The sequence below is a fragment of the Devosia sp. P3_B2 genome, from assembly GCF_056402875.1.
This window is the reverse complement of the sequence record NZ_JBFUGO010000004.1, coordinates 1-225,864: the sequence shown is the minus strand read 5'-3', so window position 1 is coordinate 225,864 and position 225,864 is coordinate 1. Positions and strand designations below refer to the sequence as shown.

Annotated in this window: 212 protein-coding genes, 1 other RNA gene, 1 pseudogene and 1 riboswitch (1 of these 215 only partly in view); of the genes and pseudogenes, 100 read left to right on the top strand and 114 right to left on the bottom strand. The window is 65.2% G+C overall.

The features are described from left to right. The 8 genes from AC1DV8_RS08350 to AC1DV8_RS08315 form a co-directional block, all read left to right on the top strand. Positions 1-1,861 carry the 3' portion of an acyl-CoA dehydrogenase gene (locus AC1DV8_RS08350; protein ID WP_477149898.1) on the top strand. The gene continues 626 nt to the left of window position 1, outside the view, so 1,861 of the gene's 2,487 nt are visible here — the last part of the coding sequence; its start codon lies beyond the left edge, outside the window; the stop codon is at positions 1,859-1,861. 21 nt (positions 1,862-1,882) lie between these two features. Continuing rightward, complete coding sequence (locus AC1DV8_RS08345; protein ID WP_477157120.1) at positions 1,883-3,847, top strand: 3-hydroxyacyl-CoA dehydrogenase NAD-binding domain-containing protein; 1,965 nt, start codon at positions 1,883-1,885, stop codon at positions 3,845-3,847. Between the two features lies 1 nt (position 3,848). After that, positions 3,849-5,132, top strand: a complete 1,284-nt coding sequence (locus AC1DV8_RS08340) for an acetyl-CoA C-acetyltransferase (protein ID WP_477157119.1) — start codon at positions 3,849-3,851, stop codon at positions 5,130-5,132. Between the two features lie 206 nt (positions 5,133-5,338). Then, positions 5,339-6,952 carry a peptide ABC transporter substrate-binding protein gene (locus tag AC1DV8_RS08335; protein WP_477157118.1) on the top strand — a complete coding sequence of 538 codons (1,614 nt, stop codon included), beginning with the start codon at positions 5,339-5,341 and terminating at the stop codon, positions 6,950-6,952. A gap of 103 nt (positions 6,953-7,055) precedes the next feature. Continuing rightward, positions 7,056-7,979, top strand: a complete 924-nt coding sequence (locus AC1DV8_RS08330) for an ABC transporter permease subunit (RefSeq protein ID WP_477149894.1) — start codon at positions 7,056-7,058, stop codon at positions 7,977-7,979. Beyond that, complete coding sequence (locus tag AC1DV8_RS08325) at positions 7,979-8,896, top strand: ABC transporter permease (protein WP_477157117.1); 918 nt, start codon at positions 7,979-7,981, stop codon at positions 8,894-8,896. Before AC1DV8_RS08330 ends, AC1DV8_RS08325 begins: the two co-directional genes overlap by 1 nt. A gap of 2 nt (positions 8,897-8,898) precedes the next feature. Further along, a complete protein-coding gene (locus AC1DV8_RS08320) occupies positions 8,899-9,882 on the top strand; it encodes an ABC transporter ATP-binding protein (protein WP_477157116.1) in 984 nt (327 codons plus the stop codon). Next, on the top strand, positions 9,882-10,889 hold the full coding sequence (locus AC1DV8_RS08315) for an ABC transporter ATP-binding protein (protein WP_477149891.1): 1,008 nt from the start codon (positions 9,882-9,884) through the stop codon (positions 10,887-10,889). The genes AC1DV8_RS08320 and AC1DV8_RS08315 overlap by 1 nt, the downstream gene beginning before the upstream one ends. Here the strand turns inward: AC1DV8_RS08315 and AC1DV8_RS08310 are convergent. Next, positions 10,873-11,367 (bottom strand): response regulator, encoded by a 495-nt coding sequence (locus tag AC1DV8_RS08310; RefSeq protein ID WP_477157115.1) that lies wholly within the window; start codon positions 11,365-11,367, stop codon positions 10,873-10,875. The genes AC1DV8_RS08315 and AC1DV8_RS08310 overlap by 17 nt on opposite strands. A 156-nt stretch (positions 11,368-11,523) precedes the next feature. Here AC1DV8_RS08310 and ykgO point away from each other — a divergent pair, with 156 nt between their 5' ends. Continuing rightward, a complete protein-coding gene (ykgO, locus tag AC1DV8_RS08305; RefSeq protein WP_055046235.1) occupies positions 11,524-11,649 on the top strand; it encodes a type B 50S ribosomal protein L36 in 126 nt (41 codons plus the stop codon). A 142-nt stretch (positions 11,650-11,791) separates the two neighbouring features. On the opposite strand, the gene AC1DV8_RS08300 is transcribed toward ykgO, so the two are convergent. From AC1DV8_RS08300 to AC1DV8_RS08290, 3 genes are all read right to left on the bottom strand, one after another. Then, positions 11,792-13,180 (bottom strand): M20/M25/M40 family metallo-hydrolase, encoded by a 1,389-nt coding sequence (locus AC1DV8_RS08300; protein WP_477157114.1) that lies wholly within the window; start codon positions 13,178-13,180, stop codon positions 11,792-11,794. Positions 13,181-13,260: 80 nt separating this feature from the next. Further along, positions 13,261-14,697 (bottom strand): pyruvate kinase, encoded by a 1,437-nt coding sequence (pyk, locus tag AC1DV8_RS08295; protein ID WP_477157113.1) that lies wholly within the window; start codon positions 14,695-14,697, stop codon positions 13,261-13,263. Then, a complete protein-coding gene (locus AC1DV8_RS08290) occupies positions 14,694-15,323 on the bottom strand; it encodes a DUF1036 domain-containing protein (RefSeq protein ID WP_477149887.1) in 630 nt (209 codons plus the stop codon). Before AC1DV8_RS08290 ends, pyk begins: the two co-directional genes overlap by 4 nt. Before the next feature lie 204 nt (positions 15,324-15,527). Between AC1DV8_RS08290 and AC1DV8_RS08285 the strand changes: the two genes are divergently transcribed. Beyond that, positions 15,528-15,800 carry a DUF2312 domain-containing protein gene (locus AC1DV8_RS08285; RefSeq protein WP_299639417.1) on the top strand — a complete coding sequence of 91 codons (273 nt, stop codon included), beginning with the start codon at positions 15,528-15,530 and terminating at the stop codon, positions 15,798-15,800. Positions 15,801-15,827: 27 nt separating this feature from the next. Further along, the gene (locus AC1DV8_RS08280; protein ID WP_477149886.1) at positions 15,828-16,778 is read left to right on the top strand and encodes a family 43 glycosylhydrolase; all 951 of its coding nucleotides are present in this window, start codon (positions 15,828-15,830) and stop codon (positions 16,776-16,778) included. Between the two features lie 3 nt (positions 16,779-16,781). Here the strand turns inward: AC1DV8_RS08280 and AC1DV8_RS08275 are convergent, their stop codons facing one another. The 5 genes from AC1DV8_RS08275 to AC1DV8_RS08255 all read right to left on the bottom strand — a co-directional run bounded on the left by AC1DV8_RS08275 (position 16,782) and on the right by AC1DV8_RS08255 (position 25,793). After that, positions 16,782-18,272 (bottom strand): helicase HerA domain-containing protein, encoded by a 1,491-nt coding sequence (locus tag AC1DV8_RS08275; RefSeq protein ID WP_477157112.1) that lies wholly within the window; start codon positions 18,270-18,272, stop codon positions 16,782-16,784. Positions 18,273-18,518: 246 nt separating this feature from the next. Next, the gene (gene dxs / locus AC1DV8_RS08270; RefSeq protein ID WP_477157111.1) at positions 18,519-20,441 is read right to left on the bottom strand and encodes a 1-deoxy-D-xylulose-5-phosphate synthase; all 1,923 of its coding nucleotides are present in this window, start codon (positions 20,439-20,441) and stop codon (positions 18,519-18,521) included. Between the two features lie 91 nt (positions 20,442-20,532). Then, on the bottom strand, positions 20,533-22,179 hold the full coding sequence (locus AC1DV8_RS08265) for a peptidoglycan L,D-endopeptidase MepK (protein WP_477157110.1): 1,647 nt from the start codon (positions 22,177-22,179) through the stop codon (positions 20,533-20,535). A gap of 272 nt (positions 22,180-22,451) precedes the next feature. Beyond that, positions 22,452-24,137: a L,D-transpeptidase family protein gene (locus tag AC1DV8_RS08260; RefSeq protein WP_477157109.1), complete on the bottom strand. Its 1,686-nt coding sequence runs from the start codon at positions 24,135-24,137 to the stop codon at positions 22,452-22,454. Between the two features lie 171 nt (positions 24,138-24,308). After that, the gene (locus tag AC1DV8_RS08255) at positions 24,309-25,793 is read right to left on the bottom strand and encodes a sigma 54-interacting transcriptional regulator (RefSeq protein ID WP_477157108.1); all 1,485 of its coding nucleotides are present in this window, start codon (positions 25,791-25,793) and stop codon (positions 24,309-24,311) included. Positions 25,794-26,042: 249 nt separating this feature from the next. On the opposite strand from AC1DV8_RS08255, the gene AC1DV8_RS08250 reads away from it, so the two are divergent. From AC1DV8_RS08250 to AC1DV8_RS08200, 11 genes are all read left to right on the top strand, one after another. Next, positions 26,043-27,806: a M3 family oligoendopeptidase gene (locus AC1DV8_RS08250; protein WP_477157171.1), complete on the top strand. Its 1,764-nt coding sequence runs from the start codon at positions 26,043-26,045 to the stop codon at positions 27,804-27,806. Between the two features lie 152 nt (positions 27,807-27,958). Beyond that, positions 27,959-28,582, top strand: coding sequence for an outer membrane protein (locus tag AC1DV8_RS08245; protein WP_477149880.1), 624 nt, complete (start codon positions 27,959-27,961; stop codon positions 28,580-28,582). Positions 28,583-28,808: 226 nt separating this feature from the next. Then, the gene (locus AC1DV8_RS08240) at positions 28,809-29,054 is read left to right on the top strand and encodes an aa3-type cytochrome c oxidase subunit IV (RefSeq protein WP_477157107.1); all 246 of its coding nucleotides are present in this window, start codon (positions 28,809-28,811) and stop codon (positions 29,052-29,054) included. A gap of 58 nt (positions 29,055-29,112) precedes the next feature. After that, positions 29,113-30,525: a Re/Si-specific NAD(P)(+) transhydrogenase subunit alpha gene (locus AC1DV8_RS08235; protein ID WP_477157106.1), complete on the top strand. Its 1,413-nt coding sequence runs from the start codon at positions 29,113-29,115 to the stop codon at positions 30,523-30,525. Then, positions 30,526-30,915, top strand: coding sequence for an NAD(P) transhydrogenase subunit alpha part 2 (locus tag AC1DV8_RS08230; RefSeq protein WP_477157105.1), 390 nt, complete (start codon positions 30,526-30,528; stop codon positions 30,913-30,915). Continuing rightward, complete coding sequence (locus tag AC1DV8_RS08225) at positions 30,915-31,466, top strand: hypothetical protein (RefSeq protein WP_477157104.1); 552 nt, start codon at positions 30,915-30,917, stop codon at positions 31,464-31,466. Before AC1DV8_RS08230 ends, AC1DV8_RS08225 begins: the two co-directional genes overlap by 1 nt. Next, the gene (locus tag AC1DV8_RS08220) at positions 31,466-32,869 is read left to right on the top strand and encodes an NAD(P)(+) transhydrogenase (Re/Si-specific) subunit beta (RefSeq protein WP_477157170.1); all 1,404 of its coding nucleotides are present in this window, start codon (positions 31,466-31,468) and stop codon (positions 32,867-32,869) included. Before AC1DV8_RS08225 ends, AC1DV8_RS08220 begins: the two co-directional genes overlap by 1 nt. 170 nt (positions 32,870-33,039) lie before the next feature. Next, on the top strand, positions 33,040-34,608 hold the full coding sequence (locus AC1DV8_RS08215; RefSeq protein ID WP_477157103.1) for a hypothetical protein: 1,569 nt from the start codon (positions 33,040-33,042) through the stop codon (positions 34,606-34,608). A gap of 83 nt (positions 34,609-34,691) precedes the next feature. Further along, positions 34,692-35,096 carry a hypothetical protein gene (locus tag AC1DV8_RS08210; RefSeq protein ID WP_477149874.1) on the top strand — a complete coding sequence of 135 codons (405 nt, stop codon included), beginning with the start codon at positions 34,692-34,694 and terminating at the stop codon, positions 35,094-35,096. Positions 35,097-35,245: 149 nt separating this feature from the next. Continuing rightward, positions 35,246-35,914, top strand: a complete 669-nt coding sequence (locus AC1DV8_RS08205; protein ID WP_477157102.1) for a DsbA family oxidoreductase — start codon at positions 35,246-35,248, stop codon at positions 35,912-35,914. A gap of 52 nt (positions 35,915-35,966) precedes the next feature. Beyond that, on the top strand, positions 35,967-36,782 hold the full coding sequence (locus AC1DV8_RS08200) for an alpha/beta hydrolase (RefSeq protein WP_477157101.1): 816 nt from the start codon (positions 35,967-35,969) through the stop codon (positions 36,780-36,782). 179 nt (positions 36,783-36,961) lie between these two features. Here the strand turns inward: AC1DV8_RS08200 and AC1DV8_RS08195 are convergent, their stop codons facing one another. The 6 genes from AC1DV8_RS08195 to AC1DV8_RS08170 all read right to left on the bottom strand — a co-directional run bounded on the left by AC1DV8_RS08195 (position 36,962) and on the right by AC1DV8_RS08170 (position 40,689). Further along, on the bottom strand, positions 36,962-37,426 hold the full coding sequence (locus AC1DV8_RS08195; protein ID WP_477149871.1) for a DUF992 domain-containing protein: 465 nt from the start codon (positions 37,424-37,426) through the stop codon (positions 36,962-36,964). A gap of 192 nt (positions 37,427-37,618) precedes the next feature. After that, on the bottom strand, positions 37,619-37,861 hold the full coding sequence (gene rpsU / locus AC1DV8_RS08190; protein WP_055046207.1) for a 30S ribosomal protein S21: 243 nt from the start codon (positions 37,859-37,861) through the stop codon (positions 37,619-37,621). Between the two features lie 142 nt (positions 37,862-38,003). Continuing rightward, positions 38,004-39,092: a 5-(carboxyamino)imidazole ribonucleotide synthase gene (locus AC1DV8_RS08185; protein WP_477157100.1), complete on the bottom strand. Its 1,089-nt coding sequence runs from the start codon at positions 39,090-39,092 to the stop codon at positions 38,004-38,006. Then, positions 39,085-39,549 carry a 5-(carboxyamino)imidazole ribonucleotide mutase gene (gene purE, locus AC1DV8_RS08180; RefSeq protein ID WP_477157169.1) on the bottom strand — a complete coding sequence of 155 codons (465 nt, stop codon included), beginning with the start codon at positions 39,547-39,549 and terminating at the stop codon, positions 39,085-39,087. The genes AC1DV8_RS08185 and purE overlap by 8 nt, the downstream gene beginning before the upstream one ends. A gap of 99 nt (positions 39,550-39,648) precedes the next feature. Beyond that, on the bottom strand, positions 39,649-40,365 hold the full coding sequence (locus AC1DV8_RS08175) for a TetR/AcrR family transcriptional regulator (protein WP_477157099.1): 717 nt from the start codon (positions 40,363-40,365) through the stop codon (positions 39,649-39,651). A gap of 108 nt (positions 40,366-40,473) precedes the next feature. After that, on the bottom strand, positions 40,474-40,689 hold the full coding sequence (locus AC1DV8_RS08170; protein WP_477149868.1) for a YdcH family protein: 216 nt from the start codon (positions 40,687-40,689) through the stop codon (positions 40,474-40,476). A gap of 179 nt (positions 40,690-40,868) precedes the next feature. On the opposite strand from AC1DV8_RS08170, the gene AC1DV8_RS08165 reads away from it, so the two are divergent. Continuing rightward, positions 40,869-41,039: a YdcH family protein gene (locus AC1DV8_RS08165; RefSeq protein ID WP_069909386.1), complete on the top strand. Its 171-nt coding sequence runs from the start codon at positions 40,869-40,871 to the stop codon at positions 41,037-41,039. Between the two features lie 107 nt (positions 41,040-41,146). Here the strand turns inward: AC1DV8_RS08165 and AC1DV8_RS08160 are convergent, their stop codons facing one another. The 5 genes from AC1DV8_RS08160 to AC1DV8_RS08140 all read right to left on the bottom strand — a co-directional run bounded on the left by AC1DV8_RS08160 (position 41,147) and on the right by AC1DV8_RS08140 (position 46,123). Then, positions 41,147-41,533: a VOC family protein gene (locus AC1DV8_RS08160; protein ID WP_477157098.1), complete on the bottom strand. Its 387-nt coding sequence runs from the start codon at positions 41,531-41,533 to the stop codon at positions 41,147-41,149. Positions 41,534-41,551: 18 nt separating this feature from the next. After that, positions 41,552-42,325: a sulfite exporter TauE/SafE family protein gene (locus AC1DV8_RS08155; protein ID WP_477149865.1), complete on the bottom strand. Its 774-nt coding sequence runs from the start codon at positions 42,323-42,325 to the stop codon at positions 41,552-41,554. 32 nt (positions 42,326-42,357) lie between these two features. Further along, positions 42,358-44,244 (bottom strand): monovalent cation:proton antiporter-2 (CPA2) family protein, encoded by a 1,887-nt coding sequence (locus AC1DV8_RS08150; protein WP_477157097.1) that lies wholly within the window; start codon positions 44,242-44,244, stop codon positions 42,358-42,360. 21 nt (positions 44,245-44,265) lie between these two features. Next, on the bottom strand, positions 44,266-44,988 hold the full coding sequence (locus tag AC1DV8_RS08145; RefSeq protein ID WP_477149863.1) for a DUF1013 domain-containing protein: 723 nt from the start codon (positions 44,986-44,988) through the stop codon (positions 44,266-44,268). A 97-nt stretch (positions 44,989-45,085) separates the two neighbouring features. Continuing rightward, positions 45,086-46,123: an NAD(P)H-quinone oxidoreductase gene (locus tag AC1DV8_RS08140; RefSeq protein WP_477157096.1), complete on the bottom strand. Its 1,038-nt coding sequence runs from the start codon at positions 46,121-46,123 to the stop codon at positions 45,086-45,088. 137 nt (positions 46,124-46,260) lie between these two features. On the opposite strand from AC1DV8_RS08140, the gene AC1DV8_RS08135 reads away from it, so the two are divergent. Further along, complete coding sequence (locus AC1DV8_RS08135) at positions 46,261-46,446, top strand: DUF1192 domain-containing protein (protein ID WP_477149861.1); 186 nt, start codon at positions 46,261-46,263, stop codon at positions 46,444-46,446. Positions 46,447-46,453: 7 nt separating this feature from the next. Here the strand turns inward: AC1DV8_RS08135 and AC1DV8_RS08130 are convergent, their stop codons facing one another. After that, entirely contained in the window at positions 46,454-46,963 is a 510-nt protein-coding gene (locus AC1DV8_RS08130; protein ID WP_477157095.1) for a VOC family protein, read from the bottom strand. Positions 46,964-47,346: 383 nt separating this feature from the next. Here AC1DV8_RS08130 and rcdA point away from each other — a divergent pair, with 383 nt between their 5' ends. Next, on the top strand, positions 47,347-47,871 hold the full coding sequence (gene rcdA / locus AC1DV8_RS08125) for a protease adaptor protein RcdA (protein ID WP_477149859.1): 525 nt from the start codon (positions 47,347-47,349) through the stop codon (positions 47,869-47,871). Positions 47,872-47,874: 3 nt separating this feature from the next. On the opposite strand, the gene AC1DV8_RS08120 is transcribed toward rcdA, so the two are convergent. Beyond that, a complete protein-coding gene (locus AC1DV8_RS08120; RefSeq protein ID WP_477157094.1) occupies positions 47,875-48,573 on the bottom strand; it encodes a hypothetical protein in 699 nt (232 codons plus the stop codon). Between the two features lie 89 nt (positions 48,574-48,662). Next, positions 48,663-48,884: a 50S ribosomal protein L31 gene (gene rpmE / locus AC1DV8_RS08115; protein ID WP_055046196.1), complete on the bottom strand. Its 222-nt coding sequence runs from the start codon at positions 48,882-48,884 to the stop codon at positions 48,663-48,665. 181 nt (positions 48,885-49,065) lie between these two features. On the opposite strand from rpmE, the gene AC1DV8_RS08110 reads away from it, so the two are divergent. Beyond that, entirely contained in the window at positions 49,066-50,898 is a 1,833-nt protein-coding gene (locus AC1DV8_RS08110) for an ABC transporter transmembrane domain-containing protein (protein ID WP_477157093.1), read from the top strand. Positions 50,899-50,922: 24 nt separating this feature from the next. On the opposite strand, the gene AC1DV8_RS08105 is transcribed toward AC1DV8_RS08110, so the two are convergent. The 11 genes from AC1DV8_RS08105 to tkt all read right to left on the bottom strand — a co-directional run bounded on the left by AC1DV8_RS08105 (position 50,923) and on the right by tkt (position 62,181). Then, positions 50,923-51,951, bottom strand: coding sequence for a peptidoglycan -binding protein (locus tag AC1DV8_RS08105; protein ID WP_477157092.1), 1,029 nt, complete (start codon positions 51,949-51,951; stop codon positions 50,923-50,925). Next, positions 51,951-52,946 carry a flagellar motor protein MotA gene (locus tag AC1DV8_RS08100; protein WP_477149856.1) on the bottom strand — a complete coding sequence of 332 codons (996 nt, stop codon included), beginning with the start codon at positions 52,944-52,946 and terminating at the stop codon, positions 51,951-51,953. The genes AC1DV8_RS08105 and AC1DV8_RS08100 overlap by 1 nt, the downstream gene beginning before the upstream one ends. A gap of 146 nt (positions 52,947-53,092) precedes the next feature. Continuing rightward, entirely contained in the window at positions 53,093-53,884 is a 792-nt protein-coding gene (locus tag AC1DV8_RS08095; protein WP_477149855.1) for an inositol monophosphatase family protein, read from the bottom strand. Positions 53,885-53,948: 64 nt separating this feature from the next. Beyond that, positions 53,949-55,070: a tetratricopeptide repeat protein gene (locus AC1DV8_RS08090; protein WP_477157091.1), complete on the bottom strand. Its 1,122-nt coding sequence runs from the start codon at positions 55,068-55,070 to the stop codon at positions 53,949-53,951. After that, on the bottom strand, positions 55,067-55,621 hold the full coding sequence (locus tag AC1DV8_RS08085; protein WP_477157090.1) for a thiamine phosphate synthase: 555 nt from the start codon (positions 55,619-55,621) through the stop codon (positions 55,067-55,069). The genes AC1DV8_RS08090 and AC1DV8_RS08085 overlap by 4 nt, the downstream gene beginning before the upstream one ends. Positions 55,622-55,786: 165 nt before the next feature. Then, positions 55,787-56,812: a class I fructose-bisphosphate aldolase gene (locus tag AC1DV8_RS08080; protein ID WP_477149852.1), complete on the bottom strand. Its 1,026-nt coding sequence runs from the start codon at positions 56,810-56,812 to the stop codon at positions 55,787-55,789. Positions 56,813-56,934: 122 nt separating this feature from the next. Next, positions 56,935-58,134, bottom strand: a complete 1,200-nt coding sequence (locus AC1DV8_RS08075) for a phosphoglycerate kinase (protein ID WP_477149851.1) — start codon at positions 58,132-58,134, stop codon at positions 56,935-56,937. A gap of 70 nt (positions 58,135-58,204) precedes the next feature. Next, positions 58,205-58,492 (bottom strand): hypothetical protein, encoded by a 288-nt coding sequence (locus AC1DV8_RS08070; protein WP_477149850.1) that lies wholly within the window; start codon positions 58,490-58,492, stop codon positions 58,205-58,207. Between the two features lie 100 nt (positions 58,493-58,592). Next, entirely contained in the window at positions 58,593-59,138 is a 546-nt protein-coding gene (locus tag AC1DV8_RS08065; protein WP_477157089.1) for a putative glycolipid-binding domain-containing protein, read from the bottom strand. A 5-nt stretch (positions 59,139-59,143) separates the two neighbouring features. Beyond that, positions 59,144-60,151, bottom strand: a complete 1,008-nt coding sequence (gene gap, locus AC1DV8_RS08060; RefSeq protein WP_477157088.1) for a type I glyceraldehyde-3-phosphate dehydrogenase — start codon at positions 60,149-60,151, stop codon at positions 59,144-59,146. A 50-nt stretch (positions 60,152-60,201) separates the two neighbouring features. Next, positions 60,202-62,181: a transketolase gene (gene tkt, locus AC1DV8_RS08055; protein ID WP_477157087.1), complete on the bottom strand. Its 1,980-nt coding sequence runs from the start codon at positions 62,179-62,181 to the stop codon at positions 60,202-60,204. 196 nt (positions 62,182-62,377) lie between these two features. Here tkt and AC1DV8_RS08050 point away from each other — a divergent pair, with 196 nt between their 5' ends. Then, entirely contained in the window at positions 62,378-62,668 is a 291-nt protein-coding gene (locus AC1DV8_RS08050; RefSeq protein WP_477149846.1) for a DUF4164 family protein, read from the top strand. A gap of 1 nt (position 62,669) precedes the next feature. Further along, a complete protein-coding gene (locus AC1DV8_RS08045; protein ID WP_477149845.1) occupies positions 62,670-63,041 on the top strand; it encodes a cell division protein ZapA in 372 nt (123 codons plus the stop codon). Here AC1DV8_RS08045 and AC1DV8_RS08040 read toward each other — a convergent pair. Continuing rightward, on the bottom strand, positions 63,038-63,967 hold the full coding sequence (locus AC1DV8_RS08040) for a lytic transglycosylase domain-containing protein (RefSeq protein ID WP_477157086.1): 930 nt from the start codon (positions 63,965-63,967) through the stop codon (positions 63,038-63,040). The genes AC1DV8_RS08045 and AC1DV8_RS08040 overlap by 4 nt on opposite strands. 45 nt (positions 63,968-64,012) lie before the next feature. After that, positions 64,013-65,710 carry a cation:proton antiporter gene (locus AC1DV8_RS08035; RefSeq protein ID WP_477157085.1) on the bottom strand — a complete coding sequence of 566 codons (1,698 nt, stop codon included), beginning with the start codon at positions 65,708-65,710 and terminating at the stop codon, positions 64,013-64,015. Positions 65,711-65,803: 93 nt separating this feature from the next. Between AC1DV8_RS08035 and ssrS the strand changes: the two genes are divergently transcribed. From ssrS to AC1DV8_RS08020, 3 genes are all read left to right on the top strand, one after another. After that, a non-coding RNA gene (gene ssrS / locus AC1DV8_RS08030) (6S RNA) lies at positions 65,804-65,960 on the top strand. A gap of 19 nt (positions 65,961-65,979) precedes the next feature. Further along, positions 65,980-66,576, top strand: a complete 597-nt coding sequence (locus AC1DV8_RS08025; protein ID WP_477157084.1) for a 5-formyltetrahydrofolate cyclo-ligase — start codon at positions 65,980-65,982, stop codon at positions 66,574-66,576. Then, entirely contained in the window at positions 66,573-67,388 is an 816-nt protein-coding gene (locus AC1DV8_RS08020; protein ID WP_477157083.1) for a TIGR00282 family metallophosphoesterase, read from the top strand. Before AC1DV8_RS08025 ends, AC1DV8_RS08020 begins: the two co-directional genes overlap by 4 nt. On the opposite strand, the gene AC1DV8_RS08015 is transcribed toward AC1DV8_RS08020, so the two are convergent. Then, positions 67,385-68,185 carry a hypothetical protein gene (locus AC1DV8_RS08015; protein WP_477157082.1) on the bottom strand — a complete coding sequence of 267 codons (801 nt, stop codon included), beginning with the start codon at positions 68,183-68,185 and terminating at the stop codon, positions 67,385-67,387. The two genes, AC1DV8_RS08020 and AC1DV8_RS08015, sit on opposite strands and share 4 nt — an antisense overlap. A 254-nt stretch (positions 68,186-68,439) precedes the next feature. Between AC1DV8_RS08015 and AC1DV8_RS08010 the strand changes: the two genes are divergently transcribed. Continuing rightward, positions 68,440-69,189, top strand: coding sequence for a YebC/PmpR family DNA-binding transcriptional regulator (locus AC1DV8_RS08010; RefSeq protein WP_477157081.1), 750 nt, complete (start codon positions 68,440-68,442; stop codon positions 69,187-69,189). A gap of 287 nt (positions 69,190-69,476) precedes the next feature. Next, complete coding sequence (locus AC1DV8_RS08005; RefSeq protein WP_477149838.1) at positions 69,477-69,851, top strand: VOC family protein; 375 nt, start codon at positions 69,477-69,479, stop codon at positions 69,849-69,851. On the opposite strand, the gene AC1DV8_RS08000 is transcribed toward AC1DV8_RS08005, so the two are convergent. Both AC1DV8_RS08000 and AC1DV8_RS07995 read right to left on the bottom strand, forming a co-directional pair. Next, positions 69,848-70,621 carry a GGDEF domain-containing protein gene (locus AC1DV8_RS08000; RefSeq protein WP_477149837.1) on the bottom strand — a complete coding sequence of 258 codons (774 nt, stop codon included), beginning with the start codon at positions 70,619-70,621 and terminating at the stop codon, positions 69,848-69,850. The genes AC1DV8_RS08005 and AC1DV8_RS08000 overlap by 4 nt on opposite strands. A 112-nt stretch (positions 70,622-70,733) precedes the next feature. Then, on the bottom strand, positions 70,734-71,510 hold the full coding sequence (locus AC1DV8_RS07995) for a GGDEF domain-containing protein (RefSeq protein ID WP_477157080.1): 777 nt from the start codon (positions 71,508-71,510) through the stop codon (positions 70,734-70,736). Between the two features lie 153 nt (positions 71,511-71,663). Between AC1DV8_RS07995 and ruvC the strand changes: the two genes are divergently transcribed. From ruvC to AC1DV8_RS07960, 7 genes are read left to right on the top strand one after another with little or no spacing between them, the layout of a single operon-like run. After that, a complete protein-coding gene (ruvC, locus tag AC1DV8_RS07990) occupies positions 71,664-72,167 on the top strand; it encodes a crossover junction endodeoxyribonuclease RuvC (RefSeq protein ID WP_477157079.1) in 504 nt (167 codons plus the stop codon). Beyond that, entirely contained in the window at positions 72,164-72,781 is a 618-nt protein-coding gene (gene ruvA / locus AC1DV8_RS07985; RefSeq protein WP_477157078.1) for a Holliday junction branch migration protein RuvA, read from the top strand. Before ruvC ends, ruvA begins: the two co-directional genes overlap by 4 nt. 53 nt (positions 72,782-72,834) lie before the next feature. After that, positions 72,835-73,131 carry an AbrB/MazE/SpoVT family DNA-binding domain-containing protein gene (locus tag AC1DV8_RS07980; protein ID WP_477149833.1) on the top strand — a complete coding sequence of 99 codons (297 nt, stop codon included), beginning with the start codon at positions 72,835-72,837 and terminating at the stop codon, positions 73,129-73,131. After that, positions 73,128-73,523, top strand: a complete 396-nt coding sequence (locus AC1DV8_RS07975) for a PIN domain-containing protein (RefSeq protein WP_477149832.1) — start codon at positions 73,128-73,130, stop codon at positions 73,521-73,523. Before AC1DV8_RS07980 ends, AC1DV8_RS07975 begins: the two co-directional genes overlap by 4 nt. Then, a complete protein-coding gene (ruvB, locus tag AC1DV8_RS07970) occupies positions 73,520-74,563 on the top strand; it encodes a Holliday junction branch migration DNA helicase RuvB (RefSeq protein WP_477149831.1) in 1,044 nt (347 codons plus the stop codon). Before AC1DV8_RS07975 ends, ruvB begins: the two co-directional genes overlap by 4 nt. After that, positions 74,563-75,081, top strand: a complete 519-nt coding sequence (locus tag AC1DV8_RS07965) for an NUDIX hydrolase (protein WP_477149830.1) — start codon at positions 74,563-74,565, stop codon at positions 75,079-75,081. Before ruvB ends, AC1DV8_RS07965 begins: the two co-directional genes overlap by 1 nt. Continuing rightward, positions 75,078-75,473 (top strand): YbgC/FadM family acyl-CoA thioesterase, encoded by a 396-nt coding sequence (locus AC1DV8_RS07960; RefSeq protein ID WP_477157077.1) that lies wholly within the window; start codon positions 75,078-75,080, stop codon positions 75,471-75,473. The genes AC1DV8_RS07965 and AC1DV8_RS07960 overlap by 4 nt, the downstream gene beginning before the upstream one ends. Positions 75,474-75,526: 53 nt before the next feature. Here AC1DV8_RS07960 and AC1DV8_RS07955 read toward each other — a convergent pair whose 3' ends face one another. Beyond that, the gene (locus AC1DV8_RS07955) at positions 75,527-75,967 is read right to left on the bottom strand and encodes a CHRD domain-containing protein (protein WP_477149828.1); all 441 of its coding nucleotides are present in this window, start codon (positions 75,965-75,967) and stop codon (positions 75,527-75,529) included. A gap of 304 nt (positions 75,968-76,271) precedes the next feature. Between AC1DV8_RS07955 and tolQ the strand changes: the two genes are divergently transcribed. From tolQ to AC1DV8_RS07900, 11 genes are all read left to right on the top strand, one after another. Beyond that, a complete protein-coding gene (gene tolQ, locus AC1DV8_RS07950) occupies positions 76,272-76,976 on the top strand; it encodes a protein TolQ (RefSeq protein ID WP_477157168.1) in 705 nt (234 codons plus the stop codon). Further along, on the top strand, positions 76,976-77,437 hold the full coding sequence (tolR, locus tag AC1DV8_RS07945; protein ID WP_477149827.1) for a protein TolR: 462 nt from the start codon (positions 76,976-76,978) through the stop codon (positions 77,435-77,437). The genes tolQ and tolR overlap by 1 nt, the downstream gene beginning before the upstream one ends. 4 nt (positions 77,438-77,441) lie before the next feature. After that, a complete protein-coding gene (locus tag AC1DV8_RS07940; RefSeq protein WP_477157076.1) occupies positions 77,442-78,524 on the top strand; it encodes a hypothetical protein in 1,083 nt (360 codons plus the stop codon). Positions 78,525-78,559: 35 nt separating this feature from the next. Further along, positions 78,560-79,867, top strand: coding sequence for a Tol-Pal system beta propeller repeat protein TolB (tolB, locus tag AC1DV8_RS07935; RefSeq protein ID WP_477157075.1), 1,308 nt, complete (start codon positions 78,560-78,562; stop codon positions 79,865-79,867). 183 nt (positions 79,868-80,050) lie between these two features. Continuing rightward, on the top strand, positions 80,051-80,542 hold the full coding sequence (gene pal, locus AC1DV8_RS07930) for a peptidoglycan-associated lipoprotein Pal (protein ID WP_477149824.1): 492 nt from the start codon (positions 80,051-80,053) through the stop codon (positions 80,540-80,542). Positions 80,543-80,741: 199 nt separating this feature from the next. Beyond that, positions 80,742-81,782, top strand: a complete 1,041-nt coding sequence (ybgF, locus tag AC1DV8_RS07925; RefSeq protein ID WP_477157074.1) for a tol-pal system protein YbgF — start codon at positions 80,742-80,744, stop codon at positions 81,780-81,782. Further along, the gene (gene tilS / locus AC1DV8_RS07920; RefSeq protein WP_477149822.1) at positions 81,767-82,792 is read left to right on the top strand and encodes a tRNA lysidine(34) synthetase TilS; all 1,026 of its coding nucleotides are present in this window, start codon (positions 81,767-81,769) and stop codon (positions 82,790-82,792) included. Before ybgF ends, tilS begins: the two co-directional genes overlap by 16 nt. Before the next feature lie 144 nt (positions 82,793-82,936). Next, positions 82,937-84,868 carry an ATP-dependent zinc metalloprotease FtsH gene (gene ftsH / locus AC1DV8_RS07915; protein WP_477149821.1) on the top strand — a complete coding sequence of 644 codons (1,932 nt, stop codon included), beginning with the start codon at positions 82,937-82,939 and terminating at the stop codon, positions 84,866-84,868. 182 nt (positions 84,869-85,050) lie between these two features. Further along, the gene (glmM, locus tag AC1DV8_RS07910) at positions 85,051-86,394 is read left to right on the top strand and encodes a phosphoglucosamine mutase (protein WP_477157073.1); all 1,344 of its coding nucleotides are present in this window, start codon (positions 85,051-85,053) and stop codon (positions 86,392-86,394) included. Between the two features lie 283 nt (positions 86,395-86,677). After that, entirely contained in the window at positions 86,678-87,424 is a 747-nt protein-coding gene (locus AC1DV8_RS07905) for an outer membrane protein (protein ID WP_477149819.1), read from the top strand. Between the two features lie 101 nt (positions 87,425-87,525). After that, positions 87,526-87,840 (top strand): hypothetical protein, encoded by a 315-nt coding sequence (locus AC1DV8_RS07900; protein ID WP_477157072.1) that lies wholly within the window; start codon positions 87,526-87,528, stop codon positions 87,838-87,840. On the opposite strand, the gene AC1DV8_RS07895 is transcribed toward AC1DV8_RS07900, so the two are convergent. Beyond that, positions 87,824-88,270, bottom strand: a complete 447-nt coding sequence (locus AC1DV8_RS07895; RefSeq protein ID WP_477157071.1) for a YadA C-terminal domain-containing protein — start codon at positions 88,268-88,270, stop codon at positions 87,824-87,826. The genes AC1DV8_RS07900 and AC1DV8_RS07895 overlap by 17 nt on opposite strands. A gap of 145 nt (positions 88,271-88,415) precedes the next feature. On the opposite strand from AC1DV8_RS07895, the gene AC1DV8_RS07890 reads away from it, so the two are divergent. Both AC1DV8_RS07890 and AC1DV8_RS07885 read left to right on the top strand, forming a co-directional pair. Continuing rightward, positions 88,416-89,105, top strand: a complete 690-nt coding sequence (locus AC1DV8_RS07890) for a pentapeptide repeat-containing protein (RefSeq protein WP_477157070.1) — start codon at positions 88,416-88,418, stop codon at positions 89,103-89,105. Between the two features lie 175 nt (positions 89,106-89,280). Then, complete coding sequence (locus tag AC1DV8_RS07885) at positions 89,281-89,646, top strand: hypothetical protein (RefSeq protein ID WP_477149815.1); 366 nt, start codon at positions 89,281-89,283, stop codon at positions 89,644-89,646. Between the two features lie 50 nt (positions 89,647-89,696). Here AC1DV8_RS07885 and AC1DV8_RS07880 read toward each other — a convergent pair whose 3' ends face one another. The 5 genes from AC1DV8_RS07880 to AC1DV8_RS07860 form a co-directional block, all read right to left on the bottom strand. Next, positions 89,697-90,833, bottom strand: a complete 1,137-nt coding sequence (locus AC1DV8_RS07880; protein ID WP_477157069.1) for a winged helix-turn-helix domain-containing protein — start codon at positions 90,831-90,833, stop codon at positions 89,697-89,699. 51 nt (positions 90,834-90,884) lie between these two features. Further along, positions 90,885-92,945: an ATP-dependent helicase gene (locus tag AC1DV8_RS07875; RefSeq protein ID WP_477157068.1), complete on the bottom strand. Its 2,061-nt coding sequence runs from the start codon at positions 92,943-92,945 to the stop codon at positions 90,885-90,887. Between the two features lie 38 nt (positions 92,946-92,983). After that, complete coding sequence (locus AC1DV8_RS07870) at positions 92,984-94,162, bottom strand: MFS transporter (RefSeq protein ID WP_477157067.1); 1,179 nt, start codon at positions 94,160-94,162, stop codon at positions 92,984-92,986. Between the two features lie 126 nt (positions 94,163-94,288). Further along, positions 94,289-94,513, bottom strand: coding sequence for a hypothetical protein (locus AC1DV8_RS07865; RefSeq protein ID WP_477149811.1), 225 nt, complete (start codon positions 94,511-94,513; stop codon positions 94,289-94,291). A gap of 30 nt (positions 94,514-94,543) precedes the next feature. Beyond that, positions 94,544-94,915 carry an iron chaperone gene (locus AC1DV8_RS07860; RefSeq protein ID WP_477157066.1) on the bottom strand — a complete coding sequence of 124 codons (372 nt, stop codon included), beginning with the start codon at positions 94,913-94,915 and terminating at the stop codon, positions 94,544-94,546. Positions 94,916-95,084: 169 nt separating this feature from the next. Between AC1DV8_RS07860 and AC1DV8_RS07855 the strand changes: the two genes are divergently transcribed. Further along, a complete protein-coding gene (locus AC1DV8_RS07855; protein ID WP_477149809.1) occupies positions 95,085-95,354 on the top strand; it encodes a protein usg in 270 nt (89 codons plus the stop codon). Between the two features lie 23 nt (positions 95,355-95,377). Here the strand turns inward: AC1DV8_RS07855 and AC1DV8_RS07850 are convergent, their stop codons facing one another. The 6 genes from AC1DV8_RS07850 to AC1DV8_RS07825 all read right to left on the bottom strand — a co-directional run bounded on the left by AC1DV8_RS07850 (position 95,378) and on the right by AC1DV8_RS07825 (position 100,894). Then, positions 95,378-95,734 (bottom strand): hypothetical protein, encoded by a 357-nt coding sequence (locus AC1DV8_RS07850; RefSeq protein WP_477157065.1) that lies wholly within the window; start codon positions 95,732-95,734, stop codon positions 95,378-95,380. An 86-nt stretch (positions 95,735-95,820) separates the two neighbouring features. Continuing rightward, positions 95,821-96,957, bottom strand: a complete 1,137-nt coding sequence (locus AC1DV8_RS07845) for a hypothetical protein (protein WP_477157064.1) — start codon at positions 96,955-96,957, stop codon at positions 95,821-95,823. A gap of 37 nt (positions 96,958-96,994) precedes the next feature. After that, positions 96,995-97,687: a TfuA-like protein gene (locus AC1DV8_RS07840; protein WP_477157063.1), complete on the bottom strand. Its 693-nt coding sequence runs from the start codon at positions 97,685-97,687 to the stop codon at positions 96,995-96,997. Further along, on the bottom strand, positions 97,684-98,820 hold the full coding sequence (locus AC1DV8_RS07835; RefSeq protein ID WP_477157062.1) for a YcaO-like family protein: 1,137 nt from the start codon (positions 98,818-98,820) through the stop codon (positions 97,684-97,686). The genes AC1DV8_RS07840 and AC1DV8_RS07835 overlap by 4 nt, the downstream gene beginning before the upstream one ends. A 72-nt stretch (positions 98,821-98,892) precedes the next feature. Further along, a complete protein-coding gene (locus tag AC1DV8_RS07830) occupies positions 98,893-99,111 on the bottom strand; it encodes a hypothetical protein (protein ID WP_477149804.1) in 219 nt (72 codons plus the stop codon). Positions 99,112-99,130: 19 nt separating this feature from the next. Then, complete coding sequence (locus AC1DV8_RS07825) at positions 99,131-100,894, bottom strand: BTAD domain-containing putative transcriptional regulator (protein ID WP_477149803.1); 1,764 nt, start codon at positions 100,892-100,894, stop codon at positions 99,131-99,133. A 402-nt stretch (positions 100,895-101,296) separates the two neighbouring features. Here AC1DV8_RS07825 and AC1DV8_RS07820 point away from each other — a divergent pair, with 402 nt between their 5' ends. Continuing rightward, complete coding sequence (locus AC1DV8_RS07820) at positions 101,297-101,764, top strand: Ros/MucR family transcriptional regulator (protein WP_477149802.1); 468 nt, start codon at positions 101,297-101,299, stop codon at positions 101,762-101,764. A gap of 297 nt (positions 101,765-102,061) precedes the next feature. On the opposite strand, the gene AC1DV8_RS07815 is transcribed toward AC1DV8_RS07820, so the two are convergent. The 3 genes from AC1DV8_RS07815 to AC1DV8_RS07805 all read right to left on the bottom strand — a co-directional run bounded on the left by AC1DV8_RS07815 (position 102,062) and on the right by AC1DV8_RS07805 (position 103,823). Next, complete coding sequence (locus tag AC1DV8_RS07815; protein ID WP_477157061.1) at positions 102,062-102,493, bottom strand: DUF1284 domain-containing protein; 432 nt, start codon at positions 102,491-102,493, stop codon at positions 102,062-102,064. Further along, a complete protein-coding gene (locus AC1DV8_RS07810) occupies positions 102,490-103,074 on the bottom strand; it encodes a biotin transporter BioY (protein WP_477149800.1) in 585 nt (194 codons plus the stop codon). The genes AC1DV8_RS07815 and AC1DV8_RS07810 overlap by 4 nt, the downstream gene beginning before the upstream one ends. Before the next feature lie 83 nt (positions 103,075-103,157). Further along, entirely contained in the window at positions 103,158-103,823 is a 666-nt protein-coding gene (locus AC1DV8_RS07805; protein ID WP_477149799.1) for a GntR family transcriptional regulator, read from the bottom strand. A gap of 140 nt (positions 103,824-103,963) precedes the next feature. On the opposite strand from AC1DV8_RS07805, the gene dld reads away from it, so the two are divergent. From dld to serA, 3 genes are all read left to right on the top strand, one after another. Then, positions 103,964-105,673, top strand: coding sequence for a D-lactate dehydrogenase (gene dld / locus AC1DV8_RS07800; protein WP_477157060.1), 1,710 nt, complete (start codon positions 103,964-103,966; stop codon positions 105,671-105,673). Positions 105,674-105,810: 137 nt separating this feature from the next. Beyond that, the gene (locus tag AC1DV8_RS07795) at positions 105,811-106,995 is read left to right on the top strand and encodes a phosphoserine transaminase (RefSeq protein ID WP_477157059.1); all 1,185 of its coding nucleotides are present in this window, start codon (positions 105,811-105,813) and stop codon (positions 106,993-106,995) included. A 101-nt stretch (positions 106,996-107,096) separates the two neighbouring features. After that, a complete protein-coding gene (serA, locus tag AC1DV8_RS07790; protein WP_477157058.1) occupies positions 107,097-108,683 on the top strand; it encodes a phosphoglycerate dehydrogenase in 1,587 nt (528 codons plus the stop codon). 36 nt (positions 108,684-108,719) lie between these two features. On the opposite strand, the gene AC1DV8_RS07785 is transcribed toward serA, so the two are convergent. Both AC1DV8_RS07785 and AC1DV8_RS07780 read right to left on the bottom strand, forming a co-directional pair. Next, positions 108,720-109,883, bottom strand: coding sequence for an epoxide hydrolase family protein (locus tag AC1DV8_RS07785; RefSeq protein ID WP_477157057.1), 1,164 nt, complete (start codon positions 109,881-109,883; stop codon positions 108,720-108,722). 269 nt (positions 109,884-110,152) lie between these two features. Beyond that, positions 110,153-110,650 (bottom strand): cupin domain-containing protein, encoded by a 498-nt coding sequence (locus AC1DV8_RS07780; protein ID WP_477157056.1) that lies wholly within the window; start codon positions 110,648-110,650, stop codon positions 110,153-110,155. A gap of 107 nt (positions 110,651-110,757) precedes the next feature. Between AC1DV8_RS07780 and AC1DV8_RS07775 the strand changes: the two genes are divergently transcribed. Beyond that, complete coding sequence (locus AC1DV8_RS07775) at positions 110,758-111,663, top strand: LysR family transcriptional regulator (protein ID WP_477157055.1); 906 nt, start codon at positions 110,758-110,760, stop codon at positions 111,661-111,663. Between the two features lie 57 nt (positions 111,664-111,720). On the opposite strand, the gene AC1DV8_RS07770 is transcribed toward AC1DV8_RS07775, so the two are convergent. Next, the gene (locus tag AC1DV8_RS07770; protein ID WP_477157054.1) at positions 111,721-112,101 is read right to left on the bottom strand and encodes a hypothetical protein; all 381 of its coding nucleotides are present in this window, start codon (positions 112,099-112,101) and stop codon (positions 111,721-111,723) included. A 154-nt stretch (positions 112,102-112,255) separates the two neighbouring features. Between AC1DV8_RS07770 and AC1DV8_RS07765 the strand changes: the two genes are divergently transcribed. Further along, positions 112,256-113,029, top strand: a complete 774-nt coding sequence (locus tag AC1DV8_RS07765) for a helix-turn-helix domain-containing protein (RefSeq protein WP_477157167.1) — start codon at positions 112,256-112,258, stop codon at positions 113,027-113,029. Here AC1DV8_RS07765 and AC1DV8_RS07760 read toward each other — a convergent pair. The 3 genes from AC1DV8_RS07760 to AC1DV8_RS07750 all read right to left on the bottom strand — a co-directional run bounded on the left by AC1DV8_RS07760 (position 113,026) and on the right by AC1DV8_RS07750 (position 116,976). Next, positions 113,026-113,982 (bottom strand): DMT family transporter, encoded by a 957-nt coding sequence (locus AC1DV8_RS07760; RefSeq protein ID WP_477149790.1) that lies wholly within the window; start codon positions 113,980-113,982, stop codon positions 113,026-113,028. The two genes, AC1DV8_RS07765 and AC1DV8_RS07760, sit on opposite strands and share 4 nt — an antisense overlap. Before the next feature lie 94 nt (positions 113,983-114,076). Continuing rightward, positions 114,077-115,462, bottom strand: a complete 1,386-nt coding sequence (locus tag AC1DV8_RS07755; RefSeq protein ID WP_477157053.1) for an FAD-binding oxidoreductase — start codon at positions 115,460-115,462, stop codon at positions 114,077-114,079. A 143-nt stretch (positions 115,463-115,605) separates the two neighbouring features. Further along, complete coding sequence (locus AC1DV8_RS07750; RefSeq protein WP_477157052.1) at positions 115,606-116,976, bottom strand: FAD-binding oxidoreductase; 1,371 nt, start codon at positions 116,974-116,976, stop codon at positions 115,606-115,608. A 253-nt stretch (positions 116,977-117,229) separates the two neighbouring features. On the opposite strand from AC1DV8_RS07750, the gene AC1DV8_RS07745 reads away from it, so the two are divergent. Further along, complete coding sequence (locus AC1DV8_RS07745) at positions 117,230-118,519, top strand: adenylosuccinate synthase (protein ID WP_477149787.1); 1,290 nt, start codon at positions 117,230-117,232, stop codon at positions 118,517-118,519. Between the two features lie 49 nt (positions 118,520-118,568). Next, entirely contained in the window at positions 118,569-120,716 is a 2,148-nt protein-coding gene (locus tag AC1DV8_RS07740) for a hypothetical protein (RefSeq protein WP_477157051.1), read from the top strand. Positions 120,717-120,777: 61 nt separating this feature from the next. On the opposite strand, the gene AC1DV8_RS07735 is transcribed toward AC1DV8_RS07740, so the two are convergent. The 3 genes from AC1DV8_RS07735 to thiB are packed head-to-tail and all read right to left on the bottom strand — an operon-like array spanning position 120,778 to position 123,983. Continuing rightward, positions 120,778-121,410 carry an ATP-binding cassette domain-containing protein gene (locus AC1DV8_RS07735; protein WP_477149785.1) on the bottom strand — a complete coding sequence of 211 codons (633 nt, stop codon included), beginning with the start codon at positions 121,408-121,410 and terminating at the stop codon, positions 120,778-120,780. Further along, entirely contained in the window at positions 121,397-123,016 is a 1,620-nt protein-coding gene (locus AC1DV8_RS07730; protein ID WP_477149784.1) for an ABC transporter permease family protein, read from the bottom strand. Before AC1DV8_RS07730 ends, AC1DV8_RS07735 begins: the two co-directional genes overlap by 14 nt. Beyond that, complete coding sequence (gene thiB / locus AC1DV8_RS07725) at positions 122,991-123,983, bottom strand: thiamine ABC transporter substrate binding subunit (RefSeq protein ID WP_477157050.1); 993 nt, start codon at positions 123,981-123,983, stop codon at positions 122,991-122,993. The genes AC1DV8_RS07730 and thiB overlap by 26 nt, the downstream gene beginning before the upstream one ends. A 64-nt stretch (positions 123,984-124,047) precedes the next feature. Beyond that, positions 124,048-124,145, bottom strand: a riboswitch (TPP riboswitch). 74 nt (positions 124,146-124,219) lie between these two features. Between thiB and AC1DV8_RS07720 the strand changes: the two genes are divergently transcribed. Both AC1DV8_RS07720 and blaOXA read left to right on the top strand, forming a co-directional pair. Continuing rightward, complete coding sequence (locus tag AC1DV8_RS07720; RefSeq protein ID WP_477157049.1) at positions 124,220-124,870, top strand: thiamine diphosphokinase; 651 nt, start codon at positions 124,220-124,222, stop codon at positions 124,868-124,870. 104 nt (positions 124,871-124,974) lie between these two features. After that, positions 124,975-125,739 (top strand): annotated as a pseudogene (blaOXA, locus tag AC1DV8_RS07715) (class D beta-lactamase); the annotation flags it as partial. 150 nt (positions 125,740-125,889) lie between these two features. Here the strand turns inward: blaOXA and rpoH are convergent. Both rpoH and AC1DV8_RS07705 read right to left on the bottom strand, forming a co-directional pair. Continuing rightward, positions 125,890-126,777, bottom strand: coding sequence for an RNA polymerase sigma factor RpoH (gene rpoH / locus AC1DV8_RS07710; RefSeq protein WP_477149781.1), 888 nt, complete (start codon positions 126,775-126,777; stop codon positions 125,890-125,892). Between the two features lie 163 nt (positions 126,778-126,940). Continuing rightward, on the bottom strand, positions 126,941-127,960 hold the full coding sequence (locus AC1DV8_RS07705) for an RluA family pseudouridine synthase (protein WP_477149780.1): 1,020 nt from the start codon (positions 127,958-127,960) through the stop codon (positions 126,941-126,943). Here AC1DV8_RS07705 and AC1DV8_RS07700 point away from each other — a divergent pair. Next, complete coding sequence (locus AC1DV8_RS07700) at positions 127,959-128,309, top strand: hypothetical protein (RefSeq protein ID WP_477149779.1); 351 nt, start codon at positions 127,959-127,961, stop codon at positions 128,307-128,309. The genes AC1DV8_RS07705 and AC1DV8_RS07700 overlap by 2 nt on opposite strands. A gap of 6 nt (positions 128,310-128,315) precedes the next feature. Here AC1DV8_RS07700 and AC1DV8_RS07695 read toward each other — a convergent pair whose 3' ends face one another. Together AC1DV8_RS07695 and AC1DV8_RS07690 are read right to left on the bottom strand one after the other, a co-directional pair. Further along, positions 128,316-129,497: a hypothetical protein gene (locus AC1DV8_RS07695; RefSeq protein WP_477157048.1), complete on the bottom strand. Its 1,182-nt coding sequence runs from the start codon at positions 129,495-129,497 to the stop codon at positions 128,316-128,318. Between the two features lie 226 nt (positions 129,498-129,723). Further along, complete coding sequence (locus AC1DV8_RS07690; protein WP_477149777.1) at positions 129,724-130,314, bottom strand: DUF1134 domain-containing protein; 591 nt, start codon at positions 130,312-130,314, stop codon at positions 129,724-129,726. 127 nt (positions 130,315-130,441) lie between these two features. Between AC1DV8_RS07690 and AC1DV8_RS07685 the strand changes: the two genes are divergently transcribed. Further along, positions 130,442-131,008, top strand: a complete 567-nt coding sequence (locus AC1DV8_RS07685; protein WP_477149776.1) for a YHS domain-containing (seleno)protein — start codon at positions 130,442-130,444, stop codon at positions 131,006-131,008. Here AC1DV8_RS07685 and glf read toward each other — a convergent pair. Further along, positions 131,005-132,141: a UDP-galactopyranose mutase gene (gene glf / locus AC1DV8_RS07680; RefSeq protein WP_477149775.1), complete on the bottom strand. Its 1,137-nt coding sequence runs from the start codon at positions 132,139-132,141 to the stop codon at positions 131,005-131,007. The two genes, AC1DV8_RS07685 and glf, sit on opposite strands and share 4 nt — an antisense overlap. A gap of 119 nt (positions 132,142-132,260) precedes the next feature. Here glf and AC1DV8_RS07675 point away from each other — a divergent pair, with 119 nt between their 5' ends. From AC1DV8_RS07675 to AC1DV8_RS07665, 3 genes are all read left to right on the top strand, one after another. After that, a complete protein-coding gene (locus AC1DV8_RS07675) occupies positions 132,261-132,488 on the top strand; it encodes a hypothetical protein (protein WP_477157047.1) in 228 nt (75 codons plus the stop codon). Positions 132,489-132,548: 60 nt separating this feature from the next. Beyond that, on the top strand, positions 132,549-133,223 hold the full coding sequence (locus tag AC1DV8_RS07670; RefSeq protein WP_477149774.1) for a histidine phosphotransferase family protein: 675 nt from the start codon (positions 132,549-132,551) through the stop codon (positions 133,221-133,223). A gap of 374 nt (positions 133,224-133,597) precedes the next feature. Further along, positions 133,598-133,978 (top strand): response regulator, encoded by a 381-nt coding sequence (locus AC1DV8_RS07665; protein ID WP_477149773.1) that lies wholly within the window; start codon positions 133,598-133,600, stop codon positions 133,976-133,978. Positions 133,979-134,079: 101 nt separating this feature from the next. Here the strand turns inward: AC1DV8_RS07665 and AC1DV8_RS07660 are convergent, their stop codons facing one another. Beyond that, entirely contained in the window at positions 134,080-134,304 is a 225-nt protein-coding gene (locus tag AC1DV8_RS07660; RefSeq protein ID WP_477157046.1) for a winged helix-turn-helix domain-containing protein, read from the bottom strand. A 66-nt stretch (positions 134,305-134,370) separates the two neighbouring features. Here AC1DV8_RS07660 and AC1DV8_RS07655 point away from each other — a divergent pair, with 66 nt between their 5' ends. Beyond that, positions 134,371-136,029: an FAD-dependent oxidoreductase gene (locus tag AC1DV8_RS07655; protein ID WP_477157045.1), complete on the top strand. Its 1,659-nt coding sequence runs from the start codon at positions 134,371-134,373 to the stop codon at positions 136,027-136,029. Here AC1DV8_RS07655 and AC1DV8_RS07650 read toward each other — a convergent pair. Continuing rightward, positions 136,014-136,670 carry a TetR/AcrR family transcriptional regulator gene (locus AC1DV8_RS07650; protein WP_477157044.1) on the bottom strand — a complete coding sequence of 219 codons (657 nt, stop codon included), beginning with the start codon at positions 136,668-136,670 and terminating at the stop codon, positions 136,014-136,016. The two genes, AC1DV8_RS07655 and AC1DV8_RS07650, sit on opposite strands and share 16 nt — an antisense overlap. A 119-nt stretch (positions 136,671-136,789) precedes the next feature. Here AC1DV8_RS07650 and AC1DV8_RS07645 point away from each other — a divergent pair, with 119 nt between their 5' ends. Together AC1DV8_RS07645 and AC1DV8_RS07640 are read left to right on the top strand one after the other, a co-directional pair. After that, positions 136,790-137,962, top strand: coding sequence for an HlyD family secretion protein (locus AC1DV8_RS07645; protein ID WP_477157043.1), 1,173 nt, complete (start codon positions 136,790-136,792; stop codon positions 137,960-137,962). 24 nt (positions 137,963-137,986) lie between these two features. Then, positions 137,987-139,573, top strand: a complete 1,587-nt coding sequence (locus AC1DV8_RS07640; RefSeq protein WP_477157042.1) for a DHA2 family efflux MFS transporter permease subunit — start codon at positions 137,987-137,989, stop codon at positions 139,571-139,573. A gap of 74 nt (positions 139,574-139,647) precedes the next feature. On the opposite strand, the gene ctrA is transcribed toward AC1DV8_RS07640, so the two are convergent. Continuing rightward, positions 139,648-140,358 (bottom strand): response regulator transcription factor CtrA, encoded by a 711-nt coding sequence (ctrA, locus tag AC1DV8_RS07635; protein ID WP_477149767.1) that lies wholly within the window; start codon positions 140,356-140,358, stop codon positions 139,648-139,650. Between the two features lie 395 nt (positions 140,359-140,753). Between ctrA and fliI the strand changes: the two genes are divergently transcribed. Next, positions 140,754-142,094: a flagellar protein export ATPase FliI gene (gene fliI / locus AC1DV8_RS07630; RefSeq protein ID WP_477149766.1), complete on the top strand. Its 1,341-nt coding sequence runs from the start codon at positions 140,754-140,756 to the stop codon at positions 142,092-142,094. A 28-nt stretch (positions 142,095-142,122) separates the two neighbouring features. Then, complete coding sequence (fliJ, locus tag AC1DV8_RS07625) at positions 142,123-142,536, top strand: flagellar export protein FliJ (RefSeq protein WP_477149765.1); 414 nt, start codon at positions 142,123-142,125, stop codon at positions 142,534-142,536. A gap of 73 nt (positions 142,537-142,609) precedes the next feature. Here fliJ and AC1DV8_RS07620 read toward each other — a convergent pair whose 3' ends face one another. The 3 genes from AC1DV8_RS07620 to AC1DV8_RS07610 form a co-directional block, all read right to left on the bottom strand. Beyond that, entirely contained in the window at positions 142,610-143,545 is a 936-nt protein-coding gene (locus AC1DV8_RS07620; RefSeq protein ID WP_477157041.1) for a PRC-barrel domain-containing protein, read from the bottom strand. Between the two features lie 286 nt (positions 143,546-143,831). Continuing rightward, positions 143,832-144,266, bottom strand: a complete 435-nt coding sequence (locus tag AC1DV8_RS07615; RefSeq protein WP_477157040.1) for a GNAT family N-acetyltransferase — start codon at positions 144,264-144,266, stop codon at positions 143,832-143,834. Positions 144,267-144,304: 38 nt separating this feature from the next. Continuing rightward, positions 144,305-145,441, bottom strand: coding sequence for a zinc-binding metallopeptidase family protein (locus tag AC1DV8_RS07610; RefSeq protein ID WP_477157039.1), 1,137 nt, complete (start codon positions 145,439-145,441; stop codon positions 144,305-144,307). Between the two features lie 123 nt (positions 145,442-145,564). On the opposite strand from AC1DV8_RS07610, the gene AC1DV8_RS07605 reads away from it, so the two are divergent. Next, complete coding sequence (locus AC1DV8_RS07605) at positions 145,565-146,605, top strand: hypothetical protein (RefSeq protein WP_477157038.1); 1,041 nt, start codon at positions 145,565-145,567, stop codon at positions 146,603-146,605. Positions 146,606-146,617: 12 nt separating this feature from the next. On the opposite strand, the gene flhA is transcribed toward AC1DV8_RS07605, so the two are convergent. From flhA to fliF, 6 genes are read right to left on the bottom strand one after another with little or no spacing between them, the layout of a single operon-like run. Further along, positions 146,618-148,747 carry a flagellar biosynthesis protein FlhA gene (gene flhA / locus AC1DV8_RS07600; RefSeq protein ID WP_477149760.1) on the bottom strand — a complete coding sequence of 710 codons (2,130 nt, stop codon included), beginning with the start codon at positions 148,745-148,747 and terminating at the stop codon, positions 146,618-146,620. Positions 148,748-148,792: 45 nt separating this feature from the next. Further along, positions 148,793-150,163: a sigma-54-dependent transcriptional regulator FlbD gene (gene flbD / locus AC1DV8_RS07595; protein ID WP_477157037.1), complete on the bottom strand. Its 1,371-nt coding sequence runs from the start codon at positions 150,161-150,163 to the stop codon at positions 148,793-148,795. Positions 150,164-150,165: 2 nt separating this feature from the next. Then, complete coding sequence (gene fliN / locus AC1DV8_RS07590) at positions 150,166-150,453, bottom strand: flagellar motor switch protein FliN (protein ID WP_477150061.1); 288 nt, start codon at positions 150,451-150,453, stop codon at positions 150,166-150,168. A gap of 32 nt (positions 150,454-150,485) precedes the next feature. Then, positions 150,486-151,124: a FliH/SctL family protein gene (locus AC1DV8_RS07585; protein WP_477149758.1), complete on the bottom strand. Its 639-nt coding sequence runs from the start codon at positions 151,122-151,124 to the stop codon at positions 150,486-150,488. Beyond that, positions 151,124-152,158, bottom strand: coding sequence for a flagellar motor switch protein FliG (fliG, locus tag AC1DV8_RS07580; RefSeq protein ID WP_477150060.1), 1,035 nt, complete (start codon positions 152,156-152,158; stop codon positions 151,124-151,126). Before fliG ends, AC1DV8_RS07585 begins: the two co-directional genes overlap by 1 nt. 53 nt (positions 152,159-152,211) lie before the next feature. Then, positions 152,212-153,891 (bottom strand): flagellar basal-body MS-ring/collar protein FliF, encoded by a 1,680-nt coding sequence (gene fliF, locus AC1DV8_RS07575; RefSeq protein ID WP_477157036.1) that lies wholly within the window; start codon positions 153,889-153,891, stop codon positions 152,212-152,214. Positions 153,892-154,045: 154 nt separating this feature from the next. On the opposite strand from fliF, the gene AC1DV8_RS07570 reads away from it, so the two are divergent. Together AC1DV8_RS07570 and AC1DV8_RS07565 are read left to right on the top strand one after the other, a co-directional pair. After that, positions 154,046-154,672 (top strand): glutathione S-transferase family protein, encoded by a 627-nt coding sequence (locus AC1DV8_RS07570; RefSeq protein ID WP_477157035.1) that lies wholly within the window; start codon positions 154,046-154,048, stop codon positions 154,670-154,672. A gap of 25 nt (positions 154,673-154,697) precedes the next feature. Further along, on the top strand, positions 154,698-155,324 hold the full coding sequence (locus tag AC1DV8_RS07565) for a glutathione S-transferase family protein (protein ID WP_477149755.1): 627 nt from the start codon (positions 154,698-154,700) through the stop codon (positions 155,322-155,324). An 80-nt stretch (positions 155,325-155,404) separates the two neighbouring features. On the opposite strand, the gene sciP is transcribed toward AC1DV8_RS07565, so the two are convergent. After that, positions 155,405-155,683, bottom strand: a complete 279-nt coding sequence (gene sciP / locus AC1DV8_RS07560; RefSeq protein WP_055046067.1) for a CtrA inhibitor SciP — start codon at positions 155,681-155,683, stop codon at positions 155,405-155,407. A 226-nt stretch (positions 155,684-155,909) separates the two neighbouring features. Between sciP and AC1DV8_RS07555 the strand changes: the two genes are divergently transcribed. Further along, the gene (locus tag AC1DV8_RS07555; protein ID WP_477157034.1) at positions 155,910-156,461 is read left to right on the top strand and encodes a pyridoxamine 5'-phosphate oxidase family protein; all 552 of its coding nucleotides are present in this window, start codon (positions 155,910-155,912) and stop codon (positions 156,459-156,461) included. Positions 156,462-156,523: 62 nt separating this feature from the next. On the opposite strand, the gene AC1DV8_RS07550 is transcribed toward AC1DV8_RS07555, so the two are convergent. Both AC1DV8_RS07550 and AC1DV8_RS07545 read right to left on the bottom strand, forming a co-directional pair. Beyond that, complete coding sequence (locus AC1DV8_RS07550; RefSeq protein ID WP_477157033.1) at positions 156,524-157,213, bottom strand: flagellar hook assembly protein FlgD; 690 nt, start codon at positions 157,211-157,213, stop codon at positions 156,524-156,526. A gap of 9 nt (positions 157,214-157,222) precedes the next feature. Further along, the gene (locus tag AC1DV8_RS07545; protein WP_477157032.1) at positions 157,223-159,001 is read right to left on the bottom strand and encodes a flagellar hook-length control protein FliK; all 1,779 of its coding nucleotides are present in this window, start codon (positions 158,999-159,001) and stop codon (positions 157,223-157,225) included. Between the two features lie 225 nt (positions 159,002-159,226). Here AC1DV8_RS07545 and mnmA point away from each other — a divergent pair, with 225 nt between their 5' ends. Then, positions 159,227-160,378, top strand: coding sequence for a tRNA 2-thiouridine(34) synthase MnmA (gene mnmA / locus AC1DV8_RS07540; protein WP_477157031.1), 1,152 nt, complete (start codon positions 159,227-159,229; stop codon positions 160,376-160,378). Here the strand turns inward: mnmA and AC1DV8_RS07535 are convergent, their stop codons facing one another. Together AC1DV8_RS07535 and AC1DV8_RS07530 are read right to left on the bottom strand one after the other, a co-directional pair. Further along, a complete protein-coding gene (locus AC1DV8_RS07535; protein ID WP_477157030.1) occupies positions 160,379-160,621 on the bottom strand; it encodes a hypothetical protein in 243 nt (80 codons plus the stop codon). A gap of 63 nt (positions 160,622-160,684) precedes the next feature. After that, positions 160,685-160,876, bottom strand: coding sequence for a hypothetical protein (locus AC1DV8_RS07530; RefSeq protein WP_477157029.1), 192 nt, complete (start codon positions 160,874-160,876; stop codon positions 160,685-160,687). A 728-nt stretch (positions 160,877-161,604) separates the two neighbouring features. On the opposite strand from AC1DV8_RS07530, the gene AC1DV8_RS07525 reads away from it, so the two are divergent. Next, positions 161,605-162,147 (top strand): RNA polymerase sigma factor, encoded by a 543-nt coding sequence (locus AC1DV8_RS07525; protein ID WP_477152094.1) that lies wholly within the window; start codon positions 161,605-161,607, stop codon positions 162,145-162,147. Next, entirely contained in the window at positions 162,144-164,342 is a 2,199-nt protein-coding gene (locus AC1DV8_RS07520) for a vWA domain-containing protein (protein WP_477157028.1), read from the top strand. The genes AC1DV8_RS07525 and AC1DV8_RS07520 overlap by 4 nt, the downstream gene beginning before the upstream one ends. 22 nt (positions 164,343-164,364) lie before the next feature. Here AC1DV8_RS07520 and AC1DV8_RS07515 read toward each other — a convergent pair whose 3' ends face one another. The 5 genes from AC1DV8_RS07515 to efp all read right to left on the bottom strand — a co-directional run bounded on the left by AC1DV8_RS07515 (position 164,365) and on the right by efp (position 168,372). Next, positions 164,365-164,997, bottom strand: a complete 633-nt coding sequence (locus AC1DV8_RS07515; protein WP_477157027.1) for a hypothetical protein — start codon at positions 164,995-164,997, stop codon at positions 164,365-164,367. A gap of 2 nt (positions 164,998-164,999) precedes the next feature. Further along, a complete protein-coding gene (locus tag AC1DV8_RS07510; RefSeq protein ID WP_477157026.1) occupies positions 165,000-166,172 on the bottom strand; it encodes a hypothetical protein in 1,173 nt (390 codons plus the stop codon). Between the two features lie 6 nt (positions 166,173-166,178). Beyond that, positions 166,179-166,547, bottom strand: a complete 369-nt coding sequence (locus AC1DV8_RS07505; RefSeq protein WP_477157025.1) for a hypothetical protein — start codon at positions 166,545-166,547, stop codon at positions 166,179-166,181. Positions 166,548-166,675: 128 nt separating this feature from the next. Continuing rightward, on the bottom strand, positions 166,676-167,626 hold the full coding sequence (locus tag AC1DV8_RS07500; protein ID WP_477157024.1) for a ring-cleaving dioxygenase: 951 nt from the start codon (positions 167,624-167,626) through the stop codon (positions 166,676-166,678). Between the two features lie 176 nt (positions 167,627-167,802). Further along, a complete protein-coding gene (gene efp / locus AC1DV8_RS07495) occupies positions 167,803-168,372 on the bottom strand; it encodes an elongation factor P (RefSeq protein WP_477152054.1) in 570 nt (189 codons plus the stop codon). A 157-nt stretch (positions 168,373-168,529) separates the two neighbouring features. On the opposite strand from efp, the gene epmA reads away from it, so the two are divergent. From epmA to AC1DV8_RS07480, 3 genes are read left to right on the top strand one after another with little or no spacing between them, the layout of a single operon-like run. Continuing rightward, positions 168,530-169,582: an EF-P lysine aminoacylase EpmA gene (gene epmA / locus AC1DV8_RS07490; RefSeq protein ID WP_477157166.1), complete on the top strand. Its 1,053-nt coding sequence runs from the start codon at positions 168,530-168,532 to the stop codon at positions 169,580-169,582. Then, positions 169,579-170,646: a lysine-2,3-aminomutase-like protein gene (locus AC1DV8_RS07485; protein WP_477157023.1), complete on the top strand. Its 1,068-nt coding sequence runs from the start codon at positions 169,579-169,581 to the stop codon at positions 170,644-170,646. The genes epmA and AC1DV8_RS07485 overlap by 4 nt, the downstream gene beginning before the upstream one ends. After that, positions 170,643-171,479 (top strand): carbohydrate-binding family 9-like protein, encoded by an 837-nt coding sequence (locus AC1DV8_RS07480; protein ID WP_477157022.1) that lies wholly within the window; start codon positions 170,643-170,645, stop codon positions 171,477-171,479. Before AC1DV8_RS07485 ends, AC1DV8_RS07480 begins: the two co-directional genes overlap by 4 nt. A 3-nt stretch (positions 171,480-171,482) precedes the next feature. On the opposite strand, the gene nudC is transcribed toward AC1DV8_RS07480, so the two are convergent. From nudC to AC1DV8_RS07465, 3 genes are all read right to left on the bottom strand, one after another. Then, the gene (gene nudC / locus AC1DV8_RS07475) at positions 171,483-172,442 is read right to left on the bottom strand and encodes an NAD(+) diphosphatase (RefSeq protein ID WP_477157021.1); all 960 of its coding nucleotides are present in this window, start codon (positions 172,440-172,442) and stop codon (positions 171,483-171,485) included. Positions 172,443-172,579: 137 nt separating this feature from the next. Further along, positions 172,580-173,320, bottom strand: coding sequence for a sugar isomerase domain-containing protein (locus AC1DV8_RS07470; RefSeq protein ID WP_477157020.1), 741 nt, complete (start codon positions 173,318-173,320; stop codon positions 172,580-172,582). 1 nt (position 173,321) lies between these two features. Then, complete coding sequence (locus AC1DV8_RS07465) at positions 173,322-174,056, bottom strand: GntR family transcriptional regulator (RefSeq protein ID WP_477157019.1); 735 nt, start codon at positions 174,054-174,056, stop codon at positions 173,322-173,324. A 205-nt stretch (positions 174,057-174,261) separates the two neighbouring features. Between AC1DV8_RS07465 and AC1DV8_RS07460 the strand changes: the two genes are divergently transcribed. Beyond that, positions 174,262-174,894, top strand: coding sequence for a GNAT family N-acetyltransferase (locus AC1DV8_RS07460; protein ID WP_477157018.1), 633 nt, complete (start codon positions 174,262-174,264; stop codon positions 174,892-174,894). 30 nt (positions 174,895-174,924) lie between these two features. Here the strand turns inward: AC1DV8_RS07460 and AC1DV8_RS07455 are convergent, their stop codons facing one another. The 5 genes from AC1DV8_RS07455 to AC1DV8_RS07435 form a co-directional block, all read right to left on the bottom strand. Beyond that, positions 174,925-175,701, bottom strand: coding sequence for an SDR family NAD(P)-dependent oxidoreductase (locus tag AC1DV8_RS07455; RefSeq protein ID WP_477152061.1), 777 nt, complete (start codon positions 175,699-175,701; stop codon positions 174,925-174,927). Then, positions 175,698-176,693, bottom strand: a complete 996-nt coding sequence (locus AC1DV8_RS07450) for an ABC transporter permease (protein ID WP_477152062.1) — start codon at positions 176,691-176,693, stop codon at positions 175,698-175,700. The genes AC1DV8_RS07455 and AC1DV8_RS07450 overlap by 4 nt, the downstream gene beginning before the upstream one ends. Positions 176,694-176,764: 71 nt before the next feature. Continuing rightward, positions 176,765-177,805, bottom strand: a complete 1,041-nt coding sequence (locus tag AC1DV8_RS07445; protein WP_477157017.1) for a sugar ABC transporter substrate-binding protein — start codon at positions 177,803-177,805, stop codon at positions 176,765-176,767. Positions 177,806-177,844: 39 nt separating this feature from the next. Continuing rightward, a complete protein-coding gene (locus AC1DV8_RS07440) occupies positions 177,845-178,615 on the bottom strand; it encodes an ATP-binding cassette domain-containing protein (protein ID WP_477157016.1) in 771 nt (256 codons plus the stop codon). Next, positions 178,612-179,760, bottom strand: coding sequence for an ROK family transcriptional regulator (locus AC1DV8_RS07435; RefSeq protein WP_477157015.1), 1,149 nt, complete (start codon positions 179,758-179,760; stop codon positions 178,612-178,614). Before AC1DV8_RS07435 ends, AC1DV8_RS07440 begins: the two co-directional genes overlap by 4 nt. 144 nt (positions 179,761-179,904) lie before the next feature. Between AC1DV8_RS07435 and AC1DV8_RS07430 the strand changes: the two genes are divergently transcribed. From AC1DV8_RS07430 to AC1DV8_RS07370, 13 genes are all read left to right on the top strand, one after another. Further along, positions 179,905-180,501 (top strand): ANTAR domain-containing response regulator, encoded by a 597-nt coding sequence (locus AC1DV8_RS07430; protein ID WP_477152066.1) that lies wholly within the window; start codon positions 179,905-179,907, stop codon positions 180,499-180,501. A gap of 2 nt (positions 180,502-180,503) precedes the next feature. Continuing rightward, positions 180,504-181,715, top strand: coding sequence for a CmpA/NrtA family ABC transporter substrate-binding protein (locus AC1DV8_RS07425; RefSeq protein ID WP_477157014.1), 1,212 nt, complete (start codon positions 180,504-180,506; stop codon positions 181,713-181,715). A gap of 361 nt (positions 181,716-182,076) precedes the next feature. Further along, positions 182,077-183,381, top strand: a complete 1,305-nt coding sequence (locus tag AC1DV8_RS07420) for a CmpA/NrtA family ABC transporter substrate-binding protein (RefSeq protein WP_477157013.1) — start codon at positions 182,077-182,079, stop codon at positions 183,379-183,381. Between the two features lie 73 nt (positions 183,382-183,454). Further along, entirely contained in the window at positions 183,455-184,339 is an 885-nt protein-coding gene (ntrB, locus tag AC1DV8_RS07415) for a nitrate ABC transporter permease (RefSeq protein ID WP_477157012.1), read from the top strand. A gap of 10 nt (positions 184,340-184,349) precedes the next feature. Further along, complete coding sequence (locus tag AC1DV8_RS07410; RefSeq protein ID WP_477157011.1) at positions 184,350-185,144, top strand: ABC transporter ATP-binding protein; 795 nt, start codon at positions 184,350-184,352, stop codon at positions 185,142-185,144. Positions 185,145-185,504: 360 nt separating this feature from the next. Then, positions 185,505-186,782: an MFS transporter gene (locus tag AC1DV8_RS07405; RefSeq protein ID WP_477157010.1), complete on the top strand. Its 1,278-nt coding sequence runs from the start codon at positions 185,505-185,507 to the stop codon at positions 186,780-186,782. Between the two features lie 23 nt (positions 186,783-186,805). Further along, on the top strand, positions 186,806-189,256 hold the full coding sequence (gene nirB, locus AC1DV8_RS07400) for a nitrite reductase large subunit NirB (RefSeq protein ID WP_477157009.1): 2,451 nt from the start codon (positions 186,806-186,808) through the stop codon (positions 189,254-189,256). A gap of 5 nt (positions 189,257-189,261) precedes the next feature. Next, complete coding sequence (gene nirD, locus AC1DV8_RS07395; protein WP_477152073.1) at positions 189,262-189,594, top strand: nitrite reductase small subunit NirD; 333 nt, start codon at positions 189,262-189,264, stop codon at positions 189,592-189,594. A gap of 12 nt (positions 189,595-189,606) precedes the next feature. Further along, entirely contained in the window at positions 189,607-192,246 is a 2,640-nt protein-coding gene (locus AC1DV8_RS07390) for a nitrate reductase (protein WP_477157008.1), read from the top strand. Between the two features lie 111 nt (positions 192,247-192,357). Then, a complete protein-coding gene (locus AC1DV8_RS07385; protein ID WP_477157007.1) occupies positions 192,358-197,841 on the top strand; it encodes an MG2 domain-containing protein in 5,484 nt (1,827 codons plus the stop codon). Beyond that, on the top strand, positions 197,838-199,964 hold the full coding sequence (gene pbpC / locus AC1DV8_RS07380) for a penicillin-binding protein 1C (protein WP_477157006.1): 2,127 nt from the start codon (positions 197,838-197,840) through the stop codon (positions 199,962-199,964). The genes AC1DV8_RS07385 and pbpC overlap by 4 nt, the downstream gene beginning before the upstream one ends. A gap of 1,357 nt (positions 199,965-201,321) precedes the next feature. Continuing rightward, positions 201,322-201,453: a hypothetical protein gene (locus AC1DV8_RS07375; protein WP_477157005.1), complete on the top strand. Its 132-nt coding sequence runs from the start codon at positions 201,322-201,324 to the stop codon at positions 201,451-201,453. Between the two features lie 677 nt (positions 201,454-202,130). After that, a complete protein-coding gene (locus tag AC1DV8_RS07370; protein WP_477152096.1) occupies positions 202,131-202,877 on the top strand; it encodes a Crp/Fnr family transcriptional regulator in 747 nt (248 codons plus the stop codon). A gap of 65 nt (positions 202,878-202,942) precedes the next feature. Here the strand turns inward: AC1DV8_RS07370 and AC1DV8_RS07365 are convergent, their stop codons facing one another. The 13 genes from AC1DV8_RS07365 to AC1DV8_RS07305 all read right to left on the bottom strand — a co-directional run bounded on the left by AC1DV8_RS07365 (position 202,943) and on the right by AC1DV8_RS07305 (position 220,707). Further along, the gene (locus tag AC1DV8_RS07365) at positions 202,943-204,802 is read right to left on the bottom strand and encodes a glucose/sorbosone family PQQ-dependent dehydrogenase (protein ID WP_477157004.1); all 1,860 of its coding nucleotides are present in this window, start codon (positions 204,800-204,802) and stop codon (positions 202,943-202,945) included. Positions 204,803-204,918: 116 nt separating this feature from the next. Continuing rightward, positions 204,919-205,755, bottom strand: coding sequence for an NAD-dependent epimerase/dehydratase family protein (locus AC1DV8_RS07360; protein ID WP_477157003.1), 837 nt, complete (start codon positions 205,753-205,755; stop codon positions 204,919-204,921). 12 nt (positions 205,756-205,767) lie between these two features. Continuing rightward, positions 205,768-206,730, bottom strand: a complete 963-nt coding sequence (locus AC1DV8_RS07355) for a mannonate dehydratase (protein ID WP_477152080.1) — start codon at positions 206,728-206,730, stop codon at positions 205,768-205,770. A gap of 157 nt (positions 206,731-206,887) precedes the next feature. After that, entirely contained in the window at positions 206,888-207,733 is an 846-nt protein-coding gene (locus AC1DV8_RS07350; RefSeq protein WP_477157002.1) for an ABC transporter ATP-binding protein, read from the bottom strand. A 3-nt stretch (positions 207,734-207,736) separates the two neighbouring features. Beyond that, on the bottom strand, positions 207,737-208,756 hold the full coding sequence (locus AC1DV8_RS07345) for an ABC transporter ATP-binding protein (RefSeq protein ID WP_477157001.1): 1,020 nt from the start codon (positions 208,754-208,756) through the stop codon (positions 207,737-207,739). A gap of 5 nt (positions 208,757-208,761) precedes the next feature. Continuing rightward, positions 208,762-209,676: an ABC transporter permease gene (locus tag AC1DV8_RS07340; RefSeq protein WP_477152083.1), complete on the bottom strand. Its 915-nt coding sequence runs from the start codon at positions 209,674-209,676 to the stop codon at positions 208,762-208,764. A gap of 11 nt (positions 209,677-209,687) precedes the next feature. Further along, complete coding sequence (locus tag AC1DV8_RS07335; protein WP_477152084.1) at positions 209,688-210,686, bottom strand: ABC transporter permease; 999 nt, start codon at positions 210,684-210,686, stop codon at positions 209,688-209,690. A gap of 71 nt (positions 210,687-210,757) precedes the next feature. After that, positions 210,758-212,554, bottom strand: coding sequence for an ABC transporter substrate-binding protein (locus AC1DV8_RS07330; protein ID WP_477152085.1), 1,797 nt, complete (start codon positions 212,552-212,554; stop codon positions 210,758-210,760). Positions 212,555-213,310: 756 nt separating this feature from the next. After that, on the bottom strand, positions 213,311-214,141 hold the full coding sequence (locus tag AC1DV8_RS07325) for a carbohydrate ABC transporter permease (RefSeq protein WP_477152097.1): 831 nt from the start codon (positions 214,139-214,141) through the stop codon (positions 213,311-213,313). A gap of 62 nt (positions 214,142-214,203) precedes the next feature. Next, complete coding sequence (locus AC1DV8_RS07320) at positions 214,204-215,130, bottom strand: carbohydrate ABC transporter permease (protein ID WP_477157000.1); 927 nt, start codon at positions 215,128-215,130, stop codon at positions 214,204-214,206. Between the two features lie 69 nt (positions 215,131-215,199). Beyond that, positions 215,200-216,477, bottom strand: coding sequence for an ABC transporter substrate-binding protein (locus AC1DV8_RS07315; protein WP_477152087.1), 1,278 nt, complete (start codon positions 216,475-216,477; stop codon positions 215,200-215,202). Positions 216,478-216,666: 189 nt separating this feature from the next. Further along, positions 216,667-217,752 carry an ABC transporter ATP-binding protein gene (locus AC1DV8_RS07310; protein WP_477156999.1) on the bottom strand — a complete coding sequence of 362 codons (1,086 nt, stop codon included), beginning with the start codon at positions 217,750-217,752 and terminating at the stop codon, positions 216,667-216,669. A gap of 210 nt (positions 217,753-217,962) precedes the next feature. Beyond that, positions 217,963-220,707, bottom strand: coding sequence for a glycoside hydrolase family 2 protein (locus AC1DV8_RS07305; RefSeq protein WP_477156998.1), 2,745 nt, complete (start codon positions 220,705-220,707; stop codon positions 217,963-217,965). A 156-nt stretch (positions 220,708-220,863) separates the two neighbouring features. Here AC1DV8_RS07305 and AC1DV8_RS07300 point away from each other — a divergent pair, with 156 nt between their 5' ends. Next, positions 220,864-221,892 (top strand): LacI family DNA-binding transcriptional regulator, encoded by a 1,029-nt coding sequence (locus AC1DV8_RS07300; protein WP_477156997.1) that lies wholly within the window; start codon positions 220,864-220,866, stop codon positions 221,890-221,892. On the opposite strand, the gene AC1DV8_RS07295 is transcribed toward AC1DV8_RS07300, so the two are convergent. Both AC1DV8_RS07295 and AC1DV8_RS07290 read right to left on the bottom strand, forming a co-directional pair. Continuing rightward, positions 221,855-222,874: a hypothetical protein gene (locus AC1DV8_RS07295; RefSeq protein WP_477156996.1), complete on the bottom strand. Its 1,020-nt coding sequence runs from the start codon at positions 222,872-222,874 to the stop codon at positions 221,855-221,857. The two genes, AC1DV8_RS07300 and AC1DV8_RS07295, sit on opposite strands and share 38 nt — an antisense overlap. Continuing rightward, positions 222,858-223,871 (bottom strand): arabinan endo-1,5-alpha-L-arabinosidase, encoded by a 1,014-nt coding sequence (locus AC1DV8_RS07290; protein WP_477156995.1) that lies wholly within the window; start codon positions 223,869-223,871, stop codon positions 222,858-222,860. Before AC1DV8_RS07290 ends, AC1DV8_RS07295 begins: the two co-directional genes overlap by 17 nt. Positions 223,872-224,069: 198 nt before the next feature. Here AC1DV8_RS07290 and AC1DV8_RS07285 point away from each other — a divergent pair, with 198 nt between their 5' ends. Continuing rightward, the gene (locus AC1DV8_RS07285) at positions 224,070-225,284 is read left to right on the top strand and encodes a lytic murein transglycosylase (RefSeq protein WP_477156994.1); all 1,215 of its coding nucleotides are present in this window, start codon (positions 224,070-224,072) and stop codon (positions 225,282-225,284) included. The last annotated feature ends 580 nt before the right edge of the window (positions 225,285-225,864 follow it).

Genomic DNA, 225,864 nt, shown 5'->3' with positions numbered 1-225,864 from the left:
CGTCATGGTGCCCAACTCACTCGGACCGGGCGAACTGCTCGAGAAATACGGCACCGAGGAGCAGAAGAAGAAGTATCTCAGCCGCCTCGCCAAGGGCCAGGAGGTGCCGTGCTTCGCGCTCACCGGTCCCCACGCGGGCTCTGATGCGGCGGGCATGCGCGATGTCGGCGTCGTTTGCTACGACATGTACGAGGGCAAGAAGACGCTGGGCGTGAAGCTCAGCTGGGACAAGCGCTACATCACGCTGGCGCCCGTCGCCACCCTGCTCGGCCTCGCGTTCCACCTGCATGACCCCGAACACCTCATCGGCGAGGTCGACAATATCGGCATCACGCTGGCGCTGGTCCCGGCCAAGCATAAGGGCGTCAAGATCGGCCGCCGCCACTATCCGGCACGCTCTGCCTTCATGAACGGGCCGACGCAGGGCCGTAACGTCTTCATCCCGATGGATTTCCTGATCGGTGGCACCGAGTATGCCGGGCAGGGCTGGCGCATGCTGATGGAGTGCCTCGCCACCGGCCGCGCCATCTCGCTGCCGGCCATCGGCACCGTCTCCATCAAGCACGCGCTGCGGGTCACCTCGGCCTATGCCCGCATCCGCCGCCAGTTCGGCATCCCGGTCGGGCTGATGGAGGGCGTCGCCGAGCCGCTGAGCCGCATGGTGCGCTTCGCCTACACCTACGAGGCCTCGCGCGGCCTCACCGCCTCGATGGTCGACGAGGGTCAGCGCCCCTCGGTGCTGTCGGCGCTGCTCAAGTACCGCACCACCGAGGCGATGCGCCTCGCCTTCAACGACGCCATGGATATCCATGGCGGGCGTGCCGTGCAGGACGGGCCGACCAACTACCTGTTTTCAGGCTACATGACGACGCCGGTGGCGATCACCGTCGAAGGCGCCAACATCCTGACGCGCACGCTGATCACCTTCGCGCAGGGCGCACTCCGGGCTCATCCCTACCTTTACGCCGAGATTTCGGCCGCCCAGAACAAGGACCGGAAGGCCGGCATCGCTGCCTTCGACACGGCGTTCGCGGGCCATGTCAGCTTCATGCTGCGCAACATGGCGGGCAGCTTCCTCCACGCCGTAACCTTCGGCGCCTTTGCCTCGACCCCCGTCGATCACGAGATGGCGCACTGGTACAGGCAGCTCAGCCGCTACAGCCAGAGCTTCGCGCTCTGCGGCGACTGGACCGTGGCCTTCCTCGGCGGCGACCTGAAGCGCAAGCAGCGCCTCTCGGGCCGCATGGCGGACATCCTCTCCGACCTGTACCTCCTCTCCTCGGTGCTCCGCCGCTACGAGGATGATGGGCGGCTCGCGGAAGACCGACCGGTGGTCGAGGCGGTGGCGCGCGACCTCGTGTTCTCGATGGAACAGAGCTTTGCAGCTGTGTTCGCCAACTTCCCCAACTTCGCACTGCGGAACCTGATGCGGGTGCTGGTGTTTCCTCTTGGTCGCCATGCCAAGCCGGCCTCGGACCGCGAGACTTACCGGCTGGCCCGTTCGGTGATGCAGCCCGGCGCCTTCCGCGACCGGCTTACCAAGGGAACCTATGTCTCGATGGACCCCAAGGATCCGACCGGCGTCCTCGAAGACGCGCTGATCAAGGTGACAGCGGCGGCCGAGATCGAGACCAAGTTCGTCCGCGCCATCAAGAAGAGCGTCATCGAGCGCCGGCTCGACCGCGACGCGATCAGCGATGCGGTGGAGGCCGGGGTGCTCACCGAGGCGGAAGCGGCGACGCTGCGGCTCGCCGACCAGGCCACCGACCGGGTGATCAAGGTGGACGATTTCGACTTCGATGAGCTGGGCTCGAAGCAGCTCCGGCGTGAGCCCGCCGCCATCGACGCCGCCGCCGAGTAGTTCCAGAACGAGGAGCCGGAAATGGCCCAGATGCCCCCAAGCCGCGCCTGGAGTTTCGACCTCGATTTCGAGGGCATCGGCTGGCTGACGATCAACACGCCGGACTCGCCGGTGAACACGCTGAGCCGCGAGACGCTGTCCGAACTGGTGGGCATCGTTTCGACCCTCGAAGAGCTTGCGAGCGGTGGCGAGCTGAAGGGCGTGGTCCTGCTGTCGGCCAAGGACTCCGGCTTCATCGCCGGAGCCGATGTCACCGAGTTCGACGACATGTCCGATCCCGGCGTGCTCAAGGCGGCGCTGGACCGCACGCACGCGCTGTTTGATCGGATCGAAGCGCTGAAGGTGCCCGTCGTCGCCGGCATCCATGGCTTCTGCCTCGGCGGCGGGCTGGAGCTGGCACTCGCCTGCCAGTACCGGGTCGCCGTCAACGACGACAAGACCCGCATCGGTTTCCCCGAGGTCAATCTCGGCATCTTCCCAGGCTTCGGCGGCTCGGGCCGCTCTATCCGGCAGGCCGGGCCGGTCGATGCCATGCAGATCATGCTCACCGGCAGGATGCTGCGCGCTAGCCAGGCCCGCCGCATGGGGCTGGTCGACAAGCTGGTCCGCCACCGCGACACGCTGCGCTGGGAGGCCCGCAAAGCCGTGCTGCAGAACCGTAAGAGCGTTGAGGCGCCGTTCGCCAAGCGCGCCGCTGCCCTCGGCCCGGTGCGCGGCTACATCGCCAACAAGATGCGCGAAGAGGCGAAGAAGAAAGCCAGCCCCGAGCACTTCCCGGCGCCGTACTCGCTCATCGACCTGTTCGAGGAACACGGCAATGACTGGCGCGCCATGAAACAGGGCGAGGCGGAGCGCTTCATTCCGCTGATGGCTTCGCCGACCTCGAAGAACCTCCGCCGGGTGTTCTTCCTCTCCGAAGGCCTCAAGAAGCAGGGCGTGCGCGGCAAGGAGAAGCCGGTATTCCGGCGGGTCCACGTGGTCGGCGCCGGCGTCATGGGTGGCGACATTGCCGCCTGGTGCGCGCTGCGCGGCATGGGCGTGACCCTGCAGGATCTCGACATGGAGCGCATCAAGCCGGCGCTCGATCGGGCCAAGAAGCTGTTCCAGAAAAGGCTGCGCTCGAAGACCGAGATAGACAATGCCGTCGCCCGGCTTGAGGCCGACGTCTCCGGCAAGGGTCTGGCCCGCGCCGACGTGGTGATTGAAGCGGTGGTCGAGAACCTCGAGATCAAGCGCAAGATTTTCGCCGATGCCGAGCTCAGGACGAAGCCGGGCGCGATCCTTGCCACCAACACCTCGTCGATCGAACTCGAGCGCATCGCCGAGAACCTCACCGCCCCCGGCCGCCTGATCGGGCTGCACTTCTTCAATCCAGTGGCGCAGTTGCCGCTGGTCGAGGTGATCCGTTCACGCTTCAATTCGGATGCCGACATCGCCCGTGGCGCCGCCTTCGCGCTCGCCATCGGCAAGTCGCCGGTCGTGGTGAAGTCTGCGCCGGGCTTCCTCGTCAATCGTGTGCTCATGCCCTACATGCTCGCCGCCGTACAGCGCGTCGAGGCGGGGGAGAACAAGGAGCAGATCGACGCTGCTGCTGTCGCCTTTGGCATGCCGATGGGGCCGATCGAACTGATGGATACGGTTGGGCTGGATGTCGGCAAGTCGGTCGCCGAGGAGCTTGGAAGTCCGGTGCCCCCGGCCAGCGATTTCGCCCGGCTGGTCGCCGAGAACAAGCTCGGCCGCAAGACGGGGCAGGGGTTCTACACCTGGACCAACGGCAAGGCGGTGAAGGGCGAGGTGCCGCCGCATCCGGATCTCGCCGGCCTCGGGCGCGAGCTGGTGCAGCCGCTGGTCGATGCCACCGAAATCGCCGTGGCCGAAGGCGTCGTCGCCTCGGCCGATCTTGCCGATATCGGCGTCATCTACGGGACCGGTTTCGCGCCGTTCCTCGGAGGGCCGATGCAGGCCCGCAAGGACGGGAGAGCCTGAGATGGCCGAACTGCGTAAAGTCGCCATCGTGGGCTCGGCCCGCATCCCCTTCGCGCGCGCCTATACAGGCTACGCGGAGGAGGGGAACCTCTCGATGCTCGGCGCCGCGCTCGGCGGCCTCGTCGACAAGTACAACCTCAAGGGCGAGGTGATCGGCGAGGTGATGGCCGGCGCCGTGCTCAGCCACAGCCGCGATTTCAACCTCGCCCGCGAAGCCAGCCTCGATGCCGGCCTCTCACCCCGCACCCCCGGCACCAACGTGCAGATCGCCTGTGGCACCTCGCTGCAGGCAGCCCTTAGCCTCGGCGCCAAGATCGCCACCGGCGAGATCGACAGCGCCATCGCCGCCGGCTCCGACACCGTTTCGGACAGTCCGGTGGTGTTCGGTGACAAGTTCCAGCATCGCATGATCGAACTCAGCCGCGCCCGCACCACGGGCGAGAAGTTCAAGGTGTTCAAGGGCTTCAATCTCGGCGAACTGACACCGATCGCCCCCTCGACGCAGGAGCCTCGCACCGGCCTCTCCATGGGTCAGCACTGCGAGCTGATGGCGCGGCAGTGGGGGATTTCGCGTGAGGACCAGGATGCACTGGCGCTGAAGAGCCACCAGAACGCCGCCCGCGCCTATGACGAAGGCTTCCACGACGATCTGATCGTCCCCTTCGCCGGCGTCCTCAAGGACAACAACGTCCGCGCCGATACCAGCCTCGAGAAGATGGCGACGATGAAACCGGCTTTCGACAAGCAGTCGGGCAAGGGCACGCTGACGGCCGCCAACTCCACCCCGCTCACCGACGGCGCCGCGTCGGTGCTACTGGCCAGCGAGGAGTGGGCCAAGGCCCGCGGCCTTCCCATCCTCGCCTACCTCACCCTGGGCCAGGTCGCCGCCAACGATTTCGCGCATGGCGAGGGCCTGCTGATGGCCCCGACCATCGCCGCCTCGGAGATGCTCCGCCGCTCCAACCTGACTTTCGCCGATATCGACCTGTTCGAGATCCACGAGGCCTTCGCCGCCCAGGTGCTGGCGACCCTCAAGGCCTGGCGAGACCCGGACTACAACCGGAACGTCCTCGGCCGCGAGACCCCGCTCGGCGAGATCGACCCCGACAAGATCAACACCAAGGGCTCCAGCCTCGCCTACGGCCACCCCTTCGCCGCCACCGGCGCCCGTATCCTCGGCCTCACCGCCAAGCTGCTGAATACGACGGAAAAGCAGCGCGCCCTGATCTCGGTCTGCACCGCCGGCGGCATGGGTGTAACGGCGCTGGTGGAGCGGGCGGCGTAAGCGGCAGCAAAGGCCCCGTGACGCAGGCGTTTCCCACAGCCTTCTCACACTTGACGCTTACGTCAATGTCCCGCTTGTCAGCGAAAACCCGATGCCCTAGGGTCCGTACCCAATCGGGCGGTTTCGACCAGTCCGGCCAAAATGAGGCATGGCATGCTAATCGCCAAGCCCGTCAGGAAACGTCTGTTCAAGGAGATGGGACAAGAATGAAAATAATTGGGGTCCTGAAAGCGGTCGCGGCCGCCGGCGCGTTAGCGCTGTTCATGGGGAGCGCGGCGCAGGCCGTGACGCTCAACCTGGGTAATGGCAGCGAGCCCGGCTCGCTCGACCCGCACAAGGCATCCGGCGATTGGGAAAACCGGATCATCGGCGAGCTGTACGAAGGCCTGATGGCCGAAGATACGCATGCCGACGCGATTGCCGGCCAGGCTGAGTCCTGGACGATCTCCGATGACGGCCTCGTTTATACCTTCAAGATCCGCGCCGACGCCAACTGGACCGACGGCGTGCCGGTCACCGCGCAGAACTGGGTCGACGCCTTCCAGCGTCTGTTCGACCCCAAGACTGCCGCCGAATACGCTTACCTGCAGTTCCCGATCAAGAATTCGTCCAAGCTTGCCGGCGGTGAGATCACCGATTTCAGCCAGCTCGGCGTCAAGGCCATCGACGACAAGACGCTCGAGATCACTCTCGAAGCCTCGACCCCGTTCTTCCTCCAGGCGCTGACCCACTACACCGCCTATCCGATCCGCAAGGACATCATCGAGAAGTTCGGCGACCAGTGGACGCAGCCCGACAACATCGTCGGCAATGGCCCCTACAAGCTCGTCGAGTGGGTGCCCGGCTCGTACCTTCGCGGCGTGAAGTCCGACACCTATTACGGCAAGGACAGCCTGAAGATCGATGAGGTCCGCTGGGACAACACCGAGGACCTGACCGCGGCGCTCAACCGCTATCGCGCGGGCGAGCTCGATATCCTCACCGACTTCCCGGCCGACCAGTACAAGTTCCTGCAGGACAACTATCCCGGCCAGGCACACGTCGCGCCGTTCCTCGGCATCTACTACTACGTGCTGAACCAGTCGAAGCCGCCGCTGGACAACGTCAACATTCGCAAGGCGCTCTCGCTCGCCGTGCTGCGTGACGTGATCGGGCCGGATGTGCTCGGCACCGGCGAACTGCCGGCCTATGGCTGGGTCCCGAATGGTACTGCCAACTACGAAGGCGTGCCGTACTCGCCCGATTGGGCAGAGTGGCCCTATGACCAACGCGTCGAAGAAGCCAAGAAGCTGATGGCGGAAGCCGGCTACACTCCGGAAAACCCGCTGAAGCTGCAGCTGCGCTACAACACCAACGAGAACCACCAGCGCATCGCCGTGGCCATCTCCGACATGTGGAAGCAGATCGGCGTGCAGATCGAGCTGTTCAATGCCGAGACCGCCGTGCACTACGACGCACTGCGCGCCGGTGACTTCAATGTCGGCCGCGCCGGCTGGCTGCTCGACTATTCCGATGCCAGCAACACGCTCGACCTGCTCAAGACCGGCACCACGCAGGATGGCGTGATGAACTGGGGCAACAACTACGGCCGCTACTCCAATCCGAAGTTCGACGACCTGCTGACCCAGGCCTCGAAGGAACTGGATCTGGTGAAGCGCTCGGACCTGCTGCATCAGGCTGAAGCCCTGGCGATGGACGAGTTCGCGGCAATCCCGATCTACTGGTACGTGTCCAAGAACGTCGTCTCGCCCAAGATCACGGGCTTCGAAGACAATGCCAAGGACATCAACCGTGTCCGCTGGATGACTAAGTCGGAGTAACCGGCTCAACGGGGACCGCGGGCAAAACCCGCGGTCCCAGATTGTATTTTTGCCGCCGGCTTACGGCGCTCCCCGCGGGCTGGCGGGAAAGGTCACACACAACATGTTCGGATATGCGCTCAGGCGCGTGCTGACGGCTATCCCGATCGTCCTGATCACGATCACCGTCTGCTTTTTCATCCTCAGGCTGGCGCCCGGCGGGCCGTTCGACGGCGAGCGCGCGCTGCCGCCCGACGTGATGAAGAACCTCAGGGCCCACTACAATCTCGATCAGCCGCTGATCACGCAGTACCTCATCTACCTGGGTGGGGTGTTCCGCGGCGATTTCGGTCCATCCATGGTGATGGAGGATTTCTCGGTATCACGGCTTATCGGCATCGGGCTGCCCTTTACCCTGATGCTCGGCTTTTCCGCCTTCGTCGTCGGCACCATCGGCGGCATGGTCGCCGGTGCGGTTGCGGCGGTGAACCAGAACAAGTGGCCGGATTACCTGCTGGTCGCCATCGTCCTGGTCGGCATCATCATCCCCAATTTCCTGATGGCCAACCTCGTGCAGCTGTTCTTCGGGGTGTACCTCCGCTGGCTGCCGGTGGGCGGCTATCAACCGGGCTCGCTCATCCACCTCGTGCTGCCGATCTTCATTCTGGCGCTGCCGCATGGCGGACGCGTCGCCCGGCTGGTGCGTGGCTCGATGATCGAGGTGCTCGGCACCAACTACGTCCGCACCGCCCGCTCGAAGGGGCTCGGCACCCGCCTGATCCTCGCGCGTCATGCGCTGAAGCCTGCACTGCTGCCGGTGGTCTCCTATCTCGGGCCAGGGCTCTCCTACCTCCTCACCGGCTCGCTGGTGGTGGAGCAGGTGTTCGCGCTGCCCGGTATCGGCAAGTACTTCATCACCGCCGCGCTCAACCGCGACTACGGGCTCGTGCTGGGCACTACCATTCTCTACGTTTTCATCATCCTGGCGCTGAACCTCATCGTCGACGTTCTCTACGCCTGGCTTGATCCCAAGGTGAGGTACCGCTGATGGCCGGGATTACTGGCAAGGACGCGGCCCTCACCGCTTACGCCGATGCGCTCGCCGCCGAGGCCCCTAAGGGCCGGTCGCTGACGCAGGACGCGTTGCGCCGGCTGTTCAACAACAAGGCGGCGCTGGTCTCGATCTTCGTGCTCACGGCCATCGTGCTGTTCGCGCTGGTCGGGCCTTATTTCCTGCCCTGGGCTTACGACAAGATCGATTGGGCCGGCATCCGCAAGCCGCCCGACTGGGCCAAGGGCCACTATTTCGGCACCGACCAGAACGGCCGCGACATGCTGGCACGTACGCTCCAGGGCACGCAGATGTCGCTGCTGGTGGCGGGCGTCGCTACCGTCGTGTCGGTGGTGATCGGCATCCTCTACGGCGCCATCGCGGGCTATTTCGGCGGCAAGATCGACGCCGTCATGATGCGCTTCGTCGATATCATGTACGCGCTGCCCTACATCCTGTTCGTCATCATCCTGGTGGTGATCTTCGGGCGCTCGCCCGTGCTGCTATTCGTCGGCATCGGCTGCCTCGAATGGCTCACCATGGCCCGCATCGTCCGTGGGCAGACGCTGTCGATCAAGCAGCGCGAGTTCATCGAAGCGGCGAAGGCGGGTGGGGCAGGGCCCTTCACCATCATCTTCCGCCACATCGTTCCGAACCTCACCGGCCCGGTGGTGATCTACGCCACGCTCACCATCCCCGAGATCATCATCACCGAGAGTTTCCTCTCCTATCTCGGGTTGGGCGTGCAGGAACCGCAGACTTCGCTCGGTACGCTGATCTCGTTCGGCGCGCCGGTTGCCGAAGCCCTGCCGTGGATGCTCTTCACCCCGGCCGCCATCCTCGTCACCATGCTGCTCTGCCTGTCCTATCTGGGCGACGGCCTGCGTGACGCTCTCGACCCCAAGGACCGATAGACATGGCCGATGTGCTTGTCGTCGACGATCTCGACGTAACGTTCGCCCTCCACGATTCCGAAGTGAAGGCAGTTTCCGATCTCGATTTCACCCTCTCCGAGGGCGAAACGCTCGCCATCGTGGGCGAAAGCGGGTCGGGCAAAAGCCAGGCCTTCCTCTCCATCATGGGCCTGCTCGCCAAGAACGGCAAAGCCTCCGGCCGCGCCATGCTGGGTGACGTCAACCTGATAGGCATGCCGGTGGACCGCTTGGACAGGCATCGCGGCAAAGACATCGCGATGATCTTCCAGGATCCGATGACCTCGCTGAACCCGACTTTGCGGGTCAAGACGCAGCTCGCCGAAGTGCTGGTGCGCCACCAGGGCTACGACAATGAGAAGGCCTATCGCGCCGTCATCGAGATGCTGGAGCGGGTCGGCATTCCTGAACCGGTCAAGCGCGCCAACGCCTACCCGCACGAACTGTCGGGCGGCATGCGGCAACGCGTGATGATCGCCATGGCACTGCTCTGCAAGCCCAAGGTGCTGATCGCGGACGAGCCGACCACCGCGCTCGACGTGACCGTGCAGGCGCAGATGCTCGACCTGTTCAAGAACCTCACCAACGATTTCGGCACCGCGCTGGTGCTGATCACCCACGATCTGGGTGTCGTCGCCGGCGTCGCCGATCGGATGATGGTGATGTATGGCGGGCGCTGCGTCGAAAAGGGGCCGACCGACACGCTGTTCTACGATCCGCGCCACCCCTACACGCTGGGCCTCTTGCACTCGACGCCGCACGTCGCCAAGCGGGCCAAGCGGCTCGACCCAATCCAGGGCTTGCCGCCCAGCCTAGAGCACCTGCCGCGCGGCTGCGCGTTCCATCCGCGTTGCGCCTTCCGCTTCGAGCGCTGCTTCGAGGAACGGCCGCCGTTGCTGCCAGTCGAGGACGTGCGCGAAAAGGCATGCTGGTATCAGGGCGAACTCAAATACGAGGAGGTCGCGTGATGCTCGATCGCACCGAAGACCTCCTGAAGGTCGAGAATCTCTCGAAGAGCTTCTCCATCTCGGCCGGACTGTTCGCCAAGCCCTTCCAGCTGCGCGCCCTGCAGGACATCAACTTCACCGTCAAGCGCGGCGAAACCCTCGGCATCGTGGGCGAGAGCGGCTGCGGTAAGTCGACCTTGGGCCGCTGCATCCTGCAACTGCTGACCCCCGACGAGGGCCGCGTCCTTTGGCTCGGGCAGGACATCAGCAAGCTGCCGGCTGAAGAGATGCGGAAGAAACGCCGCGATCTGCAGATCATCTTCCAGGATCCGCTGGCCTCGCTCAATCCGCGCATGACCGTGGGTGAGATCATCGCCGATCCGCTGCGCACCCTGATGCCCGAGATCGACGCTAAGGGCAGGCGCGAGCGCGTGTTGCGGACCATGGAGGCCGTCGGCCTCCTGCCTGAAATGATCAACCGCTATCCGCACGAGTTTTCGGGCGGGCAGGCGCAGCGCATCGGCATTGCCCGGGCGCTGATCAGCGAGCCCAAGCTGATCGTCTGCGACGAGCCGGTGTCGGCGCTCGACGTGTCGATCCAGGCGCAGATCCTGAACCTCCTCAGCGATCTCAAGGACGAGTTCGGGCTAACGCTGATCTTCATCTCGCACAACCTGAGCGTGGTGCGGCACGTCTCCGACCGGATACTCGTGCTCTATCTCGGCCGGGTGGTCGAGCTCGCCGATGGCGACGACCTCTATGACGATCCCAAGCACCCCTACACGCGTGCGCTGCTGACGGCAGTGCCGATTCCCGATCCGAAACGGGCGCGACAACGGACCATCGAAGGGCTGGTGGGCGAGATCCCCTCGCCGATCAATCAGCCATCGGGGTGCACGTTCCGGACGCGGTGCCGCTATGCGATCGAGGGTTGCGCCAAGGTAAGGCCGCCGCTGGAGACGCTGCCAGGCGGCCGGCTCGTCGCCTGCATCCGCTGGCCGGAGCTCGACCTCAAGCCGGGCGCTTAGTCCGGCGCTCGTCGCCCTTGAAGCCGGCACGCTTCCGCCTGCGGTCAGGACCGGCAAAGGTCCTGGCCTCGATGAACTCGCGCGGTGCCGCAAGGACGGAGGCCAGCCGGGCCTCGATCTGCTGGGCGGCGAAGGGCTTGCGCAGGAACTCGGTGACGCCGGCGTCGCGCGCCATCGCGATCTCGGTCGCATCCGGGTTGGATGACATCATGAGGACCGGCGTGTCGCGGTTGAGGCCGGCGGACGCGGCACGCAGCGCTTTCACCAGCGCAATGCCGTTCATCGGCTGCAATATGTCGTTCAGCATGATGGCGCCGAAGCGGTGGGTTTGCAGCGCCATGGCCGCGCCGTCGGAGCTCTGCACTTCGTCGACGCGCCGCACCTTGAGATGACGCAGCATCTGGCCGATCAACGCTCCCATATGCGGGGAGGGATCGACAACGAGCACGTCGAGCTTGGAAAAGCTGGGTTTCTGCATTCGGGCAGTGTCGCACCCGGCCGTTGCCGGCCGGTTAATCGCGCAGGCCCGGAAAACCGGCGCAAGGGCGTTGACAGAGGGGGCTTTTGCCCTTAATCACAGCCCCAATTCGAAGGGCGCGCGGCGCCTGTTTTTATTTTGGTTCCGAGGTTCGGCATGAAAGTCACCAATTCGCTCAAGGCTCTGATGGGTCGCCATCGTGCCAACAAGCTCGTTCGCCGCCGCGGCCGCGTGTACATCATCAACAAGGTGGACAAGCGCTACAAGGCCCGCCAGGGCTGAGCTGCTGCTCACGACTGCGTATCTAGAAAGGCCCGCGAAAGCGGGCCTTTTGCTGTTGGTGACCATTCCATAGGCCTTCCCCTCCACCGGCCGGTGGTTAGCCGACATCGAAGAAGGCCCCCGGGCCTTGCCGATCAGGCCCTTAGCCAGCAAACCCCGCGATAATGCGCAGCCACGAGCGGATGCCCTTGTGGAAGCTCGAGAGGTTGTACTTCTCGTTGGGCGAGTGGATGCGGTCGTCGTCGCGCGCGAAGCCGATCAACAGCGTGTCGAGCCCGAGCGTCTTCTTGAACTCGCCCGCGACCGGGATCGAACCACCCGAGCCGATCAACGCCGCCTCGCTGCCCCATTCGTCCTTCAGCGCTGCCGCCGCCTTGCCGACGAACGGCCCATCGGTCGGCACCGAGACCGCCGGCGCCCCGCCGTGCTCATGAAAGCTCACCGTCGCGTCCGGCGGCAGGCGATCCTGCACGTGCTTCCTGAACGCCGCGCGGATCTTCTTGGGGTCCATGCCCGAGACGAGCCGGAACGAGATCTTGGCGCTGGCCTTGGCCGGGATCACCGTCTTGAAGCCGTCCCCGGTATAACCGCCGGTGATGCCGTTGATTTCGCAAGTCGGGCGCGAACGGGTCTGCTCCAGCACCGAGCGGCCCTTCTCGCCGGCCGGCGTCGTCAACCCCGCGCCCTGCATGAACGCCGCCTCGTCATAGGGCAGGCGCTTCCACTGTGCCGCGATCTCGGCCGGCAGTTCCGCGACATCGTCGTAGAAGCCTTCAACCGCGACGCTACCATCGGGGTTGCGCAGCGAAGCAATGATCTCGGCCAGCACCTGGATCGGGTTGCGCGCCGCGTTGCCGTACATGCCCGAATGCAGGTCATGGCTGGCGCAGGTGATCTCCACCTCTTCGCCCACCAACCCGCGCAGGCTGGTGACAATGGCCGGCGTCTCAGCGTTCCACAGGTCGGTGTCGCAGACCAGCGCGATATCGGCCGCGCCGAGCTCGGCCTTATTGGCTTCGAGGAAGCCCGGCAGGCTCTTGCCACCCGACTCTTCCTCGCCCTCGAAGAACAGCGTCACTTTCACCGGCAGTGCGCCATTCACAGCCTTCCAGGCGCGGCAAGCCTCGACGAAGGTTAGGAGCTGCCCCTTGTCGTCCGAAGTGCCGCGGCCGACGATTCGTGTCTCGCCGTCATCGCCCTTCACCAGCGTCGCGACGAACGGGTCGGTGTGCCACAGGTTCAGCGGATCGACCGGCTGTACGTCATAGTGGGCGTAAAACAGCACATGCGGGCCGCTGGCCGATTGGTCATGTGCCACCACCATCGGGTGTCCCGGCGTCGGCCGCACCGAAGCGTCGAAGCCGAGCGCCTTGAGGTCCGCCGCCAGCCAGTCCGCCGCCTTGCGCACCTCGCCGGCGTAGGCCGGATCGGTAGAGATCGACTTGATCGCCACCAGCGTCTTCAGCCGCTCGACGCTGTCATCGAGATGGGCATCGGCATGGGCGAGGGCGGCGTCGAGGGCGTTGGACATCGGGGCAATCCATCAATGAAAACGAAAATCCCTCCCTTTGTGGGGGAGGGATCGAGAAGTGACAGCCTAAGCGGACCGGATCAAGAGGATCCGGCGCCGTCCTGGCGGACGAAGGCGATGCGCAGCATGTTGGTCGCGCCGGGCGTGCCCAGCGGAATGCCGGCGGTGATCGCGATGCGGTCGCCGGGGCGGGCGAGGCCCTCGTTGTAGGCGATGACGCAGGCGCGATCGACCATGTCCTCGAGGTTCACCGCATCGGGCGATTCCACGCAGTGGATGCCCCACACGACCGAAAGCCGGCGGACGGTCCTGAGGTTCGGCGACAGCGCGAGGATCGGCTTTGATGGCCGCTCGCGCGCCGCTCGGATCGCGGTCGAGCCGGACGAGGTGTAGGTGACGATGGCCGCCAGATCGAGCGTCTCGGCCACCTGGCGGGTCGCCGCAGAGATCGCGTCGGCTGCCGTTGCCTCAGGCTCGGCGGCCTGGGCGCGGATGATGCCGCGGTAGTTGCTGTCTCCTTCGACGGCGACGGCGACCTTGTTCATCATGGCCACGGCTTCGACCGGATACATACCCGAGGCGCTTTCGGCCGACAGCATCACCGCATCGGCACCCTCGAACACGGCGATCGACACGTCCGAGACTTCGGCGCGGGTCGGCACAGGCGAAGTGATCATCGATTCCAGCATCTGGGTCGCAACCACCACGGGCTTACCATAGCGGCGGGCGATGCGGATCATGCGCTTCTGGAGGCCCGGGACCTGCTCGAGCGGCAGTTCCACGCCGAGATCGCCGCGCGCCACCATGAAGGCGTCGCACAGCTTGATGATCTCTTCGAGCCGCTCGACGGCCTGCGGCTTTTCGATCTTGGCCATGACGCCGGCGCGGCCCTGGACGATCTTCCGGATATCGATGATATCCTCGGGCCGCTGCACGAAGCTGACCGCGATCCAGTCGGCCTCCGCCTCGAGCCCCTTCAACAGGTCGGCGTGGTCCTTCTCGGTCAGCGCGCCCATCGGCAGCAGCGTGTCGGGCAGGCTCACGCCCTTCTTGTCGCTCAGCTTGCCGCCGTAGATCACTTCGGTCTCGACCTGCCCGCCGCCGACCTTGGTGGCCCTCAGCTGCAGCTTGCCGTCATCGAGCAGCAGGCGATCGCCCACCGAGACGGACTCGAGGATTTCCGGATGCGGCAGGAACACGCGCTCGACCGTGCCGGGCGTCTCGGAGCTATCGAGCGTAAACCTGGCGCCGGCAACCAGCTGCACGGCACCGTCGGCGAAGCGGCCGACGCGGAGCTTCGGGCCCTGCAGGTCGACGAGGATGCCGATCGGATGGTGCAGCCGGGCCTCGACATTGCGGATGAAGCCGACGGTCTGCTTCAGCAGCTCGTGGCTGGCGTGGCTCATGTTGATGCGGAACACGTCCGCACCGGCGCGCGCCAGCTTCTCGATCGTGGCTTCATCGTTGGACGCAGGGCCCAGGGTGGCGACGATCTTCACGCGTCTCATGCGTCTCATTCGAGGGGTGCACCTTCATCAGTAGGAGTATCGTCGGCGGGAGGAGCCGCGCCGTCGGTGGGGAGGTCGCCTTCCAGCGGTACAGTCTCTTCGGTGGCGTCCGTATCGTTGCTGATCACCTCGCCGTCGGTGAGCTGCAACGTCCAGTCGCTGCGGTTATTGGTGTCGACCTCGAAGAAGCCGGTGCGTTCGTAGCCGCGCGCCAGGCAATCCTCAACCCCGAAGATGGTGAAGGTCTCGTCGCGGGTGCACATGAAGACGCTGCCGTCCCAGGCCCCGCCGCTGATATCGTCGGCGGCATAGAGGTAGTAGTAGCGCCGCGCCTCGAGGTCGCCGCGGTAGACGGTGACGCAATTGTCGGGCTCAGCCACCCACCAGCCTTCGGACTGCCAGCCCTTCTCGGCGCGATAGCCGAAGGCGATGGAGACCTTGTTGGCGGTTTCGTTGCAGACGCGGAAGCTGCCTTCACCGGCTTCGGTGGCGGCGTTCGGGTCGGCCGGAGCCTGCGATTGGGCTTGGGCGGCGGCAGGGCTCAGCGGCGCGTCAGCGCGCGGCAGGAAAACCCAGATGGTGATAGCGATGAACGCGGCGGCGAGCACACCAGCGATGGCCAGGATGTAGCGCAATGGACCGTCCGGATTCGATGCCTGAAATCGTTTGCAGCGCGCGAGGTGTTGTGCGCAGCGCTCCGCCCGCTGTCAACCGGTAAACGAGGCTTTTGGCGGAATTACGAAACTGCTTGGGCACGCGGTGTGGATTGATGTCGAATGAGCTTGAACCAGCGTCGCCGAACGGGTTGAACGGGGGCCGAAAAGCAGAGGAATTCGACTATGGCCACCGTCTCCCCCGATAGCGTCGCACAGGACCAGATCAAAGCCTTCATCGAGCGCATCGAGCGACTCGAGGAAGAAAAGGCCGCAATCGCCGGCGACATCAAGGAAGTTTACGCGGAGGCCAAGGGCAATGGCTTCGACACCAAGGTGCTGCGCAAGATCATCTCGATCCGCAAGCAGGACCACGCCGAGCGCATGGAGCAGGAAGCGCTGCTGGAACTCTATCTGACCGCACTCGGCATGGCCGCTGCGCCCAGCGACGACGAGTAACAAGACCAACCGGGGCGGGAGGCACCAATGAGCGCGCCGATCTATCGCGATCCGATCGCCGATGGTGCCGCCGACCCGACGGTCGTCCGCAAGGCGGGCACCGGTGAATGGTGGATGTTCTACACCAATCGCCAGCCCGCCTCGGACGGGCCCAAATTCACCTGGATTCACGGTTCGCCCATCGGCGTCGCGGTCTCGACCGACGATGGTGCCAGTTGGGTTTACCGCGGAACCGTCGCCGGGCTCGATGCGCCCGCGGACCTGGGGCAGCGCAATACGCACTGGGCGCCCGAGGTGATCTTTGCGGAGGGGCAATATCATATGTTCCTCAGCTACCTTACGGGCGTGCCGCATGATTGGCCGGGCTTCGACCGGACGATCGTCCATTTCACCAGCCCCGATCTCGAGAATTGGACACGGGTCGGCCCGCTGACCCTATCAAGCAGCAGGGTTATCGATGCCTGCGTGTTCCACTGTCCCGACGGGCTGTGGCGGCTCTGGTACAAGGACGAGGCCAAGGGCTCCGGCACCTGGGCCGCCACCAGCCCCGACCTGTTCGACTGGACCGTCGAGGGTCAGGTGCTGCCCGGCAACCCGGACGGCCCGCCGCACGAAGGGCCGAACGTCTTCGAACTCGGCGGCTGGTATTGGCTCATCGTCGATGAATGGCACGGGCAGGCGGTCTATCGCTCGACTGATACCCGCAACTGGGAGCGGCAGGGCCTGATCGGCGGCGAGCCCGGCGTGGACCCGGTGGACCGGCGCTATGTCCGACACGCCGATGTCGAGGTCGTCGGCGACCATGCGGCGCTCTACTACTTCACCCATCCCGAATGGGACGAGCGCAGCCAGGCGGAAGGGCCGCCAGACGTCGCTGCGCGGCGCACCGCAATCCACCACGCTCGCCTCACGGTTTCGGATGGCAAGCTGGTGTGCGAGCGGAATATTCCCGCCGACCTGCCGCTGCTGCGCGGCTAAGCCTTATTCCGCCGCCGAGCGCTCGTCATGATCTGGCGCATTAGGGCTGCCCGGCCCGGTTTCGGTGCCCAGATCGGGGAAGGCGACGATGCGCTGGTTGCGCAGGTCCATGCGCACCACCAGCAGCCCTCGTTCCTCGAAATAGGCGAGGATGCGGCGAGCCCGTCCGGTCGAATGGGTGCCATAGGCACGGGCCAGCGCCGCGTCGGAAGGGCAGGGGGCGCCTTCGAGAGCGGCCCGGGCCAGCACCAGGAACACGCCCTGGACGTCGTCGGCCAGTTGCGTCGAGAGCGACAGCGCGTGCTGCCAGGTCTCGGAGCCGGCGGTATCGGCATCGACGCCCGCCCGGACCACCGCGAGCTTGCGGCGGAAGGCCGGCAGAGCCAGCACGTCGCCCGGTACGCGGCGGATGCGGCAACGGACCAGGAAGTCCTGATAGAGCACCGCCACAGAGCGGAACGAGGCGTCGCGATCCTCGAGCAGCTCGCGGATCACGCCGTCGAGTGCCGCCTCGCGCTCGGACGCGTCGACAGGGGTCTCGTCGACAGGCGCGCGCGGCGTCTTCGTGCGCACCAGTTGCTCCAGCAACTCGTTCGTCGAGGGCGGCGGTGGCGGAGCCGGGCGGCGGACGCGCGGTGCCGGTTCCGGCGCGCGGGTGAAGATCAGCTCTTTGGCGTCGACCGGCGCATCGGGCAGCGGCATCAGCTTGGGGCTGGTGGAACGCGCCGAGGTCTCGACCTCGCCGATCACCATCGGCAGCGGCCGGCGCGACAGGGCGGGGCCGAGCGCAATGAAATGGCCACGCGCCAGGTCGCGGAACATCTCGGCCTGCCGGCGCTCCATGCCGAGCAGGTCGGCGGCACGGGCCATGTCGATATCGAGGAAGGTACGGCCCATCAGAAAGTTCGAGGCCTCGGCTGCAACGTTCTTCGCGAGCTTGGCCAGCCGCTGCGTGGCGATCACCCCGGCCAGCCCGCGCTTCCGGCCGCGGCACATCAGGTTGGTCATTGCGCCCAGCGAGAGTTTTCGCGCTTCGTCCGAGACTTCGCCGGCAATGGCCGGGGCGAACAGCTGGGCTTCGTCCACCACCACCAGCATCGGATACCAGTAGTCGCGATCGGCATCGAACAGCCCGCCGAGGAAGGCCGCGGCGCAGCGCATCTGCTGCTCGACATCGAGCCCCTCGAGGCTCAGCACCACCGAGACGCGGTGCTGGCGGACGCGGGCGGCGATACCGGTGAGCTCAGCCTCGCTGCGCGAGGCGTCGACGACGAGGTGGCCGTACTTGTCAGCCAGGGTGACGAAATCGCCCTCGGGGTCGACGATGCATTGCTGCACCCAGGGTGCACTTTGTTCGAGCAGCCGCCGCAGCAGGTGGGATTTGCCGGAGCCGGAATTGCCCTGGACGAGCAGACGCGTCGCGAGCAGTTCCTCGAGATCGAGCCTTGCCTCGGCGCCACCCTGCGCCACACCCATGTCAATGCCGACCTGCATGGGGTGTGGTTAGCTGATTCTTGGGTGGAAGGTCGCACTGAACACGGCTTAACCCCCGAGCGTCACATCCAACACCGGCCGTCATCCCGGCGAAAGCCGGGACCCACTGCTCGAACGGCAGGTCCGGACGCGGGACGTGCCGGTCCATCGTCGATAGGTCGGAGACGGCCAGCGTCGTGATGGGCTGGTGCACTGGGTCCCGGCTTTCGCCGGGATGACGGCCGGTGGGGTAGGAGGCCCCTAAGCCTAAGCCTTAGTCGTCCGCGGCGCCGCGGCCGTGTCGATTCCCAGCGTCGTCAGCGCAGTCGCGACAATCCCGGCTCGGTCCAGACCCGCCACGGCATACATGTCGTTCACGCCCGCCTGCTCGGTGAACACGTCAGGGATCATCAGCGGCCGGAACTTCAGCTTGCCGTCCAGCATGCCGTTACGCGCAAGGAAGGTCGCGACGTGGCTGCCGAAGCCGCCGATGCCGCCTTCCTCGATGGTAATCAGCACCTCGTGCTCCTTGGCCAGCCGGGCGAGCAGCGTCTCGTCCAGCGGCTTGAGGAACCGCATATCTGCGATGGTCGGGTTGAGGCCATAGGCCATCAGCTTCTCGCCGGCGGCGATCACCTCACCGAGACGCGTGCCGAAATTGACCAGCGCCACCGACTTGCCTTCGCGCAGGATGCGGCCCTTGCCGATCTCCAGCACGCTTCCGCGCTGCGGCAGTTCCACGCCGAGCCCATCGCCACGCGGATAGCGGAAAGCGATCGGGCCCTCGTCATAGGCCGCGGCGGTCGCCACCATGTGGCGGAGTTCGGCCTCGTCGCCGGCCGCCATCACCACCATGCCGGGGATGGCACCGAGATAGGCGGCGTCATAGTTGCCGGCGTGGGTCGGGCCGTCGGCGCCGACATAGCCGGCCCGGTCGATGGCGAAGCGCACCGGCAGGCCCTGCACCGCAACATCGTGCACCACCTGGTCATAGGCGCGCTGCAGGAACGTCGAGTAGATGGCAACGAACGGCTTCATGCCCTCGGTCGCCATGCCGGCGGCGAAGGTCACGGCGTGCTGCTCGGCGATGCCGACGTCGAAGACGCGCGTTGGGAACAGCTCGGCGAACTTGTCGAGCCCGGTGCCGTTGGGCATCGCGGCGGTCACCGCGACGACGCGGTCGTCGGCCCTGGCTTCCTCGATCAGGCTCTGCGCAAACACCGAGGTGTAGCTCGGTGCGTTCGACTGCGGCTTGGTCTGGGCGCCGGTGATGACGTTGAACTTGTTGACGCCGTGGTACTTGTCGGCGGAGCTCTCCGCCGGGCCATAGCCCTTGCCCTTCTTGGTCACCACGTGAACGAGGATCGGGCCGGACTCGGCATCGCGCACGTTCTGCAGCACGTCGAGCAGGTCGTTCAGGTTATGTCCGTCAATCGGGCCGACATAGAAGAAGCCCAACTCCTCAAACAGCGTGCCACCGGTGAAGAACGAGCGGGCGAACTCCTCGGTCTTCTTCGCCGTCTCGTGGATCAGCTTGGGCATCTTTTCGGTGATCGACTTCGCCGTGTCGCGGAAGCCGCGATAGAACGGGCCGGAAACGAGCTTCGCCAGATACGAGCGCATCGCACCGGTGGGCGGCGCGATCGACATGTCGTTGTCGTTAAGGATGACGATCAGCCGCGCGTCCATGGCGCCGGCATTGTTCATCGCCTCATAGGCCATGCCTGCGGACATCGCGCCATCGCCGATCACCGCGATGACGTTGCGCTTTTCGCCCTTCAGCCCCGAGGCTACTGCCATGCCGAGGCCGGCCGAGATCGAGGTCGAAGAGTGCCCGGCGCCGAACGGGTCGTATTCGCTCTCGGCGCGGCGGGTGAAGCCCGACAGCCCATCCTTCTGGCGCAGCGTGCGGATGCGGTCGCGGCGGCCGGTCAGCACCTTGTGCGGATAGGCCTGGTGGCCGACGTCCCAGATCAGGCGGTCGTTGGGAGTATCGAAGGTGGCGTGCAGCGCAACGGTGAGCTCGACCACACCGAGGCCGGCGCCAAGATGCCCGCCGGTCACGGATACCGCGTCGATCACCTCGGCGCGCAGCTCATCGGCAACCTGGCGAAGTTCGTCGCGCGACAGCGATTTCAGGTCGGCGGGGGTCGATACCTGATCAAGCAGCGGTGTTTGGGGCTTGTCCAAAAATCCCGATCCTTCGCCGGTGCGCGCCGGTCTCTCAAGAGAGACTTAGAGGCTCGGGTTCGGCATTGCAACGCCCGGAAGGCGCGGCTTTTTAGCGTTCCGCGACGAGCTGCAGACCGTCCGTCACGAAGCGGTCGTAAGCGGGAATTGCGGCGTTGTCGGGAAGGAAGGCGACACGGCCGGTCAGCGGGCCGAGTTCAGTGCCTTTTTCGAGGTAACCCTCGGCCTCGGTCATCTCGGCCCAGAACGCCGTGGTCATCAGCACCGGCTGCACCAGCGTGTCGTTGACGTGGTCGATTTCCGGGGCGACCAGCTCCATGTCGCGCAGCGCAATGCTCTGGTTGGGCTGGCGGCTCAAGGCAAGGTCGGCGAGGGCGGCCTGCATCGGCTGCGAGGCTTCGCTGCCGGTCAGCGCGTTGAAGGTCATGTCGAACATGCCCTTCAGCCCCGGCAAGCCATCGCCGCCGCCCAGCGATGCGGTCTGGATGCCGTCGGGGTTGAGCAGCTGTTCCTTGGTGGGCAGGCTGGCGACCACGGCGTTCTCACGCTCGATGATCATCTGCAGCGCCTTTTCGGCGGCCGGGTTGGTGCTGGTCGGCACATAGGCCGTGACCATGTCCTCGTCCTTGGGGCTCATCAGCTGACGCGGCTTGGGCAGCGGCTGGTCGATGGCGGCGAGGGCTGCGACCGCGGTCTGGCCGGTCTCGCCGCCAAGCGGCGAACGCGTGGCGAGCTGGATACGGGCGGATTTGGTCAGCGGTACCGGAGCGCCGACGGCCTCGAAGGCCGATATGTCGATGGCGGGCGGCAGGGCTGCTTCGGCCAGCTGGCTGCCGGTCTTGGAGCGGAACACCGGGACCGGGGCAGTGACTTCGAACGTCGGGACCACTCGCTGCGCCGGCTCTTCGGCCGAGGCGAGCATCACAGTGGCGCCGCCGAGCGTGCGCGGACGGATGGCAGGGATCGGCGCGGCTTCACCGGCATTTTCGGCGAGCATGGTGGCCGGAGCGCTCTCGAAGATCGAGTCGCCATCACAAGGCACGGTATGGCACTTGGTCCACTGCGCCTGCGCGTAGGCGCGGCCGTCATTGGACAGCGGCTTGCCGTCGGTGGGCAGATGCAGGGTCTTGCCGTCGGGGAAGACCTTCTTCAGCTGCGCCCGGGTCATGCGCGGCCAGGCGCGCACATTGCCGGTGTCCATGTGGACGAACGGGCTGCCGGAGGTGGGATAGAACCCGACGCCGCCGACCTGGTGCTTCATCGCGGTGGCGCGCAGCTTCGACAGGTTCACGCCCGGAATGAAGACGTCCATCGCCTTGCCGCGCATGTGCTGCGAATTCTCGGCGACGCCGGACGACTTGGCGCGCAGCATCTTGTTGGTCTTGGGCGAGCGGTAGGACGAAACGATGTTGTAGGGCTGGGTGGCGCCGACTTCCTGATACACTTCCCAGAGCAGGTCGAAGAGGGCGGGATCCATCTTCGTCGGTTCCTTGGTTCGCCAGTCGGCGAGGAACACATTCATCTGCCGCAGCACCGCCTGGTCGTACTGGCCGTTGCGCTTGAAGGTGAAGCGGGCGGTCTCGCCGGTATGGGTGTGGTGCAGGTAGAGCGTGCGGTCGCCGGCGCTGCTACCGCTGCCAAAAGCAGCGTTCACCGGCACGATGCTCGGCGGCAGCAGGACGGTCAACGCCATCGTCGCGGCGAAGAACAGCCGCGGCAAAGCTCGCCAAGATCCCAACAGTTTCCCCAACACGCCCCGAACGACCCGTTGCAACCCAGTAGACGAGAAAGCCTAGCGCCAGTTCGATGAGAATACATTAACGCTAACGGCGGGTAAGCAAAGCAAGGCGCCCACCGTGCCGCTTTCTAGGCAGAAAATCCGGCTGAACCAAGGCCGAATTCCTAAGCAGTCGTAAACGCTTGGCCAACTGGCCTCATGCGACACCATGCGAAAGGGCCGGCGCCTCGCGGCAGCCGGCCCTTACTTCTAGTCTCGAACTGCCCTCAACGCTATTCCGCGAGCAGGTCTTTCAACCGCTGGTTCAGCCCATACACATCGCCGTAGGAGCGGATGGTGCCGTCGGCATCGACGCGCAGCGTGAAGTACGAGATGTGAACCGGAATATGGGTCTCGAGGTTCACCCAGCGCTCGGTATCGCCGAACATCGCCTCGAGCTTTGCGGCATTGAGTTCCGGCTCGAGCGCCAACAGCGCATCGGCGAAGTCCATCGGGTTCTCGACGCGCACGCAGCCATGGCTGTAGGCGCGGAACGATCGCGAGAACAGCGATTTGGACGGCGTGTCGTGCAGGTAGACGTCGTGCTCGTTGGGGAACAGGAACTTCACCCGGCCAAGCGCATTACCGCCGCCCGGCCGCTGCCGGATGTGGAAATTGTTGATGTTGGTCTGCGTCCAGTCGACGGCGGCCGCATTGATCACCTTGCCGCCCGACAGCATCTCCATGTTCTGGCTGGCGAGATAGCCCGGGTTGGCGAGGAGATGCGGCTTGATCTCGTTGGTGGCGATCGAGGCCGGCACGTTCCAGTACGGGTTGACGACGATGTGCTCGATCTCGTCGTTGAACACCGGCGTCTGGTTCTGCGGACGACCAACGACGACGCGCGTCGTGTAGTGGACGTCGTCCTTGTTCATGATCCAGAGGCGAAACTCGGGGATGTTCACCGTCACCTGGAAGTCGCCGTAGTCGTTCGGCTCCCAGCGCCAGCGCTCCATGTTGGCGACGATGTCTTCCTTGGTGGTGGCCGAACCGCCATTCAGCGCCGCGATGGTCGCGGGCCCGATGACGCCGTCACCGTTGAGCCCGAGGCTCTCCTGGTAGGCCTTCACCGCGTCGACCAGCGGCTCGTCGTAGTTGAGGTCGACAGCGGCGGTGGCGCCGGCGGTCTCCGGAATATCGGGCTCCGGCACGTCGAGGCGCTGGCGCAGCAGCGTGACGCGTTCGTCCTGCATGCCCGGCTTCAGGACCTTGCCCTCGGGAATGGTGATCGCGGCGTCCATCACGGCGCCGTCGTAGAACTTCGCCAGCGCGGCCTTGAGGCCAAGGAATTCCGGCTGGGTGGGCGACAGGGCGAGCAGGACCTTGTCCGGCTCCGGGCTGTCGGCCAGCTTCACCAGCATCTCGGCTTCGTTGATGCGCTTGGGGGTGATGGTCCAGGTGTCGTTCACCGCGGTCGGCGCGATGCGGCCGCCAAAGGCGTCCTGAGCATAGCGGATCGCCGCGGTGGAGAAGGCGGTCTCAAGCGCGGCGAGCTTCGCCGGATCGGTGCCAGCTGCTGCGACGTCGAGGTCGGCCGTCAGGTAGTCCGAGGGGCGGAAGCCTTCGAGTTCGGAAGCCTTGAAGACGTCGATGATCTTTTCGGCATTGGGCGAAAACGCGATCGAGCCGTCGGCGGCCTTGGTCAGCCAGAGCGGCTCGAAATGGCGAGCGCCATAAAAGAAGTAGAGCTTCTGGGTCTGCTGGTACGAGCGGGTGCCCTTTTCGGCAGCCGCGTAAGCCTGGGAGAGCCCAGCCTTGATGATCCGCGCCAACTCGGTCTTGGGCGGCGCGATGACGATGCGGGTGGTTTCGATGCCGGCGACCGTCACGGTTTCCTGGGCCCAGGCTTGCGTGAAGATCGCAAATGGCGATGCGAGCGCCACCGTGCCCGCCAACAACAAGGCCTTCAGCATAGTCATTAAGTACTCCGTGCCCGGCTGGTGGGCTGGCAAGGGGCGGTGCGAGGGGGAGGATTCGGCACTTTTGCCCCAGATATGCATTTTGCTTAGCCCACAAATCTTAACGCTGACAATTCCTCGCGATTTTGTGAGTTCGGTCTGTGGACTTGGTGCAACTAACGCCCCGATCTCCTAGGCGGCGTCGCTCTCCAGGCCCTCGTCCAAACCGTACTCACGCAGCTTGCGGTAAAGTGTCGACCTGCCGATGCCCAACGCCCGCGCCACCCGCGACATGCGGTAGCCGTAGTGGCGCAGCGCGAACACGATCAGTTCGCGCTCGACATCGGAAAGGGCGGCGACCTCGCCACTCTGCGCAACGAAGCGGTCGGCGACCGCATTCGTGCTCATAACCTCGCGTATTGGAGCGATAGCCTCGTCGATGTGAACCGGGGCTGAAGGGCTCGGAACGCTGGAAGTGAGCTTCAGCGCCTCCGCGCGACCGGCGCCGAGCGCCGCAATCTGCGGGAAGTCGGCGCTCTCGAGATAGGCGCCATCGCTCAGCACCACGGCGCGATAAACTGCATTCTCCAGCTGCCGGATGTTGCCCGGCCAGTTGTAGCCGCGCAGCAGCTCCACCGCAGGCTCCGAAATCCCGACGATGCGCTTGCCCGCCTCTGCAGCAAGCCGGGCGATAAAGTGCTCGACCAGCACGGGCAGGTCTTCCATGCGGTCGCGCAACGGCGGCACGTAGAGCGGGAAGACGTTGAGCCGGTAGTAGAGATCCTCGCGGAACGCGCCGGCTTTGGTGAGGTTCAGCAGCCGGCGATTGGTCGCCGAGATCAGCCGCACATTGACCCGCACCGGCTTGTCGGCGCCCAGCGGTTCAATCTCGCCCTCCTGGATGACGCGCAGGAGCTTCACCTGCGTTTCCATCGGCAATTCGCCGACCTCATCAAGGAAGATGGTGCCGCCGTTGGCTTCCATGAACTTGCCGGCATGGTCGGTGGTGGCGCCGGTGAACGCGCCCTTCCGATGCCCGAAGAGGATCGACTCGACGAGATTGGCGGGGATGGCGCCGCAGTTGACCGTGACGAACGGTTTTCCTGCCCGGTCGCCCGAGCCCTGGATCACCCGTGCCACCAGCTCCTTGCCGACGCCGGTCTCGCCTTCGATCAGTACAGGGATGGTCGATTTGGCCGCCTTGGCACAAAGCGACAGCACCCGGTCCATGCTCGGCGCGCGGGTGACGATGTCGGCAATGCCCATCGTGCCGCTGAGCCGGCTGCGATCGGTGCGCACCAAGGTCTCGAGTTCGCCGAGCTTCAGCGCGTTGCGTAGCGACATGATCAGCCGCTCCGGCGCTACTGGTTTGACGAAGAAATCGGCAGCGCCCTGGCGCATCGCGGTGACGACGGTATCAAGTGACGAGTGTCCGGTCTGGACGATCACCGGAGTCGAGAGCCCGTCGCGGCGCATTGCTTCCATCACCGCCATGCCATCGAGATCGGGCATCACCAGATCGAGAACCATGGCGCCGATGCCGGGGTCGGCGTGGAGCAGTTCCAGCGCCTGCCTGCCGCTGGTGGCTGTCACGGCAGAGAAACCGGCCCGGTTGGCGACCTCCGAAGTCAGCCGCAATTGCACCAGGTCGTCATCAACTATCAGAACGCGCGTCATGGTCCTCCAGGACTTTTCGTTGCACGAAACGCCGCCCGCGGCGAATCGCGCTGTGCCGTTTTGGAGCAGCATGGGAGGGGTGGGTTAAGAGGCGATTAAGCCTGCCGGATCCGCCTTCCGCTTCCCATCGGCTGGCCCGGTGGCTAAGGTCGCGGCCGCTTTGAAGACCGAGGTGATGAATTGTCGAAGATCGAACTGACGCGTGCCCCCGAAGCCCAGGCCCAGCGGGGCCATAACCAGCTCGGCGACATGCCGGTGTGGAACCTCGACGATCTCTACACGGGCAACGACTCGCCCAAGTTGAAGGCTGATCTGGCGGCAGCCAAGGCCGATGCCAAGAGCTTCGAGGCCGACTACAAGGGCAAGCTTGAGGCGCTGGCCAAATCCGGCAAGCTGATCGACGCGATCAAGCGCTACGAAGCGCTGAGCGATCTCAGCGGCAAGCTCGGTTCCTACGCATTTCTTCAGTACGTGCGGAACACCCAGGAGCCCGACAAGGTGAAGTTCCTCGGCGACCTCAGCCAGGCACTGACCGACCTTTCGACCGGCCTCATCTTCTTCGGCCTCGAACTCAACCGCATCGACGAGGGCGTACTGGAAACCGCGCTTGCAGGTAGCGCCGAGCTCGGCCGCTACCGGCCGTGGTTCACCGAACTGAGGAAGGCCAAGCCGTATCAGCTCGAAGACAAGATCGAAGAGCTGTTCCACGAAAAGTCCGTGACCGGGGCAGGTGCCTGGAACCGGCTGTTCGACGAGACGATGGCCGCCCTCAAGTTCAACGTCGACGGCGAGGAACTGAACCTCGAATCGACGCTCAACTACCTCTCGGACAAGGATGAGACCAAGCGCGAGGCGGCGTTCGGGGGCATTTCGAAGACCCTGCACGGCAACGAGAAGCTGTTCACCCACATCACCAACGTCCTCGCCAAGGACAAGGAAATCGCCGACCGCTGGCACGGCTTCAAGGACATCGCCGACAGCCGCCACCTCGAGAACTCGGTGGAGCGCGAAGTGGTGGATGCGCTGCAGACCGCCGTACGCGCCGCCTATCCGCGGCTCAGCCACCGCTATTACGCGATGAAGGCCAAGTGGTTCGGCAAGGACCAGCTCAACGCCTGGGACCGCAACGCGCCGCTGCCGACCAGCGATGATCGCGTCTACGACTGGCAAAGCGCCAAGGACACGGTGATGCAGGCCTACGGCGCCTTCTCACCCAAGCTGGCCGAGATTGCCGCTCCGTTCTTCGAAAAGGGCTGGATCGACGCGCCGACCAAGGACGGCAAGTCGCCCGGCGCCTTCGCGCACCCGACCGTCCCCTCGGCGCACCCTTATTTGATGCTCAACTATCTCGGTAAATCGCGCGACGTGATGACCCTCGCGCACGAGCTGGGCCACGGCGTCCACCAGGTCCTCGCCGGCCCGCAGGGCGCGCTGATGGCGCCGACGCCGCTCACCCTCGCGGAAACCGCCTCGGTGTTCGGCGAGATGCTGACCTTCCGCTCGATGCTCGCCAACACCACCGACCCGACGCAGCGCTTCGCGATGCTCTCGAGCAAGGTGGAAGACATGCTCAACACCGTGGTCCGGCAGATCGCGTTCTACACCTTCGAGCGCGAGGTCCACACCAAGCGCAAGGAGGGCGAGCTGACCACGGCCGATCTCAACAAGATCTGGCTCGACATCGGTGCCGAGAGCCTCGGGCCCGCCATCAAGCTCAACGAGGGCTACGACATCTTCTGGGCCTACATCCCGCACTTCATCCACTCGCCGTTCTACGTCTACGCCTACGCCTTCGGCGATTGCCTCGTGAACTCGCTCTACGCGCAGTACGAAAAGTCGAGCGAAGGTTTTGCAGAGCGTTACTTCGAATTGCTCAAGGCCGGCGGCAGTAAACACCACTCCGAACTCCTTGCCCCCTTCGGCCTCGACGCCCGCGACCCCGGCTTCTGGTCACTTGGTTTGGGGATGATTGAGAGACTGATCAACGAGTTAGAGGCAACGCAGCCAAGTTGATGATGACGATATCATGGAGGGGTGCCCAGTAAGACTCCGCGGCTATCTTGCAACACTATGTGACTACTGTTGAGGCTCCGACGACGTCTTGTTGACTTGTGTCCATTTGAAGGCATTCTGATGGCTACCAAATTGGGCGTCGGGAGCTTGGAATGATTCGTGCGTTGATCGTTGGCCTGCTGGCCGCGACTGCTGTGTCTTCGACAATGGCTGCCGATTTGATCGTCGATGAACCGGTTGCCGAGGCCGCTCTCGCCGCCCACGACTGGGATGGCGTCTACGTGGGCGTGTTTGCCGGCTATGGTGCCGGCACCGCGAATTCGTTTGGTGTCGATACTGACATCTCTGGTTGGCTGGCTGGCGGCGCTGTAGGCGCGAACTTTACTGTCTCCGAGGCGATCGTTGCCGGTATAGTTGGTGACCTTGCGTGGAGCAGCATCTCTGGCGTGACCGGCGGTGCCGACGTCGACCTCGATTGGGTCGGGTCTGTGCGCGGACGCCTGGGCATCAATGGCGGAGCGTTCCTGCCGTATTTGACGGGCGGTCTCGCGGTTGCAGGCGTATCGCTGGATGCGCCTCCCGACAGCGCCTCTCAAGTCTATGTCGGCTGGACTGCTGGTGCCGGTGTCGAGTTTGCAGCTACCGACGATCTGTCGATCGATTTGCTGTACCGCTACTCAGACTATGGCTCTCACGATATCACGCTGAACGCGGCCACCTCGCCGGTCACCTTGAACACCCACCAAGTCAGCGTTGGCCTCAACTGGGCACTCTGACCTCTCGATAGTGGTTTGAAAGAGGGTCGCCCTTTTTGGGCGGCCCTTTTTGTTTCTGGGAGGCCCTTGAGGCCGGGAGCCGCATCGATGTTGGGTGGGTCAGCCAGCGGCGCGCTTGTAAGCTGTGCATCGGCAAAGTATGAGAAACCACGGCTCGTCCCACGCCGGCCTGGTCATGTGCCGGTTCTCGTTGGGACGCGCGAAGCCTGATTTCATCGAGGACCTGATGGCCAAGAAACCTGCCGCTGCTGCCACCCAAGAACTGCCGCCCGCGATGGACTATGCCCAGCACGAGGCGACCTATACCGGCTTCATCACCTTCGTGAAGTGGTCGATCGTGGCGTTGGTGTTCATTGCCCTCGCCCTCTACGCCTTCATCGAGGCGCATCAGCCGATCATCGGCGCGCTGCTCCTGCTGGTCATTCCAGTCGGCGCCATCGGCGTGACAGTGATGGGATCCCGCCGCAGCTGACGGCGGGATTTTTGTATGTGGCGACCCGCGCGGTCCGGCTGACGCTCTGGAGACGTTCATGAAGATTGCAGTGTTGCGGGAACGCGCCGAAGGCGAGACGCGCGTCGCGGCTACGCCCGAAACGGTCGCCAAGCTGATCGGGCTGGGCGCCAGCGTTGCCATCGAGGCCGGGGCGGGCGAACTCGCGCGCTTCCCCGATGCCGACTATGCGGCGGCCGGCGCCACCGTCGGCGCAGCGGCCGCGACGGTAAAGGGCGCCGACATCGTGTTGACGGTGCGCCGACCGGGTGCGGCCGTCCTGGCCGGCGCTGCCGCCGGTGCACTGGTAATCGGCGCGATGGACCCCTACGGCAACGAAGGCGAGATCGCCGCGCTGGCCAAGGCCGGCGTCACCGCCATCGCCATGGAGTTCATGCCGCGCATCACCCGTGCCCAGGTGATGGACATCCTCTCCAGCCAGGCCAATCTCGCCGGCTACCAGGCCGTGGTCGATGCCGCGGGCGCGTTCGACCGCGCAATGCCGATGATGATGACGGCGGCGGGTACGATCCGTCCGGCCAAGGTGTTCGTCATGGGCGCCGGCGTCGCGGGGCTGCAGGCCATCGCCACCGCCAAGCGCCTCGGCGCCGTGGTCACCGCCACGGACGTGCGCGCCGCCGCTGCCGAGCAGGTGGCGTCGCTGGGTGGCAAGTTCATCATGACCGACGCGCTGAAAGATGCGTCGGGTGCGGGCGGCTATGCGCGCGAGTTGACCAAGGATGAGCAGGCGGCGCAGGCCGAGCTGGTCGCCGGTCACATCGCCAAGCAGGACATCGTCATCACCACTGCGCTGATCCCCGGCCGCCCCGCACCCAAACTGGTGACCAAGGCGATGGTCGAGTCGATGGCCCCGGGTTCGGTGCTGGTCGATCTCGCGGCGGAGCGCGGCGGCAATATCGAGCTGACCCAGCCGGGCAAGACCATCACCACCGCCAATGGCGTCACCATCATCGGCTTTACCAACGTCGCCGGCCGCCTTGCCACTTCGGCCAGCCAGCTGTTCTCGCGCAACCTAGTCTCCTTCCTCGAAACGCTCATCGACAAGAAAGAGAAGAAGCTGGCGGTGAACTGGGACGACGAGCTGGTGAAGGCCACGGTGCTCACCCGCGACGGCGCCATCGTCCACCCCAACATCAAGTTCGACGCTGCGCCCGCCGCCAGGCCTGCCGCAGCGAAGGTCGCCGAGCCGAAGAAAACCGGCGCCACCGGCAAGGCCGCTGCGCCGAAGAAGGCAGCAGCGCCGAAGGCCGAGGTTGCCCCTGCCGCGCCGGTGAAGACTGCCGCGGTTGCCAAGGCCGTGGGCGGCAAGGCGAAGAAGGCGGCGCCCGTCGTCGCCCCCGTCACCAAGGCTGCGGCGCCCAAGAAGGCCGCGGCAAAGCCGGCCGTTGCGAAACCTGCCGCCAAGCCCGCGACCGTCAAGGGGAAGAAGTAAATGGAACAGACCGCAGCACACACCGCGGACGCCATCACCGCCGCGGTCAGCGTTGCCACGGGCGGGGCGATCGATCCGTTCGTCTTCCGCCTGTCGATCTTCGTGCTCGCCATTGCTGTGGGCTACTACGTGGTGTGGAGCGTCACCCCGGCGCTGCACACGCCGCTGATGTCGGTGACCAACGCCATCTCCTCGGTGATCGTGGTGGGCGCGCTGCTCGCCGTCGGCGTGCCGCTGGCGGCAGACAGCAACTGGGTGTCGAAGCTGTTCGGCTTCCTCGCTTTGGTGCTGGCCAGCGTCAACATCTTCGGCGGCTTCCTTGTCACCCAGCGCATGCTGGCGATGTACAAGAAGAAGGAAGCCCCGGCCGGCAAGGCGGGGAACCGCTGATGGCCCTGCTCAATCGTTTTGTCGTCGCGCTTGGCCTCATCCTGGCGCTGACGCTTCCGGGCTTTACCCAGGAACTGGACGACGCCCAAAAAGCGGCGCTCGCAGCGCGCATCGAGAGCTTCGATGCCGCAATGAAGGCCAGCGACATGTCCGGTGTCCTTGGCGTGGTTCCACCCAAGATGCTCGAGAAGATCGCCGCGGCGAACAGCGTCACAGTCGAACAACTGATCGCCGCCACGCAGGATCAGATCAACGAAGCGCTGAAGAACATGACGATCGTCTCGTTCGGCATGGACCTCGAGGCCGCCGAGTTCGTCGCTCTCGCCGACGGCACGCCTTACGCCCTGATCCCGACCGAGACGTTGATGGATCTGGGCGAGGCCGGCGGCAAGTACCGCGCCAAGTCGTCCACCCTCGGGCTGCTCGATGGCGAGACCTGGTACCTGGTTCGCGTCGAAGACCCGCAGCAGGTCGCCCTGCTCAAGGAAGTCTATCCCGGTTTTGCCGACGTGGTGTTCCCCACGGGCAGCATGGAGCCTGTTACAGAATGATCGACGCCAGTCTCGCCGCCGTTCTCTACCTCGTCTCCGGCGTCCTCTTCATCCTGGCGCTGCGCGGGCTCTCCAGCCCGGCCTCGTCACGGCAGGGCAACACCTTCGGCATGGTCGGCATGGGCATCGCCATTGTCACCACGCTGCTGGTGGCCGGTGTTTCCGATTGGCTGAGCTGGGTGCTGATCATCGGCGGCCTCGCGGTCGGCGGCGGCATCGGCGCCGTGCTGGCGCGCAAGGTCAAGATGACCGACATGCCGCAGCTGGTCGCCGCGTTCCACTCGCTGGTCGGCCTCGCGGCGGTGTTCGTCGCCGCCGCGGCGCTCTACGCGCCGGAGGCCTTCGGCATCGGTGCTGTGGGCCACATCCACGCGCAGGCTATCGTCGAGATGAGCCTCGGCGTGGCCATCGGCGCCTTCACCTTCACCGGCTCGGTCATCGCCTTCGCCAAGCTCAATGGCAACATGAGCGGCAAGCCGATCATCCTGCCGTTCCGCCACATCATCCACATCGCCCTCGGCCTCTTACTGCTGGTGCTGATCTGGGCCTTCGCGGTCACCGTCGATCCGATCTGGTTCTGGGCCATCACCGTCGTGGCGCTGGTGCTGGGCGGGCTGATGATCATCCCGATCGGCGGCGCCGACATGCCGGTGGTCGTCTCGATGCTCAACTCCTACTCGGGCTGGGCCGCTGCCGGCATCGGCTTCACGCTGGGCAACACCGCGCTGATCATCACCGGCGCACTGGTCGGCTCTTCGGGTGCCATCCTCTCGTACATCATGTGCAAGGCGATGAACCGCAGCTTCATCTCGGTGATCCTCGGCGGTTTCGGTGGCGATGCGGCTGCCGGCGGTTCAGGCGAGGAAGAGACGCGGCCGGTCAAGCAGGGCTCGTCCGACGACGCCGCCTTCATGATGAAGAATGCCGGCAAGGTCATCATTGTCCCCGGCTACGGCATGGCCGTCGCCCAGGCGCAGCACGCGCTGCGTGAAATGGCGGACCTCTTGAAGGCCGAGGGCGTCGAAGTGAAGTATGCTATCCATCCGGTGGCGGGTCGCATGCCCGGGCACATGAACGTGCTGCTGGCCGAAGCCAACGTGCCCTACGACGAAGTGTTCGAGCTCGAGGACATCAACTCCGAGTTCGCGCAGACCGACGTCGCTTTCGTCATTGGCGCCAACGACGTCACGAACCCCGCAGCCAAGACCGACAAGACCTCGCCGATCTACGGCATGCCGGTGCTCAACGTCGAAGACGCCGGCACGGTGCTGTTCATCAAGCGCGGCATGGCAGCGGGCTACGCTGGCGTCCAGAACGAGCTGTTCTTCCGCGACAACACCATGATGTTGTTCGGCGACGCCAAGAAGGTCACCGAAGATATCGTCAAGGCGCTCGGCCACTAACCGAGCATTTGATCAACGCCGGATACTAGTCTAGGGTCGCCGCGAGGCGGCCCTTTTACTTATCTCTTATTGTCATCTCCTCCGGGGCCAAATGGGGGACGGGAATGGCTGAGGGAAATCGGCGCAGAACGTGGAAGACGCGCCGGCAAGCGGTATTGGTTATCCACGGCATGGGCGAGCAGGTTCCGCTCGAGACCATGCGGAGCTTTGTCGAAACCGTCTATCAGCGCGACGACCAGCTCGGTGCCAAGCCCGTCGAGGATCCCGATCTGGGCGAGGTCAACCAGGTCTGGACGGTGCCCGACACCGCGACCGGCTCGTCGGAGTTACGCAAGATCTCGACCCAGCCGCGCACCAACGACCGGCTGCGTACGGATTTCTACGAGTTCTACTGGGCCGACATCATGCAGGGGACGCCGATCGAGGCGGTCTACGCATGGGTGCGCGGCCTGATCCTGCGCTCACCATGGGCGGTGCCGCGTAGCGTCCGCGTCTGGATCGCTTTCCTCGCGCTGTGGGCAATCACCATCGCCGTCATACTCAACACGCTGGCGACACTCGATCCTACCAGCGCCATGGCGAATGGCATGCTGGCTGGCATCACCGCCTGGCTGGCAAGCAATCGCGCCTGGGTAGGTCTTGTCGTTGTCGCCCTCGGTGTGATCGCTCTCGTCGTGCGGTTTGCAGGCGCACAGAAGCTGGCCCGGGTGAGGGTGGGTTTGCCGCTCGCGCTCATCGGCGCCGGCCTCGTGTTGCTCTTTGTGCCGGCTGAAACGCTGACCAGCGTCAAGGTTTGGTCAGGCATCTTCGCGATCGTTGCTGCAGCGCTGCTGGGTGGCATCATCGCGCCCTATGTCGGCGACGTCGTGCGCTATGTCCGGGCGACGCCGGCGACTGTCGACAAGCGGCAGCAGGTCCGCAAGCGCGGCCTCGATCTGTTGCGCGCGCTGCACGAGAAGGTCGATCGCAGCGGCGGCGAGGTACGGCCCTACTATGAGCGCATCATCGTCGTTGCCCACAGCCTTGGTACCATCATCGCCTACGATCTCATCCAGCTTTACTGGCAGGCGGAAGGGCCGAGCCACCTGCGGCCGGCGGTGGCCGGTGTGAAGGAGCCGCTGGAGAAGATCGACGAGGCGGTCAAGGCCTGGTGGGGTACTGCCGAGGAGCAACGCAAACCCTTCGACCTTGCCGAGTTCCAGAAACAGCAAAGCCTGACGTTCGAGGCGATGGTGCTGGGCGGCATCAATTTCCGCATCTCGGATTTCATCACCATGGGGGCGGCACTCGGCCATGCCGAGTTCCTGCTCAAGGACGACAAGGCGGCCCTTGAGCGCGAGTTCGGGGAGCGCGGGCTCTCCTCGGTACCGCCTCGGCCGGACCGGCCAAGCCCGAAGGCCAGCTATATGCTTGGTGGGAGTGGACCGTTTGCCCATTTCGCCGCGGCGTTTTCGGCCGTGCGCTGGACCAATCTTTACGACATCCACTGGTTTCCGCTGTTCGGCGACATCGTGTCGGGGCCGCTGCAGCCGGTGTTCGGCCCAGGGATCGAAGAGTACGACGTCAAGATCAAGCGCCCCGGCTGGCCGCCTATCCTCAACCGCTTTGTCACGCACACGCTCTACTGGACCTGGCACAAGAGCTACGCCGGCAAGTCTGAAGATGAGCTGCCGCTTCACATCCGCCAGCTGCGCAAGGCGATGCACCTCAAAGGTGATATCGAGACGCGGACGAACTGATCTCCCGACGAATCCCTGTTGACCTCAACTTCGCTTGAGGTCGTATCCCTTGGCTCCTTCACTGGAAAAGGGGCTCGGCAGCCATGGATCTCGTCTTCAATTTCCTCCTCATCGTCCACCTCGCGGCCTTCGGCCTGGGGATCGCCACTACAATCGCGGCGCCTCTGGTTGGCAGCCGAATGGCGCTGGCCACGCCGGATAGCCGGCCGCTATTGGGCGGCATCGGCAAGCAACTGATGATCAACGCGCGCATTGCGTTCGGCCTGCTGCTCATCACCGGCATCTCGATGGTCTTTGTCCGCTACGGTGGGTTCGAGGGGCAGAGCGTCTGGTTCTTCATCAAGATGGGGCTGGTGGCCGTCGTGCTCGTTGCGATGATCATCGGCGCCGTCACCAAGCCGGGCACCATCAGCCCGCGCGTCATGGGCTGGATCACGCGCCTCGCCATGGCCGGCATCGTGATCAGCGCGGTAATGGCGTTCAACTAGCCTTCATCTACGTTCAGAAAGCCGAGCCGGCATATGTCGGCTCTGCTGTCCTATCTCGCTTGGGATAGGTAGGCGAGCGGATGCTAGTTACCTCGGTGTGCGTTCTTGCGCCGCCGAGGTTCCGCAGCCATGTGTGGCCGGTTCAGCCAATGAGGATCGCCGTGGCCCGCACCGTCAAGATCGACCTGTTCACCGATACTGTCTGCCCGTGGTGCCTCGTCGGCTCAGCGCGGCTCGACCAGGCGATCGCGGGGCTGCCGGAGGATGTGGTGGTCGAGGTCGAGAATCATCCGTTCTATCTCGACCCGAACACGCCCGACGAAGGCGTCGTCGTCGCCGACATGCTGCGCGAGAAATATGGCCGCGATCCCAAGGAGATGTGGGCGCGGGTCGAGGGCGAAGCCCGCAAGTCCGGCATCGACCTCGATCTCAGCCAGCAGCCGCGCTCGTTCCCGACGCGCAAGGGCCACACGCTGGTGCGGCTCGCCAAGGCCAAGGGCACGCAGCATGCGCTGGCCAATGCCATTGCCTGGGCCTATTTCATGGATCACCAGCTGATCAACGATGACGAGGTGCTGGCAGGCATCGCCGAGCAGCACGGCTTCACCCATGCCGAGGCGCTGGACGCGGTGCGCGACCCGCGCGAGTTGGCGATCACCCACGAGCTGGCGGTCACCGCGGCGCAGCAGGGCATCCAGGGCGTGCCGTTCTTCGTGTTCGACAACAAGTTCGCGGTCTCCGGCTGCCAGCCTGACGAGGTGTTCGCCCGCGCCTTCGAATACGCACTCGACCCCGAGAAGCTCGCGGCGCAGGGCTGACATTGCCCTGTCGCCATCCGCATGGCATGCCCTTCGCAATGGAGGGCACGGCATGAAGTGGCTGAGGCGGATCGCGGTCGGCGTGGGCATCGTTGCGGTGCTCGCCTACCTTATCGTGCTGGGCGTGATGTACTTCTTCCAACGCGACTTCCAGTACGAGCGCGGTGGGCGGATGTTCGCGCTGAGCGAGACGAAGCTGCCGCAGGCGGAGCTCGTCAGCATCCCGAGTGCCGACGGCTCGGCCGTCGCCGGCTGGTATCAGCCGCCCACCGGGGGCAAGCCACTGATGCTGTACTTCCGCGGCAATGCCGAGAGCTTTTCGCGCGAGCACGAGCGCTACGAAGCGTTCGTTGCGGATGGCTATGGCTTCCTCGCCTTCGACTATCGCGGCTTCCCCGGCTCGGCGGGTGAGGTGACCGAGGAGCATATCCTGGCCGATGCTCTTGCCGCCTTCGATTGGGCGGCGGCCAAGGGCTTTCCAATCGTCCTCTGGGGGCGCTCCCTTGGCTCGGGGCCGGCGACGTACGTGGCAAGCCAACGGGACGCCGATGCGCTGCTGCTCGAGACACCGTTCGACTCGGCGGTGTCGGTCGCGGCGGACCGCTACTGGTTCCTGCCAGTCGGGCTGCTGATGTTTGATCAGTTCCCGGTCGACCAGTGGATCAAGGACGTGACTGAGCCGGTCTATGTGGCGCATGGCACGGCCGATCGCACCATCGGGGTCAGCCACGGCGAGCGCGTGTACACGCTGGCGCCGCACAAGGATGAGTTGTGGATCGAGCCCGGCGCCGGCCACAGCGACCTATGGGATCGTGGCATCTGGGGCAGGGCGAGAGGGTTCTTCGAGCGGGTTGAGGCGGCGCGCTAGAGCTCATCTGCCGGCGCTAGCCGACCTTTACCCGGGGAGGGGACCAGAACACTGGCACTTGTGAAGGCGTCTCCCTCGCCCTTGCGGGAGGGGACAGGGGTGGGGGGCACAACCACCAGCCCAAAAGAAAACGCCGGCCCAAGGGACCGGCGTTTCAAACTCCAGCGGGGTGCGTCGGCTCAGTACAGGGTCAGGCCCGAGAAGGCGACCGAGTAGTTGAGGCCGGTCTGGCCCTGGATCGACCAGGGCTGCAGGGCGAAGCCCTTGCGCGAGCCGCCGATCAGCCAGTTGCCGCCGAGGCCGACGCCGATGGTGGCTTCAGCCGAGCCGCCGACATAGGTGCCTGCCAGCGAACCCTTGCCGTATTTGGTGTTGGAGGCGGAGAACACCAGCCAGACGATCTCGGTGCGACCGGTGACGCCGATGTCGATGCCGAGCTTCTTGATGTTGCCGTGGTACTTTTCGGTCTTGTAGCCGTCGCGCTTGAAGCGGCAGGTCATGTCCTTGGACGAGCCGATGATGAAGCCGATACCGGCTTCGACGGAGCAGGAGAGCACGCCCACCTTCACCTGAGTGGCGGCCTGGGCGGCGCCGGCAGACATCAGCATGACAGCGGCGAGGGCCGCGGCGATGAACTTCTTCATGATTGGAGTCCTCAATGTTTGACGCGTTTTTAGTCGACCCTAAGTGGATCGGGAGTCTATCCGTTGCCGCCAACGGCACAAGGCCTCATCCGGTTGCGCAGAGACTGCACAAGTGTGGGCGAATTCTGGCGGTACGTAACAAAAACGCCGCCCTTGTGAGGCGGCGTTCCTGAACCAAATCTGAACGCGCTCTTACGGGCGCGCGGGGCGGGCAGCAGCCGCCGGAGCGGGCAGGCCGCCTTCGCGCTGGGCGCGCTTGCGAGCGAGCTTACGGGCGCGGCGCACGGCCTCGGCCTTCTGGCGCGCCTTCTTCTCGGACGGCTTCTCGTAGTAGTTGCGAAGCTTCATCTCGCGGAAGACGCCTTCGCGCTGGAGCTTCTTCTTCAGTGCGCGCAGCGCCTGGTCAACATTGTTATCGCGAACAACTACTTGCAAGCGCAACCGCCCTTCGTAATACGTCAGAACTGTTTGATGTGAACGCCCCAAAGGAGCGCCGACCGGCTGAACCGGTCATTCGTGGGCGGCTATATAGGCCAATCGAAACGGCTTGTCCACACCGGCAGCCACGCGAAATCGCTCATTTCGCGCGCTTTTTCAATGCAACCCGGTTGATGTGGCCCATTTTCCGTCCGCGGCGCGACTCAGCCTTGCCGTAGGCGTGCGGCTTGATGGCCGGCCCGAGCCGCTCGGGAATCGCTGCGATCTCGTCGCCGATCAGGTTTTCCATCACCACATCGGCCATGCGGGCGGGGTCGCCCAGCGGCCAGTTGAGGACCGCACGGATGTGCTGCTCGAACTGGTCGGTAATGGCCACCGCCTCGGTCCAGTGGCCGGAATTGTGCACCCGCGGGGCGATCTCGTTGACCAGCAGCTTGCCGCCCGGCAGCACGAAGAACTCGACGCCGAGCACGCCAACGTAGTCGAGGGCCGCCGCGATGGTCTTGGCGATTTCGCCGGCCTTCTTCGCGGTCTTGCCGGTGATGTCGGCCGGCACCGTACTGGTCTTGAGGATGTGGTCGCGGTGGACGTTCTCGGCGGGGTCGAAGGCGGCGACCTCGCTCAGCGCGTTGCGCGCCACGACCACCGAGATTTCCTTTTCGAACTCGATGAAGGCCTCGAGCACCAGCGGCTTGGGCGACAGCAGTTCCCAGGCGAGAGCCGCGTCCTCCATGTTGCGGACGATGCGCTGGCCCTTGCCGTCGTAACCGAGGCGGGTGGTCTTCAGCACCGCCGGGGTGCCGATCTCTTCAAGCTCGGCCTCGAGCCGGTCGAGGTCGGTGATGGCGGCAAACGGCGCTACCGGGATGCGGTTGATGGTCAGGAAGGCCTTTTCTGCCAGCCGGTCCTGCGACACCGCCAGCGCGTTGGCACCGGGGCGCAGCGGCTTCAGGTTGGCGAGGAAGGCGGCGGTCTTCGCCGGCACGTTCTCGAACTCGTAGGTGACGACGTCGACGCTGGCGGCAAAAGCGGCGAGGGCGTCCTCGTCGTCATAGGCGGCGACGGTCTTCAGCGGCGTCACGTCGAAGGCCGGGCTCTCGGGATCGGGGCAGAAGATGTGGGTCTTCATGCCCAGGCGGGCGGCGGCGAGGGCCAGCATGCGGCCGAGTTGGCCGCCGCCAAGGATACCGATGGTGCTGCCCTGCGGCAGCGGACGGGCGTCAGACATCGTCGGATGGAAACTCGGGGATGGAAGCGGTCTGGTCGGCGCGGAAATCATCGAGCGCCGAGGCGATCTCGGGGTCGGACAAGGCAAGGATGGCGGCGGCCAGCAGTGCAGCGTTGATGGCGCCCGCGCGCCCGATGGCGAGTGTGCCGACCGGAATGCCCGGCGGCATCTGGACGATCGACAGCAGGCTGTCCTCGCCACCCAGCGCTGCGGTCTGGGCGGGTACACCTAGCACAGGCAGGGGGGTCAGCGCGGCGACCATGCCGGGCAAGTGGGCAGCGCCGCCGGCCGAGGCGATGATCACCTGGAAGCCTTCGGCCTTGGCGCCCTTGGCGAATTCGTACATCCGGTCGGGCGTGCGGTGCGCCGAGATGATGCGCGCCTCGTAGTCGATCTTCAGCGCGTCTAGCGTCTCGGCGGCATGGCGCAGGTTGGGCCAGTCGGACTGGCTGCCCATGATGATGGCGACGGGTGGCGAGGTCGGCACTTTGGTCCCCCGGAAGGCGCGGCACTCAAGTTGTCACCCATAGGTGGCAGCGCCGCCGAGCGCAAGCGGTCAGGCAGCGGTCGTCGGCCGATCAAGCGCGCAGGCCAGCACGTCGAGCGAGTTGCGATCGGCGAGTTCGATACTGCCCTCGGGCAGGCCGAGGATGCGATCGATGACGGTGCCCAGGTACTCCATCTTGGCCAGCAGGCGCTGCGCCAGGCGCTCGAAATGCAGCCGGTCGCGGGTTTGATACAGCTCGACGATCAGTTGGCGGTTGGAGGTCATCAAATGCATGATGGTCTCGGCTGCGCCTTCCGGATCGGGCGTATCGAAGGTCTGCTCGGCGACGCCTTCGACGATGATGCGGGTGAGAATCGGCTGCACCACTTCGGTCACGGCGCGCTGCGTGCGCTCGAACAGCTGCAGGTTCTCGGCCCGGAACATCGGCTCGAACGTGGCGCGCAACTCGGCGGCAGTCTCCGTCTTGTGGCGACGCATGGTGCCAAGGAACCCGGTGAGCTTGGAGAAGGCATCAAGCGTGGGGTCGGAAAGTTCCTGCTCGGTCAGCGCCGCGGTCTGGCGCGCATAGCGGCAGGCGAGGGCCTCGACCAGGTCCTCTTTCGATTCGAAGTGGTGGTAGAACGCCCCCTTCGACACGCCGACGGCAACGATGATCTGGCTGACCGACGTCGCGTCGTAGCCGTTGCCGGCAAACAGGCGCTGGGCGGCATCAAGGATTTCGTCGCGCCGGGCCGGTGCGGATTTCACGATTCGAGGAAACGGCATTCCGCCCTCCCAAGGGACAGTCGCGCGCTAGGACCGACCGCTGGTCGGTCCAGCTTCCTAGCACGGCCATTTGCGATTGTGGAGCGCGACGTCAGGACGCAGAGCGGCTCAGGCGATGATGTCGGGGAGCAGGATGTTCTCGAGCTGCACGATGCGATCCTTCAGCGTCAGCTTCCGCTTTTTCATGCGCTGGATCAGCATCTGGTCGGAATAACCGGAGGCGGAGAGGGTGTGGATCGCGGCGTCGAGATCGGCATGTTCCTGGCGTTTTGCAGCCAGTTCCAGACCGAGCGCAGCTTCTTGTTCCTTGGTAAGCGGCAGCATCGCAGCGGTTAACGGAGTCCCTCAGCGAGGCGGAATGGCCTGCATCAAAGGGTTAGCCGATCGGTCGGGGATTTGCACCTGATTTTGCACCGCCGGATGGGTGTTGCACGGTTGCACGTCGACAGCGCGTGAAATTTTTGTGACGATCAGAGGTCGAAGAAAGCTGGAGAGGAGTTGTCATGACGACTGAAGGCCACGTCGAATCGCTCGAGCGGCGTCACCGGGAACTAGACCGGAAGATCGAGGATGAAATGAGCCACCCCAGCCACGATGACCTGTACGTCGCGGCACTGAAGCGGAAGAAACTGGAGATCAAGGACGAGCTGACACGGATGCTCAGCGAAGCCTGAGGAAACGAATAGAATCCCATGCAGTTGTGAGGGCCACGGCAAGCGCCGCGGCCTTTTTTCATGCCCGGCGGTTGGCGCGAGTAGACCCTGGTCGGGGCAGCCGCCAGCTACCTGAAATCGTTGATTTCGAACCAGTAGCCGTTGGGGTCCTGGAGGAATACGGCGCGCATGCCGTCGGGGCGGGTGTTGACCGCGCCCGGGGTGCCCTGCATGTCTGAGAACGGGGCGCCCAGCGCGCGCAGATGCGCCAGAACGGCCTCGAAGTTAGGGGCGGAAAGCGCGAAGTGCGTGCGCTTTTCCACGTGCGTTCTGCTGACGTCGCCCGCCTGGATGTGGAAACGCTGGCAGTTGCCGAACTCGAACCAGCGGATGTGAGTGCCGCCCATCGGATCGGGCACTTCGCGGACCTGCAGCACCTCGGTGAGGAACTTCGCCGTCTCGTCGAGATCACGAACCAGCAGCGCGATATGATCGAGGCGATAGTCGATGCTCATCTGGTTGCTCTTGCCCCCTCAGGCAGCCGTGGCGCCGACGAAGAACACGCCCACGGCCCCATCATAGATCAGTTTCAGCGACAGCAGGAACACCAGCCAGTAGGTCAGTTGGTAAAAACGCTTCACCGAGATGCGGCGCACCAGCCAGACGCCGATCATCACGCCGACCACGGCCAGCGGGGCAAGGATGGCGGCGCGCTCGAGATTGGCGACGTTGAGCTGGCCGAGGAAGAAATAGGGGACCAGCTTGGCCGTGTTGACGATGGCGAAGAAGAAGGCGGTGGTGCCCGAATAGATCACCGGCGTCAGGCGCTGCGGCAGCACATAGATCTGGAAGGGCGGGCCGCCGGTGTGGCTGATGAAGCTGGTGAAGCCGGCAAAGCCGCCCCAGAACGCACCCCAGGGTTTCGACGGCGGCAGGCCTTCGAGTTTCTTCCTGATCGGCAGCAGCGCATCGAGGATGAACAGCAGGGTGATGATGCCGATGAACAGCAGCACCATGGCGTCGCTGACGAAGCTCCACAGCGCCCAGCCGACCAGCGTGCCGACCATGGCGCCAGGCAGCATGATCCTGAGGATGCGCCAGTCGGCATCCTTGCGGTAGGTCCAGATGGCAATGGCGTCCATCACCAGCAGCAGCGGCAGCAGCATGCCGGCGGCATCGCGCGCCGGCATCACCAGCGACATCATCGGCACGGCGACCATGCCGAGGCTTCCCAGCAGACCCGATTTGCTCAAGGCAACAATGAAGACCGCGAGGACCGCGACGGTCCAGAAGTAGAGTTCGGGCATGGGGAAAGGGGAACCGGAGGGAAAACGCGGCGCTAGTCGGACGCTCGCGGCGCCGGCTTGTCAATATCGCCTTCAGCAGCATCGCTGGGGGCGGCCGACTGTTCCCGATCCGCCTTCATCACCGCATCTAGCATTTCCGTGGAGCGGCGCACGAAGCCGATATAGGCGGCCTGGTCGTGGCGCACGGCGTAACTCTCGTGCAGCATGCGGGTGTCGTGCTTTTCGAAGGCATTGGCGACGCGGCTGGCTTCGTCTTCTTCCTGGCCTAGCGCGACCAGCGCTTGCTCACCGAGCTTGATCGCGGCCCGGAAGGTCTCGCGCTCGATGACGTGGACGCCGAGCGCCATCAGGTCGTGGGCGTGGGAGCGGTCGACGGCGCGCGCCGCAATGATGACGTCGGGGAAGTTGCGGCGGATCAGTTCGGCGATCCCGAGGATGCGATCGCCGCCGGCGACCGCAATGACAATCATCTTGGCCTGGTCGGCACCCGCGGCGCGCAGGATCTCGATACGGCCGCCGTCGCCGTAGAACACCTTCACACCGAAGCGCTTCACCAGCTCGATCTGCGCCGGATCGTCATCGATCAGCGTCATCTCGAAGCCCTGGGCGCGCAGCAGCCGGGTGACGATCTGACCGAAGCGGCCATAGCCGAGGACGATGACCTTGTCGTGTGGGTCGTCGACAGTGGGGCCTGGCGGCAGGTCGTCTTCGTCGGCCGGGGCATTGAGGCGCGGCGCCCACAGCCGGTCGTAAAGGAAGATCAGGAACGGCGTCACCGCCATCGACAGCGCCACGACTACGGTCAGCAGTTCGACTTCCGGCCCCGACAGGTTACCGGCAGTGCGGGCGAACTGTAGGACGACGAAAGCAAACTCGCCGGCCTGGCTGAGGAGGATGGCGAGCAGCAGGCGCTCAGCCATGTGCATCTTGAAAAAGGTGGCGAGGACGAACAACACCAGCATCTTCAGCCCGATCAGCGCGACGACCAGCGCCAGCACCACCAGGGGGTCTTCGATCACCACGTTGAAGGCGATCGACATGCCTACCGTGATGAAGAACAGCCCGAGCAACAGCCCCTTGAACGGCTGCAAATTGCTCTCAAGCTCGTGGCGGTATTCGCTGTCGGCCAGCAGCACGCCGCCGAGGAAGGCGCCAAGCGCCGGCGACAGCCCCAGGCTCTCGGTGACCAGGGCGGCGCCGATCACCAGTGCCAGCGCAAAAGCGGTGAAAGCCTCCGGCACCCGGGTGCGGGCGAGCCAGCTCATCAGCGGCCGGATCACGAAGCGCGACCCGAACAGCGCGGCGACAAAGGCGCCGACCACGACCAGCGCCAGCCACCAGTCGATCGGGTTGTCGACCGCCTGCAGCACATCCTCGCCGATCGCCTCGATCGGCGAGCCACCCATCGAGGTGAGCAGCGGGATGAGGGCCAGGACGGGGATCACCGCCACATCCTGCACGAGCAGAATGGCAAGCGAGGCGCGGCCCGTATCGGTCTTGGTGATGTTACGCTGGTCGACCGACTGCATGGCGATGGCGGTGGAACTCATCGCGAGGGCCAGGCCAACCACTACCGCGTCGGCCCAGGCGAAGCCGATCAGCCGCGCCAGCACTGCAATAACAGCGCTGGTCGCCGCCATCTGAGTGAGCCCCAGGCCGAACACCTTGTGGCGCATGCGCCAGAGTTCGCTGCCATCGACCTCTAGGCCGATGAGGAACAGCATCATGACGATGCCGAACTCGGCGACCTGGTGGATCAGGTCGGTATCGGAAACCAGCGACAGCCCGTAGGGGCCGATCAGGATGCCGGCAGCGAGGTAGCCCAGGATGGTGCCGAGGCCCGCCCACTTGAACAGCGGGACCAGCAACACTGTCGCGGCCAGGAGGACGAAAATGGCGAGCAGCAGGTTGGTTTCCATATCCGCTGCTCGCGTCCAGTCTTACTCGTCGGTATCGCCCTTCAGCGACTTCAGCTTGGCGAATACCGAATCGGCGTCGATCTCTTCTTCGCGCTCCGGGCGGCGCTCGACGCCGTCCTCGTCTTCGGTGCGATCCATGCCGGCGCGGCCGTGTGCCCCTGCCAGCGCCTCTTCGGCGGTGAGCAGCATGGTGCCTTCCTCGGCGACCTCACCGCTGGCGGCGCCCTTGGAGGCGCGGCTCACTTCGAGATCGAGATCGATCTGGCTGGCGAGCCCGAGGGTCACCGGGTCCATCGGGGTGATGTTGGCGTTGTTCCAGTGGGCGCCGTCACGCACTGCGTCGATGGTCGACTTGGTGGTGCCGACCAGCCGCATGATCTGCGCATCCTTCATTTCGGGATGGTTGCGCAGCAGCCACTTGATGGCGTTCGGGCGCTCGTTGCGGCGCGAGATCGGGGTGTAGCGCGGGCCCTTGCGCTTGGGCGCGGCGACGCGGACCTTGGGGTCCGAGATCTTCATGCGATAGTTCGGGTCGGCTTCTGCCTTCTCGATCTCCTCGCGGGTCAGTTGGCCGTTCTGCAGCGGGTTCACACCCATGATGCCACTGGCCACATCACCATCGGCGACGCCCTGCACTTCAAGCGGATGCAAGCCGCAGAAGGCGGCGATCTGCTCGAACGAGAGCGCGGTGTTGTCGACCAGCCAGACGGCGGTTGCCTTGGGCATCAGAAGGGGCGTGGCCATGATAAATCTCTCCTTGAGGCGCGGCCGGGTTCTTCCGGTCGCCCCGCCTCGTGGTTCGTAATGAGGGGGAATAATTGCTGCCTATATACGCGCGGACTCAGGCCGATTCAATCGGATTGTCGCCATCTGCCGAACTGTTCATCTGAGTTTCGCCCCACGGGGTGACGAGGATCAGCTTGCCGTAGTTGCTGGCTTTCTCGAGTTCGACGTGGCCGCGAGAGGCCTCGGTGAGGGGCGCGGCGCGGATGCGCGGGCGGACGACGCGGCCGTCGGCCAGCGCCGGCCACACGGTCTTCATCAGGCTGCGGGCGATTGTCGCCTTCACCTCGCGGGTCTGTGGCCTCAGGGTCGAGCCAGAGAGGGTCAGCTGCTTCATCAGAATGTGACTGGCGTTGATCTCGGATTTCGGCCCCGCCAGCGTCGAGACGATGACGATGTGGCCGAAGCGCGCGGAGGCGCGGATGTTCTTTTCCAGCGCGTCGCCGCCGACAATGTCGACGATGCGGTCAGCACCCTTGCCGCCGGTGATCGACAGCGTGCGGGCGACGAAGTCCTCGGTGGCGCGATCGATGGTGTCGGTCGCGCCGAGGCTGCGGGCGTAGGCGGCCTTCTCGGAACCGGAGACGATAGCGATGGGGCGGGCGCCGTGGAGTTTCGTGATCTGGATGGCGGCGCCGCCGATGCCGCCGGCCGCGCCGTGGATCAGCACGTCCATGCCGGGACCCACACCGGCACGCATCACCAGGGTTTGCTCGATGGTGAAGAAGGTTTCGGGCAGGGCGGCGCCGGCGGCCATCGACCAGCCGGTGGGCAGTGGCAGCACTTGGCCGGCAGGCACCGCGACATACTCGGCATAGCCACCGCCATGGGTCAGCGCCACCACGGGATCGCCGAGCGACCAGCCGCGCACGCCCTTGCCGAGCGCGGCGATCTCGCCGCCGACCTCGAGGCCGGGCAGGGGGGAGGCGTCTGGCGGCGGGTTGTAGGTGCCGCGGCGCTGGCCGAGATCGGGGGCGTTGAGACCGGCGGCGGCGACTCGGATCAGCACCTCGCCAGGACCGGGCTGCGGCACGGGCAGTCGCACCGGCTGCAGCACCTCGGGGCCGCCGAATTCGGTAATGGAAATGGCGGTCATTTCGGCTGGGATCGGCATGTCCTTAGCTAGGACGAGCCGAGGCCGGCTGGCAATCGCTGATCAGCAAGCCGGGAGCCAGGGTTGCGTGGCGTCTCAGGAGGGCTAAAATTCGGGAAAAGCCAAGCCGGGAGAACATCATGTTCGGTGACGACGAGGTCAAGAAGCCCAGAGGGCACGAAGTCGGCATGCCCATCGACACCATGTCGGTGGAGGAGCTCGAGGAACGCATCGGCATGCTGAAAGCGGAAATCGCGCGCCTCGAGCAGGCCATCGCCGCACGCCAGAAAACCCGGACGGAAGCGGATTCGCTGTTCAAGTTCTGAGCCGTCGTTATTGCCCCGATCGCCGGTCCATCTCGGCTTCGAACGAATCCTGCGCCTGGCGCATCATCGCAAGTTCGGTGGGGTCGCCGAAGCGCCGGGCCATCTCCTCGGGTGTGACATCCTCCAGGTGGGTCTGCAGCCACCAGATGTTGCCGAGCGGGTCGCGCACCCGCGCGCCGCGGTCGCCGATGATCTTCGACGTCGCCAACGCGGTTACTGAAACCGCGCCCGCCGCCAGCGCCTTCGCATAGGTAGCATCGACATCGGCGACGTACAGGCAGAGGAAGCTGGGCGTGTCGACCCAGTGCGGCTTGGCGTCAAAGGCCATGATGACAGAGTCGCCGATGCGCGCCTCGGCGTGGCCAATCGTGCCATCGGCGTTCGGCACCTTTAGGTAGATGTCGGCATCGAAGGCCGCCGCGATGAACGCGAGCAGCTTTTCGACCCCTTTGGTCACGAGGTACGGGGTCACGGCGTGCTTGCCGGCGGGAATGTGGCTGATCTGGGCTTGCGTCATGGGGCCTCCTAAAGGACGGGATGGTCAGCTCCTTCCCTTTGCCCGACTGCTCCTGACAGCCCATGTCAGCAATCGTCGGCGGCTGGCCCGTGGCAGCGTCGCCGGCATGGTCACGATTTGCCAAGGTTAAGAAAGCGAGTCTCGTTAACCTCGAATTAACACTTCCGAGTTAACTTAAAGGCTGTCCAGTTCTCTGGATTTGCAGAGTGGTTTCTCCCTCTGTTTGACGCCTCCCTGTTAACTTTCGAGAGCCGTTTCGACGGCTCTTTTCTTTTGTGCTGCAGCCATCAAACCGTTAAGCCAACGGCAACCGGGGTGGGCGCACAACAGAGTTAACCGGCTGAATGCGCCGGCCGCAGATTTCTCCGTTACCGGGCAACAGCGTGGACGACAGCAGGCAAAAGCAGAAGCCGGTGGCCATCGGCCCGCGGATCGTCGCGTCCGGCGGGTTCGACATGCTCTATCGCGAGGGCATGGTGCTGATCGAAGAGGTCGCGTCCTATCTCGATGGCGACGGCCGGGCGGAAAGCCGCGGCCTGCCGCGCGAGGCCTCGTTCGTCTATGCCACCGAGAGCATGCGGCTCACCACGCGACTGATGCAACTCGCCTCGTGGCTGCTGCTGCAACGCGCCGTCAACGAGGGCGAACTTACTGCCGAGAATGCCCGTACCGAGAAGGAAAAGGTGCGCTTCTCAGCCACCCCCTCCGATCGCGGCGGCCCCGGCTATGCCGATCTGCCCGAGCGGCTTCGCACCTTCATCACCAAAGGCGACCGCCTGTTCGACCGCGTGCAGCAGTTCGACAAGCTCGAGCGCGGTGGCGTGCCGGAATACGCAACGACCGGCGAGGGCGGCATCGCCGACCAGTTGGCGCGGCTCAAGGCGGCGTTCGGGCGATTGAAGGAATAGCCGCTAGCGCCGCCTTGGGTGCGGTCTTCGCAATTCGGCCTTGCCGACAAAGCGGTCGAAGACGCAGTTCCGCACCGTGCTGTCCATCCAGCCCAGCGTTGCGCATCGCGCCAGGGCCCCGGCAAGCATCTCGTCGGCTGCGCGAGTGTCGTCTGATGCACGGAGATCGGCGAACGTGGCATAGGACATGCCGACGCCCCGGAACCGATAAAGCGCCTCGCTGGCGCAGGCCACCGCCTGCTGCAGGTCGTTCACCGAGAGAATGGCTAGGTATTCCCTGGGATAGAGCGGGACGCAAGGTGCTGCGGCCATAGAGCTGGACCACAGTCGCTCGGTTTCAATGGGATCGAGTCCCATGTCACGGAGCGTTGTCGCGAAAGCGGTAAAGGCCAGCTCCACATCGTCTGACCGACGGTTGATAATAACGATATCGGGGCCAAGCGGTTCGTCGGCAAACCCCTCCGTGGCCAGCAGCGTGAGGTGGGCTTCAATCTCCGCCGCGCGGGCCCAGTCCGCGACCGGTATGACGTGTGGAGACCCGACATAGATTTGCCCATCGGGAATACGCTCGACGTTGTGATGGGCGAAGGCGAAGAATCTCGAATCGACCACTGTCGAGTCATCGGCGAAGCCCGCGCCGGGCGAGCCGACGGTGGCGGCAACCAGAGCAGCGGCCAGCAATTTGTGGAAGCGACTGTTCATCGCTCGACGTCCCCCACCCCCGACGAGCTTGCCGAAAACAAAAGCCCGGCGCAATGGCCGGGCTTTTGCATTCGTCGGTACCGTCAGGCTTAGAAGCCGAGGCCCTTGAACTTGTCCTTGAAGCGAGTGACGCGGCCGCCGCGGTCCATCAGGTTGCCCTGCACGCCGGTCCAGGCCGGGTGCGTGGTCGGATCGATGTCGAGCTGCAGCGTGTCGCCTTCCTTGCCGTAGGTCGAACGGGTCTGGTAGGTCGTGCCGTTGGTCATCGCCACGGTGATCATGTGGTAGTCGGGGTGGATGTCGTTCTTCATGGCGCTGCCTCAAATCAAACGGGCGCCGCGGCGCCCGGACGAAACTATCAATTCGGATTGGCCGGGTTCATAGAGAAAATCCCGGTCCAGCGCAAGGGGAAGCCGCGCGATGTCGCAGGGCGGCAATTCGGTTGCGGCGCGCTCGCCACCTGCCTATATCGATGGCACTTTGAAAAGTACGATGCGCAGCACCGCTCCGGCCGGCTCGACTGGCAAGTTGGGCGATAAGGGCGAAGCCCTCAAGGCCGGACGAAGGGACCTCAGGCCCATCCGCCGGCTGATGCCTTTTGTCTTTAAGTATCCATGGCGCTTGGCGCTGACCATCGGTTTCCTGCTGGTCTCGGCCACATCCTCGCTGGTGATCCCGTCGCTGGCGGGCAGCATTATCGATAAGGGGTTCGTTGAACGGAACCTCTCGATGGTGGGCCAATACGGCATCCTCGCTATCGTCGTGGCGCTGGTGATGGCGTTGGCGAGCGCCGGGCGGTTCTACTACATTTCGATGCTCGGTGAGCGCGTGCTCACGGACTTGCGGCGCAAGGTGTTCGATCACCTGCTGACGCTCGACGCGACGTTCTTCGACCTGCACCGGGTGGGCGAGCTCACCTCGCGCCTCAACGGCGACGTGGCGACGATCCGCGGTGCGATCGGCTCGAGCCTGTCGATCATGCTGCGCGGCGCGGTGACGCTGGTCGGCGCGGTGACGCTGATGTTTCTCACCAGCCCCTATCTGGCGCTGACCATCGTGGTCGTCGGGCCGGCGATCCTCATTCCCGTGCTGCTCTATGCGCGCCGGCTGCGGCGGATGTCGCGGCGCACCCAGGATGCGCTGGCCGACATGTCGGCGATGGCCACCGAGGTGCTGGGCGCCAGCAAGACGATCAAAAGCTTCGTGCAGGAGCCCGAGCAATCACGGCTCTACGGCTCGCATGCCGAGGAATCGTTCGAGGCCGAGGTCAGCCGGCTGGGCGCGCGTGCGGCGCTGCTGGGTGGGCTGTTGTTCCTCTCGACGACTGCGCTTGTGGTGCTGGTGTGGTGGGGCGCCAACGCGGTATTCACCGGCGTCGTCACCGTCGGCGAGCTGGCGCAGTTCATGATCTATGCACTGATGGCCAGCAGCGCGCTGACCAATCTCTCTGAGATCATGGGCCTGCTGCAGACGGTTGCCGGCGCCACCGAACGGCTGGTCGAGATCCTCGACACCGAGCCCGCGATCAAGCCGCCGGCCCATCCGCTGGCGCTGCCGGTCCCGCCGCTTGGCACGGTGGCGTTCGAGGACGTGCGCTTCGCCTACGAGACGCGCGACAGCGCGAAGGTGATCGAGGACATGAGTTTCTCGGTGGCCCACGGCGAGACGGTGGCGCTGGTCGGTGCCTCGGGTGCCGGCAAATCGACGATCTTCGCGCTGGTGCAGCGCTTCTACGACGTCACCGGAGGGCGCATCCTCGTCGATGGCGTCGACGTGCGCGAGGTCGAACCGGCACAGCTGCGTCGCCGCTTCGCCTATGTCGAGCAGGAGCCGACGATCTTTGCCGGCACCATCGCCGACAACATCCGCTTCGGCCGGCCGGAGGCGACGTTCGCCGAGATCGAAGCCGCGTCGAAGGCGGCGCTGGTGCACGACTATGTCAGCGAACTCAGCAATGGCTACGACTCGATCGTCGGCGAGCGCGGGGTGATGCTGTCGGGCGGCCAGAAGCAGCGGCTGGCGATCGCGCGTGCCCTGCTCAAGGATGCGCCGATCCTGTTGCTCGACGAAGCTACGTCGGCACTCGACGCGGAAAGCGAGCGCCTCGTGCAGCTGGCGCTGGAGCGGCTGATGGAGGGGCGGACGACCCTGGTGATCGCGCACCGGCTCGCCACCATCCGCGACGCCGACCGCATCCTGGTGCTCGAAAAGGGCCGGCTGATCGACCAGGGCACGCATACGCAGCTGGTGCGCAAGGGCGGCAAGTACGCTGAGCTGGCGAAGCTGCAGTTTCGCGCTGAGCTGCAGCCGGAAGTGGCGGAGTAGGGCTGCCCCGACCCCTCGCCAGGCTCAACCGTCAGTAAGCTTGAACTCGATCCGCCGGTTCTTGGCGAAGGCTTCCTCGGTGTCGCCGGTATCGATTGGGCGGCTATCACCGAAACCCGCAGCGACGAGGTGCTGGGCTGGAATGCCCTGCTCGACGAAATACTTAGTCACGGCAATGGCGCGGGCGGCCGAGAGTTCCCAGTTCGACGGGAATTCCGGGGTGTTGATCGGGCGCTTGTCGGTGTGGCCGTCGATGCGCAGCACCCAGTTCACGTCGGCCGGAATCTGGCTGATGAGTTCCTTGATCACGGCGGCGAGCTTGGCCATTTCAGTTCGGCCGGCATCCGAGATAGTCGCCTCGCCGGCGCCGAACAGCACCTCGGACTGGAACACGAAGCGGTCGCCGACGATGCGCACGTCGGCGCGGCCCTCGAGCACCTCGCGCAGCTTGCCGAAGAAATCCGAGCGGTAGCGGCTGAGATCCTGCACGCGCTGGGCGAGCGCGAGGTTCAGGCGGCGGCCGAGATCGGCGATCTGGGTGCGGTTCTCGGTGTCGGTGGCTTCGGACGCCTGCAACGCCTCTTCGAGAGCGGCGAGCTGGGTGCGGAGCGCCGCGAGCTGCTGGTTGAGTAGGGCTACCTGTGCCGTCGCCTCGCGCGACATGTCCTCCTGGGCTGTAAGATCGGACTCGAGCTTGGCGATCTGCGCGTCCTTGCCGTCGCCGCCGGCACCGATGCCCGCCAGTTGCGCGGCCAGCTGGTCACGTTCGCCGGTTGCCGAGGAGAGCGTCGCGGTCAGCGTGGCGATGGTGGATTCGAGGTCGCTGGAATTGACCTTCTCGAGCTGCAGCAGCTCGGTCAGCTCGGCGATCTGGGCGTTGAGCCGGCTCATCGCCGTGTCCTTGCCGCTGATTTCCTGGCCGAGGAAGAACTGGCTCAGCATGAACAGCGAGAGCAGGAAGATGATGACGAGCAACAGGCTCGAGAGGGCGTCGACGAAGCCCGGCCAGTAGTTGGTAACCTGCGAGCGGCGAGAGCGCGTGGAGCTTGCCATCAGTTCGGCCGCCGGTCGGATTCACCCTCGCGCAGCATGGCTTCCATCAGTTCGCGGAGCTTCTTGTTGGTTTCGCCCTGCTGGATGATGTGGCCGCGCAGGTCCTCCTGCTCGGCCTTGATGTGCTTGACCAGCCCGTCGATGCCACGCGCCAGCTCCGCCATGGCGCGGATGGCGTTCTGCGACGAGCCGGAGTTCTGCAGGGTGGAGCCGAACTGCGCCAGCATTGCCGACATCTCGTCGCCGGAAACGCCGAGCCCGGTGGCCTGCATCTGGGTGACGGGGTGGTCGAGTTCGGTCATCGAGGTCATCCAATCCTCGAGGTCGGTGTAGAAGGCGTTCTGCGCCTGGCTTGCCTGCAGGTCGAGGAAGCCGAGGATCAGCGAGCCCGAAAGCCCGAGCAGCGAGGCGGAGAACGCCGTGCCCATGCCTCCGAGCGGCGCCGCGAGACCGTCCTTGAGATTGGAGAATAGCGTCGCCGTATCGCCCGCCGTGGCGTCCAGTGCCTGGATGGTCGAGGCGACGTGGGTCACGGTTTCGAGCAAGCCATAGAAGGTGCCGAGCAGGCCAAGGAAGACCAGCAGGCCCGTCAGATAGCGCGAGGTGTCCTTGGCTTCATCGAGGCGGTTGCCGACGGAATCGAGGATCGAGCGCATCGAGGACGGCGTGATCACCGCTTCGCCAAGCCGGTCGCGCAAGAGGTTCGCCACGGGGGCAAGAAGCCGAGGCTGGGTCGCCGGCATGCGGCCCTCCTGCAGCGCGTTCACCCAGTTGATCTCGGGGAACAGCCGGATCACCTGGCGGAAGCTCAAGATGATGCCGATGAAAAGCGTCAGCAGGATCAGCGAGTTGATGAACGGGTTGGCCCAGAAGAAGATCAGCAGCTGGTTGGCGAGGATCGCGGCGACCAGCGCCACCAGCACCAGGAAGATGACGATCTTGACCAGGTAAACCGCGGGACTCGCCAAGCGGTACGGGTCGTAGCTCTGCGACATCTCGCTGCCCCCAGTCGGTAAAATCGTCCCGACAATAGTGCGCTTCGGCGAAGCCACGCAACGGTCGGCCACCGGCAATGCCGGTTAACCCCATGAAATCCCGGCAATGCGACTGGAGGGTGACGGGGCCGTGGCCCCGACGCGGCTTAGTTGACGGCTTTGACGATCTTCAGCAGCTGGCCCTGGATCACTTCGTTGCCGGCGATCACCTGGCCATTCCACACCGAACCGGTGGTCCCGGCATAGTCCGACATCGTACCGCCCGCCTCGCGCACCATCAGTTGGCCCGGTGCCACGTCCCAGGGGGCGAGGCCGGCTTCCCAGTAGCCGTCGAAGCGGCCGGCGGCGAGCCAGGCCAGATCGGTCGAGGCCGAGCCGGTTCGGCGGATGCCGGAGACGGCCGGAACGACCTGCGCCAGTTGCTTCAACTGCAGCAAGTCGAGCGCGCGGCCGCGCGAATTGATGCCGGTGACGACGACGGCGTCGGCGAGGTGCTTGCGGCTGGCGACGCGCAGGCGCTTGCGGTCGTTCAGCCAGGCGCCGCCGCCCTTTTCGGCCGTGAACAGCTCTTCCATCGCCGGGTTGTAGATCACCGAGGCGACGATCTCGTTGTTGCGCTCGAGCGCAATCGCGCAGGCGAACATCGGGATGCCGTGGAGGAAATTTGTGGTGCCATCGAGCGGATCGACGATCCAGCGGTGCTGGCCGTCGGTGCCCTTCACCTCAGTGCCTTCCTCGCCGAGGAAGGAATAGGTCGGGCGGGCCTTCTGCAGCTCGTTGAAGACGATCTCTTCGGCGCGCTTGTCGGCGTTGGAGACGAAATCCGCCGGGCCCTTCACCGAGACCTGCAGGTTCTCGACTTCGCCGAAATCCTTGGCGAGCGAGCGGCCGGCTTTGGTAGCGGCCTGGACCATGACGTTGAGAAGCGCCGAGCGCATTGGGAATACTCCGCGCGAGAAACCGAGGACGTGGGAAGGGCCGCTATGTGCCCGAGAACGCTGTTCAGTTCAAGGGCGTCTCGGGCGGCGTTGCGGTCGCAGGCGCTGGCGCGATGGTGTTGGCGGCCACCTTGGTCGGCGGCACCGACGGCCAGAAGCGGGCGCGCTCCTCGGCACGCGACAGTTCTTCGGGCCGGATCGAGACCAGCAGCTTGTCGAGCATGGGGTCCTTCAACCCCTGCCGGCGGGCGAGGGCACGGTACATGGCGGCATCCTCGAGATTGAGCGTCACGCCCTCGCCAGCGGCGAGCAGCTTGGCATAGCGGTTCTGCGCCACCGGGTTGCCGCCATCGGCCGCGCGAGCGTACCAGCTGGCAGCGGCGGCCCGATCCGCCGGCACGCCTTTGCCCAGATAGAGGATGGTGGCGTATTCGACCTGCGCCGCGGCGAGGCCATCCTCGGCAGCGAGGCGGAGCTGTTCGGCGGCGCCTTTGGGGTCGGGGGCGATGCCGGCGCCCTCGGCCAGCATGCCGGCGTAGTCATAGCGGGCTTCGGTGATGCCGGAATTTGCCGCTTCGCCGATCAGTTGCGCCGCCTTGGTAAGGCTGGGCTCGGCGTAGACGCCTTCGACATGCAGCAGCCCGAGATTGTACTTGGCCGCCATGTTGCCGGCGTCGGCGGCGGTCTTGAACAGATCGGCGGCGTGCTTGCGATCTTTTTCGACGCCACGGCCATTCTGATAGAGCATCGCCAGCTCGAACGTCGCCAGTGCATCGCCGTTCTTGCTGGCCATGCCGTACCAACTGGCGGCGGAGGTGAGGTTTTCGGGGACGCCGAGGCCCTTGGCGTAGATCTCGGCGATCAGCGTCTGGGCGTGCGGATCGCCCTTTTCCGCGCGGGGCAGGGCGAGGTCGAGGGCGGTGAGGAAGAAGCCACGCTGGTAGGCGCCATAGGCCGGGTCGACCTTCTCACCGAAGACGGAGTCACTGATGGTCAATGCGTCCGGAGCCGGCTGGTTCAGGAACTCCTCGGGCACTGGCCCGATCGGCAGTTCCTCCATGCCGAGATTGTCGGGGAACTGCATGTCCTTGGGGCGCAGGTCCTCGAAATCGGTGCGACCGGCCTGGGCCAGTGCAGGCAGCGACAGGCCGGCGAGGAGCAGGGCAAACCCGAGCCGGCGCATCATTTCGCCGGCTCCGTTACCGTGAGCGGCAAGCCGATGAACTCACAGTCACCGGCATTGTAGTTCGCCGGGCCGGCTTCGGGATCTGACAACACGCTCGGGATTTCCATGGTCTCGGCCCACCACTGCGCCATTTCGCGCTCGGCCGGCGATATGGGCCCGGAAAGCGGCCCAAATAGGATGTAGTCGACGCCGGCCTCGCCTTTCAGCATCGCATCGTCGCGCGAGTGGATATCGCCGGCGCCCACGATCATCTTGGGCTTCAGTGCGGCGATGGCCTCCTGCACCGCCTTGACGCCGCCCGGGACGTGCAGTCCGTCGGCGCCCAACAGGCGGACGAGGCCGGGGTCACCCTCGACCAGCACCGCAGCACCTTTGGCCTGCGCAAGCGGCACGATGCGCTTGGCGAGGTCCTTGTACGCATTCTCGGCCAGGTTACCGCGCGGCAGCAGCAGCGCCGCGACCTCGTCGCGCTCGAGCGTCGTGGTGAGCGCTGCGACGAGCTGGTCGGGTGGGGTATCGGTGGGTGCGATGAGGAAGATTTCGGCTGACATGGCGGTGTTATAGCGGCCCCATCGCCGATGTGGAGCCGGATTCTGGCCGCAGCTGGGCAAGCGGTTACCGACGCGAAAAGAAAAGGGGCGCGTGAGCGCCCCGGTCCCCGGAAAAGAAAAGGGCGCGTCACGACGCGCCCCTAGTCGTCGGGAAGCTCTCAGAAGTCAGGCCGCGAGGTCGAGTTCCGGCTTGTACTGGCCGAGCGAGGCCAGCGCATTCATCCTGGCGCGATGAGTGAAGGCGCTCTGCGCGGCGGCGACGTTTTCGTCTTCGCCGTTCCAGGTCAGCAGTGCCGAGGTCTGCAGGGCGCGGCCGTAGGAGAAGGTCAGAGCCCAGGGCAGGCCGCCGATCTTGTTCATGGCCGAGAGGTGTGCGGTGGCTTCCTCGTCGGACTGGCCGCCCGAGAGGAAGGCGATGCCGGGCACCGCTGCGGGCACGAAGCGGCGGAGCGTCTCGACGGTGCGCTGGGCCACTTCCTCGGTGCTGACACGATCGCGCGAACGCAGACCCGGGGTGACCATGTTAGGCTTCAGCAGCATGCCGCTGAGGTCGACCCCGGCGAGGCGCAGTTCCTTGAATACCGCCTCGAGCGTCTCGCCCGTGACTTCCTCGCAGCGCTGGATCGAGTGATCTCCCGGCTCGCCATCGGCCAGAACTTCCGGCTCGACCACCGGCACGATGCCGGCTTCCTGACAGTACATGGCGTAGCGGGCCAGCGCATGGGCGTTGGCACGGATACCGTTGCGGGAGGGGGCATAGGAGGTGATGGCGATGACGCCGCGCCACTTGGCAAAGCCGGCGCCGAGCTTGGCGTAGTGGGAGAGCCGCTGGCGCAGGCCATCGAGGCCTTCGGTGATCTTCTCATCCTTGCTGCCCGGCATGGCCAGCGCGCCGCGATCGACCTTGATGCCGGGGATCACGTCGGTTTCCTCGAACAGCTGGCGGAACGGTGTGCCGTCCTTGGCCTTCTGCTCCAGCGTCTCCTCGGTGAGGATGACGCCCGAAATGTAGTCGGTCATCGCGCCGGTGGAGCGGAACAGCATCTCGCGATAGTCGCGGCGGGTTTCCAGCGTCACCGGCAGGCCGATCAGCGCGAAGCGCTTGGCGATGGTGCCTTCGGATTCGTCGGCGGCGAGGATGCCCTTGCCGCTGGCGACGAGTTTTTTGGCGATTGCATTGAGCGAGGCCATGGGCGGGAGGGTCTCCGTTTCAACGCCCAAATAATGCCCCGCCCCAGGGCCGCCAGTCGATTGGACGTTCAGGTATCAGACGAAGGGTTGAGCGCGGCGTGACCAGCCGCGCCCCGGGATCGTCAGCCCTTGAGCGCCTCGACCCCCGGCAGCGGCTTGCCTTCCATCCATTCGAGGAAGGCGCCGCCGGCGGTGGAGACGTAGGTGAACTGGTCCTTCACGCCGGCATGGGCGAGGGCGGAGACGGTATCGCCGCCGCCTGCCACCGACACCACCTTGCCGGCCTTGGTGCGGTCGGCGACGTAACGCGCGACCTCAACCGTGCCGTGGTCGAAGGGCTGCATCTCGAAGGCGCCCAGCGGGCCGTTCCAAACGACGGTCTTGGCCTCGTCGATGGCGCCCTTGATGCGCTCGATCGAGCCGGGGCCGACATCAAGGATCATGCCCTCGGGATCCATCGAATCGACGCCGTAGTAGCGGTGCGGGGCGTTGGCTTCGAAGTGCCAGGCGACCGTGGCGTCGATCGGCAGGATGATGGCGCAGTGCGCGGCTTCCGCCTTGTCGCGGATGTCGTTGGCGGTCTCGGCCAGGTCCTTCTCGGCCAGCGACTTGCCGACACCGAGCCCGCCGGCATGTAGGAACGTGTTGGCCATGGCGCCGCCGATGACCAGGGCATCGACCTTGTTGAGGAGGTTGCCGAGCAGGTCGAGCTTGGTCGACACCTTGGCACCGCCAACGATGGCGATCACCGGACGTTCGGGGTTGCCGAGGCCCGCCTCGAGCGCTTTGAGTTCGGCCTCCATGGCGCGGCCGGCGGCCGACGGCAGCAGATGGGCGATGGCCTCGGTCGAGGCGTGGGCGCGGTGGGCCGCGGAGAACGCGTCGTTGACGAATATGTCGCCGAGTTCAGCCATGCGTGCGGCGAGTTCGGGGTCGTTTTCTTCCTCGCCGGGGTGGAAGCGCGTGTTCTCGAGCACGAGGATCGAGCCCGGAGGGGCTTCGTCGATCGCCTGCTTGGCCTTGCTGACATCGGTCCAGTCGGTGGCGATGAAGCCGACCGGGTGGCCTGTTTCGTCGGCCACCGATGGCACGACCATCTCGAGCGAGAACTCGGGATCGACCTTGCCCTTGGGGCGGCCGAAATGGCTGAGGATGATCGCCTTGCCGTCCACCTTGATGATCGAGCGGATCGTCGGCACCAGCCGCTCGATGCGGGTGGCGTCCGTTACCTTGCCATCGGCGACCGGCACGTTGAGATCGGCGCGGACCAGCACGCGCTTACCCGAAAGGTCGAAATCGTCGAGGGTCTTGAAAGCCGGCATGGGACGTATCCGCTGCTAAGGAGAGGTGCCGCTGCTATAGCAAGGATTGCAGCAAGGGCAACAGCGGAGGTCAGAGACCGACGAGGCCTGCCAGGGTGCCCGAGAGGGCAAACAGCAGCGCGCCGATGCCGATATGGCACGCCGCGAAGTAGAGGTTGGTGTTGAAGGTGAAGCGGGCGAAGCCCTCGCTCGGCCAGGCCCGCGGGCCGATGCGCCGGCGCAGCGCGCGGTCGGCCAGCACCACGTAAAGCCCGAAGGCGACAAGGGGTATCAGGAACCAGGTCGCATCGTGCCGGGCGCCGAGCGCGACGCTGCCGACGATGTTGGTGACGACCAGAAGTCGTTCGATATCACGCACCGGCTGATCGCTCCGGTTCAGGGATCAACTGATGCGAACGATAGCACGACGACGTAACGCTTTGGCGACCAAAACGTTAACGGTGGATGACAGTTCCTGCTCACAGGCGGCTGAACAGGGTCGGATAGTCCACAACGAAGCCGTTTTCATCCACCGTCAGCACCTGCTCGAAGCTGCCGTCGCTGGACTGGTAGCGGTAATGGGTGGCATCCAGCCGGGTGTAGATTTGCTCGTCGCGAAACGGCTCCAGGCTGTCGAGCGGTACCCAGGCCATGGCGAATTGCTGCGGCACGCCGTCCGCGAACCTGGCGCGGCGGATCGGCAGGGTGTTGGTGAAGGGCGTGCCGGAAATGTCGATGTCGACGCAGCCTTCGAGTGCGGGCGCGCGCTGGCCATTCACCTTCCAGTCGCCGAGACCATCCGACAGCAGCCGCAGGACGCGGCCATCCTGCAGGCGGAGGGTGAGGGAGCGGAAGGTCCAGTCGGTGGCAAGCTGGATGTCGTACTGGGCGCCGTAGGCAAAGCCCTCGAACTCGCCGATCAGCACACTGCGTATGTTGATGCCGTCGTCGGTTTCCCAGACGCGGCAATGCTCGAGCCCGACCTCATCGACTGGTTTCCAGCGGAGGTCGAGCTCGAGAGGCATCGTCGTCAGAGGGTCTTGGCGAACACGGCGGTCATGTCGGCCATGCGGTTCGAGAAGCCCCACTCGTTGTCGTACCAGCCCATGATGTTCACGAAATTGTCGCCGATCACCTTGGTCTGGTCGAGCAGGATGGTGGCGGAATGCGGATCGTGGTTCATGTCGCTGGAGACGTTCGGGTAGTGCGTCACGGTCATGATGCCGTTGAGCGCGCCGTTCGATGCGGCGATCAGCGCGTCGTTGACTTCCTGCACAGTGGTGTTGCGCTTGGCGACGAACTTCAGGTCGACCAGCGAGACATTCGGGGTCGGGACGCGCACCGAGATGCCGTCGAGCTTGCCCTTCAGTTCCGGCAGCACGAGGCCGATGGCCTTGGCGGCGCCGGTCGAGGTCGGGATCTGGCTCAGCGCCGCGGCGCGGCCGCGGTAGAGGTCCTTGTGCATGGTGTCGAGCGTCGGCTGGTCACCGGTATAGGAGTGGATAGTGGTCATCATCCCCTTCTCGATGCCGAGCAGGTCATTCATCACCTTGGCCATCGGCGCGAGGCAGTTGGTCGTGCACGAGCCGTTCGAGATAACGGTGTGCTCCTTGCCCAGCAGCTGGTGATTGATGCCGTAGACCACGGTTAGGTCGGCGCCTTCGCCCGGAGCCGAGATGATCACCTTCTTGGCGCCGGCCGCGAGGTGCGCCGAGGCCTTTTCCTTCGAGGTGAAGAAGCCGGTGCACTCGAGCACGATCTCGACGCCGAGCTCCTTGTGCGGCAGCTGGGCCGGATCCTTGACGGCGGTGACCTTGAATGTCTGGTTGCCGGCGGTGATCACATCGCCTTCGACCTTCACTTCATGAGGGAAGCGGCCGTGCACGCTGTCGAAGCGCAGCAGGTGGGCGTTGGTTTCGACCGGGCCCAGATCGTTGACGGCGACGACCTGGATGTCGTTGCGACCGCTTTCGACGATGGCGCGCAGGATGTTGCGACCGATGCGGCCAAAGCCATTGATTGCGACGCGTACAGCCATGATGGCTCCTTGAGGACTTCTAAGGGAGGAGAAAAGGAGAGCGCGGTGTCTTACAACTGCGCCATGACAGCTTCAACTATGGCTTTGGATGTAATGCCAAAGTGCTCATAGAGGGCCTCGGCCGGCGCGCTGGCGCCGAACGAGTGCATGCCGATGAAGCGGCCTTTGTCGCCAAGCAGCTTCAGCCAGCTCATCTCGATGCCGGCTTCGATCGCCACTTTGGCCTTGGGCTTGCCGATCACGCTGTCGCGGTATTCCTGCGACTGGGCATAGAACAGTTCCTGGCTCGGGACGGAGACGACCTTGGCCGAGATGCCCTGCGCCTTCAGCAGCTCGAGGCTCGCGACAGCGATAGCGACTTCCGAGCCGGTGGCGAAGATCACCGCATCGGCGTTCTTGTCGCCGGCGATGACGTAGGCGCCCTTGGCGGACGGGTTGCCCTCGACCGTTTCGGTGCGCAGCGCCGGCAGGTTCTGGCGGCTGAGTGCGAGGATCGAGGGCTTCTCGGCCTCGATGGCGAGCTGCCAGCATTCGAGCGTTTCGACCGCATCGGCCGGGCGGAAGACCAGGAGACCCGGGATAGCGCGGAGCGTCGACAGGTGTTCCACCGGCTGGTGGGTCGGGCCGTCTTCGCCGAGGCCGATCGAGTCATGGGTCATCACGTAGATGACCTTCTGCTCCATGATGGCCGAGAGGCGGATCGCCGGGCGGGCATAGTCGGTGAACACCAGGAACGTGCCGCCATAGGGGATCAGGCCCTTGTGGAGCGCGATGCCGTTCATCGCCGCAGCCATCTCGTGCTCGCGGATGCCGTAGCGCATGTAGCGGCCGGTGTGGTCGGCGGCAGTGAAGGGCAGGGTCTCGGGCGTGTTGGTGAGGTTCGAGCCGGTGAGATCGGCGGAGCCGCCGATGGTCTCGGGCAGCACCTTGTTGATCACCTCGAGCGCCATCTGGCTCGACTTGCGGGTCGCGACCTTGGGCTTGTCGGCAACGAGCTTGGCCTTGAACGTCTCGATGGTCTCGTTCCAGTTCGCCGGCAGTTTGCCGGCGATGCGGCGCTCGAACTCGGCGCGCAGTTCGGGCTTGGCGGCAGCAAGGCGACCTTCCCAGTCGCCACGGGCGTTCTCGGAACGGGTACCGGCCGCGCGCCAAGCGTTGAGCGTGTGGCTCGGGATTTCGAAGGCGGGATAGTCGATGCCGAGCTTCTGTTTGGCGCCGGCGAGTTCTGCCGCGCCGAGCGGCGAGCCGTGCACCCCGTGCGAGTCCGCCTTGGTGGGCGCGCCGAAGCCGATGATGGTCTTGGCGGCAATCAGGGTCGGCTTGTCCGTCGACTTCTTCGCGTCGAGCAGCGCCTTCTCGACCTGGGCCTGGTCGAGGCCGTCGATCTCGATGGTGTTCCAGCCGCTGGCCTTGAAGCGGGCGATCTGGTCGGTCGAGTCGGCGTTGGAGACGCGGCCGTCGATGGTGATGTTGTTGTTGTCCCAGATCACCACAAGCTTGTTGAGCTTCAGGTGCCCGGCGAGCGAGATGGCTTCCTGCGAGATGCCTTCCATCAGGCAGCCGTCGCCGGCGATGACCCAGGTGTGGTGATCGACGAGGTCGGAACCGAACTCGGCGGCGAGCTTGGCTTCAGCGACGGCGAAGCCGACCGAATTGGCGATACCCTGGCCGAGCGGGCCGGTGGTGGTCTCGATGCCGGGGGCGAAATGGTACTCCGGGTGACCGGCAGTCTTCGACCCAAGCTGGCGGAACTGCTTGATCTGGTCGATCGTCATTTCCTCGTAGCCGAGGAGATAGAGCGATGCGTAAAGCAGCATCGAGCCGTGACCGGCCGAGAGAATGAAACGGTCGCGATCCGGCCACCAGGGGTTCTTCGGATCGAACTTCATCACCTTGGTGAACAGCACCGTCGCGATGTCGGCGACGCCCATCGGCAGGCCGGGGTGACCGGAGTTGGCTTTCTCCACCGCATCCATGGCGAGGGAACGGATGGCATTGGCCATCTCATTGGCTTGGGCGGAGTTGGTCATTACGGGGTGCTCTCGGCTAAGGGGACGAAAGCCCGGAAAACCGGGCGCCTCGAACCCTCCTGCCGAGGCGGGTTGACGCTTAGCAGGTTCCTTTGACCTGTCAATGTCGCCTCCCGGAGGGGGGCGTTGCCACGCCGCGCTAGCTTTGCGCTATAGTGCCAAGTGGAATCGCCCTTTTCCGCGATGGGGGGTCGGGATGGCCGAGCATAACTCCGATGAAGGATACGAAGCCGCCGCCAGCCGGCTCGACAAGGCGTTCGCGCGGCTCGAAGCGAGCGTGCGCAGCCTCAACGGCCGGATGCGGGCGCATAGCCGGATAGAGTCCGACACCCAGAAGCTGGTGAGCGAACGGCAGCGGCTGGCGCAGGAGCTCGACAAGGTCAGCGCCAAGGCCAAGCGGCTCGACGACAGCTCCGCCGAAGTGGCGCGGCGTCTCGTCGTCGCCATGGAGTCGGTCCGCGAAGTGCTGGCGAAAGAGGACAGCTGACATGCCCGAGGTCAATGTCGACATCAACGGCCGCAAATACCGCATGGCCTGCGAGGAGGGCCAGGAGCAGCACCTGCTCGGCCTCGCCGACCGCTTCAACCAGCATATCGACCAGTTCAAGGGCACCTTCGGCGAGATCGGCGATAACCGCCTGACCGTGATGGCAGGCATCGCGGTGCTCGACGAACTGGCCGAAGCCGAACGCCGCATCGCCGACCTCAAGCAGGACGTCGCCAACCTCACCCAGGTGGGCGAGGCGCTGACACATGAAGCTGAGGGGCTGGAGCAGCGTTTCGCCAAGCGGCTCAATGAAGCAGCCCGGAAGATCGAGGCTATCTCCACCGCCATCGACGAGACCGGCGCCGGCGCCTAGTTCTTCCTGACGATGCAGGAGCCACCGGCTGCCTGCAGCCTGGCGCAGAGTGCATCGGCGTCGGCCCGGTTTTCGCGCCCGATCATGGCATAGTGCCTGAGCCGCGGCCCGAAGTTCGGGTTGCGCGCCATCAGCAACATCAGCTTCTCACTGCCCAGCACCTTGGGGTAGGCCGCTTGCACCCGCTCGAAGCGGCGGATGACCACCCCCTGCGAGAAGTTCTGCGCCAACAGCACACCCCACGGCTTCCATTCGCTCGGCTGCCGGTCGAGGCGAGGCACCCGCTCTGCCTCCGCCATCTTCACGCAGGCATCGACGAACGGCTCATCCTTGCCGATGGCGTAGTCGACCTCCGGCGGAGTTTCTGCCAGCCACGCGTCGGGATCGCGGCCGGTGACGATCTCCACGTAGAACCGGGTCTCGGCTGGCAGATAGTTGCCACCTTTCACATAGCCAGAGGCCCGTCCTTCGCCGCCGTTATAGGCGACGGCGGCCAGTCCAAGGTTGCCAAACTTGTCAGCGAGGAAGCGCAGATACTCTGCCGATTTCGCCAGCGCCTCGGTTGGATCGAACGCATTCCGCAGGCCGCGGATCCGGGCGGTCGAGGGGATGAACTGTGCAATCCCCTGCGCGCCGGCGGTGCTCAGAGCAAACGGATCGAACCGGCTCTCCTGCCAGATCAGCCGCGCGAAGTATCCGACCGGCAGCTCCTCGCGCCACGCAAACAGCTGGATCGCCCCGCAGGTGTCGCGAAAGAACTGCTCCTGCCGGATGCAGACGGCGGTCCACGCCGGAGCGGCAGGATCAGCGGCGTAGCAGGATCGGAGCTTGGCCGGTTCGGCGTCGCTCTCGACAGCCCAAGCGGTGCAGCTAAACGCCGCGATAACAATCGCTAGTCCGAGGCCGATCAGTCGTCCGCCGCGCATGCTGCAAAGCTAGGGTGCGCTCGGGGCTGGGGCAAGTCCGGCGCCTTAGTCGCTGAACCGTCCCGGTTCCCAGTTTGCCAGCACTGCCTGCTGCAGGTCGATCTCTTCCATGATTTCGCGCAGCACTTCGTCGTCGAGCTTGCGCTCGTCACGGGCGGCAACGAGGGCGGCGCGGCGGGCTTCGAGCACCGTGCGGCCCAGCTCGAGCACCATGGCGTCATGCTCGGAATGGGATTGGCGTTGCGCTGCGTCCTCGACGCTGGCGCGCTTCAGCATCTGCTCGGCGGCGGCCCGCGCGGCTGGATCGGTCTGGCCGTCGCGGAAGGCGGTGATGGCGGCCTTGCTGGCGGCGTCAGCGATATCTCGCGCGATCACGTGCTGTGCGGCGCGATACTTGTCCTCCTCTGGATCGGAGATACCGAGCACGCCGATCAGCCAGGGAAGCGTCAGGCCCTGCACCAGCAGCGTGCCGATGGTGACCGCGAAGGCGACGAACTGGATGACGTCGCGGCCGGGGAAGGCCTCGCCCGCCAGCGTCGTCAGCGGAATACCGGCGGCGGCCGCGAGGGTGACCACGCCGCGCATGCCGGTCCAGGCGATGACCAGGTTCTCACGCCAGCTGAATGGCTCGGGTACGTCGTACCCGCCCTGCCGCAGCACTTCCCGGCGGCGCTCGAAACGGCCGCCTCGCCTGCCCAACCGCCGCGGCGGCTCCTCGCCGGCCTCCATGCGGGCGATCGATTCCCGCACCCTGCGTGTCTGCCAGCGCGATACGAAGCCAGTGCCGAACACCCAGGCAATACGCACGAGGATCACCGCAACGAGCACGATCAGCGAGAGCCCGAGCAGTTCGGGCAGGCTGAAGCCGGTTGCCGTCGCCTCCTCGATGACGAACTTCATCTGCAAGCCGATATAGGCGAAGACGAAGGCCTCGAGCAGCGCGTCGGCGGTGCGCCAGAACTGGCGTTCCTGGATGCGCGCGGCATAGCCCGCCTCGGTCGAGTTGTGCCCGAGGGAGAAGCCGGCGGCAACCACCGCGAGTACACCGGACGCCCCGACTTCCTCGGCCACGAGATAGGCGGTGAACGGCACGAGCACGGAGAGCACGGTGACCAGTGAAGCGTTGGTCATATGTAGCCGAGTGCGATGCACGATCGCGCCGATCACCATCCCGATGACGATGCCGACGATCACGGCATAGCCAAAATAGAGGAAGCCGTTTTCGATGAAGAGGTGGCGGCCGGTCACCGTGGCGGTGGCGAAGGCGAAGAGGGTAAGCGCTGCCGCATCATTGATCAGGCTCTCGCCCTTCAGCACGGTCATCATCCGGCTGGGGAGCCCGAGCTTGCGGCCCACCGCGACAGCGGTCACCGCGTCGGGCGGCGACACCACCGCTGCAAGCACCGTCGCCACCGCCAGCGTCATGCCCGGGATGATCGAGGCGGAGACCGCGCCGACGACGGAGGTGGTGACCAGCACCAGCACCACGCCGAGGTTCACGATCGACCCCAGCCGCTTGATGAAGCTGACGAACGAGAATTCCGTCGCGGCCGAATAGAGCAGCGGCGGCAGCACGACGGTGAGGATGATCTCGGGCTCGAGTTCCAGCCGCGGCAGTCCGGGAACGAATGAGGCGGCGAGGCCGACCAGCGCCAGCAGCAGCGGCGCCTGGATGCTGCGGCGTTCGGCGATAATGGTGACCGCTATGGCTGCGATCATCACCAAGAGGATCTGTGAAACCATGCGTCGCCCCTGTGCCCTTGCCCGCCTGATATAGGCGGGGACGTGGAAAAGGAAAGAAGCGCTTGGCGTTGGCGCGCTGTGCGCCCTATATTGAATGGGCTGCCCGGTGCGTGTTGGATCTTATTTCCCTGGGGCCGTACTGATCCTTAAGGGAGCTGTCACCGTTCGGACCCGTGGGTTCGGACACACGGCGCCCACCTACGTAAGTAGGTTCCCAGGATCTGTATCCCACGGCCAGGGCGGCACCTAATTCTTCGCCAGAAAGCCCCATGAGCGACGCAAAGATCGAAGAGGCGAAAGCGGCGCTCCGAGCCGTAGCGCACAAGAAGCGAGCGGCCTTCCATCCGTCTCTGCGCAACGAGGCGGCCCATGCGGCCATGCTGCATTTCTTCGATGCCGTGCCCATTGAGAAGGGCGAAGTGGTCGCAGGCTACTGGCCGATCCGTGACGAGATGGACGTGAAATCGGTGGTGGCCCGGCTGATGGATGCCGGTCAGCCAGTGTGCCTGCCGGTGGTGCTGGGCGACGAGCAGCCGCTCGAGCTTCGGCTCTGGGAAGACGGCGCGCCGCTTTACGAAGCCGGTTTCGGAACGCTTGCCCCGGCGGAGGAAGCGCCGCGCGCCGCGCCCGACGTCATCCTCATGCCGCTCCTCGGCTTCGACAAGCACGGCACCCGCCTTGGCTACGGCGGTGGCTATTACGACCGGACACTGGCCGCGCTGCCGAAGCGGCCAAGGCTCATTGGCTTCGCCTTTGCGCTGCAGGAGGTGGACCTGATCCCGCGCGAGGCGCACGATGTGCCGCTCGACGCTATCGTGACTGAACAGGGCGTCCGCAACTTCGAGAAAAAGGCGCCGGTTACGTGAGAGTCTTGTTCCTGGGCGACGTGGTCGGCAAGTCCGGCCGGGACGCCGTTTCCGACCGCCTTGCCGGGCTGGTCGACAAGCACAAGTTCGATTTTGTGGTGATCAACGGCGAGAACGCCAGCCATGGGCGCGGGCTGACCGAAGGGCACTTCGCCGAGATTAAGGCTGCCGGCGCCGACGTCGTGACGCTGGGCGACCACGCCTTCGACCAGCGCGACACACTGACATACATCGCCCGCGAGCCGACGCTGCTGCGGCCGCTCAACCTCGCTCCGGGCACGCCCGGACGCGGTGCCAATCTCTATGAAAGCCGCGCCGGGCACCGGGTGCTGGTGATCAACGCGCAGGGCCGGGTGTTCATGGATCCGGTCGACGATCCGTTCCGCGCCGTCGAGGCCGCGGTCGCCGCCTGTCCGCTCGGCGAGCAGGCCGATGCGATCATCCTCGATTTCCACACCGAGGCGACCTCGGAAATCCAGGCGATGGGGCACTTCCTCGACGGCAAGGTCAGCCTTGTCGTCGGCACCCACACCCACATCCCCACCGCCGACCACCGCATCCTCAAGGGCGGCACGGCGCTAATGGCCGATGCCGGCATGTGCGGCGACTACGACTCAGTGATCGGCGTCGAGGTCGACGAACCGCTCAACCGCTTCCTCACCGGCATCGCCACTGGTCGGTTTACCCCGGCGGATGGTGAGGCGACGTTGTCCGGAATAGCAATCGAGACCGATCCGAGGACCGGTCTCGTCGCCAAGCTGTTTCCCGTGCGGGTCGGTGGGTCGCTGGCCCAGGCAGAGCCGGCGTTCTAGGGAGCAGCGGTCAGATACAGTTTGCACGTCCAGTTTTGCGGCTTCGGGAACAGATTGTAGGCGGCGTAGTAGTCACCAACCGGGATTTCGTTTTCGAGGGTGATGGTCAATTCGGTCCCGTTGGGCAGCGTAAGATGTATCTGGGTGCCGACCGGCCAAGAATCTGGTCCGAGGTTCTGGATGTCGACGCCCCACAGTGATGCGTCGTCGTTCGTGGGACGAAGCTGACACGTCGTCTCGGCGTCGAGAATGACGGGTGGCGCCGGGTCACCTTCGCCGGTCGGCAGATCCGGCATTGGGCCGGGCGGCTGCGCGTCGCCTCCATCGGGTGGTTGATCGCTTCCGTCAGGATCTGGCGTCCCTTCGTTTCCCTTGTCTTCGACTGGCGTGACTTTCATCGAGCATGCAGCGCCCTCGGGCAGTTCGCCGAGCTTCACCGGAACGCCGATCGACTGCCCGGGCTGCCAGTCCGTATCGAGCTTGAACAGCTTCTGGATGTTGCCTGGCTGCAGGTAGAGCGTCACTACCGTTCCCGCCGGGATCACCTTGCCGGTGCCGTTGACTGCAAGGATCGCCGGACCGTCGTGACCCTGCTTGATCAGGCACCGGACGCCCTCGGTGGGCTTGGGCAGGCGCGGCTCTTGTCTAGTTTCGGTAGCGCCGGAACCGCTGCTGTCGTCACGTTCGACGACCGGCCGCTCCGGTCGCGTATCGCGGGTTTGTGCAAATGCCGGCGCCGTGCCCGCCGCGAGGAGCGCTGCCATGGCTACGAGCGAAAATCTCTTAAATGCGTCCATCTCTAGTTCTCTCTGCTTGCGGTCCCAATACCGCGCTGATGAGCGCTAGATGCCAGTGAACGACTGAATGTGCGGTGATATCCGCATTTATCGCGGGTTCATATTCAAGTTGTCGCTGAAATGGCGGAAACTGTCACGCATTGCCTTGGATCGGGCGAGATGCTCGGCCGGCTGTCACACGGCCTTTATTTTCGCCGCCGCCGCCCCTATAACCGCCCACCACCATTGCCACACATGCCAACAGGGGTGACCGCATGGCCGGCCATTCGCACGCCAAGAACATCATGCACCGCAAGGGCAAGTCCGACGCGGCTCGCTCGAAGGTGTTTTCGAAACTCGCTCGTGAAATCACCGTGGCTGCCAAGCTCGGCGTGCCGGACCCGGCGTTCAATTCGCGCCTGCGCCTCGCGGTCAGCAACGCTCGCGCGCTATCCATGCCGCGCGACAACATCGAGCGCGCTATCAAGAAGGCGAGCGGCGCCGACACCGAGAACTACGAAGAGATCCGCTACGAAGGCTACGGCCCCGGCGGCGTCGCCGTCATCGTCGAGGCGCTGACCGACAATCGCAACCGCACCGCCTCGAACGTGCGCTCGACCTTCTCCAAGAATGGTGGCGCACTGGGGGAAACCAACTCGGTCGGCTTCATGTTCGATCGCGTCGGCGAAATCTTCTACCCAGCCACCGCCGGCTCGGAAGACAAGGTGATGGAAGCTGCCATCGAGGCCGGCGCCGACGACGTCGAAAGCGACGAAGAGGGCCATTGGATCTACACCTCGTTCGAGGCGCTGAACGAGGTCGCGGCGGCGCTCGAGAAGGTGTTGGGCGAGGCAGAATCGGCCAAGTTCATCTTCAAGCCGCAGAACGAAGTGCCGGTGGACGCGGAAAAGGGTGCGACGCTGCTCAAGCTGATCGGCATCCTCGAAGAGGACGACGATGTGCAGAACGTCTATGCCAACTTCGACATCAGCGACGAAGACATGGCCAAGATCGACGCCGCCTAAGATCGACGCGTGAGCGTTTGACAAATCCGGGCCTGGGCAATAGTTCAGGCTCGTTACGCCGAAAAAACGTAGGCCGGTTAAGGTGAGTCCGGCCCTCCCGCGAGGGAGATTGTCCCGCCCAAAAGGCGAAGGACCCACGGCAAGCCGACGAGCGCCCGATCCCCGGGTGCCCGCTGCTTGTTGGGATATGGGTCGATGAGATTTCACCGCCAGCTTCATGCCCTGAGCCGCGTGCGCCTCGAGACCGGTCGTTCGACCGTTTCCTTCGCAACCATCAGGACATCATCATGCAGTTCAATCACGCCAATTTCGCCGTCGCTGACGTAGGCGCGGCGGCCGAGTTCTTCGCCCGGCATTTCGATTTCACCGTCGTCGGCGAAGCGCACGACAACTTCGCCGTCATGGAGGGTGAGGGCGGGTTCGTCCTCAACTTCATGGCATCAGGCAAGACCGAAGCCACCTACCACAAGAACTTCCATGTCGGCTTTTTCGTCGGCAGCGTCGCCGAGGTGCGGCTGAAGCATGCCGAACTCGTCGATGCCGGCTACGGTCCGGGCGACGTGCAACAGTTCAATCGTGGCGGCAGCCGGACGACGACGTTCTACTGCCAGGCCCCCGGCGGCTTCCTCGTTGAAGTCGCAACGACGGCTGCGGACGACTAGGCCGCTGCAGCGGGCAGCGTCTCGTAATGCGAGATGGACGCGACTGCGGTGCAGTTGCGTCCGTTCTGCTTTGCCGCATAGAGCTGTTGGTCGGCTAATCGGAACAACTCGGTGAAGGGCAGGGAGCGGTCGTAGACCGCGCCGCCCACGCTCACCGTCAACTGGTAGGGCTTCCCGTCGGGGGCGAACCTGGCTTCGCAGACCGCGAGGCGAAGCCGCTCGGCAACGGCCTCGGCGATCAGCAGCGTGGTGCCGGGCAGGTAGACGGCAAACTCCTCGCCACCGATGCGTCCGACGAGATCGGCAGCGCGCAGCACACTGCGCACCGATTTGGCGATCAGCCGCAGCGCGGCGTCGCCGTGGTCGTGGCCGTAGGTATCGTTGATCGCCTTGAAGTTGTCGGCATCGATAACGAGCAGGGTGCCGCGCATGCCGTCGTCGGCGAAGCGGCCATCGGCCAGCGCTTCCTCCACTTCACGGGTGAAGGCACCACGGTTCAGCAGCTCGGTTAGATTGTCGGTCGCCGCATGGTGGCGCAGCAATTCGTGGGCGATGGCGAGCTCACGCAATTTGCTCAGCAGGAAGAACAGCATGGGGATGGCGAGGCCCATCGGCACGAACACGTCGAGGGCGATCGACCAGCGGAGCGACTCGGGGCTGAGATTGTGGAAATTGAAGGAATCGACGAACAGCGCGACTGCAATGCAACCGATCGTGCCCAGCGCTGTCCAGAGGAAGACGCGGCCCCAGCCGCTGGGCGAAAAATCCAAAGCTCGCGTTCCTTCAGCACTTCTGCGCAGAAGCCGTGGAAGCTAGGCCGGGCGAGTTGAGATCGCCTCAAGCCGCTGGATCGGATTTTATCTATCGCCGGAATTTAGTGCTTCAGCGCACCGCAGCGTTCAGCGCGACGAGGTCTGGATCGACCTGTTTGCCGCCCAACTCGACACGATTGCGCCCGGTGTGCTTGGCCTCGTAGAGGCGGCGGTCGGCGATGCGGAACAAGTCTGAGAAGCCGGCGTCGCCTGAGCTTACGGCGCCGCCGATGCTGACCGAAAGGCGCTGCGCGACGCCTTCGGACGTGACGAACAGCGCATTGACGGAATCGCGGATGCGCTCGGCGGTGCGCTCGGCAGCGTCCACTCCGGCGTCCCTGACGAAGACGCCGAATTCCTCGCCACCGATGCGCCCGACCAGATCGCCCTCGCGCACGCTGTCGCGGATGGCGCGAGCGATCAGCTGCAGCACCTCATCGCCGCGCTCATGGCCGAAGCGGTCGTTGATGGTCTTGAAGTGGTCGGCATCGATGACCAGCAGCGCTGCGCTACCGTTCATCCCGCTGAGGCTCGCGCCGACGCGCGAGGTGAAAGCGCGGCGGTTGAGGCAGTCGGTCAGCCAGTCGGTGGAGGCAAGGGTCTCCAGCCTGCGGTTGGCCTCTCTCAGCTGCGCCGACCGGATCTGGAGGAACAGCAGGATCGGGCCACCCAAAGCGGTCGGCATCCCGAGGGCGAGGACGGTGCCGACATCATTCATGCCCTGGTTCAGGGACATCATGACGAGGTTGGAGATCACCCAGGACCCTACCGTCGAAGCGATGAGGATCAGGGTCGTGCGCCGCCAGACGATGCCCCATGCCGACTGCGGCAATACCAACCTGTTCATCCCGCGACCCCCGAGCGAATGCGCATGGCTTAAGGGGCAATGCTTGAATGCGAATTAATGCGGCCGGCAGGAATGCCGGCAATTCCCTCAGGGTGTTTCCGTTTCGTTCACAAAGCGCTTGGTAGGATTCATCACCTGCCCTAAAGCTTCAGAATGGCGGAAACAGTGCGAATCATCGGGATAGATCCGGGGCTGCGGCGCTGCGGCTGGGGGGTGATCGAGAGCTCGGGCAACCGGCTGGGCTTCGTTGCCTGCGGCACAATCACGCCGCCCACCGAGGGCTCGCTGGCCGACCGGCTGGTCGAACTGCATCGCGGCATCACGTCCGTGCTCGATGAATACGCACCGGAAGAGGCCGCGGTCGAAGAAACGTTCGTGTCCGCCGGCGCGCGCTCGGCGCTGCAACTCGGGCAGGCACGCGGCGTGGTGCTGATGACGCCGGCTTTGCGCGGGTTGCCGGTCGGCGAGTACGCCGCCAACCTGATCAAGAAGTCGGTCGTCGGCACCGGCCATGCCGAGAAAACCCAGGTGCAGATGATGATCAAGATCCTGTTGCCCACCGCGATCTTCAAGGGCGCCGACGCGGCCGATGCGCTGGCCATCGCCATCTGCCACGCGCATCACCGCGCCATCCGCAAGCTGAGTGTTCCTGCATGATCGGCAAGCTCAAGGGCCTCGTCGACGGGTTCGGCGACGACCACGTGCATCTCGACGTCAACGGCGTCGTCTACGAGACCTTCTGCTCGGCCAAGACGCTGGCGGCGCTACCGCAGGTTGGCCACGCTGCGGTGATCCATACCGAGATGATCGTCCGCGAGGATATGATCCGGCTCTACGGCTTCTTCACCGAAGCCGAGAAAGCCTGGTTCGGCACGCTGATGACGGTGCAGGGGGTCGGCAGCCGGGTGGCCCTCGCCATCCTATCGGTACTCACCCCATCCGAGCTCGCCAGCGCCATCGCGCTGCAGGACAAGGCGATGATCGGCCGCGCCAACGGCGTAGGTCCCAAGCTCGCCGTCCGCATCGTCACCGAACTCAAGGGCAAGGCCCCGGCGGTCGGTGCTATCGATGCCGGTGTGCTGGGCCTGCAGGCGGCACTTGGAGAGGGGGCTGCGGCCAGCAACGTCACCGATGCGGTCTCTGCCCTCACCAATCTCGGCTACTCGAGCGCGCAGGCCTCCGCTGCCGTGGCGCGGGTGGTCGGCCGCGACGGCGATGGGATAGCGACCGACAAGCTGATCCGGCTGGGACTCAGGGAATTGAGCAGTTAGCCTTGCAGTGCATAACATTCCTTACTACACTAAGAAAGTAAGGAGCACTCGCAATGTCTGGGAAATCACTGCCTGCAAGGACAAGGTACACCGGCAAGGTGACCAGCAAGGGTCAAACCACCGTCCCAAAGGAAGTGCGAGACTTTCTGGGCTTGGAAGAGGGGACGCAGATGGAGTGGATTCTGGACGATGGCAAAGTCACGGTGAAGCCGCGGAAGCTGCGGGCAGTCGACTTGGCTGGTATTCTAGGCCCGCCGCCCAGCGGCGACGTACACGTGACCGTTGAAGAGATGAACGAGGCCATTGGCGACGCAGTAGTGGAACGGTTCGAGCGTTCGACCCGGAGATGATCGGCGTCGACACCAATGTTCTGGTGCGCTTGTTCGTGCCGGTTGAGCCACAACGTGAGGCCGCGGTCGCGTTCTTCGGTCAGCGGTCAGCCGCCGATCCGGCCTTCGTCACCACGGTGGTCCTCACCGAGTTCGCCTGGGTTCTGCGCCGCCGATACAAGTACGAGCATGATCAGGTCGGCCAAGCCATTCGCTGGATGCTGGACTCCGACGACTTCGTGATGGAGGACCGTGACCTCATTGAGTGGGCGCTCGCCAACTACACGCGATCGCGCATCGACTTCTCCGACTTGCTGGTGGCACGATCGAGCGAACTGGCCGGTGCGCCCCGCATCGCGACGTTCGACCGTGATGCTGCCAAATACGTCCCTGGCATGGAACTCCTCAAGTGACCGACCTGACCTCTGCCCATACCGGCCGGGACGACCCGCTGGACGTCTCCCTCCGTCCGTCCGGCTTTTCCGAGTTCATCGGGCAGGCCGAGGCGCGGGCTAATCTCGAGGTGTTCATCCAGGCGGCGAAGCACCGCGGCGCGGCGCTGGATCATGTGCTGTTCGTCGGTCCGCCGGGCCTCGGCAAGACCACGCTGGCGCAGATCGTGGCGCGGGAACTCGGCGTCGGGTTCCGCGCGACCTCGGGCCCGGTGATCGCCAAGGCCGGCGATCTCGCGGCGCTGCTCACCAATCTCGAAGAGCGCGACGTGCTGTTCATCGACGAGATCCACCGGCTCAACCCGGCGATCGAGGAAATCCTCTATCCGGCGATGGAGGACTACCAGCTCGACCTGATCATCGGCGAAGGGCCCGCGGCGCGTTCGGTGCGGATCGATCTGGCGAAGTTCACTCTCGTCGGCGCCACCACCCGCGCCGGACTGCTGACAACGCCGCTGCGCGACCGCTTCGGCATCCCGATCCGGCTCAATTTCTACACCCCCGAAGAGCTGGTGAAGATCGTCGAGCGCGGCGCGCGGCTGCTCGGCATCGGCATGGCGCCGGATGGGGCGATGGAAGTTGCCCGCCGTTCCCGCGGTACGCCCCGCATCGCCGGCCGGCTGCTGCGCCGCGTCACCGATTTCGCGCTGGTCGACGGCGCCAAGGAGATCACCCGCTCGGTGGCCGACAAGGCGCTGCTGCGGCTCGATGTCGATGCGCGCGGCCTCGATCAGCTCGACCGGCGCTACCTCAAGGTGATCGCCGATTTCTACGGCGGCGGGCCGGTGGGTATCGAAACCATCGCGGCGGCCCTCAGCGAGCCGCGCGATGCGCTGGAGGAGATCGTCGAGCCCTACCTGATCCAGCAGGGTTTCATCCAGCGCACGCCGCGCGGCCGCATGCTGACGGCGCTCGCCTTCCAGCATATGGGCATCGGCGTGCCGCAGGGCTTCGTCGGGATGCAGGGCAGCCTGTTCGAGGAACCGGAGGGAGAGAACTGATGGTAGAGCACCGCCCTGTCTTGCGCCATGACAGCATGGTCTGCTTCGATGACGGCGCCGCCCGCTTCCAGATGCGGGCTGCCGGCATCGCCATCCGGAATGGGCGCGTGCTGATCCAGAACATCAAGGGCGGTTACGGCACGTTCCTGCCTGGTGGCCGGATCGAGCAGGCAGAGGCGAGTGTAGAAACCCTGGTGCGCGAGATGCAGGAGGAATTCGGCCATCCCGTCGAGGTCGGCCAGCTCGCCTTCGTGATCGAGTCTTTCTATCCCGAGAAATCGCAGGTCTTCCACGAGGTCGGGCTCTACTACCGGATCGAAGTGTCCGACGATTTCCCCTATCACGACACCGATATCTGCCATCGCTGTTACGAGGGCCCGGTCGAGATGGAATATCGCTGGGTGCCGACGACGGCGGAAGCGCTCGCGACAAGCGTGTTCTATCCCGAGCCGCTCCGCGGGCGGCTTGGTGACATACCCTCGACCACGATCCACCTCCTCGATCGGTCGGCGGCATGAGCGGCGCCAACCACATCGCAGTCCGTGTCTACTACGAAGACACCGATTTCTCCGGCAACGTCTACCACGCGGTGTACCTGCACTTCTTCGAGCGGGCGCGGACCGAGTTCCTGCGCGAGCGCGGCGTGCATCACTCGGAGCTGGTGAAGGATGGCATCGCCTTTGCGGTGCGCACGATGACCATCGACTTCAAGGCGGCGGCGCATATCGACGACCTGCTGGAGGTGACCACCGAGGTCGCGTCGCACAGCCCGGCGCGGCTCCATCTCGTCCAGTCGATCAGCCGCGACGGTGTCGAGATCACCCGCGCCGATGTACAGGTGGTGGCGATCAAGACCAGCGGCGGCGTGGCGCGGATGCCTCGCCATCTGGTCGAAGCGCTCAAGGCATAGAAAAGGGCCGCCGGTTTGCCGGCGACCCAAGGTTTTGCCTGCGATTGGCGTCCTTACATCGCGGCGGGCTTAACCTGTCCGCGGATCTCGCCGTCAGGGAACTTGGCCGTATGGAGGTTGAAGTACCACTGGCCACCCTGCAACTGGGTGATCTGGTCATCGGTCAGCGTGGCGTTGCCGTTGATCGGGCTCGCGAGCGGATCGGCAAGCGGTACAACCGGATCGGCATTGGCGCCCTCGGCAGCCGGGCCGTGGAAATGGGCGCCGGTCGCGTCGCCGCTCAAGCCTTCATAGGTGACAGTCCAGGTGAAGACCTTGCTGTCGGTGTCGAGCGTCGCTTCCACCTTGCCGGTGGCGGTAGAATCCGTTGGCGGCACCTCCGAGGCGGCCGTCAGGTCGGCGGTGAACTTCACCACTTCTGCAAAGGCCGGCATTGCCGAAAAAGCCAATACGGCGGTGGCGGCCAGCAAGGTGCGAGTCAGATTGAGATGCATTGGGATCTCCCTCGTCGTTGACGTGTTGTGGACAACCGCAGGCCTCCATCTGGCGGCAGGCCACGTCCACAACGCGATAGCTTGCGATCAGTTGCGCTGCGCTGATCGGTCGCGCTCACGCGAACGCGAGGAATCGCTTTGTTAACACTTGCTTGACCATAAGTAAGGCAGTGCACCACCAGTGCTGCCAAAGGTCCGGGATTCCGGGCTTTTCTCTTAAATTTGACAAATTTGGACCGCATCGACCCGACGATCAGGTTTCGGTCGTCGGGGCCGGACTGAGAAGGACCCTTACATGGAAGCCATGGACGCCGTCGGCACGGTCGCTCCGCATGCCGACCTTTCGATCTGGGCGCTGTTCTGGCAGGCCGACCTTGTCGTCAAGACGGTGATGATCGGGCTGCTCGCGGCCTCGGTCTGGTGCTGGGCGATCATCGTCGACAAGTCGATGCTCTATGGCCGCGCCAAGCGCGAGATGAATCGCTTCGAGCGCGTGTTCTGGTCGGGCCAGTCGCTCGAGGAACTGTACCAGCAGATGAGCGAGAAGCCGGCGATGGGGCTGGGCGCCATCTTCGTCGCCGCGATGAAGGAGTGGAAGCGCAGCCATGAGCAGAACGCCTCGTCCTTCGTCGGCGTGCAGGGGCGCCTCGACAAGGTGCTCGACGTCGCCATCAGCCGCGAGAGCGAGAATCTCGAGAAGCGCCTCGGCTTCCTCGCCACCGTCGGTTCGGCGTCGCCCTTCATTGGCCTCTTTGGCACGGTATGGGGGATCATGAACGCATTTACGGCCATCTCGGCCGCATCGAGCACCAATCTGTCCGTAGTCGCCGGGCCGATCGCCGAGGCGCTGTTTGCGACGGCGCTGGGCCTGCTCGCCGCTATCCCGGCGGTTATCGCCTACAACAAGCTATCGGGCGACGCCAACAAGTTGATTGGCCGGCTCGAGGGCTTCGCCGACGAATTCTCGACCATCCTCTCGAGGCAGCTCGAAGCGCGGGGTGCCCGCTGATGGCAATGGCAGTATCGGGCGGTGGCGGCGGTGGCCGCCGGCGTGGTCGGCGCCGCGGCGGCGGTTCCAAGCCGATGAGCGACATCAACGTCACGCCGATGGTCGACGTGATGCTGGTGCTGCTGATCGTGTTCATGGTGGCGGCGCCGCTGATGACGGTCGGCGTCCCCATCGACCTGCCGAAGACGCAGGCGACGCAGCTCAATACCGAACAGAAGCCGATCACCATCTCGGTCACCAACGAGGGCGCCATCTTCCTCGCTGACCAGCCGGTGAGCCTCGACGATCTCGTCACCCAGGTGGCTGCCGTGGCCGTCAATGGCACCGAGGATCGCATCTACGTGCGTGGCGACCTCGCGGCCAATTACGGCTCGGTGATGCAGGTGATGGGCGCGCTGTCGGGCGCCGGCTACGCCAAGATCGGTCTGATCACGGAACAGGCCCAGCAACAGGACCAGTGAGCTGATGCGCACCGGGTTCACGGTTTCCACCATTGCACATGCCGGACTGATCGCCATCGCGATCATCGGCATCGGCATGGGGCGACCGATGGACGCGGTTCCGGTCGAGTCGATCGCCGTCGACCTCGTGCCGATCTCGGAATTCGCCAACATCCGCATGGGCTCGATGGACAGCACGGTCGTCGAGACCGAGGCGCCGTCGGTGGTCGACGACGTGAAGCCCGCCGAACTGGCGCAGCCGACCGGCAATACCCAGGAAGACCAGCCGACCCCCGAGGACAATCCCGACCCGACGCCCGCGCCGACCGAGCAGACCGCTCCGGCGCCCGAGGCATCGACCGAGCCGGTGGTCGAGCCCGAGCCGGAAGTTGCGCCGACACCCGCCGAGCGTCCCGCGGTCGAGCCGCAGCCCGAGCCAGTGGTCGAGCCGGTTGCCGAACCCACACCTGAGCCCACTCCGGTGGCGACGCCGGACGTGACGCCCGATCCGACCGATGCGGCACCCAAGCCGACGGTGCACACGGCCTCGCTCGACCAGAAGCGCGCCGAGTTCAAGAAGCAGCAGGAAGCGCAGAAGCAGCAGAAGGCCGATGAAAAGGCCAAGGCGGAAGCGGACAAGAAGAAAGCCGAGAAAGAGAAAAAGAAGAAAGCGGCTGAGGAGAAGGAGCGCGTCGAGCAGGCGAAGGCCGACGACGCAAAGAAGGTCGCCGACGAAGTCGCCAACCTGATCAACAACGAAGAGTCGCGCGGCGCTACTACCGGGGCCGGCGGCGAAGCGACGCTCGGTCGCGAGGATGGTCGCGCCGCTACGCTCAGCAATTCGGAGATCGGTGCGCTGGTGGCGCAGATCCAGGCCTGTATCACGCTGCCGGCCGGCGCCGAGGATGTCGACGCCCGGGCCGAGTTCACTTTCTCGATCGGGGCCGACGGTATGGTGGCGGGCCAGCCGCAGATGATGAGTTCGCCGGCCAATACCATCGAGGATGCCTATGCACGGGCAGTGCAGCGCGCCCTGATGCGCTGCGGTCCGTTCACAATGGCCATGGGCCAGGATGTTAGAGCACAGTTTGCGGCGCGGTCGTTCTAGCGAGCCCGATGCCAGACAAGACATGGAGACGTAAGATGACCCTGATCACCCGGCGCAACGCGCTGAAACTCGGCCTCGCCGGCGGCGCTTTCGCGCTCGCTACCCCGTCCCAGGCTCTGGTCGAGATCGTCGTGACCGGCGGCAATTTCACGCCGCTGCCGATCGCCATTCCGGATTTCGCCTCGTCCGACCCGGCCTTCGGCGCCGAGATCGCCGAGATCGTGCGCAATAACCTGAAGCGCTCCGGGCTGTTCGTGCCGCTCGACCCAGCGTCGCTCCCGATCCGCGTCGGCGACGTGACCAACGAGCCGGATTTCGCCGCCTGGCGTGGCGCAAGCGTCGATGCGCTGGTCATGGGCTCGGTGGAGCGCGGGGCTGAGGTCTCGTCGCAGGTCCGCGTCTGGGATACGCAGGCGGCGGCGCAGGTGGTCGGCAAGTCCTACAAGACCGACGCGCAGAACTATCGCCGCATCGCGCACATCGTCTCGGACGCCATTTACGCCTCGCTGTCGGGCGGCACCGGCTATTTTGATACCCGCATCGTCTATGTGGCCGAGAGCGGCCCCAAGGCGAACCGCGTAAAGCGCCTCGCGATCATGGATCAGGACGGCGCCAATGTGCAGTACCTGACCTCCGGCAAGTCGCTGACCTTCGGGCCGAAGCTCTCGCCGAAGGGCGACAGCCTGGTGTTCACCTCCTATGAGGACGGCAACCCGCAGGTCTACTATTCCGGCCTCGGCGGCGCTTCCAAGAAGCTGATCGAGGGCGCGCCGATGTCGTTTGCCCCGCAGTTCTCGCCCGATGGCAGCACTGTGGTATTCTCGGTGTCGAACGGCGGCACCACCAATATCTACGCGGCCGGTGTCGGCAGCGGCAACCCGACGCAACTGACCAGCGGCGCGGCGATCGACACGTCGCCGAGCTATTCGCCGGACGGCTCGCGCATCTGCTTCGAGAGCGACCGCGGCGGCAGCCCGCAGATCTACATCATGGGTGCCGGCGGCGGCGGGGCGCAGCGCATCTCCTACGGCGAAGGCAGCTATTCGACGCCGGTCTGGTCGCCCACCGGCGATCTCATCGCCTATACCCGCCAGTCGGGTGGGCAGTTCCATATCGGCATCATGAAGCCCGATGGTTCGGGCGAGCGCATCCTGTCGTCGTCCGGGCAGGTGCAGGAGGGTCCGACCTGGGCTCCGAACGGTCGCGTCATCGGCTTCTTCCGCGATCCGGGCGGCGATGCCGGTCCGGGGCTGTGGTCGATCGACATCTGGGGACGGAACGAACTCAACCTCGCGACGGAGTCGTTCGCGTCGGACCCGAGCTGGTCCCCGCTGCGCGCTTAGTCGCTAACCAATTGCGGGGAGAGCACAGATCCGTGTCTTCCCCGCAACATCACGGAAAAGCCCGGATTCCGGCCACATTCGCGCCAGAATGACCAACAATTAACCAAGCGCGACAACACCACCTTAAGATTACCGGCGGTAAAACTTCGCCAATCAAATCCTTCCGTTCAGGAGATCAACCGGATGCGTTCCGTAACGCCCCTAATCGCCGTGCTGCGCGCTGCCGCGCTGGTGGTCCTCGTGGTCGCTGTGGCGGCCTGTTCGCGCAATGGCGCTGGCGGCACCGGCGTCGGTAACCTCGGGCCCGGTGGCGGTGCCCCCGGCAGCCAGCAGGAATTCCTGGTGAGCGTCGGCGACCGCGTGTTCTTCGAGACCGACTCCTCGAACCTGACGCCGACCGCCCTGGCGACCCTCGACAAGCAGGCGCAGTGGCTCAACCAGTACCGCAACTACCGCATCATGATCGAAGGCCACGCCGATGAGCGCGGCACCCGCGAGTACAACATCGCGCTGGGCGCCCGCCGTGCCTCGATCGTGGTCAACTACCTGACCTCGAAGGGCGTCGACGCTCGCCGCATCACTTCGAAGTCGTTCGGCAAGGAACGTCCTGTGGCCATCTGCAACGATATCTCGTGCTGGTCACAAAACCGCCGTGCTGTGACGGTCGTACAATAAGCTCGAGCGAACTTCGGGGCGGAGGTCGCGGCCACGCGATGTCTCGCGCGTAATCCCCGAAGCTTGTTCGTACTGGAGGCATAAGCGCCGGGCGCCAGCGTATTTGGGCCCGGCGCTTTCTTTTTGTCGAAATCCTGCGCTAATCCAAGCACGTGCAGCGCCCGCTGCGAGCGACCTCCTTGGACCCGACGGAGCTTTGATGGTGAAACTCCCCCGAATTCGCGGATCGGCTTACCGACCCGCGATCTATGCCACCCTGTTTGCCGCAGCGCTGGCGGTTCCGGCCTTCGCCGCGACCAGCCCGTTGCAGGTCGGCCAGACGAGCCTCGTGCCGCCGCGGGCGATCGCGGAAACGCGCATCCATGTGGCACAGAACCAGCAGTCGAGCGCCGAGTTGCTGGTGCGCATCCAGGACCTCGAGGAGCAGATCCGCTCGCTCACCGGCCGCGTCGAAGGGCTGGAGTTCCAGCTGACCCAGATGCAGACCCAGCTCCAGAAGCAGGCTGAGGACAACGAGTTCCGCTTCCAGCAGCTGGAAGGCGGTGCTGGGGGAAAACCGCAGGCGGCAGCGCCAACTGACGGCGCGACGCCGTCCAATACGCTGCCGCAGACCCCGGCCCAGCAAGCTCCCGCAACCGCCGCAACACCGGAAGCGCCGGCCACGGCCGCGCCGATGGACGATCTGCCGCTCGCCGATCTTAACGGCGAGCCGATGGACAGCGTCGGCGATTCCGCCGATCCGCTGCTCAAGGGCGGCGTCGACCAGCTCGGGACCATGACAGGGGAGGATCCCCTTGGCGGGCGTCCGCTCGATCTGTCCCTCGGTGGCGGCGGCGAAATCTCCAATGGCGATGCAACGGCGCAGTACGACGCCGGCTACGACGCCATGACCCGCGGCGACTATGCCTTTGCGGCCGACCAGTTCCAGCAGTTCGTCGCGCTCTATCCCGACGATCCGAAGGCGCCCGATGCCATCAACTGGCTGGGCGAAGCACTGATCCAGCAGGGCCAGTTCACCGATGCGGCGCAGGTGCTGGCCGATGGCTACACCAAGCACAAGGACTCGAACCGCGCTCCGGACATGATGCTGAAGCTCGGGGTGGCGCTGGTTGGTGCAGACCAGGTGGATGTGGGCTGCCGCACCTTCTACACGCTGAAGCAGCGCTATACGCAGCTCACGCCCGCCTTCACGCAGCGGCTGGCAGAGGAAGCCCAGAAGGCCAAATGCCCGGTGAGCTGATCGACAGCGAGGCGGTCTTCGCCCCGCTGGCCGAATTCCGGCGGATCGGGCTCGCCGTCTCAGGCGGGCCCGACAGCCTGGCGCTCATGCTGCTGGCGGCAGAGTTCGCCAAGCGGCACGCGGCGCATCAGCGTTTTGTCGTCTACTCGGTCGATCATGGCCTCAGGCCCGAGGCGGCAGGGGAGGTGGCCTATGTCACCGAGGCCGCCGGGAAGCTCGGGTTTACCGCCCGCGGCTTGCGGTGGGAGGGGCCGAAGCCGGCGACCGGCATCCAGCAGGCCGCCCGCGCCGCCCGCTACGGCTTGATCGCCGAGGCGATGGCGACCGACGAGGTCGAGATCCTCCTCACTGCGCATCACCTCGTCGACCAGGCCGAGACTGTGCTCATGCGGTTGGCCCATGGCAGCGGCGTCGAGGGTTTGCGCGGCATGGACTACCTGGCCGAGATCGCCGGCCTCGTCGTCGTGCGGCCGCTGCTCGGCGTCGATCCGGCGGATCTCGCAGCCCTGGTCGCGGCTTCCGACCTCACACCCGTTGCCGATCCCAGCAATTCAGACACCGATTACGAGCGGGTCCGCTGGCGCCAGATGCTGCCGCAATTGGCGGCTCTTGGGCTCGATGCGCGCCGGCTATCGCGCTTCGCCAACCGCATGCGCGATGCCGACCAGGCGCTGGCAGCTATTGCGGCCACCCTCGCGACCGCCGTCGACCCCCGGACCGGGAGCAGCGGCGTCACGCGCGCAGTCCTGCTCCAATCCCCGCGCGCCGTCGCGATCCGGGTCATGGCGAACCTGCTCAATGCCGTCAGCGGCAGGCAGAAGCCGCATGATCTCGCACCCATCGAAGCGCTGACCGATCGCTTGCGGATGGAGCCAGCCCTGAAGCGGACAAGTTTGCATGGTTGTCTCATCGAGAGCGACGGGGTGACGATCGTCGTCGCGCGGGAGCCGGGCCGGCAGGCGGCACGTCAATCTCGCGTGAGGTCCGAGCCACCCGTGACACGGAATTAACCGGAAAAGCGCAAGCTCTCTCGACTTTTCGGCCAAACCGCCGCACGAGTTTCGGCCCGCCGCTACCTTGTAAGGCCCAGGAGCGAGGCCTACATTCGCTCCAACTCTCCGGCCTCTCCCGTGCCGGACTTCAGGACAGGATTGATGAACGTCAATTTCCGGAACTTCGCCATCTGGCTGGTGATTCTGTTCATGCTGATGGGCCTGTTCCAGGTCTTCCAGTCGTCGACCAAGTCGATCTCGATGACAGACAAAAGCTATAGCCAGTTTGTTTCCGACGTGGACGCGGGCAGCGTGAAGTCGGTGACCATTACCAACGACATCGTCTCGGGGGTGTTGAACAACGACACCAAGTTCGAGACCGTGCTCCCGCAGGGTGCCGATATCATTTCGCGCCTCGAGGATCGCGGTGTGCAGATCACGGCCCAGCAGCCGGAGTCGAGCCCGTTCTGGGGCATGCTGCTGACCTCGTGGCTGCCGTTCCTCGTCATCATCGGCGTGTGGTTCTTCTTCATCCGGCAGATGCAGGGTGGGGGCCGTGGCGGCGCCATGGGCTTCGGTAAGAGCCGCGCAAAGCTCCTGACCGAGACGCAGGGCAAGATCACCTTCGAGGACGTCGCCGGTGTCGACGAGGCCAAGCAGGACCTCGAAGAGATCGTGGAGTTCCTCCGCGATCCGGGCAAGTTCCAGCGCCTGGGCGGCAAGATCCCGCGCGGCGTGCTGCTGGTCGGCCCGCCGGGTACCGGTAAGACGCTCATCGCGCGCGCCGTCGCCGGCGAGGCGAACGTGCCGTTCTTCACCATCTCGGGTTCGGACTTCGTGGAAATGTTCGTTGGCGTGGGGGCTTCGCGTGTCCGCGACATGTTCGAGCAGGCCAAGAAGAACGCGCCGTGCATCATCTTCATCGACGAAATCGACGCCGTCGGCCGTCACCGTGGCGCAGGCCTCGGCGGTGGTAACGACGAGCGCGAGCAGACCCTGAACCAGCTGCTGGTGGAGATGGACGGCTTCGAGGCGAACGAGGGCATCATCCTCATCGCCGCGACCAACCGCCCCGACGTGCTCGATCCGGCGCTGCTGCGTCCGGGCCGCTTCGACCGCCAGGTCGTGGTTCCGAACCCGGATGTGCAGGGTCGCGAGAAGATCCTCAAGGTGCACGTCCGCAAGGTGCCGCTGGCTCCCGATGTGGACCTCAAGGTGCTGGCTCGCGGGACGCCCGGTTTCTCCGGCGCGGACCTGATGAACCTCGTCAACGAGGGTGCTCTGCTCGCGGCTCGCCGCAACAAGCGCTTCGTCACGATGAGCGAATTCGAGGATGCCAAGGACAAGCTGATGATGGGCGCCGAGCGCCGCACCCTCAGCCTGACCGAGGAAGACAAGAAGCTCACCGCCTATCACGAAGCCGGGCACGCGCTGCTCGCCATCAAGATGGACGCGTCCGATCCGATCCATAAGGCTACCATCATTCCGCGCGGTCGTGCGCTGGGCATGGTGATGCGCCTGCCGGAGCGCGATCAGGTGTCGCTGACCCGCCGCAAGGCCTACGCCGACCTCGCGGTCGCCATGGGCGGCCGCGTCGCCGAAGAGGAGATCTTCGGCTACGAGAAGGTGACCTCGGGCGCCTCGGCGGACATCAAGATGGCAACCGGCCTCGCTCGCGCCATGGCCACCGAATGGGGCATGTCCGACAAGCTTGGCCCGCTGCTCTACGGCGACAACCAGGACGAAGTGTTCCTCGGCCGCTCGATGATGCAGCGCCAGGTGCATATGTCGGACGAGACCCAGCAGGTGGTCGATGCCGAGGTGAAGCGCTTCGTCGAGGAAGGCTACCAGACGGCGCAGAAGGTGATCCGCGAGTACATCGACGATCTCCACACCATCGCCAAGGCGCTGCTCGAGTTCGAGACGCTGACCGGCGACGAGATTCGCGGCCTGATGGAGGGCAAGACCCCGCTCCGTCCGTCCGACACCGATACTCCGGTCAAGGGCACCAGCGTGCCGACCGCCGGCAAGACGGGCAAGAAGCGCCCCGACGCCGACCCGGGCACCGCTGCCGAGCCGCAGCCGGGCAATTAAAGCCCGTCGCTCGCAAGATCAGGGCCGCCCTCCGGGGCGGCCCTTTTGCTTTGTGGTGCACAGACCGGTATGAGCCCCACATCCGCCCGGATTTCCGGGTTAACGAAACGGCACCAATCTATTTCGTATGCTTGGGGCTTGGCGCTAAAATTGCGCCATCCCAATCGAGGGGGGCTTACCCAATGGCGCGCAGGTATTTCGGCACGGACGGTATTCGCGGGCTGGCGAACGGCGACAAGCTGACGCCGGAGCTGGCGATGAAGGTCGGCATGGCGGCGGGCCTCAAGTTCGTCAACGGCGACCACCGCAACCGCGTCGTCATCGGCAAGGATACCCGCCGCTCCGGCTATATGATCGAGAGCGCGCTCACCGCCGGCTTCACCGCCGTGGGGATGGATGTCTACCTGCTCGGCCCGATGCCGACGCCGGCCGTTGCAATGCTCACGCGGTCGCTGCGTGCCGACCTGGGCGTGATGATCTCGGCGTCGCACAATCCGTTCGACGACAACGGCATCAAGCTGTTCCGCCACGACGGCTACAAGCTCTCCGACGCGCTCGAGGACGACATCGAGCAGCTGATGGATTCCAACATGCTGGGTGCGCTGTCGCAGGGCCGCGACATCGGCCGGGCGCATCGCGACGAGGCGGCGCAGACCCGCTACATCGAATATGCCAAGCGCACCATGCCCAAGGGCGTGGACCTCAGCGGCCTGCGCGTGGTGCTCGATTGCGCTAATGGCGCGGCTTACAAGGTGGCGCCCACGGCGCTGTGGGAACTGGGTGCCGAGGTGTTCGTCATCGGCAACGAGCCGGATGGCTTCAACATCAACGACAAGGTCGGCTCGACAGCGCCGGAAGCGTTGATCGCCAAGGTCAAGGAACTGCGCGCCGATATCGGCATCGCGCTCGATGGCGACGCCGATCGGGTGATCATCGTCGACGAAAAGGGCGAGATCGTCGATGGCGACCAGTTCATGGCAGTGATCGCCCAGTCCTGGCATGCGCGCGGCGAACTGCGCGGCGGCGGGCTAGTTGCGACGATCATGAGCAATCTCGGGCTCGAGCGTTATCTCGGTGGCATCGGGCTCAACCTCGAGCGCACCCAAGTGGGCGACCGCTACGTGCTCGAAGCGATGCGCGCCAAGGGCTTCAATGTCGGTGGCGAGCAGTCGGGCCACATCATCCTCACCGATTTCACCACTACCGGGGATGGGCTCATTGCCGCCCTGCAGCTACTGGCCGTGGCCAAACAGGCGAACCGACCGGTGTCCGAGATCTGCAAGCGCTTCGACAGGGTGCCGCAACTGCTGCAGTCGGTCCGCTACAAGGAGGGCAAGCCCCTCGAGCACAAGCTGGTGCTGCAGGCGATCAAGGAAAGCCAGGCCCGCCTCGGCACCACCGGGCGCCTCGTCATCCGGCCCTCCGGCACCGAGCCGGTGATCCGGGTCATGGCCGAGAGCGACGATGAGGGGCTGGTTGCCGCCATCGTCAGCGAGATCGCCGCGACCATCAAGAAGGTGGCTTAGGCCCGTCAAACTCTCCTGGCCGGTGCATTCACTGCCCCTAACGGGGCAGCTGATGGCGTTCATCGAACTCATCGTCGCCCATTCCTGACGGGAAGGCACAAGGGCGGAGCAGGGGGTGGGATAGGAAGCCGCCAAGTAACGACGCAGTCCCAGTAAGATTTCGTTTACGTATCTCCTTCACCCACAATTAGGGTTACCCGTTAGGGTTAAGCCGCTTTTAAGAAAATCCGGGCAGGATGCGTCCACTCGACTGGTGTCGTCGTGGCAACAAGGACCCTGCATAATGCGTAGATATTTTGCTTCAGCGGCTGCGGTAGGAACCGCCCTGCTGCTCGCCGGCCCCGTGGTGGCGGCCGATATGCCCGAATATCCGATCGAAGTCCCCGAAGTCGATTACGACATCGGCGGCTCGTTCTACCTGCGCGGCTCGGCTGCGCTGAACTGGCACTGGGCCCCTGAGGTGGTGCACCCGTCGAACGGCGAGATCAACGAGATCGTCGAGTATGGCTACGGCTACAGCTGGGGCGCCGGCTTCGGCTATGAAACCGGCACCGGCCTCCGTTTCGACGGCACAATCGACTCGGTTGAGACCAAAGGCCTGAAGATCACCAAAGTTGCGCCCGATCCGGATCCGGGTGACTACACCCTGATGCTGCGCTCCACCGTCGCGCTTGCCAACGTCTATTATGACTTTGGCCTCGGCGGCGACTTCACCTATTCCTCGGGTGCCGGCGGTGCCTTCGGCTACGTTGGTGCGGGCGCTGGTGTCGCCTGGAACCATGCCGAGATCAATTCTCCGCTTGGCGCGACGACTCCGGTCCCGACCGGCGGCAACGTCAGTGCTGCAGCGGCCGTCATGGTCGGCGTCGGCTACGACATGGGCAGCTGGGTGGCGGATGTGGGCTATCGCGGCCTCTACATCAACCAGATCAACAACGCGCCGACCGATCCCACGACGACCAGCTACTACGAGATCAACAACAACTGGATCCACGAGCTGCGCGGCACCGTCCGCTACCGCTTCAACTAAGCAGCCGGACGACACCAGTCCGACCCGGAACGGCGCCCAGAAGGGCGCCGTTTTGGTTTGTTGTCAGCGAACTGTCAGGTTCGCTCGCGTAGTTTTTCGCTATGCAAATCAATGGTATCGGCAAACTCTACGCGAATGGCGAAACGCTCGCCGACGTAGAATTCACCCTCGTGATGACCCCGGGCTTCCCGGCCGGACGAGGCGAGTTGCGCTGCGAGACGCCAGCGCTTCACGAGGCCTACGGGGCCGACGTGGCGGCGCTGTTCTTCGCCGACTGGGGCGACCCCATCGAGATCATGATTGTGGGCGCGCCGGACGGTCCGGTGGCGGATTTCGTCACGGTAGGCGAATCGCCGCTACTGGGACGAATGAGCCCTGAAGGGAGTCGGTACTCCCACCTCACCAGGAGAAATTGACGCCGGCCCGGCCGCCGACAGTGCCGCGGCCAAGGCCGACGCCCACCGCGCCGTTGAATGTCAGCCCGCCGCCGGGAGCAAAAGCGCCGCCGACGCCGACAGCCGATTCCCCATTGAAAGTTCCGAAATTGACGGCCGCCCCGAAGGTCTTGCCGTCGTCGATGGTCGCCGCAGGCAGCGCCAGGCTGACCGCCACGCCCTCATTGGCGTCCTTGGCCTGCTTGGCAACCTCGGTCTCGCCGAAGGCGGTGCCATCTGGCGTCTGCCACCGGGTCTCGCCCGTGTTCGCGTTGACACACGTGGGGGTGCCGGGGATGTAGAACCACCCCGAGCCGTACAGTGGGCAGGCTACGACGTCGCCCGGAGCAGCGGACGCAGGTGATGCAGACAAAAGCGCGGCCAGGGCCGCGGTGGCGAACAGTATGCGCATGGTAATACCCCCAAAAAATTGCACCGACAGTCTCGCTGGGGCCGAGTCGCTCACATAGATCAATTGCCGGGTGCACAGCTATTTTCGCGCCATTGCGGATCGCGCGTGCATCGACCGACTCGATCCCCGGGGCTAAATATCCCAGATGAATCCTCCGTCTATCACCATCGAAGATCGCACTCTCACGCGCGCCGACGTCATCGCACTCGGCGATGATCCCATCCGTCTACTCGGCTGCAATCTCGAGGAAACCAAGCTCGCCGACCTCGATCTCACCGGCTGGATATTCGAGCGCTGCTCGCTCGTGCGCACCGATCTCGGCAATGCGACGCTGGAGCTGACGCGCTGGCTCAACTGTCGTGGCGCCTTCGCAGTCTTCCGTGGGGCCAACCTCGAAGACGCAGCGTTCCGTTCGTCCGACTTCAACAATGCCAGCTACCGTGGTGCGGTGCTGTCCTCGACCTCGTTCGAGGATTGCAAGCTGACCGGTTGCGACATGGCGGAGGCCAAGGCACTCGGAGTGCGCTTTACCAACACCCTGCTGGTTTCGGCGAAGCTCCCCGGCTTCAACTTCCGCAAGGATAAGCTGGTGGGTGTGGACCTCAGCTCGGCCGACCTCGTCAAATGCGATTTCCGAGAAACCGTGTTCGAGAATTCGAGCCTCCGCGAGGCCAATATCGAGCAGGCGCGGTTTCAGGATGCGGACCTGCGCGGCGCCGATCTCGGTGGCCTGCCGATCCTCGCCCAGGCCGGACGCTTCAAGGGTGCGGTGGTCTCGGCGGCACAGGCCGAGCTGATCCTCAGCCAGACGGGTATCAAGGTGCGGGCGCGCTGAACCGACAGCGTGAGCCGTCGCATGTACCTAAGCAGTTATGGCTGCAGGAGGACTAGGGTTTCCTTAGGGTTGTCGCCTTATCGTCGCGGCGTTTGGGGCGCTGTTCACGCCGAGAGACGAGCGTCTGTGCCGAGAACGGTTCCCACTGCCGATCAGTACACCCGGAGCTCTTTTCATGATCAAGATACTTGCCGTCATTCTGGCCGCCGCGACTTTGCCGGCGCTGCCGCTTTCTGCAGTAGCAGCCACCCAGTTCGCCGACTCGTCCGCCAGTTCGCTGTGTGGAGAGGCGGGCGCCGAAGGCTACAAGCGGCCTGGCGGCTTCTGCGAGCAGCTCGACGATCTGAAGTCGCTGGTCGATGATGTGGATGACGATGCTTGCGCCACGGTGGGCGATGCCGGCTTCCGCTACGACGAAATCCAGGGCCGGCTGCTCGTCGCAATGCCGATCGACCCCTGCTGCAATTTCGCGGAGATCGTCCCTGCCGACCATCTGCCGCCGGAAGGGATTCTCGTTGCCACTAGCGGCTGCCCGATCTGATCGAGCGAACCGTTGATCCAATGGGCCCGGTGTAGTTCGGGCCCATTGTCCTATTCCCCGAGCTGAAACCGCTCGAACCGCCCCAGCTCCTCCTCGAGCATCGCCTTATGCTCGGCGGCGCTGCCCTTGCCCACCCAATGCCACGCCTGGATCAGCACCTTGCCGGCCGCCCGATCAGTCTTCAGGTCCATGGCTGCGACGATCTCGTCGCCGGCCAGCACCGGCAGGGTGAAGTAGCCGAATTTGCGCTTGGCCTTGGGCACATAAGCCTCGAACACGTGGTCGTAGCCGAAGAACAGGCTGGTGCGGCGGCGCTGGATGGCCATCGGGTCGAACGGCGAGAGAATGTGCACCAGCGGTGGGCCTGAAGGCTCCGGCGTCGCCACTGCCTCGGGCGTCGCGTAGTGCAACGTCGGATCGTCCCCGATGGTCACCGGCAGCAGCGCCTTCTTCCGCAGCCGGGTTTCGATCTGCTTGGCCAGTTCCGGCGAAAAACGCAGTTTCGGATGCATGACCGAGGGGCCGCTGATCAGCCCCTGTGCGGTCAGCGCCCGATCGAGCAGATAGCTATCGATCTGCTTCGGTGTCGCGGGCTTCGGCAACTTGCCGAAGTGCCGGCTCATCAGCTCGTAGGTCTTCACCATGCCGTTGCGTTCGGAGATGGTCAGCTCGCCGCTATAGAAGCCGTATTGCAGCACGCGCTTACTTGGCTTGCGGCTGCCCCACGGGTGATCCTTCTCCACCAGCTCGTCGTTATCGATATCGCGGATGGAGATCGCACCGTCCTTCTTGATCTGGCGCAGCAGCTTCTTCAGGTCGTTCGGATCGGCATCGGCATACCAGCGCATGGGCTCGCTGCGGTGCTGGCGCATCTCGCTGAGGTAGAACGCCAGGTCGCGCACCGGCACATAGGCCAGCGCGTGGGTCCAGTACTCGAACACCGACTTGTCGACCGATTGCGCATGCGCCAGGTCGCTGCGCCGATAGTTCGGGATGCGGGTGAAGAGGATGTGGTGGTGGGCGCGCTCGATGACATTGATGGTGTCGATCTGCACATAGCCCAGGTGCTCGACCGCCTTGCGCGTCGCCTCCGGCCCATCACCGAACGGCTCGCGCTCATCGAGCCGCTGGGCGTGCAGCCAGATGCGGCGGGCGTGGGGCAGGGTGATGTTGAGTGGCTTCTTCATACTGACAAACCTAACGCACCATCCTGCCAAGGCGTGTCAGGCTTTCGCGCATCATTTCTTCCACATCGCCAGCAGCCCGGCACCGACGTCGACCCGGGGCGCAGCCGGGGCGATGCCACTGATCGCCGCCGCCTTCACCGCCGGCCAGAACATGTCGTCGAACAGCGGCAGCATAGCCTTGGTGATGAAGCGGCTGCGCTGCGCGTAGACGTGCTTGTCACCATAAGGGGTCTGCTGGTGCACGTAGAAGCGCTGCGGGATCATCAGATGCAGCTCGTCCTTGGCGCGGGTCATCGCGACGTAAAGCAGCCGCCGCTCCTCTTCCAGCTCGTGCGTCGAGCCGGTCCCGAGGTCAGACGGAATGGCGCCATCGACGACGTTCAGCACATGCACGTTTTTCCACTCCTGCCCCTTGGCCGAGTGGATGGTCGACAGGATCAGGTAGTCCTCATCGAGTAGCGGCACGCCGGCCTGGTCCGAGGTCGCATCGGGCGGATCGAGCGTCAGCTCGGTGATGAAGCGCTCGCGGCTGGGGTAGCCGGCGGCGATCTGCTCGAGCTGGTAGAGGTCTTCCTTCCGAACCTCTGCATCCTCGTACACCGCCTCCATCAGCGGCTCGTACCACATGCGAGCCCGCAGCAGTTCGGCCGGCCAGCCGCCACCGCCCTTGCCCAGATGCTCCACCACTTCGAGCAGCGCTGGCCAGCTCTCCGAGCCACGCGGCGGGGGAGGGGCGTTCAGCAACTCGACCAGCGGGTCGGCGCTATCCGCCATCAGGTCCAACACCTTGCCCGCCGCACCCGGCCCGATCCCCGGTAGCAGCTGCAGCACGCGAAAACCGGCGACGCGGTCGCGCGGGTTATCAACGAAGCGCAGCAGCGCCAGCATGTCCTTGACGTGCGCGCTGTCGAGAAACTTCAGTCCGCCATACTTCACGAACGGAATGTTGCGGCGCGTGAGTTCGATCTCGAGTTCGGCTGAATGCGACGAGGTGCGGAACAGCACCGCCTGCTGTTTCAGCACCGTGCCACCCTCGCGACAGGCCAGCACGCTCTCGACCACATAGCGGGCCTGGCTGGGCTCGTCCTTCACCGTCACCAGCCGAGGCTTCTCGGTCGCCGCCCTCGAGGTCCAGAGGTTCTTGGTGAAGCGCTCGGCGCTCTCCGAGATCACCGCATTGGCAGCCTCGAGGATCGGCTGGGTCGAGCGGTAGTTCCGGTCCAGCGTCACGATCCGCGCCGGCGGGGTGAACGCGGCCGGGAAATCGAGGATGTTGCGCACCGTCGCGGCGCGAAACGAGTAGATCGACTGCGCGTCGTCGCCGACCACCGTCAGCCCATCGCCCGCCGGCTTCAACGCGAGCAGGATCGAGGCCTGCAGCCGGTTGGTGTCCTGGTACTCATCGACCAGCACATGGTCGAAGCGACCAGCAATGTCCTCGGCAATGACCGGTTCCCGCATCATCGCGGCCCAATAGAGCAGCAGGTCGTCGTAGTCGAGCACCTGCTGTTGTTGCTTCTGCTCGACATAGGCGCCGAACAGCTCGCGCAACTGCGGCCCCCACATGGCGACCCACGGAAACGCCTGCTTCAGCACCACGTCGAGGTCGTCCTGCGCGTTCACCACGCGCGAATAGATGGCGAGGCAGGTGCCCTTGGTGGGGAAGCGCTTCTTCGCCTCCGAGAACCCCATCTCGTGGCGGATGATGTTGATCAGGTCGCCCGAGTCTTCCCGGTCGTGGATCGAAAAGCCCGGGGTCAGTCCGATCTGCTCGGCATGCTCGCGCAGCAACCGCGCGCCGATGCCGTGGAAAGTGCCGGCCCAGCTCAGCGCATCGGTGATCACGCCGGACTTGGCGCCCATCACCTGCGCCACCAGCCGTTCCACCCGGCGCTGCATCTCGCTCGAAGCGCGGCGCGAAAACGTCATCAGCAGGATGCGGCGCGGATCGGCGCCCTTGACGATCAGATGCGCCACCCGGTGCGCCAGCGTGTTGGTCTTGCCCGACCCAGCCCCGGCGATCACCAGCAGCGGCCCGCCCAGATGCTCCGCCGCCTGTCGCTGCTCAGGGTTTAGCTTGTCGAGGTAGTGAGGGGCAAGGGCAGTCTGCACGCGAATCGATCCGGAAGAGAGTTCCGGATCAGGAAGCACTATTCGCGGTTTGTTCGCAATTCATGCTCTCGCTCACCCTCGGGTACCCGGCGCCAGATCAGCAGCGCCAGGGCCACCAATGGTGCCCCAATCAGCGGCAGTGCCATGGCGCCAAGGCTGTCCACGACGATGCCACCGACGGCGGCGGCCACGGCCATGCCAATCATGAACGCCGACATGTTGAGCGAGATGGCGACCGGCACCGCTCCGGGGGCGATCTGGGCCATATGGCTCGCCACCGCGATCGAATAGGTGCGGACCACGAAGCCCTGCGCGCCGACCGTCAGCATCAGCGCTGGCAGCGCCAGGCCCGCCGGCAGATGCGGCAGCGCCACGAAGATCGCCATCACGGCGATCACGGCCAGCCCGGCAATCGTCGCCGTTCGCCGGCTGCCGAAGCGGTCGGACATCCGTCCTGCGGTGGCGCTGCAGGCAATCGCTCCGATCCCACCGCTGAGCAGCACCAGCGGCAGGGCGTCGTAGCCGACACCAGCCGCCGTCAGCAGCGCGCTGACATAGACGATCAGCGGCGACGACCCGATCATGAACACCAGCGTCGATAGCAGCGCCGTGCCGATAGCGGGGTTGCGGAGCACCCTCAATCGATCGCCGATGCTCATCGTGTCGCCGAGCATGCCGCGCGGCAGCTTCACGTAGAGCGCCAGTGCCGCCAGTCCCGCCATGATTGCCAGGGCGACGTATACGGACCGCCAGCCCAGATGTGCCGCCAGCAGCGCGCCCAGTGGCACGCCGGCCAGCGCTGCGATGGCCTGCCCCATGCTAATCACCTGCATGTAGCGTCCGCGCTGGCCCGTTGGAGCCAGCATCGCTGCAGTCGCCATCGCCGTCCCCGTGTAGGTCCCGGCCACCACCGCAAGGACGGTGCGGACCACGACCAGACCCTCGAAGAACGTCACCAGCACCATCAGCAGCGCGCAGACGGCGAGCCCGAACTCCGACCAGGCAAGGATGCGCCGCCGGCCAACCCCACCGAGCAGCAGCGCGAGGAGCGGCGGGCCAAACGCGTAAGCCAGCGAGTAGAACAGCACCAAGAGGCCCGCCTGCCCGAGGCTGACCCCCAGGTCGGCGCCGATCAGTGGCAGGATGCCGGAAATCAACCCGCCTTCGATGGCGCCGACAAAGGCTGCCAGCGCCAGCCAGAATAACCGCGTATCCATAAAACCCCCCGCCACTTCATGTACCGAGTCGGGTGGCAAATGGGGAGCAGGAGTTGCCGCTTTCCGCTTCGGCGCTGCCCCCCAAATAGTAGGGGGCAGTCATCCCTTGGGTTCCGCGGTCGGGCTTCAGCCCGAGCTGTCCTCCGACCTGCCCAGCTCCCGCTGCCTCAGCAGGAACGCCACGCCGGTGGTGTAGCGGTCGTGCAGCCTCGCGAACCGGCCGAGCGTGTCCTTGGGAACGCCGATCTCGATCAGCTCCTCATGCATGTCCTTGAGCCGCTTCTCCATCTCGTCCATCTCGAGGATCAGCCGCTCGATCTGGTCTTGGGTCAGTCGAACCATCGTTGCCATTAGCTGCCTCCTTCAAGGCTTGCTGCACAACTACTTACCGGCCTTCCGCGCTGCGTTCTCGTCGAGACGCGCCTGCACCAACCGGGTCACCAGTGCATCCGGGATCGGCTTGTCCGGGGTGAAGCGCACCGTGCCCTTCGAGGTATCGAGCCCCTCCAGCTCGGTGGCCAGCGCTTCCATCACCGCCGGGCTCTGCACGTAGAGGGCGCAGTGGTTATTGGCGGCTCCGAACGACACCAGCGCACCGTTCTGGCGAAACGCTGGGATGCCGTAGCCGACATACTCCTCAGCTTCCGGGGCGGCGGCGATGATCACCCGGCGCAGGTGCTCCAGCGCCTGCCGCTGCGGCGCGGGCAGCACATCGAGGAAGCCGCGGGTGGTCTCGGGCATCGGTTTGGCCATGACGATCTCCACTCCGACCATAACCTCGCACGACCGCTGCCGCGTTGTCAGCACTCCCCGGTGGTTGCTGCTATGCAATTGAAATCGTTAAACTATTCATGTTACACTCTTGTCATGCGGGCGAAGTCGCCTGATGCTCATCCGGTCGCCCGCCCATCGGAGGTGCCTGATGTCGCCGCTGACTACCCCCCATGCCGATACGGAAGGTTTCGGCCTCACCACTGCGCAGATCATCTACCGCGTGCCGGACCACCTGGACCTGCTGCAGGATTTCGTCTGGCAGCAATACGACGTGTTCCCGCAGTTCCCGAACCTCAAGAAGTTCCTCGCCTTCTGGGAGGAAAAGATCGAGGGCCCGCTGCATTCGATCACTGTGGCGCATGCACGGTTGATCCACCCAGTGGAGTTGAGGGCCCTGAGGGGCGCCCGGCTCCACTAGGATCGGTATTCGGTCCCGCCGGATCAGGATCCGCTATCGTCTCGAGGGTCACAATCGCTGTCTAGCGCCTGCACCCCGTCCGGGATGACGTCGTCTTCGAAGCAGTGGTGGTCGTCGCCGCCGCCCGGCGTGCTCGCCAGTGAGTTGGTCTCGGGGCCGATATTGCTCGGCAGGCAGTTCGCTGCGTGCACATCCGGCGCCGAGATCAGCACGCCGGCGCAATCGATGAAGTGCTGCATGGGATCGACGCTTTGCGGCGTCACAGTTTGAGAACTCGCCGCCCCCGCAAGAATGAGCAGGCTGCCGGCGGTGACGCCGGCGACGATGCCGATCATACGAAGGTATTTAGCGAGGCCAGTTCCAGTCGAGAACGCAGTCATGCGAAATCTCCCTTAAGCCCTCCCGCGCATCGGGAAGTAAAGCACTGGTCCCGTAAGGCGCATAGCCAAAAAACAGCTAAAGCTGTTCACTTTTCCCAGAGCGTGTCGCCGGTCGTCATTTCGCGATAAAGCAATATGGCGGATAGGCAATGCTGGGTAGAGTCGATACGGGTTCGCAAAACATAAGCGCCGTTGAGAAAGGCGCCCACAAAGTTCTTGAGCTTGGGGTCCTCGTAGTAGTGACCGGGGCCGAATTCGAGGCGGGTGGCGTCGGGTAACTGCAGAGCGAGCGCCAATGGCAGTTCGCTCTCCACCTTGCCCCGCAGTTCCGCCGCCAATGCTGCGTCCCCCGCCTGATCGAGCGCGAACGAGGCTGCTGCAAGCCCTTCGAGCGCTGCGCAATTGTTCATCCGATTGTCGTTGGCCGGCATCAGCTTGCGCACGTAGTTGGCGCCGAAGCTTACGATGAAGTCGCGATAGCGGTTGTCGCCCGTAGTGCGGAGGCGTTGAGCCGCCGCCATCAGCCCCCAATGGGCGAACATCGTGTCGGGCGTCTCGAGGTACTTCAACATGGCGCCAGCCTCGAGCCGATCGAGCATCGCGGTCACCTCGGTCGCATCGGGGGCGAGCTCGGCATAGTGCGCCAGCGCCAGCCAGGTCTCGCCAGTCGAATAGGAATCCGCCTTGCTGTCCTCAGGACGCTGCGCGATGCGACCGTCCGCCAGTTGCTGGGCGGCGAGACCCTTCAGCCAGAGCACGCGAAGGTCCGGCCGGAAGTCACGGCCGATGGCACGGCTATGGAACAGCTCGGCGAGCAGCGCCAGGGCGGTGCCGCCGGCCCGGCCACCCTCAAGTGTCAGGTCCTCCGAGATCAGCGTGCCGTCGTCGCGCTTGACCGAGCGAGCCTCATAGTAGCCGATGGCACGGGCCGCCGGCTCCTCAAAGCCGGCCTTGCCGCTGAGGAAATAGAACTGGTTGAGCACGAACCCGGCGCCAGCCTGCCGCACGACGTTATCGGCGGTAAGGAAGCGGGAGCGGAGAAAATCGAACTCGTAGAGGAAACGCCCATCCGCCGCCTCGACAGCGACGAGATAGCGGGCGGCGGCTTCGGCGCGTTGTTCGACGGCGGCCCGGCTCAGATCCGTTTCCGCACGCGCAGTGGCGGTGCAGATGGCGAGCGCTGCAAGAAGAACGAGAACGGCACGGCGGATGGTCGCATGCATGAGCAGCCTCCGGTTCCGAAAGCAGCATAGCGCCCGGTCAGGCCCCGGCGGCAAGCCCCTTCAGGTAGTAGCGCCACGGTTCGGACTCGACGAAGGCCCAGTCCGGTATCGGCCGACGGCCGGCCAGCAGCGCCTTGAGCCGCTCGACCAGCAGTAGTGCGTCGGCGGTTTTGGCGCGAACCCGCTTGGCTCGGTAGCGGTCGGCGAACTCAGCAGGCAATCCGGCACCGGCGATGATTGCCTCGACTGTGCGGTCGGCGAAATAAATCGATTGCGCCGACAGGCGCAGCGCTATGGCTTCCACTCCGGTTACGCCCATCGCCGCGACCGTTGCTTCGACATCGACCAGCGGCTCGCTCAGCGGCATGAAGTCGAGCTCGGCCGGCGCATGGGCGAGGCAGACATCGGCATCCTCGATGCGGGCGCCGCTCACGTAGCTCTCGGCGATCGGCCCGACCGCCTCCATGCCATACGGGGCGCATTCACCTGCTCGCAGCGCTCCGATCGACGCCGCGCCGAGCACCCGAATACCCTGCTTCAGTGCGAACAGGATTTCCTTGTGCCAGACCGAGGGCACGAAGCCGAACACCCCATCGACCAGGCCGATGGCATCGGCGCCATCGAGCACGGCACGGTGCAGGTCGCCCTGCCGCGCCGGCGGGCGGACATCGAGCCCGGTGCTGTCATAGCTCTGCCCCGCGAGCGACGGGCCGGCGAACAGGACTTTCACAGGAACCCCAGCATGGCAGCAGTGGCGCGCGAGCCTGGACGCCAGTTGCGGTTGGTGAGCCGATCCTCGAGGCCCGGCACGTAGAGCTTCACCACGCTGATGCCGATGCTCTCGCCGCCCAGCGGAATGGCGACGATGCGCTTCAGCCCGGCGCTGGCGAGGCCGGCCTGCAGCGCAGCAATCAATTCGTCCTCGCCGGTGCCAGCCGGCAGGCCGATCGGGGCGGGCCGGGTGGCCGGAGCTTCCTCGGTCAGCACGGCTATGCTGCGCGCCAGTTCGAGCTCGTATTCGCCCTCGGCGATGTCATCGCGCGCCCCGGCAATGTTGGTGATCCGGGTCTGCGCTGCCTCGACGATGGCGCGACGGGCGGCGATCGCCGCTACCGGGTGGCAGCTGGCGCCGGTCGCGGCGTCGAAGTGCTTGTCGGCGCCGTCGTGGGGGGAGAGCACGGCATAGATCACCGGCACGCCGATATTGCTGGTCTGGTCGAACAGCCGCAGCCGGTAGCCGGCGCGGGCGATCTGCTTGGTCAGCGCATCGACCCCGGCATCGCCGAACGCCGCAGGCGATACGGCCGTCGCCTTGGCCGCCGTATCCGACTTGTAGCCCCAGAGGCACACCGCGTCGCGCTCCACCACTTCGCAGAGCGCGTGCAGCAGCGCACCCGACAGCCTTGTGCCGGCAGCGATGCCGTTGGTCGATTGCGACAGGCGGGGCAGGTCGCGCGGCGGCGTGCCGAGCACCACGGCGTCATAGGGAACCAGCACCAGTGCCCCGGTATCGAGCGCGAAGCCCTCCACCCAGGTGATCGGTTGCTTCTCGTCGACCGCCGCGTCGCGCGGCAGCAGGTGCGAGACGTCGAGCAGCTCGTGCCCGGCAGCGCGTGCCTCGGCGTTGCTCATCGTGCGCCGGGTTGTCTCCGGCGCTTCGGCAATTGCGTATTCCGCGGCTTCCATCACCGCCGAGATCTGCGCCGAGATGTCGTCGATGCCCTTGCCCTGGTGGCTGGCGATGGTCGCCGAGTTGGGACGGATGGCGGCGTAGCAGGGGATGCCGATCCGATCGAGGCCGGTCTGGCGGGCGAGGCGGGTGATGCCGAGCTTGTCGAAATGGAAAGACAAATCCCGCAGCAAGGCCGCGGGATTTCTAGCGCCGTCCGATGCCCTGACGGCAGCCGGGCGGAGTTTGGCTCCGAAGTTCAAGACTTATTTGGAGTGGTAGTGCCAGACGGCGCTGCCGTCCTCGCGCTGGCCCGCGGCCACGGCGATATCGATGCCATCGACGATGGTATTGCCCGCAGCGAGCGCCGAGCGAACGTTCGAGGGGACGACCGTCGACTGGTCGACCGAGGTAACGGTCATCAGCTGAGTATCCACCACCAGCAGCTGCGACGCGTCTTTCTGTCCGATAATCACGTAACGCATATGTACTCTCCTTACAGGCCTATTTGAATCCGGCCTTACGCAACGCTTCAATATACAGATCAACGTCAGCAGGATCGCGCTGCGGCATACGTGATACCCAACGAGCGGTAGTGAAATCCGGCTGCAATTTAAGCGCTTGCAACCGATAGCGCCGGGCCAGGTCCATGCGGCCGGCCATGGCCGCCGCAGCTGCCATCAGGCGCAGCGCCGGCTCCGGGTTCCGCATCTGGTTCAGGTGGCCAAGGGCCTCCTCCCAGCGGCCGCGGAAGAAGTTGATGCCGCCCAGCGTCCATAGGTATTCGTCCGGAGGCACCGGGTTGAGCCGCACCGCAGCTTCGATCTTTTCCTGCGCAGCGGTGAAGTCGGAGTTGTGGACAAGTGTGTCGGCAAAGTCGGCCAGCACGTCGGCATGATTGGGCGCCAGTTGGGCGGCCCTGGTCATGTGCTCGAGGCTCTGGTCGAGATCGCGGTCGAACAGCGCCACGCGGCCGAGTTCGCGATAGGCAGTGCCGTCGTTGGGGTCGATCGACACGGCGCGTTCGGCATGGAGCTTGGCCTTGTCGAGCAAGGTCTTGTCCGAGCCCGAGCGTAGCACCCACTCGACCACGTAGGAGCGGGCGAGCGCGCTCTCGATCGAGGCCTGCTCCGGCTCGATATCGCGGGCAATGCGCAGCGACTTGCGCCCCCGCCGAATCTTGGGCAGGTCGAACGACCTGAGGTTGTGCCGTCCCGCGAGATAGTGGGAGTAGGCGTTGGCGTCGCGCTGGGTGCGCTCGCGCTGCAGTTCGGCAGTCTCGATGCTGTCGGCGAGCGCTCGGGCCACCCCGTTGGTGAAGTCCCAGTAGTGCTCCGGAGCCTTCAGCGCGGTGAAGGCGAACTTGTCGGCCCAGACGATCTCGCGTCCGGCGGCACGTACCAGGCGGATCGCCAGCGACAGCCCGTCACTGGCAAAATGCGGGGCGATGCGGCTTTCCACCGCATAATCGATCTGGTGCGCGCGCACTTCGTCAAGCGCGGTGAATGGGTCGAGTTGCCAGGCGGTGTGCGGGGCGATCACCGACACCGATTTCAGCCGCGACAGGCCGATGGTCACATCCTCAACCAAAGCCGGGGCCAGGTGCTTGGGAATGCTCGCCTGCTTGAAGTCCTGCAGCGGCGGCAGCAGCACGACGCGCGGCACGAAGCTCAGTCGTGCCGTATCGTCGGCCGGCAGCGGGCGCCGCTCGATGCTGCGCGGCTGGGCCGGCACGGGGCCGTCACCGTCCTCATCGTGATCGAACAGCTCGGCGGTTTCCGCCGCGGGTTCCAGCCCGAGGCCGTGACGCAACCGGTTGCGGAACGCGGCGAACGCCGCACGGGCACCGCTCTCGTTGTTTTCGGCCCGGAACAGCTCGATGGTGCCGCGGCAAACCACTTCGGAATAGGGCAGCCGTTCGGCCAGCCGGAACAGGGCCGAATGCGCGCCACGGCCACCGATGCGAAGCGCCGCTTCGGTCGCCTGGCTGGCGAACTGGTTTTCGATGCGGGTACGCTCGAGCGCCAGCCACTGGTCGAACTCGCTGCCCAGTCCGCTGACGCCGGCCAGCAGCTCGCCGCGATAAAGCGCGATCAGCCGCTCCAGCTCCGGTCCGTCCTCGGCGGCGCGGGCGCGACCGATTTCGCGCAGATCGAGCACCACATCGCGGTTGAGCTCGATTTCGGTGGCATCGGCGTCGAAGAGCTCAAACCCGTAGCGACCTTCGAGTTCGCGCGTATGCAACAGGGTCTGGCGGAGATTGGTCATCGCCTGTTCGGCGGTACTGCTCTCCCAAGCTCGCTCAGCTAAAGCCGAGCGTCGCGCGCGGCTGGAAAAGTCCAGATAAAGCAGAGCTGCCAAGGCAAAGGCCTTCTGACGCAGCTTTACAGCCGAGCCGTCCGCAAGACGGAGGACCGGTGTTCCCAAAAGCTGCAGGGTGACCGTTTCCCGCATAGAAGTGATCGGCATTGCTCAGTTGTTCCGTCGAATGTGGTGGAAGTTTACTTGACGAAGTAAAGGCCAAAGCGTAGCCACGTAACGGCTAGATAACGCATTGAAGTAAGCTACCCATGCGTAAGGCGCTAGCACAATAACTGCGAGAAGCGCGGCGGGTGGGCCGCAGTTCCCGCATATAGGACCCGAAACCTAGGCAACAATAACGAGGGACGAATGGAATCAGGAACATCGAACTTGGCTGCGGCAGATGCGAGGAGTTCCCAACTGGTCGAACTGAGCGCCGATATCGTCAGCGCTTATGTGAGTCACAATGCTCTCAGCGCCAGCGATATTCCCAAGCTGATCGCCAGCGTGCATGCAACGCTGTCGGGACTCGGTGGTGTCGTGGAAGCTGAGGCAGCAGTCGAACTTCGGCCGGCGGTATCGATCAAGAAATCGATCACGCCGGAATACTTGATCTGCCTCGAAGACGGAAAGAAGTTCAAGTCGTTGAAGCGTCATCTCAGGACCGAATACGACATGTCGCCCGAGGAATACCGGGCGAAATGGGGTCTTCCGGTGGACTATCCTATGGTGGCGCCAACCTACTCGGAAGCGCGGTCGCGCCTGGCCAAGACGATTGGCCTCGGCCGCAAGCCCAAAACGCCGGCCACTCGTGGCCGTGCGAAGGTCGTTTCCTGACGTCATCGACGAGCGAACACCCAAACCGACGCGCCTGGCGCCGGTTTATTATCCTAGCAGATCGCGTGCCGCGGCGGGTGGGCCGCGGCATCGCGGGCGCCACCGGGATGGCGCCTCAAAAAACTGCCCCCTCCATTTGGTGGGGGAGGGAGCAGTAGGACATAGGACCCGAATTTCCTATGCTTAACCATACTAGGCCCCCGGCCGTGATGTGGCCGTTATGCCTGTTCTCAGCAGCAAGTCAGTGAAACTCGAGTAGTCGCGCGCGCGATCGATCACCGGCGGGTGGGCGGGGCGCTAGCTGGCGGCGTTAGGCAGCGCTGTTCCGGCGTAGCCGCCGGACGAGATGGTGGTGCAGAGCCCGTGCCACTCGCAACCGGCGCAGGCCTGACGGGTTCGGCCCGCCGAAAAGGCGTCGCGCATCTGGAGCAGCAGGGCGGGGTTCAGTTCCAGGCGATGGCCGAGATCGAGCGGTGTGGCCAGCAGGTCGCCGACATCGCGGAGCGCCAACCGGTCGCGTTCCGTGACGCTGTCGCGATGGCAGTGCGGATCGGCATCGGCCAGTAGCGGGGCGCAGATGTCGTCCGGCCCCGCGACGATCGTGATGTCTTCGCCATCGCCGATCCGAGCGGCGATGGCGTCGTAATTGGCGGTGAACGCTGCGCTGTAGCCTTTGCCTGCGTAGGTAAGCAGGCAAAGCAGGTGATGCGGGCGCAGCCGGACCGTCATTGGGCGGCGCGAACCTTGCCGCGGGCGAGAAGCGCAAGCACTGCGGCGCCGAGCACTGACTTCAGTACGCCACCGATAATGAACGGGGCCACGCCGCTGGTGAAGGCCGCCTCGACGCCGATGATGGTGGCGAGCCAGGCCGCGCCGAGCACGAGGCAAAGCAGGTTGCCCAGCAGCATGCTGACAAAGGCCAGCACCGGCCGGTGGCCGTTCCAGCCGCGTTCGGCGAGCCAGCCGACCAGTGCGCCAACGACCGGGAAGGCGAAGAGATAGCCGCCGGTGGGGCCGACGAAGTGCAGCGCGCCCGACGCTCCGCCCGCGAGAACCGGCAGTCCGAGGGCGCCTTCGGCGAGCCAGGCGATGATGGTGATCGCTCCGAGTCGCCAGCCGTACAGCGCGCCGACCATGGCCACGGCGAAAGTCTGCATCGTGACGGGCACCGGCACCATCGGCACCTCGATATAGGAGGAGAGCGCCAGGAACAGCGTGCCGAGAACAACTGCACCCGCCTGCCAGGCGAGTGGGCGGCTTCGCAGATCGAGTGGGCTGAAGGCGGGAGTGAGGGCGGCGGCGTTCGACACGAATGAGCTCCTTGCGCGAGTTATAGATAATTTTTCATATCTATCGCTAAAGAAGTCCACAGAAGCGGGAGCTTTGCAAGAGGCTATCGCCCGGTGGCGGCTTTTGCGGGCCGCTGGCCCGGCTTCCGTGGCTCCTGGCCGCTCCACCGGATGTGCCTGGCGAGCACCGAGGCCGCGGTGTCGATATCGCCCGCCCGCAACGCCGCGAGGATCGCCATGTGGTCCCGATCGGTCGGCGCTTCCCACTCTGCCCGCCAGCCCGAGAACAGGAAGCGGGCACTGGCGCTGTGCAGATCATCGATACTCTTGAGCAGGCGCGGCATACCGCAAGGCGCGATGATCAGCCGATGAAAGGCGCGATTCGCCTCCTCCCAGGCCTGTACGTCGCTTGCCCTGTCGCCAGCCTTGGTGACGCTCTCGGCCTCGTCGAGGATGGCCTTGGTCAAGTGCGGACTGGCATAGCGCAGCGCCAGCACTTCGAGCGCGGCGCGCATTTCGGCCACCTCGCGCACTTCGTCGAGGCTGAAGCCGGCAACCCGCACCCCGCGGCGCGGCTCGCTCACCGCCAGCCCTTGCGCCTCGAGCAGCCGGAACGCCTCGCGCACCGGCACATGGCTGGCGCCAAACTCCTCGGCAATGTGGTCCTGTCGCAAGCGCGTGCCGGACGGGATGTCCCCGGCGATGATCCGCTCGGCGAGAATTTTGCTGATCCGCACCGAAACGGTGTCGTCTTTGGCTGTGCTGGTCATTTTATAGATAATTCATCGCCTGCGTCGGCCAATTAGTCAATCGTGCCCGACGGTTACGAACCGCGACGAAAGCTGGCGTCGACGCTGGCGCAGTTCCGGCCTATGCAAGTGCCCGGCCGACGAATAGCGACAGACCTGCAATGATCACCTCTCCGACCCAGATTTCCGGCGACGCCCTGCTGGCGCAGTTGCGCGGCTTTGTCGGCGACAGCTACGTGCTGACCGACGCGCGACGCACCCGCCGCTTTCGCAAGGGCTATCGGTACGGCGAAGGCAAGGTGCTGGCAGTAGTGCGGCCCGGCACGCTGCTCGAGCAGTGGCGGGTGTTCAAGGCCACCATCGAGGCTGGCCGCATCGTCATCATGCAGGCGGCCAATACCGGCCTCAACGGCGGCTCGACGCCGTTCGGCGACGACTACGACCGCGAGGTCGTGCTGATCAACACCATGCGAATCGGCCGCATCGACCTGCTCAAGGGCGGCGAGCAGGTGCTCGCCCTCGCCGGCGCGACGCTGCATCGGCTGGAAAAGCTGATCCGGCCGCTCGGGCGCGAGCCGCATTCGGTAATCGGCTCCACCACCATCGGCGCCTCAGTAGTCGGCGGGGTCAGCAACAATTCCGGCGGCGCGCTGCTGCGGCGCGGCCCCGCCTTTACCCAGCTGGCGCTCTATGCCCGGGTCGGCGAAGACGGCAGCGTGTCGCTGATCAATCATCTCGGCATCGAACTCGGCAACGATCCCGAGGAGATCCTGTCGCGGCTGGATAGCGGCAAGTACTCCGAAGCCGACGTCTGGCACGACACTGGCAAGCTCGCCTCCGACCCCGATTATTCGACGTTGGTGCGGGATATCGCGGCGCCGGGTCCCGCCCGCTTCAACAACGATCCACGGCTGCTCTACGAGGCCGCCGGCAGCGCCGGCAAGCTCTGCATCTTCGCGGTCCGGCTCGACACCTTTCCGAGTTCCGGTCCGTCGAAGGTGTTCTACGTCGGCTCCAACGACTTCATGGAGCTGACCAATATCCGCCGGCACATCCTCAGCCAGTTCAAGGCGCTGCCTGTGGCGGGCGAATACCTGCACCAGGACGCCTACGCGCTGGCTGAGAAATACGGCAAGGACCTCTACCTGCTGATCAAATATGCCGGTACCGAGCGCATTCCGACCGCCTTCGCGCTGAAGAGCCGGTTCGACGCGATCACCGGCCGGCTGGGCCTGGGCACCAACCTGTCGGACCGGCTGCTGCAGGTGATCACCGGCTTGCTGCCCAACCATCTGCCGGTGCGGATGAACGCCTTCCGCGACCGCTACCAGCACCACCTGCTGCTGCGCATGGACGGCGAGGGGATCGAGGAGGCGCGCGCCTATCTCACGTCGATCTTCCCCACGGCGGATGGCGACTTCTTCGAGTGCGACGATGAGGAGGCGGCCGCAGCCTTCCGCAACCGCTACGCGGTCGGCGGCGGCTCGGTCCGCTTCCGCGCCGTCAATCCCGATACGGTCGAAAACATCGTTGCGCTCGACCTGGCCCTGCCGCGCAACACCATCGATTGGCGCGAGACGCTGCCCGAGGGCATCGAGGACAGCATCGTGCGCCGCATCCCCTGCGGCCACTTCTTCTGCCAGGTGTTCCACTACGACTACGCAGTGAAAAAGGGCACCGACTGGCTGGCGCTCGAGCACAAGATTATCGCCCACCTCAACGGCCGCGGCATCGAGTTCCCCTCCGAGCACAATGTCGGCCACCTCTACACCGCCAAGCCCGTGCTGGCCGATTTCTACCGCTCGCTCGACCCGACGAACTCGATGAACCCGGGTATCGGGCAGACCTCGAAGCTCAAGGATTGGGCGTAGCGCGAGGTCAGGCCGTCTGCATTGCTCGGTATCACCACCAGACTTTTGGACGCTTGACGCGCTCCCGTCATGAGGAGTATCTGCCCGTTCCAGGACACCTCACCCTAACGTGAGGCTTTCGACCTGGGAGGGTCGCCATGGCTGATTTGCCCCTGACTGCGCCGGCAGTGAAACCGGCTAACCCCAATTTTTCGTCGGGCCCCTGTGCCAAACGTCCTGGCTGGACGGTGAACGTGCTTGCCGACGCGCTCGTCGGCCGCTCGCACCGGGCCAAGCCCGCCAAGGCGCGCATCGAGAAGGCTATCGCCTTGACCCGCGAGCTGCTCGAAGTGCCCGCCGACTACCTGATCGGCATCGTCCCCGCTTCCGATACCGGCGCCGTCGAAATGGCGCTGTGGTCGATGCTCGGCGCTCGCGGTGTCGACATGCTGGCCTGGGAGTCGTTCGGCGAAGGCTGGGTCACCGACGTCCAGAAGCAGCTGAAGCTCGATAATGTCCGCGTGCTGAAGGCGCCGTATGGCGAGCTGCCGGACCTCAAGACCGTCAACTTCGACAACGACGTCGTCTTCACCTGGAACGGCACCACCTCGGGCGTCCGCGTCCCGAACGCCGACTGGATCCCGGCCGACCGCAAGGGCCTCACCATCTGCGACGCAACCTCGGCCGCCTTCGCGCAGAATCTCGACTTCGCAAAGCTCGATGTAGTCACCTTCTCGTGGCAGAAGGCGCTCGGCGGTGAAGCCGCGCACGGCATCCTGATCCTTTCGCCCCGCGCCGTTGAGCGGCTCGAGACCTTCAAGCCGGATCGCCCGCTGCCCAAGATCTTCCGCATGACCAAGGGCGGCAAGCTCATGGCCGATATCTTCGAGGGCGCCACCATCAACACGGTGTCGATGCTCTGCATCGAGGACGCGGTGGACGCGATGGAGTGGGGCAAGACGGTTGGCGGCCTCAAGGGCATGCAGGCGCGCGCCAACGCCAACTTCAAGGTGTTGAACGACTGGGTGGCGAAGACCCCGTGGGTCGATTTCCTCGCCAGGAACGAAGCCGAGCGCTCGAACACTTCGGTCTGCCTCGTCATCTCCGATCCGGAGATCACGGCGCTTTCCGAGGATGCGCAGGCGGCCTTCGCCAAGGCGATCGTTTCGCGGCTCGACAAGGCCGGCGTCGCCTACGACATCGGCGGCTATCGCGATGCCCCGACCGGTCTGCGCATCTGGGCCGGCTCGACCGTCGATGCCGATAGCCTCGCGGCACTGACGCCGTGGCTCGATTTCGCCTTCGCGACGGAGAAGGCCGCACTTTCCAAGGCAGCAGCCTAGAAGTTCACGAGCTTCACCGCTCCTTTCCCTGGAACAGGGGCGGTCCTTTCCATCGATTTCCATTCATCCGCGTGGCATTCCCGCGGCAAGAGGAGGGCGACATGCCCAAGGTTCTCGTTTCGGACAAGCTGTCGAAGACGGCCGTCCAGATCTTCAAGGACAACAATATCGACGTCGATTACCTGCCCGATCTCGGCAAGGACAAGGACAAGCTGTTCGAGGTGATCGGCCAGTATGACGGCCTCGCGATCCGCTCGGCGACCAAGGTCACCGAGAAAATCCTCAGCGCCGCCAAGAACTTGAAGGTGATCGGCCGCGCCGGCATCGGCGTCGACAACGTCGATATCCCCGCCGCCACCAAGGCCGGCATCATCGTGATGAACACCCCGTTCGGCAACTCGATCACCACTGCCGAGCACGCCATCGCCATGATGTTCGCACTCGCCCGCCAGCTCCCCGAAGCCGACGCCTCGACCAAGGCTTCGAAGTGGGAGAAGAACCGCTTCATGGGCGTCGAAGTCACCAGCAAGACCCTCGGCCTCATCGGCGCCGGCAATATCGGCTCGATCGTTGCCGACCGTGCGCAGGGCCTCAAGATGAAGGTCGTGGCGTTCGATCCGTTCCTGACGCCCGAGCGCGCCCAGGCGATCGGCGTCGAAAAGGTGGAGCTCGACGAGCTGCTGAAGCGCGCCGATTTCATCACGCTGCACACGCCGCTGATCGATGCCACCCGCAACATCATCGACGCCGCGGCGATTGAGAAGATGAAGCCCGGCGTCCGCATCGTCAACTGCGCCCGCGGCGGTCTCGTCGACGAGGCGGCGCTCTACGATGCGCTGAAGTCGGGCAAGGTCGCCGGCGCCGCATTCGACGTGTTCGTCGAGGAGCCGGCGCAGAACAACCCGCTGTTCGAGCTGGACAATTTCATCGCCACCCCGCACCTCGGCGCCTCGACCACCGAAGCGCAGGAGAACGTGGCGTTGCAGGTGGCCGAGCAGATCTCGGCCTACCTCAACACCGGCGAGATCGCCAACGCGCTGAACTTCCCCTCGATCACCGCCGAGGAAGCGCCGCGCCTCACTCCGTGGATCAAGCTCGCCGAAGCGCTGGGCTCGTTCGCCGGCCAGCTGACCGAGACCTCGATCAAGGGCATCCGCATCGAGTACGAGGGCAATGTCGCCGCGCTCAACACCAAGCCGATGACCGCAGCCGCGATCAACGGTGTGCTGAAGCCGCAGGTGGCCGAGGTGAACATGGTTTCGGCCCCGCAGATCGCCAAGGATCGCGGCATCAATGTCGAGATCATCACCCGCGACCAGCAGGGCGCTTATGAGGGCTACATCCGACTCACGGTGATCACCGAGCGGCAGGAACGGGGCTTGGCCGGCACCATCTTCGCCAACGGCAAGCCGCGCATCATCCAGGTCAAGGGCATCAACATGGACGCCGAGCTGACCCCGGCGATGCTCTACGTCACCAACGAGGATAAGCCGGGCCATATCGGCCGCCTCGGCACGCTGCTCGGCAACCTCGGCATCAACATCGCCAACTTCAACCTCGGCCGCGCCGAGGTGGGTGGCGATGCCATCGCGCTCCTGTCGATCGATGGTTCGGTGACCGCCGAGCAGCTCAGCGAAATTGCCGGTTTGCCCGGCGTCAAGCAGGCCAAGGCTCTGGCCTTCCAGTAAGAACGAAAGGCCGGGCCCAGTGCCCGCCTTCTTGTTTCAGCCCCGCAGCGGGCGGAAGAATTTCTGCAGGTCGCCGGCCAGCAGGGCCGGCTCTTCCATTGCCGGGAAGTGCCCGCCTTCGGCGAACTCGCCCCAGTGGCCGATCTGGTGCTGCGGGTCGAACAGCGGGCGGACCAGGTCGCTGGCGTTGAACACGGCGACACCGCGCGGCGTGGCGCTGGGCGGCGCCCAGCCCATGGCCTTGAACGCCTCCCACAACGCATTCGCCGAGGCGGAACCGCCACCGCCGAACCAGTAGAGGCTCACATTGGTCAGGAACTGGTCGATATCGACCGCGTCCTCGATCGTCGTCTTGTTCGGGTTGGTCCACGCCTCGAACTTCTCGGCGATCCAGGCCAGTTGGCCGATGGGCGAGTCGTTGAGGGCGTAGCCGAGCGTCTTGGGGCGGGTCGACTGGATGGCGATGTAGCCGTTGCGATCGGCGACTTTCGCAAGCAGAGCGCCGGCCCGCTGCTTCTGCTCGTCGGAAAGCGCCGGGTTCTGGCTCAAGTCGCCGCCCATGAACGAGGCGACGGCTATGACGCTGTCGAGATCGGTGCCGAGGTGGAGGCCGATGGCGCGGCCATTGGTCAGCACATCAAGCTGTGCCGCCACGTCCGAGCCCATATCGGTGCCATGGATGGCGAAGCGATCGTAGCCGAACTGGTTGAGCAGTTCGGCGATGGCTGCTGCCGTCTTGCCGGCGGTCCAGCCGGGCTGGCGCGGGGCAGGGGATAGGCCGAAGCCGGGAGCGGTCGGGATCACCAGGTGGAAGGCGTCCTTGCCGTCCGTCGGATTGGTCAGCGGCTCGACCAGCTTCAGGTACTCGATGCCCGAACTCGGCCAGCCGTGGCACAGCACCAGCGGGGTCGCATTGGCGTGCTTCGAGCGGATGTGGAAGGCGTGGATCTGCTCGCCCTCGAACTCGAGCATCACCTGGTCGTACTGATTGAGCTCCGCCTCTTTGGCGCGCCAGTCGAAGGCCTCCCAGCGTTCGGCGAGCTGGCGGAGATAGCCGCCGGGAATGCCGCGTTCCCAGGTGTCGGGGGCGACTTCTACCGGCCAGCGGGCGCTGCGCAGGCGGTTCTTGAGGTCAGCGATGTCGGCGTCGGCGATGGCGATCTTATGGGGCTTGGCGGTGGACGTCTTGGCGGTAGACATGGCGGTCTCTCCTCGGGCGGCTGAATTGGCGATAGCCGTGAACGCCGGCACGAGTGCTGCGGCTACGGCGGACTGGATGAGGGATCGACGGGTCAGGGGCATTTTCGGTCGTCCTCGCTGTTTCGGTGCCGGTCTCTGCCGGCCCCAGAACATTGCGCCAGCGCTGCTGACAGAGCCTGTCAGCAGCGCCGGGACCGGCCAATCTTCGACCCAAAATGCAATGTCCCCGCGGTCTCCCACGGGGACGTTTGCAGCGCCTCGCCTGTTGGTCAGTCGCGGCTCAGCGGCGGCCCGAGCAAGGTCATGCCGTGGCGGGTGAACACGGCCGCGATAGCCGCCCGGTCGGGATTTGCGGCACGCGCCACGGGGCCCAGTTCCTCGTAGAACTTGTGGCCGCCGCCAGGCACGTAGACCACCAGCACCTCCGCCGGCTCGTCGGTGAGGTTGAGGAAGGCGTGCGGCACGCCGGCGGGCAGATAGACGAAACCGCCTTCGTCGACGATCTCGGTCTGATCGCCGCAGCGCACCTTGAAACGCCCCTTCAGCACCTGCAGCGTTTCCTCCTGCAGATGATGGACGTGCAGCGGCGGGCCGCCATGGGGCGCCACCTCGACGACGAAGTAGTCGAACTTTCCGGCGGTGTCTTCGCCGGTCACCTTGAAGATGAGATCGCGCCCGGGCCCCGACTGCAGCCGCAGCCCCGCCTCCGGTGTCAGGAACTTCGGCTTGAGCATCACGTCATTCGATTGTTCGCGTACCACCTGCATTCAGACCTCCCTGGCGTTGAAGTTATTGCCATCGCCACATTCGCGCCGCGGTCCGCTCACGTGCTACAGCAAAGACTGATAGGCCGTTTTTCATTTCTGGGGTTGCCATGGAATGGGATGATCTCCGGCACTTTCTCGCCGTGGCGCGCACCGGCAGCCTCACCGATGCGGCCCGGGCCCTCAAGAGCAGTGCGGCGACGGTCGGCCGACATGTCGAGGCGCTCGAGGAGAAGCTCGGCGCACAGCTGTTCGAGCGCCGGTCCACTGGCTACCTCTTGACCGAAACCGGCACCGCTGTCCTCGCCAAGGCGGAAGAGGCCGAAGAGGCGGTGCTGTCACTGGAACGCGAGACCATGGGCGCTGACCAGCGGCTCGCGGGTCGGGTGCGGGTCGCCACCACCGAAGATCTCGCGACGATGGTGATCGTGCCGGCCCTGCCCAGCTTTTGCAGCTACCATCCCCTGATCTCGCTCGAGGTACTGGCGCGCCTTGACCTCTCGAGCCTGACGCGCCGCGATGCCGACCTGGCGCTGCGGACGGTACGGCCGGACAAGGGGGAACTGCTGATGCGCCGGGTGGGGGCGGCCGATCTCGCGGTCTACGCTTCGCCTGGCTATGTCGTTTCGAGGCACCTGGAAGAGGGTGCGGTGGATTTCCGCAAGGTCGAGATCATCTCGTGGATCGAGGAGATGGCCAACCTTCGGGGTGGGGCCTGGCTGGCCGAGCATGCGGCCGGCGCGCACATTGCGCTGCGCGTCAACACGACGCGACTGTTGTTCGATGCCTGCCGAGCCGGCCTGGGCCTCGCCATTCTGCCGTGCTTCGGCGCCGACGGCGATCAGGGCCTCGTTTGCGTGGTGCCGCCCGAACAGGTGATCTCGATCGATGCCTGGCTGGTGATGCACCGCGACCTGGCGCGGACCGCCCGGGTGCGGGCGGTCGCCGATTTCATCGTCTCGCTCGGGCCAAGATTGTCGCGCCGGCCGTCTCCGGGAGACCGGGATTGGCACTAGCGGCGAGAACCGCCCTCGCGGTGCACCCGCGAGGACGGTTTTGCTGGCCCGCAATCCTTAGGCGAGGGCGCGAGCCCGGCCAAGGCCGATCCACTGGAGGGCGGCTAGCGCCGCAACCGCGACAGCCTGGGCGATGACGAAAGCCACGCCGAGGAGGGTCAGGGGGAACGTGCCGGCGAGCAGCATGATGACGCTGCCGACGACCCACGCGGCGTTGACAATGACGATCAGCATCGCGGCACTGCGCGGCGTCTGCTGCTGCATGCCGACCCAGCCGACGAACGCGGCAAAGGCGATGAGGAACAGGCCGAGCGGCAGCGTCGCGGTTGCCGGCAGGCCGGTCAGGTCGGCGAGAAGGCTGCCGCCGACGGCAAGCAGTGCGCCGGTGGCAACGGTCGCAACGGCATCAGCAACGAGGGCAAAGCGGATGAAGTTCATTTCGGTTTCTCCGTCGGGGTTCGTGAGTGACGGCGACATATTTCTACCTCCCGCTTCCTCATCTCAACTAACGCAGAGGTAATTGAACCGACGACGCGACCGGGTAGGGTCCTGGACATGACCACACGCACAAGCCACGGCCTCCGACCGTTCCATCGGTGACTACATCCGCGACTGGCGGCAGCATCGGCGCTTCAGCCAGCTGGCGCTCTCGCTCGAGATCGAGCTCAGCCAGAAACACCTCAGCTTCATCGAAAGCGGCCGCTCGAGCCCGAGCCGCGAGGTGGTGTTGCGCATCGCGTCCGGCCTCGGCGTGCCGCTGCGGATACGCAACCTGATGCTGCTGGCAGCGGGCTACGCGCCGGTCTACCCGGAGCGGCGGCTCGATCACCCAGATCTGGCGCCGGCGCGCGCTGCGGTGGATCTGGTGCTCAAGGCCTACGAGCCATACCTCGCGATCGCCGTCGACCGGGGCTGGAACCTGGTGTCGGCCAATGCCGCCGCGGCGCCGTTCCTGGCTCAGGTCACCAATCCCGAGCTGCTGCAGGAGCCAATCAACGTGCTTCGCCTCAGCCTCCACCCGGAGGGGCTGGGAAAGCTGATCGTCAACCACGACGAATGGGCCCGCGACATCCTGCGCCGGGTCGCCGCCCAGCTCGAAGCCAGCGGCGATCCCGTCATCGCCGACCTGCTCGAAGAGCTGCGCGAGATCACCGGCATCCCCGCCGGCCACGAAGGTCGCGACGAGCATGGCGGCGTATTCGTGCCGATGAAGATGCGCTTCGGCGACGCCGTCGCCAGCTTCATCTCCACCACCACGGTGTTCGGCACGCCCACCGAGATCACCCTCAGCGAACTGGTGATCGAGGCGTTCCTCCCGGCGGATGCCGAGACGGCGGCGCTGTTGGCCTCGCTGGCGAACGGCTAGGCGGCCGGTTGACCCCGGCGCGCGGAGAACTCGGCCAGCACGATGCCAGCGGCCACCAGTACCGCCGCGACGAGATGGAACGGCTGCAATGCTTCACCCAGCACGATCACCGAGCCCACGGTGCCGAACAGCGGGATCAGGTTGACGAACAGGCTGGCGCGGTTGGAGCCGATGAGTTCGACGCCGCGGACGTAGAGCAATTGCGAGATCACCGAGGGGAAGATCACCGTGTAGGCGGCGATCAGCCAGCCCTGCATGTCGATGGCGGCGAGGTTGGCGGGGAGAGCCGCGGTGCCGTTGCCGAGGGTGGCCTGGTAGACGAGCGAGGCGATGATGGCGCCGGTGCAGGTGGCGGCGAGGAAACTCAGCCAGTGGGTCTGCGGGCGCCAGCGCAGCGCGATCGAATAGATGGCGTAGGCGAAGCAGGCGAGGATCACCAGTAGGTCGCCGAAGTTCACTTCCAGCTTCAGGATGCGGGCGAGGTCGCCGTGGGTGGCGATGATCGCGACGCCGAGGATGGTGATCAGCACGCCGAGCAATTGCAGGCTGCGCACCCGGGTGCGGAACAGCGCGAAGTTGAGGATGATGACGAAGATGTTGACCGCCACCTGCTCGAGCGAGGTGTTGACGCCCGAGGTGTAGTAGGCGGCCACGTAGACCAGCACGTTGAAAGTGGCGAAGCCGACAGCGCCATAGAACAGATAGAGCCACCACTTGGCGCGGATCACCGGCCAGTCGCGCTTGAGCGGGCCGATGGCAAAGGGCAGCACCAGCAGCAGCGCGCCAGTCCAGCGCAGGATCATCAGCGAGTGCGCATCGATGTGGCCGACGGCAAGCTTGCCGGCCACGACATTACCACCCCAGAACAGCGTGGTGAGGACGAGGATCAGGTAGGGGCGATCCATCAGGGCGTGGAACGCCCGGGCGCCGGTCGTGGCAGAAGAGTTGGTCATATGGGCCGTCTGGTTCGGGCATCGGCCGCCACCTGGTGGGCGGCGGCCGAAGAAGGCGCGAACTTAGTCAGCCTTGGTGCGTCGCGCCAGCCCGTCAGGCGGCCGGCGGGATGTTCTGATTGAGCCGGAACAGGTTCTCAGGGTCATACTTGGCCTTGATCTTCCGCAGCCGGTCCCAGGTCGAGCCGGGATAGGCCGCGCGCAGGCCTTCGCCGCCCTCGATGCCGAGGAAGTTGACGTAGGCGACGGAGTTGTCCTGCTGCACGGTGCCGATGGCGTCGGTTGCCCAGCGGTCGAAGTGGGCCGTGACGTCGGCGCCGCCCTCATACATGGCGAGGAAGGCCACCATGATCTTGCTCCGCCGGTGCGCGAAGGCCGTCGCCTCGGTGGCGACCCGCGAATATGCGCCGCCGAGGACGCGGATCTGGCCCATCTTCATCGGGCTCGGACAGGCCTCGAGCGCCGCCAGCATCTTTGCGCCGGTCTCGACGCTGACATGATCGACGAAGCGCGAGCGACACGACACCGCCGGGCGCATCTCGGGCGGCGGATCCATGGCGTACATGCTGGAGTAGGGCGCCGGCCGCACCAGGTCGGCGATCGGCGCAGCGATGGCGCGGAACGGCGCCAGGGCGAGCGCCGCGGCTTCGGGCGTGCCCGAGAAGGCCATCATGCCGATTAGCGCCAGCTTGCCATGGTATTCGGCCGGCACGAACGGCACCGGTGGGACGGGCATCACCATGGCGATGGTGGAAAGCGCATCCGGTGCAGCATCGGCCAGCGCCGCGAACTTCGCGACGTTCTCGGCCGACGCCGGCAGCACAAGCGGACCGCCGACGAAGGACGGGAGCGGGTTGAGCTTGAACTTCAGCCGCGTCACCACGCCGAAATTGCCGCCGCCGCCACGCAGCGCCCAGAACAGGTCGGGGTGGTTGGTCTCGTCGGCGATCAGGATGTCGCCGGACGCCGTCACCACTTCGGCCGCCAGCAGGGAGTCGATGGTGAGGCCGTGCTTGCGCACCATGTAGCCGATGCCGCCGCCGAGCGTCAGGCCACCGATGCCGACGGTGCCGGAATCGCCGAAGCCGACGATCAGGCCGTGCTGCTCGACGGCACGGGTTACTTCGCCCGAAGTGAGACCGGTGCCCGCCCAGACGGTGCTCGTCTCGGCGTCGACCTCGATGCCGTTGAGGTCGCGCAGGTCGATGACCAGCCCGCCATCGGTGCCGCTATGGCCACCGACGCTGTGGCCGCCGCTGCGAACCGCCAGCTCGAGATCGGTGGCGCGGGCGAAGTTGATCACTGCCGCCACGTCCGCAACGTTGGCGACACGGATCACCGCCGCCGGGCGCCGGTCGAAGTTACCGAGGGCGACGGTGCGCACCTCGTCATAGGCGGCTTCGCGGGCTGTGATCACCCGGCCGCGCAGGCTCGAAGCCAGCATGTCGATCTGGTCTTCGAGCGGAAAGCGTTTGTCCATTCCCTGAAATCTCGCTGAGGTTTGCGTTGGAGCGCAGGCCTCTAGGGGCGGCGGATTGAACGGCAAATGAATGCGCCGCTCAGCGCCGGATCAGGAATGTTCGGCGCGCCCGGATGCGCTGGGACACCCGGGCGCGAGCGGCCTCAGGCCGGCGGGATATTCTGGTTGAGCCGGAACAGGTTCTCCGGGTCAAAAGCCCGCTTCACCTGTCTCAGCCGGTCCCAGGTGTCGCCGGGATAGGCGGCGCGGGTGCGTGCCGGGCCCTCGTCGGCGACGAAGTTGACGTAGGCGCCGTCATCGCCCTGGTTGAGCGCTTTAGAGAAGTCGGCCACCCAGGCTTCCTTGGTGGGCTTGTCCGCCTCGCCGTCGTAGAAGGCGGCGACGTTGAGCATGATCGGGCTTTTGCGGTGCGCATAAGCAGTGGCCGCGGGGGCCACTCGTCCGACAGCGCCGCCGAGCACGCGGATCTGGCAGACGCGGAGGCTCGCGTCGGACTCCTCGAGATAGCCGATGATCGTCTCCGCTTCCGGGGTTCCGATGTGGTCGACAAGCAGGTTCAGCGCCGTCGCGGTCGGGTGGTAGTCTGGATCCTCGGGCGGATACATGCTGGCGTATGGCCCCGGCTTGACGAAATCGGCCAGTGGCGCGGCGAGGGCGCGGAACGGGGCGAGGGCTTTCTCGGCCGCCTCGGGCTCACCGGCAAAGGCGAGCATGGCAAGGATCACCATCTTGCCGTGCTGCTCGGCGGGGAGGAACGGCATCGGCGGAGCCGGCATGACATTGGCGATGCTCGAGAGCTCCTCGGGCGCCGCCTTCGCTGCGGCGACGAAGCCGGCAATGGTTTTGGCGGTCGCCGGGAGCACCAGCATGCCGCCGGTGAAGGCGGGCAGGGGGTGCAACTGGAACTTCAGCCGAGTGACCACGCCGAAATTGCCGCCGCCACCACGCAGGGCCCAGAACAGCTCCGGGTGGTTGGCTTCATCGGCGAGCAGGAGCTTCCCGTCGGCGGTGACGAGCTCAACGGCGAGCAGCGAGTCGATTGAAAGGCCGTACTTGCGGGCCAGGTAGCCGACGCCACCGCCCAGGGTGATGCCACTGATCCCGACCGTACCGGCATCGCCGAAGCCGACGATAAGGTTGTGCGGGGCGAGGGCCTCGGTCAGTGCGATGGCGGTGACACCGGCGCCGACCCAGACCGTGCGCGTGGCGGGGTCGATGTCGATTTCGGTGAGATCACGAACATCGATGACGAGGCCGCCTTGCGTCGTCGAGTGGCCGGCGCCGCTGTGGCCGCCGCTGCGCACGGCAAGCTCGAGCCCGCTGTCTCTGGCGTAGGCGATAGCCGCGGAGATGTCGGCGGCATCAGCTACGCGGACGATGGCGCCGGGGCGTTTGTCACAGCCGCCATACATGACGGCGCGGGTCTTGTCGTAGTCGGAATCAGTTGCGGTGATGACCCGGCCGGTGGATCCGGCGGGCAGGCGTAGGGTATTCGCGGCAGTCGAGAGGGGCATAATCCTGACCTCAGGTTCTCGTGTTGGCGCGCTGGGTTGCGGTAACATGGGTGTGACCATCCGTGATTGCTAGGGGGTGCGACGGAACGGGATTTGTCATCTGAGAAGGACTGCTCTAAAGGACGTCCGCAACTACCTCGGACTTCCCCATTGGGAGTCGCCCGGTCAGCTTGCAGCGAAATCGAAACTGATCTTTGCGGTCCGCCGGCACCAGGCCCGGCCGGGCTGCCGCTTCCTGAGGGGCAATAAGCGCATGGCAAATGTGATCGTCGTCGGCAGCCAGTGGGGTGACGAAGGCAAAGGCAAGATCGTCGACTGGCTCAGTGAGCGTGCCGACGTGGTGGTGCGCTATCAGGGCGGTCACAATGCCGGTCATACGCTGGTGATCGACGGGACGAGCTACAAGCTGGCGCTGCTGCCCTCGGGCGTGGTGCGCGGCAAGCTGAGCGTGATCGGTAACGGCGTGGTGGTCGATCCGCATCATTTCGTCATGGAAGTCGAAAAGATCGGCGCCCAGGGCATCGACGTCACCCCCGAGGTCCTGAAGATCGCCGACAATGCGCCGCTGATCCTCAGCCTTCATCGCGAGCTCGACGCGGTGCGCGAGAGCGGCAATTCCGGGCTGAAGATCGGCACCACCCGTCGCGGCATTGGCCCGGCCTATGAAGACAAGGTCGGTCGCCGTGCGATCCGTGTCTGCGACCTCAGCGAACCCGATACGCTGATGCCCAAGATCGAGCGGCTGCTCGGGCACCACAATGCGCTGCGCCGCGGCATGGGCATGGCCGAGCTCTCGGCTCAGGCGCTCTACGACGAGCTGATGGAAGTCGCCGACAAGATCCTGCCTTACGTCGACCAGGTCTGGCGGTTGCTCGACGAAAAGCGGCGCTCGGGCGCTCGCATCCTGTTCGAGGGGGCACAGGGTGCGCTGCTCGACAACGATCACGGTACCTATCCGTTCGTCACCTCCTCGAACACCGTGGCGGGGCAGGCGGCGGCCGGCTCGGGTCTCGGCCCGACGGCGATCGGCTATGTGCTGGGGATTACCAAGGCCTACACCACCCGCGTCGGCGAGGGCCCGTTCCCGTGCGAACTCGATGATGAAATCGGCCGGCACCTGTCGACTGTTGGTCGCGAAGTCGGCGTAAACACCGGCCGGCCGCGCCGTTGCGGGTGGTTTGACGCTGTGCTGGTGCGTCAGACCGTGAGAACGTCGGGGATAAACGGCATCGCGTTGACGAAACTGGATGTTCTAGACGGCCTCAAAGAGCTCAAAGTGTGCGTGGCCTATGAGCTCGACGGTCAAAGAATTGACTACTTGCCTGCCTCAATGGGAGCACAAGCTGCTGTTAAGCCGATTTACGAAACCCTAGAGGGGTGGTCGGAAACTACGGCAGGGGCGAGAAGCTGGTCGGAACTCCCGGCACAGGCGGTTAAGTACGTCAGGTACATAGAGGAGCTGATCGGGGCGCCGGTCGCCATGCTCTCCACCAGTCCTGAGAGGCTGGATACCATTCTGGTGCAGGACCCGTTCCAAGACTGAGTTTTTTTCGTTAGAACATGCCTCCAAAATTACGGATGTCGTTTAGCGAATGGCGGACTACAAAGAGCTGTTACGTAGGGCGGTAGAAGCTCTGCCGGAGAACAATGGGGCCGCGCGTCGCGCGGTATACGAGAAGGCACGCGCTGCCCTCGTCGGGCAGTTGCGCGCCATTAATCCGCCATTGGCCGCCCGCGACATCACCGCTCACCGCCTGCAGCTCGAAGATTGCATCCGCCAGGTCGAGCAGGAAGCCAGCGAGGCAGTGATCGCCGGGCTCGGCTCGAGCAAGGAAGACAATCCGCCCCCGCCGCCGGTGTATTTCGAGGCGCCGGCCAAGAAGGCGCCCGCAGCGCTGGCCAAGCCGGTCGCCAAGGCGGCGCCGCAAAGCGCCAAGGAGCCACCGCGGCCGCTGCCACCGGGCGGCTCGATCGAAGAGATCATCGCCGCCGCCAATGCCGAGCAGACCGAGTCGTCGGATCGCTCGCGCTCGATCGTCCGGCCCGATGCCAAGCCTATGGGCAAGCCGGTGCCCAAGCTGGTGCCGCCGCAGCGGCCGCAGCCGCAGCTGGCTGCCCCGGTGCAGCCGGACGAGGATGAGGACGAAGTCGAGCAGCCGCAGCGCCAGGCGCCGGTCCGCTCCGTGGTCCCCGCCAAGTCGCCCGCCGGGCGTTCGCCATTGCCGTCGATCGTCGCTCGTGCCGAGGCAGCCAAAAGCCGCACCGGCAACACTGCCTTCGGCGCCCCGATTGGTGGCGCGGCACGTGGACCGGTATTCGAGCCGCGCCGCGAGCTGCCGTCGCCGCGCCTTGAGCCGGCAGGCCGGAGTGGCCAGGCCGCGGCGCGCCAGGTGGCGGAGCCGATGGCGTTGTTCAACGAGCCGCCGATTGCCGCTGCCATGTCGGCAGTGCGCGAAGTCGAGGTGGAAGCTCCGCCGGCCGATCCGCAGGGCGCGATCGATCGCGCCATTGCGACGCTCGACCGCGAGGCACGCGGCGATGGTGATCTCGACGGAGGGATGACCAACGGCAACGGTTACGGTGAGTTCGAGGACGAAGCCGACGAGCAGCCGGCGCACAAGAACGGCTTTGCGCCATCGATCCTGCGGGCCGACGCACCGGCCGTGTCGCGGTCGCAGCGCGAGGGTAAGGCAGCCAAGGCCAGCGTGTTTGCCCGTGACGCACGCGAGCCGCGCGGCAAGCAGCGCCGTGAGGCCGAGCCCAGCTTCCCGCGGGCCCGGGCCGAGGACGAGCGCCGTGGCCTCGGCGCCGTCACGATCTTCCTTATCGTTTTCGCCGTGCTGTTGATCGGCGCCGGTGGCGCCGGCTTCTGGGCCTGGCGTGAAGGCTTCATCGACCTCGATGCGATGTTTGGGCGCGGTGCGCCGACGACGCAGCAGGCCGTGGTTACGCCTTCGACCTCCACTGACGCCGCAACGGATACGCCGGCCACTGGCGTCGGCAATACCGCGACGCCGGCCGAAAGCGTTGCGCCGACCGCAGAACTCGGCACCGAGGATCGTCTCGGTTCCGAGCCCGCTCCGGTGGCCGAGACCCAGGCACTGCCGCTGGTCGAGCCCTCGTCCGAGCGGCTGGGCGCCGATACCGCGACCGCCGCGGCTACCGATCAGGCCGGAGCTTCGGTCGATCCGGCCAGCCTCGCCGGCAGCCAGTCCCTGCTGCTCGAGGCCTCGGATGGCGGCACCACAGGCGCCGTGCCGTTCTCGGGCACGGTCGAGTGGAGCAAGGGGACCGACGAGATGGGCCTGCCGACACTGATCGGCAAGGCGAACATCCCGGCGCGGAACCTCGCCGTTGACGTGCTGATCCGCAAGAACTCCGATGCCAGCCTGCCGGCCAGCCACTTGATGGAAGTGAACTTCCGGGTGACCGACAGCTTCATCGGCGGTTCGATCGCCGGCCTGCCCGGCGTGCTGCTGAAGAACGAAGAACTGGTGCAGGGCACACCGCTGGTTGGCGCCTCGGCTCGGGTCGTCGGCAACTCGTTCCTGTTCGCGCTCAGCGCCTCGCCAGCCGACGTCACGGCCAACAGCAACCTGCTGACCTCGCGCAAGTGGATGGATCTCGCGCTCATCTACGCGACCGGCAAGCGGGCGATCATCACGCTCGAAAAGGACGCCGCGGCCGAGACGATGTTCGCCGAAGTCGTCGGCGCCTGGAACAAGACCGCGACGAACTGATCGGGGTTCGCCCAGAGTTCAAGACGCCCGGCCTGGTCCGGGCGTTTTCTTTTTGGCACTGCTAGCTCTGCGCCAACTTTCCATCCGCCAGGTGATAGCGTTTGGCCGCCAGGGCCTCGACATCGTCGACGTGATGGCTGACCAGCAGGGTGATCCAGCCGTGGCGCTCGGTCAGGGATTTGACCAGCGTGCGGATAGTGCCGCGGGTCTCGTCGTCGAGCGCCGAGAACGGCTCGTCCAGCAACAGCACCGGCCGGTTGCGCAGCAGGGTGCGGGCCAGTGCCACGCGCTGCTTCTCACCGCCGGAGAGGGTGTCGGCGCGCTGCTTCAGCACGCCGGGCAGCCCGACTTCTGCCAGCGCCGCGGCCACCTGGACTTGCCGGTCGGCTGAGTTGCGTGGCAGTCCGAGCTCCAGGTTCTGGTACGCGCTGAGGTGCTCGAATAGCGTTTCCGACTGGAACAGGATGGAGATCGGCCGTTCCTCAGGGGGAAGCGGCAGCAGGTCGCGGCCGTCGAGCTTGAGCGTCCCGCCGGTGGGGGCGAGGAAACCGGCGATCAGGTCGAGCAGCGTCGATTTGCCTGCGCCGGACTGGCCGCTTACGGCAGTGATCTCTCCGGGCTTTGCCGAAAAGCTCAGGTCGAAATGCCTGGTCGCCCCCGGATGCGTGAAGGTCAGGTGTTCAGCTTCGAGCATCGGTGAGCTTTCCAAACAGCTTCGGCAGCAGCACGAAGGCGGCGATGGTGATCACCAGCATCAGCGCCGCGATAGTGGCGGCGTCGTTGCTGCGATAGGCGCCAAGCGCCCGGTACATGAGCAGCGGCAGGGTGGCGAAATCCTCGGTGCCGAACAGTGCGATGACCCCGAGATCACCGAGCGAGAAACAGAACGCCAGCGCCAGTACCACGCCCGCCTCGCGTCCGATCAGCGGCCACTCAACCGCAACGAACTGCTGCCAGCCGGTGAGCCCGAGCGAGCGGATCAGCCGGCCACGGCGCTCGGCGATGGCATCGAGCGGGGGAGCCAGCGTCGCGAGCGCGAAGGGCAGGGACAGCAGCGCATTGGCGAGCAGCACCACCACTGGGGCCGCCGCCTCCGGCATCATCCCGGCGTTGCGCACGAGGAGGAACGCGCCGAGCGACAGCACCACGGCGGGTACGGCGAGATAAGCGTAGGCCGGCGCGCCGATGCCGACGCGGACTAGCGGGATACCCGAGGCGGCGCGGCCCATGCCGATGCCAAGCGCCAAAAGCAGGGTCAGCAGCGCCGAGCCAGAGCCGAGCGCGAGGCTGGTGCCCAGCGCCTTCCAGAAGCTCGCGCGGCTGGTGACATCGACGATGCCCGAGCCGATGCCGTCGATGAGGATGGCGACGAGCGGCAGCGCGAAGCCGACGATGCTGACGACGAGCACCGCCCATTGGGCGGCGCGGGCCGTTGACCGGTCGCGCCAACTCGGTGGGGTGGAGCCGCCAGTGCTGGCCGAGATCGGAGCGAAGGCGGAGGCTGCGATGATGATGGCCGAACAAATGCCGATCTGCACCAGCGCCAACGTCACCGCGCCGCGCAGGTCGAAATCGAGCCGCACCGCGGCGTAGATCGCGACCTCGAGCGTCTGGTTGGCCGGGCCGCCGCCGAGCAGCAAGACGATCGGGAAGCTGGTGAAAGCGAGGAGAAAGATGATTGCTGCGAGCCCGGGCAGGGTGGGGCGCAGCATCGGCCAATCGATCACCGAGAAGCGCTGCCAGGCGCCGAGGCCGAGGCTCTGGCCGGTCTTCAGCCGCTTTTCGGGAATGGCGTCGAGCCGGGCCAGGAGGATGCGGGCGGCGAAGGCGCCATCGAGGATGACGTGGGCGGCGAGGATGCCGCCGAGGCCGAACAGCGGCACCTCCAGCGGGTGCCCGGTCAGCGCCAGTGCGGTCTGGTTGACCCAGCCGGCACGGCCCCACACCGATAGCAGCCCGAAGGCGACGATCAGCCCGGGGGTGACGATGGCCGAGGCGAACAACCCGACGATCAGGTCGCGGCCGGGGAAACGCAGGCGGTTCAGCGCCCAGGCCAAAGCGGTGCCGACCAGCAGCGACAGGATGGTGGTGAGCCCGGCCTGGATGCTGGTCATCGACACGAGATGCCAGACATCGACGCTGGACTGATGAGCCGCCGGTTCACCGGCAGCCGTGGCCAGGATGGCCAGCAGCACCAGCGCCACCAGCCCGGCAATGGCCAGCGCGATGCCCGCCCCGGCGATGAGCCGGAGCGGGCGATGGGGCAGGACCAGGTTACTGGAGCGCGGCGAGAGCAGCATCGACCCAGGCCCGGCCGTTGGCGGCAAGCGCGGCCTCGTCGACCGGCAGCACCTTTTCCGGCGGCTTGCCGAAATCGGCGGGCAGGTCGGCGCCGATGTCGATCACCGGATACATCCAGTTGGTGGTCGGGATCACCTTCTGAGCCTCGGGAGTCACGAGATAGGCGAGGAAGGCCTTGCCGAGTTCCGCCTGGTCGGCGCTCTTGGTCAGCCCGGCCACTTCCACCTGCGGCACGAAGCCTTCCGTGAACGGTGCGTAGCCGTACTTGTCGTCCTTTTCGGCGATGGCGTGGTAGGCGGGCGAGGTGGTGTAGCTCAGCACCATGTCCGCCTGGCCGTCGAGGAACAGGCCGTAGGCTTCGGACCAGCCACGCGTCATGGTGAGGACGTGCGGCTTCAGGCCCTTCCAGATCTCGGGCGCGCGGTCGCCATAGGCTGCCTGTACCCAGAGCACGTTGCCCAACCCTGGCGTCGAAGAACGCGGATCCTCGATCACGATCTTGAAGCTCGCGGGCAGCGCAATGAGCTCTTCGAACGAGGTCGGCGGGTTGGGCGTCTTCTGCTTGTTGTAGACATAGGCGAAGTAGCCGTAGTCGAACGGCACGAATTCGGCGTCGCTCCACGGCAGCGTGACACCCTCGAGGGTCAGCCCGTGTGGCGCGAACAGCCCGGTGGCACGGGCTTCGCCGGAGGTGGCGGTGTCGAGGCCGACGACGACGTCCGCCTTGGTGGCGGCACCCTCGAGCTGCACCTTGCGCAGCGTCGAGATGGCGTCTTCGGCGGTGGTGAATTCGACGGTGCAGCCGCAGGTCTTCTCGAAACCGGCCTTCAAGGCCGGGCCGGGCCCCCACTCGGCGGCGAAGCTGTCATAGGTGTAGACGTTGAGGACCGGCTTGTCCTCGGCGAGGACAGGCAGGGCGGTGGCGCAGATGACTGCCGCCAACGCGAAGCGTGCGAACGAGCGCATATCGTTCCCTTCGGTTGCGGCCATGTGAATGAAGGGGGACGTGCATGGGTCGGACGCCTGCGCGCCCTTGCCATCTCGAACTTCCTCCGCCAGCATGACCTGGTTCAGGTTCAATGGGTAACTCTCAGCTCCGGAAGATCCGGAACACCCCAGCGAGACAGCTGACAGATAGACAGAGTTTTCCCTCCGTGCAAGCACGTGCCCCCCAGACTTCCGTTGCGGTCTTTGACGACCTTATGGTCATCGTTGGCGGCGGGACGGTCGATTTCGACCTCCTGCGCGAGCTCTATGCCTCAGGCGGCCACCTGGTGGGGGCGGACGGCGGAGCAGACCAGATCGTCGAAGCCGGGCTGAAACCCGAGCTGATCATCGGCGATTTCGACTCGCTCAAGAACCCGCACTCGTGGCTCGGCAAGACCCGGCTGATGCAGATCGCCGAGCAGGAAACCACCGATTTCGAGAAGGCGCTCTATTCGACCCGCGCCCCGGTGACGGTGGCGCTGGGGATGACCGGGCGACGCTTCGACCACACGCTGGCGGCGCTCGACGCGGTCACCAAGTATGCGGCCAAGCGCAAGATCGTCCTGGTGGATGAAGAAGACGTGGCGCTGCCGCTGACCAAGTCTTTCTCATTCACGGTCGATCCGGGTGAGCGCGTGTCGATCCATCCGCTGGCGCCGGTGACGTTCTGGAGCTCCGAGGGGCTGAAGTATCCGCTCGATGCGGTGAAGCTCGCGCCGGGAGTGCGGACAGGCACTTCGAACGAGGCGCTGACCGGGCCGTTCAAGATCGTGCCGGAGGAGGGGGTGCATGCGCCGTACCTGCTGATCCTGCCGCGGAAATACCTGGCGCAACTGATCGCAAAGCTGCTGCTTGAGAAGCGGTAAAAAGCTGCTTCGACCTCCACAAAGTCTGCGGACCAACCCTGCCCGGCGAAATTCCGCCACCATCGCGATGCCATGTCCCGGCCTTTAAGACGTTGGGGCAATTCGTGAAAGTTCTGATTGCAGCAGTATTGCTGAGCCTTGCCGCCGTGTCGGCGAGCCGGGCTGAAGTCGTGTGCACGTTGATCGTCGACGCGGAAAGCGGGGCCGTTCGACTCCAGGAGGGTGGCGGTTGCGGCACCCCGACCTCGCCGGCCTCGACGTTCAAGATGACCCTGGCAGTAATGGGGTTCGATGCCGGGATCCTGACCGGCGCCGAGGAGCCGGCCTGGCCCTACCTCGCCGAGTACAAGGCGGATCGGGCGGACTGGCGAGTGACGACCACGCCGGCGAGTTGGCTGCGCGATTCGGTGCTGTGGTACTCGCGGGTGCTGGTCGAAAAGCTCGGCGCCGAGCGTTTCCAGAAATATGTCACCGATTTCGACTACGGCAACGCCGACATCTCCGGCGATCCGGGCAAGGACAACGGCCTCACCCGCTCGTGGATCAACTCCTCGCTGCTGATCAGCCCGGGGGAGCAGGTGCGGTTCGTGCGGCGCTTGCTGGCGGGCGACCTGCCGGCGTCGGCGGCGGCGCAGGCGGCGGTGGTCGCGATCATGCCCAAGTTCGAGGCCGGCAAGTGGACCGTCTCGGGCAAGACCGGCACCTACTACGAGCGCAATGCCGATGGCACGTTCAGCTCGCGGCGGCAGACCGGATGGTTCGTCGGCTGGGCGCAGCGGGACGACCAGCGGCTGGCGTTCGCCTACCTGATCCGCGACACCAGGAAGACAGCCGGTTCGGCCGGGATGCGGGCGCGCGACGCACTGCTGGCGCGGTTCGCCAAATGGGGCGAGGGGCAGTTCGCCTGGGCGCAGCCGCCCCGCCGCGAGGCGGCGCCGGCAAACGGCGCCGAGCTCAACGGCTGAAAAACGAAGGGCCCCGGTGATGCCGGGGCCCTTCTCATTCTATCGGCCGATGGTTCAGAGGGCAGCTTCGCGCGACTTGGCGTGGGCGGCCTTCTGCACGGCTTCCTGCACCTTCTCGAAGGCGCGGACTTCGATCTGCCGGATACGCTCGCGGCTGACATTGTATTCCTGCGCCAGCTCTTCGAGCGTCGCTGGCTCGTCGCGGAGGCGGCGGGCCTGGAAGATGGCCTTCTCGCGCTCGTTGAGATCGCTCATCGCGTTGGTGAGCAGCCCCATGCGCTCGGAGAATTCCTCGGTCTCGCCGAGGGTGGTCTCCTGGTCCGGCGTATCGTCGACCAGCCAGTCCTGCCACTCCGAGGCGCCTTCGTCGGCGCGCATCGGCGCGTTGAGCGAAGCATCGCCCGAAAGGCGCTGGTTCATCGACACCACGTCGTTCTCGGTGACGTGGAGGGTCGTTGCGATCTGCTTGATCTGGTCGGGGTGCAGGTTGCCGTCATCGAGGGCGGCGATCTGCCCCTTGATCTTGCGCAGGTTGAAGAACAGTCGCTTCTGCGCGGCGGTGGTGCCGATCTTCACCAGCGACCACGAACGCAGCACGTATTCCTGAATGGCGGCCCGGATCCACCACATCGCGTAGGTCGCGAGGCGGAAGCCCTTCTCGGGCTCGAAACGCTTCACCGCATGCATCAGGCCGACATTCCCCTCCGAGATCACCTCGGAGATGGGCAGGCCATAGCCGCGATAGCCCATGGCGATCTTCGCCACGAGACGCAAATGCGATGTGATGAGCTTCTGGGCGGAGCCGGGATCCTGATGCTCCTTGTAGCGCTTGGCGAGCATGTATTCCTCGTCAGGCTCAAGCATCGGAAACTTACGAATTTCCTGGAGATAGCGGCTGAGTCCACCCTCAGCCGAAAGAATTGGCAGATTTGTCTGGGCCATGATGCACCCTCGTCTTTCCCCCGTATCACGGGCAGATAAGCAGCCGTGTCCAGTCCGGCACACGGCTGACTGTCTGGCATATATAGGTCGAAAATGAGCCTTGATAAGGCCCACCAACCCTTGATGAGAACGTTGGTACGCCCCGAAGGTTGCGTGAACCTTGCTAGCGGGCGAAGGCCCGATCGAAAGGTTCGATGGCGGCCTCGAGCGCCTCAAGATCAGGCGGTAACGGGGCCTCGAATTGCATTTCCTCGCCCGTCACCGGGTGCTCGAAGCCGAGTTCAGCGGCGTGCAACGCCTGCCGCCCCAACGCGGCAACAGCCGCTTTGGCTGCATCGGGCAGGCGGTTGACCTTGGTGGCAAAGCCGGAGCCGTAGACAAGGTCGGCGACCAGCGGGTGGCCGATATGGGCCATGTGGACGCGGATCTGGTGGGTGCGCCCGGTCTCGAGTTCGCAGCGGATGCGGGTGATATCCCAGCCCTCGTCGCCGAAGCGGGCCTCGACCGCATAATGGGTGATGGCCTCGCGGCCGTCCTTGCGCACCGCCTGCTTCAGCCGGTTGTTCGGATCGCGGCCGAGTGGCGCCTCCACCGTCCCCGAGGCTTGCTGGGTGCGGCCCCAGGCAAAGGCCAGGTAGGCGCGGTGCAGCGGGCCGGTGCGCCCATGGTCGGCGAATTGCGCCGCGAGGTGGTTATGCGCCTGCTGGGTCTTGGCCGCGACCATCACGCCCGAGGTATCCTTGTCGAGGCGGTGGACGATGCCCGGCCGCTTGACGCCGCCGATACCCTGCAGGCTGTCGCCGCAATGGTAGAGCAGGGCGTTGACCAGGGTTCCGCTGTAGTTGCCGGGCGCCGGATGCACCACCAGGCCGACCGGCTTGTTGATGACGATGAGCTGGTCGTCCTCGTAGAGAATATCGAGCGGGATGTTCTCGGGGGTCGGGTCGGCCTCGATCGGCTCAGGCGCCAGGAGCGTGACTTCCTCGCCATCGCGCAGCTTGTATTTGGGCTCCGTAACGGTTCGCCCATTGATCACGACGCTGCCGGCCAGTATCAGGTCCTTGATCCGGTTGCGCGAGAAGACCGGCACGGCACGGGCGAGTGCGGCATCAAGCCGGCTGCCGGCGTCGGCGGCATCGACCAGCAACTGCCACTCCTGTTCCTCGCCGGAAATATCCTGCATGAGCGATCCTCAAGACAAACCCGAAACCACCCCGGAACTGACTCCGGAAGCGCGAGCGGTGCTGAACCGGGCGCGCAAGTCCTTCATGGTGTCGATCGGGCTATTGGTGGTCGGCCTTATCGCCATCGGCGGCGCGCTTGTCTACCGCGCATCGCAGAGCGACAGCAAAGCCGGCGGCGACTATGTCATCGCGGCGCTGAAAATCCCCACGGGCGGCGACGTCATCTCGGCCGTCGCGGCGGATGGCCGCGTCACCGTCACCTACAAGCTCGGCGCGATGACCAGCGTGCGCATCTTCGACGGCAAATCCGGCGAAATGATCCGCGAGATTCCCGTCGTCAGCGAGTAGCCGCCCCTAGTTGTCGTTCCGCAGTTCCTGCAGCGCCTTGAGGCGGTCGGAGACGGCCTGGCCCTCTGGGGCGTTGCCCTTCCGGGCATTGGGGCCGCGAACCGGGGCAGCTTCCGCCTCGGCGTCGACGAATTTCTGCATCCGCGCCGCGAGGCTCTCTTCCTCGTCCACTGGTCCGTTGCCCTCAAGGGCGTAGACGAGGCGGCTGACGTCCGAGGCGATGTCGTTGAGGCGCTCGCGCAGGTGCGACTGCTCGATGCGGTCGGTGTCCCAGTCGGCCATCACGGTGTCTTCGACGCTCGCCACCTTGGCGCGGAGCTTTTCCATTTCCTCTTCGAGGCCGAGCTTTTCGGCCAGCAGCATGTCGCGCTTTTCCTCGCCGTCGCCGACCAGCTTGGTGGTCTCGGCCAGCAGGGTCGAGACGCGGCTCTCGGCGTCGGCGATGCGCGCTTCGGCGGTCGCTAGCTCGGTCTGGGCGTCGGTGGCGGCATCGTCGCGCTTGGCGAGCTTCTCGCGAAGTTCCGTGGCCACGGCCTGCGCTTCACTGGCGCTCCTGCCGGAACTTTCCAGATTTTCGATGAGGGTGCGGTTCTGGGTTTCGAGGAACTCGGAGCGCTTCTTTTCGATCTCGAGGAACTGCAGCAACTCGTCGACGTCGGCATTGTAGTCGCCGCTGAGGGCTTTGCCTTCGAGGGCGAAGGGGCGCGGGGCGCTGCCGCGCAGGCTCTGGCGGGCGGCGTCGAGCTGGCTGGATTTCTCGCCCAACTCCCTGTCGCGCATACGCAGCTTCTGCGCGATATCGGCGCCTTCCTTCTCCAGTTCGAGGATGCGGCGGCGGGCTTCGGCCTCGCGTTCCTCGAGTTCGCGGACCACCTGCAGGTGGCTGTCGCGCTCGCCCTTGATGCCGCCGAGTTCGTTCTTCTTGCGATTGATGTCGCGTAACTGGTCGGAGAGGCGGCGGCGCAGGGCCTCGACGTTCATCTCCAAGCGTCTGGTGGACAAGGCGAATTCGGCGCGGAGCTGGTCCTTGTCAGCGCGGAACTCGGCCATGGTCATGGGCGTCGCGGCTTCGATGCGCTTCTTGGTTAGGCGCACCGCACGGCGCCACACGGCGGGCAGGATGATCAACGCCAACAGCCCGGCCACGAGCAGGCCGAGCACAAAATACATAACGTTTTCAATGACCATAACTCAACTCCGCCACCGGCACGCGCGGTCCCGGGTCTTCGCGCACCACCAGGATCGCAGCAATGGCCGCCCCCGGCCATGCTTGTCAGGTCGTAACCTTACCGGAAGTCGGGGACGCGGTCACGATGAGCCTAGCACGGAAACGACACCGATCCGACACGCTCGCGCCGCCGCGATGAACGGCGGCTGAACGTATCCTGAAGGGTTTTTGCGTGGTTTTCGGCCCTCAGAAGGGGTTCCAGGTCGGTTCCTGGGTGAACTTCAGGTAGCCGACATTGATGCCGAGGCGGGCGCCGACACCGGAGCGGATCGGCACCATCACCACGTCGCCGTACTTGATCACGGTCATGCCGAGGCCGCCGACCACATAGGCGGAGCCGTCGACGCCGGGATAGCGGCCATAGACGTCGGAGACCGTGTTGAGGTTATAGACCAGCATCATCACCTTGGAGCCGTCGCCGCCGAAATCGAGGCCGACCGTCGGGCCCTGCCAGAAGACCGGGTGCTCGCCCTGGTTGCGGGTATACATGGTGCCCTCGCCGTAGCGGGCGCCGGCGAAGATGGCGCCGCCGGCTTCCTCGCCAAGGATGTAGGCGTTGGGCAGGCCGAACTGGCTGACGGCGCGCTCGACCAGCGAGGCAAGACCCTGGGCCACGGAGCCGAAGAACTGACCGCCGGTAGCAACCAGCTCGTCACCTGAATAGGTATCGGAGACCGAGCCTTCCTGCGCCTGGCTGAAGGTCGGCGCGAGCACCAGCGTCGCCGCGGTCAGCGCGACGAAGGCGGCGAGGATAAGGTAGACCATGCGGTTGAGCATGAAGGGAACTCCGGGGGCTTAATTCGAGCGGCAGTCCATTTACGCGGTACTTACCATGACGACGCTAAGGTTCAGCGCATCCGGTCTGCCTGAGGAGACCTCAAGCTAGGCCTTCATGGCGGCAATGATGCGGCAAAAGCGTAAACAAAACTTAACCATAACCGGGCTTCTTGCAGTCATCTGGCTGGCGGCTGGGCTCTGTTTCAGCCTGCCCGCGAGCGCCGCGGCGCTGGTCACCGCGATCGTCACCGACCCGCTGACCGGAGTGGCGCTCGAAGGGTATGATCCGGTGAGCTATTTCACCGAGCCCGATCCGGTGCCGGGGCTGCCGGATTTCGAGTACCAGTGGGGCGGGGTGCCCTGGTATTTCGCCACGGCGGCGAACCGCGACGTATTCATGCGCAACCCTGAAATCTACGCCCCGCAGTTCGGCGGCCACTGCGCTACCAGCCTCAGCCGCGGCTATCTCTCGGACGGCAAGCCACGGCTCTACGCCATCGTCGGGATGAAGCTCTACCTGTTCTACTCGGTCGCCAACCGCGAGGCGTTCTTCCAGAGCGAGGAGACCTCGCTGCGCAGCGCCGAGAGCGGCTGGGTGCAGCTCAAAGGCACGCTGACGGGCGAAGAGGGCAGCGTCGCCGAGGCGGTGGGCAAAGCCGCCGATGTCGAGGCGGCCGAGCAGGCCGCGCCTTAGCTTGTTGCCATGGCTCGGGCTGGCCAATGGCGGGCGGCAAGGGTCTTCCAGTCGCGCAGGGCCAGCGAGATGGCCTGATGCATGTCGAGATAGGTGTATGAGCCGAGCCGGCCGCCAAACCAGACATTGGGCAGGGCTGCGGCCCTGACGCGATAGTTCTGAAGCCGCGCGCGGTCGGCGGCCGTGTCGATGGGGTAGAACGGTTCGTCGTCACGGCCGGCCGAGTGTGCGTACTCCCGGACAATCACCGTTCGATCCTCGGGATAGGCCCGTTCGGGATGCATGTGGCGATACTCGGCGACGCGGGTATAGGGGATTTCGGCGTCGGCATAGTTGATCACCGCGGTGCCCTGATGATCGCCAGTCGGCAACACCTCCTGCTCGAAGCGCAGGGTGCGCCAACCCAGGATGCCACCGGCGTAGTCGAAATAGCGATCGATGGCACCGGTATAGACGACCGGCAGATCGGGCCGGGCCAGCTGGCGTAACTCCAGCCAGTCCGCGTCCAGCACGATGTCGATGAGCGGGTGGGCCAGCATGCGGGCAAAGACCGCGGCGTAGCCATTGAGGGGCAGGCCCTGGAACCGATCGTTGAAATAGCGCGAGTCGAAGGTGTAGCGGACCGGCAGACGCGCGATGATGCTGGGGGGCAGCTCCCGTGGATCGGTCTGCCATTGCTTGGCCGTGTAGCCGCGGATGAAGGCCTCGTAGAGCGGGCGGCCGATCAATGAGATGGCCTTCTCCTCGAGGTTGGTGGGCTGCCGATCGCCGAGTTCGACGGTTTGTTCGGCAATCAACTGCCGTGCGGCATCGGGCGTGAGATGGCGGCCGAAGAACTGGCAAATGGTCGCCAGATTGATCGGCAGGGGGAAGACCTGGCCGCGATGCATGCTCCAGCCGCGATACTGGAAGCTGTTGAAGCCGGTGAAGCGGTTCAGGTAGGTCCAGACCGCCTCGTTGGGGGTGTGAAAGAAGTGTGGCCCATAGCGGTGTACCTCGATGCCGGTCGCCGGGTCGGGTTCGGAATAGGCGTTGCCGCCCACATGCGAGCGCCGGTCGAGCACCAGGACGCGCAGCCCTGATGCCGCCGCCTGCTCGGCGATCGTCGCTCCATAGAAGCCGGCGCCGACCACGACTAGATCGGCACTGTTCAAGCTATCCATAGTAATCCCAAGTTGCGGCGCTTCGCGTGAACTTGCATAGCGTAACTCAGTGGAGTTGCAGCGAGAAATCATGTCGTTGGGTCGCCGGTTTGTCGTCATCGTCCGCGCCGGAGAAAAGAGCCTGCACACGGCTGCTCGATCAGGCGCGGACTCTGCCCAAATGGCGTGACGACCACCGGCTGCGGACGCTGGTGCGTGGCTTTATCCGTGACCGGAAACCGGCCGGCCTGGAGCAGGTATTCTCGCTCTACGAGGGGCCACTGCGGTTCGACGCAGGTCGCGCCATTGCGGCGGCGGAGTCGATCGGGACCCCCTAGGGCTGCTGCGTCCTTGCGGTTACGCTACGCCAAATTGATTCGACGGCAAGGACCTTACGAATGGCGGAATTCATCGAGCTCAAGGCGACCGATCTCGCGGCGATGCTGTGTTCTCGGGTCTGCCATGACCTGATCAACCCGGTGGGCGCGATCGGGAACGGGCTTGAGGTGCTGGCCGACCCGACCCAGGCGGCGATGGCCGATGGGGCGCAGGAGTTGATTGCCAGCGCCGCCAAGCAGGCCCGGGCGAAGCTGGAGTTCGCACGGCTGGCCTATGGCGCCTCGTCGACGGCGGGCACGGATTTCGACACCCGCGAGTGCGAGCGGGTGGCGCGGATCTATTTCGAAATCGAGAAGGCCGATCTCGACTGGCAGGTGCCGCTGATCCTGTTGCCCAAGCACAAGGCCAAGCTGTTCATGAACATGCTGCTGATCGCCGCCATGGCGGTGCCGCGCGGCGGCGTGGTGACGGCCAAGATCGAGGGCAGCGCGGGCGCCGAGGTGTTCACCCTGCTCTCGAAATCGGACCCGGAGAAGCGGCAGAAGACGCTGATGCCGTCGGGCGCCGAAGGGCTGCTGTTCGGCTCGCCCGAGGGTGGCGTCGATGCGCGCGGCATTCAGCCATTCTACACCGGCATCCTGGCGCGGATGACCGATATGGAGCTCAAGATCGGCATCGAGAACGACGTGTTCGAGTTTTCGGCGACCCCGAAGGCCGTAGCCGCCGCCGCCTGACCCATCCCAGGATGGCCGCCTTCAGCAGACGGTTCGCGGATTTCGGCAATTGCACTTCTCGCGCTGCAATCGGATTGCAGGCGGCATTTGTGCTGCGCAAGTTTTGAGCGGCGCCGAGATTTGTCGCATTGCGCGCTGGCCAAACAGGCAAAGCCGGCGTTGCTGGAAAAAACTCTCCCGATGGGGAGAAGGGTTCAAGTTTCGCTAACCATTCGTAGGGAGATTTGCGGGATAGTGTGCACTGGCGACCAACGTCGGACGATTGCTGCCGGAAGCGATTTGGCAAGGCAGATCAGGACGGTGACGGTCGCGCAGCGAAGGGGAGGGGCCTTGCGGCCGTTCATCTTCGTGCACTTGGGTCGGAGAGATGCGTCATGAAATCCTGCCTCGTGGTCGATGATTCCAGCGTGGTGCGCAAAGTGGCGCGCCGCATCCTGGAGGATCTCGACTACATTGTTGACGAGGCCGAGGACGGGCAGGAAGCCTTCGACAAGTGCCGGCAGGAGATGCCGGATGCAATCCTGCTCGATTGGCAGATGCCGGTCATGAGCGGGCTCGAGTTCCTCAAGCTGTTGCGCGGCTATGTCGGCGGGCAGGCCCCACGCGTCGTTTACATGGTCACCGAGAACGATATCGGGCAGATCGCGCTGGCGCTGAAGGCTGGGGTGAACGACTACATGATGAAGCCGTTCGAGCGCGACCATCTCGAAGGCAAGTTCACCGAGGTCCCGGCCGACCGCGTCAGCGTCGCCTGAGCCGCGTCACGTTTCCGGGTTGCGCCGGGTCGGGTGCCCAGTCTCTCGCGCAAGGCGGCGATCTGGACGGCGATGTTGCCTTCTTCGACGATGACGCCGACCTACACCCGCGCCATCATCTCGGCCTTGGTGACGATTTTGCCTCGTGCTTCGAGCATGGTTTCGAGCATCAGGAGGGCGCGATGCCCGATGGCGACCGGCTTGCCGTCGCGCTTCAGTTCGCGGCCTGGTGTCAGAACAAATGGGCCGAATGTGTGCCGTGCCTCGTCCCTGGCTGCCGTTGTGCATCGAACGGCAAGTCTTTCGCAGCGGCGCGGTCCTTTCATTTGTAGGGCACGGGGAAACTGCGCTAGCACTACTGCCGGGCGCAACTCCGGACGGGATATCCATTGATGCTGACGACGCAGGACTTGGCGGCGGTTCCGATGTTTTCGCCGGAGCCCGAGCCGGTGTTGCGCGAGTTGCTGCGCGGCTCGGGCGATATCCATGTCGGGAGCGGCGAGTTCTTCGTGCACGAAGGCGATGAGCCGATGCTGTTCGCGGTGCTTTCGGGCAAGCTCGAGGTGATCAAGCGGGTCGACGGGATCGAGCGCAAGATCGGCGAGCGCCTGCCGGGGGCGTTCCTGGGCGAAGTGCCGCTGATCTATGGCACGCCGTTCCAGGCCGGTGGGCGGGCGGTGGAGGCGGCACGGGTGGCGCGCATCGATCCACGGCAGTTCCACGCCGCAGCGGCCCTGTCGCCGGAGCTGGCGCGGCGGATGGGCGAGCTGGCGCGGGAGCGGGTCGGCGGGCTGCAGAGCATTATGGCCAATGCGCGCCGCAGCAAGGTGGTGATCGTGGGCGAGCGCTGGGACCCCGAATGCCTGGCGTTGCGGCGGTTCCTCGCCAGCAACCGGATCATCTTCGACGCTTTCAACCCGGATGCACCGGAACTGGCGGGGCGCTGGGTCGGCGAGCTGCCGACATTGCTGCCGGCGGTACAGATCACCGATGGTCCGACGCTGGCAAGGCCGCAACTACGGCAACTGGCGGAGGCGCTTGATCTCGACACGCGGGCACGGGCCGACACCTATGACACGGTGATCGTTGGAGGCGGTCCGGCTGGGCTGGCTGCCGCTGTGTATGGCGCGTCCGAGGGCCTCAAGACCCTGGTGATCGAGCGCGAGGCGCCGGGCGGGCAGGCGGGCACGTCGTCGCGGATCGAGAACTACCTGGGGTTCCCGGGCGGCATATCGGGCGATGAATTGGCGAGCCGGGCGCTGCAGCAGGCCAAGCGCCTGGGCGCCGAGGTGGTGATCACCCGGCAGATCGACCGCATCGATCCGGTAGGCCGCACGATCGAGCTGGATGGTGGCGAGCGGATCACCGCTAGAACCATCATTCTCGCGACAGGCGTGAGCTGGCGGCGCGTCGCGATCGAGGGGTTCGACCGGCTGATCGGCAAGGGCATCTACTATGGCGCGGCGCGCAGCGAGGCGAGCACCACGCAGGGTCTCGATATCCACCTGATCGGGGCGGGCAACTCGGCCGGGCAGGCGGCGATGTTCTTTGCCAACCACGCGCGGACGGTGACCCTGCTGGTGCGCGGGGACTCGCTCGAAAAGAGCATGTCGCAATACCTGATCGGCCAGGTGCGCAGCAAAGACAACATCAAGGTGGCGCTCTACAGCGAAGTGCAGGCAACGCATGGCGAGGGCCATCTCGATGCCGTCGACATCATCGACCTCAAAAGCGGCGCGGTGCGGCGCGAGGAGAGTGCCGGGCTGTTCGTCTTCATCGGCGCCGACGCCGAAACAGAATGGCTGCCAACCGATGTGGCACGCGACGCACGCGGCTATGTGCTGACCGGGGAGGACCTGAAGAAGGTAGGGCGCTGGTCCGAAGAGCGGGACCCCTACCTGCTCGAGACCAGCGTGCCCGGGATATTCGCCTGCGGCGACGTGCGGCTCAGCCCGGTGAAGCGCGTGGCGGCCGCGGTGGGCGAAGGCAGCATGGCGATCGCCTTCGTGCACCAGTACCTGGCCCGACTGGCGGCTCAGTCGACGCCGTAGCTCTTCATGAACATGGCGACGCCGCTGGCGACGACACGCTCGATCTGCGGCAGCGGCATCGGCTCTGGCAGGTTGCCGAACAGGCGGCGCTTGTAGACCGAGGCCATGGAGAGCTCGAGGAACTGTCGCGAGGCGAGGTCGGTATCGGGAATGTTCAGTTCGCCGGCGGCGACCCTGGCGTCGAGGTATTCCTGCAGGATGTGGTGGGCGGAAAAGGAATCGCCGGTGAAGAAGCGGGCGGCGACTTCGGGCATGCGCTCGGCGACCCCGAGCACCATGCGCTGGGCGCGAATGACCTCCTCGGAGGTGAGGCGGGAGGTGACGTAGACACCGAAGCGCTGCAGCGCCTCCCGGATTGTACCGCCGGCTTCGAGCTGAGTTTTGGCCGCGGCCATCACCGCTGATTTCTCGCGGTCGATGAGGGCCTTGAACAGGTCTTCCTTGTCCTCGAAGTAGACGTAGAGCGTGCCCTTCGAGACTCCGGCTTCGCTGGTGATCTCGTTCATGCTGGCCGCTTCGAAGCCGAGGCTGAGGAAGCAGCGCTTCGCTCCATCGAGGATCTGCGCGCGCTTGTTCGGATCCTGACCGGCGGCGCGGCGTCCGGTGCGCTCCTCCGATTTGTCGTCCTCCGGAATCTGCATGGCTGCACTCCAAATTTGTTCGAACCGCTCGGTTCGATTTCACTTGATATGGCGCATCGACAGGTCTATGTCAATCGAACCGAACGGTTCAGTTCAATTCAGATGCGCCGGAGGGCCAGATGGCTCAGCCTGAGAATTCCGAGAAGATCCGCCCCTTTCCCAAGGCCCCCGTAACGGCCGAAGCACCGCTGACCGAGCCGATTGTGCCGGCCAACGATGTCGAGCTCAAGCCGGCAGCAAAGAAGCAGTCGCGGCGGCCGATGATTTTCGCCGGGATTGGTCTGGTGGCACTGCTGGCAGGCGGCTGGGTTGGCTACGACTGGTGGGCAACCGGGCGCTTCATGGTGTCGACGGATGATGCCTATATCGGCGGCGACATCGCGACGATCTCGTCGAAGCTTGCGGGCTATGTGGCCAAGGTCGACGCGGTGGCGAACCAGCGGGTTAAGGCCGGCGATCCGCTGATCACGCTCGACGATGGCGACTATCGCATCGCCCGCGACCAGGCACTGGCGCAGATCGAGACGCAAAAGCTGACGCTAAGCCGTATCGACGCGCAGGTTACCGGCGCCGAGGCGACGGTGGCGCAGGCCAAGGCGCAGAAGCTGGCGCTGGAAGCGGCGCAGAAGAATGCGGCGCTGACCCAGGCGAGGGCCGCGGAACTCGCCAAGGGCGCGATCGGTTCGCAGGCGGACCTCGACAAGGCCAATGCGGCGCTCGACCAGGCCAACGCCAACCTCGTTGCTGCCGACGCACAGATTGCCGCGGCGGAAGCCAATATTGCGGTTCTGAAGGGTCAGCACGCCGAGGCCGAGGGCCAGCTCAAGACGCTGGGCCTCGCGCGTGACAAGGCTGAGCGCGACCTGAGCTTCACCGTGCTGCGCGCGCCCTATGACGGCGTCGTCGGCAATCTCGCGGTGCAGACGGGCGACCTCGTCAGCGCCGGCATGCGGCTCGCGGCACTGGTGCCGACCGATGCGCTCTATGTCGATGCGAACTTCAAGGAGACCCAGCTCAAGAAACTGGTCCCCGGCGAGAAGGTGAAGATCAAGGTCGATGCGCTCGAGGGCGACGCCATCGAGGGGACGATCGAGTCGATCTCGCCGGCTTCGGGCTCGGTGTTCTCGTTGCTGCCGGCGGAAAATGCGACCGGCAATTTCACCAAGGTGGTGCAGCGCGTGCCGGTGCGGATTGCCATTCCGGCCGCCGAGCTGGCGACGGGCAAGCTACGCGCTGGTCTCAGCGTCGTGGTCGAGGCCGATACGCGGACGGCTCCGGCTGCGGCGAACTAGAACCGCTGGTGGCGGGAGGATCTGATGGCCGATGCAGCTGTTTTGACGGGCGCCCTACCCGCCGCGCCTGGCGCCGACGCGATGCCGGTGCGCCGGATCGTGGCGTTCTTCTTCATGGTCGTGGGGATGTTCATGGCCATCCTCGACATCCAGGTGGTGTCGTCGTCGCTGGCCGACATCCAGGCCGGCCTCAGCGCGGGTTCGGACGAGATCGGCTGGGTGCAGACCGCCTATCTGATTGCCGAAGTGATCATGATCCCGTTGTCGGGCATGCTGGCCCGCATACTATCGACCAGGGTGCTGTTTGCGATCGCTGCAGCCGGTTTCACAGCAGCAAGCGCGCTTTGCGCCACGGCCACCAATATTGACCAGATGATCGTCTACCGTGCGCTGCAGGGCTTTATCGGCGGGGCGATGATCCCGTCGGTGTTCGCGGTGGCGTTCACGATCTTTCCGCCCGCCAAGCGTGCCATCGTCTCGCCGATCATCGGTTTGGTTGCGACCTTGGCTCCCACTATCGGGCCGACCGTCGGCGGCTATCTGACCAGCGCGCTCAGCTGGCACTGGCTGTTCCTGATCAACGTGGGGCCCGGCATTGTCGTCGCCATTGCGACCTGGATGCTGATCGACTTCGACAAGCCTGAGAAGGGGCTGTTCGCCAGCTTCGACTGGTGGGGCCTGCTCGGCCTAGCGGGATTCCTCGGCGCAATGGAATACGTGTTGGAAGAAGGCCCCAACAACGACTGGCTGGCCGACCAGAGCGTGCTGCTGTGCGCCATCGTCATGGTGCTGGGGGGCGTGCTGTTCTTCTGGCGGGCATTCACGGCCAAGTCGCCGATCGTCGACCTCAGCGCCTTCGGCAACATCAACTTCACGTTCGGCTCGCTGTTCTCGTTCGTGCTCGGAGTGGGGCTCTATGGCCTCACCTTCCTCTACCCGGTCTTCCTAGGCCGCATCCGCGGCTACGACTCGATGATGATCGGCGAGACGCTGTTTATCTCGGGGCTCGCGATGTTCCTTACCGCCCCGATCGCCGGAGCGCTGTCGGCGCGGTTCGACCTCCGCTACATGCTGATGTTCGGCTTCCTGATCTTTGCCGGCGGCACCTTCATGTCCGCCCAGATCACCGCCGACTGGAGCTTTGACCAACTGCTGTTTCCGCAGATCTTCCGCGGCGTCGGGATGATGCTGTGCATGGTGTCGATCAACAACCTGGCGCTGGGCACGCTGCCGCCGCAGAAGATGAAGGGTGCCTCGGGGCTGTTCAACCTGACGCGCAATCTCGGCGGCGCGGTGGGGCTGGCGCTGATCAACACGGTGTTGACCAACCGCACGGCGCTCCACACCGAGCGGCTTGCCGAGCACGTCAACTGGAACAACCCGGCGGCAGTCGACCAGGTGAACTCGATGACACAGAATTTCAACGCGAGCGGGCTGGACGGGGCGACGGCGGCGATCAAGCAGCTGACCCGCATGGTGCAGCAGCAGGCGTATGTGCTGAGCTTCGTCGATGTGTTCCTGCTGCTCACCGGGCTGTTCGGCATCCTCGCGTTCGGCGCGGTGCTGATGCAGAAGCCGGGCAAGGCCGCGGCCGGGGCAGGCGGGCACTAGGCTCCCGCAGAAGCGAAAACCCCGCACCATATGGCGCGGGGTTTTTCAAGTCCGCCGCAACGCGGGACTTCTAATTAGGCGACGCTCGATTCCGCGAACGTCTCGTTCTCGTCGGGCTCGCGCAGCACGTAGCCGCGGCCCCAGACGGTCTCGATGTAGTTCTTGCCACCGGTGGCGACCGAGAGCTTCTTCCGGAGCTTGCAGATGAAGACGTCGATGATCTTCAGCTCGGGCTCGTCCATGCCGCCATAGAGGTGGTTGAGGAACATTTCCTTGGTGAGGGTCGTACCCTTGCGGAGCGAGAGCAGCTCCAGCATCTGGTATTCCTTGCCGGTCAGGTGCACGCGGGCCGACTGGACTTCGACGGTCTTGGTGTCGAGGTTGACGGTCAGGTCGCCGGTCGAGATGACCGACTGCGCATGGCCCTTGGAACGGCGGACAATGGCGTGGATACGGGCGACCAGCTCATCCTTGTGGAAGGGTTTGGTCATGTAGTCGTCGGCGCCGAAGCCGAGGCCGCGCACCTTGTCTTCGATGCCGGCGAGGCCCGACAAGATCAGGATCGGGGTCTGCACCTTGGCCACGCGCAGGGTGCGCAGCACTTCGTAACCCGACATGTCGGGAAGGTTCAGATCGAGCAGGATGATGTCGTAGTCGTAGAGTTTGCCTAGGTCGACGCCCTCTTCACCGAGGTCCGTCGTGTACACGTTGAAACTCTCTGATTTGAGCATCAGTTCGATGCTCTGCGCTGTCGCGCTGTCGTCCTCGATCAAGAGTACACGCATGCCGTCAATCCCCTTAAACCGTTCCCTGCTGGAACTATGGATGAGGCGCCCTGCGCGTTCACCCTTAACCGAACCCTACTGGATATGACCCAAACCTAAGCGCAATTAGTTAACAAAGTTTAATTCTGATCCGCAAGATGCAATACGTCTGCCGTTAGTGATATGTTAAATCGTTGAAAATGCTATAGAAATCGCACCTAACGGACTTAAGAAACTAGGTTAAGAAAGCCCTTCAATCGACTCTGCCGACTCAAGGATTTGGGGCCCTTGAGGGGTGGAAAAGCGGCTCAGCGCGAGCTGGGCATATGTCGGGGCAGGTCCCCATGGTTAACGCTTTTTGCTTAACGTTCGGTTACCTTGGGAATCAAGCGATTCGCCGGCCCTGAAAGAGGCAAATGCAGTCCCTGAAAGCCGCAATTGATGCCATCGAGGACGTCGAGGTCTTCGGGCGGGTCAAAACTGTGCAGGGGTTGCTCATCGAGGTGGTCGGCCCGGTGCGCGAGTTGCGGGTCGGCGGCCGCGTTTCGATCGAAACCACCAATGGCGGGGTGCTGGGCGCCGAGATCATCGGCTTTCGCGACGGCCATGCGCTGTGCCTGCCGTTCGGACCGCTGAACGGGGTGCGGCTCGGCTGCCGGGCACTGTTCAAGAGCCATGACGGATCAGTGCAGCCGGCGGAGAGCTGGCTCGGCCGGGTGATCAACGCCAATGGCGAGCCGATCGACGGCAAGGGTCCGCTGATGGGCGGGCCGACACCCTATCCGCTGCGCCAGGTGCCGCTGCCGGCGCATGAGCGGATGCGGGTGGGCGACCCGCTCGACATGGGCGTGCGCACGCTCAACACCTTCACGACCATGTGCGAAGGCCAGCGCATGGGCATCTTTGCCGGCTCGGGTGTCGGCAAGTCGGTGCTGATGTCGATGCTGGCGCGGAACGCGCAGGTCGACGTGGCCGTGATCGGACTGATCGGCGAGCGCGGCCGCGAGGTGCAGGAGTTCGTCACCGACTATCTCGGCGAAGTCGGCATCCAGCAGGCGGTCGTCGTGGTCGCCACCTCCGACGAGGCGGCCCTGATGCGGCGGCAGGCTGCGTACCTCACGCTGACGCTGTCGGAGTATTTCCGCGACCAGGGCAAGCGCGTGCTGTGCATGATGGACAGCCTCACCCGCTTCGCCCAGGCGCAGCGCGAGATCGGGCTGGCGATCGGCGAGCCACCGACCGCCAAGGGCTATCCGCCGACGGTTTTCACCGAACTTCCCAGATTGCTGGAAAGAGCAGGACCGGGGCTCGCTGAATCGGGCTCCATTACCGGTCTATTTACCGTTTTGGTGGAAGGTGACGATCACAATGAGCCCATTGCGGACGCCGTACGCGGCATTCTTGATGGACACATCGTGATGGAGCGCTCGATCGCCGAGCGGGGACGCTATCCGGCGGTCAATGTGCTCCGGTCTATCTCGCGAACCATGCCTGGGTGCGTGCCGGCCAATGTGCGGCCCACCCTGCAGAAGGCGCGGGAGCTCATGTCGACATTTGCCGACATGGAGGAACTGATCCGGCTGGGGGCATACCGGAAGGGATCGGATCCAGGCGTGGACCGTGCCATCGCGATCAACCCGGCGCTGGAGGCGTTCTTGAGCCAGCAGCGGGAGGAGCGCACCTCGATTGCCGACGGCTATGTGATGCTGGAGGCGATCCTGGAAAAGGTGGGCGAACAATCCGCGTCAGTGAAGTGAATGACTTGAGGTGTAAGGAGTACAAGTCATGAAGTCGCGGAGCGAGAGCCTGATCCGGCTCAAGAAGTTCCAGGTGGACGAGAAGCGCCGTCAGGTCACGCAGATCGAGATGATGATCGCCGATTTCGAGCGCATGGCCGCCGAACTCGATCAGCAGATCGAAATCGAGCAGACCAAGACCGGCATCTCCGACATCGCGCATTTCGCCTATTCGACCTTCGCCAAGGCCGCGATCGCCCGCAGGGATAACCTGCTCGCGTCGGCCAACGACATGAAGGGCAATCTCGAGGCGGCGCAGGATGCGCTGGCCGAGGCGGTCGAGGACCTCAAGAAGGTCGAACTGCTGGACCAGCGCGAGCATGGCCGCGAGCAGGAAGCGGAAGCGAAGTCCGAGCAGGCGGAATACGACGAGATCGGCCGGCTGCGGCACATCCGGCGCTAGGAACGCTCAATCAGACAATGAAAAGGCCCGCCGGAGCGGGCCTTTCGCGTTTGCCGTAGCAGTTGGGCGGCGACTACAGCGCTTCGGTGCGCAGCGTCTGGGCGTCGCGCTCGTTGGCGTAGGTGTCCTTGTTGTAGGCGACGGCCTTGTCGAGCTGGTCGCGCGTCACGTTGAGGAACAGGTACTTGTTGCCGTTGGGATCGGTGGCAAAGCGCAGGTTCTCGATACCGACAGCAACCGGCTTGGTGCCGATGCCGAGGAAGCCGCCGAAGTCGATGATCACCGCCTCGACGGTCTTTCCATCCTGAGCCAGCACGACGTCGCCAATGGTCCCGAGATGCTCGTCCGCCGGGCCGTAGGCGTTGGTGCCGATCAACTCTTCAGCCGTCAGCGGTGCATCGGTCAGCGTATCGCGGGCGATTGGCGTCGCCGCGGGCGCAGCCGCCTTGTCTGCAGGCGCCGCGGCCTTGTCGGCTGGCGCTGCCGCATCAGCGGGCTGGTCGGCAGGGGCGGCAGCGTCAGTCGCCGGAGCGGTAGCGTCGGCCGGCGCCGCAGCGTCCTCGTCGGTGGTCTTGAAGTCGGGCGCAGTTTCCAGCGCTTCCTTGGTCGTGTTGAGGACGAAGCGTTCGGAGCCATCCTCGGCGTTGACCCACTCGAGTTCGGCGTAGTTCACGGCGACGTTCTTCTCGCCGATACCGAGAAAACCACCGACTCCGATGATGACCGCGGCGACTTCGCCGCGCTCACCGATCACCAGGTTGTTGACGTCGCCAATGTGCTCGGCATCGGCTTCGGTCGAGGAATAAACCTGTTTCCCGATGATCTCGGTGGCGAGATTGTCCTTGTCGGTCACCGAGTAGCCGGACGCGAGGATGGACGTGTCAAGCGGGGCGGCGGGCGCTTCCGTCGTGGCTGCGGGAGCCTCGGTCTTTGCCGGGGCATCCTGGGCCATAGCGCCGGCGGTCAACAGCGCGGCGACGGCAGTGGTGGTCAATAGGGTACGGAACATTGTAACGTCCTCTCGTTCGTGTCTGTCATGAACAAGGCCGTGCGGCACATCGCTTGGCTGTGGCGTGCCGCACGGCCCGGTGCATTACAACGTGATCGGTGCGCGAGTGTTCCGGGGCGGAGAAATCAAAAGGCCGGCCCCGTTTTCGAGGTCCGGCCCTTCACGCCTCCCAGCGTTTCTTCGGGGCGCGGCGAGGCGCCCCACATCCAACAAGCTAGCGGAGAATTGACGGCGGTGCGCGCTTTGCCGGGTTAACCGGTAAAGATTGAATTAATCCGGTAACGGCTCAGTAGGTCTTCATCGCGAGGTGGAGGATGCCCGAGCCGTCGTCGAACGGCTCTCCGAAGGCGACGAAACCCAGGCCCTGATAGACGCCGAGCTTGTCGTGCTGCGCGGTGAGATAGAAGCGGGTTTCACCCCTGGCGCGGGCCAGGTCCATGGCGTGCTGAAGCAACTGTTTCGAGATGCCTTTGCCGCGCCAGGAGCGAGCGACGACCACCCGGCCGAGCTTCACATGCTCGGGCGTCCAGATGATGCGCAGCGTGCCCACGACATTGCCGGCGGCGATGGCGACAAGATGTGTCGCGGTCAGGTCGTCGGCATCGAACTCCTCGGTTTCGGGGATCTGCTGCTCGATGACGAACACCTCGCGGCGGAGCGCGAAGGCGGCGTTGCAGAGGGTGGAAAACACCGGAACGGTGAGGAGCGTGATGTCGTGCATCCGCGATAGAGATCACATCGGCGCGGGGCGCTCCAGTGTCAGGTGCGGGGCAGCTCGGCGGGACCGGTGGGCACATTGATCGGCACGGGCCCGGCCGGGCTGGGCACCGTCCATTGCACCGCGCCGGCCTCGTGCACCAGCTTGTCGATGAAGCCGAGCTTTGCGATCACCTCCGGGGTAAGGACGAAGGGATAGGCGTCGTGTTGGCCGACGGCGCGGTTGAGGTTGTTCATCAGCGACGCGAGGGGGATCCAGTTCTCGATCAGCTCGTCGATGTTCGAATTGCCGTAGGGATCGTAGTCGAGGCGGGCCGTGAGTTCGCCAGCCTGGTCGACGTCGGGCCGGAGATTGACGCCGAACGAGGCCGCCATCTCGGTGGTATCGACCAGGTGCAGGTAGTGGGCGAAGGTCTCGGCGAAATCCTCCCAGGGGTGCGAGGTGGCGTAGGCGGAAATGTAGTGCTGCTGCCAGTCAGCGGGTGCGCCGTTGGCGTAGTGCGCTTGCAGCGCCGCCTCGTACTCGGCGGTCTCGTCGCCGAACAGGCTGTGGAACTCGTCGTGCGCAGGGCGCCCGGCAACCAGCACGTCCCAGTAGTAGTGGCCAATCTCGTGCCGGAAATGGCCGAGCAGGGTGCGGTAGGGCTCGTTGAACTGGGTGCGGCGATATTCTCGGGCGGCATCGTCGGCCTCTTTCAGGGCCACGGTGATGACACCGCTATCGTGGCCGGTGAGCACCGGGGAGCGCGAGATTTCCTCGTTGAGGAACTGGAAGCTCAGGCCGTGGATTGGGTCCTCGTTGCGGGTGGCGAGCGGCAGATGCAGCCGCAGCAGCGAATAGATCAGCCGCTTCTTGGCGCGTTCGATGACCTGCCAGCGCCTCAGGTCGACCGGGTTCTGGATGTCGGGGATCATGGCGTTGTGGCGGCAGGCGAGGCAGAAGGGATCAGCGCCCGGGGCGTGCAGGAGCAACCAGTTGCAGGCGCCATGCGCGGCGTTGGCGCAGTAGACGAACGAGCGATTGAAGAAGGCCGGCGCCATCCAGATGCCGGGGCCGCCATCGAGCGAGAACAGGTTGTTGGTGAGCGGACCATAGCCGAGCGACCGCCCACAGCGCTCGCAGCGGGTATTCTCGAAGTAGAGCAGGTGACCGCAATGGTCGCAGCGGAAGAGCTTCATTGGGGCTCACGAGTGACGCGGGACCAGAATGCTCGCCGGCGCGCGGCGGTTCCGCCCGCCATCCCGGAAAATTAACGGCGGCGCGGCATCATTCGCCGAGTTTATCGGGACATCCTGAACGCGATGCGTACGCGACTGGCAGAATTGCCGCAACCGTTGGCCTATGTCGTGCTTGGGCTGACGCTGGCTGCCATCGTATTGCTGCTGGTGGTGGCGATGGGGCGGGCGCCGCTGATTCCGGCTGACGCGGGGGGCGTGCCGGCGCCTGAGGGCGATCTGGTCAGCTATCAGCGGATCATCGAGCGGATGCGCGGCGGGGCGGACTACTACACGGCTGCTCATCAAGTGCTGGTGGCCGACGGCTATGGCACGCGCTCGGTGTTCAACTGGCGGATGCCCGCCTGGCCGATGCTGCTGGCCGCGCTGCCGGCGGGCTGGGGGCAGGGGATGTTGGCGGCGCTGGCGTTGTGCGGCGTGCTGATGGTCTATCGCATGATGCGCGAGGACGGTGGCGTGGTGGCGGCGCTGCTCGCGACCGTCGCTGTGGCCGGTAGTCTCGGTGGGATTGCGGCGCCGTCGAGCGTGGTGTTTGCGGAGGTAGCAGCGGGGACGCTGATCCTCGTGTCGGTTGCGGCATACGGGAACGGCTGGCGAGTGATCGGGCTGGTTGCGGGGCTGCTGGCGCTATTTCTCAGGGAGTTGGTGGCGCCCTATGTTGTGGTCTGCATCGTGCTGGCGCTCCGCGAGAAGCGCTGGGGCGAGCTGTGGATCTGGGCCGTCGGCCTGGTCGCCTACGCCGCCTATTTCGGTTGGCACTGGTGGATGGTGAGCCAGCAGCTAGGGCCGATGGACAAGGCTTATGGGGAGGGCTGGCTGCAGTTTGGCGGTCTGGGGTTCATCCTCGCGACCGCTGGGTTCAACGGGCTGTGGAGCCTTGGCCCGCTCTGGCTCGCAGCGGTATTCCTGCCGCTTGGACTGCTGGGCCTGTGGGCCTGGCCGAAGGGCACGCTGGCGCTGGCGACGGTGGTGGCGTTCGTCGTGCTGTTCGCCGCTGTGGGTAAGCCGTTCAACTACTACTGGGGCGCCCTTTACACGCCTGCGCTGATGCTGGGCATGGGGTGGGCGATCCTCGGCGCGTGGGAGGCTGTGCGGTCGCGGGTGTGATGCCCTGGCAGATCAGATGCTCCCGATTGTCTTCAACCTTACCCGCGGATGCACTTCGTTCTGGCTCATCACCACGGTCTGCGGGCGGAAGCGTTCGATGATGGCGCGCACGTGGGGGCGGATGCCAGGGCTGGTGATCAGCACCGGGATTTCGCCCATCTGGGCGGCGTTCTCGAAGCCCTGCTGGATGCCGATGATGAACTGCTGCAGGCGGGACGGGGCCATTGCGAGGTGGCGGTCGTTGCCGTCGCCGACCAGCGCCTCGGCGAAGTCGCGTTCCCACTGCGGCGAGAGCGTGAGGAGTGGCAGGTTGCCGTCGGGGCCGAGATTGGCAGCGCAGAGCTGGCGGGCGAGGCGGGAGCGGACGTGCTCGGCAATGGTCTGGGCGGTACGGCCCGGGCCGGCGATCTCGGCGATACCTTCGAGAATGGTCGGCAGGTCGCGGATCGAGATGCGCTCGATGAGCAGGGTTTGCAGTACGCGCTGGACGCCGGAGACCGAGATCTGGCTGGGGATGATGTCCTCGACCAGCTTCTGCTGGTCTTTGGTGAGGCCGGCGAGCAGCGACTGGACGTTGGCGTAGCTGAGGAGGTCCGAGACGTTGGCCTTCAGCACCTCGGTGAGGTGGGTGGAGATCACGGTCGAGGGATCGATGATCGAGTAGCCGCGGAGTTCCGCCTCGTCGCGCAGCGCCGGCTCGATCCAGGTGGCGGGCAGGCCGAAGGTCGGCTCGGTGGTGTGGACGCCGGGCAGGTTGATCTCCTTGCCCATGGGGTCCATCACCATCAACTGGTGCGCGAAGATCTGGCCACGGCCGGCGTCGACCTCCTTGATCTTGACGCGATAGTCGTTCGGCTCGAGCTGCATGTTATCGAGGATGCGGACCGGCGGCATGATGAAGCCGAGTTCGGTCGCGAGCTGGCGGCGCAGCGCCTTGATCTGCTCGGTGAGCCGGTCGGTGCCGGTGTCGTCTTCCTTGACCAGTGACAGAAGACCATAGCCAAGCTCCAGCTTCAGCTCGTCGATCTTGAGGCTGTCCGAGATCGGCGCTTCCGAGGCGATCGGGTTGGCCTGGGCGTGCTCCATGGCGGCTTCGACGATGGCGCGGTCGGCAGTGGCGGCGTGCTTCTTGCCCGACTTGAAGGCCAGCCAGCCGCAGCCACCGGCGAGGGCGAGGAAAGGGATAATCGGCATGCCCGGCAGCAAAGCCAGAGCGCCAATGACGGCGGCCGACATGCCGAGTGCCTTGGGGTAGCCAGTGAACTGCTTCACCAGCGCCTTGTCGGCGGAGCCGGCGACGCCGGCCTTGGAAACGAGCAGGCCCGCGGCGGTGGAAACGATCAGCGCCGGGATCTGCGAGACGAGGCCGTCGCCGACGGTGAGCAGAGTGTAGTTGTTGCCGGCTTCCTGGAAGGTCAGCCCTTCCTGCAGCATGCCGATGACCATGCCGGCGATGATGTTGATGAAGGTGATGAGGAGGCCCGCGATGGCGTCGCCGCGCACGAACTTCGAGGCACCATCCATGTTGCCGAAGAAGGCGCTTTCGGCTTCGAGGTTCTCGCGGCGCTTCCTGGCCGTGGTTTCGTCGATCAGGCCGGCCGACAGATCGGCGTCGATGGCCATCTGCTTGCCCGGCATGGCGTCGAGGTTGAAGCGCGCCGCGACTTCAGCGATGCGGCCCGAGCCCTTGGTGATGACGATGAAGTTGACGATGATCAGGATGGCGAAGACGACGACGCCGATGACAAAGTTGCCCCGCATGACGAAGTTGCCGAACGCCTCGATGACATGACCGGCAGCGTCGGTGCCGTTGTGGCCTTCGGCGAGGATCAGGCGGGTGGTGGCGAGGTTGAGCGCCAGCCGCAACATGGCGGCGATCAGCAGCACCGTTGGAAACGACGAGAACTCGAGCGGCGTCTGGATGAACAGCGCCGTCATCAGGATCAGCACCGAGAAGACGATCGAGATGGCGAGCAAGCCATCGAGCAGCAGCGGCGGCAGCGGCACGATGAGGACGACGATGATCCCCATGATGCCGATGGCGAGCCCGATATCGGACGTGCCGAGCGCCTTCCAGAGGCCCTGGATCGAAAAGGTCGGAAGCTTCAGGCCGGAGGGGCCGGGGGCAGAGAGATCAGCCACGAGGGGATCCTGAAGTCAGAGCGCTAGGAGTGGAGTAGTCGTCGATCACGCCGCCGAGTTCCGCTGCTCGCCGGGAGCGGCGATGGCGATGCCTTCGTCGGCATACTGGTTGAGCTTGTTGCGAAGCGTGCGGATCGAGATGCCCAATATGTTGGCGGCGTGGGTGCGGTTGCCGAGCACGTGGTCGAGCGTGTCGAGGATCAGGTCGCGCTCGACGTCGGCGACGGTGCGGCCGACCATGGTGCGCGAGATGTTCTCGGCGGTTTGCGCTGCCTGGCCGGCGAGCGACGCCATCGCGACGACTTCGCTGAGGCCGGTGCCGTCGGGCATCGAGATCGCGTCCGGGCCGATGATTTCGCCGCCCGAGAGCAGCACGGCGCGGTGCAGGGTGTTCTCGAGTTCGCGGACGTTGCCGGGCCAGGGGGCGCGGAGCAGGGCTTCGCGGGCATCGGCGGAAAGGACGCGCCGGCCCAGGCCGTTGGCCTTGGCGTATTTGTCGACGAAGTGATCGCTGAGAGCTGCAGTGTCGCCGGGACGTTCGCGCAGTGAAGGGAGCTTGAGGTTCACCACGTTGAGCCGGAACAGCAGGTCCTCGCGGAAGCTGCCTTCCTTCACCGCTTCATTGAGGTTGCGGTTCGAGGTGGCGATGATGCGGATATCGACCGGCACCGGCTTGGTGCCGCCGACGCGGTCGATCAGCCGTTCCTGGATGGCGCGGAGAAGCTTGGCTTGGAGCCGCACGTCCATTTCGCTGATTTCGTCGAGCAGCAGCGTGCCGCCGGTGGCTTCCTCGAACTTGCCGATGCGGCGCGCGATGGCCCCGGTGAAGGCGCCCTTCTCGTGGCCGAACAGTTCGGATTCAAGCAGCGCCTCGGGGATGGCGGCGCAGTTGATCGAGATGAACGGGCGGCTCGCTCGCTTCGAGCGCGAGTGGAGGTACTTGGCCATCACCTCCTTGCCGGTGCCGCTCTCACCGGTGATCAGCACCGAGGCGTCGGAGCCGGCGACCTGGTCGGCGAGCTTGACGACGCGGGCCATGGCCGGGTCGCGGTAGAGGAAGTCGGAGGACTCGCGGGCAACGGCGGCGATGACGGCGGCGATCAGCTCGGCGTCGGGCGGCAGTGGGATGTATTCCTTGGCGCCGGCGCGGATGGCGCTGACGGCGGCGGCGGCGTTGCTCTCGGTGCCGCAGGCGACCACCGGGATGACGATGCGTTCGGCATCGAGCCCGGCGATCAGCCCGGCAATGTCCATCATCACATCGACCAGCAGCAGATCGGCGCCGCGGCCGGCACGGAGCGAAGCGAGCGCGATCTCGATCGAGGGGGCGTGGGCAACCTTGGCGCCGCCGTCCATGGCGAGCTTGGTAGCGGTGGTGAGCTGGCCTTCGAGGGCGCCGACGATAAGAAGCCGCATGATCAGGCCGCCTTGATGATTTCGGTCATAGTGACGCCGAGACGGTTCTCGACGAGGACGATTTCGCCGCGCGCGACGAGGCGGTCGTTGACGTAGATTTCGACGGCTTCGCCGACCTGGCGGTCGAGCTCGACGACGGTGCCCACGTCCATCTTGAGGAGGCTCGCCACCGGCACCTTGGCGCGGCCGAGCACCACCGAGATGCGGACGGGGACGTCGAACACGGCCTCGAGGTCGGCGGCGGTCTTTTCGCCGGGCGGGGTGTGGCCCTCGCGACCGGGAGCAGTCATTTCCTCGAAGGTGACGCCGGTATCGCCGGTGCTCATTGCTCGGACTCCTCAATTCGTATGCCGCGGGCGGCAAAGTATTCGGCGATGCGGGCGTCGATTTCGGCGCTCAGCTTGCGGATATCGCGGACCACGCCGCCATCGGCCCACTCGATGCGGGCGTCGCCGATGGCGATGTCGGGGTCGCCGAGGACGACGAGGCGGCCAGTGAAGCCGGAGGTGGTCATCTTGGCGGTGGCGATATCGCGCACGGCTTCGGCCAGCGCCGGATCGCAACGGATGACGAGGTGCGGCACGCCATCGAGCGTCGCCATGCACTCGGCTACCAACTGCTCGATTTCGACGGTGGGTTCGCGGGCGATCAGGCCACCGGCGAGCTTGCGGGCGATCGACAGCGAGAGCTCGACGCCCTCGGCGATGGTCTGCTTGCGCGCGTCGTCGATGCTGGCCGCCATCGCGGCGACACGAACGGCCAGCGACTCGGCGGCGGCGGCCTCGGCCTTCGCGGCCTTGGCCACGGCGGTGCGTTCGCCCTCGGCGAGGCCAGCCTCGCGCGCTTCGCGGCGGGCTTCCTCGAGCAGCGCGGCCATCGCCGTCTCGGTGACCAGCGAATTGCGCTCCTGGCGGCGGCCGAGGTCGAGGTCGAAGGTGAATTTGGCGGGGGTGGCGCTCATCAGCCGATCATCTCTTCATCGGCCTTGCCCTTGGTGATGATGATCTCGCCCTTGGCGGCGAGGTCCTTGGCGGTGGCGACCATGCGGCCCTGAGCCTCGTCGACGTCCTTCAGGCGGACCGGGCCCATGGCCTCCATGTCGTCCTTCAGCATCTTGCCGGCGCGGGCCGACATGTTGGCGAAGAACACCTCCTTGACGGTGTCGTTGGCGCCCTTCAGCGCCAGCCCGAGTTCCTTCTTGTCCATCTTCTGGACCAGCGTCTGGATCGCCGAGGCTTCCAGCCGCGCCAGGTCCTCGAAGGTGAACATCAGCGCCTTGATGCGGTCGGCGCCGTCGCGATCGCGCTCTTCCAGAGTGGTGATGAAGCGCGCTTCGGTCTGGCGGTCGAAGGAGTTGAAGATCTCGGCCATCTGCTCGTGGCTATCGCGACGCTTGGTGTGGCTGAGGGTCGACATGAACTCGGTGCGGAGCGTCGTCTCGATCTTTTCGAGGATCTCCTTCTGCACCGGGTCGAGCGACAGCATGCGCTGCACCACTTCCATCGCCAGCTCCTCGGGCAGGGAGCCGAGGACCTTGCCGGCATGGTCCGTGGCGATCTTCGAAAGCACAACGGCGATGGTCTGCGGGTACTCGTTCTTCAGGTAGCTGGCGAGCACGTCTTCCTGAACGTTCGACAGCTTCTCCCACATGTTGCGGCCGGCAGGACCGCGGATCTCTTCCATGATCGAGTCGACGCGATCCTGCGACAGGAAGCTCAGCAGCAGGCGCTCGGTGGTGTCGGAGTTGCCGGCGATGGTGCCGTTGGATGAGACGCGGGTGACGAATTCGACCAGCAGCGAATCCAGCATGTCCTGGGTGATGGGCCCCAGCTTCACCATGGCGCGCGACAGCTGGCGGATTTCCATCTCGTCCAGCTCTTCGAGGATCGGCTTGCCGAAATCGGGACCAAGCGCCAGCAACAGCACGGCGGCCTTCTCGTCGCCCGAAAGGGCGCGCTGGCTGGCATCGGCACCGATGACCAGCTGCTTGTTCATCACCTGGTCGGTGGTCTGGGCGATTGCAGCGGCGGCGGCCATCTACAGGGTCCTCATGTGGCGCTCGCCAGCCAGTCGCGCACGATCAGCGCGGCCTGCTTGGGGTTTTCATCGACCAACTGGCCCACCGTCTTCAGGGTCTGGGCCTGGCTCTCGCCCATCGACTTGGCGTTGTTCATCCAGGCGGGGACGCGCGGTGGCTTCCTCGGCTCTTCCTCTTCGGTGTACTCGCCGTTGAGGTTGGGGAGGGTCGAGACGATGGCGTTGTTGCCGAAATTGCCAGGGCCGGTGCCGGGATGCCCGCCGAGTTCGGCGCTAGCGGGGAGCGCCAGGGTCTTGGGCTCCGGCGCCAGCACGCGCTTCAGCAGCGGGCGGAGGACGAAGAACACCAGCGCCAGGGCGATCAGCAGGGTGACCGCCATTTCGGCGCCGTTCATCAGGTCGTCGCGGGTGAAATCGAGCAGGCCGGGCTCGCTGGTGCCGGTCGCGGCCAGCTCTGGGCGATCGGCGAACTGCAGGTTCGCGACCTGCACCTGGTCGCCGCGGGCGTCGGAGAAGCCGACGGCGGATTTCACCAGCGCGGTGATCTGGTCGATCTCGGCCTGGGCGCGCGGGGTGTAGACCGAGTTGCCGTTGGCGTCGGCGACGTAGGTGCCATCGACCACCACGGCGATCGACAGCCGCTTGATGCCGCCGGCTTCGGTGAGCGCAGTTTCGGTGACCTTGGAGATTTCGAAGTTGGTGGTCTCTTCGGTGGTCGAGCCCTGCTCCATGGTCGACGTGCCGCTGCCGGTATTGGCCGAGGCGCCGGGCAGTTCGTTGGAGACGCTGACCTGGCCGCTGTCGCCACCCTGGGCGGAGTTGGCGAGGTCGCGGGTCTGGGTGGAGCGGACGACCTGGCTGTTCGGGTCGAACGTCTCGGAGGTCTTGCTCAGCCGGTTGAGGTCGAGTTCGGCCGAGACCTGAACGCGGGCGCGCCCCGAGCCGACGATGTTGGCGAGCAGGTCTTCGACCCGGCCGCGCAGGCGATTCTCGACGTTGAGGGTGCGCTCCTCGGTTTCGCCGGCAATGACGTCCTCGGGGCCGTTGCCGGCGCCGGAGGCGAGGAGCCGCCCGGTGTCGTCGACGACCGAGACGCGGGCCGGGGTCAGGCCCTCGATGGCGGAAGCGGCGAGATGCTGGATGGCGCGGATTTCGCCGGCCGAGAGTTCGCCGCGGACGGACAGGACGATCGAGGCGGTGGGATCCTTCTGCTCTCGGCTGAACAGCGCGCGCTCGGGCAAGACGAGGTGGACGCGGGCGCTCTTGATGCGGGCGAGCGAGGAGATGGTGCGGGCGAGTTCGCCTTCGAGCGCGCGGACATTGTTGATGTTCTGGACGAAGCTGGTGGCGCCCAACGTCGACTGCTGGTCGAAGATCTCGTAGCCGACCTGACCCTTGTTGGGCAGGCCATCCTGCGCCAGCGACATACGGATTTGGGTGATCTGGTCGCGCGGCACCAGTATGGTGTCGCCTTCGCCGCGGATTTCGTAATTGACGTTCTGGGTCTGGAGTTCGGTGACGATGGCCGCCGAATCCTCGAACGAGAGGCCGGAGTAGAGCGGCGCCAGTGGAGGCGTCGAGGCGCGCATGATGAGGAACGCGAAGAACCCCAGCATGAGTACGGCTATGACGGCCATGGCGGCGACGCGCGCCAAACCGAGGCGGTTGAAGAACTGCAGCAACCCGTCCACGCGGACTGTACCCTTGTCTATTCGAGGGTGCGCGCGAACGCACCGAGCCCATGGGCAAAAATTACCTAGTGGATGGTAAACAAGTCATTAACCGGCCGTTGCAGAATGCAAAAACAGGCAACGATTGCCGAGTGAGGGTTAAGGAGAGGTGAGTATGGGAAGTTTGCGTATCCTGGGTCGGGTAACCTCGATCAACGTCCGCAAGGTGAGATGGACGGCCGACCTGATCGGCATCGAGTACGAAACCGAGGTCTGGGGCCTGCCCGACCGCGACCCGAAGGTGCCGGAGTTCCTGGCGCTCAACCCCAACGCGCAGGTGCCAGTGATCGTCGATGACGGGTTCGTCCTGTGGGAGAGCAACGCCATCATGCGCTATCTCGCCGAGTCGCGGCGGAGCGGGCTGTGGCCGGTGATGCCGCGTGAGCGGGCGCTGGTCGACCAGTGGCTGACCTGGCAGGTGGCGGAGCTCAACGCGCAGTGGGGCTACGCCGTCTACGCGCTGATGCGCAAGAACCCGGCCTACACCGACGAAAAGCGCATCGCCGATTCCATCCGCAACTGGTCGGGGAAGATGCAGATGCTCGAGGCCCGGCTCGTCGAAGGCGGCGGCTTTGCCGCCAATGGCCGCCTGAGCATTGCCGATATCGGGCTGGCCGTATCGAGCCATCGCTGGTTCTCGACCCCATTCGACCGCCCGGAACTGCCGGCCGTGCGCGAGCACTACGAGCGGCTGAAGGCCACCCCGGAAGGCCAGAAGTACATGGGGGAGGGGACGCCGTAGCAGCGGACCTCGGAGGGACACGGGCATGGGCCGGCTGAGGATTCTCGGGCGCGTCACGTCGAGCAACGTGCGCAAGGTCTTGTGGACTGCCGACCTGATCGGGCTCGACTACGAGCACGAGGTCTGGGGGCAGCCGCATCGCGATCCCAAGGTGCCGGAATTCCTAGCGCTCAACCCCAATGGGACAGTGCCGGTGATCGTCGATGACGGGTTCGTGCTGTGGGAGAGCAACCCCATCATGCGCTATCTCGCCAACACGAGGCGGAGCGCGCTGTGGCCGGTGGATGGCCGGGAGCAGGGGCTGGTCGATCAATGGCTCAGCTGGCAGGCGGAGGAACTGCTGCCGTCCTGGCTCTATGCCGTCACCGCGCTACTGGGCAAGAACCCGGCCTTCGCGGACCCGGTGCGGATCGCGGAGTCCATATCGGCGTGGTCAGCGAAGATGCGGATGCTCGACGAGCAACTGGGCAAGGGCGGCGGGTTCGTTGCCAATGGACGGCTCAGCCTGGCGGACCTGGCGATGGCGATCTCGGCGCATCGCTGGTTCTCGACGCCGTTCGATCGCCCGGAACTGCCGGCGGTTCGCGAGCACTACGAGCGGCTAAGGGCGACGGCGGAGGGGCGGAAGTACCTAAGCGCGGAGACCCCTTAGCGAGGTCGCGGTGCCCGCCTGAAACGACAAAACCCGCCTCGGCTGCCCGGGCGGGTTGGTCGTCACCACAAGGGAAGGCGTCAGCCTTCGCGGTAGTGCTGGATCCAGGTCGTACGAAGACCGGCGAGGCCATGCTTGTCGATGGCGGCCTGCCAGTTGAGGAACTCGTCGACAGAGAGGGTATAACGCTGGCAGGCTTCCTCAAGGCTCAAGAGGCCACCGCGAACTGCGGCGACAACTTCGGCCTTGCGGCGGATAACCCAACGACGAGTGTCTTTGGGGGGCAAGTCCGCAATCGTCAGCGGACTTCCATCCGGGCCGATCACGTACTTTACACGCGGACGCATTTGGACGGTCATTGTACTCACTTACTCAACCTGACCACATCCCGAACCGTAGCCCATCGCACTTAAAATTCGGCTAAGGCATTACTTAAAATGCGTTAAAAGCCGGGGCTCTCGGGGTGTCGGGTCATTAACATCTCAACAGCTAGTCGCGACCGATTCCGGCGACAAGGCTTGGTCGCAAGTTGCATGGAATGTGACTTGATTTGTCGCTATCGGCGGCATGAAAGGGGGCCTCGTCATGGCCAAGGACTTCCCCGCGCTCAACGCGCACCAGCGTGATTTCATCTCGCGCCAGCACTTCTTCTTCACCGCCAGTGCGGCGGCCGGCACGCGCATCAACATCTCGCCGCGCTCGACCGACATGTTCCGCGTGATGGGCGACAACAGTGCTTGCTACCTCGATCGCACGGGCAGCGGTAACGAGACCGCTGCGCATCTCAAGGCGGATGGGCGGATGACCATCATGTTCTGCGCCGTCGAGGGCCCGCCGCTGATCCTGAGGCTCTACGGCCGCGGCCGCATCATCCCGCGCGGCGGGGAGGAATACGCGGCGCTGCTGCATGAGCAGTTCGCCGACACCGAGCCGCTCGGCGCCCGGCAGATCACCTGGCTCGACTTCGACCTGGTGAAGACCTCATGCGGCTACGGCGTGCCGCTGATGAGCTACGAAGGCGAGCGCGACACCATGGACCGCTGGGCCGAAGCCAAGGGCGTCGACGGGATCGACGCGTATTGGCAGGAAAAGAACATGGTCAGCATCGACGGGTTGCCGACCGGGTTCGGGGAGTAGTTCTCCACCGGTGGGGCTAAACCATTGTGGTTTCGCTTAAGTGGCGTCTGCCGGCAGCGTGACTAGACCGAACTCTCCTCCGTCGTATCCGCATCTGCCGCGGTCTTCGCTCGCACCGAGAGGACGGCCGAAAGGTTGACGCGGGCGCCGCCGACGATCAGCACGGGCTCGGAGCCGGAGAAGTCGATGCCGGTGACTTCGCCGGTCATGTCGGTGGCCACATCGACCAGCTTACCGTTGGAGTCGCGGGCTTCGATCGTGACGGTGTAGGAGCCGTCTTCGCGCTGCTTGCCGTCGTTGCCGATGCCATCCCAGCTGAAGACGCTCTCGCCCTGGTTGACCGTGCCGGCCTTGGTGTAGACCACGTTGCCCTTAGCGTCGCGCACGGTGGCGATGATGTCGGCCTTCGATTTCACCGCGAAGTGCCAGGAGACGGCGCTGTCCACCATTTCGGCCTTGGTGCCCGCGGCAGTGACGATCTTGCCCACATAGCTCACCGCCTGCGAGTTGTTGGCGGTCTGCGTCGAGGTCATCATCGCCTCGAGGAACTCGTTGGTCTTGAGCTGCTGCTCGACGCCGGTGAACTGCACCAGCTGCTGGGTGAAGGCGTTCGTATCGAGCGGATCGAGCGGGTTCTGGTTCTTCAGCTGCGTGGTCAAGAGCTGCAGGAACGTATCGAAGTTCTGCGCGATGGTCTGGCGGGTGCCACTGAGGGCGCTGTTTGACGTTGAACCGACACCGGAAACGGCCATCTGGGCCTCCTACACGAACAGGTTGAGGCCACTGGCCGAAGCCGTGCCGCGATAAGTGGTGGTGGCGGCTTCCGCCGCAGTGCCGTCGCCGCCGGCGAAGCTGTCGCCGCGGCCACTGAAGCCGGGTTGGTCGCCGCGGCTGTCGCCCATGCCGCCCTGCTGGGCGAAGGGGTTCTGGCGCAGCGAGAATTCGAGGTTGGTCTTCGAGCCGTCGAGCCCGGCCTGCTGCAGTGCCTGCTGCAGGGAGCGCTGGTCGCGCTGCAGCAGGTCGAGCGTCTCGGGGCGCTCGACGGTCATGCGGGCGCTGATGGTGCCGGATTTGTCGACATCGAGCCTGACATCGATGCGGCCGAGTTCAGCGGGATCGAGCCGGATCTGGAAGCGGCTGCTGCCAGCCTCGAACTGGCGCACCACCTCGAAGGCGACCTGCGGCAGGTTCACCTGCTGCACCGGCACCTGGTAGGCGGCGTGGATGCTGCGGGCCGCCGCGGCTGCGCCAGCGACGAGAAGCGGAGCCGGGGGGGCAGTGCTGGCGGCGGCGTCCTGTGCGGCGGGTGCAGGTGAGGCTGCGGTGACGGCGGCTGGCTTGGGTTCCGGATCGGCGACGCGCGTCTCGGCGTTCGTGGGGGTGAGCACGACGGAGTGGCGGACACTGCCGGGGTCGCGCGGTGCCGGTGCTTCGGGCGCTTCGAGCTCCGGAGCGGGGGGCGTTTCGGCGCTCGCTTCGGGCTTGGTCGACTTGGCGACGGCCACGGGCACGACAAGCGACGGGGCAATGAAGGGTTGCGGCGCGGGCGCCTTGGGGGCGGCCGGCTTGGGCGCGGCGAGCGCCTCTATGATGCGCGCGATCTCCGGGTCCGCCGCCGCATCGCCGGAGAGTTCGGCGATCAGCTCGGGTGGCACGCTGCCGCTCTTCAGGCTCTTGGCGAGGGTTTCGAGCTTGGCCGCCAGTTCGGGCGATTGCGCCGCGAGCTTGTTGCCAAGGTCGCCGATCAGCTTGCCGAGCTTCGCCAGTGGCGCAGGAACCGCAGTTGGTGCAGCGCCGGCGTCGGCGTCGGCGTTGGCGTCGGGGGCAAGCCCCGGGGCAGAGGCAGCAGTTGCTGCGACGGCCGGCGCCGGCGCCGCAGTGGTTGAGGCGTCCTCGGCTGCTGCGATGACGGCGTCACTGGTCGGGATCGGGACAACGGGTTCGGCGGCGGCGCCTTCCGGCACCGGGGCTTCAGCCGGAATCACAGCGGCGTCGGGTGCGACCGTGGGAGGTGTCTCTATCGCCGGGGTAGCGGGGAGTTCGGGCGCCGCGGTGGGCAGGATGCCTTCGCCGCTGGCGAGCGCGGTGATCTTGGGATCGATCTGCGGGGCCGGCGGCGCGAAGGTGCCGAGGTAGACGGCGACGGCATCGAGCGCGTCGCTGAGCTTGTCTGCCAAGGCCGGGTCGACAGGCTTGCCGGCGTCGAGCGCGTCGTTGATAGCGATCAGCGCGTCGCTGAGTGTCTTCAGCAGGGATTTTCCCTGTGCGGTCTGCATCGGAGGCTGGTCGTTGATGGCGATCAGCGGCGTTACCGTGGCCGTTTCGGGCAGCACGGCCGCCTGGCGCAGGACGGCAGTCTCGGCAAAAGCGGTGGCTGGGGTTTCGCTTTCGGGTGTGGGTTGTGGGCCGAGCAGCGACAGCAGGGCCGCGAACAGGCCGGGCTCGGCGACGTCACCTGCCGGCGCCGCAACCGAAGCGGTGCCTGTCGTCACGATGGACAACGCGGCCGGCGCAAAACCCGATGTAACCGATGCCGTCACAAACGCCTCACGAGACACAATGCTCCGGTGAGAGCGTTGCAAGCGCCGTGCCGGATAGATGAGTTAGCATTTTCAACGTGTTACGATAGATGCGAGTCCAGCATGGGCGGCAAAGCCTGCACGGGGCGGCAATATGTGCCGAGCGGGCCGTCGCTTGCGCCTCACGCCGTTCCCTCTTATACCGCGCCGCATCCGTCGGACCTTGAACCCTTCTGGATGAGAGATATGGACCTGAATTCGCTTGATTTGCCCAAGCGTCCCCAGGACACGCGCGTTGTCGTCGCGATGTCAGGGGGCGTCGATAGTTCGGTGGTCGCCGGCCTGCTTGCCCGTGAGGGGTATGACGTGGTCGGGGTCACGCTCCAGCTTTACGATCATGGCGAGGCGACGCACCGCAAGGGCGCCTGTTGTGCCGGCCAGGACATCCACGATGCGCGGCGCGTGGCGCAGGCGCTGGGGATTCCGCACTACGTGCTCGACTACGAAGAGCGCTTCAAGAATTCGGTGATGGAGCCGTTCGCCAATGCCTATCGGCAGGGCGAGACGCCGGTGCCGTGCATCGCGTGCAACCAAAGCGTCAAGTTCGTCGACCTGATGGAAGTGGCGAAGGACCTGGGCGCCGACGTGCTGGCGACGGGGCACTATGTGCAGTCGAAGCTCGTCGACGGCAAGCGCCGGCTGTTCCGGCCGGTCGATGACTCGCGCGACCAGAGCTATTTCCTGTTCGCCACCACCGAGCAGCAGCTGGATTTCCTGCGCTTCCCGCTCGGCGGCATGACCAAGCCCGCGGTGCGCGAATTGGCGCGCGAGTTTGGGCTGGAGATCGCTGAGAAGCACGACAGCCAGGACATCTGCTTCGTGCCGCAGGGCAAATATGCCGACGTGATCCGCAAGATGCACCCCGAGGCGCTGGAGCAGGGCGAGATCGTGCATCTCGATGGCCGCGTGCTGGGGAAGCACGACGGCATCGTCAATTACACCATCGGGCAGCGGAAGGGCCTTGGCGTTGCAGCAGGCGAGCCGCTTTACGTGATCAAGCTCGAGCACCGGACCGGCCGGGTCATCGTCGGCCCGCGCGAGGCGCTGATGACGAAGACCGTGCGGCTGCGCGACGTGAATTGGCTGGGTGAGCGCGAGCTTGCGTCGCTCGCCGCCGGCAACGGCATGCCGATCGAGGTGAAGGTGCGCTCGACGCGCCCGCCGCAGTCCGGCGCCGTGCACATGGCCGACGGCGAGGTGTTCGTCACGCTGTTCGCCGGCGAATACGGCATTTCGCCGGGGCAGGCCTGCGTATTCTATGCCGACGAGAGCGAGACCAGCGAAGTGCTGGGCGGCGGGTTCATTGCCGAAGCCGTGCCGCAGGCGCTAGTCGCTTAGCTATTTCAGTTGCCAATGGCGCTTGTCTGAAGCGGGGATCGACGCAAACATGCCCGTGCGCCTAAGCTCCTGCGCCGCCCAGCGCATATCGTACTGCCAAGTGTAGAAGAGGTCGCCGGACGAGCGGAGGTCTCGTTCGTGAGCCTCCCATATGTGCTTGCTGACCTCGACGATCGTGGCCTTACCGGCGTTGGACTTCACCGCTGCCAACACCCACTGCTGTAAGTCTGCTTTGCTGGCCATGTTTGCCCCCTACCTTGCGCCGATGGTGGAGCGATTCGCGGCGCCGGGGGAAGGTCGGTGAACCTACTGAGTAGTGGTCGTCGTGGTTTCGGCGGCCGGCGGGGTCGCCGCTTCCTTCAACTGCTGGTAGTTGCCGAGGCCGCCCAGCATGGCCGAGATGATGTAGGTCAGCAGCAACGCGCCGAGCAGCAGCAGCACAATACGGCTGCGGTTGAGCTTGAAAGGGCTGTCAGGCTTTTTCGGATCATCGGACATGCCGATGGGACTACGCCTCCCGCACGGCGGTCGCAAGGGGCGGTGCGACGTGGGGTTTGCGCCAAGCTCGATGCCCATCTCCCACTCCGGTAGGAATGGCGAAAGCGAGCACCACGAAAATTCTTATCCTCCCATCTCCCCACCTATGCGAATCTCCCACCCGTCCGCTGCACCGAAGCGAGATCATGACGAGTGGTTGGTGTGGGGGAGATTGGGTGGGTTGGCAGTCGTGCCGGCCCAGGCCGAAAGCATGACGGTCAGATCCGGTTCGCCGGGGACGCCGCTATCACGCGAGGGTGGCTCGATGCGGAGCCACCCGAGGGACGAAGCCCGGCACGCATAGCCGGGCGGGCGCGAGGACAGGCGGTGCTGGCATTCCGGCCGCCTCCCAAGTTCCCACGTTCTCGCGATGCGGCAGGGGATGCGCCCCAGCCCTCGTGCCATACGCCCAAAACCCCGATCGGCCGGCGAGGCGTGAGCCTCATTCATTTGCGGACTACCCGCGTCGGGGCAAACGCCTCGCCGGTCCCGCTTCGTCTTCCTCGATCAGGGGAAGGTTCTTTGAAACCTCCGAAGCCCACGGGCTGTCGGACGCTTCGGCTCGCCTCCGCTCATTGCATGCGAAAAATCTTCACCCTCACCCCAAGGATCAGCCCGCGTTCATCGTCTCACCCTAGAATGCCGACGGAAAGCTCACGCAGGTGCTACGATCCTTGACGCCTGAATTCATGAACACCGGGGTGCTCGACGCCCCCACAGCCGACGAAACGCTGATCGCGCGGGCGGTCGGCGGCGATCGGCGTGCATTTGGCGAGCTGGTGGAGCGCCACTACGACTTCATCTTCCGCACGGCGTGCAAATGGTGCGGCAAGGTTTCGGATGCCGAGGATGTGGCGCAGGATGTGTGCGTCAAGCTCGCCTCGATCCTCAGGAGTTTCGACGGGCGCTCGGCGTTCACCAGCTGGCTCTATCGCGTGACGCTCAACGCGGTGCGCGACATGCAGCGAGCCCGGAGCCGGCGCGGGCGCAACGCCGACCGCTATGCCGAGGTGGCGCCGGACGAATACCTGCCCGAGCAGGAAGACGCAGCGACTTCTGGGGAGTTGTGGAATGCGGTGCGCAGACTTCCCGAACAGCAACGGGATGCGGTGCTGCTGATTTACGCGGAGGGGATGAGCCACGCCGAAGCCGGCGTGATCATGGGGTGCAAGGAGGCGACAGTCTCATGGCACGTCCACGAGGCAAAAAAGACCCTGAGGGGGCTCCTATGAGCAACCACATGAACGACGACGAAAAGCTCAACGCGCTGCAGCAGGCGCAGACCCCGGCTCCTTCAGGGGCGGCGCGCCGCCGCGCGCTCGACGCCGCGATGCTGGCGTTCGATGCCGAGCAGGCGAACGCGAAAAAGGCCGCCCAAGGAAATCCCATCACCCAGCGTCTCAGGTCCATCTTCGCCAATGCGAAAGGGACTTGGACCATGAATACGCGTCTCACCTACGGCCTCGGCACCGCTGCCGTCGCCCTGCTGCTGTTGCCGCTCGGCTACCAGCTCTACACCACCACCGCGATCACCCCGATCGGCGTGCCGCCAGTGGCCGTCAGCACCACCGACGCGGACAAGCCGGTGGTGCAGCCCGAACCAGCGCCGGTGGAGATCGGCCGCGTCGATGCGCTGAAGAAGGAAGCAGCCGGCGGCGCGACGGCCACCACGACGGCCGAAGCCCCTGCGACTGTCGGCGCCGATGGCAACGTTTCGAACCTTGCGGCGGCCGCGCCGGAAGGTGAGGCAGATCTGCAGATGCGCGACGAGGTCGCTCCGCAGGCCAGCATGTCGCTCGATGCAACGGCACCGGTCGCACCGATGACCGAGATGCGAATGGCTGCGCCCAAGCAGCAGGCGGCCAATCCGACCCTGTCTGCCGGCATGATGCAGGAGGAATCGTTCGCCGCGGCACCTGCGCCAGCCGACGCGACGATTGCCACGCCGACGGAGCCGAGCGGCGACGAGTTCACCAAGTTCACCGAGTCGCCGGTGAAGGTGGTGAAGACCGATCCGGTCTCCACCTTCTCGATCGACGTCGATACGGCTGCCTATTCGTATGTCCGGCGCTCGCTCACCGAGGGCTGGGTGCCGGAGCCCGATGCGGTGCGGATCGAGGAGCTGATCAACTACTTCAACTACAACTACCCGGCCCCGACCGACGCCTCGACGCCGTTCAAGCCAACCGTCTCGGTCTATCCGACGCCGTGGAACGGCAAGACGCAGATCGTTCAGATCGGCATCAAGGGCTATGTGCCCCCGGTGACCGAGGACAAGCCGTCGAACCTGGTGTTCCTGATCGACACCTCGGGGTCGATGGATGAGCCGGACAAGCTGCCGCTGCTGAAGCGCGCCTTCGCGCTACTGGTCGACCAGCTCGGCGCGAACGACACGATCTCGATCGTCACCTATGCCGGTTCGGCCGGCGTGGTGCTGGAGCCGACCAAGGCGACGGAGAAGAGCAAGATCCTCGGCGCGCTGGAGAACCTCTCGGCCGGTGGCTCGACCGCCGGCGCCGAAGGTATCGAGCTGGCTTACCGGCTGGCCGAGCAGAACAAGGTGTCCGACGGCGTCAACCGGGTGATCCTCGCGACTGACGGCGATTTCAATGTCGGGATAGACGATCCGGAAGACCTGAAGACCTACATCAAGAGTAAGCGCGACGGCGGGGTGTTCCTGTCAGTGCTCGGCTTCGGCCAGGGCAATCTCGGCGACGACACGATGCAGGCGCTCGCCCAGAACGGCAACGGCAATGCCAGCTACATCGACAGCTTCAAGGAAGCCCAGAAGGTGCTGGTCGAGGATGCCGGTGGCACACTCGAAACCATCGCCAAGGATGTGAAGATCCAGGTGGAGTTCAACCCGGCGGTGGTCAGCGAGTACAGGCTGATCGGCTACGAAACCCGGGCGCTGAACCGCGAGGACTTCAACAACGACAAGGTCGATGCCGGTGAGATCGGGGCGGAGACGACCGTCACCGCACTCTACGAGATCACCCCGATCGGCTCGGGCGCCGAGCTGAACGATCCGCTGCGCTACGAAGCGGGCGGCACGGCCGGAGCGCCGCCGGTCGAAGCGACGCCAATGATGCCGACGACCGCCGACGAGATCGGCTTCCTGAAGCTGCGCTACAAGCTGCCGGACGGCGACACCTCGACGCTGGTCGAGCAGCCGATCACTAGGGCCGACGCGGTCAACGAGCTGGCCCAGGCCGATGACGACTCCCGCTTCGCCGCAGCGGTCGCCGCCTTCGGGCAGAAGCTCAAGGGTTCGAACTATGGCGAGATGAGCTGGAACGACATCCGGACGCTGGCCCAGGGTGCCCGCGGCGCCGATGAGAACGGCTATCGCGCCGAGTTCATGCAGCTGATCGACATGGCCAAGGTGCTGGTACCGGAAACCGAGGCGGCGACGCCCAAGCAATAGCGCCGCCAGCCCCCCACGGCGCTTACGAGCGCGGCCCCGCTGCTGACGGTGCCGCGCTCGACCGCGTCGAGAGCCGCAGATCGTAGAGAAAGACGGCATAGACGCGGCTGCCGGTGCCGGCTGGTCCCGACACCTTCTCTGCGTCGGGATAGATCAAGGTGATGTCCACGAAGCTGGAGCTTCCAATGACGGCAGCCGGAATGGCGATCTCTCTCCTTGTCGCTGAGCGTCCTGCAAACTCCAGCGTGCCAAGCGAGGCGCCATTGACGATGACTTCCACGCGCTGCCGGGTGGTGTCGCGATCCACATAGGGCCGCATGTTGAGTTCGAGCAGTAGGTCGGACGGCGCCGCAACCGCGAAGCGCAGCATGGATCGGTCGCCGTCTGACCAGGAGCCCGCTGTGTCCGGATCGCGCCATCCGCAGCGGGCGAGCGACACGCGTGATGCGCCGCCGTCGGCTCCGAACGAGACGCGTTCGCCAAGGGCATAGGTGCCCCGTACGGGCAGGGGGAAGCAGTCGCTGGATTTGTCGATGTAGTAGGCGCGATAGAGCGGATCGACGGTGGGCGACATCGCGATGGCGAGAATGGCGGCTTCCCCCGCAAGCAGCAGGGCGGCCAAGCTATAGAGAATGGTGTCGCGGCGCTGGCCCATGGCTACATCACGAACAGCGAACTGTTCATCCAGCCGATCGTGAGCACGATGTCGAGGATGATGAAGATCGGAAAGGCGAGCAGCCAAGCCGGCGTCCAGCGCGACACGAGATCGGAGATAGCCCACCCGATAGGGACCAAGCCGGCAACGAAGCGAACCAGCGATGTCGGGCCTGCCGAAAGCGAGACCAGGATGCAGAGCAGGCAGAAGATCGCGGCGGGCAGCCGGCGCTGGACCACCAGCAACAGGCAGGCGGCGGCGCCGACCAGAGCCGCGACTGTCCAACTCGCGGTCACCATGGCGGCCGGAGTCAGCGGCCAGGTCAGCGTCAATAGCGCGCTGATCGTATCGAGCGGGCTGACCAACTCCCGCCCCCAGGCGCGCTGGATGTGGGCGAACGCCAGGCCATCGCCGGTGAGGTAGCTGAGATAGGCGATGTAGACGAACAGACCCGCCGGGGCGAGCGCGACGCCCAGCACCAACCGGGGATTGCCGAGCAGCGCGAGCGGCAGGTCGCCCCAGCGGCCGCCGGCCTTGAGATGCTGCTCCACGGCCCGAGTCAGCAGCGCGAAGACCATCAGCACGCCGGTGATACGCGTCGCCGAGAGGAGGGCGGCAAACAGGCCAGCCAGCACATAGCGCGACCGATCGAGCGCCAGCAGGGCTAGCGTCGTCAGGAGGATGAAGAGCGCCTCGGTGTGCAGACTGGAAAACAGGAAGGAGAAGGGGCCGATGAGCAGGCCGGTGGCGAACAGCCAGTAGGCCCGTGCGCTGGCGAACAGTGGGCGCGCTGCCAAGGCAGCGAGGATTGCCGCCGTGTTCGAAACGATGAAGCCGGCCCATTCGGCCGACAGCCCGGTCACGCGGCCGAACAGGGCCGCGAGGGCGGGCGAGAGCGGAAAGAAGGCCCAGTTGGCGGCGCCCGGGCGCAGCCGGACACCCGGCGCGAGGTCATAGCCGCCATCGGCGATGGTTCTGTACCAGCCGCAGTCCCAGACGCAGAGCGCCTGGACATAACCGGTCGGGTCGGTGCCGCCCTTGATCCAGGCGAAGACAGCGAACCGCAGGGCGATCCCTGCAAGTGCCAGAAAGAGGAGTACGGCAATGCGCCGGTACGGCACCGCCCCGGCTAAGTTGTGCCGTGCCTCCGCGATCGCTTGGTCGGCGGCTGTCATGCCGACCTAGCCGAGGCTGCCGCCCTCGTTGTTCCCGCCCTCGTTCCCGCCACCGGTGCCTGTCGTGGTGGTGGTCGTCGTGGTCGTCGTCGTCGTGACGATCACGTCAGGTCCGCCACCGTCGTCAGAGCCACTTAGCGATTCGGCGGGCCAGGCGTAGTTTGGTGGCGAGCACTTGGCGTTGTGCATTTCGGGGTCAGTGACCATCCAGCCGAAGCACTCGACGAAGTGATCGATCTGTTCGATCACCTCGGGCGTGAAAAAGGCCTGGCTGGTGACCGTGCTACCCAAGAACAAAAGCCCGGCAGTGGGAATAGCAACGACCACTAGGCGCAGGCGAGATTTCGGCTTGGAAGATTTGTTGGATTCCAACATGGGAGCTCCGTGACGCTGTGCAATGGAGAAGCAATGCACGAACCGCACACTGCTTCTCCCTGCCCGCCACAGTTAGCGAAGGGCTCGTGTTGGGGCAATCCTTCACGCTCGATCTGGCAACTATATTGTTACAACGGCTTCAAACCTGCTTCGATCTCGGCCCGACGGTCCTCCAGGAACGGCGGCAAGGCCAGGCGCTGCCCGAGGGTTTCGAGGGGTTCGTCGGCGGTGAAGCCGGGGCCGTCCGTGGCGATCTCGAACAGGATGCCGTTGGGCTCGCGGAAATAAAGCGACTTGAAATAGAAGCGCTCGACCTCGCCGCTGGAGCGGACGCCGAACTGGGCGGTGCGCTTCACCCACTCGTCGAACTGCTCCTTGTCCGGGGTGCGGAAAGCGACATGGTGCACGCCGCCGGCGCCCTGGCGGGCCTGCGGCAGATCGGGGTTCACCTCGACATGCAGTTCGGCCGCGGCGCCGCCTTCACCCATCTCGAAGACATGGATTTCGCCATTCTTCTCGCGTGCCGGGTAGGAGCGGACCTCGCGCATGTTCATCACCTTGGTCAGCACCGGCTCGGTGCGACGGAGATCAGGTACGGCAAGAGTGATGGGGCCGAGGCCTATGATCTGGTGCTCGGCGGGGACCGGGCTCTCGGCCCAGGGGTGGCCGGCAGCGGATTTCGGATCGGCGATCAGACGGAAGCGCTGGCCTTCGAAGTCCTCGAAGTCGAGCGACAGGTGTCCGGCACGTTCCTTGATGTTGCCCGAGGAAATGTCTTTCTCAGTGAGGTGTTCCTTCCACCACTTGAGATCGGCTTCGGAGCCGACACGCAGGCCGATGCGCGACACTTCGTGGTTGCCGCGCTTCGACGGTGCGGTGGGCCAATCGAAGAAGGTGAGATCGGCGCCCGGCGAGGCGACCGCATCACCGTAGAACAGATGATAGGCGCTCACGTCGTCCTGGTTGACGGTCTTCTTGATCAGCCGGAGGCCAAGCGTGCGGGTGTAGAATTCGACATTGCGCTGAGCCTGGGCGGTGATCGCCGTCAGGTGATGAATGCCTTTGAGTTCGAGGGTCATGACTGGCCTCCGTTGTTATCGGTGGCCAATACATAGTCGGAACGAAGGTTCCGGCAGAGCCCCCGGATGCCGACGGGTTGTCAACGCTAGGTGAACAATGTGGGCGGGGACGGTTGGAAAAAGAAAATCCCCGCTTTCGCGGGGATTTTGCCGTGCCAGGTCGGTGTGGCCGAGGATCAGTCCTTGGCGCGTTCGACGTAGCTGCCGTCTTCGGTCATCACGACCACGCGGGTGCCGACGCCGATATGGGGCGGGACCATGGTCTTGGCGCCGTTCGAGAGCGTCGCCGGCTTGAACGAGGAGGAGGCGGTCTGGCCCTTCACTACCGGTTCGGTCTCGGTGATTTCGAGGGTGACGCGGGCGGGCAGTTCGATGGCGATGGCGTTGCCTTCGAAGGTCTTCAGGTAGACCAACATGCCGTCGGTGAGGAAGGCGCCCTGATCGCCGACGACGTCCTCGGAGACGGCGATCTGCTCGTACGAGGCGGGGTCCATGAAGTGGTAGCCCTCGCCGTCGTGGTAGAGGAACTGGTATTCGCGCTCGTCAACGTCGGCCTTTTCGACCATTTCGACGGTGCGCCAACGACCGATCACCTTCACGCCATCCGACATGCGGCGCATGTTGACGTTGGTGACGGAATTGCCCTTGCCGGGGTGGACGTTCTCGGCCGTGAGCACGACGTGCAGGTTGCCGTCCTGCTCGACGACGTGGCCTTTGCGCAGGGACGAGGCGATGACCTTGACCATATTTCTTCCTTGTTCAACGGTTGGCGGCGGCCTAGAGAGCGGCAACGGAGGCCGGCGGACGCGCTGATCTGACTATTCGGTGCCGCCCGATATCCTAATTCCGCGAAAACCGCCAGTCCTGAGCCGAAAGACACTGCCGTTGCCCACGTCCTCTTCTTTGCCGCCGGTTTCGCCGTGGTGGACGCCATCGGTGCATGCAGACCGGCGGCCTGCGCTGCTGGCGCGGAACAGGATCGAGCTGGCACTGCGCAAGTATCTGGCGGAACAGGATTTCCTGATGGTGGACCCGCCGGGGCTGCAGCGCAGCCCAGGCAACGAGACGCACCTGCATGCCTTCGCCACCACGGCGGTCGGCAATGATGGGGTGGGGGAGACGCTGTATCTCCATACGTCGCCGGAATTCTCGATGAAGAAGCTGCTGGCGGCGGGGGAGCGGCGGATCGCGAGCCTCGGGCATGTCTGGCGAAATCGGGAGCGGAGTGCGCTGCATCATCCCGAGTTCACGATGCTGGAGTGGTATCGGGCAGGGGAGCGGTATGACGCGGTGATCGCCGACTGCGTGGCGATGTTGCGGATTGCGGCGGAGACCGCCGGAAACGCGCTGTTGCGGTTCAAGGGGCGGGAGTGCGATCCGTTCGTCGAGCCGGAGCGGTTGGGAGTTGTCGAGGCTTTTCAACGGTTTGCGGGGATTGACCTGTTCGCGACGATGAACGCTGACGGGGTGACGGATGCCGACGCGCTTGCCGCCGAGATGCGGCGGGTGGGGCTGGAGGTGCCGGGGGAGTATACCTGGTCGTATCTGTTCAGTCGGGTGCTAGTGGAAAAAGTGGAGCCGAATCTGGGGCTTGGGCGGGTGACGGTGCTGGATCGGTATCCGGTGGCGGAGGCTGCACTTGCTCGTCGCACGGTGGATGACCGGCGGGTGGCGGAGCGGTTTGAGCTTTATGCGTGCGGCGTAGAGTTGGCGAACGGGTTTGGCGAGCTGACAGACGCAGCAGAACAGCGCGTAAGGTTCCAAGCCGAGATGGACGAAAAGCTGCGGCTGTACCATGAAACTTATCCGCTGGATGAAGACCTGCTCGCGGCGCTGCCGCTGATGGAGGAAACCAGCGGCGTGGCGCTCGGGTTCGACCGGCTGGTGATGCTGACCGTCGGGGCGCGGCGGATCGAAGACGTGCTGTGGGTGCCGGTGGTCGGAGGCGACAGATGAAACAGGATCGCGCGATACGGTCGGCGACGGAGCTGGTCTCGGCCGGGCTGCTCGATGCGGAGCGGCTGGATGATGCCGAGGCCGTCGCGAAGAAGTACGCGGTCGCAATCACGCCGGCGATGGCGGGGCTGATCGACCGCGACGATCCGAACGATCCGATCGCCAAGCAGTTCGTGCCGGACTTCGCCGAATTGAGCGTGACGCCGGAAGAGCGGGCGGACCCGATCGGGGACCTGACGCATTCGCCGGTCGAGGGGATCGTGCACCGCTATCCTGACCGCGTGCTGCTGAAGGCGGTGCATGTCTGCCCGGTCTACTGCCGGTTCTGCTTCCGGCGCGAGATGGTTGGGCCCGAGGGGTTGGGCACGCTGACGCCCGAGGCGATGGATGCCGCGATCGGCTACATCGCCGGGCATCCGGAGATCTGGGAGGTGATCCTCACCGGCGGCGATCCGCTGGTGCTGTCGGCACGGCGGCTCGAGGAGATGATGGTACGGCTCAGGGACATCGCGCATGTGAAGATCGTGCGCTTCCACAGCCGGGTGCCGGTGGTGGAGCCGGAGCGGGTCGACGACAAGCTGATCGCGGCGCTGAAGGCCAGTGGCAAGACCACCTATGTGGCGATGCACGCCAACCATCCGCGCGAACTGACGTCGGCGGCGCGAGCTGCGGCGGGGCGGCTGGTCGACGCGGGCGTGGTGATGCTCAGCCAGTCAGTGCTGCTGCGGGGCATCAACGACGATGCCGATGTGTTGGCGGAACTGATGCGCGGTTTCGTCGAGATGCGGGTGCGGCCGTATTATCTGCACCATCCGGACCTCGCGCCCGGCACGGCGCATTTCCGGCTGTCGATCGCCGAAGGACAGGCGCTGGTGAAGGGCCTGCGCGGCCGGGTGTCAGGGCTGTGCCAGCCGACATATGTGCTCGATATCCCCGGGGGCTACGGCAAGGCGCCGATCGCGGCCAGCAATGTCGAGGTGACGGGCGAGGGAACCTATTCCGTGTCGGACTGGCAGGGCGGGGTGCATGCCTATCCACCGGCAGGAGTATATGAGGCCACATGAGCACCGGGTCGGCGCCGCCGTTTCCCTGGCCCGAAGAACGAGTTGCGCATTACACCGCCTATCGCGTGCCCGAGCCACTCGCGATTGGCGGCAAGCTCGATGATGCGAGCTGGCGGCTGGCCCCGCGCTCGCCGCGCTTCGTCGACCTGATCACGGGCAAGCCGACGGTGCATGACACCCGAGCGGCCGTGCTGTGGGATGACAGCTACCTCTATGCCGGCTTCTGGGTCGAGGAGCCGTTTGTCGAGGCCAAGCTCACCGAGCGTGACTCGCTGATCTGGAGCGAGAACGACATCGAGGTGTTCGTGGCCGGGGCGGACGCGTATTACGAACTCGAGATCAATGCGCTGGGCACGATCTATGAGGCCTTCTTCCTGTGGGAGGATGCGTATGAACGCGCGGGCTTCAGCAAGGCGCCGGAGTTCTCGCGCACGGCGCCCGGGGCGAAGCCATGGAACGGCGTCGGCTTCGACAAGCACCCGCGCGGCCCGCGGCTGGGGTTCTTCAACTGGGACCTGCCGGGACTTCGAAGCGGAGTCGCAGTCGATGGGACAATCAACGACAACCGCGACCGCGATCGCGGCTGGACGGCGGAGATTGCCATTCCGTGGTCCAGCATGCAGCAGCTTGCGACTGATGGACGAACGCTGCCGCCGCGTGACGGCGACACCTGGCGGATGGACTTCTCGCGCTTCAACACCTATCGGGCGGCAGCGCCGGCCGAGGACTCCGGCGGCTGGGCCTGGAGCGCGCATGGCGTCTGGGACTCGCACGTCCCCGAGCTGTTTCCGTACATCCACTTCTCGACGAAGCTGGTGGGGAGCGAGGGCTAGGGCTCAGTTGTTCCAGTAGCCGGGGTCGAGCAATTTGCCGTTCGCCCAGGCTTCGATCAGCGCGCCGGCGATGGCGCCGGGGCGGGGCTTGTTGATCTCGGGGTGGGTGCCGGCGAGGATTTCGAGCACTTCGCTGCGGGTAACCCAGCGGGCGTCGGACAGCTCGATCGGATCGATGGTGATCGCCTCGCTGGTGGCGTCGCCCTGGCAGCCGAACATCAGCGACATCGGGAACGGCCAAGGTTGCGAGGAGACGTAGCGGACCTGGCCGACCTTGATGGCACTCTCCTCCAGCGTCTCGCGGCGCACGGCGGCCTCGATGGTTTCACCCGGCTCTACGAAGCCGGCGAGCAGGGAATACATCCGCTCCGGCCAGCTGGGGCTGCGGCCGAGCAGCAGCAGGTCACCGCGGGTGATTGCCATGATCACCACCGGGTCGGTGCGCGGGAAATGCTGCGTGCCGCATTGCGGGCACTTGCGGACCCAGCCGGTGCTCTCGACATTGCTCGGCGCGCCGCAATTGGCGCAGAAGCGGTGGGTACCGTGCCAGCCGATCAGGGCGCGCCCGGTGGCGACGGTTTCGCCTTCGAGCCGCGACAGCATCGGCATCAGACCGCGGATTTCCGTGAACTTCGCGTCGGGGAAGCTGGGATGGACCTGCTGGGTCTGGTCGATGAACTGGCCGATGGTCGTGGCATCCTCGGGCGGCGACCAGAGTGGTAGGTCGACAGCGAAGCGCGGCCCCTCGGGCGTCAGCCCAACGAAGATTGGCGCTTCGCGGCTATCGGAGAGGGCTGGGTGATCGAGCGGCACGGCTGCGGGCCGGCCGTCGGCATCGGCGAGAAGCTTGCCGCGCCAGAACACCAGCGTGCGGGCCCGGGCGTCGTTGCGCGCCTCGTCCGTGGTGCGCAGGTGCGCGACGCGATCGAGTTCACCCGGCTTGAATGCAAACCCGAAATCCACCGCTCAACCCTCCAAATTCGCCGGAAGGTTTAGGGGGATGTCGAACCGGCTACAAGCCGGGACGCATCTGTGGGGCAGATGGGGGGCAGCCCACCTGCAAATTAGTCGAGGCTGTAGGGTCGCCTGCCCGGACGACCCTACAGCCCCCTGATCCGCGATTGCCACCGGCGGATCATTTCCTCTGCAGCGGCTTCGGCGCCCTGCATGTTTGCGCTTTGATAGACATCAACCTCGACACCGTTGCGTGACAGTTGGTCGACAGCTTCGGCGAGCACGGCGTTCAGGAGGAACACTCCTGATATGGTCGAGGTCGGGCCCATGCGGATGTCGTTGTCGCCGACGCTGAGCGCGGCGTCGCCGTACTCGCCGCCATTGTCGAGCACCAGGTCAGTGACCTCAAAGAGGAGCTTGCCCGACTCGTGGCGAGAGGTGGTGGCGCCGGCGTGCCGCAGCGAGGTCAGCGCGATGGTGGTGGCGCCACGAGCCTTGCAGGCGAGCGCCAGTTCGATCGGGTAGGCGTTGCGGCCCGAATTGGACGCGATGAAGACCACATCGCCGGCCTCGACGGGATAGTCGGCAAGGACGCGCTCGGCGCGGCCGGCTTCGCGTTCGAGCAGGGTGGAGCGCTCGGCGCCGAGGTGCAGCATCAGGTCGGGATCGAGGATGGCCTGGGCGGCGGCGATGCCGCCAGCGCGGTAGAAGGCTTCCTCGGCGATGAGGTGGGAGTGGCCGGAGCCGGCAACATAGACCAGGTGGTCGCTGCCGAGCGCCGTGGCCACGGCATCGCGCGCGGCATCGAGGACATCGGACTGTTCGGCGAGCACGCGGTCGAGGAGGGCCGTGACCTGATCGCGGTAGCGCTGGCGTGGGATGGTCATTCTAGCCTCTGATCTCGCCGACATATTTGTAGCGGTCGCCGCGGTACCAGCTGGTCGCGTCTTCGACGACGGTGCCGGTTGCGCCGTAGCCGAGTTGCGAAATCTCGAGTACGGCGGCACCCCGGCGGATGCATAGGTGGCCGGCAAGTTCCTCGTCGGCCTCGGTGGCCTGGAGGCTCTGCAGGACGCGCTGCGGGCGGGCGTTGCGGGCATCCATGCGGTCGTAGAGCGAGCCGGTGCCGTCATAGTCGGCGCCGACCGTCTCGACCGGTACCACGGCCCGCTCGTAGGCGATCGGCTCGCCGCCGGCGAGGCGCAGGCGGACGAGGGTGAGGATGGGCGAGCCGAGCGGCAGGCCGGTGCGGAAGGCGGCGTCGGCCCCGACCTGGCCAATGGAGCACTCGAGCACGCGTGAGCTGGGCTCGAGACCACGCAGGCGCATATCCTCGGAGAAGCCGGAGAGGCGCGACAGGGCCTTGGGGATGCGCCCGACGACGACGGTGCCGGCGCCCGGGCGGGTGGCGACGATGCCCATCTGGGCCAGTTCCTTGAGGCCCTGGCGCAGGGTCGAGCGGGAGACTGCGAGCGCCTCGGCCATTTCGCGCTCCGAGGGCAGCGACTCGCCCGGGGCGATGCCACCGGAATCGAGCACGGCGGTTAACGCGTTGCGCAGCCGCTCGCCCAGCGGGCCGTGCTGCCGCTCCATGCGCTCGCGTACCGCTGCGTAAAAGTCCAAGGCTGCTCCCGGCTACCGATGCGTGGTTCAGTCCGCAGCTGGTATGATTTTGGACTGGCGTTGGCAAGCGTGCCGCACGAAAAGTTGCAGGAGTTCCCGGCGATGGACATACTGGGCCAAACCAACAACATACCAGTTAGCAGGGAAGGGTTCACCGTGGCGGTACAGGAACTGCTGTCGCGCGACGGCAAGGGGCGCTTCCGGCATGGTGCTTGATTTCGGCGAGGGGTACCGGCTGCGGGCGGCGACGGAGGCTGATCATGCGGCGTTGTGCATGGTGTGCCTGAAGACCGGGGATAACGGCAGGGACGCCACGGCGCGGGAAGATGATGTGGACCTGCTGGGGTTGATCTACGCGGTGCCGTACCAGGTGTTTGCGCCGGAGTTTGCGTTCGTTGTCGATGGGCCGCACGGGGTGTGCGGGTATGTGCTGGGGGCGGTGGACAGCGCTGCATTTTATCGCTGGGCCGGAAGCGAGTGGTTCCCGCCGATTGCGGAGCAGCTCGCGGATCCCGGACCGGACCGGGAGCATTGGCGGGGGAGCGACTGGGCGAGATATGAGATTCATCATCCGACGTTCGTCTATCCCGAGGCCCTGCATCCCTACCCGGCGCATGGGCATATCGACCTGCTTCCGGAGGTGCGGGGGCGCGGCATCGGGCGAGCGGCGCTTAACCTGGTGATGGAGCGGCTGGGAGCCGCCGGTGCGCCGGGGATGCACCTTGGGGTGGGCCCGAAAAATCGGCGGGCACAGGCGTTCTATCGCAAGCTCGGGTTCGAGAGGCTGACGGGCGAAGGGGCGCCACGAAACGCGGTGTACATGGCGCGCCGGTTGTAGGCGATTGGCCTAGGCAGGCCCGCTCCCGCCTTATGGTCGATCCGGCATGATCTTAAAGTCGTTCCCCTCGGGCAGCAGTTGGCCACCATCGACCACGATCGTCGTGCCTGTGATGTAACTGGCGTCGTCGGAGGCAAGGAACAGGAAGGCATTGGCGACGTCACGAGTGCTGCCGAGGCGGCCCAGTGGGATGGCGTCTTCCATCGACTTGATGAAGGCGGGGGAGCGGTGCTGCTGCACAGCTTCGGTGAGGATGTTGCCGGGCTCGACGCCGTTGACGGTGATGCCGTAGCCCGAGAATTCGAGCGCGGCGGCGCGGATCAGGCCGTTGATGCCGGCCTTGGTGGCCGAGTAGTGGCCATGGCCGGGGCTGGTGACGTGCGGGCCGGTGATCGATGAGGTGAAGAGGATGCGGCCGTAGCCCTGCGCCTTCATCGGCGTGAGCGCAGCGCGTGCAGCGATGAAGCTGCCGCGCAGGTTCACTCCCATGACGCGATCCCAGTCGTCGACCGAAGTCTCCTCGAGCAGTTGCCAGGGGTAGATGCCGGCATTCTGCACGAGGATGTCGAGGCGGTCATATTGCTTGAGCGCCAGGGCGACGGCGGCCTCTGCGTCGGCCAGCTTCGAAATGTCGGTGTAGATGAACGGCGCATCGAGCTCCGCGGCTGTTGTCATGCCGGCTTCGCGTTCGGTGTCGGCGATGACGAGGTTGGCGCCTTCTTCGGCGAAGCGGACAGCAATGGCTTTGCCGATGCCGCGCGCTGCTCCGATGACGAGCGCGGTCTTGCCTTCAAGTCGTTTGGTCATGCGAGTTTCTGCCTGATCGAGAGTTTCAGGGTGTCGAGGAGCACGGCGGCGAGCACCAGCAGTCCGTGGATCACCTGGGTGGAGGTGGCGGGGAGGCCCATCAGGTTGATGGCGGTGTTGATGGCCGAGAGCAGCAGCACGCCGGCATAAACGCCGGGCAGGGCGCCGACGCCGCCCTTCAAACTGACGCCGCCGATAACCACCGCGGCGAAAGCGTTAAAGAGCAGGCCAATGCCGAGATTGGCGGTGGCGCCGGAGGTGCGGATGGCGAGGAGCCAGCCAGCGAGCGCCGCGATGGCGCCGGCGAGGATGAAGCTCAGCATCAGGATGCGATCGACCTTGATGCCGGCGCGGAAAGCGGCGTTCTGGTTGCCCCCGATGATGACGATGTGCCGGCCGAAGCGCGTCCTGGCCATGATCAGCGAGAACACCACGAAGCAGGCGATGGCGATCCAGGCGGTGAGCGGCAGGCCGAGCAGGCGCTGCACGCCGAACCAGCGGATGGCGGGTGCGAGATCCTGTGCCGAGCGGCCGCCCGATATCGCGAGCACGACACCGCGCACCCAGATGTAGGAGGCCAGCGTGACGATGAAGGCGTTCATCTTCAGCTTCACGATGAGGAAGCCATTGAGCGCGCCGATGGCGCTGCCGACGGCGAGCGCGATGATGAGCGAAACGGGGACGCCGAGCCAGTCGGGCGTCAATTGTACGCCCATGCCGATGCCGGCGGAGCAGAAGATGATGCCCACGGCCATGGCGGAGAGCGCCGCGACGGACTCGACCGAAAGGTCCATGTGGCCGGCGATGATCACCAGCGCGAGGCCGATCGACATGACGCCGAGCACGGATGAGGCCTCGATGATATTGGCGAAGATACCGGGTTGGAAATAATTGGGCACGAAGGCGGAGAACACGATCAACACGAACAGCAGCATGAACCAGACGAGGTTATCGAGAATGAACTCGAGGGTGCGGCGGGTGTTGGGGTTCATGCTGGGGTTCCGGTGAGGGGACATCTGTCCCCCTCCGCACGAGGGGAGGGGGACGTGGTTGAAGCACGGGCTTATTCCACCGACTTGATGGTGTCCGTCGGGGGCTTCATGTTGCCCCAGAAGGCCGGGTTGTCGATGTTTTCCATGGTGATGGCGGCGCCGGGGATCTTGATATTCGGGCCCCAGGCTTCGTTGGTCACAGTGGATTTCAGGCCGAGCACGTCATACTCGCCGGGCTTGATCTCCTGGTGGTTGACGATCTTGTCCATGAACATGGCGACGGCGGCCGCCTGCGCATAAAGCGGCTGCTCGACTTCGGCCTGCATCCACCCCTTGCGGATCAGGTCGAGGCCAACCGGTGCTCCGTTAGACGAGAGCATCAGCACGTCGCCCGGCTTCTTGCCGGCTGCTTCGAGCGAAGCGGCGGCGGCGACCGAGAGGTGGGCGGCGTGGTTGAAGATCAGGTCGATATCGGGGTTGGCGAGCAGCTGGTCGTTGACGATGGTACCGGCGGCGTCGGCGGCCCAGGCCATGGCGGGAACCGAGATGATCTTGACGTCAGGGAAGGCCGCCATCTTCTCCTCGAAGCCCTTCTGGATATCGAGGGTGTAGGGGTCGCCCGGATCGCCGAGCACCTGCAGCACCTTGCCCTTCACCGACCCGTTCTTCTTGGTCAGCAGGTCCTGGACCACGCCGGCGGCGACATAGCCGATCTCGACGGTGCCGGCGACCGAGGTGAAGGCCGACGGAGTGGAGGTGATCTGGCGGTCGAATTCCACCACCGGAATGCCGGCCGCCATGGCGGCTTCTATCGAGGGTTTCAAGGCGTTGAAGTCGACGGCGGCGAGGATGATGGCCGCGGGCTTCAGCGCGATGACGTCGTTCATCTGTGACTGCTGGACGTCTGTCTTATTGTCGGCGTTCAGCGTCTGCATCTCGTAGCCGACCTGCTTCAGGAACATTTCCAGCGCCGACACGGAGCCAGTCTGGAATTCATCGATCAGCGTGGGGACGAGGTAGTAGACCTTGCCCTTCGATTGGGCGAAGGCAGGCGACAGCAGGGCGAACGCCACTGCCAGAACGCCGAAGACGGATAGGAGTATTCGCTTCATTTCGTTCGCTCCTTGATGCCGGATTTCCCTGTTTCCCCTTCAGCCAGCCGCTCCGGCAGCGGCCAGGGTCTCCCCGGTGATCATGCGGACCACCGCATCGGGGCTCGTATTCTTAGTGGCAACGTCGCCGGCCACGACGCCCTGGCGGATCACCACGATCCGGTCGGCGACCTGGAAGGCCTGCTGCATGATGTGGGTGATGATGACGACGCCGATGCCCTGGCTTGCCACCTGGCGGATCATGTCGAGGCCGCGACGGGTCTGCTCCACACCGAGCGCGGCGAAGGGTTCGTCGAGCAGGACCAGCTTGCCGCCCCAGTGGACGAAGCGGTTGAGCTCGATGGCCTGGCGCTGGCCGCCCGAGAGATGCTCGACATTGGTGCGGAGCGACGGGATTTTCGTGCCGGCGCTGGCCATGGCCTTGGCGACGACGGCCTCCATGGCCTTTTCGTCGAGCACGGGGATGCCGAGGACCTTTTTGGTGATCTCGCGGCCCATGAAGAAGTTGGCGACGACATCGACATTGGTGGCGAGCGACAGGTCCTGGTAGACCGTCTCGATCCCCGCAACCTTGGCCTCGGACGGCGATTTGGCGAGGAAATCGCGGCCCTCGAACAGCATCTTGCCGGAGGTGGGTTCGAGCCCGCCGGCGATGATCTTCACCAGCGTCGACTTGCCGGCGCCATTGTCGCCCAACAGCGCCACCACCTCGCCCTTGCCGATGGTGAAGCTGACGCCCTTCAGCGCTTCGATGGCACCGTAGTTCTTCTTGATGTCGTCGAGGACGAGCAGCGGCTCGAATGTGCTCATGCGGCAAGGCCCTTCATCTGGTCGCGGCCGGGGGCGAAGAGCTGACCGAAGCGGGGTGAGAGAACGCCGGCGACGGCGAGCGCCGCGGCACCGCGCAGCACTGTGTGCGGGCCGCCATTGGAGACGATGAGGCGCGGTGCCTTGCGATCGCGGCGGGCGGAGACGGAGTTGGGCAGGTCGGCGGCGACGCGTGCCAACTCGGCAGAGAGGCTCTCCGGGGCGAGGCCGCCGAGGATCACGGTCTCAGGATCGAACAGGTTCTCGACGGTGATCAGCGCGGCGCGCAGCTGCGGGGCGATGGCGTCGGCATAGGCAGCTTCGCCGAGGCCGCGGCGGGCGAAGGCCTCGAGCGAGATGTAGCGTTCGAGGCAGCCGCGATTACCGCAAGGGCAGGGCTCACCATCGGGCACGACGGGAATGTGGCTGATTTCGCCGGCGTTGCCCCAGGCGCCACGCTGGGCCACACCCTCGTGCACCATGATGCCGCCGAGGCCGACACCAACGAACAGGTAGTAGAAATCGCTGAACTCGGCGCCCCGCCCATAGAGCCGTTCGCCGAGCGCCGCTGCGGCCATGTCGGACTCGATGAAGGCGGGCAGGCCGGTGACTTCGGCGAGGCGCTCGCGCAACTGCACGTTGTCCCAACCGACCATGGTGGTGGGGCCGACGAAGCTCATCGACTCGACCCCGAATGGGCCCGGCAGGGTGAGGCCGACGCCGAGCATGCGGACGCCTTGGCGGAGGGCACGCAACTCTGCGACCATTGCGCCGATCAGCGTGAAGGCCTCGTCGGGGGTGGCGTGGGCAGCATTGCGGTGGGCGCTGTCGATGACATCGCCGCCGAGATTGATCAGCGCCGCGTCGATGCCCAGCGGGGTGATGTAGATGCCGATGGCATAGCCGCCTTCGGGATTGATGCGCAGCGTCGTCGGAGGCAGGCCACGGCCGCGCGGCTCTTCCTTGAGCGACAGGATGAAGCCCTGCTCTTCGAGTTCGCGGATGATGGTGGAGACGGTCTGCACCGTGAGTCCGACCTCCGCGGCGATGCGGCCACGGGTCGTGGGGCCGGTCGCACGGATGGCTTCGAGGACGATCCGCCGATTGTACGGCCGTCCGAATTCCTGGTTCGTCCCTCTCAGGCCCAAGGCGTCCCTCCTAGGCTGGAAGGGAGACTGTGCTGGCTGATTTATTAAGTCAAATGGAATTCAGAAATCGGCCGTAGTCGATGCGCAGCAGGGTTGCGCGAGCACCGCTTGCGCTTTGTGGCTTGGGACAGATAAGTCAGCCCCATGCAGGTGCAGGACCTCGCCATTCTGGTCATCGACGAGAACCGCATTCGTGCCTCGATCATCGAGGACGGGTTGCGGGAGGCGGGGCATTTGCGCGTCACCGTGGTCAATGAGATCAACGAGGTGGCGCGGGTGATCGAGCGCGACATGCCCGACGTGGTGGTGATCGATCTCGAGAACCCCAACCGCGACCGGCTCGAACACTTCTTCACGCTGAGCCGGGCGCTCCGGAAGCCGATTGCCATGTTCGTCGACCGCTCCGACGCTTCCGCCATCGAGGCGGCGGTGGAGGCGGGTGTGTCGGCCTATGTGGTCGACGGGCTGAAGAAGGAGCGGGTGAAGCCGATCCTCGACATGGCCGTCAGCCGCTTCAACGCCTTCGCGCGGCTGACCCGCGAACTGGAGCAGGCACGCAGCGAGCTTGAGGATCGCAAGGTCATCGACCAGGCCAAGGCGATCCTGTTCCGAACGCGCGGTCTCGCTGAGGCGGATGCCTATGCGCTGCTGCGCAAGACCGCGATGAACCAGAACCGACGGATCGTCGATATCGCCCAGAGCCTAGTTACGGCCGACAGCTTGCTCGGCCCAGAGGAATAATCATGTCGCTCATCCCCCTCTCCGCCGGATTCCTGCCCCTGCTGGATAGCGTGCTGCTGGTGCTGGCGCGGGAGAAGGGGTTCGCGGCGGCCGAGGGGCTGGACCTGCATCTGGTCAAGGAAACCTCGTGGGCCAATATCCGCGACCGGGCGGCGCTGGGGCATTTCGACTTCGCGCAGATGCTGGCGCCGATGCCGATCGCGGCGACGCTGGGGCTCAATCCGCTGTCGGTGCCGATGATCACGCCGATGATCCTGGGGCTCGGCAATAACGGCGTCACGGTGAGCGCCGAGCTTTGGGCGCGGATGGCGGATGCCGGAGCGCCGGCGACGCTAGAGGCGGGGCCGGTGGGCGCGGCGCTGAAGCGGGTGGTCGCGGCGTCGGAGCGGAAGCTGCGGTTCGGCGTGGTGCACCAGACCTCGTCGCACAATTACGAGCTGCGCTACTGGCTGTCGGCGAGCGGCATCGCGCCGGATCGCGATATCGAGATCGTGGTGCTGCCGCCGCCGCTGTTGCCGGAGGCGCTGGGTTCGAGCGGAATCGATGGCTATTGCGTCGGTGAGCCGTGGAACACGGTGGGGGTGAAGAACGCCGGCGCGCATATCGCGACGGTCAAGGCTTCGATCTGGCGAAGCAGCCCCGACAAGGTGATCGGTATGCGGGCGCACTGGGCCGAAGCCAATAGCGAGATTGTCGCCGGGCTGATCCGGGCGGTGCACCACGCGGCGCGCTGGTGTGGCGAGAGCGCCAACCATGCCGAGACCGCGGAGATTATGTCGTCGCCGCACTATCTGGGTCTGCCAGCGGAGCTGATCCTGCCGGCGCTGGATGGGCAACTCGATATCGGCGGCGGGATGGCGGCGAGTGTGCCGGACCACTTCGTGCCGTATGCGGGGGCGGCCAACTTCCCGTGGAGCAGCCACGCGGCGTGGTTCTACAGCCAGATGGTGCGCTGGGGCGAAGTCGAGCACACGCCGGAACGGGCGCGAGCGGCGGCGATGACGTTCCGGCCGGATGTGTACCGGTCGGCGCTGGCGCCCCTTGGGGTGCCGATGCCGGTCGTGGACAGCAAGATCGAGGGGCTGCTGGCAGCGCCGACCGAGGTGACGGCGACCGCGAGCACGCTGGTTATCGGGCCGGACGGGTTCTTCGATGGCCGGGTGTTCGATCCCGATCACGTTGACGCGTATATCGCCGCGCAGAAGGCTGTTTGACAGTCTGCGCACTATTTAGGCGTATTCCCGTATTGCCTATTTTTGCATCTGTACGCGGCTGTGTGGATTCTGATTAGGCATAATTGGCGCCTGCCTAATTTGCGGGCAACGCTGTAACAAGCTGAAATATCTTATCTTATTGCCTCCGGCCAGTTTGGCACGGGACATGCATTGCATTCTCCGACACGCGAAATCGCGATGATCCGGCGTCCAACGGTGGGCGCTCCCAAACAGGCAAGGCTGCCAACAGGAACGTTTCACTGGCCCTCGGGCCAGCGCTACGACCTGCTGGCAGCTTTTTCATTTTGGGAGCCGAGGGGCACTTCGGGACGCCGGCTGATCGCATCACACGGAGAGACTGATGAAGAAGTTGACCTCGACCACCCTCCTGAGCCGGCGCGCCTTCCTGGCCGGCACCGCGGCAACCGCAGCGACGCTCGTTGCAGCCAAGACGTTGTTCCCCTCGGGAGCTTTTGCCCAGGGTGCCGGGCCGGAAGTGACTGGCGCCAAGCTCGGCTTCATTGCGCTGACTGACGCCTCGGCGCTGGTTATTGCCAAGGAGAAGGGCCTGTTCGCCAAGCACGGCGTGCCCGATGTCGAGGTGCTGAAGCAGGCCAGTTGGGGCGCGACGCGCGACAACCTGGTGCTCGGCGGCGCCGCCAACGGCATCGACGGGGCGCATATCCTGACGCCGATGCCGTACCTGATCTCGACCGGCAAGGTGACGCAGAACAACGTGCCGCTGCCGATGTCGATCGTGGCGCGGCTCAATCTCGACAGCCAGGCGATCTCGGTGGCGCAGGCCTACAAGGATGTCGGCGTCGGGCTCGACTCCTCGCCGCTGAAGGACGTGTTCGCCAAGCGCAAGGCCGAGGGCAAGGAAGTGACGGTCGCCATGACCTTCCCGGGTGGCACGCACGACCTGTGGATCCGCTACTGGCTGGCGGCCGGCGGCATCAACCCGAACACCGACGTGTCGACCATCACCGTGCCGCCGCCGCAGATGGTGGCGAACATGAAGGTCGGCAACATGGACGCGTTCTGTGTCGGCGAGCCGTGGAACGAGCAACTGGTCAACCAGGGCATCGGCTTCACCGCCGCTTCGACCGGCGAGCTCTGGAAGGGCCACCCGGAGAAGGCGCTCGGCCTCCGCAACGACTTCATCGAGGCCAATCCGATCGCTACCCGCGCCATCCTGATGGCGGTGATGGAGGCGGCGCAGTGGGCGGATGACATGGCCAACAAGGAAGAGCTGAGCCAGATCCTCGGCAAGCGCGGCTGGTTCAACGTTCCGCCGGCCGATGTGCTGGGGCGGTTGAAGGGCGACATCAACTACGGCAACGGCCGAGTCGCCACCGCCACCGGGCTCGAGATGAAGTTCTGGAAGGACCATGCGTCCTATCCGTTCAAGAGCCACGACGCGTGGTTCCTCACCGAGGATATCCGCTGGGGCTACCTGCCGGCCGAAACCGACGTGAAGGCGCTGGTCGACCAGGTGAACCGCGAGGACCTGTGGCGCGACGCGGCCAAGACGCTCGGCGTTGCCGCGGCCGATATCCCGGCCTCGACGTCGCGTGGGCCGGAGACCTTCTTCGACGGCAAGGTGTTCGATCCGGAAAACCCGTCCGCCTATCTCGAGAGCCTCGCAATCACCGCTCTCGGCTGATGTCCCCTACTGGCGCCGGGTCCTCCCTGGCTCGGCGCCGCCTTTTTCCCCTTTCAGTACGGACCCCGCGATCATGAGTGCAGAGGCCCAGTTCGAAACCGCCGCGCCACCCCAGAAGGCGAAAGTGTTCGCCTTTCCGGCGAAGCCCATCGGCCGGAAGATCGACATGAAGAAAGTTGCCGCGGGCGTTGCGCGTTCGGTCGTGCCGCCGGTGATCGTCATCCTCCTGATGCTGCTGATCTGGCAGATCGCCTGCTCGACGCCCGGTGCGTCGCTGCCGCCGCCTTCGGTGGTGTGGGACCAGGCAGGCGAGCTGATCTGGAACCCGTTCTTCGACTACGGCAACGGCGACATCGGCCTCGCCTGGCGCGTGTTCGCCTCGCTGCAGCGCGTCGCGGTCGGCTTCGGCCTCGCCGCTTTGGTGGGTGTGGCAGTCGGCGCCTTCATCGGGCAATCGGTTTGGGCGATGCGCGGACTCGACCCGATCTTCCAGATTCTCCGCACGGTGCCGCCGCTGGCGTGGCTGCCGCTGTCGCTGGCGGCATTCCGCGATAGCCATCCCTCGGCGATTTTTGTCATCTTCATTACCGCCGTGTGGCCGGTGATCATCAATACCGCGGTGGGCGTCCGGAACATTCCGAACGACTACCGGAACGTCGCCGCCATTCTCCGGCTCAACCCGATCGAGTTCTTCTTCAAGATCATGGTGCCGGCGGCGGCGCCGTACATCTTCACCGGGTTGCGTATCGGGATCGGGCTCAGCTGGCTCGCCATCGTCGCGGCGGAAATGCTCACCGGCGGCGTCGGCATCGGCTTCTTCATCTGGGATGCGTGGAACTCGTCGCGCCTGCCCGACATCATCGTGGCGCTGGTCTATATCGGCGTGATCGGCTTCATGCTCGATCGCCTCGTCGCCAGTTTCGGCGCCTTCATCACCCGCGGCACAACTGCGAACTGAGGGGAGCGTCATGACCGCCTATCTCAAGATCGACCACGTCGACAAAAGCTTCGAGCGCGGCGGGGTGTCCTCCGAAGTGCTCAAGGACATCTCGCTGGAGATCACCGAGGGCGAGGTGATCTCGATCATCGGCCACTCGGGCTGCGGCAAGTCCACGCTGCTGAACCTGATCGCCGGCCTAACCGAAGTGTCCTCCGGCGCAATCTTCCTCGAGGACAAGATCGTGTCGGAGCCGGGGCCGGAGCGGGCCGTGGTGTTCCAGAACCACTCTCTGCTGCCGTGGCTGACGGTCTACGAAAACGTCAACCTCGCGGTCGCCAAGGTGTTCGGCGCCACCCGCACCAAGGCGGTGCGGCATGACTGGATCATGCACAATCTCGACCTGGTGCAGATGGGGCACGCCAAGGACAAGCGGCCGGCGGAAATCTCCGGCGGCATGAAGCAGCGCGTCGGTATTGCCCGGGCGCTGGCGATGGAGCCGAAGATCCTGCTGCTCGACGAGCCGTTCGGCGCACTCGACGCACTAACCCGGGCGCACCTGCAGGATGCGGTGATGGAGATCCACGAGCGGCTCCGTAACACCATGATCGTGATCACCCACGATGTGGACGAGGCGGTGCTGCTGAGTGACCGGATCGTGATGATGACCAATGGGCCGGCGGCGCGGATCGGCGAAGTGCTTTCGGTGCCGCTGGCGCGGCCGCGCAGGCGCCTCGATCTGGCAACCGACCGCAGCTACCTCAAGTGCCGCGAGGCGGTGCTCAAGTTCCTCTACGAGCGGCATCGTTTCGTCGAGGCGGCTTGAGGAAGCTGAAGAACTGGCTATCCCTCCCTAGGGGGGCGGCTTCAGGCGGTGCCTAAATACTGATCACAGGGTAGCGGCGAGTAAATTTTGTGCAGTGTTTGATCAGTCTGGCTTCGTATTAGTCAGTTCCACTGTCTGATTAATTTCTGCGCATCCGCGTAATTGACTGTTTTATAATATGATTTTGTCGAGTGGTCGGTTTGGCACGCCGCATGCATGGTGACTAGCGAAACGCGAAACTCGCGATGACCTTGCGTCCAATGATGGGCGCTCCCCAACAGGCAAGGCTGCCAACAGATGCTCGGTCCCGGTCCGCGGGTCGTGCTTCTTCGGCAGCCTTTTTGTTTCCGGCTCTCACCAATGGAGCGAACTATGAGCCCCACCGATGATCAAACCCGCTCTCAGCATCGCGCCCTGGGTTTGTCCACCATCGCCTTCGTCGTCTGCTTTGCCGTCTGGACGATCTTTTCGATCATCGGAGTGGCGCTGAAGGATCAGCTGGGTTTGTCCGAAACCCAGTTCGGGCTGCTGATCGGCACGCCGGTGCTGACCGGTTCGCTGGTGCGGATCGTGCTCGGCATCTGGACCGACCGTTATGGGGGGCGCCTGATCTACACCGTAACGATGCTGGCAGCGGCAGTGGCCACGGCGTTGCTGGTGTTCGCGCAGACCTACGAGCAGTTCCTCTTGGCAGCGCTCGGCGTCGGGCTGGCGGGTGGTTCGTTTGCGGTCGGCGTCGCCTATGTGTCGCGCTTTTATCCGCAGAGCAAGCAGGGCACGGCACTCGGCATCTTCGGCGTAGGCAATGTCGGCGCCGCGGTGACCAAGTTCGTCGCACCGTTCGTCATGGTGGCTTTCGGCTGGCAGACCGTTGCGCTGGTCTGGGCCGCGGTGCTTGCCGTCATGGCGGTAGTGTTCTGGTTCGGCACCGAGGACGATCCGATTCAGGTGAAGCGTCGCAAGGAGGGTTCGCCGCAGCGTAGCCTGGCCGCCGAGTTCGCGCCGCTCAAGGACATCCGGGTGTGGCGCTTCGGGCTCTACTACTTCTTCGCTTTCGGCGCGTTCGTGGCGCTGACCCTGTGGCTGCCGCGCTACCTGATCGGCGTCTACGGCTTTGACATCAAGACTGCGGGCATGGTGGCCGCTGCCTATTCGATCCCCGCGAGCATTTTCCGGGCCTATGGCGGCACGCTGGCCGACAAGGTGGGCGCGCGCTCGGTGATGTACTGGACGTTCGGCGTCTCGGCCGTTGCGACTTTCATCCTGGCGCTGCCGACGAGCGACATGGTGGTGCACGGCATCGTCGGGAGCTTCACCGTTAACTTCGCCATCAGCCCCTGGGCGTTCATCGGCCTGGTGTTCGTCCTCGGCTTCTTCATGAGCCTGGGCAAAGCCGCGGTCTACAAGCACATCCCGGCCTACTACCCGAACAATGTCGGCGCTGTGGGCGGGCTGGTAGGCATGATTGGCGGGCTCGGCGGCTTCGTCCTGCCGCTGCTCTTCGGCTGGCTGAACGATGTAACCGGGCTGTGGAGCAGCTGCTTCATGGCGCTGTTCGTCCTCGTCATCGTGTCGCTGGCCCTGATGCATGCCGCCGTCCGCCGCATCGGCCGGACCAGCGCGACCCAACCAGCATGACAATTTCAACTGGAGACCATTCGGTGAAAGAGAAACTCGTCATCGTCGGCAACGGCATGGCGCCCGGGCGGGCGCTGGAGAAGCTGTTCGAGACCGACCCCGATCGCTACGACGTGGTGATCTTCAACGCTGAGCCGCGGGTCAACTACGACCGCATCATGCTCAGCCCAGTGCTGTCGGGCGAGAAGAGCTTCGACGACATCGTGATCCACGGTGACGCCTGGTACATCAAGCACGGCATCACGCTCTACAAGGGCTGCAAGATCGAGACGATCGACCGGGTGAACAAGACGGTCACCTCGGCCAATGGCATCACCGAGAGCTACGACAAGCTGGTGATCGCGACGGGCTCGGTGCCGTTCATCATCCCGGTGCCGGGGGTCAAACTCGCCGGCGTCGTCACTTATCGCGACCTCGACGACGTCAACATCATGATGATGGCGGCGAAAGCGCGGGGCAGGGCGGTGGTCATCGGCGGCGGCCTGCTCGGGCTCGAAGCGGCGGCTGGACTCAACGAGCAGGGCATGGACGTCACCGTGGTGCACGTCATGCCGACGCTGATGGAGCGCCAGCTCGATCCGGCGGCGGGCTACCTGCTCGGCGAATCGATGAAGGCCCGCGGGGTCAAAGTCCTGACCGCGGCCAATACCAAGCAGATCCTCGGCGACAAGCGCGTCACCGGCGTCGAACTGGCCGACGGCACTATCCTGCCGGCGGACCTGGTGGTGATGGCGGTCGGCATCCGGCCGAACGCCGCGCTCGGCAAGGCGGCGGAGCTGGCGGTCAACCGCGGTATCGTGGTCGACGCGCAGATGCGCACCTCCGACCCTTCGATCTACGCGCTCGGCGAGTGCGTCGAGGTGAACGGGGCCACCTTCGGTCTCGTGGCGCCGCTCTACGACATGGCGAATGTCCTCGCAGCCCAGCTCTGCGGCGACGAGAAGGCGACGTTCGTGCCGGTTGCCACGGCGACCCGGCTGAAGGTGACCGGCATCAGCCTCTACTCGGCTGGTGATTTCGCCGAGGGCGACGATCGCGAAGAGATCGTGCTGCGCGACGCCACGGCCGGCGTCTACAAGCGGCTGATCCTGCGTGATGACAAGATCATCGGCACGGTGCTCTACGGCGACACCGGGGACGGTCCGTGGTTCTACGACATGTTGAAGCGCAACGTGGACACGCGCGAAATGCGCGACACGCTGATCTTCGGCCAGAACTATCAGGGTGGTGCCCCGCTGGACCCTACGGCGGCCGTTGCAGCCTTGCCGGATGAGGCAGAGATCTGTGGTTGTAACGGCATTTGTAAATCGAAGATCACCGGCGCCATCACGGCAAAGGGCCTGACGTCGCTCGACGACGTTCGTGCTCACACCAAGGCTTCGGCGAGCTGCGGCTCGTGCACGGGCCTCGTCGAAAAGCTCCTGCTGCTGACGCTGGGCGACAGCTACAACCCGTCGGCGGTGCAGCCGATGTGCAAATGCACCGATCTCGGCCACGACGATGTGCGCCGGCTGATCATCGCCAAGGATCTGAAGTCGATCCCGCAACTGATGCAGGAGCTCGAGTGGAAGACCTCGTGCGGCTGCGCCAAGTGCCGGCCGGCGCTCAACTATTACATGATCGCCACCTGGCCGGGTGAGTACGAGGATGACGGGCAGTCGCGTTTCATCAACGAGCGCGTGCACGCCAACATCCAGAAGGACGGCACCTATTCGGTGGTGCCGCGCATGTGGGGCGGCATGACCAGCCCGAACGAGCTGCGCGCCATCGCCGACGTCGCCGACAAGTTCAAGATCCCGGCAGTAAAGGTGACCGGCGGGCAGCGCATCGACCTGCTCGGGGTGAAGAAGGAAGACCTGCCGGGCGTATGGGCCGACCTCAACGCGGCCGGCATGGTTTCGGGCGCCGCCTACGCCAAGGGGCTGCGCACGGTGAAGACCTGCGTGGGGTCGGACTGGTGCCGGTTCGGCACACAGGATTCGACCGGGCTCGGCATCAAGCTCGAGAAGTTCATGTGGGGCAGCTGGACCCCTGCCAAGGTGAAGATGGCGGTCTCCGGCTGTCCGCGGAATTGCGCCGAGGCGACCTGCAAGGACGTCGGCGTGATCTGCGTAGACTCCGGCTACGACATCGTCTTCGCCGGTGCAGCGGGGCTCGACATCAAGGGCACCGAGGCGCTGTGCCATGCCGACAGCGAGGATGAGGCGATCGAGATCATCGCGGCGCTGACCCAGCTCTACCGTGAGCAGGGGCGCTATCTCGAGCGCATGTACAAGTGGCTGAAGCGGGTGGGGATGGAGTCGATCCAGGCTTCGATCGTCCGTGATCTGGAGAAGCGCCGCTTCTACTACGACCGGTTCGTGTTCTCGCAGAAATTCGCCCAGGTCGACCCGTGGGAAGAGCGGGTCAATGGCAAGGACGCACACGAATTCGCCGCTCTGGCAGAATTCGGCGTGCCGCAGGCAGCGGAGTGAGCTTGATGGAAGACTGGGTCGAAATCGGTCGCATCGAGCAGATCCCCTTGCGGGGTGCGCGATGCGTTACCACCCCGGCTGGGAAAATCGCGGTGTTCCGCACGGCGGAGAACCACGTCTATGCCATCGAGAACCGCTGCCCGCACAAGGGCGGCCCGCTCAGCGAAGGTATCGTGCATGGCGGGTCGGTGACCTGTCCGCTGCACAACTGGGTGTTCGATCTCGCGACTGGCGAGGCGCAGGGCGCGGACGAGGGACAGGTACGGACCTTCGCGGTGAACGTGGTCGAAGGGCGCATCTTCATGGCGGCCGAGGTCATGCTTATGGCGGCGGAGTAGGGCGGAGCAACCATGGCCGACCCCAAGACGGTCCGCACCACCTGCCCCTATTGCGGGGTGGGGTGCGGCGTGCTCGCAACGCCCCAGCCGGATGGCTCGGTGACGATTGCCGGTGATCCGGAGCATCCGGCCAATTTCGGGCGGCTCTGCTCGAAGGGCTCGGCGCTGGGCGAGACGCTGTCGCTGGAGGGACGGCTGCTCCACCCGGAGATCGGCGGCGAGCGGGCCAGCTGGGACCAGGCGCTGGACCTCGTGGCGAATACCTTCGCCGAGACCATTGCCGAGCATGGGCCTGACTCCGTCGCCATCTATGGTTCGGGACAGCTGCTGACCGAGGACTATTACGTCGCCAACAAGCTGATGAAGGGGTTCATCGGCTCGGGCAACATCGACACCAACTCGCGGCTCTGCATGGCCTCGTCGGTGGCCGGGCACAAGCGGGCCTTCGGCTCGGACACGGTGCCGGGGAACTACGAGGACCTTGAACTCGCAGACCTGATGATCCTCGTCGGCTCCAACCTCAGCTGGTGCCACCCGGTGCTGTACCAGCGGATCATCAAGGCGAAGGCCGAGCGGCCGGGGATGCGGATCGTCTTGATCGATCCGCGGCGGACCACCACGGCGGACCAGGCGGACCTGCATCTCGCGATCAAGCCGGATGGTGACACGGCGCTGTTCGTCGGGCTGCTGAAGTCGCTGGCGGAGCGGAACGCGGTCGATGCCGAGTTCATCGCCGAGAGCACCAATGGGTTTGGCGCGGCGCTGGACGTGGCGCGGAATTGGAGCCTCGAGCGGGTGGCCGAGGCCACCGGGCTCAGCGTGCGCGACATCGCGGTGTTCTACGACTGGTTTGCCGAAACGACGCGGACGGTGACCGTCTACTCGCAGGGCGTGAACCAGTCGGCGACGGGGACCGACAAGGTCAACGCCATCGTCAACGCCCACCTCGCGACCGGTCGGATTGGCATGCCGGGGATGGGGCCGTTCTCGGTGACCGGGCAGCCCAACGCGATGGGCGGCCGTGAGGTCGGCGGCCTCGCCAACATGCTCGCGGCGCACATGGATTTCGAGCCGGGCAATATCGACCGGCTAAAGCGCTTCTGGCGCTCGGAGCGGGTGGCGACCAAGCCCGGCCATAAGGCGGTCGACCTGTTCGAGGCGATCGGTGCGGGTAAGGTGAAGGCGCTGTGGATCATGGCGACCAACCCGGTGGACTCGATGCCTGAGGCCGACAAGGTGCGGGCGGCGATCCGCGCCTGCCCGTTCGTCGTGGTGTCGGACATGAACGCGGCGACCGACACCGCGGTGGAAGCCCATGTGCGGCTGCCGGCGGCGGGCTGGGGCGAAAAGAACGGCACGGTGACCAATTCCGAGCGCCGGATCTCGCGGCAGCGGCCTTTCCTCGCGGCGCCGGGGGAGGCAAAGCCGGACTGGTGGATCGTCACCCAGGTGGCGCGGCGGATGGGGCATGCCGAGGCCTTCGCGTACGAGCGGCCGGGCGAGATATTCGCCGAGCACGCGGCGCTCTCGGCGTTCGAGAACAACGGCAGGCGCGACTTCGACCTGTCGGGGCTGATGCACGCCGAGTATGACGGGCTGCAGCCGGTGCAGTGGCCGGTGCGCTCGGTGCGCAGCACGGCGCGGATGTTCACGGATGGACGGTTCTTCACCCCCGATAATCGGGCACGCTTCGTGGCGGTGGCACCGCCGCCGCCGATCGTGCCGCCACCGGGAATGCTGGTGCTGAACACCGGGCGGGTACGCGACCACTGGCACACCATGACGCGGACGGGGAAGACGCCTCGGCTGTCGGCGCATATGGCGGAGCCGTTCGCCGAATTGCATCCGGACGATGCGTTCGAAAAGAGCATCCGGCATGCGAGCCTGGTGCGGCTCGAGAACCGGCATGGTTCGGCGCTGGTGCGGGCGCTTGTGACGGACCGCCAGCAGAAGGGCTCGGTGTTCGTGCCGATGCACTGGACCGGGCAGTTCTCCGCCGCCGGCCGCGTCGATGCGCTGGTCACCGGGCAGACCGACCCGCAATCAGGACAGCCGGCGTTGAAGATGGCGACGGTAAGCGTAGGGCCGGCCCTGGCGCGGCGCTACGGCTTCGCGGTGAGCCGGAAGCGGCCGGAGCTGGCCGGCGCGGACTACTGGGCGATCGCCGAGACGACCGGCGGCTGGCGCGCCGAGCTGGCGTTTCTCGATGACCTCGCCGACCCGCTCGAATGGGCGCGCGGGGCCTTCCAGCTGGCGCCCGAGACGGCGCCGCTGACCATCACCGACAAAGCAACCGGACGTCAGAGCCTCGCGCTGTTCGACGGCAACCAACTGGTGTTCGCGCTGTTCCTATCGCCCGATCCGGTGCTGGTATCGCGGCAGTGGGCGGTGTCGCTGCTGACCGAAAACATCAAGCCGGCGCGGCGGGCCGACATTCTGGTCGGCCGTCCTGGAGCCGATCGTCCGGACCCCGGCCCGATCGTCTGCGCCTGCTTCTCGGTTGGCGCCAACCAGATCGCCGAGGCGGCACGCGGCGGCTGCCACACCGTCGACGCGATCGGCGCGACGCTGAAGGCGGGGACCAATTGCGGCTCGTGCCGGGCGGAAATCCGCGGGCTGATCGAGCTCAACCGGCTGGAAGCGGCGGAGTAGCACCGCGCGCTGCAACCGGGTTTCGTCGACTTTGCGCGCCTTCATTCATTTGTCGTTCAGCCCCCGTCATCATAGGGTAGCGCAACTATAAGAGATCACAGGGGTGAGGGAATGCAGCGGCTTTTTCGGTCGATCTGGTGGCTTGTTGTGGCCGGAGCCCTCCTCCTAGGACCTGCCCAAGCGGCGGACGGCAACATCACGCTGTTGCCGGGCACAGATCTTCCCGGTTTCGACTATTCGGTGATCAAGGACGTCGATATCGACGCCTGCTCGGCCGCCTGTACCGATGACAAGATCTGCCGCGCCTTCACCTTCAACGAAAAGGCCAAGTGGTGCTTCCTTAAGGGCGATGTCGGCCCCGAGACGGCGTTCAAGGGCGCCACGTCCGGCCGCGTCGACTTTACCCCGCCGTTGGCCGAGAACGTCGAAGCGCGGCTGAGCGAACTGCCGTTCCCGGCGCAGGACCTGGTCGATTCCGCCCGCTACATGGCGACCAGCCTACCACAGACCGATCCGCCGCCGCCGGATGTGACCTATGCCGACCTCGTTGCCGCGGGTGACGAGGCATCCGCCCAGTCGAACCCGTCGGCGGCGATGGTGTCGTACCGGCAGGCGCTGGCGATCAACAAGAACGACCCGTCCGTATGGCTGAAGCTCGCGGCGCAGGGCGAGGCCCGTGCCGTGATAGAAGCAGCGGCCGGCAACGGTGTCTACGACCTCGCGGTCAACTCGTCCTATGCGGCGATGAATGCGTTCATGTTGTCCGAGACCGTTGCCGAGCGCGCCGATGCGCTGGGTGCGCTGGCCGTGGCGCTGTCGCGTCGTGAGATGTGGCGTGAGACCATTGCGCTCTATCGCGCCAGCCTTGCGCTGGTCGACAATGCCACGCTGGAGGCGACGCTCGAGAAGACCGTCGCCGAGCATGGCTTCCGCGTCACCTCCAACCAGGTGGACGCCGAGGCGGCCAACCCGCGCATCTGCGCGGTGTTCTCTGACGCTCTGCCCTCTGGCGGTACCGATCTCTCGAGCTATGTTGTCGTCGACAACGCCCCGACCGTGGCGGTCGAAAGCGACCAGAGCCAGATCTGCATCACCGGCGTCGAGCATGGCCGGCGTTATCACATCAAGCTGCGCTCGGGCCTGCCGTCGGCCGATGGCGAGCAGCTGCGCGCCGATGTCGAACTCGACCTCTACGTGCCCGATCGCGCGCCGTTCGTTGGCTTTGCCAACAATGCCTACGTGATGCCCGCCGGGCTCGGTGGCGGCCTGCCGATCACCTCGGTCAACGCCAAGACCGCCGACGTGGTGATCTACCGGATCGGCGATCGCTCGATCGCCACCGCGGTCCGCAACGGCATCTTCCAGCGTACGCTCGACGGCTATTCGGCCGAGGACGTCGCCAATTCGACCGGCGAGAAGACCTGGGAAGGCCAGGTCGACCTGGCGCAGGGCGCGCCGAACGCCATGACGGTGACGGCGATCCCGGTGGCGGAGATCGTCAAGGAACTGCAGCCGGGTGCGTATGTGGTGACCGCCAAGGTCAACGGCGTGCAGCAGGAATACTGGAAAGAAGTCGCGACGCAGTGGTTCATCGTCACCGACCTGGGGCTGACCACCGTCTCGGGCGATGACGGCGTGCATGCGTTCGTGCGCTCGCTGACCAGCGCGCAGCCGATGGCCAATGCCAAGGTGCGGCTGGTCGCGGTGAACAACGAGATCCTCGGCGAAGCGGTGACCGATGCCGATGGCCGGGCCGATTTCGCGCCGGGTCTGTCGCGCGGCGAAGGCGGCCGAGCGCCGCAGCTGATCACCACTGAGACCGATGGCGGGGACTATGCGTTCCTCGACGTCTCGAAGGCGGCGTTCGATCTCACCGATCGCGGCGTCGAGGGCCGGCCGTCGCCGGGTCCGCTCGATCTGTTTGCGACCACCGAGCGCGGCGTGTATCGCCCGGGCGAGACGGTGTTCCTCACCGCGATCCTCCGCGATGTGCATGCCAAGGCGGTGGCCGATCTGCCGCTGACGTTGGAAGTGCAGCGTCCGGATGGGGTGGTTTCCACTACGGAGCTGCTCAACGACGCCGGCGCCGGCGGCTATTTCAGCGCCGTGACGCTCGACCCCGAAGCCATGCGCGGCTCGTGGACGATGCGGCTCTATGCCGACCCCAAGGCCGATGCGCTGACCAATGTCGGCTTCCTCGTCGAGGATTTCGAGCCGGAACGGCTGGCGTTCGAGATCAGCGCGGCGGATGAGCCGATCAAGACCGGCGAGGTGACCCCGGTCGAAGTGACGGCGAAGTATCTCTATGGCGCCACAGCGCCCGACCTCGCGGTCGAGGCCGATGCGGTGCTGCGTCCGGTGGCGTCGCTGCCGGCTTACCCGGGCTACACGTTCGGCCGTCTCGACGATGCGTTCGAGACCTCGCGCGAGCCGCTCGGCGTTGTCGGCACCACCGACGGAGCCGGCAATGTCACCGCCGAGGTGACGGTCAGTGCGCCGCAGTCGACGACACGGCCACTCGAGGCGCAGCTGATCATGCGTCTCGTCGACAGCAACGGCCGCGCCATCGAGCGCAGCCTCACCCGTCCGGTGCTGGCTGACGTCACCCGGATCGGGCTGAAGCCGCGCTTCGAAGACGCCAGCGGGCTCGCCGAAGGCAGCACGGCGGAGTTCGACGTGATCGCGGTGGCGCCCGATGGCGCGACCGTCGACAAGGCCGGGCTCGAGTGGAGCCTGTCGCGGGTCGAGACCACCTACCAGTGGTACCGCAACAGCGGCACCTGGAAGTGGGAAGCCGTCACTACGACGCGCGAAGTGGCCAACGGCACCGTCGATGCGCTCGCCTCCGGCCCGGTCGCCATCGGCGCGCCCGTGAGCTGGGGCCAGTACCGGCTCGAGGTGTCGAGCACCGGTGAAGGCGCGACTTCGTCCAGCTACGAGTTCTATGCCGGCTACTATTATCCGGAGGCGGGCTCGGACACGCCGGACACCCTGTCCGTGGCGCTCGACAAGCCGGCCTACCGCAAGGGCGAGACTGCCAACCTGAAGCTCGATCCGCAGTTCGCGGGTACGGCGCTGGTGATGGTGGTCGACGACCGGATCATCGACATGAAAGCGGTCGAAGTGCCAGAAGGCGGCACCACCGTGCCGCTGGAAGTCACCGATGACTGGGGCCCGGGCGCCTATGTGACGGCAATGCTCTATCGGCCGGCCAGCGCGGAAGCCAAGCGGATGCCGGCGCGTGCGCTCGGCCTTGCCTTCGCCGATGTCGAGCCGGGCGACCTGAAGCTTGATCTAACACTCGATGCGCCGAAGGAAGCGCTGCCGCGCCAGGCGTTCACCACCACGGTGAAGCTTGCCAACGTGCAGCCGGGTGACAAGGCTTACGTCGCGGTTGCGGCAGTGGACCTCGGCATCCTAAACCTCACGAAGTTCCAAGTGCCGGATCCGGATGGCTGGTTCTTCGGCCAGCGCCAGCTCGGCGTCGAGGTGCGCGACCTCTATGGCCAGCTGATCGATCCGATGCAGGGCACTCCGGGCGCGTTCCGCACCGGTGGTGATGAGGGCGCCTCGCGCTTCGGCACGCCGCCGGCGACCACGGTTCTCGTGGCGCTGCACTCGGGCATCGTCGAAGTGGGTGCCGACGGCACCGCGACGATCAGCTTCGACATGCCGGACTTCAACGGCACCGTGCGGCTGATGGCGATGGCGTGGAGCGCCGGCGCCGTGGGTCATGGCTCCGCCGACGTGATCGTGCGCGATCCGGTGGTGGTGAACCTGAGCCCGCCGCGGTTCCTGCGTCTCGACGACACGTCGCGGCTCTTGGTCGAGGTCAACAACGTTGCCGGCCAGCCGGGCACCTACCAGGTGGCGCTGGAGACCGGGACGGGGCTCTCGACCGATGCGGCCGAGACGACGGTCGACCTGCCGACGGGCGAGCGCACCGCGCTCAACCTCAGCCTCACCGGCACGGCAATCGGCGACCAGACGCTCAAGGTGATCGTCACCGCTCCGGATGGGACAACGCAGACCAAGGAGCTGACGCTCGGGGTCCGCGCCGCCAGCGCACCGGTGACCACCAGCCAGCTGATCCCGCTGGAAGCCGGCGCCACGACAACACTCGATGCGAGCTACTTCGCCGACATGGTGCCGCATACTGGCGAGCTGACGCTCGCGGTCGGGCCCATTGCCCGCCTCGATGTGCCGGGCCTCCTGATGCAGCTCGACCGCTATCCGTACGGGTGCGCCGAGCAAACTTCCAGCCGTGCCCTGCCGCTGCTTTATCTCAACGAAGTCGCCTCGATGATTGGTCTGGGCGATGACGAAGCGATCAAGCAGCGGGTGCAGGACGCGATCAAGAACCTGCTTGCCAAGCAGACTTCCAGCGGCGGTTTCGGCCTCTGGGGTCCCTACGACGGCACCGACCTGTGGCTCGACTCCTACGTCACCGAGTTCCTGCTCCGCGCCAAGGCGGAAGGGTACGACGTGCCGGAGCTGGCGATGACCCGGGCGCTCGACAACCTCGGCAACCAGGTGTCCTACGCCACCGACTTCACCGTCGGCGGAGAGGACGTGGCTTTCGCGCTCTACGATCTGGCACGCGCCGGCCGGGCCGCCATTGGCGACTTGCGCTACTACCTCGAGGCGCGCCTCAGCGCCTTCGGGTCGCCGCTTGCCAAGGCCCAACTCGGTGCCGCACTCGCCCTCTATGGCGACCGGACCCGGGCGGCGACCGCTTTCCAGGCGGCCGTCGAGGACCTCAAGGCACGCGAGGACCGGGCGAAGTACCGCAACGACTATGGCAGCCAGCTGCGTGATACGGCCGGAGTGCTTGCACTCGCTGCCGAGTTCACGCCGTCGGGTGTCGATGTCGCGGCGCTGACCACCAAGCTCGCGACGTTGCGCGACCAGGCCCGCTGGACCTCCACCCAGGAGGATGCGTGGACGCTGGTCGCTGCCTCGGCGCTGGCCCGTGAGGCCGGCGATGGATCGGTGACGATCGACGGCGAGCCGCTCACCGGCACCGTCTATCGCCGCTACGACCAGGAGGCGTTCGACAGTGCGCCGGTCGAGATCGCCAACAACGGCAACCGTCCGACCGAGGTGAAGGTGACCGTCACCGCCATCCCGGCGACCCCGCCGGCGGCGAGCTCGAACGGCTTCACCATCCAGCGCGACTACTACCTGCCGAATGGCGAGCCGGCTGACCTCAGCAATATCCACCAGAACGACCGGTTCGTGGTGGTGCTGACGACGCAGCCGACCCAGCTCGGTTCGGGCCAGTACGTGGTGGCCGATCCGCTGCCGGCCGGGTTCGAGATCGAGAACCCCGACCTGCTGCAGGGCTCGGGCGTTGCCGACCTCAGCTGGCTCACTGTCGATACGCCGGCGCACATTGAATCGCGGACCGACCAGTTCGTCGCCGCATTCAGGTTCACGTCGGCGGCCAGCAGCGTCACCACTGCCTACATGGTGCGTGCCGTCTCGCCGGGGACGTTCGTGATGCCGGGCGCCACGGTCGAGGACATGTATCGGCCGGAGCTCCGCGCCAATACCGACGCCGGCCACATCGAGGTCAGCGCGACCGGGCCATGAGCACGGCCGCACCCAAACAGCAGCCCCGGCGCTTCCGCGCGCCGGGGCTCTTTACTGCAACGCTGATCGTCCTCGCCGGCGTGGCGCTGGTCGGCAGCCAGTACGGCCTCGCCGTGCTGCGCGATATCCGCGCCACCCTGCCGCCGACTCCGCTGGTGTCGGCGGTGCCGGTTTCGACCGCGGTGGTCGACAAGGCCGGGCTGCTGCTGCGGCCGTTCACCACGGCGAATGGCCGCTGGCGTTTGCCGGTGACGATCGAGGAGGTCGACCGGCGCTTCATCACGATGCTCCTGGCCTATGAGGATCAGCATTTTGCCGAGCATCACGGCATCGACTGGCCGTCGATGTTGCGGGCTGCAGTGCAGTATGCCGGGGCGGGGCGGATCGTTTCGGGGGGCTCGACCCTCACTATGCAGGTGGCGCGGCTGATCGGCGGCGAGCCGACGCGCAACATCGCCGGCAAGCTGCGCCAGATGGTGCATGCCGACGCGCTGGAGCGGGCGCTGACGAAGGACGAGATCCTGACGCTCTACCTGACGCTGGCGCCCTATGGCGGCAATATCGAGGGTATTCGCGCGGCCAGCCTCGCCTATTTCGGTAAGGAACCGGGGCGGCTGACCACGGCCGAGTGCGCGCTGCTGGTGGCGCTGCCGCAATCGCCCGAAGCGAGGCGGCCGGACCGCGATGTCGAAGTGGCGCGGGCGGCGCGCAACCTGGTGCTCGATCGTATGGTCGGAGCGAAGGTGATCAGCGCCGAGGAGGCGGAGTCCGCCAAGCTCGAGCCGATGCCCAAGGCGAGGCGCGAGTTCCCGATATACGCGGCACATCTCGCCGAGGCGGCGGTGAAGGCGCGGCCGAATGCGCGGAAGATCGAGCTGACCATCGACCGGCAGCTGCAGGCCAAGCTCGAGCGGCTGGGCGCTGACCGGGCGGCGCAACTCGGCGAAAAGCTGTCGGTGGCGATCGTGGTCGCCGACCAGCAGACCGGCAACATCCTCGCCTCGGTCGGCTCGGCCGGTTTGTTCAACACCGAGAGCGCCGGCTATGTCGACATGACCGAGGCGGTGCGTTCGCCTGGCTCGACGCTGAAGCCGCTGATCTACGGGCTGGCGTTCGAGCTGGGACTGGCGCATCCCGAGAGCCTGATCGAGGACCGGCCGACGGCGTTCAACGGCTATGTGCCGGTCAACTTCGACGGCTTCAATCGCGGCACGGTCAGTATCCGGCAGGCGCTGACCGAGTCGCTGAACATTCCCGCCGTGGTGGTGCTCGACGCGGTCGGGCCGGCGCGGCTGGTGTCGCGCATCAAGCGGGCGCACGCCGCGGCGCGGCTCCCGGCGGATACGGCGCCGAGCCTTGCGGTGGGTCTCGGCGGCGTCGGCCTGACACTGCGCGACCTCGTCTCGATCTATGCGGCGATCGGCCGGGGCGGTACGCCCGTGGTGCTGCGCGATGGGGTGACGGCGGTGCCGGACGAGGCTGAGACGCCGGCGCCGGTGCTCGATCCGATCGCGGCGTGGTATGTCGCCAACATCCTCGCCGACGTGCCGCCGCCGCTCAACGGCTCGGCCGGGCGCATCGCCTACAAGACCGGCACGTCCTACGGCTATCGCGACGCGTGGGCCATCGGCTTCGATGGCAAGACGGTGATCGGGGTGTGGGTCGGCCGGCCCGACAACTCGCAGATCCCGGGGATCACCGGGATCCGGGCGGCGGCGCCGATCCTGTTCGAGAGTTTCGACCGGCTGGCCGAGAAGACCGTGCCGCTGCGCGATGCGCCGCCGGGGACGATCTTTGCCTCCAACTCGGAGCTGCCATTGCCGCTGCGCCGCTTCCGCCATCCGGACGAGCAGAAGGTGAAGCGCGATGCGGCGCCGCAGATCGCCTATCCGACCGATGGCGTCGACGTTGACCTGGGGCTCGCCTCGGGCAACGAGGCGCCGCTGATCGTCAAGGTGCGCAATGGCGTGCCGCCCTTCACCTTCTTCGCCAACGGCGCGCCGTTCGGCCGCTCGGCCTTTGCCAGGCAGAACAGTTGGCGGCCGGATGGGCCGGGGTTCGTGACGCTCTCGGTGGTGGACGCCGAGGGACGGTCGGACTCGGTGAAGGTGTTTCTTGACTGAGCCAAATCAATTCGAATGCCCGCCGGGCGCGAGAGCTTTCGGCAAGTTCTGGCGTCCAGTCTCGTTGGGGAGCGCCCGGGTCATGGCAGAAACCGCAGCAATTAGATGCGACTACGCGCTACCGGCTTCATCAAAACGGAACGGCGGAACCGCGATAGTATGTTCGCCTCACTTCGCCGCTCGGTGGACCACCTGCCGGGCGGCGCCATTTCCCTGATACACCGCTGAGCGTCGAAATGCGATATCCGCCGGTCACCGGCGTTGATGTCCGCAGAAGGGCGCTGCCCAAGGGACTCGTCCAAAGTCATTTCGCAATATGCGGAACTTAGGCCGGTTCATGCTGCAGCAACCATTAAGTGTTCCAGCGTACAGGTGATGTTCGGTGCCGAACAAAGCTTGCGGGAATCGTTGACGTCTTGCGAAGCCACTTAGTACAGTATTTGACCGATACATACCGTGTCTCACTGCCGGCTTCACCGCGCATAGGACGACAGGGCCGAGAGCCCGCCGGCGACATACACTATTCGGACGTCCAACAGGACCGGCGTCTCGCGGATCGAAGGTTCGATCCGTGCCGAGGCCATTGCTCCGGCGCTGTTGAACCCCGATCCCCGCCATGGCCGCAGAAGCCGCAAGTCGCGGTATCCCAAGTCCGGGTGATCACCGGGCATTGGTGGAGCGCTGCGAGGCTGCTGACGAGTGGAGCTCCCTCCTCCCCTCTCCATTCGCTGTGGCTTCGCGGCGTTCACTTTACCCGCCGCGACCAGGCGTGTGACGGATGGGCTTCCCGTTTTTATTGATATCGATCTCGTCGCGCGTCAGTTTTGCCGCAAACAGAGCTCTCAAGCTTAGTTCGCTCGACTGGGACTTGTTGCTTGGAAGGTTGCAGTTCGCTATCGTACCGACGGCCATTAAAATTGATTGAACAACGGTTCTAAATAACTATCGTCCATTCTGAGTTTCATTAGTACTTGAGCATAGTGTCGATAAGGTCGGATGAAGTTGAGATGTGAGGCCTTGGCTTCGTCCGGTTCGACCAACGGCATGATGCTCCCAGGTGGCTCCCCATCGCTGACTCGCGAGCCCCCAAGGCCACCACAGACCGACACAGCCCTCGGTTGGAAGCAGCAAGCGGTCGACGGACCATCCGGGCGGAGGCCCTGCCGTCCGGATGGTCGTCTCCTCAGCCCCTCGCAGGTTTTCGCGGCAGGCGGCAACGCCGAGCAGCGGATATGTTCTTGTGTGCCAAGTTCACCGGCCAGTTCTGCGATCTCGCTGGAGGCCGCTGGGCTATCGGCAGTTCGAGGCGTCACAGGCCGACGTTTGTGAGCGATGAAAGGACCTTGGAATGCCCTCAATGCTGATGATGGTGGCACTCGGTGTGATCGCGCTACTCGCGGTCGGGGCCATGGTGGCACCGGTGAAGGCACAGCAGCAGCTCTGCCTGCACCTGCACGAGGTGACGGGCCAGACACCCACAACCGCGTGACCTCCCGGCAACCGATGCGTAACAACTCACTGCGCGGTATGACCGCAACGGCGCTGCTCAGCGCCCGGTCCGTGCTTCGTGGCAGAAACAGCGCAGCGTTAGCGAATGGTTAAGCGGCAGCTTCGCAAGAAACGGACTGCAACGTCGTGCCGTTACTGACATGCCTACGAAAGCGGGAGTTTCACCGTTATTTCGACGGCTCGAATCGATATGTCGCAGCTACTCTTACTTCTGTCACAATCTGGCTGTCAGCCTCGCTTTGACCTATCGAGTGGTGCTTCAATGGCCGAGCGACCTGAATGTCGCCTTGATCAACCCCGCTACGTGATGTAACTTTAGTCGTTGCCACAATATCGACGGTGAATTGTGCGGTTTCGTACCGTTTGGCGAAGTATATGATTGTGTGCTGATCGTATTGCAGGGAAAACCTGTTAGCTTTCAGGCATATCGTCGGTGGCGGTAGACGGTGGCAGAATGCCGCCCGCGCTTGATCAACGGCCCCAATGGGCGCGTTTTATAGCGCAAGGGAATCTGCGGGGGGCGCAGCTTCACTTGGACATTGATATTTGGCATGAGCGGTAGCCCATGGCAGTTGCGGCGCGTTTACGCCGGCCCTGAACAGGGAAACAACAGTTACCGGGCGCGCCGCTCCAGTAGGAGCGTGACGCTTGTCTTTCATGTCCCCGCAATTCGAGAATGGCCTGCTGTCGCGCCTGTCCGAGCATGACCTGGAGTTGCTGGGGCCGATGAAGCGCATCGAGTTGGCTCCGCACAACGCCCTCGAGGTGGCCAACCGCAGCGTCGACTCGATCTACTTCATCGAGCGCGGTTTTGCCTCGGTCGTCGCCGACGATGCCGATGGCGGGATCATCGAAGTCGGGCTCATTGGTCCTGAGGGTATGACCGGACTGTCGGTGGTGCATGGGGTCGAGACGACGCCGTTCAGCACGTTCGTCCAGGGCGGTGGCACTGCGGTGCGGGTCGAGCCGGAGAACCTGCGTGCGGCACTTGCCGATAGCCCATCGCTGCACCAGCTCTTCATGCGGTACGCCCAGGCGTTCTCCGTCCAGGTCGCCTCGACGGCATCGGCCAATGGCCGGTTGCTGCTGGAGCAGCGGGTGGCTCGCTGGCTGCTGATGGTCGGCGACCGCCTTGGCGAGTCGTTTCAGATCACCCACGAGTTTCTCGCCGTCATGCTGGCGGTACGCCGGGCCGGCGTGACCCGGGCATTGCAGGATCTCGAGGCGCGGGGCCTCATCCGTACCATGCGCGGCGTTGTGGCCATCGTCGATAGGGCGGGCCTGGCGCAGTTCACCAACGGCGCCTATGGCCTGGCGGAGAAGGAATACCAGACGCTGCTCGGCCAATTCGGGTCGGATCTCGATAGCGACGAGCCGCGGCAGCACCGCAAGGTCGGCTTCTGAGCCAGGAGCACCGCCAAATGAAAGGGGCCCGTCGGCCCCTTTTTCGTTTTCGGATCAGACGCCTGCTACTTGGCGATGACCATGGTCTCAAGCTTGGCCACATCCGGGGGCAGTTCAGTGTCACCGGCGGCGAGACCGTTGACCTGGAGGATATAGGCGACGAGATCGGCGTAGGTCTGGTCGCCTAGCTGGCCGGCGCGCGAGGGCGGCATGCGATCGTGCGTATGGGTGTAGAGCGCGGCGGCGGTCTGGCCGATCCACTTGCCCGCGAAATACTCGCCGGCAAGAGGCGGTCCATAGTTGGCGCTCACCAGATCGGGGCCGTGGCACGAAACGCAGTTGGCGTCGTAGGCGGTCTTGCCGCGTGCGGCCTGTTCGGTGGTGAAAGTCACCGGGTTGCCGGATGCGGGCGTTGCGGCCGCCGCCCCTGCCGCCGGGGCCTCCTTAGTCGTGCTAGTCGCGGCCGTGCCATCGCCTTCGCCAGTGTAGGTGTAGACGAGGATGGCGCCGGGGTTCTGCAGCGTGGTGCCGGCGCCGCCGTCCATAGTGCCGACGAGGCCGCTGACGTCGGTCGCGACGTACAAGGTCTTCATGTCGGGGCTGATCGCCATGTCACGCAGGCGGTTCTCAGATTGGAAGTAGCGCTCGATGGGGCCGGCGGCCGTCTTGCCGTCCGCGGCGAGCGGAACCCGATAGATCGAGCCGCGCTTCAGTGTGGTAACCAAAAGCGAGTTCTCCCAGCCGGGGATGCCTTCGCCTGCAGCCGGGAAGTAGGCCTGCATGCTGGAAGCGGCGACGGTCGGCCAGCAGATGAAGTCGATGCCGCCGCAGGCGGGATCAGTGAAGTCCCAGTCGCTGGGAACGGTGAAGAGGGTCGCGACAGGATCCTGCTGTTCGCCGGTCCAGCTGGTTTCATCCTCGACCGGCACCGACGGATCGATGGTGATGTCGCTGAAGGTCAACTGCGCGCAGGGCGTCGTTGCATTGGCCCAGCGGGCGTACTGATAGGCCTTGTCGTCCTTGAAGCCGGCGACATGCGGCCAGCCATAATTGCCGCCCGCGACGAGGACATTCACCTCATCGTCGGTCTTGGGACCTTGCTCCGACGCATAGAGCGTGCCGTCGGGGCCGAAGTCGATGCCTTGCATGTTGCGATGGCCGTAGGTGAAGACGTGGCTCTTCACACCATCGAGCTCCGGATTGTCGTCGGGGATCGAGCCATCGAGGTTGAGGCGCAGCGATTTGCCCTGGTAGGCGATCCAGTTCTTGCCGCCCACTTCGTCGGCGGTGGGCAGGCGTTGCGCCTCAATGGGAATGCACCAGTTGCCGAGCTGGTTCTTACCGCCATCGCCGATGGTGTAGTAGAGCTTGCTATCGGGGCCGAACTTCAGGCGCCCGGAATTGTGGTCGTTCTTGCCGGGCATGCCCGTGATGAGGTCCACCGGGTCGGACAGCTTGCCGGTCGCCTTGTCGTAGCTCAGACGGACGATCTTGACCCAGAGGTCGTGATACGGGCTGAACTGATCCGTTACCCAGGGGATGCCGCCGAGCGACTTATCGACGTAGCTGTAGGCGGTGTAGACGTAGTCGTTGCCGGTATCCTTCAGCAGGCCCGGATCAAGCGCCAGGCCGAGCAGGCCGTCCTGTCCGCCGGGAGCCGAGACTTCCTCGATATCGATCGCGACTTGCTTGGTGCCGTCAGCCGGATTGACGCGGGTGATCTTGCCACCGGTGCGTTCGGTCACCCACAGCCAGTTGTCCGGTCCCCAGGTGATCTCCCACGGACCCTCGAGCCCGTTGGTGAGCTCCTTCATTTCGAACTGCTTGGTGCCCACCACCGCAGAGTCCGGTGCATCTTGTGCGAAGACCGGGACAGCCGTGCCCAAAAGTACGGTGGCCAGGGCGAACGTTGCAGAGAGTCTCATGGCGTTCCTCCAGGGGGTGGACCGACGGTCCAACCCGCGGCGGGCGGGTTGGTTCCGGGTTTCAGCAAGCAGTATCGAGGACAGCGTCTAGCGAGCGTTAATCGCCAGACACGGAGTTATGACAAGTCGTGCTTCCAGCCGAGCAGCCGCTCGGCCTTGGTCGAGTTGAAGAAACTGCGGAAGCCGCTGAGGTCGCCCTTGATGGGGATGTTCGGGAAGTGCTTGGCGGCCAGTTCGAGGCTCGGCACGTCAACTGTGGTGTCGGGGCCGACGATGTAGAACACCTCGTGGCCGTGGAAATCGGCGGTGAGGCTGAGGAGGCAGGCGCGCGCCGCGGCGTCGAAGCGGGTGTAGGCGAACAGGTGCTTGGCGGCGTCGACAGGAGTGCTGTTGGCAGTGAAGCTACGGGCCGCGAGCTCGCGCTCCGGCACCACCCAGTGAAAGCGCATGCTGGCGATGCGCATGTCCTCGTAGCGGCGCACGAAGGTATCGGCCTGCTGCTCGCAGATCCACTTCGAGAGGCTATACGGGTCCTCGGTGTAGTTCGGGTGCTCTTCGTCGAGCGGCAGATAGTCGTAGCGCGGGTTGCGGCTATAGGAGTGGCCGATCGCGTTGACGCTAGAGGCCTGGCAGACGCGTTTGATGCTGTGCTCGGCCGCGGCGCGCAGCACGTTGTAGCTGCCCACGACGTTATTGTTGTGGACGATGTGGTCAGGATGACGGCCGGGAGAGGGGATGGCTGCCATGTGGATGACCGCATCGCAGCCGGCGAAGGCTTCGACGAGCTTGTCATATTCGCTCATGTCGGCCTGGATGAAGTGCAGCTTGCTGGCTTCCTCGGTTTCGGGCGCGGCGACACGGTCGATGCAGACGAGAGTGTGGCCCTGCTTGGCGGCTTCGACGATGATGGCGCGGCCGATGCCGCCGGACGACCCGGTGAGTGCGATCTTCATGATCGGAATTCCTTAGCTGGCGTAGACGGCCTGATGCAGGCCGCGGATGTAGCCAATGGCGTAGAGGCGGCCAAACGACGAGTAGCCGGCGTGTTCGTTGCTGTCGCCTTCGACCGTCGGCACGTGATCGGGGCGTAGCACGCCGCTGAAACCGATGTCCCTGTAGGCGCGCATGGTGGCCAGCATGTCGGTCTTGCCCGCGTCATGCCAGGTTTCCTCGAACCTGGTCGGGATGCCTTTTACATCGCGGAAGTGCACAAAGCTGATCTTCTTGCCGAACTTCCTGATCTCGCGCGGCAGGTCGTCGGTCATCAGGGTAAAGTTGCCCTGGCACATGGTGATGGTGTTGTAGTCCGACGGCAGCATGTCGATGAGCCGCTGGTAGTTCGGGATCGTGCGCATGATGCGGCTCACGCCCTTGATCGGGGTGATCGGCGGATCATCCGGGTGCATCGAGAGCTTCACGCCGGCCTTCTCGGCCACCGGCAGCACGCGGCGCAGGAAGTACTCGAGGGTCTCCCAGAGCTTTTCCTCGCTGATCGGCGGATTGGAGGTGAGGTTGTCCGGTACGTCGTCGACGTTGAAGCTGGTGACCACCGATCCGCCGCGCGAGGGTGTCGCCATGTTGGTGCGAACCCAGTTGAAGTCGGTCATCCACTCGTAGCACCACACCGGGATGCCGAGCTTGCCCATGTTGGTGAGCAGCTCGCAGACCACGTCGATTTCGGCGTCGCGGCCTTCGAGCCCGCGCTTGGCCAGGTTCAGCGGGGGGCGGGACTCGATGACGCGGATGTCGAAGCCACCCTCGGTGTAGACGTCCTTCATGCGCTGCAGCGCCGATAGGCTCGAGACGCGTTCGCCTGCCTGCAGAGTATCGAACGGCAGACCGGCGACCGCCAGGTCCACACCGGCTTGCTTGGCCAGCTTCCAGAGCGGCGAGGGCGTGGGATTAATGAATTCGGCAATCTCGAGCATGGCGCATAAGGTCCTTGAAGGCGAGGCGAGGGTAACAACGGCCGGCAATAGGGCTAAAACAATGCAGGCGGCGGACAGAGTGAACACGGCCCCGCGGGGCCTGTCGCCTGGGCTTTTGGATGGTCTCCGATCAGGCCGGGAGCCTCGCTGTTCCGGCTCAGCTGCCCAGTACCTTTTCGGGGGTCAAGTCGCGGCGCTGACCCCATTTCTGGTCAAGGTTGGGCCAGGGGATAGAGTCGACCAGCAACTGCGTATAGGCATGCTGCGGATCGCGGATCACGCTCTCGACGTCACCCTTCTCCACCACATCGCCGCGATACAGCACGGTGATCGAGTTGGCGACGTGATAGGCCGTGGTCAGGTCGTGCGTGATGTAGATGATCGTCACACCATGGTCGCGGTGCAGGTTTCTCAGCGACTCGAGGATGTTGGCGCGCAGCGAAGCGTCCACCATCGACACCGGCTCGTCGGCGATCAGCAGCCGGGGCTTCAGCAGCAGGGCGCGCGCAACGTTGATGCGTTGCCGCTGGCCGCCCGAGAGCTGGTGCGGGAAGCGGCCGAGCACGTCCTCAGGTCGAAGGCCCACGGTGTTGAGCGCCTCGTCCATCTTGGCTCGCGCATCGCGACCGGACTTGGCCAGCTTGAACTGCCTGATCGGCACGGTCAGCAGGTGATCGACGGTGTAGAACGGGTTGAACACCGCGAACGGGTCCTGGAACACCGCCTGCACTTCGCGCCGGTATGCCAGGCGTTCCTTGCCGCGCAGCGTGGTGATGTTCTTGCCGCGATAGAGGATTTCGCCGGTTGTTGGGGTGATGAAACCCAGCAGCAGCATAGCGAGGGTCGTCTTGCCGCTGCCCGACTCGCCGGCGACCGTCAGGATGGTCGGCTCATCTTCCTTCAGCGTCAGCGAGAACTCCTTCAACGCGACTTTGGCGTGCGAGCTCAGCAGGCCGCGCTGGTAGACCTTGGTGACGTTGCGGATTTCCAGAAGGTTGGCCACGGATCAGGTCTCCTCGTCATACAGATTGCAGGCGACGAGACGTCCTCCCGGAAGCACGTTTACCTTGGGTTTCTCCTTGCGGGAGCGATCGGATGCATAGGGGCAGCGCGGGTGGAAGGCGCAGCCGCTGGGCAGCCGGTGCAGTGACGGCGCAAGTCCCGGAATGCCCTGGAACTTGCCGCGGTTGTCGAGCGTGGGCAGGCTGGAAATCAGCGCCTGCGAGTAGGGGTGCTTGGGGTCGGTGAACATCTCGCGCACCGTCGCCACCTCGACAAGGCGGCCGGCATACATCACCGCGACCCGGTCCATGGTCTGGGCCATAAGGCCCATGTCGTGACCGATCAGGATGACGGCGGCGCCGATCTCGTCCTGCACCTTGTCGATGGTTTCCATCACCTGCCGCTGGGTGACTACGTCGAGCGCGCTGGTCGGCTCGTCGGCAATGATCACTTCGGGGCGCAGCAGGATGCCGATGGCGATGCAGACGCGCTGCTTCATGCCGCCCGACAGTTCGTGGGCGTACATGTGGAAGACGCCGGGATCGAGATCCACCGATTTCAGCGCCCAGACGCAGCGGTCGTTGATCGCCTGGCGGCTCTCACCGGACAGGTGGGACTTGATGGCGTCCACCATCTGCTCACCGATCCGGGTGACCGGATTGAGCGAGTTCATGGCGCCCTGCGGGATGTAGGCGATCTTCGAGAGGCGGGCTTTACGCATGCCTTCATCGTTCAGGGACTGGAGGTCTGTGCCGCCCACCCAGACGTGGCCGCCTTCGATCCGCCCGGGGGGCTTGATCATGCGCATCATGGCGAGGGCAAGCGTCGACTTGCCCGAGCCGGACTCGCCGACCATGCCCATCTTCGTGCCGGCCTCGAGAGTGAAGCTGACATTGTCGAGGGCGCGGGCCCGGCCGAGGTCGGTGTAGTAGGTGACGACGAGGTCTTCGACGCGCAGGATCGGGCTGGTCGCCGTAGCCGTGCCGCTGCGCCCCGCTACGGTTTCCGTGGTTGCAAGGTTCATAGTCATCACTCCGTCTTGCGCACGCGCGGATTGGCCAGTTCGTCGAGGCCCATGTTGATGAGGGCGAGCGAGCCAAGGATCAGGATCATCGCGACCGACGGGGCGATCGGCCACCACCACCAGCCGTTGAAGAAAGCGCCCTGCAGCTGGGCGGCCCAGATGATGTTGCCGAGCAGCGGCTCGCGCAGTGGGCCGAGGCCGAGCACGGCGAGGTAGAACGACGCGAACACGGCGGCAAACACCTGGCCGACGAAGGCCGCGGCGATGAATGGCAACAGGTTGGGCAGGATTTCCTTGAAGATGATGCCGACGTCGCTGACGCCAGAGAGCTTGGCGACGGATACGAACTGTCGCTCCTTCATGGTCAGCACCTGGGCTCGAATGACCAGCGTTGGTCCCATCCACGCAAGCATCACGACGATCAGCGCCATGGTGATGATGGTGACGTCGCGCTTGTCGAGCGAACCGGCCACTACCACCTGGATCAGCAGCACCGGGATAGGCGTGAGGATCTGGCAGATAGTACGGACGGTGGAGTCGATCCAGCCGCCGAAATAGGCCGAGGTGAAACCGAGGACGACGCCGATCAAGGTGCCGAGCCCGCCGGCAAGCACGCCGATGATGGCGGTTTGCCACATGCCGACGACCATTGCCGCGAACAGGTTACGGCCGAAGAAGTCAGTGCCGAACGGGTACTGCCAGCTGGGCGGCTTCTTGGTAGCCACTGAAAGCGGGTAAGCGTGCTTCGGGTTGATCACCATGAAGCCGATCACGGTGAACAGGATCAGGCCGAGCAGGATGAGCAGGCCTACGGCCAATCCCTTGTTCCGGCGCAGGTATCGCAGGAACAGGGTGAGCCCGTTGGGCTGCTCCATCGAGGTTTCTGCGGTCGCCGGCGAGGTTGCGGTAACGGTCGTCAATTTTCCGGTTCCTACTGGTTGCGCACGCGCGGGTCGAGCAGCGGATAGATGAACTCAAGCACTGCCATCAGCACCGCGATGGCGATGGTGATGAACAGCACGATCCCGTAGATGGTCGGGAAGTCGTTCGATTTGATCGCGTTTTGCAGCACTGTGCCGAGGCCGGGCAGGCCGAAGATGCCTTCCACGACAATGGCCGAGGTAACGACGGTGCCGAGCGCCAGTGCGAGGCCAGTGACCTGCGGCAGCAGGGTGTTGCGCAGATAGTAGTCGCGGAAGATGCGCCCGCCGGTCAGTCCTTTGTGCTCGGCGAAGTTGACGTAGTCCTCGCCCTGGATCGTTACACCCATGCCTCGCATCGACAGCACCCAGCCACCGACCGAGCCGAGGATAAGCGCGAGGCCTGGTAGCAACTGATGCTGGAGCAGGTCGAAGGCGAACGACCAGGACCAGTTCGGCACGACGCCGATCGAATAGGCGCCGCCCAGCGGCAGGAGCTTCAGACGGAAGCCGATGAAGAACAGCAGCAACACGCCCATGATGACCGGCGGCACGCCAGTGAGCAGCACGAACGGGGTGGCGATCGAGCGCAGCCAGTTGGGCGCCTTGGGCCAGGCCGAGACGGCGCCGAGCAGGTTGCCGATAATGAAACTGAGAATGGTGGTGACCAGCAGCAAGCCGAAGGTCCAGGGCAGGGCCTGGCTGATGATGTCGGTGACCGTTGCGGGATAGCGGTTCAGAGAGTAGCCGAAATCCATCCGGACGATGTTGCCGAGGTAGGTCCAGTACTGCTCAAGCAGCGGCTTATCGAGGCCGAACTGCTGGTTCATGTTGGCGATGAGCTTCTCGATATCGCCCGGCGAGAAACCGCCGGAACGCGCCAGTTCGGCGAACCGTTCGCGGATGGCGTTTCGCGGCGAGAGCCGAGGGATGAAGAACACGATCGTGGATGCGGCCCAGATGACCAGAACCAGGAAGGAGAGGCGCTTGGCAATCAGCTTGAAGTTCACTCGGTCAACTCCGGCACGGTGACGTTTGGAGGAGTGCGCGCGGACGCGCACTCCGATTTCGCTACGTGAGGTTACTGCGCGCCAGTCGGCTGCAGCGAGGCGATCACCAGCATGCCGGTGTGGGCCCAGAACGCGCCATTGGTGCCCATTGCGGGGTTCGCGGCGGTCGGCCAATTCTTCCAGTAGTGCTGGTTGTAGGCGATGCGGTGCAGCCACTGGATGATCGGAACGTCGATCTGGTCGCGCCAGTAGATGCCCAGAGCCTTGGCGGCGCCTTCCTGGAACTTCGGATCGTCGGACGACAGCGGAGCGATCGAGTCGAGGATCTCGTCGTATTCCGGGTTCTTGTAGCGCGAGAACCGGTTGTTGCCCGCCGAGGTGCCGATGGCCTCGCTGTACTTGCCGTGGAAGAGGTTCAGGGCCTCGAACGGGTCGAACAGGGATGCGCCGTGGCCGAACATGTAGAGGCCTTCCTTGCCGTCTGCCATGTTCTGGTAGGAGTCGGGGCCGAAGTTAATCGCGGCGTCGAAGCCAGCCGTGCGCAGCATCTCGACCAGGATCGGGACGATGTCGCTATGGATGCCTTCAAAGCCCTGGATCGTGGCGTTGACGGTCTTGCCGTCCTTCTCCCACAGCCCGTCGCCGTTCAGGGTGAACCCTGCTTCGGTCATGAGCTTGGCGCTCTCGTCGAGGTCGAACTTGCGCGGCTCATACTGAGCCTCGAGCGCCTTGACGGCGGGCGAGTCAGCAAAGGCCTGCAGGTTCGGGTAGAGCGGGAACGGATAGATCGTCGCGATCTGGGCGCCGTCGTACAGGATGTCGTTGATGACATCGCGGTTGATGGCACGGTTGATCGCGTGACGGACGCGCGGGTCGCTATACGGCTCGATCTGGGTGTTCATCCAGAGCGAGTTCGGCCACCAGTCGAGGTACCCGAACGGCGATTCCGAACCGGTGTGCGTGGTGATTTCCGGGTTCTGGGCAAGGATGTTGCCGATAACCGAGGAACGCATGTCGAGGGCGGAGTCGAACTCGTTGTTCACGACGCGCTGGGCGACGGTGTCCATCGAGACGCCGGTGATGTTGGCGATGATGACGCGCTTGACCGCCGGCTCGGCGATACGGCCGGCCTTCACGGCCCACCAGTCCGGACGGTAGTCGAAGATCTTCTGGTTGGCGTTCCACGCCTTCAGGTCATACGGACCCGAGTGCGGGATATCGATCGAGCCGGGTTCCATGTTCACGTCCGGCTTGGACGAGAGGTACGCGGCCGGGACGATCGGGATACCGGTATCGAACTTTTCGGTCAGCACTTCGAACTTGAAGCGCGGGGCCGGGGCCTTGAACTTCACCAGCACGGTCAGCGGATCGACCGCTTCGGTGGATTCGACGAACTGGGTGAAGTGGGCGTTGTAGGGCAGCTTGCTGTTGTTCAGCTGGCCGTCGAACGTGAACTTCACGTCCGCTGACGTCACCGGGGTGCCGTCGCTCCACTTGGCGTCCTTGTTGAGCTTGATCTCGAGCGCCGTGAAGGTGTCGTCGGTGTATTCCATGCTGTCGGCCAGCCACGGCACGTACTCGCCCTTGAAGATGGCGAAGTACATCAGCGGCTCCCACATGAAGGCATTGCCTTCCTGGTGGGTGTAGCCGGGCAGGGCCCAGGGGTTGGTGACGCCGATCGGCGACGACAGCGCAACGCCCCAGCCGAGAACGACGGTCTGGTTGCGCGGCACGTCGGCGAGCGGGGTCGCCGGAGCGATTTCCTTGGGCGCGGTTGCGGCAAGCGGGCTCTGAGCCATCGCTGCCAGCGGCGTCGCCATGACGCCGAGCGCCAGCAGTGCCGCTGTTACTATTCTACGTTTGACCATGTGACAGAGTCTCCCTTGACTGTCGACGAAAGCTGAACGTCGCCTTGAGGCGACAAATGTTTGAAATTGTGGGTCCCATTGACCCCGGTAACGCCCCACACCTCCCCAAGATAATCTTGTTATCCTGCGATCACTTCTCGGGAGGGACGGTTCAGCCTCGCCGCAGTTCTGGGGGCTGAAACCTCAGCGCCTTGATCTGCATGTATGCACGGCAGGGATCTCATGTTCGTCCGATCTCTGCTGAAGATCGAACCCGGGCCATACGAGCTTGGCTGTCTGTGCCGAGTCCCCATCGGAAACGGCACGTCATAGACCATCGATTGCCTGACTTTCGTCAGACAGCCGCTACGCTACACTGCGCTTTGCTTGTACCGCCCATCGGACAGTTCAGATCTTGCCCTGCGGCATGTGGCTTGGCGTCTCCCCCACCAAAGCGCGGTCACTCCCTCCAGAGCGGCCCGGCTATTTCTCCCGATATTCCCAAGCGTTAGACGCGAGAGTAGGTGGAGTCAACAGCTGGAATGGTAGTCGGAGCAGGCGCTTGGCGATAAATCCGGGTTCACAAATCGAACCGCTTTGAATGTACGGGGTTTTTTCGCCTTGGCAAGCTTGTGTACCAAACGACAGAAATAATGTGCGATCGCTCGGCGGGCCATGCATCGAGCGACGCGGTTCGACCATCGGGATGGGCGAAAGCGAAGCGGGCATGGAAGCATTGCCTCCACGCCCGCTCGAAACCCGTACACAAAGGCTGGGTCAGCCCTTGATGCCGGCCGACAGCATGATTGCCTCGGTGACCTTGCGTTGGAAGATCAGGTAGACGATCGCCACCGGCAGGCCGGCGAGGATGGCGCTGCCGAGGTCGCGGGCATACTTGACGCCAAAGGCATCGGTGACCTGGGTGATGCCGACCGTCACGTTCATCATCTTCTCATCGGTGACGGCGAGGAACGGCCACAGGAACTGGTTCCAGGCGCCGATAAAGGTGATGATCGCCAGCGCGGTCGTGATGCCCCAGTTCATCGGCAGATAGAGCTTGAAGAACATCTGGAATTCGTTGGCGTTGTCGATCTTGGCCGCCTCGCGCAGCTCTTTGGGCACCGAGTCGAAGAACTGCTTGTAGATGATGACAGTCACCGGCCCGTAGACCAGCTGCGGCAGGATCACGCCGAGCCAGGTGTTGAACAGCTTGAATTGGCTGATCAGCACGAAGTGGTTCACGATAAGCGCCGGGATGGGGATCATGAAGCTGGCCAGGATGATCCACCACAGGATGCGGCGGCCCGGGAACTTCAGCTGGCTGATGGCATAGCCAGCGAGCGCCGACATCATCACCACGAGTACCGTCACCGATACGGCGGTGACCAGCGAGTTGATGTACCAGGTGCCGATCTTTGTGTTGAACAGCACGTGCGTATAGGCGTCGAGCGTGAAGCGCTTGGGCCAGAGCTCGATGCCCGGCTGCACGATGTCATTTTCGACCTTCAGCGTCGTGATCACCGCCCAGTAGAGCGGGAAGGCCCAGAATATGGCGCCGAGCACCGTGATGATCGTGGCAACTAATCCGAGGATGTCCATCGTCCTGATGATGCGCCGCTTGCGCGGGCTCATGCCGGCGATTTCGCCGGCGGCCGGGGTCGCGACGGAGCTCATTTCTCACCTCGGGCACGGAGCATTTGGAACTGCAGCACGGAGAAGACGACGATGATGAGGAACAAGACCACCGCGACGGTGGCACCGTAGCCGCCGTTGTTCTTCTGGAAGGCGCTGCGATAGATCAGCTGCACCAGGCCCATGGTGGCGTCCGAACGGCCGCCATTGCCGAACAGATAGACCTGGTCGAAGATCTTGAACTGGGCGATCAACTGGATGGTTAGCACCAGCACGGTGACCGGCCAGATGAGCGGCCAGGTGATGCGGGTGAACTGGCGCCATTTCGAGGTGCCGTCGAGCGCGGCCGCCTCGTAAATCTCAGGCGAGATGTTCCGCAACCCGGCAATGAACAGCAGGATGTTGAAGCCGATGGTCCACCACACGGTGATGAATGCGACCGTCGGCATGAACAGCGGCAACGTGCGGAACACCGGCACGTTCTCGCCGACGAACAGCGCGATCAGCGGCTGCAGGACGCCGAACTGGCTATCAAACATCCAACCCCAGACGCGGAACACCACCGAGACCGGCAGGATGTAGGGGATGAAGAAGCAGGCGAGGATCACCGACTGCATCCAGCCCTTGAGCCTGTTGACGCCGACGGCGATTGCCAGGGCGGTGAGGGTCGCGGGAATGACCGTGAGGGTCACGAAATAGACCGTGTTCCAGAAGGCCACGCCGAACAGCTTGTCCTTGAACAGCTTGGCGTAGTTGTCGAAGCCGATGAAGGTGCCCGGCCCGATCAGGGGCGCCTTCTGGAAGCTGAGCCAGATCATCTGCAGCGTGGGGTAGATGAACAGCACGGCGTAGACGATGACGAAGGGCAGAACGAAGATCAGTGCCGCCAGCACCTCGGAGCGGTTGAAGCGTTTCTTGCGCGCAGGCAGCGGTATTGCGGCTTCGGTGGCGGCATCGGCTGACATTGGTTCTGGCCTCCCTGCCAGTCATAAGAAGTCCGGCCGGCGCCCGGGAGAGCGCCGGCCGGGTCGGAATTACTCCACCTGACCCTGCAGATCGTCGCGCATCTGTTCCATGGCGGACTGCGGATCGATCTCGCCGTTGACGGCGGGCATCAGGTAGTTGCCGGCAGCGTCGTAGACCGGGGAGGCCACGCCTGCGAGCACCGACGACGGATCGAACACGGCAGTGTCGGCCAGGATCGAGTAGGTCGCGTTCGGCTGCTTGGTCTTGAACTCTTCGCTGTTGCGGACCGGCGAGTAGGCCGGGATGTGGCCGGCGTCGGCCCAGGCGAGGGAGTTCTTGTTCATCCAGGCGATGACCTGCATGACGGCGGCGCGCTTCTCGGGCGAGACTTCATTGCCGACGCGATTGGGAATGGCGAAGGCGTGGGAGTCAGCCCAGGTAGCCGGGTGATCGAAGAAGGTGGGGAGCGCGATGGCGCCCCAGTCGAACAGTTCGCCCTTGGCCGCGAGATCGGTCATGGTCGGGACTTCCCACACACCATTGATGTGCATGGCCGCCTTGCCGCCGGTGAACAGCGCGATCGAAGCGGGGTATTCGGTGGCGGCCGGCGCGAGACCGTCCTTCACCCAGTCGGCAACCACGGTGGTGGCCTTCACGGCCTTGTCGAGGTTGTCGCCCGACAGGAACTGGCCCTGGTCGTCGAGGAACTTGCCATCCTGCTGGCCGAGCAGCGAGTAGAAAATGCGCCACTGGCTATCGCCGGCAGCCGAGTGGATCGACACGCCGTACTCGGCGCCGCCGTCCTTGAGCTTCTGCAGCGCTGCCTTGAAGTTGTCGACGCCGTCGAGGCCCTTGGGCAGGCCGTCATCGCCGAGCAGGCCCGCGGCCTTCAGCATGTCCTTGTTGTAGTAGAGGACAATCGAATGGATATCGAACGGGATGGCGTACTGCTTGCCATCAACCTGGGCGGCCTTCCAGTTCGATTCCGCGTAGTCCGAGCCCGAAAGACCAGCTGCCGCGATCTCGTCCGGGGTGATTTCGCTGAGCGCACCCGAGGACACGCCGAGCGGCAGGCGCGACAGGTGATAGGTCATCACGTCGGGACCTTCGCCGATGGCGGCCGAGGTCTGGACCTTGGTGTAGAAGGGGGTGCCCCACTCGAGGGTCGTGCCCTGGATTTCGATCTTGCCGGCGTTCTCGGCGTTGAACTTCTCGATCAGCGCCTTCATGCGGACGCCGTCGCCGCCGCCGAGGAAGTCCCACCAGGTGACGACTTCCTGAGCCTGCGCGACGCCCGGCACCAGCAGGGCCGTCGACAGCAGTGCCATCTTCAAAAACGACTTCATAATTACATTTCCTCCCATCGGGTTAGCTCCATGCGTAGTCATGGCGTGGATCGGTGCGGACCGGTCCTGTCCCGTGGCCAGACGCATTGAGCAGTGGCGACCGTTCGGGACATTATTGCTGACCTATCTGATGATATGGATCAGGAATTCAGGTTCGGAAGGGCGTGTTTTCCCCTCGGCGGGTTGCTCCTAGCCGGCCGCGCTGTAGGCGACGTCGCGGGCGTCGAACAGGTGAGCCGCAGAGCCGTCGAAACTAAGCTTCAACTGATCGCCGACATTGAGCTTGGAGATCCCCTCGTCCTCGGCGATCACGACTGAATTGTCCGCCAGCCGTACGTAGGCGAGGGTGCGTTCGCCGAGCCGCTCGATCACATCGGATTTGCCCGACACGGCACCCTCTGAGGTCACCCGCACAGACTCCGGACGGATGCCCAGGGTGAGCTGGCCGTCATTGGGCAACCGCGCGGTGGCAATGTTGGTCTGGATCTCGGAGTTGTCGGGGAGCTTCACCAGCGCCTTGCCGTCGCGATCCGAGATCTGCTGCACCGGCAGGAAGTTCATCGAGGGTGAGCCGACGAACGCGGCGACGAAGCGCGAGGCCGGCCGGGTGTAGATCTCCATCGGCGTGCCGATCTGCTCGATCTTGCGATTGTTCATCACCACGATGCGGTCGGCCAAGGTCATGGCTTCGATCTGGTCGTGCGTCACGAAGATCATGGTGGTCTTCATGCGTTGATGCAGTTGAGCAAATTCGATGCGGGTGCGGGCGCGGAGGCCCGCGTCGAGGTTCGAGAGCGGTTCGTCGAACAGGAAGGCCTTGGGCTCGCGCACGATGGCGCGGCCGATGGCGACGCGCTGGCGCTGGCCGCCGGAGAGCTGGCCGGGCTTGCGGTCGATCAGGTGCTCGAGCTCGAGGGTCTTTGCCGCGGCAGCGACGCGCCTGGCGATTTCTTCCTTGGGCGTGCGGATGTTCTGCAGGCCGAAGGACATGTTGTCGCGCACCGTCATGTGCGGGTAGAGCGCGTAGTTCTGGAACACCATGGCGACGCCGCGCTCAGCGGGCGGCAGCTCGTCGACGCGCTTGTCGCCGATGTGGATTTCGCCGCCGTCGATATCCTCGAGGCCCGCGATCATCCGCAGCAGCGTGGACTTGCCGCAGCCCGAAGGGCCAAGGAAGACCATGAACTCACCGGACTCGATGGTCATCGAGACGTTCTCGATGACGCGCACCTGTCCGAAGTGCTTGCTGACGTTTACGAGCGTGATATCGGCCAAGTCGTGTTCCTCCCGGGTCGTCTCCGGCCCGCGTGTCCCTTGGGGATCTCACGAGCCGGCGCTGATGCTATTGCGGCTGACAATATTGTCAATCCTGTATCAAAAGAAAGTGGAAAATTGTGCTTTAGTTACAGCTAGTTAGAGATCGACATGCATGCCGTGTGGCGTGTTTCCCATGTTTCCTACCCGAAAAGCTGATTCAGTTTCTGATCAGTCGATCTCCAGATTTGCCGTCGTGGTGACAAGGCCGTCGAATAGTGCCGCAGCCACCGGATCTGTGCCCGGCGTGTCGTTGGTGAGGCGGAACGTGGTGACCACGAGCCCGCCCCTGCCGACCCGGCGGCGGGCAATGGTCGCGGCCGGCTTGTTGATCCAGCCGATGACCACGCCAGCATCGATCAGCCCCTCGTATTCCCACGAGCGGAAGCCGGTCAGCACGTGGTGCGGCACGACGCGATCGAACGACACATCGAGCAGCGGACCGCCGGGCAGGGCGGCGAAAGCGCCGGTGCGCTTGATCCACGAGAAGTTGGCGATCCAGTCGCCGCGCCACAGCGTGCCGTCGCGGAGAACCAGCCCGATGTTGGGGAGTTGGGTTTCCGAGCCGAGATGACGTGTCCGCTCCTTGCTCGCCGGCATGGTCGGCGGCTCGGCGCGGGGCGGGTCGGTGCGGAGGTTGCGGTGGGTGTCGACCGAACCATCGGCGAGGACGAGATAGCGGGCGCCTTGGCGCATGGCCTCGATGTCCTCCTCGCCCAGGGCATGGGTGAGCACCAAGTCGGCCGAGGCCGCATCCGAACTCACCGTGTATCCGAGGCCCTTGGCGAAAGCCGCGAGTTCGGGGTCGGCCGGGGCGATCTTTGCCGGACCGGCCGCGCGCTTGGCATAGACCGAGACCTGGATCTCGTTCTTTGCCAGCAGCTGGCTGCCGGCTTCGAGCTTCAGCGCGATGGTTGCGACACGGGCGTCACCGCCAAGCGTGATCGCGGTGGTGCCGAGGTCGGCGACCGCCAGCCCTTCAGTCGCGGGGACGCCCAGCTTGCCGCCCGCACCGTCGACCGACCAGGTCAGCGTCGCGCCAGATGGTACCGCCTTGCCGCCGGTCGCGACCTTGAGGCTCAGCGAGATACTGCCGCCCGAGGTGACCGCGTGATGAGCTAGCTGCGGCACGATCACCGTGTCGTTGTTGATCTCGGCGAAGCGGTCGTGGAAAGCGCGCGGGTTGCGGTTGATGTCGAGCAGGCCGTTGGCCTCCCAATGCACGTCGGTCATCTCGGTGATGACGTAGCCCTGAATCGGCGCGTGAGCGCGCATCGACTCGATCTCGTATTTGAGATTGGCGAACTGGTACCACTGCACGTCGGTGATGAAGTCGCCGAAGCTGCCGAACACCTTGTCGAGATGGTAGGTGGCGAAGCGGTTCTGGATGCCGTGCGGATAGGCCGCGCCGTCACCCCAGTTGCCGCCGGTCTCGGCCCACCATGGCTCGTCACCGGCGGGAGTCTTCACCTGGTCCGGGTGGGGCAGACCCCACACGCCGAACTCGGAGACCACCAGCGGCTCGTCGCCGCGGCGCTCGCCGTCGCCATACGGCGTCCAGGTCCAGTCGGCAGCGCCGGCGAACTCCTCGGTCAGCTTCTCCCACTCGGCGCGGCGCTCGGGGACCGAGCGGTAGTAGTGGTAGTCGTTGATGTCGGTCTTGACGTGGAAGTTCGGGATGCAGGCCGAATTGTCGACGACGAGGCGGCGCGGATCCCTGGCTTTCAGCCAGTCATAGGTGTCCTTGAGCCACTGGCGGTGATCGGCGTTCTCGATCAGCCGGGTGCCCCAGTCCTCGTTGATGATGGTCCAGGCGATGATCGAGGGATGATTGCCGTCGCGCTCGATGATGCCGGCCAGGGTGTCGCGCATGCGCTGCGCGGCGGCGGCGCTGAAGTACTGGACATTGGGGACTTCGGTCCAGATCAGCACGCCGAGCCGGTCGGCGACTTCGTAGTAGCGCGGGTCCGGCACCTTGATGTGGACGCGCAGCAGGTTGAGGCCGAGATGCTTGGCCTTCTTGAGCTGGTCCTCGAGGAATTCGAGCGAGGGCGGGGTGCAGATACCGTCCGGATAGTAGTCCTGGTCGAGCGCGCCACGCAGGTAGAGCGGCTGGCCGTTGAGGAAGAACTTGCCGTCGCGGGTCTCGATCTTGCGGAAGCCGAAGCTGTGCGAGGTGGTGTCGACCACTTCGCCGCCGGCGATCAGTTCAAGCTTGAGCGAATGGAGGTTCGGCTTCTCGGTCGACCAGAGGGCGGGCGAGGCGAGCTTCAGCTTCAGCGTTGTGCCGGTGGTCTCGGCGGAAACGCTGCCAACCGTGGCGCGAACCGTTGCACCGGCCGCGGCGGCCGAGAGGGTCAGCGCCAGCGCGACTTCGCCGCTATCGGGGTTGGCGTCGATCGCCACGTGCGAGACGTGCCGCTTGTCGCGCGCCAGCAGTTTCACCGACTGCCAGATGCCGCCGAGCGGGCCGTACCAGCTCTGCTTGCCGTGCGGGATCTCGCCGAACGGGTAGTCGGGATAGGCCTCGGCGTCGCCGCTCGGCAGTGTGACGTGCACTTCGAGGGCGCTTTCCGCCGGCGTGCCGGCCGGGATCACGAACTCGAAGGGCAGGTAACCGCCCTCATGCGTGCCGAGGACACGGCCATTGAGGCGGACTTCCGAGAAGTAGTTTACGGCGCCGAAGCGGACGGCGATCTCGCGGCCGTGCCAGGCGGCCGGGATGGACAGCTGGCGGGCGTAGATCGCCTTGCCGGTGGAGTGGCGGAGGTCGGCGAATTCGGCCTGCCAGGGGCCGGGGACCGTCGCATTGCGCCAGTCGCCATGGCCATCGAGCCGGAAGCGCCACGCGCCGTCGAGTGAGATCTCCTCGCGTGCGTTTGCACCAGCCCTGGTGGCCGTAGTCTCGCCGATCATGCAGTCCTCCCAGATAATATTATTAGCAGTTTTGCTATGGCTAGCGGCTTTCAGCCTGTCTGGCAAGCGTTCCGGTTGCTAATGAGTTTAGCAACCGAGTTGCACACAGGGCGCGCGGCCTGATAATGCTGCGCTTTGAACACGTTGGGGGAAGCGGTGGCGAAGCGGCCGACCATGATCGAGATCGGTGAGCGGGCGGGGGTCTCGCAGGCCACGGTTTCGCTTGTGCTGAACCGGGTGCCGAATGCGCGTGTGGCAGACGCGACGCGCGCTCGGGTCATCGAAGCGGCCGAGGCGCTGGGCTATCGCAAGGGACCGCAGCACCACGTGCCCGAGAACAAGACGCGGGTCATCGGGCTGCTTCTCGACGAGGTCACCACCACGCCGTTCGCGACGCCGTTCATCGAGGGCGCCCGGGAGGAAGCGGCGCTGCAGGACGTGGTGGTCGCCACCTTCTCGACCCGCGCCGACCCCAAGCTCGAGACGCTGGCGCTCGATATGCTGCTGAGCAACCAGATCATCGGCGTGCTCTACGCCAGCCTCGTCACCCGGGAGGTTGAGGTGCCCGAGCGGCTACGCGACGTGCCGACCGTGCTGCTCAACTGCTACGACAAGAAGCGCTATTACCCGTCGGTGGTGCCGGCCGACGTCACCGGCGGCTATGCTGCCACGGAGGCGCTGCTGAAGGCCGGTCATCGCCGTATCGCCCATCTCGCCGGCGAAAGCTGGATCGAGGCTGCCGATGACCGCGAGCGCGGCTATCGCCAGGCGCTGGCCTCGTGGGATGTGCCGGTCGACGAGGACCTGATCATGCGCGGCGGCTGGACCATCCATGGCGGTCGCGACCTGACAGCGCGGCTGCTCGACATGCCCAATCCGCCCACCGCGATCTTCGCCTTTAACGACCGCATGGCGGTCGGCGCCTATGATGCGTTGCGCGTCCGCGGGCTACGTGTTCCGGACGACATGTCGATCGTCGGCTTCGACGACGAGGACACCAGCGTCTACATGGACCCGCCGCTGTCGACGGTGGTGCTGCCGCACGAGGAAATGGCGCGCTGGGCCGTAGGCACGCTGCTCGACGAGCAATTGCCCGCTGCGTCGCCGCGACGGGTGAAGATCGAGTGCCCGCTGATCAGCCGCGGCTCTATCGGGCCGGTGCCGGTTCGGGCTGCTGCCGAGTAGCTCGCCGCAGGGTCTCCCAGGCGTACCAGCCTGCCGATAGCACAACGACCACCGCCAGCGTCACCAAGGCAGCGATCAGCGTCGAGCGGACCGGTTTGCCCATGAAGTAGCGGGTGGCGAAGAAGGCGATGTTCGACAGCACCAGGAAGCTCAGCACGTGCCGGCCCGGCGTCAGCAGGGCAGCGGCGATGTTGACCCGCGACGCGATCAGCCGACAGAGCGCGAGGTAGGCGAGGAGGATCGCTGCCGGGCCGCCGATCCACAGGATCGTTGGCGGGAAACGGTTGGGGAACTGCCCGGTCTGGATCGTCACCCAGTAAAGGTAGCCGGTGATCGCCAGCGCCGGCACGAAGTGCCAGGCCCGCACCGGGTGGCTGCCGTACCAGATGCCGAGCAGGAACCACGGCAAGTAGGGCAGCAGCGGGAAATTGGCGAAGCCGGTGTGGCCGACGACGGTCGGCAGCAGCGGGAAGATCGCGCCGGTGGTCACGAACGTGGTCGCGAGGCACGCCATCGTCGCCACCAGCAGCAGCCACGGGGTGCGGCCGATCGCCAACAGGGCAGGGCGGGCGACCAGCGTCAGCAGCGACAGCACGAAGAACGTCGCGAGGAACTCGCTCCAGCCGAACAGCCGCTGCATGGTGACGACGTCGATGATCAGCTGCACGTCGAGGTGCTTGCGATCGACCAGCAGCGCGAAGGCGAACGACGAGGCACAGACCGCCAGCAGCAACAGCAGCGGCGGACGGAGCCGCGACCACAGGCTGCGGTGCCGTCCTTCCGGCTTGGGCAGACCGAGCCCGATGCCGAAGGCGAAGAGGAAGCCCGAGAACGTCACGAGGTTGAAGTACTCGGCGAAGATCGCCGCCTCGGGCTTGGCCCGGAAGGTAATGAGCTGGATGACGTGGGCGCCGATCATGCCCACGACCAGCAGGGTCTTCAGCAGGTCGAGGTCGGCGGCGCGGTTATTCGGGGAGGGCATCGAGTTCGGGCCAACCGTCTGGGGTCCATCGGAGCGGCGAGAGCTGGAGCTTGGACACTCCGAAGTCGTCGCCGTCGTAATAGTGGTAGGCGAGCATTTCGCCCTTTGACGTCACGATCGCTTCCTGTCCGCCGGGGCCGATGAAGCGGCCGGTCTTGCCCTGAAGCAGCGTGCCGCCGCCTTGGAGCATCGGCTTGCCGTCGCGATCGAGATACGGACCGGTCACCGCGTCGGCGCGCCCGACGCGCATGTTGTAGGTGCTGCTGACGCCCTTGCAGCATTGGTCGAACGAGACGAACAGGTAGAACCGGCCCCCGTGCTCGAGGATGCTGTTCGCCTCGATGCCGGCGCCTTGCCGCGAGGCGAGGTCGTAGGTCGGGGTGTCGTCGGCGAGGAGCTTGCCGGTTGCCGGATCCAGTTCGCGCATCTTGATGCCGTCCCAGAACGAGCCGAAGGCGAGGAAGGCGCGGCCGTCTGCGAGGTCGATGCGCCAGGGGTCGATGGCGTTCCAGTTGTCCTTGCCGTTGGACTTCAGCACGAGGCCCTGATCCTCCCAGCCTTCGCCGGGCTGTTGGGGGTCGAGCGCGGCGTTGGTCATCAGGCCGATGGCGCTGGTGTTGATGCCGAAGGAGGACACCGAGTAGTAGAGGTTCCAGGTGTCGCCGTGCTTGCTGACCGACGGGGCCCAGATGTTGGGCGACTGGTAGCCGAGTTCTTTCCGCTCCCACTTCGGAACGCCCTTGCCGATCGAGCCGGCATCGGTCCAGGCGATGCCGTCCGGCGAGGTCTTGGCGCGGATGGCGCCTCGATAGATGCCGCCTTCCTGCCCGGTCTGGAAGGCGACGAACTTACCGTCGACCTCGATGACGCTGGGGTCATGGATCTTCACGTCGCCGGTGAGCGTCGGCTGCAGTTCTTGCGCCAAGACTCCGGCGGCCAGCACGGGGGTGGCGGCGAGGCTCAGCGCAAGCGCGGCCACCGCAATCGATCGAAACATCGCACTCCTCCGACGCGATGAAAGGGGGGCAGGCATCCGACGGATCGACTGCCTGTGTCAACCGATCACGCAATCGGGATCACGTAGGTAACGCGATCTTAATTTCGTTGCGGAGAATGGATGGAAACCGTCGGCTATCTGTGCCGGCAGACCGGCCCAGCGTTATTCCGGGTCGCCCTCTTGTGCAGAGGCGCTTTCATGTACCGCGTAAACAAGCCGATCGAATTCTCTGTTTCCCGTCGCAGTTTCGGTATCGGCGCTGCCGCGCTGATCGCTTCGTCGGCGTTCACGCCGGCCTTTGCCAGCGTTGATGGCTTTGTCGACGGCGTGTGGCGACGGGCCAAGGCGCGGGGCGTTTCGAAGCACGTGTTCGACGTCGCGATGGGCGATTTCAAGCCGATCGGCTCGGTGCTTGAGCTTAGCCAGAAGCAGCCGGAATTCGTCTCCACCGCGGCAGACTATGTCGGCAAGCGCGTCACCGACGCGCGGATCGGTACCGGCCACGATATGCGCGGCGAGTGGGCCAAAACGCTTGCGGCGGTCAGCGAGCGCTACGGGGTGCAGGGCGAGATCATCCTCGCCATCTGGGGCATCGAGACTAATTTCGGCGGATTCCTGGGCGGCACCAACACGGTGCACGCGTTGGCTACGCTCGACTATGGCGGCTACCGCTCCGATTATTTCGGCGGTGAACTGATCACAGCGCTCGAAATCCTCGAGGGCGGGCATGTGCGCGCCAAGGACATGGTCGGTTCGTGGGCCGGCGCCATGGGCCTGCCGCAGTTCATGCCGTCGAGCTTCATGAAGTACGCGGTCGACTTCAAGGGCGATGGCCACAAGGACATCTGGGGCTCGGTGCCAGACGCGCAGGCGTCGATCGCAAACTACTTGAAGTCGTTTGGCTGGCGTCCAGGTGAAACCTGGGGTTACGAGGTAAAGCTCGCGCGAGACTTTAATTACCAGAATGTCTGGCAGGGGATCACCGCGACACTGGGCGACTGGCGCGGCGTCGGCGTCTCCCGCGCCAACGGCAAACCGTTCCCGCGCGACAGCGACACGGCCAAGCTCTACATGCCGATGGGTGGCAATGGCCCGGTATTTGCCGTGCTGCCGAACTTCGGCGTCATCAAGCGCTACAACAACTCGGACAGCTATGCCCTTGCAGTCGGACACCTGGCCGACCGTATCATCGGCAGCAAGGGGTTTATGACGCCGTGGCCGAACGACACCGCGCTCAACGCCGACGGTCGCAAGCAGGTGCAGGCGAAGCTGCTCAAGAAGGGCTACGAGATCGGTAAGCCCGATGGCGAGATCGGCCCCAAGACGCGCGCCGCGGTGATCGACTGGCAGACGCGCGCCGGCCTGCTGCCGGATGGGCACGTGTCGGGCAATTTGCTGAACGCACTGAGCTAGGACTTAACGCACATCCGGTGGGGGCTGACCCCCACCCCTGTCCCCTCCCCACAAGGGGGACGGAGACCCTTTCACCGGCGTCGATACGATCGTCTCCCTCCCCAGGTGACACCGTGGTGGGGATGGCGCGAGGCAAGCTGATGCATCCGACAGCCCGTGGGCTTCGGAGGTTTCAAAGAGCCGTTCCCGGTAGGGAACGAAGCGGGACCGGCGAGGCGTTTGCCCCGTAGCGGTAGTCCGCGAATGAAAGAGGCTCACGCCTCGCCGGCCGGCCGGGGTTTTGGGCCTATGCCACCAGTGCCGGGGCGCATCCCCTGCCGCATCGCAAGAACGATGGCAGCTCAGTCGGCGGCCGGAGTGCCAGCACCGCGTTTCCTTGCTCCCGCCCGGCTCATGCGTGCCAGGCTTCGTTCCTTGGGCCACTCCGCATCGAGCGACCCTCGCGTGATAGCGGCTTGACCGGCGAACCGGTCCTTGCCGTGATGGTTTCCGCCTGAACTGCAGCGACCCGCAGCCCACCCGGTCTCCTCCGCACCAACCACTCGTCATGATCTCGCTTCGGTGCAGCGGATGCAGCGGA

Bases quoted from the DNA above. Each gene is read 5' to 3' on its own strand.
- AC1DV8_RS08345 (WP_477157120.1), top strand. From the start codon at position 1,883: ATGGCCCAGATGCCCCCAAGCCGCGCCTGGAGTTTCGACCTCGATTTC.
- AC1DV8_RS08340 (WP_477157119.1), top strand. From the start codon at position 3,849: ATGGCCGAACTGCGTAAAGTCGCCATCGTGGGCTCGGCCCGCATCCCC.
- AC1DV8_RS08335 (WP_477157118.1), top strand. From the start codon at position 5,339: ATGAAAATAATTGGGGTCCTGAAAGCGGTCGCGGCCGCCGGCGCGTTA.
- AC1DV8_RS08330 (WP_477149894.1), top strand. From the start codon at position 7,056: ATGTTCGGATATGCGCTCAGGCGCGTGCTGACGGCTATCCCGATCGTC.
- AC1DV8_RS08325 (WP_477157117.1), top strand. From the start codon at position 7,979: ATGGCCGGGATTACTGGCAAGGACGCGGCCCTCACCGCTTACGCCGAT.
- AC1DV8_RS08320 (WP_477157116.1), top strand. From the start codon at position 8,899: ATGGCCGATGTGCTTGTCGTCGACGATCTCGACGTAACGTTCGCCCTC.
- AC1DV8_RS08315 (WP_477149891.1), top strand. From the start codon at position 9,882: ATGCTCGATCGCACCGAAGACCTCCTGAAGGTCGAGAATCTCTCGAAG.
- AC1DV8_RS08310 (WP_477157115.1), bottom strand. From the start codon at position 11,367: ATGCAGAAACCCAGCTTTTCCAAGCTCGACGTGCTCGTTGTCGATCCC.
- ykgO (WP_055046235.1), top strand. From the start codon at position 11,524: ATGAAAGTCACCAATTCGCTCAAGGCTCTGATGGGTCGCCATCGTGCC.
- AC1DV8_RS08300 (WP_477157114.1), bottom strand. From the start codon at position 13,180: ATGTCCAACGCCCTCGACGCCGCCCTCGCCCATGCCGATGCCCATCTC.
- pyk (WP_477157113.1), bottom strand. From the start codon at position 14,697: ATGAGACGCATGAGACGCGTGAAGATCGTCGCCACCCTGGGCCCTGCG.
- AC1DV8_RS08285 (WP_299639417.1), top strand. From the start codon at position 15,528: ATGGCCACCGTCTCCCCCGATAGCGTCGCACAGGACCAGATCAAAGCC.
- AC1DV8_RS08280 (WP_477149886.1), top strand. From the start codon at position 15,828: ATGAGCGCGCCGATCTATCGCGATCCGATCGCCGATGGTGCCGCCGAC.
- AC1DV8_RS08275 (WP_477157112.1), bottom strand. From the start codon at position 18,272: ATGCAGGTCGGCATTGACATGGGTGTGGCGCAGGGTGGCGCCGAGGCA.
- AC1DV8_RS08260 (WP_477157109.1), bottom strand. From the start codon at position 24,137: ATGACTATGCTGAAGGCCTTGTTGTTGGCGGGCACGGTGGCGCTCGCA.
- AC1DV8_RS08255 (WP_477157108.1), bottom strand. From the start codon at position 25,793: ATGACGCGCGTTCTGATAGTTGATGACGACCTGGTGCAATTGCGGCTG.
- AC1DV8_RS08250 (WP_477157171.1), top strand. From the start codon at position 26,043: ATGCCGGTGTGGAACCTCGACGATCTCTACACGGGCAACGACTCGCCC.
- AC1DV8_RS08245 (WP_477149880.1), top strand. From the start codon at position 27,959: ATGATTCGTGCGTTGATCGTTGGCCTGCTGGCCGCGACTGCTGTGTCT.
- AC1DV8_RS08240 (WP_477157107.1), top strand. From the start codon at position 28,809: ATGGCCAAGAAACCTGCCGCTGCTGCCACCCAAGAACTGCCGCCCGCG.
- AC1DV8_RS08235 (WP_477157106.1), top strand. From the start codon at position 29,113: ATGAAGATTGCAGTGTTGCGGGAACGCGCCGAAGGCGAGACGCGCGTC.
- AC1DV8_RS08230 (WP_477157105.1), top strand. From the start codon at position 30,526: ATGGAACAGACCGCAGCACACACCGCGGACGCCATCACCGCCGCGGTC.
- AC1DV8_RS08225 (WP_477157104.1), top strand. From the start codon at position 30,915: ATGGCCCTGCTCAATCGTTTTGTCGTCGCGCTTGGCCTCATCCTGGCG.
- AC1DV8_RS08215 (WP_477157103.1), top strand. From the start codon at position 33,040: ATGGGCGAGCAGGTTCCGCTCGAGACCATGCGGAGCTTTGTCGAAACC.
- AC1DV8_RS08210 (WP_477149874.1), top strand. From the start codon at position 34,692: ATGGATCTCGTCTTCAATTTCCTCCTCATCGTCCACCTCGCGGCCTTC.
- AC1DV8_RS08205 (WP_477157102.1), top strand. From the start codon at position 35,246: ATGAGGATCGCCGTGGCCCGCACCGTCAAGATCGACCTGTTCACCGAT.
- AC1DV8_RS08200 (WP_477157101.1), top strand. From the start codon at position 35,967: ATGAAGTGGCTGAGGCGGATCGCGGTCGGCGTGGGCATCGTTGCGGTG.
- AC1DV8_RS08195 (WP_477149871.1), bottom strand. From the start codon at position 37,426: ATGAAGAAGTTCATCGCCGCGGCCCTCGCCGCTGTCATGCTGATGTCT.
- AC1DV8_RS08185 (WP_477157100.1), bottom strand. From the start codon at position 39,092: ATGTCTGACGCCCGTCCGCTGCCGCAGGGCAGCACCATCGGTATCCTT.
- purE (WP_477157169.1), bottom strand. From the start codon at position 39,549: ATGGGCAGCCAGTCCGACTGGCCCAACCTGCGCCATGCCGCCGAGACG.
- AC1DV8_RS08175 (WP_477157099.1), bottom strand. From the start codon at position 40,365: ATGCCGTTTCCTCGAATCGTGAAATCCGCACCGGCCCGGCGCGACGAA.
- AC1DV8_RS08170 (WP_477149868.1), bottom strand. From the start codon at position 40,689: ATGCTGCCGCTTACCAAGGAACAAGAAGCTGCGCTCGGTCTGGAACTG.
- AC1DV8_RS08165 (WP_069909386.1), top strand. From the start codon at position 40,869: ATGACGACTGAAGGCCACGTCGAATCGCTCGAGCGGCGTCACCGGGAA.
- AC1DV8_RS08160 (WP_477157098.1), bottom strand. From the start codon at position 41,533: ATGAGCATCGACTATCGCCTCGATCATATCGCGCTGCTGGTTCGTGAT.
- AC1DV8_RS08155 (WP_477149865.1), bottom strand. From the start codon at position 42,325: ATGCCCGAACTCTACTTCTGGACCGTCGCGGTCCTCGCGGTCTTCATT.
- AC1DV8_RS08150 (WP_477157097.1), bottom strand. From the start codon at position 44,244: ATGGAAACCAACCTGCTGCTCGCCATTTTCGTCCTCCTGGCCGCGACA.
- AC1DV8_RS08145 (WP_477149863.1), bottom strand. From the start codon at position 44,988: ATGGCCACGCCCCTTCTGATGCCCAAGGCAACCGCCGTCTGGCTGGTC.
- AC1DV8_RS08140 (WP_477157096.1), bottom strand. From the start codon at position 46,123: ATGACCGCCATTTCCATTACCGAATTCGGCGGCCCCGAGGTGCTGCAG.
- AC1DV8_RS08135 (WP_477149861.1), top strand. From the start codon at position 46,261: ATGTTCGGTGACGACGAGGTCAAGAAGCCCAGAGGGCACGAAGTCGGC.
- AC1DV8_RS08130 (WP_477157095.1), bottom strand. From the start codon at position 46,963: ATGACGCAAGCCCAGATCAGCCACATTCCCGCCGGCAAGCACGCCGTG.
- AC1DV8_RS08120 (WP_477157094.1), bottom strand. From the start codon at position 48,573: ATGAACAGTCGCTTCCACAAATTGCTGGCCGCTGCTCTGGTTGCCGCC.
- rpmE (WP_055046196.1), bottom strand. From the start codon at position 48,884: ATGAAGAACGACATCCACCCCGACTACCACATGATCACCGTGGCGATG.
- AC1DV8_RS08110 (WP_477157093.1), top strand. From the start codon at position 49,066: ATGCGCAGCACCGCTCCGGCCGGCTCGACTGGCAAGTTGGGCGATAAG.
- AC1DV8_RS08105 (WP_477157092.1), bottom strand. From the start codon at position 51,951: ATGGCAAGCTCCACGCGCTCTCGCCGCTCGCAGGTTACCAACTACTGG.
- AC1DV8_RS08100 (WP_477149856.1), bottom strand. From the start codon at position 52,946: ATGTCGCAGAGCTACGACCCGTACCGCTTGGCGAGTCCCGCGGTTTAC.
- AC1DV8_RS08095 (WP_477149855.1), bottom strand. From the start codon at position 53,884: ATGCGCTCGGCGCTTCTCAACGTCATGGTCCAGGCCGCTACCAAAGCC.
- AC1DV8_RS08090 (WP_477157091.1), bottom strand. From the start codon at position 55,070: ATGATGCGCCGGCTCGGGTTTGCCCTGCTCCTCGCCGGCCTGTCGCTG.
- AC1DV8_RS08085 (WP_477157090.1), bottom strand. From the start codon at position 55,621: ATGTCAGCCGAAATCTTCCTCATCGCACCCACCGATACCCCACCCGAC.
- AC1DV8_RS08080 (WP_477149852.1), bottom strand. From the start codon at position 56,812: ATGGCCTCGCTCAATGCAATCGCCAAAAAACTCGTCGCCAGCGGCAAG.
- AC1DV8_RS08075 (WP_477149851.1), bottom strand. From the start codon at position 58,134: ATGCCGGCTTTCAAGACCCTCGACGATTTCGACCTTTCGGGTAAGCGC.
- AC1DV8_RS08065 (WP_477157089.1), bottom strand. From the start codon at position 59,138: ATGCCTCTCGAGCTCGACCTCCGCTGGAAACCAGTCGATGAGGTCGGG.
- gap (WP_477157088.1), bottom strand. From the start codon at position 60,151: ATGGCTGTACGCGTCGCAATCAATGGCTTTGGCCGCATCGGTCGCAAC.
- tkt (WP_477157087.1), bottom strand. From the start codon at position 62,181: ATGACCAACTCCGCCCAAGCCAATGAGATGGCCAATGCCATCCGTTCC.
- AC1DV8_RS08050 (WP_477149846.1), top strand. From the start codon at position 62,378: ATGGCCGAGCATAACTCCGATGAAGGATACGAAGCCGCCGCCAGCCGG.
- AC1DV8_RS08045 (WP_477149845.1), top strand. From the start codon at position 62,670: ATGCCCGAGGTCAATGTCGACATCAACGGCCGCAAATACCGCATGGCC.
- AC1DV8_RS08040 (WP_477157086.1), bottom strand. From the start codon at position 63,967: ATGCGCGGCGGACGACTGATCGGCCTCGGACTAGCGATTGTTATCGCG.
- AC1DV8_RS08035 (WP_477157085.1), bottom strand. From the start codon at position 65,710: ATGGTTTCACAGATCCTCTTGGTGATGATCGCAGCCATAGCGGTCACC.
- AC1DV8_RS08025 (WP_477157084.1), top strand. From the start codon at position 65,980: ATGAGCGACGCAAAGATCGAAGAGGCGAAAGCGGCGCTCCGAGCCGTA.
- AC1DV8_RS08015 (WP_477157082.1), bottom strand. From the start codon at position 68,185: ATGGACGCATTTAAGAGATTTTCGCTCGTAGCCATGGCAGCGCTCCTC.
- AC1DV8_RS08010 (WP_477157081.1), top strand. From the start codon at position 68,440: ATGGCCGGCCATTCGCACGCCAAGAACATCATGCACCGCAAGGGCAAG.
- AC1DV8_RS08005 (WP_477149838.1), top strand. From the start codon at position 69,477: ATGCAGTTCAATCACGCCAATTTCGCCGTCGCTGACGTAGGCGCGGCG.
- AC1DV8_RS07995 (WP_477157080.1), bottom strand. From the start codon at position 71,510: ATGAACAGGTTGGTATTGCCGCAGTCGGCATGGGGCATCGTCTGGCGG.
- ruvC (WP_477157079.1), top strand. From the start codon at position 71,664: ATGGCGGAAACAGTGCGAATCATCGGGATAGATCCGGGGCTGCGGCGC.
- ruvA (WP_477157078.1), top strand. From the start codon at position 72,164: ATGATCGGCAAGCTCAAGGGCCTCGTCGACGGGTTCGGCGACGACCAC.
- AC1DV8_RS07980 (WP_477149833.1), top strand. From the start codon at position 72,835: ATGTCTGGGAAATCACTGCCTGCAAGGACAAGGTACACCGGCAAGGTG.
- AC1DV8_RS07975 (WP_477149832.1), top strand. From the start codon at position 73,128: ATGATCGGCGTCGACACCAATGTTCTGGTGCGCTTGTTCGTGCCGGTT.
- AC1DV8_RS07965 (WP_477149830.1), top strand. From the start codon at position 74,563: ATGGTAGAGCACCGCCCTGTCTTGCGCCATGACAGCATGGTCTGCTTC.
- AC1DV8_RS07960 (WP_477157077.1), top strand. From the start codon at position 75,078: ATGAGCGGCGCCAACCACATCGCAGTCCGTGTCTACTACGAAGACACC.
- AC1DV8_RS07955 (WP_477149828.1), bottom strand. From the start codon at position 75,967: ATGCATCTCAATCTGACTCGCACCTTGCTGGCCGCCACCGCCGTATTG.
- tolQ (WP_477157168.1), top strand. From the start codon at position 76,272: ATGGACGCCGTCGGCACGGTCGCTCCGCATGCCGACCTTTCGATCTGG.
- tolR (WP_477149827.1), top strand. From the start codon at position 76,976: ATGGCAATGGCAGTATCGGGCGGTGGCGGCGGTGGCCGCCGGCGTGGT.
- AC1DV8_RS07940 (WP_477157076.1), top strand. From the start codon at position 77,442: ATGCGCACCGGGTTCACGGTTTCCACCATTGCACATGCCGGACTGATC.
- tolB (WP_477157075.1), top strand. From the start codon at position 78,560: ATGACCCTGATCACCCGGCGCAACGCGCTGAAACTCGGCCTCGCCGGC.
- pal (WP_477149824.1), top strand. From the start codon at position 80,051: ATGCGTTCCGTAACGCCCCTAATCGCCGTGCTGCGCGCTGCCGCGCTG.
- ybgF (WP_477157074.1), top strand. From the start codon at position 80,742: ATGGTGAAACTCCCCCGAATTCGCGGATCGGCTTACCGACCCGCGATC.
- tilS (WP_477149822.1), top strand. From the start codon at position 81,767: ATGCCCGGTGAGCTGATCGACAGCGAGGCGGTCTTCGCCCCGCTGGCC.
- ftsH (WP_477149821.1), top strand. From the start codon at position 82,937: ATGAACGTCAATTTCCGGAACTTCGCCATCTGGCTGGTGATTCTGTTC.
- glmM (WP_477157073.1), top strand. From the start codon at position 85,051: ATGGCGCGCAGGTATTTCGGCACGGACGGTATTCGCGGGCTGGCGAAC.
- AC1DV8_RS07905 (WP_477149819.1), top strand. From the start codon at position 86,678: ATGCGTAGATATTTTGCTTCAGCGGCTGCGGTAGGAACCGCCCTGCTG.
- AC1DV8_RS07900 (WP_477157072.1), top strand. From the start codon at position 87,526: ATGCAAATCAATGGTATCGGCAAACTCTACGCGAATGGCGAAACGCTC.
- AC1DV8_RS07895 (WP_477157071.1), bottom strand. From the start codon at position 88,270: ATGCGCATACTGTTCGCCACCGCGGCCCTGGCCGCGCTTTTGTCTGCA.
- AC1DV8_RS07890 (WP_477157070.1), top strand. From the start codon at position 88,416: ATGAATCCTCCGTCTATCACCATCGAAGATCGCACTCTCACGCGCGCC.
- AC1DV8_RS07885 (WP_477149815.1), top strand. From the start codon at position 89,281: ATGATCAAGATACTTGCCGTCATTCTGGCCGCCGCGACTTTGCCGGCG.
- AC1DV8_RS07880 (WP_477157069.1), bottom strand. From the start codon at position 90,833: ATGAAGAAGCCACTCAACATCACCCTGCCCCACGCCCGCCGCATCTGG.
- AC1DV8_RS07870 (WP_477157067.1), bottom strand. From the start codon at position 94,162: ATGGATACGCGGTTATTCTGGCTGGCGCTGGCAGCCTTTGTCGGCGCC.
- AC1DV8_RS07865 (WP_477149811.1), bottom strand. From the start codon at position 94,513: ATGGCAACGATGGTTCGACTGACCCAAGACCAGATCGAGCGGCTGATC.
- AC1DV8_RS07860 (WP_477157066.1), bottom strand. From the start codon at position 94,915: ATGGCCAAACCGATGCCCGAGACCACCCGCGGCTTCCTCGATGTGCTG.
- AC1DV8_RS07855 (WP_477149809.1), top strand. From the start codon at position 95,085: ATGTCGCCGCTGACTACCCCCCATGCCGATACGGAAGGTTTCGGCCTC.
- AC1DV8_RS07850 (WP_477157065.1), bottom strand. From the start codon at position 95,734: ATGACTGCGTTCTCGACTGGAACTGGCCTCGCTAAATACCTTCGTATG.
- AC1DV8_RS07845 (WP_477157064.1), bottom strand. From the start codon at position 96,957: ATGCATGCGACCATCCGCCGTGCCGTTCTCGTTCTTCTTGCAGCGCTC.
- AC1DV8_RS07830 (WP_477149804.1), bottom strand. From the start codon at position 99,111: ATGCGTTACGTGATTATCGGACAGAAAGACGCGTCGCAGCTGCTGGTG.
- AC1DV8_RS07825 (WP_477149803.1), bottom strand. From the start codon at position 100,894: ATGACCAATCTCCGCCAGACCCTGTTGCATACGCGCGAACTCGAAGGT.
- AC1DV8_RS07820 (WP_477149802.1), top strand. From the start codon at position 101,297: ATGGAATCAGGAACATCGAACTTGGCTGCGGCAGATGCGAGGAGTTCC.
- AC1DV8_RS07815 (WP_477157061.1), bottom strand. From the start codon at position 102,493: ATGACGGTCCGGCTGCGCCCGCATCACCTGCTTTGCCTGCTTACCTAC.
- AC1DV8_RS07805 (WP_477149799.1), bottom strand. From the start codon at position 103,823: ATGACCAGCACAGCCAAAGACGACACCGTTTCGGTGCGGATCAGCAAA.
- dld (WP_477157060.1), top strand. From the start codon at position 103,964: ATGATCACCTCTCCGACCCAGATTTCCGGCGACGCCCTGCTGGCGCAG.
- AC1DV8_RS07795 (WP_477157059.1), top strand. From the start codon at position 105,811: ATGGCTGATTTGCCCCTGACTGCGCCGGCAGTGAAACCGGCTAACCCC.
- serA (WP_477157058.1), top strand. From the start codon at position 107,097: ATGCCCAAGGTTCTCGTTTCGGACAAGCTGTCGAAGACGGCCGTCCAG.
- AC1DV8_RS07785 (WP_477157057.1), bottom strand. From the start codon at position 109,883: ATGTCTACCGCCAAGACGTCCACCGCCAAGCCCCATAAGATCGCCATC.
- AC1DV8_RS07780 (WP_477157056.1), bottom strand. From the start codon at position 110,650: ATGCAGGTGGTACGCGAACAATCGAATGACGTGATGCTCAAGCCGAAG.
- AC1DV8_RS07775 (WP_477157055.1), top strand. From the start codon at position 110,758: ATGGAATGGGATGATCTCCGGCACTTTCTCGCCGTGGCGCGCACCGGC.
- AC1DV8_RS07770 (WP_477157054.1), bottom strand. From the start codon at position 112,101: ATGAACTTCATCCGCTTTGCCCTCGTTGCTGATGCCGTTGCGACCGTT.
- AC1DV8_RS07760 (WP_477149790.1), bottom strand. From the start codon at position 113,982: ATGACCAACTCTTCTGCCACGACCGGCGCCCGGGCGTTCCACGCCCTG.
- AC1DV8_RS07755 (WP_477157053.1), bottom strand. From the start codon at position 115,462: ATGGACAAACGCTTTCCGCTCGAAGACCAGATCGACATGCTGGCTTCG.
- AC1DV8_RS07750 (WP_477157052.1), bottom strand. From the start codon at position 116,976: ATGCCCCTCTCGACTGCCGCGAATACCCTACGCCTGCCCGCCGGATCC.
- AC1DV8_RS07745 (WP_477149787.1), top strand. From the start codon at position 117,230: ATGGCAAATGTGATCGTCGTCGGCAGCCAGTGGGGTGACGAAGGCAAA.
- AC1DV8_RS07740 (WP_477157051.1), top strand. From the start codon at position 118,569: ATGGCGGACTACAAAGAGCTGTTACGTAGGGCGGTAGAAGCTCTGCCG.
- AC1DV8_RS07735 (WP_477149785.1), bottom strand. From the start codon at position 121,410: ATGCTCGAAGCTGAACACCTGACCTTCACGCATCCGGGGGCGACCAGG.
- AC1DV8_RS07730 (WP_477149784.1), bottom strand. From the start codon at position 123,016: ATGCTGCTCTCGCCGCGCTCCAGTAACCTGGTCCTGCCCCATCGCCCG.
- thiB (WP_477157050.1), bottom strand. From the start codon at position 123,983: ATGCGCTCGTTCGCACGCTTCGCGTTGGCGGCAGTCATCTGCGCCACC.
- AC1DV8_RS07720 (WP_477157049.1), top strand. From the start codon at position 124,220: ATGGTCATCGTTGGCGGCGGGACGGTCGATTTCGACCTCCTGCGCGAG.
- rpoH (WP_477149781.1), bottom strand. From the start codon at position 126,777: ATGGCCCAGACAAATCTGCCAATTCTTTCGGCTGAGGGTGGACTCAGC.
- AC1DV8_RS07700 (WP_477149779.1), top strand. From the start codon at position 127,959: ATGAGCGATCCTCAAGACAAACCCGAAACCACCCCGGAACTGACTCCG.
- AC1DV8_RS07705 (WP_477149780.1), bottom strand. From the start codon at position 127,960: ATGCAGGATATTTCCGGCGAGGAACAGGAGTGGCAGTTGCTGGTCGAT.
- AC1DV8_RS07695 (WP_477157048.1), bottom strand. From the start codon at position 129,497: ATGGTCATTGAAAACGTTATGTATTTTGTGCTCGGCCTGCTCGTGGCC.
- AC1DV8_RS07690 (WP_477149777.1), bottom strand. From the start codon at position 130,314: ATGCTCAACCGCATGGTCTACCTTATCCTCGCCGCCTTCGTCGCGCTG.
- AC1DV8_RS07685 (WP_477149776.1), top strand. From the start codon at position 130,442: ATGCGGCAAAAGCGTAAACAAAACTTAACCATAACCGGGCTTCTTGCA.
- AC1DV8_RS07670 (WP_477149774.1), top strand. From the start codon at position 132,549: ATGGCGGAATTCATCGAGCTCAAGGCGACCGATCTCGCGGCGATGCTG.
- AC1DV8_RS07665 (WP_477149773.1), top strand. From the start codon at position 133,598: ATGAAATCCTGCCTCGTGGTCGATGATTCCAGCGTGGTGCGCAAAGTG.
- AC1DV8_RS07660 (WP_477157046.1), bottom strand. From the start codon at position 134,304: ATGAAAGGACCGCGCCGCTGCGAAAGACTTGCCGTTCGATGCACAACG.
- AC1DV8_RS07655 (WP_477157045.1), top strand. From the start codon at position 134,371: ATGCTGACGACGCAGGACTTGGCGGCGGTTCCGATGTTTTCGCCGGAG.
- AC1DV8_RS07650 (WP_477157044.1), bottom strand. From the start codon at position 136,670: ATGCAGATTCCGGAGGACGACAAATCGGAGGAGCGCACCGGACGCCGC.
- AC1DV8_RS07645 (WP_477157043.1), top strand. From the start codon at position 136,790: ATGGCTCAGCCTGAGAATTCCGAGAAGATCCGCCCCTTTCCCAAGGCC.
- AC1DV8_RS07640 (WP_477157042.1), top strand. From the start codon at position 137,987: ATGGCCGATGCAGCTGTTTTGACGGGCGCCCTACCCGCCGCGCCTGGC.
- ctrA (WP_477149767.1), bottom strand. From the start codon at position 140,358: ATGCGTGTACTCTTGATCGAGGACGACAGCGCGACAGCGCAGAGCATC.
- fliI (WP_477149766.1), top strand. From the start codon at position 140,754: ATGCAGTCCCTGAAAGCCGCAATTGATGCCATCGAGGACGTCGAGGTC.
- fliJ (WP_477149765.1), top strand. From the start codon at position 142,123: ATGAAGTCGCGGAGCGAGAGCCTGATCCGGCTCAAGAAGTTCCAGGTG.
- AC1DV8_RS07620 (WP_477157041.1), bottom strand. From the start codon at position 143,545: ATGTTCCGTACCCTATTGACCACCACTGCCGTCGCCGCGCTGTTGACC.
- AC1DV8_RS07615 (WP_477157040.1), bottom strand. From the start codon at position 144,266: ATGCACGACATCACGCTCCTCACCGTTCCGGTGTTTTCCACCCTCTGC.
- AC1DV8_RS07610 (WP_477157039.1), bottom strand. From the start codon at position 145,441: ATGAAGCTCTTCCGCTGCGACCATTGCGGTCACCTGCTCTACTTCGAG.
- AC1DV8_RS07605 (WP_477157038.1), top strand. From the start codon at position 145,565: ATGCGTACGCGACTGGCAGAATTGCCGCAACCGTTGGCCTATGTCGTG.
- flbD (WP_477157037.1), bottom strand. From the start codon at position 150,163: ATGCGGCTTCTTATCGTCGGCGCCCTCGAAGGCCAGCTCACCACCGCT.
- fliN (WP_477150061.1), bottom strand. From the start codon at position 150,453: ATGACTGCTCCCGGTCGCGAGGGCCACACCCCGCCCGGCGAAAAGACC.
- AC1DV8_RS07585 (WP_477149758.1), bottom strand. From the start codon at position 151,124: ATGAGCGCCACCCCCGCCAAATTCACCTTCGACCTCGACCTCGGCCGC.
- fliG (WP_477150060.1), bottom strand. From the start codon at position 152,158: ATGAACAAGCAGCTGGTCATCGGTGCCGATGCCAGCCAGCGCGCCCTT.
- AC1DV8_RS07570 (WP_477157035.1), top strand. From the start codon at position 154,046: ATGGGAAGTTTGCGTATCCTGGGTCGGGTAACCTCGATCAACGTCCGC.
- AC1DV8_RS07565 (WP_477149755.1), top strand. From the start codon at position 154,698: ATGGGCCGGCTGAGGATTCTCGGGCGCGTCACGTCGAGCAACGTGCGC.
- sciP (WP_055046067.1), bottom strand. From the start codon at position 155,683: ATGACCGTCCAAATGCGTCCGCGTGTAAAGTACGTGATCGGCCCGGAT.
- AC1DV8_RS07555 (WP_477157034.1), top strand. From the start codon at position 155,910: ATGGCCAAGGACTTCCCCGCGCTCAACGCGCACCAGCGTGATTTCATC.
- AC1DV8_RS07550 (WP_477157033.1), bottom strand. From the start codon at position 157,213: ATGGCCGTTTCCGGTGTCGGTTCAACGTCAAACAGCGCCCTCAGTGGC.
- mnmA (WP_477157031.1), top strand. From the start codon at position 159,227: ATGGACCTGAATTCGCTTGATTTGCCCAAGCGTCCCCAGGACACGCGC.
- AC1DV8_RS07535 (WP_477157030.1), bottom strand. From the start codon at position 160,621: ATGGCCAGCAAAGCAGACTTACAGCAGTGGGTGTTGGCAGCGGTGAAG.
- AC1DV8_RS07530 (WP_477157029.1), bottom strand. From the start codon at position 160,876: ATGTCCGATGATCCGAAAAAGCCTGACAGCCCTTTCAAGCTCAACCGC.
- AC1DV8_RS07525 (WP_477152094.1), top strand. From the start codon at position 161,605: ATGAACACCGGGGTGCTCGACGCCCCCACAGCCGACGAAACGCTGATC.
- AC1DV8_RS07520 (WP_477157028.1), top strand. From the start codon at position 162,144: ATGAGCAACCACATGAACGACGACGAAAAGCTCAACGCGCTGCAGCAG.
- AC1DV8_RS07515 (WP_477157027.1), bottom strand. From the start codon at position 164,997: ATGGGCCAGCGCCGCGACACCATTCTCTATAGCTTGGCCGCCCTGCTG.
- AC1DV8_RS07510 (WP_477157026.1), bottom strand. From the start codon at position 166,172: ATGACAGCCGCCGACCAAGCGATCGCGGAGGCACGGCACAACTTAGCC.
- AC1DV8_RS07505 (WP_477157025.1), bottom strand. From the start codon at position 166,547: ATGTTGGAATCCAACAAATCTTCCAAGCCGAAATCTCGCCTGCGCCTA.
- AC1DV8_RS07500 (WP_477157024.1), bottom strand. From the start codon at position 167,626: ATGACCCTCGAACTCAAAGGCATTCATCACCTGACGGCGATCACCGCC.
- efp (WP_477152054.1), bottom strand. From the start codon at position 168,372: ATGGTCAAGGTCATCGCCTCGTCCCTGCGCAAAGGCCACGTCGTCGAG.
- AC1DV8_RS07485 (WP_477157023.1), top strand. From the start codon at position 169,579: ATGAAACAGGATCGCGCGATACGGTCGGCGACGGAGCTGGTCTCGGCC.
- AC1DV8_RS07480 (WP_477157022.1), top strand. From the start codon at position 170,643: ATGAGCACCGGGTCGGCGCCGCCGTTTCCCTGGCCCGAAGAACGAGTT.
- AC1DV8_RS07470 (WP_477157020.1), bottom strand. From the start codon at position 173,320: ATGACCATCCCACGCCAGCGCTACCGCGATCAGGTCACGGCCCTCCTC.
- AC1DV8_RS07460 (WP_477157018.1), top strand. From the start codon at position 174,262: ATGGTGCTTGATTTCGGCGAGGGGTACCGGCTGCGGGCGGCGACGGAG.
- AC1DV8_RS07455 (WP_477152061.1), bottom strand. From the start codon at position 175,701: ATGACCAAACGACTTGAAGGCAAGACCGCGCTCGTCATCGGAGCAGCG.
- AC1DV8_RS07450 (WP_477152062.1), bottom strand. From the start codon at position 176,693: ATGAACCCCAACACCCGCCGCACCCTCGAGTTCATTCTCGATAACCTC.
- AC1DV8_RS07445 (WP_477157017.1), bottom strand. From the start codon at position 177,805: ATGAAGCGAATACTCCTATCCGTCTTCGGCGTTCTGGCAGTGGCGTTC.
- AC1DV8_RS07440 (WP_477157016.1), bottom strand. From the start codon at position 178,615: ATGAGCACATTCGAGCCGCTGCTCGTCCTCGACGACATCAAGAAGAAC.
- AC1DV8_RS07430 (WP_477152066.1), top strand. From the start codon at position 179,905: ATGCAGGTGCAGGACCTCGCCATTCTGGTCATCGACGAGAACCGCATT.
- AC1DV8_RS07425 (WP_477157014.1), top strand. From the start codon at position 180,504: ATGTCGCTCATCCCCCTCTCCGCCGGATTCCTGCCCCTGCTGGATAGC.
- AC1DV8_RS07420 (WP_477157013.1), top strand. From the start codon at position 182,077: ATGAAGAAGTTGACCTCGACCACCCTCCTGAGCCGGCGCGCCTTCCTG.
- ntrB (WP_477157012.1), top strand. From the start codon at position 183,455: ATGAGTGCAGAGGCCCAGTTCGAAACCGCCGCGCCACCCCAGAAGGCG.
- AC1DV8_RS07410 (WP_477157011.1), top strand. From the start codon at position 184,350: ATGACCGCCTATCTCAAGATCGACCACGTCGACAAAAGCTTCGAGCGC.
- AC1DV8_RS07405 (WP_477157010.1), top strand. From the start codon at position 185,505: ATGGAGCGAACTATGAGCCCCACCGATGATCAAACCCGCTCTCAGCAT.
- nirD (WP_477152073.1), top strand. From the start codon at position 189,262: ATGGAAGACTGGGTCGAAATCGGTCGCATCGAGCAGATCCCCTTGCGG.
- AC1DV8_RS07390 (WP_477157008.1), top strand. From the start codon at position 189,607: ATGGCCGACCCCAAGACGGTCCGCACCACCTGCCCCTATTGCGGGGTG.
- AC1DV8_RS07385 (WP_477157007.1), top strand. From the start codon at position 192,358: ATGCAGCGGCTTTTTCGGTCGATCTGGTGGCTTGTTGTGGCCGGAGCC.
- pbpC (WP_477157006.1), top strand. From the start codon at position 197,838: ATGAGCACGGCCGCACCCAAACAGCAGCCCCGGCGCTTCCGCGCGCCG.
- AC1DV8_RS07375 (WP_477157005.1), top strand. From the start codon at position 201,322: ATGCTGATGATGGTGGCACTCGGTGTGATCGCGCTACTCGCGGTCGGG.
- AC1DV8_RS07370 (WP_477152096.1), top strand. From the start codon at position 202,131: ATGTCCCCGCAATTCGAGAATGGCCTGCTGTCGCGCCTGTCCGAGCAT.
- AC1DV8_RS07365 (WP_477157004.1), bottom strand. From the start codon at position 204,802: ATGAGACTCTCTGCAACGTTCGCCCTGGCCACCGTACTTTTGGGCACG.
- AC1DV8_RS07360 (WP_477157003.1), bottom strand. From the start codon at position 205,755: ATGAAGATCGCACTCACCGGGTCGTCCGGCGGCATCGGCCGCGCCATC.
- AC1DV8_RS07355 (WP_477152080.1), bottom strand. From the start codon at position 206,730: ATGCTCGAGATTGCCGAATTCATTAATCCCACGCCCTCGCCGCTCTGG.
- AC1DV8_RS07345 (WP_477157001.1), bottom strand. From the start codon at position 208,756: ATGAACCTTGCAACCACGGAAACCGTAGCGGGGCGCAGCGGCACGGCT.
- AC1DV8_RS07330 (WP_477152085.1), bottom strand. From the start codon at position 212,554: ATGGTCAAACGTAGAATAGTAACAGCGGCACTGCTGGCGCTCGGCGTC.
- AC1DV8_RS07320 (WP_477157000.1), bottom strand. From the start codon at position 215,130: ATGTCAGCCGATGCCGCCACCGAAGCCGCAATACCGCTGCCTGCGCGC.
- AC1DV8_RS07315 (WP_477152087.1), bottom strand. From the start codon at position 216,477: ATGAAGTCGTTTTTGAAGATGGCACTGCTGTCGACGGCCCTGCTGGTG.
- AC1DV8_RS07305 (WP_477156998.1), bottom strand. From the start codon at position 220,707: ATGATCGGCGAGACTACGGCCACCAGGGCTGGTGCAAACGCACGCGAG.
- AC1DV8_RS07295 (WP_477156996.1), bottom strand. From the start codon at position 222,874: ATGCCCTCCCCGAATAACCGCGCCGCCGACCTCGACCTGCTGAAGACC.
- AC1DV8_RS07290 (WP_477156995.1), bottom strand. From the start codon at position 223,871: ATGTTTCGATCGATTGCGGTGGCCGCGCTTGCGCTGAGCCTCGCCGCC.
- AC1DV8_RS07285 (WP_477156994.1), top strand. From the start codon at position 224,070: ATGTACCGCGTAAACAAGCCGATCGAATTCTCTGTTTCCCGTCGCAGT.